We start from the raw sequence: 230,686 nt of genomic DNA, 5'->3' as shown, positions 1-230,686 counted from the left end.
ACAAACGACATTTCTAAGGCTTGCACCTTATGGCAGCAAGTTAAGGATCAAGAAAAGGAACACCCCAATGACTAATATTAAAACTAGCCGTTTTGACGTAGCGGAATACCTGACAGATGAAACCCTTATCAATGCTTACTTGAACGAAATATTGACCGATGGCGCACCTAGCGAATTTATCGAAGCATTAAATGACGTAGCAAAAGCAAAGGGCATGAACGAGCTGGCAGCAAAGACAGGCATAAGACGCGAAAGCCTTTACAAGACATTGCGATCAGAGAAGCCACGTTTTGACACCATGTTAAAGATTATTGACGGCATGGGCTTACAAGTTACCCTAACCCCTAAAGCCGAACCTTTTTTAGAGGCTTAACTGCTTATTAGGTATTAAATTATGAGTTAATCAAAAGGTGTACCGTTTGGTACGCCCTTTTTTATGGGCTGCAAAAACCTAGGGGAAACCTAAGGTTAAGCGCTCAATACTCACGGGCAGCATGTTGTCATTTGTTGACATTCAAACCAGTTTGATGACTGGCAGCATGTTAAGTTATGTTAAGGTTTAAAAGCATAATTCTTTTTACCACGTTTTACCGATTGCATAACCCCCAATGGGGCAAGTGCTACCGCAAAGCATGACCATCATTAGCCTACAGCGTGGCAGCCTCACTAAAACAGCATAGAGCCGTCAAACAAAATAGATAAGTCCATTTTTGGACGCATTAAGCATGATTTAGGTTTACCAGTGTTTACGGATTGCCAAAACTCCAATGGAGAGCAACCGCTGGCTAGTCATGGGCTATAAGGCAGTTTTAACGGCAAATCAGCATGGGGCTGTAAACCTAAATTGATATGAGCAGTTTTGCGCGTATTAAACGTGATTTTGTTATACCACATGATACGAAATGACCCAATGGCAGCCCATGCAAGGCTTATAGCTGATATGCACCGCAATAGCCGTATTAAAAGATAGATAGGCTCAAAATTGAGCGTATTAACCGTGGTTTAAATTAACTATTTAGATACGGATTGCCAAAAAGCGAATGAGGCGCAAACGATTGCTAGGCATGGATTACAAGGCAGTTTTAGGGTTGAATTATAGGAGGGCTGTAACGGATTATAGATAAATCCTATTTTGGTTATCTCGCATATCAAAGGATAAGAATAACGGCAAGATTACGGTTGGTTTTCGGACACGTTAGAACCCAATAAAACCCAACGTTCCGCACCCCAAATGCGGAATTAAGAACCTAACAAAACCTAACATCGAAAAGTGAACAGCACCGCTTTGCCTGTTAACATTTGTTAACGTTGGCAGCCTATGCCGACTTAATAAAACTTAACATTGAGAACCTGAGAAAACCTGAACCCTGACATAGTAGAACCTGTCAAAACCTGTCATTGAAAACCAAATCACACACCGCGCAATGTTGGCTTGAACCTTGCCGTTGCCTAGTTTTTGGAGTCCATAAAAAGGGATAGTTTTTCGGACTGTTTTAAAAAGGACTTGGGTAGGTTTTTGGACATCGTGAGGGGACTTTCTTGAGTCCATAAAAGGGGTAGTTTTCGCACAGGTATCGAGGGGGGCTATCAATCGAGATTAAACAGGCAAAACACATAAGAGCGCCCCTATTCACACGCACAAGAAAAAAACCGTTTCAGAAAGAGGTTAAAGCAGGTTAAAGCTAATTTTGCGACAAGTGAACGCCTTTTTTATAATGTGTAAAAACCTATTGAGCAGATAACCGCCAATGGCGTGAATTAGCAGAGGCAAAGAAAACGCACGAAATACGCACGCATTTAAGTGCCATTATTGAGCGTGTGCAGACATTAGCAAAACAACCCCATGCAAACGAATTGCAAGTGCACACCGCCCTATCATGTTGTACGCGGATTAAATGTCATAAATATTTCTATCGTCCAGAATGCTTTAATTGAAATTTACTTTACCGCTTATCTGAAATTAGTATTACGCCTAATATTTTTTTTGCTAAATTTAAACACATAACCTTATGACTTACCGTTAGGAGGCGTTATGGATAAAGAGTTGAGAGGTAGTGAGTTAACTCGCGCAATGTTAAAACATGGCTATAAAAGAATATGGTGTGCAGTTTGCGATGACAGCGACGAGCAAGCAATGATGGATCATGAAGGTAACGACTTTACAGCTTATATCGTAGCGTTTGAGAATGGCTGTTTTCGTTGTGATGGTGGTATGCAATGGTTATATGCTGTGCCAATCAAGATAGAAGAAATAAGAGATATTAAAAACGATTGTTGGTATTATTGTTGGTATCGTTAAAATATAAAAATATACAACCTATATATTTCAAGGCATACAGCCTTTACTTTACTTCCTGCCGTTCCGACCAAACATAGTAGTTAAAGAGAAAAGCCAATCATTGTTTTCAATGGTTGGCTTTTTTTGTGCTAAATTTGGCTGGTGATTGTATGATGGGTGATATAGTAAAAAATAATGAAGATCTTGCAAGGCACGATGAGTAACTAAAGCCAGTCGTTCACAAACCTTTAGGCTGGTACTGCCTTGCACCTACTTTGATTTAAAGGTGTAGAGGTGTAAGCGTGAGAAGTCTTAGTGATTATTTAGGTATTGAAGATACCGTCAAACTAATTAAAGAGTTTACGAAAGTACCTTTTTTTAATAAGGGCAACTTGTTTGATCTTGTGGTGAAAAAAGAACTACAGCCAATAATCTATTTTGATGGTTATGGCGCAACATGGACAAACAAACTGTATTCACCATACCCCGAAGACTTTAAAGACATGAATGAATGGTCAGGAGATATAGATTATTCAGCACAATCAAATCATGTTAAAGGATATTTTTATATTTTACATGGTGAAGCTATCGTAAATTCTAAAAATCCAATTGAACACAGACGTTTCATTATCCAAAACCTAGTAGATTATCAAATAATACCTAACCACTCTTTACCAAATCGAGAATCAAACCCAAAGGGAGATATATTTAGGAGAACTCCTTTACATGTGACCGACCACATTTTATTATCAACTGAAAATCCAAAAGATGAAATTATAGACCCGTATTTTAGCGAAAATGATATTAAGTTCTATATTTTAGATATTATAAATATGCTTGAAAAAAATGGCTATTATTCAGCTGATGATAAGAAGGACAGCCCATCCGATGATAAAGAGTTAAACCTCAAAGATAGCGCCTATCACTTGATATCAGTCTTAAAAGATTTACTGCTTAATCCTGATACTAATGCTTATCACTTTAAAACAGACATTAGTAAAAGTACAAACCAACCAACACAAGCAGGGCTTGCAGAATATATTGATGCAATGAATATTAAAGGTCTAAAATCGAGAAATATAAACGGTATATTTTCAGATGCTAATCGCTTGTTAAATGATGCTCGAAAGAACTAATGCTCTCATATTATCCAGATTGCAAATGCAAGCTACAAATTGCAAATGCAATGACCTAAACAACTCTACCTCATAAACTAGCAACCATAAGCCGTAGCAATCAAGCTACAGCAAATATGGAGCTATCACATGAAACACTTAGAAAAAGCTAGAGTCTTAACCAGTACAAAATCATCATTCCAAAAGCTATTCAACAAACCAACCAAATGGTCGTTTGCCATATTGAAACTTTTGATCGTTATCATAGTACCGCTATTATCAAATGCACCAGATATTCAGCTTAATTTTTATACCGTTAACATCCTATTTTAAGTTGAAAACACACAGAAAAAAACCAGCCATTGCATCCAATGACTGGTTTTTTTCTGTTTATTACTCTTGATCAAGTATTACAGAGACGCTTTAGTAATCGCACTCAGCGCTTCATTGAGGATAAATACTTTAGACTTAATATCAGTAAAGCCAAATGAGGTCAGTCTTTGAGTATGCTTCTCTAAGTATCTGTTGGCATCCTCTAAGTTATCAAACACATAAATACCGCCCGCTTCTTGCGTTGCTTCGTTTTCTGTCCATAGCTTGTAGACCAGACCGTTCTCGTTTGCGATGTCTTCAGCCAACTCTTTCATAGACTCAAAGAATTGATCGCCAAAAGGTCCGCTATAAGGAAAGTCGATTTGCAAAAGATATTTCATTATTGAATCCTCATTATTATTAAATAATCGGCAAAATATATGCTGCCAGATACTTTCAATCTTAACATAGTACGATTGACTATAGACTTTTGGCAAGCGAGCAGCTAGGGTAAATGTACCACTTTATGAAGGTTCAACCCATGTCTGAGGCTATCGCTCAGCCCCTCTCGACTTACCTTATAGATGACGCACCTTGGGACGTATACCAGCGACCTTATGTGCGCGATTTGGCGTATGTGCTTGCATGCCCTAACGTCCTAACGGAATGGCTCGATGTTGCACCGCATCAGAATACACATACCGTGTCGGTACATAGCGCACACTTTTGGCAACAGCAGTTTGCAGCGTATCAGCAGCGTTTAGAAGAGCTAGATAGCACCAATGCTTATCAGGTGCTGACCCGTTATTTACTCAAGCGTCCAAGTCCCAATCGATTGGGGTTTCATTTTGAAGGGTTAATTTCTTTTTGGTTAGAAGATGGGTTTGCGCGTAAGTTGCATCTATACGAGACAATCGCTAATAACATACAGTTATTTAACGGCAAGCAGACGACTGGTGAGCTGGATTTAATCTTATATAATCATGGAGAAAATCTGGTCGAGCATTGGGAGCTGGCGATTAAGTTTTTTATGGGATCAGCGCCTTTTGCTCCTGAGAACTGGGTTGGCATCAACTCCAATGACAATTTACAGCGTAAAATGACCCATATGCAAACCAAGCAGTTTCGTACCGTATGGGTAGATACTCAAAATCATGAAAAAGTCAAAATTGATAAGCGTTATGGCGTTATAAAGGGACGATTCTTTTTGCCAATTAATACCTGTAATTTTACTTATCCGCCTTGGTTAGCACCAAGCTTTCCTATACATAAATGGTGCGATAGCACTGATATGACGAATCTTGCGACGCTTGATATAAGGGCATTACGAGCCGCCCATTATATCGAATGGTTTACTAGGCGCGACTGCTATGATGGAAGACAGCCGCAGGTAGCTTGGTCAAACGACGCACTGCCTACGACAGGACTATACTTCGAAGGTTATAGTCCGATCGTCATTTATCCTGAACAGCGCGACAAAACGCATGACAAATTTTAGTAACATCCACCGCATTATATGCACATCGACGTTTTAGCCATCTGCTTTATTAATGCAATGCAATGAATGAAGCTACCAAGCATAGCGTCCATACAAGCTAATCTCACTGCGTTTGGCTTTTTCTGAATCGAGACTGTCAGTCAGCAATTTGATGCCAGCATAACGACTGTCTACAGCGAGACCCAATGCTTGCGTCTGCGGCTCTATCAAGCCCGTCACCGTAATGGGGAAAGCATCATTGGACGTTTGGTAGCCTGCGGATAATTGATATAAGTCTTGAATGTCATTCACTTGACCATGTAGACCGAGCTGCCACTGACTGTCTAGCTGATGCTGAAGGCTACCTTCAACTCGCCATGGCAATGTCTGTGTGACATCGTCAGTACTAAGCTGCCCTTCAATCGTATAGAGAGGTCTGCCGTTGACGTCATAATCCAACGCATAGCGAGTGCTCGGCATGTCTTTCCAGCGCATACGTCCAAGGATATCGTAGCCACTCAGAGACAACTGCGTGCTATCAGACAACTGACCTGTGAGCTGCAAATCGAGCGAATAACCATATCCCGAAGGTTTCGCGGGGTTCCAGTTTAGGTTTTCCTCCCCTAAGGCTGGTTCATCATAGTAATAATCGATGTAAGCGTTGGTTTTATCCAAACTGTCTCGTATGTCTGTCACCTCATTATTTGGTAACACTCTGGTGCTTAAATCGCCAACTATCTTACCTTCTAATGCATGCAGTCCTTGCCAGAGATTGGCCCGAGTCGTCAATTGCCAGTTAGGCAGGAGCTGCTGCGTCAGACCAATATTAGCACCGAATCTTTCATTGTGCTTGGCTTCCAAAAATAACGGATAATCTTGACTGGTACTTGAGGGCTGTTTATTTTCATACTGCCAATAAACTTCGGCAGTCTCTTTGCTAAACGTCATTAAATAATCATAACGCCAACCTAGACCGTAGCTAATCGCACTGCCCGCAGGACGAATCTCAAGCGACGTCCGACCTTGGGCATAAGCATGATCACCCGAGTCCAAAGGGGCACTCCAATCGTCTAAAAATTCTGAGATAGGCTGTGTTGGACTATGAGCCGTTGCCATCAGACTCCACTCTATCTGCGCGTTTGACTGAGCAGTATGACTGTCTAGCAACCCTGTCGCTTGGGGGTAGAAGTAAAAATTCGTGTCAGCAGCTGATATATCTGCACTATCAGCAACCGCAGCGCTGGATATCATCATAGCGGCAATCGCTGGCGTAGTGATTAACTTGGTACGGCTGTATAAATGCGATGCTAAGCTTTTAGGTAAAAAACCATAGAGACTTGAAACGTTATATGGCATAAATTTCTCACGTTTATTAGAGAGCATAAAAAAGAGACAGGAATCTGTCTCTTTTTTTTGTTGCTATACCTCAATCGCTACTAACAACGGTTGAGAGTCGATGTGACACATGATTTGATTATAAAATAATTAAACTATCATCAGTAAACTTGGCAGTAACTTTGCCATCATTATCCATTAAATCACCGTAGTCTTTACCGTTAACCATGATATCGCCAAGCTTACCCATTTTATCTTTGATAAAATCACCATTGGCATCAACATTTAACTTGATCGACGCTTTATTTTGCTCAACAGTAAACTGAGTGCTAACCACATCATAGTTATTATCTAAGCTTGACTTACCGGTTACAAATAGCTTCTTACCCTCTACGCTAGCAGTTAAACCTTGTAGCTCAATAACATTACGAGCAGTACGCTTAAGATTGGCTTGGAAATCAAGTGGAATCGTCGTTGTGCTCTCTTTCGTGACCTTGCCCTTAATCGCCAATACTATTTCCATACCTACGTATTTATTGGCGGCCTCTTCGATATCACCAACTTCATCGATTATGATAAATTTCTTTATATCAGCGTCATTGGCAGTCGCGTTCAGTGTAATCTCTACATCAGTCATCGGTTTTTGCTTGGTCATCTTGCCCGTTATAGCAAACTTATAAGGGATTGTTCTAACCACCAGACTGTTATCTGCTAGCTTTCTGCTGACATCCAGTGCGGCAAATTCAAAATCTTTTGCTTCAATCACGCTATCATTAGCCGTCAACTTCAGGCTGCTTAATTTGATGACTGCCTTTTCTAGCGTGATGCCTTCTCTATTTGCATCATTGATATCAAACTCATCATTGACCACGACTTTATCACTGAATTGACCACTGACTGTTGCGCCTTTAGTACTTGAGTTGAGGGTAACGGTATCATTGCCAGTGCCAATGTTAATACTCTTGAAACCCAAGCTGCCGTTAAAGTTATCTGTACTGGTGTTTGAGCTTAGCGCATCTTCGAAACCATCAAATGCTACCTTAAAACTGTCTTGATTAACGACAACAGGTCCGTACAAACCTGTTTGTGGGTTATACACATAATCGTATTCTTCAACATCTACTTTGGTTGTACCATTCAAGGTAAACTTACCGTCAGTACTTAGCGTTGCGACAAAACCATTTTCGGGCGTTAAAGTGATATTGCCTAATGCGACCTCAAATTTTGTATCATTGGCTAATGCTAAGATATCAGCTGCCGTGAGCTGTGATACATCATTCTCTTCCATATAGTATTTTAGATCACTTGGGATATCGAAGGTATAACCAAGTCGCGTATCTTGCTTTTCTGTAAGGATATCACTTACATCTTCGTAAGCATCTGTAACCGCTTTATTGTCACTGACAAATAACTTGGCGGTACGAATCATCTCTTTCGCTTGCTCGATTTCAGACAAACTATTATCGACAGGTGGTTTGACTGGCACATCTGGCGTATTAGTACCATTACCAGAAGAGTTATTATTGTTGTCATCACCACAGCCTGCTAACGCTAACGTGCTGGCTAACGCTAATGCGCTCAATTTAAAAAATTTCATAACACAGTCCTTTATAGAGTTATTTTAAAAACTAGAAGCACCAAAACCTTTATCTAATTAAGCAAATAATGCCTTAATCCAGAAAAGCGCTTCTTAATTTAGAAAACTTAAGTTTGCTTTAAAATAAAATAATAATACTCTTATTTAAACAACTTATCTATAAAGTAAACGGATATAACAGCAATGTTACACAAAAAAATAAATGCCGTTGTTGCGACTAATCTTGACTGCCCGCCAAAGATACTTTATCAATAATTTTCAATCACTTGCATCAGCTCGTACCTGAGCATATCTGCGCTTGGCATGCGCTCAGCGTGAAAGCGCACAATAGCAATACCGGCACTAGCAAGGGCTTTGTCTTTTTTGTCATCCGCCTTTTGACGCGCTTTACTCGTGTGTGTCCAATCATCAAGCTCGATAGCAACCAGCGTGGTCTGCGCATCAATATCCACAATCACATAATCGACGCTTTGACGACAGATACGATTGAACCAAAAACTACGCTCGGACGCCTCACTGCTATTGCCTTCGATAATACGTGACAGTTGAACTTGAACGAAAATATGATATTCCGGCAACGCACTTTTTAGCTTATTAAAGAAAATGACTTCCGTATCCGTCATAATCGGCATCGGCGCAAACGGCCAAATAGCCAACTCATCACCGCGTACTGGCTTTGGATCAGGCTCAACAACTGGGGGTTTTTTCAACAGCTTTGGTACAGTAATCAGCCCTAAAAACCCAACGGCCAATATTAAAAATATAACACCAAATGACATGGTTTTACCTTATACATGATTAAGGCAGCCAAATATGTATGACGACTTCCATAAAGTGACATATATACTCAACTGCGACAGGGCAGCCCTTATAGGCTGACCCGTTATACAGAAAAAATCAGGGGCAATCGGCGCACATCGTAGCTAAGCTTACGCCAATCAGCAAACACCAAAACAAAAAACACGACAATAAATGTCGTGTTTGAATAAAACTCAGATAAAACAATAAAATCTAACCAAGACTCTGCTGTTTATTTAGCAATAACAGTCATCCGATTATCGTGATTTTAATGCTATTTTAGCGCCAGTATAAAACCCAAGCACTGGTCGTATTGACCTTGGGATCGCTATTAATTTTATCTTTTAACGCTAACGCTGCCACTTTACCGCGCTCAGGACCGACGATGACGCGAACCCCACGGCTGGTAGGGCTGGTCTTAACTTGGTAGCCTGCGGATTTAAATTTCTTTGCCAGCTCATCCGCTTTGGCTTGATCGTTTGCCAATGCTACTTGCACCCCAAAGCTGCCTTTGGCGTCGGTTTCTTTGACTTCTTTACGGGCTTCACTGAGTTTCTGCTGTGCTTCACGCTTAGCATCCGCTGATTTTTTGGCTAAAGCCTCTTCTTTCTGACGCTTGTCTTCGCGTGCCTGCTCAGCCGCTGCCGCTTCACGTGCTAATCGCTCCACTTGCTTACGTGATGGAATGGTGATGTTTTGACCTAATTGTAGCGATGTCGACGGTGACAGATTATTCGCTTGTGCCAATACCTCTACTGGCATATTGTACTGCCGCGCCAGTTTAATCAGCCCATCTCCTCTTTTGACTTGATAATCAGAAGGCGATTTTGGCGGCTCATTTTTAGCCGCTTCTGCTGCCGCTTGTTTTTTCTCAGCCGCAGCATCCGCTTGTTTCTTAGCATCCGCTTGTCTTTTTTCTTCCGCTTCTTTTTTACTGTCTGCTAGTTTCTTTGCGGCAGCCTGCTCTTTAATCGCCGCTTGCCTTTGAGCTTCTTGTTGCGCTTGGGCAGCTTTTTGCTGGTCTTCAGTGTTTGTCTCACTTTCAGCTGACTCAGCAGCGCTAGTCTTTTTTATTGGTGCTGTAGCATCATTTTTTTCCGCGTCTGATTTATCACTATCTTCAGCAGCTGCCGCACTACTGGCCATATACTGCTGACTTTCTGCACGGGCTTTTGCCAATGCTTCCGCCTCAGCGGCTTCCTGTTCAGTTAAGAACTGCTGGGCACGTTTTTCTTGTTCAGCAACACGAGCAGCGCGCTCTTTTTGTTTTTCTGCCAAGATACGTTTTTCAGTCTCGATATCCGTCGTCAGCGGCTGAGGAGACTCTTGCTCAGGGCTTGGCTTATCTACCATTGCTGACGCTGGTTGTGGTTCATTACTATCACCAATCTGTTGCACCATGGCGTATAGCATCACGCTACCGCCGATAATCATCCCAATGCCCAATAAGGCTTGTCTCGAAAAGTTCATCCGTTTACGTCTCTTAGTTGGTAATAAGGTTGATTGAGCGGCGCAACTGCCGTCTCAAAACTGTGTTTAGATAGTTTTAATAGCCTTGATAGGTGTCATTGCCACCAGTTGCGTCCATCCGTTTTTAAATGTTATGCCAAGCGTTTAATGCCATTATAGAGCAACTTGCCAAATCACTTTGATTATAAAGCATATTTTTCATACTGTCTGCCATCATGCTACTGCTAAGATTAACATTAAATAAGTACCATTTTAATGTTAATTATCAACCGCCAGTGCTGCCAGTGCCTCGCCGATCGTGTGAAAGGAGCCACATACCACGATAAGGTCTTGCGGTTGACTGGCATTGATAATCGCATCGGTCGCTTCTGATAAACGTTTAAATTCGTGTATTCGAGCATTGTCGACATAGCTCGATAGGATACCTTGCAAGTGCTCAGTGCTCGCGGCACGTGGATAATCAATCTCAGCGACAAACCAATCGCTAATCGGTAAGCCCGCTATCGTCAAATGCTGCACGACTTTATTGATATCTTTATCGCCCAACATAGAAAACAGCATTTTAATGCTGGCAGGTTTTCCTGTAGCTTGACTGATATGATTACTATGTGGATTACTGCTGTGATTGAGAGTATCAGAGCTGTCTTGATTGGCTAGATGCTGTTGCCAAAGCGGTAATAATTGCGCCAATAAAAACTCGACGCCTTGCTCGTTATGCGCGACATCAAACAGCCAATGGCGATTGTGGGTCTCACGATAATCAAAGCGACCAGCGAGCCTGACCGTTTGTAATGCTTGCTCGATAGCGGTGCTATCGACATTTAACGAACTTGCGAGCACTGCTGATAACGCAGTGGCAGTATTGGTCAATGATAGTGCTGGGCGCGGTAATTGCATGGTGACCGCAGCATTGCTATATTGCCAAGCGCTTGCATCCACTTCACGATAATCAAAATCTCGCCCAACTTGATAACAAGTTGCTTGATGCTTATCAATCGCTTGCTGCACACTGACTGGCATTGCAGTAGCACCATAAACCACGCTGATACCATCACGTAAGATACCTGCTTTCTCACGGCCAATATCTTCAACATTGTCACCTAACCAATCGACATGATCGATGGCGATATTGGTAATCACTGCCATATCAGGATCGATGATATTGACCACATCTAAGCGCCCACCCAGACCGACTTCCAACACCCAGACATCACAATCCGCTTCGGCAAATATTAATAATGCGGCAAGTGTGGTCATCTCAAAAAATGACAAGGTCAGCTCACACGCTAATCGCGCTGCTTCTACCTTGCTAAAGGCTTCAATTAACGTCTCGTCACTGACCATCTCGCCATTGATACGCACGCGCTCATTAAATACACTTAGATGCGGTGATTGATACAGAGCCGTTTTATAACCTGCTGCTTGGCACATCTGCGCAATGACAGCCGTCGTTGAGCCTTTACCATTGGTGCCCGCCACCGTGAATACATAAGCATCGTCTTTGGCTGACTGTACCACGCCTAACGCCTCGGCAACTGGCAAAACTCGCGACAACCCCATATCTATTGCCGATACATGAATCTGCTGCATATAATCGAGCCATTCGGTCAAGCTAGAATGCTTGTTGGGAGTGTTAGGGTTAAAAAGTAGAGAGTCGGACATGGACACAGCCTATATTGAAATATTTGAATAAAAAATGGTCAATGAGAAAGCATTCATTAAGAAAGTACAGACAGTATATAACTACCTGCCCAAAAAGCAAAAATAGCATTTACCGCTGTTGACGATAAATGCTATTAATTGATCTTACTTAGTCAGCAAAATTGAGCATGCTACTAAGCATAAGTCATGCGGAATATTAAACTCAGTTATCCGTTAGTCAAGCCGATGAGCAAGTTAGGCATCAACATTAGGCATGCGGCTTAACTTTGCTAGCAGACGGTAAATGGTATCAATCATTTGATGACGATGCACCACTTCATCGACCACACCGTGCTCTAACAAGAATTCGGCACGCTGGAACGGCTCTTCTAGCGTCTCACGAACCGTTTGCTCAATCACGCGCTTACCTGCAAAGCCAATCATGGCTTTTGGTTCTGCTAAATGAATATCACCTAACATAGCGAGCGACGCAGTCACACCGCCATAAACAGGATTGGTCAATATCACGATATACGGCACGCCAGCAATTCTCAAACGCTCAATCGCTGCGGCAGTACGAGCCATCTGCATCAAAGACAGCAAACCTTCTTGCATACGTGCGCCGCCAGAGGCAGCAAAGCAAACTAAAGGCACTTTGTCTGCCAGCGCTTTCTCAGCTGCTTGGACAAAACGATCGCCAACCACTGACCCCATAGAACCGCCCATAAAGCGGAAGTCAAAGGCACAAGTCACCACATCAAGATTGCGCAGCTTGCCATACAGCACAATCAGCGCCTCAGACTCGCCTGTCTTATCTTGTGCTTCTGTCATGCGCTGCGGATACGGCTTACTATCCACAAAACTTAGCGGATCTTTGGCAGTAAATTGTTGTCCAAGCTCACCGTCTACTTGATCGAGCAACCAGTTTAAGCGCTCACGAGCACTCATCGGTAAATGATGATCACAATGCGGGCAAACATAGCAGTTAAAAATAAGCGCCGTATTGGTAATCATCGAATGACAATTACTGCACTTGGTTGACGGTTCAGTCTCTACTGCTGTCAAAGGCGCTGTCAATTGCTGCTTAATACCCGGTATCGGGCGATTAAACCACGATTGCCCAGCAGTGTTACCATTCGGCTCAACGTTGCTATTTTCAGTATGGTTCAGAGTTGTCATATCAGGTTTTGTTATCGTATCAGTCATATTATTCGCCATTATCAAAGGCTTATCGACAAGCTGGCTCATGCGCTTGTCCCTAAGAATCGATTTATAAGGATCAGTTTAATCGTCACATATTCTCATAACTTTCGTAGTTATAAAGCGCAGTTATAAGGCACGCTTTCGTGAAACTGTAACAATTTATATGTGATGTTAGTTTACACACGTAAACTAACTTTAGCAAAGTCATTTAACCCTGTCTTTATAAACATTGTTATTCATATTGCCATGACGATTTAAGTGACGATAATTTAACTTTATTTAACTTTATTTAACTGAGGCACTCAAACTATCAAGTGCACCGCGTAGCTCATCCATTTTTGCCATGATTTTTTGCTGAGCAGCGGCAACCGCAGTGCTATCATTTGCATCTATATCAGCAAAATTTTGAACCAAGGCACTACCGACAATAATACCATCCGCATGCGCTCCAATCGCTTTAGCAGAAGCCGCATCACGAATACCAAAACCCACACATACTGGCAAATCAGTCGCTGCTTTAATCGCTTGCACTTGAGTCGCAACATCATCAGTATCAAGCGTTGCCGAACCCGTCACGCCTTTTAATGACACATAATAAATATAACCACCACAATGGGTCAATACCTGCTCACGGCGCTCAGGTAAAGTGGTTGGTGACAATAAGAAAATCTCGTTCATCGCATGGTCAGTCAAATGCTGGGTAAAACTGCCCGCCTCGCTTGGCGGCAAATCAACCATCAAAATACCATCGACACCTGACTGCTCACATAGCGCGACAAAGTTGTCATAGCCGATGATTTCCACGGGATTGAGGTATCCCATCAAAATAATGGGGGTCTGCGTGTCTTGCTGACGGAACTCTGCCACCATTTTTAGCGCATCACGTGTACTCGTACCTGCGGCTAATGCACGCTCTCCAGCCAATGCAACCACAGGACCATCTGCCATTGGATCAGAGAACGGCAAGCCGACTTCGATCATATCTGCGCCATGCTTGACCAAGTCGTGCAGCAAACCAACAAAGTTATCAGGCGTTGGATCGCCTGCCATGACATAAGGAATCAGTGCTTTTTTATTTTGTGCTTTTAGGGTTTCAAAAGTGCTTTCAATACGGGTCATAGTGGTCTCTTATAATTTTAAAGTTAATTTATTGTCATTGAATCGTATAAGGCACAGATTCCCTCTACTAATGACCTTGCCAGTCGATATCTAGCTGTTCGGTACGGTTATAGAGTATATGAGTTAATAATAAAGCTACTTGCATTCTATGAATCTGATAATGATTGTCTGAATTATCGTTTAAAACATAACTTTCAAGCGTTGACTTTAATAGTACAAATTCTGATAACCCATTTCCATCAAGTGAGTCAGGAATAATATTTTCCTCGAATCTTTCACTGGCATTAGGCTTGTAGAGTATTGAAATACCACTATCATCTTTTTCAATGTTATAAACAATTTCATCTATATTATCAAAACATATCACTCTCTCTTTACAACGACTATTTGAGAGGATTCTTAGTTCATCAGAGGTAATAGACAGGATAGGTTCTAAATGCCAATCAATATTTTTTGCCATATGTTTACTAGGTAGGTTTTGGCCTTTTTCTTTACGAAATGCTAAGTAATGAGAAAATATGTGCCATAACATGAACATACTACATATAACAAAAATGGATTTAACCTTTAATAGATCATTACTACCTAAAAACCTCTCTGCTAGATATAAAAGAAAGCCGATCACTACCGAGAGCAAAGCTAGTTGCATACTATCAACAAACTTTTCACTTTGAAAAAACTTTAGTTGTTTTTTAGGCAGTAGCGAATTAATGTTCAAGGGCAGGCTAAGTGTTAGCTTATCCGGAAAACTATTTAGCTCAAATAAATTATGACTCACCGTACCCCCAATATTAGATAACTCTCAAGTTAATAATAGATCTAAAGTAGATTCGAATGATAGGAACTCTAAAATTGTAGTAATTTAAAGCTCAATCCCTTCCGCCTTCATCACTGAATGCAAATCTTTGTCGCCACGACCCGACATGTTTACAATAATCGTTTGATCAGGCGTCATCGTTTTAGCTAGCTTCAATGCATAAGCGACGGCATGAGCAGATTCAAGCGCAGGGATAATACCTTCTTTACGCGTCACTTCATGAAAGCCTTCTAACGACTCTTTATCAGTACAGCCGACATATTCAACACGCTTCATGTCTTTTAAGAAGCTGTGCTCAGGACCAACGCCAGGATAATCAAGACCCGCTGAAATAGAATGCGTCTCTTGAATTTGACCTTCATCATCCGCCATCAGATAGGTACGGTTACCATGCAGTACACCGATACGACCAGCAGCCAATGGTGCTGAATGACGACCCGTTTCGATACCGTCACCCGTTGCTTCAACGCCATACATTTTGACCTCAGTATCATTTAAGAAATCAAAGAACAAGCCAATGGCGTTTGAGCCACCACCCACACAAGCGACTAATGCATCTGGTAATTTACCCGTCATTTGCAGATGCTGAATACGTGCTTCTTTGCCGATAATCGCTTGGAAATCGCGTACCAATAACGGATAAGGATGCGGACCGGCAACCGTACCGATGATGTAATAGGTGCTATCGACATTAGTAACCCAATCACGCATCGCTTCGTTCATGGCATCTTTTAGGGTCCGTGAACCTGAAGTCACTGGCACAACCGTTGCACCGAGCAAACGCATACGATAAACGTTCATCTTTTGGCGCTCGACATCATCCGCACCCATATAGACGATACACTCTAGCCCTAAGCGCGCGGCGATTGTCGCCGTCGCTACGCCATGCTGACCTGCACCCGTTTCAGCAATGATACGTTTTTTACCACTCATTTTGGCAAGTAGCGCTTGTCCAATGGTGTTATTAACTTTGTGCGCGCCAGTATGGTTTAAGTCTTCACGTTTAAAATAAATCTGCGCACCGCCTATCTCATCGCTCAATCGCTTAGCATGATATAAAGGCGTTGGGCGGCCGACATAATTGACCAAATCATTGTGATATTCTTCCCAAAACGCAGGGTCTTTTTTGACTGTGTTATATAACGTTTCTAGCTCTTCTAGTGCTGCCATCAATGTTTCAGAGACAAAGCGACCGCCATGCACGCCGAAATGTCCACGGGCATCAGGATATTGATTGAAATCTTGCACGCTTTCTGGATTGGTGAAGGTGTTGATAGCTTTAGCAGTGATAAATACATCTTTGCTCGCGACATGACTCATGATAATTCCTACTATAATAAGTGGTATTTTTTAAGATAAATAAGGGGGAAGTTTTTCCAAGTAATTAGCTATGTAACGGATAAAAATTCACGGCTAAAAAACTAGTTACTGATATTCGAAGGTTCGCCAAGCGTCTCATTTTGCCATCGGTCGCGTTTTACCGCTTTCATAAAGGCACACATTTTGGCAGCGTCTTTTTTGCCTTTGTCAGACTCAATCCCACCGCTGACATCAACCGCATAAATAGGCAAATCTAAAGTGGCAGCGACATTATCGGCATCCAGTCCGCCCGCTAAAATAATAGGTAGCGAGCTGTCTTGCGGTAGCAGACTCCAATCAAAACGTGCCCCTGTGCCGCCATATTTATGGGGATGGTAAGCATCCAATAAGATACTGTTCGCGCCAGCGGCGGCAAACTCATTAATCTCGGCGCTTACGCTAGCGGCGGTGTGTTGGTCAGCATTAATACGCAGCGCTTTTATCCAGCGTTTATTGACCGCACTGGCCAGCTGCGCACATTGCTCCGGTGTTTCATCACCATGGAATTGAATGATATCAAAAGCGACCTGATTCGCTAATTCTATCAGTTCTGCGCGCGGCATATTCACCACTAGAGCCACTATACTTATAAAAGCTGGCAAAGAAGCACTTAACGATTGCGCCTGCTCGATAGTGACAGCGCGCGGACTGGGCGGATAAAATACCAAGCCAACCGCATCAACACCCAACTGGGCGGCAAGTTTAATATCATTAGGCTGGGTAAATCCGCAAAACTTAACGTGCATGATGTGACCTTAGATATAACACTTAGTGCGACATTATTAGACTGTCTTCGCTACATTGACGGCAAGTAAACGTCAATTGCCAACGCTAAAGCGTAAATATGAGGATTTGTTAATTGAATGGTAAATCCATTGCATCCAAAAACTTATCCTAGCATACTTTTATTACCAGTTTTGTTTATGATTGCGATTGATTAATAGAGGGATAGTTGAATGTCTAAAACGGCGGCGGAAACGTCTCATAACACAGATAGCACCGAAACAAGCAACGTCAACAATAGCGACGATGCCAATAGCGTAAACCCAGAGCATTATTTAATGTGGTTTCGTCGTGACCTGCGAGTTCATGATAATACCGCGCTAGCTGCGCTTTGCGAGCAGGCAAATGCGGATAACGCCTCAGTAAGCGCTATTTACTTCGTGACGCCTGAACAATGGCAAGCCCATGACATGTCGCTGACACAGCTCGACCATATCGCACGCACCTTGCCTATCCTCGCAAAAGACCTACAAACGCAATTAAATATCCACTTAACAGTACAGCTCTGTCCAAGCTTTACTGACTGTGTTGAGGCGATGCTAGATATCTGTAGCGCGAACCAGATCAGCACTGTGATGGCAAATCACGAGTACGAAGGCAATGAGATTAAGCGTGATGAGCAATTAACCAAACAGCTTGCAAACAACGATATAGAATTTGTCCGCTGGCATGATCAATGTATCTTGCCACCACAAACCATCACCACGAACGATGACAGCATGTATCAGGTGTTTACCCCATTTTATAAAAAATGGCGGCATACCTTGGATATCAGCACCATACAAATGCATGAGGCATCCGCCATAAATGGCAACACTAAAGTCAAACTAGAAGTCTCAAACGCCAGTGCTACTATCGAAGATATAGAAAGAGTAACTAAAGAAGTAGTCGAAGATTATCAAAAGGCACTGCAAAATGCTGGTTTATTAGAGCCCATGGATATAGACGTACAGCTTGAGCACGCTCGGGCAGCCTACCCTGCTGGCGAAACGGCGGCGTGCCAGCGTTTAGAGGACTTCATCGCTGATGATATTGATAACTACGATGTGAGCCGTGATGTACCAAGCTTACATGCGACCAGTCAGCTATCTGCCTACCTGACTATTGGCGCAATCAGCCCCAGACTTTGCTACTTACAAGCTACCCTACAATTAAGCAAAGCACTGGGAGAATTACATGGGAATGACGGAGACACCTTAGATAGCGGGGATAGCTTTGACAACACTGATAATAATGACATTAACCGCTGGATAAGCGAGCTGGCTTGGCGTGACTTTTATCGTCATGTTTTAGACTATAAGCCCGAGCTGATTCGCCATCAAGCGTATAAACATGAGACTGATGTCAAAATTAACTGGTCATACAATCAAGACGATTTTGCAGCATGGTGCATAGGTAAAACTGGCGTGCCGTTAGTCGATGCGGCAATGCGCTGCCTGAATACGACGGGCTTTATGCACAATCGCTTGCGGATGGTCACGGCGATGTTTTTGACCAAGGATTTATTGATTGATTGGCGCTTAGGTGAGCGCTACTTTATGCAGCAGCTGATAGATGGTGACTTTTCGTCCAATAATGGGGGTTGGCAATGGAGCGCCTCAACAGGTACCGATGCTGCACCTTACTTTCGTATTATGAACCCTTTTAGCCAAGCCAAAACCCACGATACCGATGGCGAATTTATCAAGACGTGGCTGCCTGAGCTAAAAGCCATTCCTGCCAGCATCTTGCATAGCGAGGATAAAATGCGTCAAGCACTGACAAAGGGCGGTAAGTTTGCTGATATTGATTACCCATTACCGATGGTCGAACATAAAGCGGCTCGCCAATTAGTGATTGCTGAATTTAAAAAACAGTAACGCATTACATCAACACTAAAACCTCAATTTACTAAGAATTTCAGCTATGGCATCTTACTTACATTATCTACCCTTACTAGTATCAGCTAGAGTTTACAAGATACGAGTTTGGATAATGTATAAGGCATAGGCTAGTAGAGTGAAGCTTATAATTAACAGCACCCATGTCGCAAAAGAAAGCGACTCCTTTGCTTTAGGGCGCTTATTAAGCTGACGTTCAGGCTTAGAAGACGGTTTATTATTAAGAGTTGTCATATACGCCACCTTTTTATGTAGTGTTATATTATCAACGAAATTCATAAGTTCACTATGAATAATAGATAAGCTCTACTATACAATATAAATGGCGTTACTTTAAGTGTTTCCAATTAATAAGCTAATGTATGATTATCTAGTCTATGGCTCTAATAAAATTATGTATGCATTATTTTACTGGCATCTTGCACGCGCCTGCACCTTGAGTCGTTACCGTCACTACTGCACCAGTTAACGAAAATAGCTGTTGCAGTTGGGTTTGCGCATTTTCTAGTGCCATATTCATGACATCACCACGACAAGCGCGTTCGAGTACTTCTTTTTTTGCCATACTTTGCGCTTGTTGCAATATTTTTGGATCGACTTGCATCATGCCAAAAGCACCAGTCTGCCAATCATAAATCTCGATATCGTCTAGATAAACCGAAAATATCTCTGATGGTGGGATGGTAATATTGATTTGCGGCATCACTGAGACTGGCGTATTAGCACCCGCTTCTTGTACCTCATCGACGTTAATTTCAGGCTGCACCACTTGTACCATCTCAGGGGTAAGTGCACTTAAATCAATCCCCGCCTCCACTCGTCCACGCGCGATAAACAAACCCTTTTGCTCGTCTTGCCACAGCTTCATCCAACTGCCAGGACGTTGACTGGTAATGACGGTATCGACACTAAACGCCACCGTTTCCAAACGATTCAATTTTTGGATTTGTGTGACCACGCCTTCACGAGTGATGGTTTCTATCGGCTCTTCCTTGGTTATATTCTGCACACTATAAATAGCAAAGACGATAGCTGCTAAACTAATGAGCAGTATCATCCACGACATCATCGCAATGGGTTTTTTCGCTTGTGAGTTAGTCGCATCATTATTAACAGGAGATCGATTGTCAGGATTATTCATATAAACACCCTCAGAGTTTTATCATTTATTTTTATTAAACGTATAACAAATAACTGTCTAAATGATAAATGCTACTTTTGAGCAGCAACTTCAAGTAATAACTACCAATACGCTACATAATGACTAGCGCTACCATTTACTATAAATACCCTAAAAACTGGTGAATAATCGAGTTGTAGTGACCTCATTTGCTCGTTTAAGTCACGTTTAAGTCACGTTCTGTCTGAAAAAACAAAAAGTCATTGCGTCTTAGGCTAACTTTACCTAACATAGTCGGATTGTATAAGCAAAATGTTGGCGTACATCTATTTTTCTGGTCTTTATGCGTAAAGTATGACGCTGCCAACATCAACGTTTTAATGCAAAATGAAAAGTTCCAGCCTTTTTGTAAGGCGTTTTATGAACGCACTTTCTATTCATGTACTGTTTGTCGCAGTACTTTTTAGCTAGGCATGTCCTAGACTATTACCAAGTGATACAAAGGTAAGCTTGCGTCGGCCATCAAAGCACACGCTCAATATCCTACTATTTCTTATTTATTTTATCGTTGATAAGGTTACGCTTTATTTATGAAAGCCAGTCAATTTTTATTTGCCACTCTAAAAGAAACCCCAAGTGATGCCGATATCGCCTCAAGCCAATTGATGGTGCGTGCCGGTCTTATTCGAAAGATTGCTTCTGGGTTATATATTTGGTTGCCCATGGGGCTACGTATCTTGCAAAAAGTCGAACGTATTGTTCGTGAAGAGATGCAAGAAGTTGGTGCACAAGAAGTGCTCATGCCGATGACCCAGCCTGCCGAGCTTTGGCAAACGACCGGACGCTTTAACGATTATGGTCCTGAGCTATTGCGCTTCAAAGACCGTCATGATCGCGATTTTGTGTTAGGTCCGACACATGAAGAAGTCATCACCAATCTGGCGCAAGGCGAGCTACGTAGTTATAAACAACTACCAATCACATTTTTCCAAATTCAGAACAAATTCCGTGATGAGATTCGTCCACGTTTTGGTGTGATGCGCGCACGCGAATTTACCATGAAAGATGCTTATTCGTTCCACGTTGACCAAGCCTCACTCGCCAAGACTTACCATGATATGTATGACGCTTATACGCGTATCTTTACCCGTTTGGGTTTAGATTTCCGTGCGGTACAAGCGGATACTGGTTCTATTGGTGGTTTTGCTTCACACGAATTTCATGTCTTAGCAGACAGCGGCGAAGATGATATTGCCTTCTCTGATTCTTCTGATTATGCAGCCAACGTTGAGCTTGCCGAATCAGTGAGCACCGCTGAGCGTCAGCCACCGAAGATGGAGCGCGAAGACGTCCTGACGGAAAATATGACCAGCTGTAAAATGGTTGCTGAACATTTAGGCTTACCATTAGAAACGACGGTCAAAACGTTAATCGTCCATGGTCATACCGAAAATGATGAGCCACAGCTTATCGCTATCGTATTACGCGGTGATCATCAGCTAAATACGATCAAAGCTGAGAAAATCGAAGAGGCCAATGTACCGCTGACAATGGCTTCTGATGAAGAACTGAAAGCTGCTGGTCTGCACAAAGGCTATATTGGCGTTAATTTGGATATGCCTGTCTTTGTTGATCGTTCGGCAGCAACTTTGTCAGACTTTGTGTGCGGTGCCAATGAAGTCAATAAACACACCACTGGTATGAACTGGGCGCGTGATGCGAGCATTACTCGTGTCGTTGATGTACGAAATGTGCAGGAAGGCGACCCTTCTCCTGATGGTAAAGGCAGCCTAAAAATCAAACGTGGTATCGAGGTCGGTCATATCTTCCAGTTGGGTGATAAGTACTCGCAAGCGTTAAATGCTACCGTATCTGGTGAAGATGGTAAGCCTGTGACCCTAATGATGGGCTGCTACGGTATTGGTGTGAGCCGTATCATTGCCGCTGCTATCGAACAGAACAACGACGAAAATGGTATCATGTGGCCACAGACGCCAACGGTTAATGATTCAATCGCTCCTTTTGAAGTCGCTATCATACCGATGAAGTCAAAAGAAGAGACCGTCATGCAGACAGCGACGGCACTCTATGAAGAGTTAAAAGCACAAGGCATCAATGTGCTTCTTGATGATCGTAACGAGCGTCCAGGTGTCAAGTTTGCTGATCTTGAATTGATTGGTATTCCTCATCGTATCGTGGTTTCAGACCGTAACTTGGCTGAAGGCAAGTACGAATACGTCAATCGCCGTGAGACAGAAAAGCAAATGCTCAGCCGTGAAGAAGTCATGGCAAAAGTAAGCGGCAAATAGTTTTATTCATAAAACTTATACCATAAAAAGCGCCTATCTTAGTGAATAAGATAGGCGCTTTTTTTACTTCTAAAAAAATGAAAATTGTTATTTGATATTATATTTTTTGGCAATCGCCTTACTACGTTTCTGTGTTTCATTAGCGGTGCAAACATTAGCGCTAATCTGAGCGTATACCACAGAATTATTCATTGGACCTTCGTAGTCAAAATCACACTTATCGCTGCGAATCTTTAACCATATACGCTGTTCTTTATCCAACTGCTGTTGTTGTGTCTTATTCAAAGTACGATAAACGCTCATATAGATTTTATTAAGGCGATTTTTTTCGACTACAATCGCATCGTTACCACAATCATAAGCCACTTCCATATAAGCATTTTCACAGTTATATTGATTTTCCACAAATGCAGCCTGTGCCAACTGCAAGGTAGCTAGAGACAAAGTAGCAGTCCCTAGAGCAGTTAAAAAGCTGGTTTTTAACTTCATAACTGCATCTCAATATTCATAAAATAAGGTTTATTGAGTATAGAAAAGAACGCGCATCAATGAAAGCTAAAAATTAATATTTATTTACTGCCTAATCAAGCGGCTTGGCTGTGGCATTAAGCGGATATCACTGACGCGACAAGGGTTGATATCGATACCGCCTCGGCGTGTATACCAAGCGCGAACCATCAGCTCACTTGGCTCATAGTATTGACTCAAATCAGCAAATATCTGCTCCACACATTGCTCATGAAAACCGTTATGCTGACGAAAACTTAAGATGTAACGCAGCATTCCGGCCTCATCGACTGTTTTATTACTGGTAATCGAAACCGCCAACGTGCCCCAATCTGGCTGATTGGTCACCGGACAATTACTACGTAGCAAATTAGAATAAAAAGTATAGGGCTGCACGCTGTGGATTTCTGAATGAGCATCCGTTTTATCACCACTCAATAGCGACGCATCAGGGTGCATCGTCAATGCCACTTTATCCGTACTATTTCCTAAGGCATCATCAATACAAACACCCTCAGGTTGAGCCACCAATAATCCTGATGTCTTATTATGCAAGTCGTCATTTAAGCCAAACAACTCAACTTGCACGTCTGCTTTTACACAGGCTGATAAGTCTTTAGCAATCAGCGCTTGCACATCATTCCAACTAGCGAATTCAGTAAAGTTGATACTGTTTAGATAGAGCTTAAGTGACTTTGACTCAACGATAAATGGCGAGCTGGCTGGAATACCAAAGCGTGCTATCGCAACCTGCGAGATACCCTGTTGATTTAACCAAGACATCTCAAATGCCTGCCACCAATCGATGCCAACCATTAACTTATCGTCTTGCCAGCCAATGACATCGCGACCCATACTGCGAGCGATAGGATACAAGGTCTCTGGACTATACTCGGTTGGATAGTCAGTGGTTTGCTCACCCAAGATACCGTGAATACTCATAAGTTACTTACCTTTCATGCTTAAATATAATGAAATAAAAACCAGTCATTTTACAGCAATGGGCTATTTTATGGGAATCATTTGCCACTCTGATGAACTAGCATTTTTGACCAAGCTAAAACGTACTCGATAGCCTGTATCATCGGTTTCATTGATAAGATAATAAAAATCGATTAAAACACTATTCTTACTTCGCCATTCAATATCTACATTTTCAAAACTATGTCTCTGGTCTCGATTTTGATAAGAATCCAAATGCGCTTTTAATTCGCTGGGGTCACTCTCGTAAACAATCTGATAGTCGCCCTCCTTCTGCTTTTGCCAAATCGTAATATTTTCTTCATCTATATAACCCTCTACTGTAGTAATGCGTTCTTTGTTGGGTGATACACTTAAATCGATACCATCAAATTCTTGACTAAATCCAGTTTTGAGATTAACAAGTACAGTACTTTCTACTTCGGGAAAACTTCTCAACAAGTACAGCAGTTGTTTCTTTTCATCATAATCATATAGTGAAAAATAAGAGTGAGATTGGCCGTCAGGAGCAAACAGCTCATCACGAAAAACCAACGGTAAGCTTCGATTGGGTACTTTGATATATATCGTATCTTTTTCTCTCGAAACACGGTTGCCCAATCCCCACTTTTCGCTAAGCTTGTTATCATGTTTCTCTAAGCTTATCTCAAGGCATTTCCTATAAGAGACCAAACTGTCGTATTCACACTCATTATCAAAGTAATCTGATTTTCTGGCTGGGTCTAGTACTTTCCAAACATAGTCATCCGTCGTCGCTTGGGGCAGGTCTGCTTGTGCTGGCATTGACAGCATTAGCAGTATTGCACTCGTCATACAGATGCGAATTTCAGTGGCTACTGGTAGAGTTACTTGCATATGAGAGCTAGACCTTTTTATTGTTTTTTAATCGTTGGTATTAGCATCAGGTAAAACTCTCTGCCATTTACCCTCTTTATTATCAGCCGCATAAATATAGCGCACGCGAAATGCTACCGTGTCAGTGGGATTGACTCTGTAATAAAAATCAACGTTAACTTTATTATCGCTTGTCCAACTGATATCTCGCGCTTCGTACACCTCATGTTTTTTGTCACTATCATAATCTTGTTCATATAATTCATCACTACTAAACACCGTTGCATAGCCTCCGTCATTATTAGCTTTTTGACGCTCCCATATCACAATATCTCTAGTCACACCTTGCCTACCATTAAACCCTACCACTTGATTCATGTCGCTAGAAAACTTAAGATTGGACGCATACAGCTCTTGCCAGCGCCCTGTGTTTAAATCGACAATGACAGTCGCTTGAGTCTCATACATAGTATGTAGTAACTGTAATAAATGATGCACTTTATCGTAGTACTGCAATTCATAGTGAGCGCTATGTTCCTCTTCAAACGGTTCAAGATAATCCTTAAATACTAATGGCTGCTTATGGTTGGGTGTATTAATATAAATGGTATCTTTTTCTCGAATAACGCGGTCACTCAAGCCCCATTTTCGGCTTTGTGCATTATCAGCTTGGGCTAACGATTTAAAAATACAGTTTTCATAATCTTTAAACGTTCGATATTCAGTATGATCGTATCGACAGCTGTCTTCATACCAGTCTATGGCTACAGGCGCAGGGACTTTTATCCATACCTCTTCATTTGTCGATGGCTCTAAAGCTAAAGGTGCTGCCTGTGCATCTAAGGCTGTTATTGTGGTCAATATAAATAGGCCCGCGACAGTCAACGCCGTCTTTATACAATGAGAGATAGCGATCATTTACCTACTACCTTCATACAGTTGCCACTTATCCGTTGAGGCATTTTTAATAAAGGTATATCGTACTCTAAAAGCCGCTGAATCCGCTTCATTCAACTTATAAAAAGAATCTGCATAAAACTTATCACCATTTACCCAAGTAAAGATTTCGCTATCATAAACCTGCTGTGCTTTATCTGCTTGATAAAACTTTTTATGATTGTCGTAGTTTTTTGAATCGTCACTACTGCTATAGACTTGTTTATAGTAGCCTTCATAGTAACCGCTATCTTGTCGCTCCAAAATATTGACGTGTTCCGTCGCTCCCATTTCACTTTCAAAACCGACTATATATCTCATATCAGGAGAGATACTTAGCTTTCTGAGACTAAAATCTTGCCAAAACCCAGTAGCTAAATTGACTAGCGTCAAGCTCTCTCCTTCATAAAATCTTTGATGTATTGTCAGTAATTTCCGTGATTTATCGTAGTCTTGTAGCGAATAATAAGGATTGAAATCCTCCTCATAAGGGCTCGAGTAGTCAACAAATACTAGTGGATTTTTCCGATTAGCGACTTTGATATAAATGGCATTTCTCTCTCTAAAGACTTTATCGCTGATATTCCATTGCTTACTAAGCGCATTATCTGCATCTTCCCTCAAGTTATAAAGACAGTTTTGTAGCGCATCATAAGTTTCATGTTTGTAGTCGTTATGGCAATCATACTTATACGTTGCAGGATCTACAGGCGTCTCCATGACGACCCAATCATAATCATCCATTGCCGCAAGTGGCGCTGCGATGGCAATGCTCGTGATTGTACTCAATAAAGTGGCTGTAAAAGCCTTACTCATACTTCTGACAAAAAAAATTTTCATAAAAAAAGCCCAACAATGTTGGACTCTTATAATAAGGTGACAAGCTACATTTTACAAACTAATCTACAAGCGCACACGTGAGCCATTACTGAGTAAACGATAGGCGATGGTATAGAATACCGTACAGAAGACAAAAATAGCGGCCATTGAATACCAGACATTCACATCAGAATAACCGAGAATACCGTAACGGAACGAGTTCACCATATAAACGATAGGATTTAATAGCGAGATATTTTGCCAAAATGGTGACAAGTTTTCCATCGAGTAAAACACACCACCAAGATATGTCAATGGCGTAAGCACAAAACTTGGAATGATAGAGATATCATCAAATGAGCGAGCAAACACGGCGTTTATAAAGCCACCAAGTGAAAATAAGATAGACGTACCCAGTACCGTAAATACCGTCACAAATAAATGCTCAATGCCAAGATCAGTAAAGAATAGTGCGACTATTGAGACGATGATACCAATGGCCAGTCCACGAAAGATACCACCACTGATATAACCCATCAAAATCGCATGTTTGGATACAGGAGAAACCAACAGCTCCTCGATACTGGAGGTGAATTTGGCACTAAAGAAGCTCGAAACCACATTGGAGTAACTGTTGGTAATAATCGACATCATAATGAGACCAGGCACGATAAACTGCATATATGGTACGCCGCCCATTTCACCCACACGCGATCCAATCATCTTACCGAAGATGACAAAATAGAGACTCATCGTAATAACTGGTGGCAGCAAGGTCTGTGGCCAAATACGCAGAATTCGGCGAACCTCTTTTAACAAAATGGTGCGAAAAGCAATCCACTTTTTATTCCATGACATGGTTTTATTAGGATCTATCATTTCTTGACTCACAATCCTGCCTCCTTCATGCTGTCTGCACTTTGGATATTTTTGTCTACTAGACGCATAAATAGCTCTTCTAGTCGATTGGCTTTATTACGCATACTGGCTACCGTGATACCTTGCTCAGATAACTGGTCAAAAACACCATTTAACGATTCGCCTTCAGTCAGTGTGACTTCAAGCGTCTGATCATCAGGCTGCGATGTGTCTGTCACTCCTGCCAAAACCAATTGACGCGTAAGCGGTGTCTCCAAATCAAAAACAAAAGTCTCAACCGATAGCTGCGCTAGCAAATCCTTCATCTCGGTATTAATACGAATCTGACCATGATCCAAAATCGCAATGCGTTTGCACAGCTGCTCCGCTTCTTCAAGATAATGAGTCGTCAGAATAATCGTGGTGTTTTCTTCGATATTAATCTGCTGCATAAACTCCCACATAGAGCGGCGTAACTCGATATCTACCCCAGCGGTTGGCTCATCCAAAATCAATAATTTTGGCTTATGAATCAGCGCCCTTGCAATCATCAACCGGCGCTTCATACCACCTGATAGCTCACGTGACTTGCTATTGCGCTTGTCCCACAGACCTAGCGCCATTAATAATCGTTTTGCCCGTGGGCGTGCTTCTTTGGCAGGAATGCCAAAGTAACCGGCCTGTGTAATCAAAATATCTTCGACTTTTTCGAACATATTAAAATTAAACTCTTGTGGGACGATACCAAGATACTGTTTAGCAACAGACGGATTCTCTAGTAAGTCGGTGCCAAATATCTTTACGCTGCCAGTGGTTGGTTTAAAAAGCGAGCTAATAATACCAATCATTGTTGATTTACCAGCACCATTTGGCCCCAGCAACGCAAAAAAACCTCCTTGCGGGACGGTTAAACTGACATCTTTGAGTGCCGAAAACCCATTGCTATAGGTTTTGGATAAATTCTGGATAGCAAGTGCTGGTACCTCAGACATGAAAACCTCTTTATTGGTTATAAATTTATGTAAAATCGTTTTTAGAATATGAATAGACAGAAGAGACTGTGTAGTGTCATAAAGTGAGGCTAGTGTTGGTGAATTTCAACTGTAATGCCTTAGAAGTACCGTATTGATAATACTCATCATTAAAAAAGCGCCTATCTCATTTAATGAAATAGGCGCTCCACTGATATATAGGGTAAAAGGCTTAGCCAGATATTCAATACAATTAGCTTGCTTCACCAACCATATAATCGACAGCGTTTTGAACTTCCTCATCAGGGATATCAGCACCACCTTTAGCAGGCATGGCGTTAAAACCATTGATAGCATGAGTATATAATGTTTCTTTACCCTTGGAGATACGTGGTCCCCATGCACCAGCGTCACCTAAGATTGGTGAGCCAAGTAGACCTGCAGCATGACAAGTCTGACATACGGCATTGTATACTGCTTTGCCATCACGAGGACCATCACCCGCTGCTGGGCCAGCGGCACGTGCCGTCACATCACAAACTTCATCATCTTCAAAGCACACTTTAGCAACTGGCTGAATGCGAGCAATTAAGTTAGGATACAAAGCAATCAGCTTTTGCACTTGCGGCGTATCTTGCGGAATAGGCTCTTCATCAACCGCAGGTGCGGCAGCAGCAGTTTCTGCGGCAGGTGCCTCGCCATCAGTCGTATCTGCAGCAGCTTGGGTATCATCACCCAACTGCTCAGGCGCATTTGCTACCACTTCCTGCGCTGCTGCTACATCAGAAACAGTTACAGGAGTGTCTACAACACTTTCAGCTTGGCTCACCGCGATACTAGCGATTCCTAGAATGGCAGCTGCCGATAACATAACTACTTTTCTCATTCGTCACGTTCTCTTATTACATATACAAAGGCTCATACGGCTCAGACATTCTGCTTGTCCTCCTTTGACAACCAAATAGTTATCAATAGCAAACAGCCAGCCCGCGTACTAGCACACTTGTAATCGGTGATTATAAATATGAATTCTCCCTGTCATTATAAGGGAAAAGGCAGGTAGATTGCCATGCCTGTTTAATGACTATCCTGTTTTTTCTTAAAAAACATCAATCACTGTGTTCATTCATTGGCTTTATGGATTTTATTTGTTAGACTAAGCGGTCTTTATTTTTCGACATCTTTACTGCTCATAACGCTCGTTTAGGCATGATGTTGATAATACCGTATGCCATTGTTATGCGCTCGTAGCTCAGTTGGATAGAGTATCGGTCTCCGAAGCCGAGGGTCGTGGGTTCGATTCCCGCCGAGCGCACCAATCATTGTATCTACAATATTTATGTCATCCTTCCTTAGTATTACCCTAAATCTTGAATATCTATCAACTCCGCGCTCAAAATATTTGCGGATTTCGCCGTGCGTGCTCGTCTATTGATAGATAGTTTTCTTATATGATAGGCATTTCGCTTATAACACTCGCCTATTCTGCTTGCTGTAAATTAGCTGCTAGCTGGGCACGGTTGGGCACACGATGATAATTAATCACGGGCACGTTACCCAACAGGCGCTGACCTGAAGCAATTTTCTTATCCATCGTAATCATTGCAATTTTCCTATCTTGTTTACTGAGCAATAAGTGATTGGTCTTGCGTGTGACTCGATAATCAGGAAAATACTGTTTGATCAGCACGGAGGTTTTTTGCAGGTCGTCATTAATAGGTTTTTTCACGCTTTTAGACGATTTATTATGAATTGTCTCACCCACTTTTACGCCGCGTGACTTTGCCAACAACCATAAAGCGGCAATAACGGCAAACAATATGACAAGCCACCAAATTCCATCTATCATTAGAAGAGATATCCATTATTAGCAAGGGTTGGCTCATGTTAGCAGAATTATCACCAGCGTTAATAGCAGAAGTAGAACTTGCTGCTAAATTATTGACATCCAAACAGCATATTTGCATCTTAACGGGTGCAGGGATTTCAGCCGAAAGTGGCATTCCAACTTTCCGAGATAAGCAAACAGGCTTGTGGGAAAACTATGGTGTGGAAGACTTGGCGACACCTGAGGCTTTCACTCGTGATCCAAAACTGGTGTGGTCATGGTATCAATGGCGCAGACAACTGGTAGCGGATAAAAAACCGAACCCTGCACATGTTGCCTTAGCGCAGTGGCAATACCATACTCAGTCGTCCAATCAATCATTAACGCTTATCACTCAAAATGTTGATGATTTACATGAGCAAGCTGGCAGTAAGGCAACTCATTTGCATGGCAATCTGTGGCATAACCGCTGTAGTCAATGTGAGACAGCCTGCCAAAGTCAATCGAGGGGTTCGTATCATAGCGAGGATACAATCAATTTTGATGACACACTGATGACCTGTCGCCATTGCGATGGCTATATCAGACCAGATATCGTTTGGTTTGGCGAAGCATTACCAGTACAAGCATGGCAAACAGCAGAAGATGCGGCGGCGAATTGCGAGGTATTTATCAGCATTGGCACCTCCAGTTTCGTCTATCCTGCCGCTGGACTCGCACAGTTAGCGAAACAAAATGGTGCCAAAATTATTGAGATAAATCCCAATCCAACGCCGAATACTATTGTGGATATCACCTTAGCAGAAAAAGCTGGTGTGATTATGCCGTTATTAATCCAGAAAATCACTGCGCTCTAGTCGCTTGAACTTAAGTCGCCTGAACATAAGTTACTTCAACCTAAAAAGCATACCGTGTAAAAAAGAAAAGGCTTAACGATTGATATCAACCGTTAAGCCTTGGATACTAAAACATAATCATAGTTGATTTACTTTAGTGCCAGATCAACTTTCGCCAAATATGCTGCTTTTAATTCATCACTAATAAATGAGGCATTAAAGGAGTTCTTTACCAAAGTAACAACATCATCTTCTGTTAGCGGTAAATTTTCGCATATATTTATAAAGTTTTGATTCATATAACCTTTGAAATAGGCTGGGTCATCTGAGTTTATGGTGATATTTAGACCATAATCTAGCAGCTCTTTGATATTGTGTTCTTTGTAATTATTAAAGACTTTCAGCTCAATATTTGAGTTCGGGCAAACGGTCAGCGGCATTTGCTCATCCTTCAGTCTTTGCATCAACTCTGGGCTTTTTATCGATTGCACACCATGATCAATTCTATTGATATTTAATAAGTCCAGTGCTTCGTAAATGTACGAAAAATCTGCCTCTTCACCAGCATGGGCGACCAGCTTAAAACCTGCTTCTTTAGCTTTTTTGAAGACATCTTTGAATTTTGATGGTGGATTGCCCAGCTCTGACGAATCAAGACCGACAGCGATGATGTCATCTTTGAATACCAGTGCTTGCTCTAAGGTCTCAAACGCTTCTTCTTGTGATAAATGCCTTAGGAAACACATGATAATACAAGAGGTGATACCATATTTTTCTTTGGCATCTGCAAGCGCTTCTTTGATGCCTGTTATCACCACTTCAAAAGGTATACCTCGTTCAGTATGCGTCTGCGGGTCAAAAAATATCTCTGTGTGAATGACGTTATCTTCAACACACTTAAGTATATATTCCCACGTTAAATCATAAAAATCGTCTTTAGTGATCAGGACATTTGCGCCTGCATAGTAGATATCTAAAAAGGTTTGCAAGTTGGTGAAGTTGTAGGCGTTGCGCACATCTTCTATATTTTTATAAGGAATCTCTATCTGGTTCTTTTTTGCCAATCTAAACATCAGCTCAGGTTCTAGTGAGCCTTCAATATGTAAATGCAGCTCAGCTTTTGGTAATTTCTTTATTAAATCAATCATAGGATTCCAGTGACGGCTTTTTGTAGTAGAGTACTTTTGAGAAGTGCTTTTGAGAAGTGCCTTTATAAATGCAAAGCCTGTATAGACGCTTGAGCAATATATCAGTCACCCTCGATTTCTAGAGGCACTATTATATTGTAATTAATGCCGAAACCCTATAAAAGAACACGATGCTAGCAAAATAACAAGCCATCAGATTCCCTCATCTACGTTACTTCAAAAACACCACAGTATCAGACAACTCGTTACCCGCTGGATCCTGCTCCAAATGATAATACTGACGCAGCACTTGCCCAACTTCATCTAACAATTCAGCCAAGCTTTCTTCGGTTTTTTGATTGGCAATACCTGACACGGCCTTGTCACACATCGCCCGCCAAACGGTGGGGCTGACATGAGCACTGATACCACGATCAGCTACGATCTCTAACTGGTGCTCGCAAATATTGACATACACCAAGACGCCCGTATTCTCTTCAGTATCCCAAACTCGATACTCACTAAACAGCTCAATCGCACGTTCGCGACAGCCAATATAGTACGCCTCTTGAATCGGCAGATGGTTTTCTACAATCAAAAACACCTCACCCCGATGCCCTCGCTCTGCACGGGTCACCTCGTCTGTCAAACGTGCTTTGGCTGCTGCTGTTAACCATTTACTATGCAATATAGGAATAAATAAGACTTGACGCCACCAGCGGACAAAACTGGGATTTGACGCGTTGTTTTCTGACATTTTACTATTTCCTCAAATACGTCATTGCTGACGGTCGTTTAATATCCGTTTTTACTTAAGCATCTACCAAGCGTCTACCACGAGCCACCAGCACCGCCGCCGCCAAAACCACCGCCGCCACCACCGAAGCCACCGCCGCCAAAACCACCACCGCCAAAACCACCACCGCCAGAGCCGCCGCCACCGCCCATACCAGGTAGGAATATCATACCGCCGCCTCTACGACCGCCGCCAGACCCACCTTTACCACCACCGCCGCCACCTCGTGAAATCAAAAATAGCCATAAGAAGATAGCCATGATAACGGTCATAAAAAACCCACCGCCTAAGGCTAACGATCCCGCAAAAAACCCACCAGCAGTAATAATAGAACCAAATACACGACCAAAAATACTGGTAATAAAGCTTCCAAATATCATTGCCATAATGAATAAAAATATGGGCGATGGTAGCTCGTCTGAACCTTGTTGTGCACTACGCTCGGCTGCTTGCGCATCAGCACGAGCCAATACCTCAGGATCAGCAGTCAGCCGCGTTTTGAGTGCGTCAACGCCAGCTATTATTCCAGCGCCATAGTTATTTTGCTTAAATAACGGCGTGATATCTTCACGAATAATACGATTGACGGCAGCATCTGGTAAGACACCCTCTAGTCCATAACCCGTCAAAATATACATATCACGGTCATTGACGGCGACTACCATGAGTAAGCCATCATCGATGTCTTTATTGCCCAGCTGCCACTTCTCAGCTACTTGTAGAGCATAGTCAAAGATAGGGACGCCATTGGTCGTAGGCACGATAACCACCGCTGCTTGGGCAAGACCTTGCTGATAAATATTTCTAAGCTGCGCCTCTAGACGCTGTTTTTCTTGCGGATTTAGAATATTAGCCTGATCAACCACAGGATTATTTAATATGAGCTTATCGGCATCGACACTGGGTACATTTGACTGTATAGGAGAAGGATTTGCGGCTGTTGACCCAACTGTTGCCTCATTATTAGCGGCATTAGGGTTGATCGCCTCATTGCCTAAAATGGCATCATTGATTGCATCATTACCCAATACAGCGTCATTGATCGCTTCATTAGACTCGCCCGCTTTGGCAATCACTACCAAATCCTCAACACTACGACTTTGCATGTCTGAAGTGCTATCAATGGCTTCATTAGGCGCAGCATACAACACAGGCGCACTACTGACGCTGAGTGTGAACAGTAATACTGATAGGATTGCTTTTGAATTGTTCATCTAATCTATACCACCTCAAGTGACATCTGTACTGAGTGAATCTACGTGATACCATTCACAAAAATTAGCATAGCAAAGAAACCAAATTTGACATAGCTAATCGTACTTTTTGGATTTGATATTCATTTAATAGGCATTTATATCCATCAATACCTTTAAAAATGTGGCTAAGCAAACTAGTGGCTAACTAAGCTAAACGATAAAAATGTAAACAAACAGAGCGACAAATCCCGCTCTGTTTTCATCTCTATTTAATCACCACTACTCAGCTGTCGCTGACTTATCATCACCGAAGTCAACACTTGGTGCGGTTGAAATAGCGTCTTCATTCGCCACGCTAAAGTTTGGCTTGGCATTCATACCAAATACTTTTGCTGTAATGTTGGTTGGGAACTGGCGCACCGTTGTATTATAGCTTTGCACTTCTTGAATATAACGGTTACGAGCAACGGCAATACGGTTTTCAGTGCCTTCGAGCTGGACTTGTAAGTCTTGGAACAAAGCATCTGACTTTAGCTCAGGATAACGTTCAGAGACAGCCATCAAACGTGATAATGCACCTGTCATCTGTTCCTGTGCAGCTGCATAACGCTCCATCGCTTCTGGATCATTCAGTACTTCTGGCGTCACAGTAATGCTACCAGCACGAGAGCGTGCCTCAGCTACTTGAGTAAACACTTCTTGTTCTTGCTCAGCGTACTGCTGCACGACTTTGACTAAGTTTGGTACCAAATCAGCGCGGCGTTGATATTGGTTCACCACTTCTGACCACGACGCGGTAACTTGCTCATCTTGAGCTTGCAGGTTGTTGTAGCCACAACCGCTTAGACCAACGGTAGACGTCGCTAACACGGCTGCGAGCAATATGGGTTTTACAATTGATTGACGCGTCATCATTGTTTCTCCTAATAATGGTAAATAATAAATAACCAGTAACACTTTTTTAATAATTTTTTAAAGCTTGTATTTTGAAGCTGATACATGAGGTCATGCAAATGTATGTCTATTTAAGTATTAGAGCCGTATATTTTTTATAATTAAAGGCACATCACTTATATTAAAGCCACACTAAACATAAAAACAGCAGTTAATGAGTACGATAGCAATCGTATGCCGCTCTGCTAGAGTCTCTTCTTATCAACGAAACAAAACTATAGGATAAGATATCTTACACAATGATGGCGCTATCTCATTATTTTTACAATTAGCCGTTACCAAAACACAACCGCAAAACCACACTGCTACCCCATGACTATTGCTCGTTTTTATTACCTATCATTGGTGATATCTACCTCACAAATATCATCGAACCACTGGCATTATCTTTAGTGCATAGCTTGTCCAGTATAGAGGAGTGACAGATAAGCGATGAATGACCGCTCTGTTTTTGCGTAGTCGATGTGGCTTTATCTATTGTTTCGATATCTAACAACAGTCAAAACATGCGATATTTTATCGTTATTTATAGTCATATCTGCCTGACCCAATATGAATATATATGCTTCTGTACAAAGAAAATTCTAGTAATTACTACAAAAATATGGCAAATTGCAGTTACGTAGCCGTACGGTTTGAATACATTTGGTAGTGGACTTATGGCTTGATTAGTATTAGCGAGTTGTTGATTTCTATGTAAAATATTACTCAGTTATTAGAAACTTGCTTAATCGTTTCAATCAGCCACACCGACCCTGTAGTCAATCGATACCGCTCACAAAAAGTTGAATGCTATCGGCATGATAAGTATTTAATATTATAACCGCCTGTTTTATCCACCGGTCTACTGAACATTCATCTCAGATATTAAGTGATAAGATAAATGTCGCAGTAATTGAGACAGCTTACGCCTTGCAACTATGCTAATACGCATATCGTCGGTAATAAGCTTAAGCAAACTGTCAATATTACTGATAAACCAAGCGGATAACGACAGACAACTACAGTCCATTCTTAGTGGCTAAGCGCGTATGAGACTTAACGGATATACATGAGTCGATGTAGATAATTTAACTGCTTAACTTAAATAAGTAAGTTAACCAGTTAGCTTACTCCTAGCATACAGAGCCACTTTGAGACAGTACTAGGAATATACATATGGAAGGTTTAGTTAACTTAGTAAACGGAATTATCTGGAGCCCCGCACTGATCTATCTGTGCTTGGGCGCGGGCCTATTTTATTCCATTATGACGCGCTTCGTACAAGTGCGTCTGTTCGGTGAAATGATCAAGTTACTCTTTACTGGTAAATCTAGTGATCAAGGTATTTCATCATTTCAGGCACTTGCCGTATCACTCGCAGGACGCGTGGGTATGGGTAACATCGCTGGGGTAGCTGCGGCTATCGGTTTCGGTGGCCCAGGTGCCGTATTTTGGATGTGGGTCGTGGCCTTCTTAGGCGCATCTACTGCTTATGTTGAGTCTACGCTCGCACAGATTTATAAAGAAAAAGACGTCATCACTGGCGAATATCGCGGTGGCCCAGCTTACTATTTTGAGCGCGCACTTGGCCAAAAATGGTATGGCATCCTCTTTGCAATCTCATCTATCCTCGCTTGTGGTATATTTTTACCAGGTGTACAGGCAAACGGCGTTATCAATGCTTTCGCACAGGTAATGGGCGAAGGGTCTGTTATGAGCATTGGCGCCTTAGAAGTTGGCTCAATGCGTCTAGTAGCCTTAGCCATTATCCTTGTGGTATTAGGTATTATCATTTTTGGTGGTATCAAGCGTATCGCAACGTTTACCGAGTATGCCGTTCCTTTTATGGCATTGGGCTATATCGTCCTTGCACTGATCATCATGTTTACTAACTTTGATATGATTCCACAAGTATTCGGTCTAATCGTTAGCGATGCCTTTACTGCTCAAGCAGGTTTTGGTGCAGCGATTGGTTGGGGCGTAAAACGTGGTATTTACTCAAATGAAGCAGGTCAAGGTACAGGTCCTCATGCTGCTGCTGCTGCTGAAGTTGAGCATCCATCACAGCAGGGTTTGGTTCAGGCATTCTCAGTATATGTCGATACCCTATTAGTATGTTCTGCTACTGCCTTCATGATCCTAACCATGGGTACTTACAACATTCAAGGAACATTACCAGACGGTCAATTCATCGTACAGAACGTCGCTGCTACTACTGAAATCAACGCCCCTGCATTCACGCAAATGGCGATGGAATCTGTTTATGGTGGTTTTGGTAACACCTTTATCGCTATTGCTGTCTTCTTCTTTGCCTTTACCACTATCTTGGCTTACTACTACATCGCTGAAGTGAACGTTGCTTATCTAACTCGCTTTGTCGGTCGCAGTGCCAACAAGACTGGTCTATTCTTAGTCAAAATCTTAATCATGGTGATGGTTGCTTACGGCGGCCTAAACTCAGCTGGCTACATTTGGGCTATTGGTGATATTGGTGTTGGGCTTATGGCTTGGTTGAACATCGTTGGTATTTTGGTCATCTTCATTGTGGCTCGTCCAACACTTACCATGCTGAAAGACTATGAAGCACAGCGTAAAGCAGGTGTTGAGCGCTACAGTTTTGATCCTGCAAAATTCGGCATCAAAAACGCCCCTTATTGGGAAGAGCGTCATCTAAAAGAGCAACAAAGAATGGCAGCGGATCCACTACGTAAAGAGCATAAGTAATATTCTATAACGTAGCTATTATTCTTTAACATAATTGTTATTCAAACTTCTAAAACAAAAGCCCGAAACAATCGTTTCGGGCTTTTTTGTTTCAAACCTTTGCATTCATAAGCCTTCAATAGATATCTTACATAAGTCATCATTACTCTTTAAACTTGCATTAGTGTGAACCAATGAGAGGCTCATTTATCTTACTCTCCATTACATTGAACCGTTTTCATGCGACTGACTTATATCAATGCTATGGTAAACATTAGGTATCCCCCAAACGCAAAAAAGCCCAGCTCAATAGCTAGGCTTCTTCGACGTCATTATTTAAATAATTAATCATCAATAAAGAGGCTATAGAAACAACTTACTCAGGCATCAATACTGCATCGATAGTGTGAACCACGCCGTTCGTTGCCATGATATCTGTACCAGTAATATTAGCCGTGTTACCAGTCGCATCAGTGATGACATTAGCATCACTAATATTGATAGTAGCACCATTTACAGTAGCAACATCAGTACCATAAGGAATGTCAGCTGCCATAACAATCATAGGTACTACGTGATACGGAAGTACTTTTTTCAGTAGATCTGTATCGGCTAATAGCTCTTCTTTAGTAACGCCTAGCTTCTCTAACACAGGAGCAAATGCATCATCAGTTGGTGCAAATACCGTATAAGTCCCAGCATCCATCATCATTGTATCTAAGCCAGCAGCTTGTAATGCAGCCGTTAGAATCGTTAGATTTTCGTTGCCAGCTGCTATTTCAGCAATGCTTTGCGTCGCAGCAGTATCGGCCATTGGATCGGCTTCAGTCATTGGCTCAACTTCGGCAACGGGCTCTACAACCACTTCTTCAGTAGTCACTTCAGGCTCAACAGGATCAGTAACTGCTTCTTTATCATTACAAGCGGCTAATGACATGGCAGCTGTAACGACAGCGATAGAAAGTAAGTTTTTCTTCAACATAAGTATTTCCTTATAAAGGGATGGTCTGTTAAGTGACTTGTTTGACAAATAACTTAACCCAGTTAATGTATATAACAGCGAACCACTTATCTGTTGCAAATGATAGCAACTAAACAATAGTAATAATGTCGCCTCTGCTATACCAATAACTATAATTTTAACTGATTAATTTCGGATTAATGCTTACTTAGGTAGCAACACTGTATCGATCACGTGTACAACTCCATTGTTCGCTTGTATATTCGCGGTCACGATATTAGAGGTACGATCTCTCTCATCAGTAATTTGTTTTTTATCGTCAAATGTGATGCTGCTGCCTTCCAGCATCTCTTGACTGCCTACCATAATTTCAGAGGCAAAGACGCGGTCGTCTTCAATCACATGATAGGTGAGCACTTTCGTCAACAACGGCTTATCTTGTAATAACTGTTCTTTACTTATCTCAAGTTCAGCTAATAATTTAGCAAAAGCGGCATTGTTTGGTGCAAAGACGGTAAAGTCAGCGTCTTCATCAGCGAGGGCATCAGCCAATCCTGCTGCTACTACCGCTTCTTTGAGGATACTGAGATCCTCTGTGGCAACGGCTAGATCGACTATAGACTTGTCAGTAGGTAGCAATACGTCGTCAATGAGGTGAATGACGCCATTAGTGGCCAATACATCTGTTTTGATAATTTTAGAGGTATCCCCACTTGCATCCATAATGATATTGGCATCACTAATAGATATCGCTTGACCATTGACTGTTTCGATACTGTCGCCATAAGGAATGTCAGCAGCTTTGACTGTTATATTGGGGATAACATGATAAGTTAAGACCATGGTTAATAGCTCTTTGTCAGCCAATAACTCTTCTGATGTCACATCAAGCTCTTCCAATAATTCAGCAAATGCAGCATCAGTAGGTGCAAATACAGTAAATTCGTCCTCTGATGACATCAAAACTTTATCAAGTCCAGACGCCTTTAACGCAGCATTAAGAATGGTTAAATTTTTATTTTCAGCAGCAATTTCTGCAATATTTTGTGTTGGTGCTTCTACAACAACTGAAAAATCATTATCGTCGTCATTACAAGCGGCTAGCGGCAAAACGGTCATGGCAAGCGCCAGAGATAATAGGGTTCTTTTTAGCATGAGTATATCCTTATGTATGAGTTCAGATGAACCACCTACTTTGTCAGTAGCATCCGTCGAATGATTGAAATTGTTAAATGATCAAAGCTTTCAACAAGAAACAAAGATGACTGTCGTTTATTGTCGTAGTGTTAAACAATAATGATGACACGCTTAAAAAATATCTCAAACATTCTAAATGCCAGCAGTGTCATCTAAAGGAGATTCATCTAAGACAGTTGGCAATTAAAATAGCGTGTATTTAACAATCATGTCATCAAAGACGGTAGCTGGTACTCATACCAACTGCATCATACAAAGTAATAGGGATATAGTTCTTTAGCTGTAATTTTGAGATCAATCTTATTTGGGCAGTAATACTCTATCGATAACATGTACTACGCCGTTATTAGCAGCAATATCGGTTTTTATGATATTGGTAGCACGACCATTTTCGTCCATCAATTTGCCCTGATTGGTGACCATCAGAGTATCTTTACTGAACATAGTAATATTGCCCGGTTTAACGTCTTTCGCATATACTGGCGCAGCACCGTTAATCACGTGATAGCCTAAAATCTTAGTCAATAGTGGCTTGTTGGCAAATAGTTGTGCTTTGCTCATGCCTGTTTCTTGCAGAACTTGTACAAATGCGGCATTGGTCGGCGCAAATATTGTATAGTTTGCATTCGGGTTAGACAAAGCACCCGCCAAATCTGCCGCTACGACGGCTTCGACCAGTAGCGAGAAGTCAGGATTACTTTGGGCAACTTGTACCACATTCATTTTTGCCATAGATTGACTGTGCATAGGTGCTTTCATCGCTGCGCTTTTGCTTGGCATCATATTATTACAAGCGCTCAAACCAGCGATTGAGAGTGCTAATGTACCGATGGTAGCAATTTTAGTAAGCTTCATAACATTATCCTTAATGATTAAGTATTTATTGACTTTTCTATAACTGTCTTGCAGATTAGATCGTCTTCCCTTATAGCAAATACTAGCGCTAATAATAGTGATAAATGTTAGATGTCACTAATACAACTATTAACATTTACTAGTAAGTATTGCTTACGAAACATCAATCCTTCTGAAATTAAATTAACATATAACCAAGCTTTATCAATTCCTCTTTACGCAACTTTTTGTAGTACAGGTGTAAACTCTGTCTGACTTTTAAGCACAATCGTTGTGCTTTCATTTGTAGAAACAAAGCTTTATGTAATCTTTAAGCGAAATGATATTCATTTGTTCATAATCGCTTAATGGCATAAACTTTGAACATCATGCTCACTCAATCAACAGGCAGATTTTTTGTCTAGCATATTGCCAAAGAGGAATAAGTACTGTCCCCGTGAGCTATGATTTTCATGCTAGAATAATGCGGATTTGCCCACGCCTTTTATGAATTTTGCACGCTATTTATTATTCTTATTCTTATTACTTCCCCTTTTATAACATTGACGATATAAGCAGCGCTCCTATGACTCAAACGATGACTTCTCAATCTGCTCCTACTTCTAGTCCATCATCCGCTGATGACTTTATTTTAACGCCACCTGCCGTGTTTCCTTATAAAGAACAGCAATTGACGGCACGTGCCCGTATCACCGAGCAAATGGCGTCACGCATCTTGATGTTAGATGGGGCGATGGGTACACAGATTCAGACCTATAAATTAGAAGAAGCGGATTATCGTGGTGAGCGTTTTGCCGATATCAATCAAGACGTACGCGGTAACAATGATTTATTGGTACTGACACAACCGCACATGATTAAAGACATTCATCACGATCATCTGCTAGCTGGTGCCGATATCATCGAGACCAATACCTTTAACGGTACGCGTCTGTCGATGGCTGACTACGATATGCAGTATCTAGTGCCTGAGCTGAATAAGACAGCAGCCAAGATTGCCCGTGAAGCGGCGGATGAATTTACGGCAAAAACGCCTGAGAAGCCGCGTTTTGTCGCTGGTGTCGTAGGGCCAACCTCACGCACGTGCTCGCTATCACCGGACGTCAATGACCCAGCTTTTCGTAACATTACCTTTGACGAATTGGTACTAAATTACCGTGAAGCGACTTTATGCCTGATAGAAGGTGGTGTTGATCTAATATTGATTGAGACGATCTTTGATACGCTCAATGCCAAAGCTGCAATCTTTGCCATCACAGGCGTGTTTGATGATATTGGCTTTGAGTTACCGATTATGATTTCGGGGACGATTACCGATGCCTCAGGTCGAACGCTATCAGGTCAAACCGCCGAAGCCTTTTATAATTCAATCCGCCATGCCAAGCCATTATCGGTTGGCTTTAACTGTGCGCTTGGTGCTGATGCGCTGCGTCCGCATATCCAAACACTGTCGAACATTGCTAATACCTATGTGTCCGCGCATCCGAACGCAGGTCTGCCCAACGAGTTTGGTGAATATGATGAAACAGCCGAACAAACCGCCGCCCTGCTCGAAGGCTTTGCCAAAGCAGGTATCTTAAACATCGTGGGTGGCTGTTGTGGTACGACGCCTGAGCATATCCGTCAAATCGCTAAAATGGTGGCAAACTATCCACCGCGCGTCATTCCAGATATCCCACCTGCCTGCCGTTTATCGGGTCTTGAGCCATTTACGATTACACCTGAAAGCCTGTTCGTCAACGTCGGTGAACGTACCAACGTGACAGGGTCTAAAAAGTTTTTACGCTTGATTAAAACCGAAGCTTACACCGAAGCACTCGATGTGGCGCGAGATCAGGTCGAAGGCGGCGCGCAAATCGTCGATATCAATATGGACGAAGGCATGCTCGACTCCAAGCAAGCGATGATTCATTTCGTCAACTTGGTGTCTGGTGAACCTGATATCAGCCGCGTACCGCTGATGATTGACTCGTCTAAATGGGACATCATCGAAGAAGGCCTTAAGCGTATCCAAGGCAAGTCCGTTGTCAACTCTATCTCATTAAAAGAAGGTCATACTGAATTCGTTGAGCGTGCCAAGCTTTGCATGCGCTACGGTGCCGCCGTTATCGTCATGGCATTTGATGAAGACGGTCAAGCCGATACTTACGAGCGTAAGATTCAGATTTGTCAGCGCAGCTATGATGTGTTGGTCAACGAAGTTGGTTTCCCATCAGAAGACATTATTTTTGACCCGAACATTTTTGCCGTTGCCACTGGTATCACTGAGCATAATAATTATGGTGCGGACTTTATCAACGCCACCAAATGGATTAGTGAGAACTTGCCCAATGCAATGGTATCCGGCGGTGTCTCTAACGTTTCGTTCAGTTTCCGTGGTAACCCAATTCGTGAAGCCATCAACTCTGTATTCCTTTATCATGCGATTCAAAATGGCTTAACCATGGGTATCGTCAACCCTGCCATGCTTGAGTTATATGACGATATTCCAAAAGAAGCACGCGACGCCATCGAAGATGTGATGCTCAACCGCAACCAAGGTGAGAGCGGTCAAGACGCCACCGAACGTCTGATGACTGTGGCTGAGAACTACCAAAACGGTGGCAAGAAAAAAGACAGCACCGTTGATATGAGCTGGCGCGAAGGCACAGTAGAAGAGCGCATCGCTCATGCACTGGTCAAAGGCATCACCACCTTTATCGAAGCGGATACCAAAGAAGCATGGGAGAAATACCCCAAGCCGCTAGAAGTCATCGAAGGGCCATTGATGGATGGGATGAATATCGTCGGTGACTTATTTGGTGCCGGTAAAATGTTCTTACCGCAAGTGGTCAAATCTGCGCGCGTAATGAAACAATCCGTTGCGTGGCTAAATCCGTATATCGAAGCAGAAAAAGTCGAGGGTGAAAAGAAAGGCAAAATCCTCATGGCCACAGTCAAAGGCGACGTCCACGATATCGGTAAAAACATTGTTGGCGTGGTACTTGGTTGTAACGGCTATGATATCGTTGATCTGGGCGTCATGGTACCGTGTGAAAAAATCCTCGATACCGCTATCGCAGAAGAAGTCGATATCATTGGCTTATCAGGTCTGATTACCCCAAGTCTCGATGAGATGGTCTATGTCGCCAAGCAAATGCAAGAGCGCGGCATGACGCTACCCTTGATGATTGGCGGTGCAACGACCTCCAAAGCGCATACCGCGGTCAAAGTCGAGCCACAATACCAAAATGATGCCGTCATCTATGTATCTGATGCCTCACGCTCAGTCGGTGTAGTCACTAAACTGCTCTCCAAAGAATACCGTCAAGCGCTTATCGATGAAACTCGCGAAGAGTATGTCAAAGTACGTGAACGCCTTGCCAAGCGTCAACCAAAAGCGGCGAAGGTCACGTATGCCGAATCGGTCAAGATTGGCTTTCAGTATGATTGGGAAAACTATGTGCCACCAGTCCCCAATAAGCTTGGGCAAGTGATATTTGATGACTATCCAATCGCTAAGCTACTGCCTTATATCGACTGGACACCATTCTTTATCTCTTGGGGACTGGTCGGTAAATATCCGAAGATATTGCAAGATGATGTGGTCGGCGAAGCAGCACGTGACCTGTTTGAGAATGCCAATGAGCTGATGCAAAAAATGATTGATGAAAAATTAATCGTCGCCAAAGGGGTATTTAAACTCATGCCTGCGCGCCGTACGGGTGCCGATACCGTCACTGTCTATGACAATGCTAGTGAAGGCGGTGCAGCAGAATATCAATTCGAGCACTTACGTCAGCAAAGCGACAAAGCCAGTGGTAAGCCGAACTTTAGCTTGGCAGACTTCATCTCGCCATCAGAGACGCATACCGATTACTTGGGCGGCTTTACCGTTTCTATCGTGGGTACAGAAGCCCTGGCTGAAAAGTATAAAGCAGCAGGTGATGACTATAATGCCATCATGGTACAGGCACTATCTGACCGTTTAGCAGAAGCCTTTGCCGAGCATTTGCACGAGCTAATCCGTAAAGAGTACTGGGGTTACCAACCAACTGAATCACTCACCAATGATGAGATGATTAAAGAGAAATACGTGGGTATCCGCCCTGCACCTGGCTACCCTGCTTGCCCTGAACATACCGAAAAAGGCAAATTGTTTGATTGGCTCGGTACGGTAGATGCCATCGGTACAACGCTAACCGAAAGCTATGCGATGTGGCCTGCGTCATCGGTCAGCGGATTCTATTACTCGCATCCTGATAGTGAATACTTCAATGTCGGCAAAATCAGCCACGATCAGTTAGAAAGTTATGCTGAGCGTAAAGGCTGGGATATGAAGACTGCTGAGAAGTGGTTAAATCCGAATTTGTAAGAACTTAAAACTCAGTTAACGCTTAAATAATTTCTGATAATTTTTTGGCTTATTCATTTAATATGAGTAAGCCATTTTTTATAGCAGTCTATTCTGCCCACAATCAGCAAACTTATGGCTACGTTCATAGCAAAATACTTTCATCATTTGCTAACAAGAACCATGCTAGATTATTGTCTACTCTATTATTTTTATCTTTGTGAGATAGGCTATGAATCAGATTGCATTACTCTCTAGTTGGATTGGCAAGACCTTTGCAGTCTGGGCATTGGTCAGTGCTGTTTTGGGATTTGTTTTTCCTGAATTCTTTGCCTCGTTGGCTTTTTTGATTGTTCCCATACTTGGCATCATTATGTTTGGGATGGGCATGACGCTCAAGACTGAAGATTTCCTAGAGATTGTCAAACGACCTAAACCTGTACTGGTAGGGCTATTGGCGCAGTTCACGTTAATGCCTATCATTGCCTACTTATTGACGGTAATTTTCAACCTCGATCCTTTAATAGCAGTCGGTGTTATCTTGGTTGGCTGTTGCCCGGGCGGTACTTCTAGTAATGTGATTACGTTCTTAGCGAAAGGTGATGTGGCATTAAGTGTGGCGATTACCTCTATCTCTACCCTACTTGCACCTTTTCTGACCCCTATTCTGCTCAGTGTTTTTGCGGGGCAGCTTATTGATATCGATTTGGCCAGTATGATGATAACCATTACGAAAATCGTAATCTTGCCCATATTACTGGGTGTTATCTTTCATAAATTTTTGGGTAAAAAGATAGAGTTCGTCACCGAGGTATTACCGATGGTGTCGGTGTTGGGTATTTCTATCATTATAGCGGCAGTGGTTGCCGTGTCTAAAGCGACCATCTTAGATAGTGGTGCTATCGTATTTATCGTGGTTGCCTTACACAATATGACGGGTTATACCTTGGGATATGTAATCGCTCGCTTGTCCGGCTTTACGGAGAAACAACGCCGCGCGATTATGATAGAAGTGGGCATGCAAAACTCTGGTCTAGGCGCTGCACTTGCGGCGACGTATTTCAACCCTGTCGCTGCCTTACCTAGTGCAATATTTAGTGTGTGGCATAACTTTAGTGGTGCGCTAGTTGCGAATATTTTTGCTAAGAGGGATGCTAGGTAGGTAGGGCTTTTAATGATTAAATCCGAATTTTTAGATTGGATTTTGACTAAAATTTTCTAGAAATTACTTGAGGCGGGATTGGCTTTTATAGCTGACTTCGCTTTTTTTTCTATCTGCAAACCTAGATGAGGTGATAGCTAATTTTTGAGGCGTTTTAGTTACTCCAATAGCACCTATTTCTTCTAATAATTAGAGCTTAGCATGACGACATCAGTTGTCGTATAAAGTTCTTAACAACTTGCCATATTCCTCTTCGTTTATATACAATCACTTTTAAGCTTACATCGGCTTTTAACTCTTTACATATTAAAAATTTTACATAAGTTCACATTTAAGCTATTTCTGATATTATTAGCTAAATATCTGAAATAGCTTAAAAAATGGATTTTTAATATGTCGAAGAAACCTCATACTGAATCTACAAGTGCTGACAAGACAGCTCTAGGCTTTGACTTCCAGTATTATTTTTTCATACTTAAGCTTTTGCATCTAAAACCTGGAGAATCTATCGGTTTAGAAGTAATTGATGATGTACATACCACTGAATTAGATAATGATTGTCAAATATACTACCAAGTCAAACATACCATCCACGATAATACCAATCTTACGACAAGAGACCCTGACTTATGGAAAACTCTATCTAACTGGTCTAAAGTAATCAGTGACAAAAATGATGGACGTGCTAATGAGAAGCAACAGTTAGAGTTTTTAAAGAAGTCTGAATTTGTGATTTTTAGTAATAAGCTAGACAACAAGAGCAATGAAATAGTAAATCTTATCAATAGTTTTAAACAGTCCTCGATAAATATAAATAGCTTTATTAAAAAATTGGAGCCCATCAGATCAAAAACAACATCTAAAACCATTATTGCCTATATAGATGACCTTTTATCATTGAAGCAATCAGTACTAGAAAAATTTCTTCTTAATATCAATTTTGAATTAGGTAATAATGACATTTTTCCTATGATATATGAATCACTCAGAGGAAAAATGGTTGATGAGAAAAATATCGAAGATGTGTTTAGAAACTTAGATTCAGACATGCGAAAGGATAATTTTATAACTATCAAGTCAGGTAATAAGTTTGAAGTCAGTTTTAATGAGTTCTATAAAAAATATAAGGTATATTTTCAAATTTCAGCCAGTAAGTTACCAATTAGACCTCTTAACTCAGCATTACCTAGCATTTCAGAGATAAAAGAACAAGTGTTTATAAAGCAGTTATTAGATATTGAAGATTTTGAGACGGATGATTTTGACCAGCTGACTCGATTAACTACACATATGCTAAAACTAGAAGATAATATTTTTAAATGGTTTGAGAATGGCGAGATAACTCGTAACAAATATGAAGACTTCCATAGCAATACTAAAACTATTTGGGAAAATATATTAAGAAGTAAAAAGAGAAAAGGCTTAACTCAAGAAAAAAGCCTCGAAGTTATTGATGAGTTAAGAAAGGAAAAACTATCCATAGATGGTCAAGAGCTAGATATTGAGATGAGTAATGGAGAATTTTATTATCTATCGAATATTCCAGAAATTGGCTGGACTCTTGATTGGGAGCGATATAAAAAATGAACTTAGGTAGTTATAATAACTTCGGTATAGTAGCAATTGCCTTACATTCTACTATTTATGAATTAGGTGAATTATCATTATCTAAAGCTATGCTTATAATGCCTTTCTATGCACATAAGCCTCTTACAGATTACCTTGCTCGTCAGAATATACAAATTCTTAGTATCGAACACTTAATTGCTTTGAAAATAGAGTATTTTTCAAACTTTAACGATAGATATGAAGATGCAAGTGTAGAAACTATTCATGCCATACAGTATCTTATAGAAACTAAAATAATAAGCTTCAGACATGGCACCTTGATATGCAACGTTCCTTTTAAATACGATTCGAAGATGGGTAAAAGAGCAAAAAAAATAAGCAAAGCGTCAGAAAACATGGCTAAAATAATGAATGAAGATAGCTCAAAGCTATATTTGAACTTAAGAGTTAATTTATGAAGAAATTTAATATTCTAAAGCTATTGTTATGGTCGAGAAATGGAAAGCAAAGAGTCCTCAATTTTCAAGTCGATAAGATTAATGTAATTACAGGGAATAGTAATACTGGCAAAACAGCAATTTTAGATATTATTGATTACTGCTTTTTTGCAAGCTCAAAAGGTATTTCTGATAGTATCATTAATGAAAATATTGCATGGTATGGATTGGTATTTGAAATCAATGATAAGACCTATACTTTAGCAAGAAAGCACTATACTAAAAAAGTTTCCAATGAATATTATTTTTCAAGTATAGGAGAAGTTCCAGAAAAATTTCCTACAGCAAATAACACTGAGGAAGCATTGAAATCTATTATCGAAACTGAATTCTCTATTGATTCTAATATTACAGTTGCATATGGTGGTAAAAGTTTAAAGAAAGGCTCCAAAATATCACTTAGATATTTTTTAATGTTCAACACTATCTCGCAAGATATTATTAATGATTCTCGTAATATTTATTTCGATAAACAAAACAACTCAAGATATAGAGAAGCTTTACCTCGGATATTCGATATAGCTACTGGAATTGACAGTATAGAAAATATATTACTTAAGGAGAAAAAAGAAGACTTAGAAAAAGAAATTACTACTCTTGAAAGAAGAAATTCTAAATATAAACAGCGTCAAGACCAATCTTTTGACGAGGTTAAGGATATTCTACTAGAAGCTCGAGAAATGGCAATAATTTCTTCTGATGAAGATGTGGAAGCGATTAGTGAATTAAAAGGTGTTATTGAAAATAGGAGAGCTACAGAAGATATTGGTATAATTAAACGCGAACTACTCGAAAAAGATAGAAGCTTAATCTTGAGAAAAATTAGGAATTTGAAAATCCTTAAAAACCAATACAATACTCATAAGGAAAACCTATCTACCATTCATGATAGTTTAAAACCAATAGACTACTTAAAAAATAAGGTTGAGGTGAGAACATCTTATTTTTCTGAAATAATACTAAACCTTGAAAATGAACTTAATCAACTTAAACAAGCAAACAAAAAAGTTACCCCTATTGATAAACAAGTTACTGACCAAATAGTCAAACTTAAAATAGAATTGGAATCTATTCAGCAAGAGCTAGATGTTTTACCGAAAGAAATAAGAATCACAGATACAGATGCAAAAAAACTAATTTTTATAGGAAGAGCAACAGAGATACTGAAGTTATATTCTGGTGAAGATAAATTTCCAGAAAATACTCAAGTAAAAATTGATAAGCTTCAAGAATTAATCAATAAGATAGATGTTGAGAATACTGAAGAAATGAAATTATCAACAATTGGTTTGATTGAAGAAGTGATACGTGGATATTTACAGCAGTATGGAGCAGTATTGGGAAATTACTCTAAGTTTCAACCAAAGTTTGACTATAAAAATAAACTACTACAGCTACGTAAGCCTAACTCTATAGATATAGAGCCTAGTGTTGGTAGTAGTTCAAACCATTTATTTCTACATTTGTTCTTTTCTTTAGCTATTCACGAAGTTATTTTCTTGAATAAAGCTCCTTATGTTCCTCCATTTTTAGTTATTGACCAGCCTAGCCGACCATATTTTGAGAGTGACGACTCAGATATAAGAAGAGAAGAAAGTCTTGAAAGCGATAACGACAAAATTAAACAGGCATTTAACTTACTAAATGATTATATCGATAATCGATTAAAAGAAAATGGTCATTTTCAAATGATAATTTTTGAACATGTTTCTCCTAGTTTTTTCGAGGATTTAGAACATTTTCATTTAGTTGAAGAGTTCAAGAATGGCAATGCTCTCATTTCGAACGAAATGTTGAACATTTAATTAGATGCAGATAGTGCTTAGAATTCAACCTACTCACTACTTAAGCTTTAATTTTTCAAGTTAACATTATGTCAAAAGTGCGCCTTAGCACTTAATTGTAGCGGTTATCCTGCTTGGCTTGGCTAGTTGCAATAGCTAATAGATATGAGAGAAAAGCAGGAAACAGCTATAATTAGTTCTTACTCAATCTTAACCTTACCCCGCCGACACCGCTCAGAACAATAAATCACCTGCTCCCAATCCTTCTCCCATTTTTTACGCCACGTAAATGGGCGTTGGCAGACGGGGCAGGTTTTTTGCGGTAAATTTACTTTTTTGTGTGCCATCGTCTGCTCCCTTATGTCTACATAGCTCTATTTCATTACTAACGACTACTTGTCTTCTTTTTGATGATCTAGCCCTTCATACTTTTTAACGCGGCGGCATTGGTCTGAGCAATAGACCATGCTCTCCCAGTTTTTATCTAGCTTCTTAGTCCAACTAAACTCGCGCTCGCAGACAGGGCAAAGCTTTTTGCGGACGTTCTTTTTTTTGTGCGCCATAATTTTCTCATTGGTTTGATATAGTCGATTCACTATCATCGGATACGGTGTCAGGCTTTCTTCACCTACTGTTTGTAGCAGATTTACTCGCCGTCATTGTATCCAAAGTAGCTGTTGCCGACTATATTACCACTGTCTCTTAATCATAAGCCCTATTTATAGTGCTATTCATAAGTGCTAATCATCAGCATTGCTCATAAGCGTTAATAATCAATCATTAGTTGTTAATCGTCAGCTATTAATCAGTAGTGATTAATCATAATCGTCAAAGATTTTATTGAGTCTATTTAGACTATTTACGATTAGCTTGCCAGATTGATCGGTACTGGTATCAATCGCTAGCTTCTCATCCATACGCATCGTTAATGGCTCTAGCGCTTGCTTGAGGGCAGTTGCCATCAATGCGGTCTGCTGATGAATATCAGAGATATCACTATCTGCTGCTTGATTATCATTATTGCTAACCACGCTATCCGCCATTTTTTGCGCCAGTTGTTCAACAGCGTTGACTAGCTGCACCATGAGCTGCTTTTGTGCATATTGGTTTTGCTTGAGATATTCTCCTTCTGCCTTCTCAGCGTTGTGATCATGCTTGTATATTTGCATCAGCTGATTCAGACTTTTTTCAAAGCCGTTATCGATGCTATCGCTGACGACTTTGGCATTATTAACGACGCTATCGGCAAGGATTTTCTGTGCTTCTAATTGGCTGTTTAGCTGGGCATCGAGTTGCGCTTGTTGTCCTGCTTCTCGTAATCGAGCGATTTGTTCAGGATCATTTTTCGTTAAGTATGTCTCAAACTGGCTACTGATGGCATTGAAGCCACTGGCCAAATCAACTAACTGAGCAACGATACGCGCGCCCGTATCACCGTCTTCTCCGCCCATGGCTTTGTTACGTAAGAAATCAGCTTTGATTTGCACCCAACGCTGCATTTCTGCTTCGGTCAACACACCTCGTATCTCGCCAAGCTTGAGCAGATTACTCTCTGCGCCTTGGGTCAATAGCTGCGACTCGCCCAGATAGTGGTCATCTATCAGCTGATTCAGCTCACTCTTATTCATGACCGCCGACAGCTTTTCGGTCATTTTATTCATATTACGATAACTGCCTTGCAGCTTAAATATCGGCTCAATGCGGTACTTATCATCTTGCGAGGCGGAGGCAATATAGGCTTGGTTGACGTCCAAAATGACTTCTTGCACCGTAAACATATGACGCAAGATGGCGACAATCTCATTAATCTCTGAGGTGCTATACGGATACGTCAGCTCGCTGCTTTGGGCTTGGGCAAGGTTTGCATTATCCGCTTTCGCCATTTTGATGAGACGATGAACATCCGCTAGGTCGCGGTTGGCCAGTGGCGCAAGAACGGTGTTAGAAGTCAGCGAGTTCTCGATATAACTGAGCGCAAACACTTCTTCCATGCCGCTCATGATATCGCCTAAGTTGTAGATATCGGCACGGTTGGCGAGCATGTCTGGCACTTTAAAGGCTTCGCCGCTCTCGGTATATGGGTTACCTGCCATGACCACGCAGAACTTTTTGCCACGCATGTCATAGGTTTTCGTTTTACCTTGCCAAACACCATCGATACGGCGCGTACCATCACCGAGTGAGATAAATTTCTGTAAAAATTCCGCATGCGTATGCTGAATATCATCGAGATAAAGCATGACATTATTGCCCATCTCAAAAGCTAAGTTGATTTTATTCAGCTCTTCTCGGGCGGTAGCATTGGGTGCTTTTTCGGGATCTAATGAGGTGACGTCATGACCGAGTGACGGACAGTTAATCTTCATAAAGATAAGGCCGAGACGATTTGCGACGTACTCCATCAAAGTCGTTTTACCATACCCTGGTGGCGATATCATCATGAGAATACCCATCAAATCGGTACGCTTATCTTCACCGACCGTACCCATCTGTTTAGCGAGGTTATCACCGATAAGCGGCAGGTAGCTCTCGTTAATCAGACGGTTACGTACAAATGAAGACAATGGACGCGGCATAAACTCGTCCAGTCGCAACGTCTCTTTTGAGTCATGCAATATCTCTGAGCGCATGGCCAGATAACGTCTATAGGCAGGGATAACTTGGGTATCATGATGATGCAGACGATTTAAGAAATCATCAACGGCAAAGGTTAAGATCTGCTGATGAATACGTGCATGCTCACCTAGCAAGTTATTAATCTGTATTTCAAGCGATACCTTACCCGTGCTACGCTCAAAGCTTTGTACTTGGTTGAGCGGGTTGTTAATACTGGTCAATGAAGGCGTTGACGAGGTAATTGAGGAAAATGACAAAGCCGATGGTGTGGCATTTGCGCCTTGATTGTCCATTTTTTTACTACCCAATCCTTTATCAAAGCTAGCACCTGAATCAATCAATCGTTGCACCAAGGCTTCACGCTGAGCATCATTTAACTGGGTAAGCAAGACAGCAATGGCTTCAGGCACATAATGACGGCCACTTTCTAGCTGTTGTTTGCGTAGCGCGTTTTGTGTTTCAATCTCGGCAAGCTGCTCTTCACTGAGTGCCTCGCCTGCCTCATCCGTGCCATCAGCCGACTCAGTACCACCATAAGTCTTATCAAGTAGTGCATGGAACCATGTGGCTAGTAACTCATAGGCTGATTTGGGTTGAAAGCCAAGTTTGCCTATTGAAGACTGTAGTTGGTTAAAACTGGCCGTATTTTGCGTGCTGCCTGAAGCACTATTCAACGTTTGGCTTAGCTGCTCACACAACTGCTGTGCTTGTTGGCTGGTTTGCCAGTTTATTGTGTTATATGCGCCAGTGTTCGATTCAGCTGACTGTCCTATGACGCTCACCAAATATTCACTAGCAAGCTGAACGTAGCTTGATTTAAAAATATTGGCATTATGAACATCACTGGTATTTGAATCTGATTCTAAACCTGACTTAGATGTGGACTGCTTGCCAGCGCCACTATTAATGCCAATACTGTCATCATTATGAGCCATAACAAAGTGAAGCATTACTTGGCTCATGTCTTCAACCAGCAAAGATTTGGCCGTATCGCTGCCCAATGCACGGCGCAGTTGCTCGGCGGTAGCGGCTCTATCTATCCAGTTATTTGCGCGCGTCAGCACGGATTCATTTAACCAAGCGTCATAACCAAATTGGCGCAAGCTGTTTAAGCCCAGTGCTTGTACGATATTTAGCTGCCAATAGAATAATTGCGCCAACGCTCGTACTTGCGGGGTATAAATCAGTAGCCCTGCCTCACGCAACGTCGGCAATATTTGCATCAATAACAGCGTGGCATCATGGTCATGAATACCCTTGTCATACCCAAGCTGATAACGAGGGGTGGCGTAAGCTTTGACCAGTTTGGACAACGGGCTGTCATTATCAATATCGCCATTAACATCTAGGGTAATGATAGTCGCATCGTATGCTTGATATAGTCGCGTTTCGGTCAGTCCATCTTGGCTGTTCTTAGCACTTTCAATAATGCTATAGGCCAAGTACTCGGCGCGGTACACCTTGTCAGACTCGGAGGCAATATTCATGTCCCAGTACGGGCGCAAGGCGTTTAGCTCAGTATTATTAAGCACTTCATAATAATCTGTACCCGTTAAATGTAGATTCAGCACGCGCTTGCCATCTGACTGTTGACGGCTCAATAAGGTCAAATCCAATGGCTGAGTATTGACTGAAAAGCGGTGCTTACCCAGTTTGATGATTTGACCACCATCTTCAAACAAGTCCGACTTATCTTTTAGACTCTTATAGCTTTCGATTTGAATGGCTTTTAGGCGGGCATCGATGTCATCGGCTTTGACGCTAAAGCCCATCGCTTGCAGCTCTTTTGCGATGTTACGGACTTTTTGCACCAGACCATCAGCCGCAAAATACGTATTTAGCGCTTCCTCTTCTGTAAAGCCTGTGACGCCAGTGCTTTGCGTGCGTTTTTTAATACTCTCAAGCATCCGCAGCGCGCCATCACCTAAGTTTTGCGCTTTACGGTTGCGAGCATCGAGCAATTGCTGCTTATGGTTTTCAAAGGTCTCGTAAATCTCTTCACGCTTGCTGATGATGTCGGCTAAAAACTGATCGCCGCTGTTGGTCTCTGGATCAGCGAACTGACTCTCCAACTCTTCTAGCTGCACCAACAGCTTAGCCATTTGCTCATCTGATTTCTCAGGGGTATTGGCAATAGATAACGCATTGGCAATCGATTGCCCAAATAGCTTAAACTGCGCACCAAATTGTGCAACGGCCTCCGCTGAGCCTAGATTTTTGCGCTTATGATTGAGTTTGGCTTTGCTCTGATTTAGGCTCGCATAGATAGTCGATATATCATCGATAATTTGCGTACGCACTGTGGCATCGGCCACATCTAATGTGCCTAGTAACTCGGTTAATAAATCTAACCCTTGCGCTGTTTCATCGATTTTTTCCAGTACTGGTTTTAGCTCGGCATTGGTTTCAGCGGTATTTAAACGCTCACTGACATCGACCAATATGCCTTCGTAACTTGATAGTGCCTCTTCACCACTCAAAAACAGCACGGTCTTTTCAGCCAGCTCGCTTTCGGCTTCTTCTAACTGTGTCTGCAATGCTTGTAGCTTATCAGCATTTAAATAACGCAACTCTTCCAAACTGACCAAGCGACCTTTTTGGCGTCTTAACGCTGACAACTGATCGACATAATCACTGGCAGACTCAAAGCTAGTGACGCGTATCTGCCGTAAAATCTCACTTTGCTGCGTATCAGCATCGGCTAGCGCAGTTTGGGTTTGCTTTTGGATACTTTGTACTTTGGCGAACTCATCAATCACCAGCTCAGCCGTGGCCGTCACTTCTTTAATACTACTGGCGACTTCACTCAGCTCAGGCTCAGATAACCAATAATAGCTGTCGAAGAGTCGGCTGGTATTATTGGTAAGCTCTTCATAGAGCTTCTGCGACACGCTTTGATTGTCAATGAGGCGGGTAATGCTATAAAGATCTGAGATACCACGCACTAGCTCTTTATTACCGATTTTGCCATAAAAACTCGTGCTCTCTGGCAGCTCGCTCACATACTCGTGTGAGGCATAAGGCGTATGCCATATCTGCATCGGATGAATACGAGACGGCTCGCTTTGGTCACTAAACAGCACCAAGCGGCCATTCTCAGCCAAGGCCGTACCGTTGCAATAAATAGGGTTCGCCAATTGCTTTTTAATCAAGTTATAAGGAAACAGCCCCGTAACGCCCAAGTCTCTGTCGTAAAATAAGAATAGAACATCTTCACCATTCGGCGATACAATTTTACGCTTAAACCGTAAGTCAGTAGCGCCAACGTTATTGGCCTCAAACAGCTTATACTCACCCGTCTGTAGATAATAACCACCCGGAAACATGATACCGTGGTCTTCTGGTAGCTGGACACATGATTGACCAATCGCATCCAATCGCAGCACCGCTTCGGTTAAAGTGTTATATACGAAATAACGGTAGTCCTCTTCACGATAGGGCAATATCTTAAGCAATATTAGACTACCGACTTTGGCATACGCAATCTCAGCATCCGTTAGCGACTGGGTGCGGTCATTGACCGGTTCACTATAAATACCCTGACCTGACTGCGTATTATCCTCAATCTTGATGGTCAAATCGCCACCGACCGTTTCCACAAATATCGTATCTAAGATATTCATATGCGGATACTTACCATTCACCATTTGATCGCGGGTGGTATCAATCCAGTCAAAATCATAAGCAGGCGGCAGTTCAATGTCACGCTCGCCTCGATTGTCCACATAAGCGACTTGCGCCGACTCTGGTGTGCCTTGGCTAAAATCTAACGCAAAACGGAACACTCGAATATCGGTGATGCGCTCGCCAATCTGAAACGCCAATAGCAATTTGCTGTCTTTAACCGTTATTTGAATCAGGCGCGTTTGCTTGTAATATCGATACAGCTCATTGAAGTCTTGGACAAAGGCGTCTTGAGCCAAAAAAGTGCCTTTTAGGTCAACCTCTTCGAGCTGATACTCTTCTTCATTACCAACTGGCTCGTTCAGACGGTATAGCGACAATACATCCTTAATATTGCTCGCGCGTTTAAGCCCCATAAAAACGTTATAGCCAAACAGCAGATAATCACCGACCTGCACCATGTCTTGTGCCACACAGTTGTACTCAGTACGAATACGGGTACGGGCGATGACTTGCATTTGGGTGCTGCCGAACTCTTCGAGACGCGCATTATTTAGCATCTGCGTTTGCGTCTCTAAACGACCGCCTTGTTCCGTCAGACGTTTTTTGATGAGCTCATAAGCATTGCCTGAAGCAACTGCCTGATCGGTTTGGTTGGCTTGATTAGCGTTATCGTTGCTTTCTGAATTTGTTGAGTTTTGCGTGTCCGCCATCGTTACTCGTCCGTTTCTGTTTTTACTTAATAAGAGAATTTTGGGCAATAGAGAAAATAAGGAAATATTAAGGCATTTGATAAAGAGGCACTTGGCTAATCTAAAAAAACGAGTGGTCACTGCTATTTTTTTAGATTAGCCAACTCATCATGATTCGTCGTTCTGAATCACCCTGAGTTAGCCAAAAAAATCTGCCGCCTACACGACAGATTATTTATTTTAGAAAATATTACTCATTCATACTGTTAGATAAAAACTTACTCACTAATATTTGCTCATTAAGGCTAGGGCGTGTCCTCATTTTAAAAATGGTGATAAAAATGAGATAAATTGCAGTCAAACAAGGAAAATAGCGCAGATAATATCGAGATATTAGTCAGCTATTTGACGCTGTTTGGCAAGATTTAGCCATTTTTAACCTATTTAGATAACTATCGATTGAATTGAGGACTCGCCCTAGACATTTAGACCTTACTAATAAGTCGTTTTATCATCATTTTTCTGGTTTGATTTCATGGCTTGACTGGCCATAACACCATTGATGATACCGCTCAATGTGTCCGACTTACCCGCTAGGCCATCAATGGCTTTACCGATAGACAGTGATTTGGCAAAGTTGTCAAAGAAATGCGCTTCGCCGCCAACAATATCGATTTTGGCTTTCTGTAACGCAACAGCCAATACTTCAGCATTTTCTTTCGCAATTTCTTTACCAGCGTCAATCGAGGCAAGCGCTTCTTGCAAGGCCGTCTCAAGACTCATACGGAACTCTTCGTGCTCACGTGCCTCTTTGCTCATGCTACCCATGGCATTGAATTTCTCGACCAGACCATCTGCTTCGGCTTGGAAATGTGCACGAGTAACTTCGGCTTTTGCCAATCCAACTTCACGTTCTGCTTTGGCATTTGACTCACCGCGAGCCGCGATGACTTGAGCATCTGCCATGCCTTTTTCACGCTCAGCTCTGGCGGTAGATTCACCGCGAGCGGCGATGATTTCTGCATCAACCATACCGATATCACGTTCAGCTTTTGCCTTAGACTCGCCACGAGCCGCGATAACCTCAGCATCTGCCATGCCTTTTTCACGATCTGATTGTGCTTCAGCTTGTCCGGTCGCTTTAATAACATTGGCTTTTGCAATGCCTTCTTTTTCCAAAGAAGCGGCTTTGACTTCTTGGATAGCTGCTTCAGCGAAGCCATGTGCCGACTCTTCTGCCTTGATACCTTCGGCCATTTTAATTTTGGCTTCTGCATCTTTGGCAGATGCTTCAAGATTAGCAGCGGCAAGCGTGGTGATTTCGACAGCTTTGTGCTTGGCTGACAGCTCTTCTGCTTCGGCTTTTTTCACCTGACGTACTTTGATTTCTTCCGCATCGGCTTCTGCTGCTAGGACGCGCGTTTGCTTAGAACGCTGAGCTTCGCTAATTTCGCGGACTTCTTTGATACGCTCTTCTTCTTGCGCAACGGTTTTGTCCACTGCGATACGCTCACGAATGACGTTGGCGATTTCTTTTTTCTCAAGCTCAATCGCACGTTCAGCTTCGATACGTTGCAGATCAACTTCACGCTCACGAGAGACAATCTCTAAATCACGGGCACGTGTTACTTTTTCTTCTTCGATGACGACCGCACGCAGACGATTTTGCCCTGCCACTTCGATTTCACGCTGCTGATTCTCACGTTGAATGGCCAAATCCTGCTCAACCGAGATAACAGCCGTTTCAGACTTTTTACGCTCTTCTTCTTCAATCTTACGAGTTTCAGCAGTCTCGCGTGCAATCACTGACGAGATTTCACGTTGCTGTTTGGCTTCGGCATCAGCTTGCTGACGCTCTAGCTCTAGCATTGCCTCTCTGGTTTCGACATTCTTTTTCTTAACAGCCAGTTCTTCATCACGCTCAAGCTCGTTGGTGATAACGTTCTGAAAAGCCGTTAACTGAGTAATCTTTTTGATACCTTCAGCATCTAAGATATTACTTGAGTCTAATGAAGATTTTGGCGTTTGTTCTAAGTAATCAATCGCCACATCTTCTAAGACATAGCCGTTCAGATCGTTACCGATTTCTTGAACGATGCTGTCACGAAACTCGCTGCGATTTTCAAACAATTTGACGAAATCAATCTGCTTACCAACTGTTTTTAAGGCTTCTGAGAACTTGGCATTAAATAGCTCGTTGACAGCGACTTTATCTGATGCACGCTCAACCCCAACCGATTTGGCGACTTTTAGCACATCTTCTTCGGTTTCATTGACGCGTAAATAAAATGCCACGGTGATATCAGCACGCATGTTGTCTGCGCAAATCAAACCTTCTTTACCGCGTCTGTCCACTTCTAACGTGATGAGCGATATGCGCATCAATTCTTTTTTGTTGATGACTGGCCAAACAAAACCACCATCAAAACGTACGGCAATTTTACTCACACCGTTAATAATGAGTGCTTTGCCCTGCTCGACCTTAAAGTAAAAGGCCTTGAGCATCAATAGTGCGACCATCATAAAAACAAACGCCAGCACTACAACCACGCCGACGATAATGAGTGTGTCCATATCCATTCCTTTAATTAAAACATTCCATAATCCATTCAATATAAATCAGATACGCTATCAAGCCTGCTAATTCTACGATTTACAGCACCTTTTATAACATGTGCGCTTTATAGCACTGTCACGCACCATTCTGATATCTGAACTACATTGAACCGACTATAACCAAATTTAAAACGATTCGTACTATTTCTAAAAATGCATAATTTTATTCATACTTTTACAATATTTTTTTATCTTCGACGACAGCAACTCGGTAGGTATTGGCTTCGTCTAAATACTCTATCAACATCACTCTATCGCCTTGTTTTAGCAAACCATCATTGGTGTCTGAACGAATTTTGAGTATCAATCCTGCACCGCCATCATTTAGCTCTGCTTCGCCATGTTTATCTGTGACACTAAGGGTACGCACAACAGCGATCTTACCCACATTATTAGACGAATTACGTTTGGGAATTTTAGCGATATTTTTGCGAATCGGCGAAATAATAATACCTGTCAACCACATAGAGACGACCAATACGAAAATGAGCGCCCCTGTACCGAATAAATAATACAGAACGCCAGAATCGAAATATTGGTGTAAAAAGCTGGTATATAAATAGCTAAGCAACCAACCGATCAAGCTAATTAAGCTTAGTATGATGATTAAAGGGACACCGTAAAGACCAAATTTGAGCATGAGACCGGTAAAAAAACCAGTCGATGATAAGGTAGAGACATCAGCATCACCGCCTGACTCACCAAGGTCTACGCTATCCATATCTGCCATGCCGAGTAAAGACACAATCCAATATAAAGTGACGAACATCACAAGCCCTGTAAAAATAATCGTGGGATATAAACTGATTTTAGTGATAAAGACTAAAAAAGCTTCTTGCATTGCGCGTATTCTCCTTTTGCTCACCCAATCTATTAGCTCAATGACTTGGTTATGCAAATTGGTATTATGTGGATGATGCTCACTCGAATTAATGCTGCCAAGTTTACATTTTTTAAATCAACTTATGTTGCTTTATCAAGGATTATATATACATTCCATTACATAATACATAGATTTTGCCTTTAACGTCCCCATATTGGAGAGCGCACGACTCCGCCCACCTTACTGCCAATGGCATAACTTGTATTACCAGATAATGAGTGAATGACCAAGCTGCCGCCATTTTGACCGCCCACTTGTGAAAGCTTTGTCGGATAGACAGCATACTGTGCAGATGGTGACAGACGTGCTGGTTCATCAAGTCCCGTCTCTGCTAGATTGGTGATTTGCCCAGTACTCAGCGTCATCACCGCAGCCTTACGACCATTGAGATATGCCATACGCTGACCGTCCAAGCTCAGTTGCGGACTGGCGACATAGCCACTTGTTGGCACAGGCGTGGCACTAGCAGTCTCGAAGTTATAGCGATAGATACGTGGGCGTCCAGCGCGGACTTTATCACTGGTATAGACAAAGCTTTTGCCATCAGAGGCATAACTTGGCTGTACTTCCGTGCTCGGTAACGTAGTCAACTGTTTGGTATTACCGTCACTCAGACGTATCTCATAGATATCAGAATTGCCGCCGACAGTTGAGCTATATAGGAGTTTTTGCCCATCAGGTGAGAACGACGCTGACATATTGCTGCCTTCAGCATTTACCACAAGGTTGCGGATGTTGCTTTTGCGATCATAGATATAAATCTTAGGATGCTGGCGCGGCGCTTGTTTACTATATGCCAGCAGTTGCCCATCAGCTGACCAGGCTGGCGCATAAATATAACCATTAAGCTGATCGATTAACTGACGATCACTACCATCAGGACGAATGCTATAAAGCGTCGATATCTTTGCAGCTCCGATTCCTTGCTCCTCGACATAGGCAATGCGCCCTTGCCGATCTATCGCTGACATTCGTGCCGTTAGTGGATTGCTCGCACTCATATTATTAGCAGGTGCTTGCATCGTTTTAGACATCGTACTAGGCAAGGTCTGACACCCCGTCAACAGAATAAAAGTCGTTAGTGCGGTGATATTACTTATCGTTCTTATATTGACGGATGATTTTGATACAAGCATTTTTGACATAAAATAACGTCCAATAAAGTATTGATTATTGCGTACTGAGAATCTTGACAATCAAGGCTAAAAGATTGAGTGCATTAAAATATCCTAGCCTAAAGACTTTACTTAATAGCAAATGACAGTGTAGCGTAAACCATGCCAAATTTTGGACAAAAAAATACCCCACTAGATAGTGAGGCATTTTTAAAACTACATCTGACTTTTATAAAAAAAAGCTTTTAGCAAATACTATTTAAAAACCATCTATAATGATTGAATTATTTAGAAACGGCTTTGAAATGGGCAACTTGATTACTATTGGTAATGGTCAAGATAGGCGTGTTATTGGCATTTTTACTGATGCTATATTTACCTTGCACGGTCGCTAAAGTCGCAGTATCAAAACTTGCTTGTGGCTCAGGGCATGCCATCATAGTAGATAAAACGTTGCCTAATACGACATTGCCATTCACAACCTTGTAGTCAGCGCCCATGTTATTACAGGTGTTCATAAAGGTCACACGGTCACTGCCACTATCTTTGAAGAACTTTAGCGTCAATGGCTTCGCTGGATCAAAGAACAACTGGCTAACTTTGTCGCCATTGCTGCGTTTGGCGTCAACGAGCTGCCAATCATATGCTTGTAGCGTATTAGAAGTAATTGGTTGAGTCACTGGCGCTGTTACGCTAGGGGTGGTTTGGCAACCAGCAGCCAATGTACCTACCGCAAGTGTCGCTGCCATCATCATTTTAGTCATGTTTTTCATATAAACTCCTCTAGTGGTTTTTTTAGAATAAAAAATAGCTCTTATCCTAAACATTCGTTTTTATTATGATTAATTTACTGCTTTATTCATTACTCTCAATAATGCGGTCATTATGCACAACTGCAGCTTAACTGTCATTATAGATTGAGTGTATGATTACCCTGTTATTTGTTGCGCTCTATAGTCTTTTTGCTAACCTCTATTGTTAGACAGTACATTAACTGCTAACACTTTTTATATAACTTCTCGAATACACCCTAAAAACCGACAATTTCTCGTTAAAATTATCGTTTTACTTATTTATGTTAGGCATTACTCTAGATTGGCGCTGTTCTGTTGTTGCAAAGCAGCATAGCCTACCAAACGTTTGCGTTCAGCCTCACTAAATAGCTGCTGTTCGATTTGATTGATTTGGGTTTGTGCTTGCGTTTTATCTGCACTTTGACTTAATAAGCGCTGTTTTTGAGCTTGATATTGGTCGAAACGTTGAGCAAAGTTAGCATCTTCTGCATCGACTTGCGCGAGGCGTGCGGCGGCTGGAGCACCTACCAGATCACGACGCATGTTATACAATTCCTGAGCCGTTGCCCCTTTTGCTTGCATCTGTTTTGTGCGATTCATCAGCTCGTTCAGGTTGGCTTGCTGGGTGATACCGGCTTTGAGCGCATTATCTGGCATACGGCTAATGTAGTTCTGCCGCGCTGCCTCTTTTTGTACATCGTTTAGCTGCTGGTTTTGGTTAATTCTGACCATCTCCATACTATAATCATCATACTCCTCTTCTGCACCAAAGAAGGCGGTAATGGTTTCTTTAGTAAAATACTGCTGACGCAACTTGGCTACATCTTGCTTTTGCTGAGCGACGACATTTAGATCCAGCTCACCGCTTTTTGCCGCTTGTAATTGCAGATTACCGTAACGTTGTTCTATTTCAGGAATGGCTTTAAGATAGGTAATATATTGGTCAAATATAGCGACCGCTTGACTAGCGGCAGGCTCTGGCGTGTGGTGACGAATATAGCTTTCGACACGGGCATAAATAACCGCTTCATCTTCTTCACCCAGCGCCGACAAAAAATAATCGAATAAACGCCGTAGACCTTCAGTGACGACTAACTGCTTATTTTCATCAATGATGATTTCGCCGTCAATTTGCGTGCCTTGTAATGAGCGCGGCAAACGCTCCAATCCAGTAACAAATGATGACTGGTTTTGGTTTGCAGTAGTTGTTTGCAGTAGTTGGCCATTATCTAGCGCATTTGATAGAGTAGCATCAGCCTCACTAGCGAGAGCATTGGATACTGGTTGCGCTGTAGCCATACATGTATTATCAGGTTTGAACCACATAATCACCGCCGCCGTTATGGCTATGCTAACCACGGCGATTATAACTATTGGTAGATAGGCTGGGCGGCGATTATTCGACATAGATGAGGGTTCTTTTTATAAGTCAGCTTAAAGGCTTATGTTTTTGAAAGCGTATGTTATTAAAAGCTTACATTATTAAAAGTTAGCGTTTTTAAGACGATTGACCTGAGTACGGTAGATGGATTTTGGTTCAGAATCGCCCCATGCCGTTAGACCCAATACTTGATCGGCTGAATCCAAATGGTTCATTCTATAATTATCCCGAATCACATAACCAAGACGACTTGAGCAAGCAGACACCAACCCATCATTAGACTCGCCTGCAAACGGCACGCTCGTTGCTGCTAATAAATAATCACTAGGATCCAGTGCGCTCGTTATTTGCCCAACCCCGCTGAACGAATAGTATTTGATACCATTGACGGCAGTACTGGTCGGCTGACCACAATAATTTTTTGGCATTGCCGCGGGAAATTTGGCATTGAACTTAGCAGCACCATCGGTTGATAGAGCCACGAGCGCTTGCCAGCCATCTTGCTCTTGTATCTCTTTAAAACTGATACCTGAGCCAACGTCTGTAAAGCCACCAATCAAATTGAACACGCCTGATACTAGCTGTGTTGTGACATTGGATGGATTACCTGTGGTGTTGTTTGGCTCAAGGGTGTTTTTGACAAAATCTGCCGTTTTTGACCCTTGTTCTGGGCTTGAGACTGCCGTGACTGATGCGACATATTTTGGCGCGACGCCAGCGACATAGCGGATATCTATACCGCCTTGACTGTGTCCAAATAAATTGACTTTAGGCTCACCTGAAATGGCAGTGATGGTTTTGACTTGTTGCAGCAGTTGCTCTCCGCGAATCTCACTGTTATTGACGGCTGACGTTTTGGTGGTATATACCTCTGAGCCGCCTTTCATCAACTCTTGAGGAATGCCATTGAAGTAGTCGATAATCCCAAACAAATTAGTGAAGCCGCCAAGACCATGTGCCATAACAATTGGATATTTTGTATCAGTATGATTTGACGTCCAGTATTTGTTGCTGACCAGCTTGCATCCGGTTGAATTGGCACAATTATAGTATTGACCAGCAGCTTGGGCCGAGGTGGTTTGTAAAGCCATTAAAAGTACACCGGCACCGATAACACCAAGTGAGGGGAGAAATGCGCTGGGCGTGAAAGCCGAAGCTAGAGAAGATTTTAGCGTCATAATAACGTCCTTGTTATCATTAATTTTGATTATCTTTACCTCATAATATCGGCAAAGATTGCTGCTAATTCCTTTAGCATGCAAAATTACATTACTTATATCTTCTGTAACATTCAACTAAATTGTCAAAATATGAATATATTATCGTGACTAGAGGGTCACAACTGCCCCTACTTCGCTGTAAAGCAATTATTATCAATAATAATGATAGGTTCACTATCACTTAACGTAAAACAGCGGCGTCTTCATTTATGTTATAATTCAAGCCATTAATTCCATAACTATAAGTAATATAATGATGACTAAAAAATCCCTTATCCAGTCCCCAGAAGCCATAGAAAAAATGCGCGTGGCCGGTAAACTTGCCAGTGATGTCCTTGTCATGCTCGATGAGCACGTTCGAGTTGGCATCAGTACCGAGGCACTTAACCAAATCGCCCATGACTATATCGTTAATGTGCAACAGGCTATTCCTGCACCGCTTAACTACAATGGCTTCCCAAAATCAATTTGCACCTCGATTAACCATGTGGTTTGTCATGGTATTCCAGCCGAAAACAAGCTACTCAAAGATGGCGATATCATCAATATCGATGTGACCGTGATAAAAGATGGCTACTATGGCGATACCTCAAAAATGTGGATCGTTGGTAACGGCTCTATCATGGCACAGCGTATCTGCAAAGTGGCACAAGACGCCCTATATGCTGGTATGAGTGTCGTCAAAAACGGTGCGCGTCTAGGTGATGTCGGTGCTGCTATCCAAGCAGTGGTCGAGCCTGAACGTTTCAGTATCGTTCGCGAGTTCTGTGGTCACGGCATTAGTAATGAGTTTCACCATGAGCCACAAGTCATGCACTATGGCAAAAAAGGCACAGGCTTTGAGCTAAAAACAGGCATGACCTTTACCATCGAGCCGATGATTAACCAAGGTACATGGCAAACCAAGATTTTGCCTGATGAATGGACGGCAATTACTAAAGACCGTAAGCTGTCAGCACAGTGGGAGCATACGATGGTCGTGACCGATAACGGCTGTGAGGTGTTTACCACTCGCCCTGAAGAAGATTTGAGTTTTTTGACCCAGTAATATCAAAAAGATCGCCTAGGCGGTCTTTTTTTTGGCCAATAATTAGGTCATATTGATTATTGCGCTCACCCACTTTTTATCTTTATACTCTGATGACTTAATAACTTATATTGGTAACTTATATTTGTGGCTTTTGTCAGCTACCAGCACACTGTTGATTCTACGCTTTTCAGCTGAAACGTTTTATTTTAAAACTCTTAACGGGATAACACTCATGTTTACTTGTGATGTCGCTTCTATCGATCTGACACCTTTACCTCTATTATCAAAGGATATAGCGACAAACGCGTCACTGCTAGCGGACACTCCTGTCACTGAAAAGTCGCTACTGGGTATTCCTCACTGGTTGACTCAAATTAATCAGGATATGAACCGTGCACTTGAGCGCGGTGTCAATATTCGTCAATTGGTCGCGGCACGCTCTGGTGCGATTGACGAATTGCTGATTGCCTTGTTCAACTGGTTTGAGCTGGATAAGACAGATTTGGCTTTATTTGCCACAGGCGGTTATGGTCGTGGCGAGCTGTCGCTTTATTCAGACATCGACATTTTATTGCTCTCCCCTGATGAGATTGGCGCTGATGCCAGTGGGAAAATAGATCGGTTGGTGGCGCTATTGTGGGACATAGGATTAGAGCCTGCTCTCTCGGTACGTAGTGTCAATGATGCTTTAGAGGCGTCGCTCGATCATACCATTGCCAGTGCCCAGCTAGAAGCTCGGCTATTAATTGGTAATGAGGCTTTACAGGATGTACCCGTTCAAATTGTCAATAAACAGTGGTCGCCGCGTGAGTTTTTTGAAGTAAAAATCGCAGAAGCTAAAGCGCGATACTTACAGCACAATGCCACCGAGTACAACCTTGAACCCAATATAAAAACCGCCCCTGGTGGTCTACGCGACATTCATATCATCGGCTGGGTAACCAAACGCTATTTTCGAGTGGGTAAGCTGTATGATTTAGTACAACAAAACTTTTTGACTGAAAAAGAGTTCGATGAGCTGAACTTTGCAGAAGGTTATTTATGGCAAATACGTCATTATCTGCATGTGTTGACTGGTCGCAATGAAAACAAGCTGCTGTTTGATTATCAGCGTGAAATTGCCCAGTTGATGGGTTATGAGACGCAGCCAGACGATCAGCCAAATGCCGCCGTAGAGCGTTTTATGCGCGACTATTACCGCTGTGCCATGCAGATATCGACGCTGTCTGAGATGCTGACCAATCACTACTACGAGACGATTATAGAGCCGCAGTTACCTGATGATGAGCGTCCAAAAAAGCAGCCAATCAATGCCCGCTTTAACCAAGTTGGTGACCAAATCGCCATGGCGCATCATCGGGTTTTTGCCCAGCATCCTGACTCTATCCTAGAGATGTTTTTACTGATGGGTCAATACGGTATCAAAAACGTGCGTACTCATACGTTGCGTGCGCTAAAAATCGCCGCGCGTGGCATCGATCAAATCTACCGTGATAATCCCGCTCACCAAGCGCTCTTCTTAGCCAATTTAAAAGAGCAGAATTATCTGTTTCATCGCCTGCGTGCCATGAATCGCTATGGCGTCTTAGGCAGCTACATCCCTGCGTTCGCCCAAGTGACCGGTCTGATGCAATATGATTTATTTCACCGTTACACGGTTGATGCGCATACCTTATTTTTGATTCGGATTTTACATCGCTTTACCGACCCACGGTTTTATGAAGATTTTCCACTGGTCAGCTCTATCTTTCAACGTATCGAGCGTAAGGAAATCTTGGTACTGGCCGCCATGTTCCATGATATTGCCAAAGGTCGCGGTGGCAACCATAGTGAGCTGGGTCAAACCGAGTCGACTGAATTTTGTTTGGCGCATGGTATGAGTCTGGCAGATGCCAACTTGGTCGGTTGGCTCACTCGCTATCATTTATTGATGTCAATGACTGCTCAGAAAAAAGACATCTCAGATCCAGAAGTGGTCACTATTTTTGCCAATTTAGTCGGTAATGTCACCCACCTCAATCATTTATATGTGCTCACTGTTGCGGATATGAATGCGACCAATCCACAGTTGTGGAACAGCTGGCGTGCCACATTAATGAAACAGTTATACTCACAAACTCGGCGCATTTTGCGCGCTGATATCGATGCACCTACTAACCGCCAAGATATGATCAGTGCGACACGAACCCAAGCCTTAACGATGCTCGATAGTGTCAACAATCAACACATGAATCGTGATGAAGTCTTGAGGCTATGGGATGATTTGGGTGATGAATATTTCTTGAGAGAAATTCCTGAAGACATCTTATGGCATACCGAAGCCATTTTGAACCATCCGCCGATTGGTCTTGCTTCTAATGCAGATAGCCCGCCATTGGTGGTATTACGTGAGCATCGTGAGTTGGCCCTTGATGCGGTACAGGTCTTTGTTTATACCCAAGATCAGACGAACCTGTTTGCAGTCACCATGGCTGTATTTGATCAAATGAACTTGGATGTTTTAGACGCCCGTATCATTACTGCTACCCGCGATTTTGCTTTGGACTCCTATGTACTGCTTGATCCCAGTGGCACATTATTGGTCGATGAGGACAGTCAACAAGAGCTCAAACAACGCCTAATCAATGCCTTTAAAGACCCGACACTACTGAAACTTACCAATAAGCGCATACCGCGTCAGCTTAGACATTTTGAAGTGACCACGGTGATTAATTTTGAGTTTAATGAGGCTTCTGATCAGCATATTATGAGCTTAGAAACCCTTGATCAGCCGGGACTATTGGCAAGAGTAGGACAGGTATTTTTGCAGGAGAAAATTGAGGTGCATGCGGCGCGTATCACCACTTTGGGCGAACGTGCAGAAGATATGTTTTATATCAGCGATCAAAATGATGAACCGCTATCTGCTGCTAGACTTGACGCACTACGATCCGCCTTGATGGCCAGTCTCAGTATGCAAAGAGAGCAGCCTGCTGCTTACAGCAAATGTGATTGAACAAATGGGCTTACAAGATAAGTCTAAGATAAATACTCAGCGTGTATCATCCATTCATTGATGGCATGCTTTGTATTTTTTAACCCGTTAATACCAAAAGCACCTTTTATAAGGTGCTTTTATATATCATTTCGCTAGCGTGCTCATTGAGCTCATCATCCGCAAGATCTGGTGGCAGAATCTCTGCTTCAATCTGTTTTTGCGTCAGTATTAAGCGCCCAGCGTTGACCTCTTTTTGCAGCAAACAATGTAAACTTGCTAAATGAAAATCTCTGCCAAAACACACATAGATTTGTCTTAGAGAAATAGGCGATTTGGCATGCACATCGGGATAAAGGCTGTCCTCTGCTAAGATAATCATCTCATTCAGTGCCTCTTCACGCATCAACTCATCTTTATCGATTTTACGTTGTAAGCTGTCTGCCATTCGACTTTTGGACGCGAGCATGGCCACAAAAATCACTGTCTGTAAAACAAATAAGGCAATATATTGCCATAAGGGCAGTAAAATACCGAGCTGATTGCTAAGCAACATCAGCACCATCGCAATGATCACATAACTGACCAGTTGCCACAGTAACCACATCATCAAGCTGTTTTCACCGTACCAAAACATTTTCCGTTCTTTATGGCTAATTAATTGCTGGCGAGCTTGCCACCAGCTTTGCTCCCGCTGTTTTAATAATTCGTACAATTTGGTTCGCTGTTGCGCATCATCAAAATTTTCATCTTGAATGTCTGTCGCGTTAAGATCATTAGTTTTTGAGATACTAGGCATATCAAATTATCCTCACCATAATCTATCATTAGGGCTGACAGCAGTTTTTTGTATTGTTATAAGTTATCAATTGATAAGCTTTTTTTAGGATTTTTAAATCTGTGACGGCTTCATTAGTTATTATAATTTATGGTTAAATAGCTAAGCAGCTTGAGCATGAGAAGTAAAAGACAAAAAATAAGAGAAGTGCTACACTGCTTAAATGTAATTTTTCTTTATCACTTTATTATTAATTGTCTATTATAGTTACCCTACTTATGAATCACAACTTAACGTACCTGCATCCTTACCCTTTTGCAAAGATGGCAACATTGCTTGCTAACAGTGTGCCAGCCCATGACTACAGTGAAATCAAGCTCGGTATTGGTGAACCAAAACATGAGCCACCAGCGTTCGTGCTGGACGTACTACGTGAAAATTTGGACAAAATAAGTCGTTATCCAACGACTAATGGCATGTTTGAGCTGCGCCAAACCATCGCGCATTGGCTAGAAAAACGCTTCTTTTTGAACCATGTCGATGCCAATACGCAAGTATTACCAGTAGTGGGCACACGCGAGGCTATTTTTAGTCTGGTACAAGCAGTCGTGGATCATAACGTAAGCGATACAGAGAGTAGTCCGCTGTCTGTCTCTGACCCATTATCTGCCGTTTCTCCTATGACTGCTCCTACAATAGTCATGCCCAACCCTTTTTACCAAATATATGAGGGTGCAGCGATACTGGCGCAAGCCGAGCCTTATTTTGTGCCTTGCACACTGGACGATGACTTTAAAGGTAACTATCGCGCCGTACCAAAAGATGTTTGGGCGCGCACGCAGTTGCTGTTTGTTTGTAGTCCTAACAATCCGACGGGCTCGGTCATGACGATGGAGGATTGGGAATATCTCATTCGTCTGTCAGATCAGTACGATTTTATTATTGCCAGTGACGAGTGCTATAGCGAGCTGTATTTTGATACGGCACCGATTGGACTATTGCAAGCCTGCGCTGCCCTCGGTCGTCATGATTTCAAAAACTGTATTGTCTTTCACTCTTTATCTAAGCGTTCAAATCTGCCTGGTTTGCGCTCAGGGTTTGTGGCAGGTGATGCCAATATTTTGCAAGCTTATCTGCAATATCGTACCTATCAAGGCTGTGCGATGCCGATACCACATCAGCTCGCCTCGATCGCTGCATGGCAAGATGAAAAGCATGTGGCACACAATCGCGCTCTGTATCAAGAAAAGTTTGCCTTGTGGATGTCTGAGCTTGGTGAACTACTAGAGTTAAGAATGCCTGAGGCTGGATTTTACTTTTGGATAAAAGTCCCTGAGCCGTTCGATGGGGATGATGAGCGGTTTGTCAAAGCACTGTACGAGCAGGCCAATATTCACGCACTAGCAGGGCGCTATCTGTCACGTGATATTGATGGCAAAAACCCTGGGCAAGGCTATGTGCGCATTGCGCTCGTTGCTAGTGTTGATGAGAGCCGCGAAGCGATAAACCGTATTCGAAAATTACTAGGCGCATAAGCAGTCGCTTTATACGTAAAATTTTCAAAAAAAACAGCAACCTCTAATAGCCACAATATTACTGTGGTTATTAGAGGTTTTTTGCTTTAATAATGCTATAGTAAAGTGTCTTTTATCATCGATTATCTTTTACCAAATATGCCATCAAGGATGATGCCATGCCCCATCTTGATTTTACCCAGCCGCCCTTTGACGTATTGAGTCTGGCTGAACGTCAAAGCATCAGAAAAAATACCCAAATCCGCTACCTTGCCAAAAATGAGAATCTAACTGCCGAAGAGTTGCAATATCTGTATGTGGTCATTAAAGGGCAGATTGAGCAATTGCTTGATGGTGAGTTTGTTGCCTCTTACTTGGGTAGTAATCACTCCGACCATCTCAATAATAACGACTGGTTCGACAGCCGTCGTCTGCCTGAATCATTGACTGAAAATAGCCTTAATACTAAAGCCCTGCAGACCTATCAGTTTCGAGCCGCTGAGGATACCTTGTTGCTCCAAGTCGCTGGTAGCGCAGTCGATAAAATCAGCGCCCAAAATCATCTAGTGCGCCAAATGCTGTCAGACAAATTGCCCGAACGGCTAAAGGCATTACAGCAGCGCCGCAATAATAAATCCATAGTCTCTGCTAGCTACAATGACCAACAAGAAGTGCAGCAAATCATGTTGCAGCCCGTCATTGACGTCAATCTATTGCCAGTCCATATCGTCAACGCCAATAACAGCTTGTACGAAGCCGCGTCTATCATGACGAAAGCGGGGCTAAAACATGTACTGGTGCAACCCTTAAACCACCTAAAAAACGAGGGCGAGGTGCAATATGGTACTGGTCATCTATTGGGTATTTTGACCGATACCGATATTTGCCGCGCCGTGAGTGACCAGCAAGATCCAGCCACTACCCCCTGCCAGCGCTATGCTAATTTCAACTTGCGTACCATCAAAGCCGGTGATGAGATTGGCGATGCATTATTGACCATGACCCGCTATCGTATCCATCGGCTACCAGTGATTGATCAAAATGGAGATGTCGTCGGTATATTGGGACAAAGCGATATGCTTGCGCATATTGGTCATCATTCACAGCTCATTAGTATCCAAATCGAGCAAGCAAAAGACTTATCGAGCTTAGATACTGCCGTCGAGCTTATCGGTCGTTACATTCGCGCCCAACATCAAAACGGTGTCAAAATCGGTAATATCAGCCGCATGGTACAGACCTTGAATGCACAGGTATTTACTAAGCTCTGGCAACTTATCGTGCCTGATGAGGTCATGACAAATACCTGCCTGATCGTGATGGGCTCCGAGGGGCGCGGTGAGCAAATCATGCGTACTGACCAAGACAATGCGCTCATCTTACGTGACGGCTATACTCACCCTGATCTGCCAGAATTTGCGGATACTTTTAATCAGCATTTAGCAGACCTCGGTTATCCACTGTGCGATGGTAATATCATGATGACCAACCCTATGTGGCGACAGCCGCTAAAACAGTTTAATGCCCAGATTGGTTTATGGTTTAGAAATACGGATCCCATGCATGGTATTTATTTGTCCGCCATACTCGATGGCGAATATGTCTGCGGAGATGAGTCATTATTGACTCAGGTGCGTCAACATTTAAAGGTTGCCCACAGGCAGTCAGACCCTATGTTTGTACGCCAGTTCGCGCGTGCCGCGTTACAGTTCGGTGATGTCAATCAGTGGTGGCAAAAGTTCGTGCCTCTGCTTGGTGGTAAATCCGGGTCAGAAGACATTGATCTAAAGAAAGCCGGTATCTTTCCACTGGTTCATGGCATTCGTACCTTGGCATTAGAAAACGATATCTTAGAGCTGCCCAGTAGTAAAAATCGTCTTAAAGCTTTGGTACAAGCGCGCGCCTTGACCCAAGAGCGCGCAGATACTTTACTAGAAGCCTTGGAGTTTTTTATGGCACAGCGCCTATCAGTCGCTCTATCAACCGATGATAAACATGCGCGGCAAGTAAACCCAATGACCTTGACCGCGCTTGAGCGCGACTTATTAAAAGAGTGTTTGGCCGTTGTTAAAAGCTTTAAAAATCAGCTACGTCAGCATTATCAATTAGAACTCGCATAAGTACAACAATCGCATAAATGGATGAGCGACAACTATGAGTTGGCTAACACAGTTATCCTGCGCTTGGCAAAAAACGCAGCTACAGCGCCCAGAATTGGCATCGATGTTTACCAAACCTGTGGCTAAGCAGTGGGTAGCGATTGACTGTGAAATGACGGGACTCAATCCAAAAAATCACCATTTATTGTCTGTCGCCGCGATTCATATCAATGACAATACAATCGACACTGGCAATGGTATGCATATCGTATGCAGACCACCTGTGATGCCAGACCGTGACACCATTGTGATTCACGGTCTACGTACTGCCGACGTTGAGCATGGTATGAGCTACGATGAGATGCTGGCGCTGTTGTTGCCATTTATAGGTAATCGCCCAATTGTGGGGTTTTGTACGAGTTTAGACACAGCGTTTTTAAACCCTCTGGTCAAACGCTATATGGGCACAGCACTGCCCAACGAAGTCATCGATTTGCGCCATTTATATAGTCGGCGCATGAGTGGTCAAACCCAAGGGCTATCTAGCCAAGCGCAGCATCTGACCAATATTTTAGCGCATTATAATATACCCGATCTAGGCGCTCACGATGCTTACAACGATGCCATCATGACCGCCATGGCATTTTTACATGTGCGCTAGCGTGTGTGCGTATTTTAAAAATTCAGATAAAAACAGGTTTTCATCTACACCTGCCATCTACGCGAAAACGGCAACTCATGTTACCATAGGCTGTTTTTGCCACCTGATGAAAGATGCTCATGCGACCCACCTCTAAACTCCGTCATTCCTCTGCTTTTACTGCCAAATTATTTCCTTTCTGTCGTTATCTGCGACCGTCGAAGCCGCCTGCTAAATACGTACCTATCATGGCGTTATTAGCAACGGCGACACTATTGCCAATCCATGCACAAGCAGCACTACCAAAAGCCATCGAAGCAGCATTATCACGAGCCGATTTAACAGAGGCTGATATTAGTATTATCGTCACACCAGTCGGTGATAAAAATGCCAGTCACCTGCCCGCTCCCATTCAGGTTATTGATAGCAGCACACACCGCTCATCTAAACCCACTGCTCTTCAGCCAAAACCGACTGCCAATATAAATGCTGATATAAAAAGTAATTCTCAAAAAGCCACGCAAAATAATAATGACAAAACCAGTAATAACCATTTGCGCCAACAAAGTACGCTGATTACTATTGAGCAGCGTACCATTGAAAAGCATGAGAAAAAACTGCATGCTTACACCGATGATCCTTACACTTATCAAAGCTTAGAGAGCATCCCCACGATATTGGGTGACAAGGCAAAAACAGCTGTCATTAACAACAATGCTAATAACGATAAAACTGATGACATCAGTACTGATAACGCCTCCATAAAAATTTCATTTTCGCCGTTGCTGAACCATCAATCTGATGTCGCTCGCACGCCTGCCAGCACCATGAAACTCGTTCCCAGCTTTATTGCTTTAGACACCCTAGGCGCTGATTTTGTTTGGCATACCCGTGTCTATCATACAGGCCTTGTCATCGGTGACCGTCTGCATGGCGATTTGATTATTCAAGGCAGCGGCGATCCAAAAATGACCCACGAGCGTTTAAAACAGCTCCTTTATAAAGTACAGTCGTCCGGTATCCGTCATATCGACGGTGATATTATTGTTGACAGCGGCGTCTTTAAAAATGTTAGTAAAGACCCTGCCGCCTTTGACAATTCGCCACTGCGTCCTTATAACGCCAGTCCCGATGGTTTTTTGGTGAATTTTAGTACCATCGGTATCAAAAGCTATCCGTTAAACGATGACCAAGCAAATCTGACTTATACACCAAAATTAGCAAATTATGCTTTGCCCAGCATCATAAATACGCGTTCAGCAGCCTGTGGACAAGCGCGTTATAGTCTCGCACCCGAGTGGCAAACAAAACAATTGGTGTTAAATACTCAGTTGCCAAACAGCTGCCAAGAGCATGCTTTTTATGTGGCTTATCCTGATGCCAAAGATTTTGCAGCACGCGTTATTGCCGAAAAATGGCAAGAGCTAGGCAATACGCTGAGTGGTCATGTCATCACTCAAGAAGCGCCCTACACTAAAATGAAAAGCACCAAATCAACGCATGGTCTGGCAGCACTTCCTATATCACCGCTGCCTATTGTCAGCTACCCATCATTGAATTTGACGCAGCAGATTTACGATATCAATCACTTTTCAAACAATGTGATGACTGAGCAAGTGGCGTTATCGATTGGTGTTTATGACAAAGTTGATAATAAAACACTCGATAAAGCTATTAATGGTTCACATAGCTTGTATCAATTTGGCACGCCGACTGCGACGAGCTATCCTGTCGCATTACAAACTATTAATCAATGGTGGCAGACCAATCTAAGCACACCGCCGCCCCATTTGACCAATGGTTCAGGACTCTGCCGCGACTGTACCATCACAGCTGCCAACCTAAGCGAGCTATTAACTTATGCTTATAGCCATCCAAGTTTTAACGCTTACGTCAACTCGTTAGGTATCGCTGGCGTTAGTGGCACCATTACCGCTCATAGTGAACGCCTACCAGAATCAGCAGCCATTGGTCGGGCGTGGATAAAAACAGGTACCTTAAACAACGTCACCTCGATGGCAGGCTATGTCAAAGGATTATCAGGACAGGATTATGTCGTGGTTGGACTCATCAATAGTGAGCAAGCACATAACGCTTATACAGCAAGACCCGTGCTAGATGCGATGCTTGATTGGACGGCGCAGCATTAAGTGTTTTCCACATCCTATTTTCCACCTTTATAAAGGTTCACTTATGTCACGCAAGACAACCAATCTCAATAAATCCAAGACTCATTCAGGTGGCGAGCCGCTACCGAAGAATCATGAGTCAGCGCAGCCTAAATTGGCTCAATATGTAGGCTATTTCGCGATTGGCTATACGCTTGCCAGCGCAATATTTATGATGATTCAAACCAAGCTTGCTGTGAATTCGCAACTGGTAACGGTATTGTCTATCATTATCGGGGCTTATATCGCGGTTCGTAAATTTGTCAAACATCAGCAGCGCGCATTGAATAGCGGTGAAATCAATCGCTTAATGTTTGGCGGCGTCGCGGTGGTCTGGCTACTGACTGTCATCTACTTCTTAGCCATATGGTTTTGGTTGTTTGATGCGGTAAATCGCGAAGTCCTACTAGAGATGGCCGTCCAGCAACCATTGCCATTGGTCTCATCGCTGGTGATGATATTGGTGCTGACACTGGTCAGTGCTCGCATCAGTCTTTGGGCGATCAATCGCCTGCTTGACCCTAAACGCAAAACTATGTGAGCGAGGAAGTCTCAGCCAAACCTCTACAAGGTGCTACAAATTTTTCTCCCTATTAATACATAAAATCCGTTAGGCTAACTTTAATGAGTAACCTTTTGAATGATTTTAGGTGATTAACGGTTTTATATTTTAATAGGAGCATTTATCATGGACATGGTTTTTTTTGACAATATAGACAAGCTTGGACGCATCGTTTTGACGACTGTCATGGTTTATGTGTTGATCGTACTGGTGACCAAAATCTCAGGTAAACGCTCCACCTCGCAGCTCAATAATTTTGATTGGATCGTCACCGTGATGATCGGTTCACTTGGTGCCAGTACTATTCTGCTCAAAGACATTCCCTTTGTCGAAGGGGTTTCATCGATTTTAGTACTTTATCTATTGCAGTTTTTAGTTACGAAATACGCCTCTATCTCACCGCAATTTAGTAGTTTTATTTTGTCAGAGCCGCGTATTGTTTTTTATCAGGGGCAGTTTTTGCCAGATGCCATGCGCACTGAGCGGCTGACTCGTCAAGAGATTGAATGTGCGATGCGCTCTGAAGGAGTGCATAGTTTCGATGATGTTGAAGCCATCGTTTTTGAGTCTGATGCCAAGCTTACTATTATTCCAAAACCCAGCCCAACTGATGCGAGTGGTAATGACCAAAATACAGAAGATAGTGTCTCGCAAACCATACAGCCTTTGATGTAATACCTATTGCTTATCGAAGATTAGTAAATCATCAAAAACGACAGGGTAAAAAGGTTGTTTGTTACGTTCACTTAAGCGTAGAATTCTTTTGTTATATTTTACTAATGACTAAAATTAAAGTGGTACTGGCTATGAAAGTAAGAATTTTAACCGTCGGTAATAAAATGCCTAAATGGGTACAAACGGGGTTCGATGAGTATTTTAAGCGTATCCAACCTATGCTCAGTACAGAAATCGTGGAAATTGCTGCCGCAAAGCGTGCAAAAAACCCGTCTGATGCCAATTTGGCACAATACCGTGAGCAAGAAGGACAGGCAATATTAGCCGCTCATAATACCTCAGGGCGTGAGCAACTATGGGTATTGGATGTCAAAGGTAAAATGATTTCCACAGAAGGGCTGGCTGATAAATTAGCTGATGGCATGCAGCAAGGCGATGATATTGCACTGGTGATCGGCGGTGCAGACGGCGTATCGCCAGAAGTATTAGCCAAAGCCGATGTAAAATTGTCACTATCAGCGCTGACATTACCGCATCCGTTGGTACGTGTTGTACTAATGGAACAATTGTATCGTGCGATGAGTATCAATAACAATCACCCTTATCATCGTGGCAATTAAGCAATCATTAAACACTGCTATACTCTGTGCTAATATTTTGTGCTGATAGTTTATGGGCAACAATATCAATAATAGAAGCAATTGAAAAATCGCGGTGCGCCCTAATAAACGCTACATGAAATATCCAAAACATGCGACACCTACCGTCCCTCATTCAATTCATCAGCCTGATGACTCGTACTCTCATTTGCCAACACCTATTACGGCAACTGGCGTTTGGACAGATGCACCTGCTTTAGGGTCAAATGTGGCTAAGCTACCAGCATTGTTTATCTCGCATGGTGCACCCACGCTTGCCATTGAACAATCTGCCACGACCAGTGCACTGGCACGTATTGGGCAAAACTTACCAAAGCCACGTGCCATCCTGATTATGTCAGCGCATTGGCAATCCGCCAAACTCGAAATAAGCAGTAATCCTCAACCCAAGACTTGGCACGACTTTTCAGGTTTTCCGCCTGAGCTATATGAGCTTCAATACCCTGCAGCTGGTCAGCCAGCGCTTGCTGAATCCCTTGCCCAGCAGCTCACTACACGCGGTATTACGTGTAGTGTCAATCCAGTGCGGGCTTGTGATCATGGGGTGTGGGCGCCGCTCAGGCACTTATATCCAGAGGCTGAGATACCTATCGTACAGGTTTCTCTACCGCAGCATTATGACAGTATCGCCTGTTATCAATTGGGTGCGCAGCTAGCGCGCCTACGTGAGGAGCAAATACTTATCATTGGCTCAGGTAACATTACCCATAATCTGCAAGCATTACGCTGGCAAGCAGATAGTGTTGACCAAACGGCTAAAGCATTTAAGCAATGGCTGCTACAACAGCTCAAAACAGACATTCCTAGTGCTTTAGATTGGCAGCAATATCCTGACTATAAAGATATTCATCCGAGTGACGAGCATCTGTTGCCATTATTTTTTGCCCTAGGTATAGGTCAGCGTGTCTCAGTTGTTCATCAAAGTATGGCGCATCATAGCTTAGGCATGGATATTTATCGATTTGATTAAGTAATCATTACTTAATCGATAAAATGCAAACTTACTTCTCAAAGGCTGCCTTGGTAAACAACCCTGCTCGCTCCAGCTCCCCTGCCACACTGAATAATGTCGCTTCATCATTCATACGCCCAATCAGCTGCATCCCAATTGGCAAACCTTTTTTACTCATTCCTACCGGTAATGACATCGCTGGCAATCCCGTGATATTACCCAGTAGTGTAAAGGCCATTTTGCCCAGTACAGGCTGACTAAGCTTTTCGATCATACCTGAGCTAAAGGCATACTTACCCATATCGACGCCCTTATTGAGCACTCCTGCGCTACGCATGAGCATTTCATCCATACGACTTGGTGGCAATACACCATGCTTAACTGCAGGTGTCGGCACGGTCGGACATAAAATCATGTCATAGGTTTCAAGTAACAAGCCAGTTTGATACTGACTGTGATGCCAACCATGCTTAGCATGCGCCAAATCAACGGCTGATAATGAGCGACCCAGCAATGCCATATTATAGGTTTGCGGCTCTAGGTTTTTGATATGCTCTGCCCCAAAGTCACGCTCGATATTATCAATGGTAAAAGCGGTATGGGTGCAGACCACCACCATAAAGTCATGCCAAAACTGCTCGATATTGATATTCGGCTCAGCGGGTATGACGCGATGACCCATGGCTTCTAGCTGCTTAGCCGTTTGCTCTAATACGGCTAACACTTCTTTATCCACCACAGTATTGGCAATCAATGGCTGTTGATGCAAGGCAATGGTTAATTGCCTTGGTGCGCGCATCGCAGCTTGCAAAAATGTGCCATCAGGTGGCGCGATGACATAAGGCGCACCAATCTCTGCGCCATTTGTAGCGTCGAGCATCGCGGCACTGTCACGTACGCTGCGGGTAATCACGTGATCTGCGACTGCACCTTCCCAGCCTTCCCCGAACTTAGGACCTATCGGGTTACGACCACGACTGGGTTTGAGTCCAAACACGCCGCACCAAGCAGCGGGGAAGCGTATCGAGCCACCACCATCACCCGCGCCCGCCATCGGTACGATACCGCTCGCCACTGACGCTGCACTACCACCCGATGAACCGCCAGAGCTGTAACCTTTTTTGAAAGGGTTATGAGTCGCACCATGGGCTTTTGGTTCAGTGGTAATGATTAAACCAAATTCTGGCGTATTGGTTTTGCCAAAGGTATTCACACCTGTGGCTTTCATACGCTTGACGATTTCACTGTCGCACTCAGAGATGATATTAACACTACGACTGCCCATCGTGATTGGCTCATCGGCAAAGCTAAATGACAAATCTTTGAGCAAATAAGGCACACCATTAAATATACCTGAGGGTAATCCCGCCTGTGCAGCATGATAAGCACGGTCATCGAAACGATGGATAATAGCGTTTAATTTGGGATTGAGTGTATTGGCTTGATAGACGGCAGCATCTAACACCTCTTGAGCGCTGACTTCACCTGCATTGACCAATGCCGCCAATGCTATGGCATCATATTGGGTATATTCTTTAAACATAACCTGCCTCCTTGCTGAGTAATGAACCTAAAATTTCTGAAAATTGAGTGATATTTATGCTATCAACAAAGGTCAGTTTAGTATAAAAAACGAGTGCTGATAATTGATAAAAAAACTGATTGGTCACTCAGACATGAGCGCTATCATATTTTTTCAATAAAAAAGACGAACCACTTTTGTGACTCATCTTTTTTATTGTCTAATAAAGTCTAAACGCTACATTAATAGCTCACGCTTACCGCTTTTACCCATTGAGCTGACCAACCCCGCGTCCTCCATGGAATCTACGATACGTGCGGCACGGTTATAGCCGATGCTAAATTTACGCTGAATACTTGAAGCAGAAACTTTTCGCGTCTCCATAATAAAGGCCACAGCATCGTTATAAAGGTCATCGTCCTCACCAGAGGCGTTAGCCGTACTACCACCGCCACTAGGACTAGACAGTTCAAAGTTGCCTGCCATATTGTCAATATAATCAGGCGCACCGCGTTCGCGCCACGCATCACAAACACGGTTGACCTCTTCATCGCTGACATAGGCACCATGCACACGATCTGGCTCAATTTGCCCAGGTCCTAAAAATAGCATGTCACCATTACCCAGCATGTCTTCGGCACCGCCACTGTCCAGAATCGTCCGCGAATCTACTTTTGAGTTCACACGTAGTGCCGCCCGCACGGGAATATTGGCTTTAATCAAACCCGTGATGACATCGACCGATGGACGCTGGGTAGCCAGCATTAAATGAATCCCTGCTGCCCGCGATTTTTGTGCAAGACGGGTGATAAGCTCTTCGGCTTGTTTACCGACTTGCATAATCATATCGGCAAACTCATCCGCGACAATGACAATCATCGGCAAGGTTTTTAGCTTCGGTGCTTGGCTGATACTCACGCTGTCATTAGGTCGCCACAAAGGATCAAGCATCGGATTGCCCGATTTTTCAGCAGCAATGACCTTTTTATTAAACTCATTAAGCTTACGCACTTTGAGTAAACTCATCAGTTGATAGCGACGTTCCATCTCTGCCACGCACCATGATAAAGCACTGGCCGCTTCAGTCATATCGGTGACGACTGGTGTTAACAGATGCGGGATATCATTATAGTTGGCAAGCTCGAGCTGCTTTGGATCAATCAAGATGAGACGCAGCTCATTTGGCGTATATTTGAGTAGCATCGATAGTAGCATCGAGTTGACCAATACCGATTTACCCGAACCTGTAGTCCCAGCAACCAACATATGCGGCGCGCGCGCAAGGTCAGTAATGATGGCATTACCACCAATATCCTTACCCATCGCCATGCTGATTTGAGCTTTGGGATCTTGGAATTTTTCGGTATTCAATAGCTCAATCAAACGTACCATTTCGCGCTGCTTATTGGGTACTTCGATACCGATATATGGCTTACCCGGAATGACTTCAACCACACGTAAAGACGCCATCGATAACGAGCGCGCCAAATCACGTGAAATACCGGTAACCTTACTGGCTTTTACTCCAGCAGCAAGCTCCACTTCAAAGCGGGTAACAACAGGACCCGGAATGGCGTTGACCACATTCGCCTTTACATTAAATTCTTGTAACTTAATCTCTAGTAACTCTGATAATTGCTCAAGCTCGGCGACGGTATAACTGGGCTTACGATCAGGGTCTGGCTTATCCAAAATAGAAATCTCTGGAATAGGCGTTAGGCTACTACGATAGGCAGCTGTTTGCATCGAGCGTGATTTTTGACTGAAGGCGGCATCATCACTAATATCTGGCATAACGGGCGCATTCACATCCTCAGCGCTATCATCCTCTGGCATCATGTCAGTGATATGATTGCTACTATCGCCCTCAGGTACCGCAAAACTTACCGTTGGTTTAGGCACAACTATTGGTTCAATAGCTGATGCTGTGACGCGGGTTTCTACCGTAGGCGGCAGTTTAGGATTAGACGGTGGCGTATTGGTCGGCGTCATATCAGCGACTGAAGCAACTGGTTCAACCACGTCTACTGCTTTGGCGACACTCGCTTCGTTAGATACAGAAGAAGTCTCGGAGTCCTCTAACATTTCCGGCTCTTCATCAAACCATTCATCAGCAAAGTCGTGCATTTTGCTATTTGATGAGTCTGTCGCAGGCGCTGTGACTGCTGCTTGTACTGTTTCTGTAGGCTGCATAGCTGTAGATGTTAAGACATCCGCATGCTCTGCCAACCATGCATCGGCCAGTATATCAACGGCCTCCACTTTATCCTCTAACTCAAACGATTCAAGCTCATTATCCGTTTTGTCAGCCGTCTCACCGTATACTAGCTCATTTATTGATGGCTGAGCTGTTGACGGCAAGTTCTCTGTTGGTTGAGCTTCGGACATCTCTACGGCTGATATCGCTGTAGAGTCTAGCGCCGCTGTCTCTAACGACTCAGTATTGCTATCAGCATATACAGAAGTAGTAGTGGCTGAATCAGAAGTGTTCATATCATTAGCGTGATAAGCCATTTGTTCGCTGGCTAATAAGTCATCGACAGTATTGGCGTCATTCCAAGCAAAGCTTGGCTCGACTTTACGGATAGCAGTCATGGCAGGACTTAACGGCGTCGATGTATTCGTATGACTTGCAAGATTTTGAACAGTATTGCTAGGTGTCTCTACTGAGACAGGAACAGGTTCACTATTCTCACGACTAGATTTAGCAGCTGAATTAGGCATCGCCGCTTGTGTTGCGGCAACTACAGAAGCTTTAACGCTCTCAGCCAACCCTGACGTTGCCAAGAACTCTGACAACACATTGCTGAACCGACCACTGTTGTCTACGGCTTGAGCATTGCCAGCAACTTGCAACTCAAGTGGTAACTGCTCGTGATCGGCTACGTCTTTTTTCGCATTACTGTTGGCTATGTTTTCATCATTTTGCTTGGCATTGATATTTTCTGGCGTGGTTGACACGCTATCGTGCATCCTACCCTGATGCTTCACCCCTGAGCCCAGCCACGATAGCGCCTTAACCTTCTCATAAATCGCTAGCCAATGAATATTAAAGGCAAAAGTTGCGGTAATAATGACGAATGCCGTCAAGAAAATCACACTCCCCCACTGCGATAAAAGCTGTGCCAAACGCGCCTGTAATTCAAACCCAATAATGCCACCAGCCACGCTTTCCAGTCCTAGCGTTCCTGGATTGGTCAATTGCTGTACTAACGCCACCAATTGTGCAAACAACGCACTGGCACTTAATAATAAAAACACATAAGCAACCACTCGCATCAGCCAAAACGTTGGCTTGTTGTCCCACCAAATAAGGATAGACTCATAAACCACAAACGCCAGCAGCCACCATGCACCAAAACCAAAGAAGCTATAAAGCAAGTCAGATAACCAAGCACCCGATTCGCCGCCTACATTATTAATCGTGGTCATATCGCTACTGATATGCGACCAACTAGGATCGTTACTGGTATATGTCATCAAAATGACAAATAGATAAACGGCCAGTATTAACCCAAGGAGGGTAAATATTCCCTTTTTTAAATACTCAATAAGCGGTGCTGATATCACGTAAGATCTGCCTTGTTATTAATACTAAATGGTCGCCAATGCATGACTAAGCCTAATCATGCTGACATAAAGCGCTGATAAAGGGTTGAATATAAAGTGCTGATACAAACGCACTTAGCGAAGTGTACAGAAAACATTGTCTATTATAAAAGCGATATACAACAGCCTTCTTTTTGCCTTTGGTACACTTAGCATAACTTCTTATAATAACAAATACATAGGGATAGTGGCGACCGTCTTACAAAGAAAGCGTGCAATAAAATCAGTCTGTATACGGTTTAAGCAAAAACCTATGTCACTCGCAAAATATAACGAACAGAACAAGGACAGTAATATTAGGTAAGCCCTATAAAATACCAGCGGTTTCTAACCATAATATTTCAAGAAAAATATACTTTGATTGTAATCATACCTGTGTTTGTTTTAGCAAACTTGTACTTTTCGTCCAATGCCCTTATGTTATTATCACGCAGCGATTAGAAAATCCCATTAGCATCAATTTTGAAGACTGTTTTTTATTATATTGCTCACTCGTATTTTTAACATTTATATTTAGCAAGGAACAACTCATGGCAACTGACAATACCGCTCCACGTCACGAAAAACTCATTATCCTAGGCTCAGGCCCTGCTGGTTATGCAGCGGCTGTGTATGCAGCACGTGCCAACCTGAAACCTGTCATGGTAACTGGCATGGAGGTCGGTGGACAATTAACGACCACCACTGAAGTCGATAACTGGCCGGGCGATGCGCATGACTTAACAGGTCCTGCATTGATGGATCGCATGAAAGCCCATGCCGAGCGCTTTGGTACTGAATTGGTTTATGACCATGTCAATGAAGTCAATTTAAACGTGCGCCCTTTTGAGCTGACGGGTAATAACGGTAGCTACACTTGTGATGCACTTATTATCTCGACTGGCGCATCAGCACAGTATTTGGGGTTGGAGTCAGAAACCAAATTCCGTGGCCTAGGCGTATCAGCGTGTGCAACTTGTGATGGTTTCTTTTATAAAGACCAAAAAGTTGCCGTCATCGGTGGTGGTAATACTGCTGTTGAAGAAGCCCTATATTTATCTAACATTGCTGCTGAAGTGACCTTGGTACATCGCCGTGATAGCTTACGCTCCGAAAAAATTCTCCAAGATAAATTGTTTGAAAAGGTCAAAAACGGTAATATTAAAATCGAGTGGAATCATAAAGTCAAAGAAGTCGTCGGCGATGACATGGGCGTCAATGGCGTAATCATCGAATCTATGATTGATGGCAGTACCAAACAGTTAGACGTGTTTGGTATGTTTGTCGCGATTGGTCATAAGCCGAATACAGACTTATTTAAAGGTCAGCTGGATATGAAAGACGGCTATCTTATTGTCAAAAGCGGCTTAGACGGCAATGCCACACAAACCAGCATCGAAGGTGTATTTGCCGCAGGCGATGTCGCAGACCATGTCTATCGTCAAGCAATCACTTCTGCTGGTACGGGCTGTATGGCCGCACTAGATGCTGAAAAATACTTGGATGCGATTGGCGAAGCCACAGCCACTGATCATACTTATGCATCAACATTGACTGCTGATAAAGAAGCCTAAATGGGTAATTTCTCTCAATATAACAATGAGCAGATCACGCCTGAGACCTTAAAAAGTCTTGGGCGTTATGACTTTCCTGACCCTTTGATGGTTGATCCTGACGGCATTGGCATCGTTGCTATAGGAGGAGATTTGGCAGCCGAAACATTGATTTCTGCTTACGCGCAGGGTCTGTTTCCTTGGTTTAATGAAGATGAACCAATTGCATGGTGGTGCCCAGACCCGCGCTGCGTGATGGTGCCAACCAATTATAAGCCAAGCAAGTCGCTGCGTAAGCAAGCCATCCGCGAGCGTTGGCAATTAACCCTGAATCAAGCTTTTGATGACGTTATTCATGCCTGTAGTTTACCGCGCAGTGATCGCCTCAATAATGAACAGCCCGAGGGCGAACATACTTGGATTCATGATGAAATGATTGAGGCTTATACCGAACTGCATGCACAAGGATTTGCACATAGCATTGAAGTTTGGAATGATAAAGGGCAACTCATTGGCGGGCTTTATGGTCTAAAAATAGGTAGCATTTACTTCGGCGAATCGATGTTTCATATCGCCTCTAACGCCTCAAAGTTCGCATTTTGGGGTCTAATGCGCTTATGTGAACAAAGCCATGTGGCGCTGGTTGACTGTCAGCTACCAAATGAGCATTTAATGAGCTTGGGTGCAACCACGCTACCGCGTGCTGACTTTTTGACTCAATTGGATCTCTTAACGGCTAATAATATTGTCAAATGGCAAAATAACTCTCATAAACCACTCGCCGTATCGTTACTTGATACCATAGAACCTTGGCAACTTATCTTAAAATAAATACGATGACGAAGTGATTGATAGCTTATGTCTGTTTGTTAATCGCTACTTTATTAACTCGTACCTTATCAACTGCTACCTACCGACGAGGTTATCATGGCACCCGACACATCGTTCTTACTGATTGGAACACTGGCAACAAAAGCTCAAACAACCAAAGATACCGTTCGTCATTATGATCAACTGGGCTTGCTAAAATCTCGTAAGCGTCAGGCAGGCTCGCGTTTATATACCGAGTTTCATCCAGAATGTATCGAACGTATTGAGCTAATCAAAAGTGCGCAAGCGATTGGCTTTACACTCACTGAAATCAGAGACAGCTTGAATGATTATTACGATGGTCAATTGGATGTTGATTTACAACTGATGCTTACTCAGCAAAAATTGGCGCAAATACAAAAACAGCAAGCAAATATCAGCCTCATGGTAGAGCTATTAAGCGAACGTATCGATGTTCTTGAGCGTATGAAAGTAGATAATGACTATAAACTCAATATTGAAATCTGCAAAAAGAAAATACCCACTCAATAATAATAAAAGTGCCGACCCATCTACTATTCTGCGGGTTTATTTGGTTCCATTCGATACCCTTCATTATTCTCGGACGTACAGGCGCTGCATAATCAGGGCATCAATAGCTGGTTGATGTGGAGTTTGGTAATACCCTTTACGCTTATGAATTAGAGCAAATTCTTGCTGCTCATATAAGGCTATCGCAGGCGCATTATCTGCGCGCACTTCTAATAAAAGGCTCTCCACCTGATGCGTTCTCAATTCTGTATTCAATCTGGCAAAAATTTGTGAGGCAATACCTTGACGTTGATAATCAGGATGGGTGCCAATACGTAAAATCTCCGCTTGTTCAAAAATCACTTGATATAGACAATAGCCTGTCACAGTATTATTAATACTATTGTTTTTTTGCTCATAAACGATCAGCAGATGCATGCTATCTTGTTTGAGTGATTCCACCAATGTCTGAAAACCCCAAGCATCTTGCGGTTGAACGATGGCTTCAATATCCGCTACTGCTTCCAGCACTTGCTCAAAATCTGCACTTTGGGTTGATAAAATCTTTATCATCAACATTATATATCCTCTTATTATTATTTATACAAACCCAAATACCATAGCACTTACTGTATTTCAAATATTTATCATTACAATATTGATTATGCCGTTATCTGTTTTGTAGCCAAAAAAAAGCCACCCTTAAACAAGGATGGCTTTTTATGACTAACTTACAAGCTCATTACTGAGACGGATAGATTAGTTTAGTACGTTAGCAACAACACCAGCGCCTACAGTACGGCCGCCTTCACGAATAGCGAAGCGAAGACCTTTGTCCATAGCGATTGGGTGGATAAGCTCTACGCCCATCTCAACGTTATCACCAGGCATGACCATTTCAGTACCGTCTTGTAATTGGATTGCGCCAGTTACGTCAGTAGTACGGAAGTAGAACTGTGGACGATAGCCGTTTAGGAATGGTGTGTGACGACCACCCTCTTCTTTGCTCAATACATATACTTCAGCGTCAAACTTGGTGTGAGGCGTGATTGAACCTGGCTTAGCTAGTACTTGGCCACGTTGTACGTCTTCACGCTTAGTACCACGTAGTAGTACGCCACAGTTTTCGCCTGCACGACCTTCGTCAAGCAGTTTACGGAACATCTCTACACCAGTACAGGTGGTTTTTTGAGTGTCACGGATACCGACGATTTCGATTTCGTCGCCTACGCGTACGATACCAGATTCAACACGACCTGTTACAACAGTACCACGGCCTGAGATTGAGAATACGTCTTCGATTGGCATTAGGAATGCTTTGTCAACGTCACGCTCTGGCTCTGGGATGTAGGTGTCAAGAACGTTAAGAAGTTCTACAACCGCTGGTTGGCCGTATTTTTCTTGTGAGCCTTTTAGGGCTTCAGTCGCTGAACCATGGATGATTGGGGTATCATCACCTGGGAAGTCGTAGTCATTAAGAAGTTCACGAACTTCCATTTCTACGAGTTCTAGCAATTCTTCGTCATCAACAACATCACATTTGTTCATGAATACGATGATGTACGGTACGCCAACCTGACGTGAAAGCAAGATGTGCTCACGGGTTTGTGGCATTGGGCCGTCAGTTGCTGATACGACTAGGATTGCGCCGTCCATTTGAGCGGCACCAGTGATCATGTTTTTAACATAATCGGCGTGACCTGGGCAATCGACGTGAGCGTAGTGACGTGCTGGGGTGTCATATTCTACGTGTGAGGTGTTGATGGTGATGCCACGTGCTTTTTCTTCTGGTGCTGAGTCAATAGACGCGTAGTCTTTGGCTTCGCCACCAGAGGTGATTGCTGCTACAGTTGCGATGGCAGCTGTTAGGGTTGTTTTACCGTGGTCAACGTGTCCGATTGTACCGACGTTGACGTGTGGCTTTACGCGTTCAAACTTGGCCTTTGCCATGGGTATTTCCTCTTTTTTTGGTGAATCTTTATCAATCAAAGATCGGTGAATAGCTGTTTGACGGCTCATGATGCATACAAAACCATCAAACCGTTGACGCTATGGCTTATCTACTAAAACTGTTTGATCACTTTACGACTGTATATATGTGCTCAGATCATGCATTTCAATGCTGCACACATAAGTTTAAGCATTATACGTATTTTTTAATCTAGTGAACATTGCAAGATATTATACACTATCGCTGTTGCACTACTTTATCTTAGTGTAAATCATTAATAATATTGGAGCCTGACGAACCTAGATACTTTTATCTTAAACAATTTTATCTTAAACAATTTTATCTTAGATACTTTTATATAATTACTCATGTATTGATAACTTAATAAATTGACAGCACTAAAAGGCAACACCTTAGTGTCACCCTTAAATATTATTTGCTACACTGTAATTTATAATTTTCAATATTCTGTAATTTCGATATCGACACGAACTGTTTAAAGATGGCAAAGCAAACACAAGAGGTTTAAACAATAAATGGAGCTCATATTGAGAATTGAACTCAAGACCTCTCCCTTACCAAGGGAGTGCTCTACCGCTGAGCTATATGAGCATGTTTTTAATAACCACAAAAAACAACTTATGGATTTACTAAAAAAAATATCACGATACAGCAATACTAAAACTGACTGTCGTGATGATTTATTGATAATCTTTGCGATGTTGTATATATGGAGCGGGTGGCGGGAATCGAACCCGCGTCATTAGCTTGGAAGGCTAAGGTGTTACCATTATACCACACCCGCAATTACTCTTATTCAGGAAGACTCTAATCGAGAGTCATGAAGTATAAAGAGTATGCTTGGCGCTATGACAAACTTAAAAAATATGGTGGTGGGAGAAGGATTCGAACCTTCGAAGCTTTCGCGACAGATTTACAGTCTGTTGGGTTTGACCGCTCCCCAATCCCACCTTAGGTTGCTTTAAACAAAAATGGCTTTAGTTTAAGACAGATTCATAAAAAGCTACTTTAAGAGAGATGGTGCCGACTGCCGGGATCGAACTGGCGACCTACTGATTACAAGTCAGTTGCTCTACCAACTGAGCTAAGTCGGCTTGTTCTCTTAAAGTGGTGGCTATTCTATCAAATTTTTTGAAAGACGCAAGCCCTTTTTTGCCTTTTTTATGATTATTTTAATAAAAAAATATAACTGATTGATTATAATGATGTTTTTTAAATAAAAAAATAGGCGGTTTTTCCACAATAACCGCGTACTGTGTTTTTATGACTGGAGTCCCTAGCGAATCCGTAAACCATTACACGCCATTTTTACCGCTTTGACCAACGCCAATGCCTTTTTGTTGGTCTCTTCCCACTCTGCTTCTGGAATAGAATCAGCAACAACCCCAGCGCCCGCTTGGATATGAATTTTACCACGGCGCATGACTGCAGTACGAATGGCAATGGCGGTATCCATGTTGCCATGCCAGCCCAGATAACCGACTGAGCCGCCAAATACCGTTCGGCGGACTGGCTCTATCTCGTCAATGATTTGCATGGCGCGTATTTTGGGCGCACCTGATAGCGTACCAGCGGGGAACGTCGCACAAAAAACATCCAACGCATCCTTATTGGGCAATATCGTCCCTTCAACATTAGAAGCAATGTGCATCACTTGCGAATAACGCTCGACAAACATCTTTTCGGTGACTTTGACACTGCCATATTCACAAACGCGGCCAATATCATTACGACCCAAATCGATAAGCATCAAGTGCTCGGCGATCTCTTTTTTATCACTCAGCAGCTCTTCTTCAAGCGCTAAATCTTCCGCTTCATTTTGTCCGCGTCTACGAGTACCCGCCAATGGTCGTACCGTCACTTTGCCATTTTCGATACGTGATAATATCTCAGGGGATGCTCCAATAATGTCGAAACGCTTGTGATCATCGAGGGTATAACCATGCACCAGAAACAGATAAGGCGATGGATTTAAGAATCGTAGGGCACGATAAACTGCTAATGAGTCGCCAGTATAATCGGCTGTCAAACGCTGCGCAGGAACGACTTGCATGACATCGCCTGCTAAAATGTAATCCTTTATTTTATTGACATCATGACAATATTTCTGCGCGCCTGTTTGTGAGGTAAATGTCGGCGTCGGCATTACGGGTGCGCTCAGATTTGGCATTTCTGCCAGTTTTTCTTCAATTTTTTCTAGCTCGCGGATGGCATTGCTATAGCCATCTTCAGTGTGACAATCAGCATAGACGATGATAGATAACGTATTTTCTAAACTGTCAAAAACAATCACGCTCATTGACAGCATCAGCCACATATCCGGCATTGTCATCGGATTGGGGGCGTCTGACAAACCCACGCTTGGCTCGATAACCCTCACCATGTCATAGCCAAAGTAACCTACTAAGCCGCCGCTAAAGTTCGGTAGCGTTGCAATATCCTCGACTGTTGGCATCTTATATTGCGCCATTAGCTGACGGATATAGTCAAACGGCTCAGCGACTGCATCGACATCGGTGTGGTCATTTTTTTTGACGGTCATATTACCATCGGCATACTGCAAAATGAGATCACTACCTAAACCAATCATCGAATATCGAGCCCAACGCTCCCCGCCTACGACAGACTCAAATAAATATGCAGAGCCGTTTAAATCACGTACTTTAGAAAATACAGATACTGGTGTCTGTGCATCCATTAGACGTTTTTTTATCAGTGGAGCATGACTAAAGCCACGGTCTTTAAAAGCTTGATATTCTTCAAAGTTCATCATAATAATGCTCTCTTAACAAAATATTGGCAAAAGATAAAACAGCAGACTGTTAAATAAAATATAGCGTCAACACTCTATTGAATGTTGACGCTATCAAAGTGGCATATTCGTAAGGGTTGCTAGACTATTAGCCGATAGTAGCTAACAATGGGCTAATAATTATACCAAAGCCGCTTGGATTAGAGCATCTCAAACGCACTGGTCAGTACTTAGTTACGCACCGCCCATGTTAAATAACCACAATGCTAACGCAATAATAATGATGGCAATAAACACCCAAATAAACCAACCACCGCTTGGTTTTTTCTCTGCCTGTCCTGCATTGGCTGGATTGCTGATAGTCTGATCCATCGCATTATTACCTTCTGTCCCAACATCACGAGATTGACCTAGATTGGCAGTGCCAGAAAATTGTGCGGTTGCCGCCTGCTTAGCTCGTAGAATGTCGGGATCTGCTTCTTCTTGTAGAGCAGTTTTAGTCGTTTTGTCATGCTCTGATTCAACTGCTGGCTTTTCATGTACAGCTGACTGCTCTACTAATGACGTATCATGAGCAGGTGCTGTCGGTGCCGCCTCTGTCGCTGTGACGGCTTCTGGCTGACTTACAGCAGGTTGTGCATCTATTACAGTTGCAGCGGGGACTGGTGCCGCTTCAGTTGTGTTAGACACGGTATTATCTATAGCCGTTAGGACTTCATCGATGCCCGTTTGTTTCACAATCGGCTCCTGAATCGGCTCCTGTAAGACTGGTTCAACTGTTTCATTAACACTGGTCTCAGCTACCGCTACTGAGTCTGCTACTCTATCCGAGGCTGTATCAACAGGTACTGTCTTCACATCAGCTGTCACAGGCAGAATATCTTCGACGCCCGTTTGCTTAACAATCGGCTCTTTTACTACTGATTCATGAATAACAGGTTCACTCACCGTCGAGTCTTCGACAGCCTGTGTTTCGGCAGTCGTTTCAGCAACCACTGTCTCAGTCTTAGCCACTGAATCCTGTACTGCTACGGGCGCTAATACATCAGTATCTGTGGCAGCAAGTGGCGCGTTTACCTGAAAGCTGAAACTGGCAAATCCAATGGTATCATTTACCTGTAAAAGGCTCGATGTATTACCTTCGATACGCTGCTCGTTGATAAATGTACCGTTCGATGAGTCTAAATCTTTGACATACAATCGACCATCTAAGATGCTTAACACCGCATGATTACGCGATACTTGCTTGCTACCAAGTACCACGTCATTGTCGCTGCCACGACCAACAGACAGGCTGTCATTGACCGTTAACGTTAGGTCACCAAGCGCTTCTGTTAAGGCATTAAGTTGCCAAGTCTCTGTGTCGACTGTCGCCTTCATACTATCTGTATTGTTCGTCATGCGGTAACTCCTTATTCTTTTATTAAATTTCAAATGGTTTTAGATAAATCATTGCCAATTTTTTAAGAGATTTTACGATTTTTTTAATATAAACCGTAATAAGTTATGCAATGACTATCTGAACTATTTAGGTATAAAGTGCGGCTTTATGACACCGTCGAGCTCACTGTACGGGATACTAAGTACTGGCATACCATAAGCATATGGGCCGATAGCATAATGCTGATAACGGATATCGATGCCTTTGTCCGTCAGTGTCACATTGTCACTTAAGGTAAATGGCCAGTTTTTCTCATAACTGCTGACATCGTCGTCAACCGTTTTGACCCACGTTTTATACGCATCATAAGCAAGCGCTTTAAAACGTGATTCCTTGCCTGATTGAAGCATATCCTCAAGCGTGATTTGTTTTTTGGTATTAAGGTCAAATATCAAGTATTCGCTATAAGGCATGCCATGAGCGCCACCAGTAAAGACATAAGTATTGATTTCAAACAGTTCAAAATCACTGACATGACCTAAATACTCAGGCGTTACCATTAGGCTATAAGCCCATGAACTGCCTTCTGGCATATCTACAAACTGTGAGCTGGCAAAGTCATCAATGGCGGCTTTCACCATTGTCTGATTGACTTTCGTTTTGATAGGCGCAGATTCAGTCGGTTTACTATTAACGACTAAATTATTAATACGCGCATTGGCAATATCATTGATCCAATCGTGGTTGGTCTTCAGATATTTGATGTCAATCTCTGGACAGTTATCGCGCTCAACACACTGTGCTTGCACTTTTTTAGGCAGCTCATATTCTAGATAATCCGTGCTACTAATGAGGCTACCTGCATTGGCAGGCATAGCGATGCTACCTAGCAGTAAACTGCCGGCAAGCAGTCTCAGCAGACGACTACGACTTGCTGTCATCAATAAATGCGGATTCATTATTGGCTGATTGATATCAATTTGATTCGCAGCGTTCATATATCCTCTTTTATAAACATAAGATGTTACTTGATATTCTACCGTAACAATGACGATGTATTGTAGGAACACTGTTTGTGTTTTTAGGGTTTTGCTGTCTCCTGCTAACGAATAGCTACCTACCCTCTCTCGTTTAATCCCTAAATCTAAGCTAATAAAAAAGACACGGCTGGCGTGTCTTAAAAGATAAACTAACTCGTGAAATGATGGATTTTAATGCTCACGAGTATTACTAAAAGTGACTTCTGGATAGCGATCTTGCATCAGCTGCAAGTTGACCCGTGATGGGGCAAGATACGTTAAATAACCACCGCCATCTAGCGACAGCTGGTCATGGGCTTTGCGTTTGAATTTCGCCAATGCCACTTCATCATCACAATGAATCCAGCGTACGGTGGCGATCGATACTGGCTCAAAGATACACTGTACTTTATACTCTTCTTTGAGACGATGCGCGACCACTTCAAACTGTAGTACACCAACCGCACCCAAGATTAAATCGTTGTTAATCTGCGGCATAAAGACCTGTGTCGCGCCCTCTTCGCTTAGCTGCTGCAGCCCTTTTTGCAAGGCTTTCGATTTGAGCGGATCTTTTAGAATGACACGGCGGAACAATTCAGGTGCGAAATGTGGAATACCCGTAAAGTTCAGCTCCTCGCCTTCGGTAAAACTGTCACCGATAGAGATAGTGCCATGATTATGCAAACCGATGATATCACCCGGATACGCTTCTTCTAACGCTTCGCGATCACCTGCCAAAAAGGTCAGTGCATCGGCAATGCGTACGTCTTTACCCAAACGTACATGCTTCAGCTTCATGCCTTTTTCATACTTGCCTGAACACACGCGTAAAAATGCAATGCGATCACGGTGGCGTGGGTCCATATTGGCCTGAATCTTAAAGACAAAACCGCTAAAATCTGTTTCTGTTGCTGCCACTTCACGCTCATTGGTCGGATGCGACTTGGGTGGCGGTGCATATTTGATCAAGGTATCAAGTACCATGTTTACGCCAAAGTTGCCCAATGCCGTACCGAATAATACTGGCGTCATCTCGCCCGCTAAGAACGCCTCAACGCTAAATTCTTCTAACGCCATTTGTACCAGCTCAAGTGACTCTTCGAAGGCATCAAACATCAATTGACCCAAACGCTCACGAATGTCCGGATAATCATAGCCCGCGCGAGTCTCAGAGACTGTCATCTTGCCGCCATTACCTTTTTCATAAAGGTAGGTTTTGTTTTCGGTCAGATGATAGACACCAACGAAATCTTGTCCCATACCGATAGGCCAAGTCACTGGAATACATTTAATTTTTAACACTGCCTCAATCTCACTAAGCAGCTCAAGCGGCTCACGAATTTGACGATCCAGCTTGTTAACAAATGAGATGATTGGCGTGTCGCGCATGCGGCAGACTTCCATCAGCTTGATGGTTCGCTCTTCAACCCCTTTAGCCCCATCGACCATCATCAGTGCGCTATCGACAGCGGTCAAGGTACGATAGGTATCTTCACTAAAATCGGCGTGACCTGGTGTATCCAATAGATTGACCACATGGTCTTGATAAGGAAACTGCATGACAGAAGTGGTGATCGAGATACCACGCTCTTGCTCCATACTCATCCAATCTGATGTCGCATGGCGATCTGTTTTGCGGCCTTTGACCTCACCTACTACCTGAATTGCCTGACCCCATAACAGTAACTTTTCAGTCATGGTGGTCTTACCTGCATCGGGATGCGAGATAATGGCGAAAGTACGGCGTTTAGCCACTTCTTTGTTTAATTTCTTTGGATCTACGCTCATAATTTTTGGCTTCAACCTTAACTTCAAAAAGGCTGTCTTTTAGACAGTAATCTAACTAAATAGAATAAATAATGAGCGTATTGTAGCGGATTTAGCGTCAAGGTGCAGAATTAGCGCATAAAAAAACACTCCCTAGATAGTCAAATAGAGAGTGTTAGTCATTTTTTTAACATGATGCGTTTTTAAGATTAATAGTAGCGTTTGATTTGTGCGGCCAAGAAATCTCCTGCGACTTCATTGACTATCGTACAATCCACCACACCGCGAATACTGTTGGTATTCGGATTCATCACACCTTTGGCAACATAATTTGCTTCATAAATAGCATTTTTATCATCCGTGCCATCGTTATATTCGACACCATTGTACTGATAAGCAGGCTGATTCCGGTATTCAAAGAACGTCACTTGTGCCGCTTTTTGCTTATTGCCTATGCCTACACCAAACTCAGAAGTTCTGTAGCCTCTATCATCGCTAAAGCGGTCTTCAGCTGCATCAATCCACTTATCAAGCGATGTATATCCCGTCTTGTTTTTGTCGTTAAAGGCTAAAAACGAGCGTTCGCTCTCGACTACTGGAATATAGCAAACAGAGCCTATCGGAAACTCTGCATTAGCTGGAATCTTAGGATAATTATTCAAGTCCGTGAGAATACCGCGACTGTTATTTATGTTTGTACCAGCGCTATAACTGTTTGCCTGCAAGCCTGATAAGTTAAGCGTCTTATAATTGGTTTCGTAGTCTAGCTTGTTATTACTGTCTTTTTCATAGATAGGGCGTTTGACAGTGCGGTTATCAACTTCAATGTTTTTGTTTTCCAGTCGCCCTTCAAAATTGTCTGATAATACCGTTCTGTCCAAAGTATTCAAACCTTGATTACTATAATTATTAACGATATTTTTTATCTTGATTTCACGCTCACCAGTACGGTAGGTCTCATCGATGCGTGCAATAGCGCTATCTTTCGCTTGCTTATCATAGCTATTGTCAAAGCTGGTCAGCGTAATCTTATTACTACCCGAACCATAAATACCATCATCCTCCCCGCCGCAGCCAGCAAGGGTAAATGTTAGCAAAGAAAGTGCAATAGGTAACACCATTGATTTATTCATCGAATAAGACCTTTATTGGTTAGATTTTTTATCATCTATTTTGATAACTTTATTTATTACAGCTATATTCCTATATTACATTAATACTTCTGTTACTTATAGCGATTAAGCTTTTCTTGCGATAGTTAAATGTAGCTAAAGATTCTACTAACAGTTCACTTACAAATCCACAGTATATACTTACGACTGACCTATATTGCTCATGCACTGGTTTGTTATGCTGAATCCCTATAAAAGTTTAATGCTTAAACATAAAAACTCACAACAAAGGATATGTTATGAAAACACTATATTCCACCAAAGCAACAGTTACTGGCGGTCGTACAGGCAATGCCAGTCTGCAAGACAGTGATTTGACGATTAATATGGTCGCACCCGGCTCTGATAAAGACGGTAATAATCCAGAGCAGTTATTTGCGATGGGCTATGCAGCTTGCTTTGATGGTGCACTTGCTGCGGTCAAAGGGGCAGAAAAAGCAAAGTTTGACTCTACCACTGAAGTATCCGTAGATTTAATGAAAGGTGAAGGCTTAGATTTTCAATTAGCCGTGAAAATTCATGTCACTGCTGAAAACACAGAGCTATCAGCGGATGAGTTCCAAAAGTTGGTCGAAAAAGCCAATAAAGTCTGCCCATATTCTAAAGCGACTCACGGTAATATCGATAGTGAAGTGACTTCAGAAGTGAGATAGATTTTTAACAATAACAATATCGGCTTTATCTATAAGAGAGCTCAGTGAATACTGGGTTCTTTTTTTATGAGCGTCTGTCAGCAGTAGAAATATCATAACTATCGAGAAGTTCGGCAAGGTCTGATTTTATCGTTATAATGGAAGCATCGTTTTATCTGATATTTACTCTATCTGATACCTAATAATAAGTGACCTTTATGACTGATCATATGACCGACTCCTCCGTAGACAATAACCACAACTCGCATCAAGCGCTTGACCCTAAAGCCTTACCAAATTTTGATACCATGCCCAACGTAGCGACTATGGACACCAGTCACGTGGACAAAAATCAGCCACCTTTTATTTTGGTTGATGGCTCTTATTATCTGTTTCGCACGTATCACGCCTTGCCAAAGACCATGCAAAACTCGCAAGGGCTGATAACGAATGCCATCCGTGGCACGCTCAATGCACTGTTAAAATTGATGCGTCGATATCATCCTACTCACATGGCGGTCTGTTTTGATACCAAGTCACCCACTTTTCGCCATCATATGTCTGCTGATTATAAGGCGGCGCGTCCGCCCATCGACATAGAGCTGGTGGAGCAAATTCCTTATATCCATCGCTTGGTAACCGCTTTGGGCATTCCACTGTTACGCATCGAAGGTGCAGAAGCGGATGACATTATCGGCACACTGGCGCACCGTGCGGTCGAGCAAGGTCATCATGTGGTTATCTCAACCGGCGATAAAGACATGATGCAACTGGTCAATGACTGTGTGATATTGGAAGACAGCTTTACCGGTAAGGTCACGGACACCGCAGCGGTTATTGATAAATTTGGCATCAACCCCAACCAAATGATTGATTTTTTAACCTTGATGGGTGATGCCTCTGACGGTATTAAAGGCGTGCCCGGCATCGGTAAAAAAACCGCTAAAGACTTACTCGTTGAGTACGGTGATATCGACAATATGTTAAAGCATATTGGCTTTATTAAAGGTCGCGGCGCTAAAGGCTTGATTGAGCATGCAGAGGAAATTCCATTCAATGCCAAACTGGCCACTATCGTCACAGATTTAGATATCGGTCAAGACTGGAATGATTTGAAAATCGATACCAATCCTTGTGCCCATATAGATGAATTGCGCGAGCTGTATAGCGAGCTTGAGTTTAGAAATGAGCTTGCTTCTCTTGACCACCCAAACCATCCAGCCAATGCTAATGGGAACGGCGTAAAAAGTGTTGCAAGTAGCCAAGCAGATGCTGAATCACAAGCACAAATCGCTAAGTCGCTACAATCAAGCAGTATTGAGAATGTCCAAAACGGCAAACAGCATGATAGAGCGTGGCACACCGTTTTAGATGAGCATGCGTTTGACAGTTTGATTGAATTATTAGAGTCTGCGCCGCACTTTGTCATTGATACCGAAACCACTAGCGTCCATTGGCGTCAAGCACAAATCGTCGGTTTGTCTTTTGCGGTACAAGCGCATGAAGCCTATTACATACCACTGACACATGCGCTAGAGGGTGACGAGCTGACGGCTAAACAGCTCGACCGCGATAGCGTTTTAACACGTCTAAAACCTATCTTAGAAAACCGAAATATTGGTAAAATCGGTCAGCATTTAAAATACGATGCGCATATCCTCAGCCATTATGATATCGATTTACTGGGTAGCATTCATGCTCGTCCCAATAATTGGGCGATGGATACCATGCTTGCCAGCTATGTAATTAATGCCGCCATCACTCGTCATGGCATGGATGATTTGGCACGTCACTATCTACAAACCCAAACCATCAGTTATGAAGATGTCGCTGGTAAAGGCGCTAAGCAAGTCACCTTTGACCAAGTCGCCATCGATATCGCTAGCGACTATGCTTGTGAAGATGCTGACATTACTTATCAGCTATTTGAGGTATTCAGCGTTGAGCTGGCGAACGATGCCAATAATGCCAAATTGCTACACGAGCTAGAAATCCCAACGGCGGAGATACTCTGCCAGATGGAAGCAAACGGCATTCTCATCAAACGTCCATTTTTAAATGAGCTATCAAAGCGCTTCGATGAAGAAATCGTCGCGCTAGAAAAACGTGCTTATGAAGTGGCAGGAGAAGAGTTTAACCTCGGCTCACCTAAGCAGCTCGGTGAGATACTATTTGAAAAGCTCGGCATTGCTGGCGGCAAAAAAACCAAATCAGGGCAATATTCTACTGGTGAGGCCGTACTGTCAAAAATCGATCATCCATTGGTCGATATCACCTTAGAGTATCGCGGTCTATCTAAGCTCAAAAGCACTTATACCGATGCGCTTGATAATGTCGCAGATAGCGAAACTGATCGCGTACACACCAGCTATCATCAGGCATTGACCAGTACTGGGCGTTTGTCTTCGACTGATCCTAACTTACAAAATATTCCGATTCGTACCGCGACTGGTCGCTTGATTCGTCAAGCCTTTATCGCACCAGAAGGTCGCGTTATTTTGGCGGCGGATTATTCACAAATTGAATTGCGTCTCATGGCGCATTTCTCAGGCGATAAAAACTTAACTGACGCCTTTAATGAAGGTTTAGATATTCACGCTGCGACTGCCGCTGAAGTACTTGGCAAAGAAGTTGCCGACGTAACCTCGACCGAGCGCCGTAATGCCAAAGCCATTAATTTTGGTCTGCTTTATGGTATGAGCGCCTTTGGACTTGCCAAGCAGCTACAAATGAGCCGCAATGAGGCACAAGATTATATCGATATGTATTTTGATCGCTATCCTGGTGTCAAAAACTATATGATCAATACTCGCGCCAGTGCTCATGAGCAAGGCTATGTCGAGACGATATTGGGTCGTAAGCTCTACACGCCTGATATCACTCACAGCAACCGCATGGTCAAACAAGGCGCTGAACGCGCGGCTATTAACGCACCGCTACAAGGCTCAGCGGCAGATCTAATTAAGCTGGCGATGATTGCCGTCGATAAAGTACTGCCAAAAGCGCAAGCCAAAATGCTGCTACAAGTCCATGATGAATTGGTGTTCGAAGTGGATAGTGACAAGGTAGATGAGATTAGCCAACTCATTACTCATGCTATGCAAGACGTCTTAACGACAACTGCTGTCGAAAAGGGCTGGAACGTCGACTTTGCTGTGCCGTTATTGGTTGAGACGGGTGCTGGCGAGAATTGGGATGAGGCGCATTAAGTGCTGATTTAGATTAGGTTTTGACATAAGATGGGTTAGCGATAAAATAACCCATCTTTTTTAATATCTAAACTTATACATTTAATGATTTTTTCGCTAGCACTTTTTATTATTCTCTATTGAATAAGTCATCAATTGGGTCAATTTCTGACTCTATAGAGCAGATAGTAGAGTTTATAGAGTTATTCAGATCTTCATTTCTTTCAGAAAAACTATGCCCACTTGCAAAATTACAACCTCTTTCAGAGTATTCCGTAGAGCGACGGCTATCTTTATAGTTATTGGAACTAATAATACTATCTATGTCTAAATAATCACTGATAAGCTCCAGCTCTTCTTCATCAAAACAAAACTGGAGTTCCAAGACATCTAAAAGCCCTTCAAGATATTCCTCAATATCGTATGTATTAATTTCATCTCTATGCTGAATAAGTCTAAATACTCCATCAGATTCTGCCCAATCAGTTATTTCTTCACATATGAAGCTTATAAATAACTCTCTATACAACGTTAATAAGTCATCATTCTTATTTAAAAAATAAATTAGCACTTCAATTTCTTTAAAGCTCTCAAAAGGAAAGTACGTGAAATCAATACTTTCAAGAGACTTAAGTAATGCAATGCTAATGTATTTGTCGCTAGGCTGAAATAGCTGCCTCTCTAATCCTAGCCGACATACTGTTATGAGAGGTAATCCAAAATTTTCAAATGTATTGTTAGATAAGGTGATAAATATTTTCTTAAGTAAGGTTTTTGAATTATGCCCAATCAACTCTAATAGTTCTACTAACTTAATTGAATACAAATCAGGCGTTAGCTCTGAATCTAGCTCAGTCTGAAACAACCTAATTAGTAGTGTGTCAAATTCTAGTAATGTGCTATTAGATTTAATTAATCTATCAACATTATTTAGTGCATTTGTTGTTCTCAAACAGCTTACCAACTTCGCTACATAATCAGCTCTATTAAGATATTCCGAGATTACAAAGTCAGCAATCGAAGGATTAAATAAGCTGTACGTCACCTGACCATCTCTATTTATATTCCTGTTTAAAACAGACCCTACTAACCCCCGCATGATATTACCAATGGTAGGATATTCAGAAGTTGGATCTAATCCTGATTCCTTCAGATTGATTAATAATGCAACTATCTGCTCTTCGCTAACGGGACTGCCATTTAAGACGATGGCGATTACTATATGCCTATCCAAATCACTTATCTGCGTCTGTATCATGCCACGCCAAATATCCTTTGGGTTATCAAGAGACTTTTGAATATAATCCCAATAAACCTCAGGACTTGCTTCCTTCTCAACTTTGACAGCATCAGTAATAAACTCAATCAACCGCGGATTGAAATTTTTGTGTGAAATAATGCTCCTATAGCGCTTATCAATATATATTTGCTGAATAAAGTCTTCTGATAAATCACTAAAATAGATGTGGTTATAAAGAATTTGTGCTCTATCAAACTCTGTCAGAGACTGAATTTTTATCTCATATTCATTCCTATCAAGGTTACCTTGTTCAAATTTTTCTGACAATCTTTTCCCTTGATTCAATATGTTCGAGCGAGTCGTTAGAATAAATCGTTTTGAGCTGTCCTTACTAACTCTTTTCATAAAGCTCACAATATGTGAGTCCTGCTTTGCATCTATTGCGAATAGGAAGTTACTTCCTAAAAAATCATCAAAATAAAAAATTTGTTGCCATTCAGGGTTATATATTTTTTCCGCTTCTATAATGGACTCATGCACTACAACTAACTGATAACCTTGAGCAGCATACTCAAAGCACATCTGTTCCGCTAAAGTGGTTTTGCCAATACCAGGTTCGCCGTTGATAATGATACTGCCAAGTTCTTCTAACTTTTCGAACGCTTTTTTATGATTCTCGGTTCGCACATACTTAGGTAGAAACTCTTGAATTTCTTCCAACTGAAAACTACTTCTTCCCAGTACATCGTTAGATAAAATTGACTGTAAAACGTTAGTACCTGCTAGCCATAGCTTGTAATGTTGGCGCTCTACATCAGGATGTTTGGCTAATAAACTGTTTATATCTTCATTACCAATGATGTCAGATTCATTTTTAATATAAGGGCTAAAAGCATCTGAAATGTCTTTTTTGTTTTGAGCGGATAGTGCTAATGAAGTGACAAAAATATATCTACTAGGATTCAATTTTATAACTTTTTTGGCTTCATGCTTTTGACATTCTGCTACTAATGCTTTGATACCTGATTTTAGCCAATGTTTGCATTGAATGATGACAACACCGTTTTCAACACTTCCTTCAAAAAAACGTCCATCGATTCCACCATCCCTACCTGATTTAAACCGTTCTATATGAGTGTTAAATTCTTTAGATAGCAAATCAACCGTTAGAACTTCAAACTCTTTATCGTTAAGAGTTTCAAAAGTGTAGTCAGTCATAGACCTAGCATCCATTACGGTTGTATAGAATATTAAATTTTGATGTTAATATATTAAATCTTTTAAAAAACTCTAAAAATCTTTAGGCGCGATAAAAGTGTGTGTGTTTTGGTCAAAGCTGACGGTATAACGCTCTTCGCTCTTTTTTACGCTGTTAGGTATTAACTCATAGTCTTCATCATACTCTCCGCTTTCACTATCATGCGTCATGGTCAATGGATAAAATCCTGCGGTCATCGGCTGATAACTCTCGATATGGACACTACCTTCGATTTTAGTATATCCCGGAGCACTCATAAATTCATATGAGTAATCTGAAGGCAGCTGTGCGACTTGTTCAATCTCTCCGCTAGCTAAAGGCGCGTACATTTCCCAAAAACAATTAGTTTGCCCTCCTGCCCCTGATCCACAATGACTCCCTACCCACCCGTATTTATTATCACCCACTTCTCTTAAATCAAAATCTTTGAGCTGACTTCTACCCGCTCCGCCATTTTTTATATAAGGACTGCTTGCAGAGACGACCCAAGAATTGCCTAATTTATAAAGTATGAATAATCCGCCAAGTCCTGGTGTCACTCGTGCACCATCTTCCACCGTATCACCAGAAACCAATACATATAAAGTATCTACTCCCTCGATGTTTTTAAATTCATAATGCTTAGGAGCAAGGCAATAGATTTCTGAGCCGTCGTCATATAAGGTACAACCACGCAACTTATCATAGCTTGAACTGTAATAAACACTCATAATTTTTTCGACAGCTTGTCTGACATCAAGAGATATTTCAGCATGTGCTGAAGGCAAGACCATCAGAAACAAGCTTACAATGATTAAAACTTTCATATAATAGCGCCTCTATATGTATGTGCTTAACGACCTATGGCATAATACTTTTGTTTGTCTTTTTTAGCTACCCAAAGTAATTGAAGCTCTCCATGATTAAACCAGCAAATCTCAACACCATTACCCTTTACACACTTGCCAGCTTAAGTTTATGCACGCAAGCATGGGCGGATACTACGCCCAGCACAGAGCAGAAAGTCGAACCGCTAAAATCTGACACGGCTTCGTTATCTCATGATGCTAACTCTAATCGAGATAAAAACCTTAATCAATTTGGCTATCTACCTCAATCTACCGAAACATCTGCCGAGCAGTCTGCTCCATCAGTACAAGGAGCACAAAACTGGACGGACGAACGCCGTGAAGATGTCCAAGAGCAGCTGCATGAATGGGCACACAAAATGGACGGTTGGTTCGGCGAACCAGATCCCAAAAAACCCGCCAAAGCCAGTTTACGAGTTGTACTAGATACCCGCTGGGTCAACGATCCACAATCAGGCAGTGACGTGAGCGTTGAACCTAGAATTCGCGGCCGCTTACGCTTGCCAGTATTAGAAAAAAGATTGAGTCTGATTATCGGTGATGAGGATTTGGATGAAGATACTTTCTTAAAACAGAATGTGACGGGCGATACCTACCAAGCAAATACCAGTAACCAAGATGGACTCGTCAACAGGAGGAAAACGCGAGAAGACAATGGTTCTATCGCCCTTCGTTGGTCACGTTTTAGTCATGAGGTTGAGCAGCAGTTAGGGGTCAAAACAGATATCGATGTCGGGGTTCGCTCGCTCGATGACTTATACGTAAAAATGAGCGTCGATAAAGACTGGTATGACAACAAAAAATGGACTGTCACTAGTGATAGTTACTATCGTTATGGACTCGATAGTGAGCACTATGCAAAAGGCGGGCTAAATCTGCAATATGGTACAAATGCTGAGCGGTTCATCAATAATCGCACCGCCATCCGTTATCGCAATCAAGACAATGAAGAAAGCACGGACTGGAGCAACGATCTCAGACAAGTACACTACTTGGGCAATGAAAAACAGTTGGCTTATGGTGTCTCTACTGGCGGTTACTTTGACCGTGATAAATCAACATTAAACAGCTATGGCCCTGCTATCAGCTATCGCCAACCTGTCTGGCGAGAGTGGCTTTATGTACAAACAGAGCTAAATTATTATAATGATAAAACAGCGGATAAGAACCATTACCCTTCGGCATTATTACGGATGGAAGCCTTATTTTAACCCTGCTATCTATTGAATTAGTTGTATCATCATAGGTATAAATAGCCGATAGCAATGTGCACAACAAAGAGCATTTGTTTGCTTGTATTAACAATGACATATGACTCATTAGTTATATTAAATAACGTTATAGCGCTGACATTGGCGTTATAATAGCGGCTTATTGCGTTATATGTCATTGGATAATGTTCGGTCTAAAGTGAGCCTTTGTGCTCACTTTTTTTATTTTAAAAAATCAGGAGGTTTTTATTTTGAGTTCAGATGGCATCATCGAAATCCCTGGCATTATTATTTTATTCGCCTGTCTGCTACGTTGCGTGCAGTATTTACGACAGAGCTCTGCCACAAATACGTTTAAACAGATTCGAGCTTTTTGGTTGGCAGCGGTGCTGGTATTCTTTGCTGTGATACGCCGTGAGTTAAATTATCTACCAGACTTATTGGTTCCCACTGACTTTGTGTTGTTCAGCCATTCTTATGACTGGTGGGAAGACCTCGTCCTGACCATCGTTTATGTGCTGATCGTTGGTTTATTGGCTTATTCATGGCGTTATCTTTGGGCAATATTAAAAAAAGTACCTGTTTCTTTGTATTTTAGCGTCGCCGCCTTGGCATTATTAGAATATATGGGCGAAAACGCCATTATGATTCCCGAAGCTTTGGGCGTCATTACAGAAGAGCTGTCAGAGACTGCTATTTATGGCATTGCCTTGATTTATTTGTGGCGCTTAAACTTAAACGAGTACGACTGTCAAGTAGAAGAGACGCGCGAGCTGCATTGTCAAACGGCTTCACACTAACGCAGAGTGTCTCTGCTAACAGTGATAAATACTCGTTATATTAATTACCATGCGCTCTAAATCAATAGTTATACTCTCTAGCAAAATACATTCAGACGAATTTGTTATACTACAGTCGGTTCAATTTAAAAATAGTACAAGGCAACCGAGTGTAGATGTATATTTAATACTTCAAGCGAGGCTAACGCAGTAATATTATTATAGTGGAATGACTATAATAATAAGCCCGAGGGATAAGCACTCTAATATACGACCTCGATTTACTCATGATTAATAACGATTAAGTCACTTATTATGAATATATTGATTACAGGCGCATCACGTGGTATCGGTTTAGCCACCGCCAAAAAGCTGGCGGAAAAAGGCCATCATATTGGGTTATTTGCGACCAATACTGCCACACTTGAAAGCGTCATTAAAGACAAATCTTTTAAGAAAGCCGTCAAACAACAGCGTGTTATCACAGGTCAGCTGGATGTCACCCAGCCTAACTCGTGGGACCATGCGATCAATCAAATGATTGAACATTTCGGTGGTATTGATGCACTCATTAATAATGCTGGGGTGCTGGTCAGTGGCGCATTGCCAACGACCAATCTAGATGAGCAATTGGCTTTAATTGACGTCAACTGTAAAGGTGTTTTGATTGGCTGTCATAAACTGGCACCTTATCTAGCTGATAGCAAAGACGGCAAAATTATCAATGTGTCCTCTGCTTCTGCTATCTATGGTCAACCCGAAGTTGCGACTTATGCGGCCAGTAAGTTTTTTGTGCGAGGTCTCACAGAAGGCCTTAATATTGAGTACGAAAAATTGGGTATCAAGGTTATCGATGTGATGCCGCTGTGGGTCAAATCTGACATGACTGCTGACATCGAAGTGACCAGTATGGATCGCTTGGGCATCCATCTAACGGTCAACGATGTCGCCAAAACATTGTGTAAATTGACGACCAGTCCCAATCGTAAACTCAAAAGTACGCATTACTCTGTGGGCATGCCAGCAAAGCTCTTTCAAGCAGTCTCGCAAGTCACGCCAGATTCTGTAATCCGCTGGGTCAATACCAAGGTTGGTGCTTAATAGCAACATCACCTATTCGTTATACTGTTATTAACCGATAACGCTTATTTAATATAAAACCACACTTACGGCTGCTCAATATGAGTAGCCGTTTTGCTTGCCGCTCGAACCTTTATTGCTTGCTCAGTGGTCTTATCGATAAAAACATTGTTGCTGATAACCGTCCCTTTTATCGCCCCTGCTGCGCTGTCTTCCCGAATTTCAGAACCGACATAAATGGGCAAACGCACGTTCGCTGCAAACTTATTGCCAGCTATTAGCGTGCCGTCATCCTCTACGATAATGCCCTGCTCGACTTGCTCAAATCGATTATCGATAATTTGATTGTCCTTAGCACTGTCTAAATGATAGCTGGCAAATGGCGTTTGCTTCAGCAAATAAGCACCGCATTCAAAACCTTTGAGATTGCGCGACTGCCTTGACGCAACCCAAACCCCGACTGGCTCGTCGTTAAAAATATTGCCACGAATGATATTGTCACGGCTCGACTCGGTACGCTGAAAATGATTGCCCCGCGTACTGTCATCAGCATGCTCAAAGCAATTGCGATACAGCAATATACTGCCTGCCCCATTATGGATAAATTGATTGTTTTCGATACGGTTATTGCTCGACGAATCCACGGCAATAGCCTCACGATTGGGCTTAAAGGTACGGAAACCATTACCGACAAACACCGAATTTTTAATCACATTATCACGACTGCCAAATTCTAGATACAACCCAACGGTGCCTGCGTTTTGAATACGTAATTTATCAAAGCTCACGCCATGCACATGATCACCAACGAACATGCCACTATTGATACTGTTTTGACTACTCACATTAATCACACGAATATCGCTTGGTGCAAGCGCACGATTGGCAGCAGGGTCTATCAAGCCGCGCGCATAACGCTGATTGGGCTGGCTATATTGGCGAATATGTAGCGCATGACCATAGCCATCCACATGACAATTGGCAACGGTAATATCTTCGATAGCGCTATCTGTTTTGGGCTTAATTATAATGGCGCTAACCTTTGACGCATCATCAGCGCGAGTACTGAGTAGTGCGCCCTGACAGTCGAGAGAGCTGTGCGAATCATTCAACTCAAAGCGTATCGACTTGGCTGTTAAATCACAGCTTGCACTGAGTACGCTGTGACCTTTTACCTTAACTATTTGCTTCGGCGTTAATTGTGCGCAGTCTATGGTTGTCGTGGCTTTTGGCAGTTTGGCATCAATAATTAATGGCTGTTTTAAATCAGCCTTATCCAAGCTGCTATGGGCGCTGCTACCAGAAAAAGGTACACCTTCACAAGCCGTCAAACCTATTGTGGCACTGATTAAGGATATTGTGACGAACAACCTACTACTTGATACCATCGTATATTTCCTATTTTTATGTCTATCTTGTACTTGTCTTACATTTTTTGAACATCCTGTGACACCTTACTCCTATTAGCAAGCGTCATAACACGTCACAATGCTTTTAGTAAATAAATCTTAATAAATAAAATCAGCCACATCCATTAATAATAACTATCAATAATAAGGAAACCATGATGGACCATTCAAAAAGCCCATTACCAGAAGCAATGGATCACATTGAAGGTGATACGGACATCAATAACAACAGCCAAGAAATTGATTTGGCTGACCCTATGTTGCATACCATTGATAATGATGATGTCATTGACAATAGCGCAGGATTCGACAACTCGCAAGCCGGAAGTGATGCGATTCAAGGGCTAACCCCCATGCATCGCCAAAATATAGACGAATCGCGAATCGACGAAGTATTAGTGGACGACAATTTGGATGACAGCGACTATCCTGACATTGTCGATATCGCTGATAGAGACGCGGCGGAACGTAGTAATGATGACGATTTTTAACTAAGCTCTCTCATGATAAAAAAGCTCTCAAACAATAAAAAAATACGCCCGTTATATCGAGCGTGCTTTTTTATTGTGCTTATCGTACTTCTGATACTAGAGTCTGTTAAACAACCAACTATAACGCTGACAATGGCTGATCTGTCCAAACGTCTCGGTAACTGGTGTAGTAGGTAATCATACCTATTGGAAGCAGTGCTAACACACCTAGTCCTAGTGTAAAAACTACCATCAATATCATTATTATAGGAGCGATTAACCAAAAAACGAAAAATGGTAAGATATTTTTTAAACATCCTTTAAAACTCATTTTCATTGCCTGAACAGGCTCGATGTTGTGAAGCACAATTAAAGCAGGTGCAAACCAGATAGCCATAAGTACAGGAAATAGTAGTACAAAAACCAATAAAACACCCAATACCATACCTGCAATCGCAACGTCACTTGACTCTTGAGCTAAAGACAAAGCCATACCACCGAATATAATCAGCATAGGTATCATTGCAACAATAACAGCCACTAAATACAAGACGAATAAAATAATTAATGGCTTGAGATGCGTATAAAAAGCTGAAAAAAGATGGTCAAACCTCAACTCGTTACCTACAGCTTGATCGGCACAACCTTTTATTATTCCACCAACAAACACAAAGGAAAGAAAAGGGAAAATGAAATTTATCACGGGTACGCTACTACCAATCATAGCAATGATTAAATAAACAACACCAATAGCTAACCATAATAAAAATTGATCTTTAAATATTGCAAATGCTTTGGTAATCCAACTTATACCCCATCCTGCTTGGCACATTCGAGGTTCTACCAATAACTGCGGTAATAGGCCGCCATACTCGTCAGTGGGCGGTAAGTTCGGTGGTTGACCGTTAGGTTTTTGTAGAGACACAGAGGGTTGTGAATAATTGGAGCTGGACATATTTATCCTCAAAAATAAAGTTAAGCAAACGTAAAATTAACAATGACAATAAAAGTTTATTTGGCATAGTTTTACATATCAGTCACCAAAAATCCCAACTTTATTCTATTTTAATAAAATTCATTAAAATCATTTAGTCAAAAAAATACCGAACATAATGTCCGGTATTTTTTTATAACTTACAAATTCAATTAATCAAGCCCAACCATCTAGCGTTCCCGCCCAGCCTTTGACCAATGGCGCACTAAGCGCTTCGAGCAAATCAATGTGCGCCTCATCCAAGTTCAATGCGGGAATATAGTGATATTCTTGTCCACCCGCGTGGAGAAAGTTTTCACGATTTTCGATGGCCAGCTCTTCTAGCGTTTCCAGACAATCAGCAGAAAAAGCCGGACTAATGACTTGTACCGAGCGCACACCCGACTTGCCCCAATCTTCTAATACCACGTCGGTATAGGGCTTGACCCATTCTTGCTTGCCAAAGCGTGATTGAAAACTGATAATCCATTCGTCATCCTTTAGACCAAGCGCGTGAGCCACTTGTGCGGCAGTACATTTACAACGCTTAGGATACGGATCACCTTTATCAGCATAAGGCTGCGGGATACCGTGGAAGCTAAACATCAGCTTGTCAGGCTTGCCATGCTCTGCTTGAAAGCGGCGAATCGAATCAGCCAATGCTTGAATGTACAGCGGATGCGCAAAGTAATCTTTGACAATAGTATAGTTCGGCAAATTGCGCTGCTTGAGCGTCCACTTTGTCAACGCATCATAAACAGCACCACCAGAGGAAGCGGAATACTGTGGAAATAATGGCAAGATAACAAAGTGATCAACGCCTTCACCGCGCAAGGTATCCATCACATCAGGCAAACCAGGATTGCCATAGCTCATCGCTGGATGGACAGAAACCCGAAATGGTGCGGCACTATTTGCAAGCCGTGGTTCCAATAGCTCCACTTGGCTCTTTAGTATCTTACGAATCGGTGAGTCGCCTTCCCAAATGCTGGCATAGGCTTTTGCCACACGTTTAGGGCGGCTTGGCAATACAAACAAATTGAGAATAATCGCCCACAAGAATTTCGGAATCTCGATGACACGGGGGTCAGACAAAAACTGTTTTAAGTAACGACGTACGGCAGGCGCTGTTGGCTCATCTGGCGTACCTAGGTTCACTAATAGGACGGCAATACGGGGAGGCAGTTCAGGTTTCATAGCAGCACTATTTTATTATTAGGTTAATTAAAGAAGAATATGCGATAAAAGATTATTAAGTCATGATTGATTAAATGCTTTATTAGTGTAGCATTTTATCCATTAATAACGCATGGTAAAAGCACCCTTATACAATTTGATACTTAGTTGCTATTTATTGCCATTTATGGATAGTCATCAATCATTGATTCACCTTAACCCTTCTCTGCCTACCACCCATCGTCCCTAAAAACCATGCTTAAAAGACTATGCTCAAAAGACTCGCTCGACGGTTGTACTCCTACGCGCATCACCATACAATAGGCAAGCACATTGTAAGAAAAACATTTAGAGAACAGTGTCGGCAAAGCAGTATTGGCAACACTGCCTATCGACAGTTTGCCCTTTTTATTTTATTGATAATTGTTGTCTTGCGAGGTAGCTTTGAACGCACGCCCTAATAATACCAGTGACCAGTCCCCGACAGATACGCTTCATTCGGCGAGCTTAGTGAATACCGTGGACTCAGTCGGTTCAGTCGGAATTATCACGCCTCAGATTTTTCATTTCGCTGAGCCGTTGACGTTAGAATGTAATCGTACTTTGCCATCGTTTGATTTAATCATCGAAACGTATGGCACACTAAATAGCGACAAATCAAACGCGGTACTCATTTGCCACGCCCTATCCGGCAGTCATCACGCGGCAGGTTTCCATAGCGATGATGATAAAAAGGCTGGCTGGTGGGACAATATGATTGGCCCTAATAAAGCGATCGACACCAATCGGTTTTATGTCGTATGTGTCAACAACATCGGCAGCTGTTTCGGCTCTACTGGTCCGACAACGATTAATCCAGATAGCAATGAACCGCAAGTTTATGGTCCCGACTTTCCGCTCGTCACTATTAAGGATTGGGTAAAAACCCAAGCGATGCTCTCAGATCGTCTCGGTATTGACGTTTGGCACGCCATTGTTGGTGGCTCAATGGGTGGTATGCAGGCGCTGCAATGGTCAGTTGACTATCCAAATCGGTTAAAACGCTGCGTGGTCATTGCCAGCACGCCAAAGCTCTCAGCACAGAATATCGCCTTTAACGAAGTGGCGCGGCAGTCCATTTTATCCGACCCTGATTTTAAAGAGGGACGTTACTTACAAGCAGGCACCTACCCTCGTCGCGGGCTAATATTGGCTCGGATGGTTGGCCATATCACCTATTTGACCGATGATGCGATGAAGGCAAAGTTTGGTCGTGATTTAAAATCTGGCAAATTTATGTATGGCTACGATGTTGAATTCCAAGTGGAAAGCTATTTACGCTATCAAGGCGAGCGCTTTAGCGAAAATTTCGATGCCAATACTTATTTGCTCATGACCAAAGCTTTAGATTATTTTGATCCAACACGTGATTATCCATCAGCCGTGGCAACAAACGCTATAGAATCAGCAGCACAGCTTAAGGACTCGATTGCCACATCAGTGGAATCTAGTAAACAAAGCACGCAGCATGCGTTAGAAGATACGGTGGCAACGATAGATGAGAGTGAGCAGAATCGCCAACAAGAGCTGTCTGCGCTCAAAGCGGCCTTTGCCCATACACAATGCCAATACCTAGTGGTCTCATTTACCACGGATTGGCGCTTTGCACCGGAGCGCTCACAAGAGATTGTCGATGCGCTGATGGCGACTGGCAAACCAGTTAGCTACATCAATGTCGATGCGCCGCATGGTCATGATTCTTTCTTATTTGATATTCCTCGTTATATGGGTGCCGTCCGAGGATTTTTGACTGCGCCATTTATCACCGACAGCAAATCAAAACAGCCAGCAAAAAGTACAAATCAAAACAGCCAGCAAAAAGCAGGAGCGCGCTCATGAGAATGGATCATCAATTGGCTGAGCGCTGGATTGCGCCGCACTCACATGTACTGGACTTGGGCTGCGGCAATGGTGAGTTACTCGCGCATTTACAACAAAATCGCGGCGTGACGGGATATGGGCTAGAGATTGACGAAGAAAAAATCAATGATGGCATCGCCAAAGGCTTATCCATCATCGAGCAAGATCTGAACGATGGTCTGGCACGTTTCGCTGATAACAGTTTCGACACCGTCGTCATGGCACGGGCGCTGCAAGCGGTCAAATCGCCTGATGTGCTCTTACTTGACATGCTACGTGTTGCCCGCGAAGCCGTCATTACCTTCCCCAATTTTGCCCATTGGCAAAACCGCATTCATTTAGGGCTTAAAGGGATGATGCCCGTTTCAGAGGCATTGCCTTATGAGTGGTATAACACCCCAAACATTCATCTGTGTACGTTTAAAGATTTTGAGCAGCTTTGTGCACAGCATGATATTCATATCGTCAACCGCTTTGCCGTCAGCGATTCTGAAAAAGGTCATACGCCACTTATGAAAGCATTGATACGCCAAGCACCCAACCTATTGGCAGACGTCGCTATCTATCGTGTCACCAAACAAAAACCTGAATAATAGAGTTATCTACTTGGGGCGTGCCTTCATTTTAAAAATGTTGATAAAAATGAGATAAATTGCCGTCAAATAAGGAAAGTAGCGCAAATAATATCGAGATATTGCTAAACTATTTGACGATGTCTGGCAAAATTTAGCCATTTTTAGCCCATTTAGAGGATAATCGATTGAATTGAGGACACGCCCTAGCAGTGGTTGAAAGCGGTAGCACGGCTCATAAATACAAATTTCAACCTTAATAGCTGGTTAATTTATTCTTACGCTTAAGTAACTCTATGATTTTATTGAGGACAATGAGGTATGAATACGCATTAAATCATGTAATTAGTATTTGAGTTTCGTAAGTTTGGGTGTTAAGCTAGCAAAATAGTGTCAATCGCACCCTGATTCTGACCGTTTATCGGTTCGATTAAAGGAATTTGCCACACTACATCGATTAATTATATTGCTAATGATTAGGTAAGTTGGTATCGCAAGATTTCACCTAATTGTTATCGCCGTCTAAATTCTTTTAGCGGTGCAACTTTTTTTGCTTATTAACTGCCTAATTTTGGAGCTGCTATGAAATTATTAAAAGCTGCGTTGTTTACTGCCTTATTTTCTTGTGCAGGTCTAGCAAACGCTGAGTTAATATCAAACGTGCCACTTGATACGTCACGTTTTGAGCTAATGCCAGTTAGTGAGCTGTCTAACCGCGCTGCCCAAGGTAACGATCACGCTCAGTTTTATTTAGCCAAGCGCTTACAGAAAGGCGAAGGCATTGCAAAAAATACCCAACAGGCTATTCAGTGGTATACCAAAGCGGCTCAGCAAGGCGTTGCCCCTGCTCAGTTGAATCTTGCCATCATGTACTTGCGCGGTGAAGGTGTGCAGCCTAATTTGCAACAAGCGAAAGTTTGGTTAGAAAAAGCGGCAATGCGCGGCGATAACCGTGCCAGCTATACGCTTGCATTGCTCGATGAAAAGCAAAAAAATCTCGTCGATGCTTATAAATGGTACGATTTGGCTGCCCGTGATGGTATGCTTGATGAAAAAGTACGTAATAAAGCACGCGGTAAAATCGGTCAGTTGGCATTGAACTTATCAAGCTCAGATATCGCTAGCGCCCGCAGCAAAGCGGATACTTGGTTCCAGAGTAAGTAAACCAGTTAATAAAATTTGAGACAATAAAGACCCAGCGTAACTGCTGGGTTTTTTATTATCTATAATATCAGCTTAGGTTGACTTATCATGAGACAACGTTTACTAGTTACAGCTTAATTTTAAATCAATGACTAAAGGAGAATTTGGTGGCAGAACACTTAAAAGGGATAGGCGAAGAACCGTTAGAAGGGATAGGCGGTTGGCTGTGGTTGGTCGCTCTTGGGATAGTAGCTTCACCTTTACGAATCATCTTTCTTATTTTTCCACTTTATTCTGAAATATTCAAAGATGGTTCTTGGGAGATATTGACCTCATCAGGAACCGAAGCGTATCATCCTATGTGGGCGCCAATCATATTAGCAGAAATGACTATTAATGGTGCATTAGTGCTCACATGGATATTTGTTGGATTCTTATTCTTCTTGAAGAAGGCTGTCTTTCCAAAGTTCTATATCGGCATTCTACTGTTTACTCTCGTATTCATCATTATCGATGCGATGGCGGTTAAAATTATTTTCCCTAATGATCCTATTTTCGATCCTGATACGACTAAAGAGCTGGTTCGAACGCTTGTCGCTTGTCTTATATGGATACCCTACATTCTTATTTCGAAGCGAGTACAAGCTACTTTTGTGAAAGAACTGTGATGACTACAATTACCTATTTTTTGTTTTAACTGTAGAGATTTCAATCCATGAGAGGTTTTTCGTACACTATATCTTCATATTGCGAACATTATGGGTATGAGTTATGTTCAAAAACTCTGCAAAATTTGCTACACTACCTCCGCATTAGCTAATCCCACAATCATGCTAGTGTTATATTTAATCTACATACCTAACCCAACGCACTAGGTTTGCGACCTAGCCAGCAGGAGAAAAAAATGAGTACCATTCAAGACCACAATACAGATAGCAATATCCAAAACAGCACTGTCACCGACAACAAATCAGCCCCAGCCTACGATAGCGTCACCAATAACATCGTCGTTGCCGCTCTATATAAGTTCACGCGTTTTGCTGATTTTGAGCAATACCGCGAGCCAATTTTAAATAATATGCTCGATAATGATGTCAAAGGCACGTTATTGATTGCTAATGAAGGCATTAATGGTACGATTTCTGGCACACGCCAAGGTATCGATAACGTCCTTGAGTATCTGCGCAGTATCGAAGCGATTGGCAGTTTTACCTTTAAAGAATCTTATACCGATGCTCAGCCTTTTTATCGTACCAAAGTGAAGCTCAAAAAAGAAATCGTTACCATGGGCGTTGAAAATATCGACCCATTGCAATCAGTTGGACGCTATGTAAAACCAAGCGAATGGAATGCGCTTATCTCTGATCCTGACGTCATCTTGATTGATACGCGTAATGATTATGAAGTTAAAATCGGTACGTTCCAAAATGCCGTCAATCCAAATACCGAAACGTTCCGCGAGTTCCCAGAATACGTCGCGAAAGAGATGGATCCAGCCAAACATAAAAAAGTCGCGATGTTCTGTACCGGTGGTATACGCTGTGAGAAGTCTACTGCTTATATGCGCGAGCAAGGATTTGAAGAGGTGTATCATTTAGAAGGCGGCATCTTAAAATATCTAGAAGAAATTCCAGCCAGCGACTCTATGTGGCAAGGCGATTGCTTCGTTTTTGATAACCGCGTGTCGGTCAATCATAACTTAGAAAAAGGCAACTATGAGCAATGCTTCGCCTGCCGTATGCCCATTACTGTCGATGACATGCAAAGCCTTGCTTACATCAAAGGCGAGTCATGCCCACACTGCATTAATAAAGCGACCGACGAGCAAAAATCCCGTTTTCGTGAGCGCGAGCATCAAATGCAGCTGGCAAAGAAACGTGGCGAAGCGCATATTGGTAGTGATGTGATTGATGTGATTGAGAAACGCAAAGCCGCTAAAATCGAAGCACGTCGCCAAGCAGAGGAAGCCAATAAAGCTAACGCTGAATAAAGTTAAGATGGATAAAGTTAAGATGGATAAAAGCAAAAAGGACGCCCCAATCAAATATTTGATTGGGGCGTCCTTTTTGCTTTATTAGTACTAACCTATGACTTATTGAGTACGTAATATGGCTTAGCTACCGCGGTAAGTGCTATAGCCGTATGGAGACAAAGTGATTGGCACATGGTAATGGTTATCGCCTTCGATATTGAAATTGACTTCAACATACGGATAGAAAGACTCTAGACCTTGATTTCGGAAATAAGGAGTCGTCTCAAAAATCAACTTATAAGTACCGTCATGCTCAACACCGTCTTGATTCGGTAAGAAGTTGCCGATACGACCATTATTATCAGTCTTTTGCGCATTAAGCAATTTCCAGCTACCAGTTTTCTCTTGCATCATCAGTTTTACATTGACGTTTGGTGCTGGTTTACCCGTGCTAATATCTAAAATATGACTAGATAATTGATATTTATCTTGATCACCAGCAGCATGGCTAGCCGTTGCAGTCATAGCTAATACGCTACCAAATGCAGCTGCCTTGAGTAAGTTGTTTTTCATGAATCATCCTATTCAGTCAATTGTATGTGTTAAATGAATTATCTTCTTCAGCAAGCTATTTACTATTTTTAAGTATGCCTGTCCGCAGAACATAACCGTGATTTACCTCAAAAACATAATCAATCATGTTGTTCATTAAAAATATATTCATCATTATAGGCTTAATGTACTGGTGTAGTTTATATTGTTAATAAGACCGTATAATTAAGATAATGTTAACTTATATAAAAATGAGTATAGTGAATGTAAAACTTACATTCGCTATAATTCGTGTTACTCATAAATAAAAAGCATCAATGCCATGATTGAACATTGCAATTGCTTGATTTAAGACAAAAAAATAGCAGACTATCTGAATGATGGTCTGCTACTGTTACGCTAAAAATTATGCTTACATGCAAATATTATTTAAAACAAAATACGCACGCGAATCGTCTCTTCTACGTCTTTTAACTGATCTAGCGCGGCAGTTGAATCATTGTAATCAACATCCATGACCAAATAACCGACATCGCCTTCTGTCATCAGGCTCTGTGCTAGGATGTTAATTCCTGCTTCTGCAAACAGACGGTTGATCTGAGACAGCACGCCTGGCACGTTTCTATGGATATGTAACAGACGATGCGAGTTTTCTTTGAACGGAATAGAAACTTCTGGGAAGTTCACGGCTGTCGCTGTGTCACCTTGGTCAGAGTATCTAACAAACTTATCAGCGACTTCAAGTCCGATATTGGCCTGTGCTTCTTGAGTTGAGCCACCAATGTGCGGCGTCAAGATGACGTTATCAAATTTACGCAGTGGTGATTCAAACTCTTCATCAGCTGATTTTGGCTCTTTTGGGAATACGTCGATCGCTGCGCCCAAAATTTTACCAGATTCAAGCACAGCGGCTAAATCATCAATCTCTACGCAAGTACCACGAGCGGCATTGATAAAGTAGCTGCCGTCTTTCATATGCGCGAACTGCTCAGCTTTCATCATGTAGCGGGTGCTTGGTACATCAGGCACATGCAATGTCACGATGTCAGCCGTTGATAGTAGCTCTTCTAAGCTACCTACTTGTACCGCATTACCTAGTGGCAATTTGGTCACAGCATCATGATAAATGACTTTCATACCAAAGCTTTCTGCTAAGACAGACAGTTGCGAACCGATAGAGCCATAACCGACGATACCGATTGTCTTACCACGTACTTCATGTGAATTGGTCGCAGACTTGCCCCAACCGCCACGATGTACGGTCGCGTTTTTTTCAGGAATTCCGCGATATAGCATGATGGCTTCGGCCAATACCAATTCAGCCACCGAGCGGGTGTTTGAGTATGGCGCGTTAAAGACGGGAATACCCAAATCACGTGCAGCGTCTAAGTCTACTTGGTTAGTACCGATACAAAAGCAGCCAATACCGATGAGCTTGTGCGCGTGCTCAAGTACTTCACGTGTCAATTGCGTACGCGAACGGATACCGATAAAGTGAGCATCTTTAATCTTTTCGATCAGCTCATCTTGATCTAATGCGTGACTGATATTTTCGATATTATGATAACCAGCTCCTTCCAATACTTTTAAAGCATTGTCATGTAGACCTTCAAGCAATAAAAACCGGATTTTGTCTTTTTGTAGTGATAACGCCATATGAGAACTGTCCTATAATTGTCTTGTAAAATTATCTGAGGGATAATCTGTAGTCGAAGCCGTTTAAAGTAGGTACAAAGTAACCAAGCGCAAACCATACACTGAGTACATTAAATGAGGTTAACGTCGTAACCACTTACCAATGCTTTAACTATAGGGTGGGTGAAACGAAAACAGTCTGGATATCTTACACAAAATTGGGCGGCGATGTTAGCAGATTAGATGAATTATTGGTTATCAAGCCTGAAAAATTTTTATGCTATAGTAAATCACGCTGTTCGACGTTTATTAAACTATTTTTTGCCATTTACAGCCATATAAGCACGCAGCATGACATCTTTCTATCATTACTTTATTGGCTCACTTATAATCATATAAATACGTACTATATAAACATACCTATGTGGCTATGTTTATATCCATTTAGCGATATAATAATCCCCTTTAGGCATAGCGCTTACGTTTATACCGAGATTTGACCATGACTTCTTTATCTAGCCAAAGTACCTCTGCAACCCTTACAGCTGCTGTTCAAACTATTTTGAGCACTTTGATGGATGTTCATCAGTTTGACGCCAGCCAAATCAAAACCGACCCTGAGAGCTTAGAGCATTGGGGCAAGGACTGGACCAAGCATTTTGCGCCTGCCGCTGCTGCCATCGTCTTTCCGAAGACTACTGAGCAAGTACAAGCCATCGTACTGCTTGCCAATGAGCATAATGTCGTCCTAACGCCAAGTGGCGGTCGTACCGGTTTGTCAGCTGGCGCCGTCGCCGCCAATGGCGAGATTGTCGTCAGTATGGATAAGATGAACCATATCGGACAGTTCTATCCAGCCGATCGAATAGTTGAAGTCGAAGCAGGCGTCATTACTCAGCAGTTGCAACAATTTGCTGAATCGAAAGACCTTTATTACCCTGTTGACTTTGCCTCAGCTGGCTCAAGCCAAATCGGTGGTAATATCGGCACTAATGCAGGCGGTATCAAAGTCATACGCTACGGCATGACTCGTCAATGGATCATGGGGCTGACAGTGGTCACTGGTAAAGGCGATATCTTACAGCTCAACCGCGGTATGGTCAAAAACGCCACTGGTTATGACTTGCGTCAATTGTTTATCGGTAGCGAAGGCACGCTTGGGCTTGTCACTCATGCGCAAATCAAGCTTGAGCGTCAGCCACAAGACTTAAATGTCATGGTACTTGGTATGGACAGCTTTAATGATGTGATGAATGTGCTATCAGCCTTTCAAGCGAAGATTGATTTGACCGCTTTTGAATTCTTTGATGATGTGGCTATTGATAAGTTGATGGCACACGGTCAAGTACAAGAACCATTTGAGTCGCGTACCAAGTTCTATACGCTATTAGAGTTTGAAGCGCCATACGAGCCGATCATGGATAAAGCCATGGCGATATTTGAGCATTGTATGGAGCAAGGCTGGGTCGTCGATGGTGTCATGAGCCAGAGCTTGGCACAGGCTGAAGAGCTGTGGAAATTGCGCGAATACATCTCTGAAACCATTTCAGTATTTACCCCTTATAAGAACGATGTATCCGTACTGATAAGCTATGTCCCTGAGTTTATCACCGAGATTGATCACATCGTTAGCAGCAACTACCCTGACTTTGAGGTTTGCTGGTTCGGGCATATCGGTGATGGTAACTTGCACCTTAATATTCTAAAGCCTGAAAACATGAGCAAAGATGATTTCTTTGCTGAATGTCAAATCGTCAACAAACACGTGTTTGAGACGGTGCAAAAATATGGCGGTTCAGTCTCTGCCGAACATGGCGTCGGTATGACTAAAAAGCCCTATTTACAATATAGCCGCAGCGAGATTGAGATTGAGTACTTACGAGAGGTAAAAAAAGTCTTTGATCCGAATAACATTATGAACCGTGGCAAGATTTTTGATATGTAAGTGCTTATTTAATAATTAAAGTAATAAATAAGAGTATGAAAAAGATGCTAAACGTGATGGTTTAGCGTCTTTTTTTGGCTTATCAAAGCGATTATTTATAAAAATAACAACACTAGCGCTACCACTAATAACACACTTAAAAAACCTTGAACGATTAAAAATGCTTGGTGCGGGGCGGCGATATGACGAAACATATTGCCCAGTGCATTATAGGTAATACCAGCCGCTTTGATATGTGGCGGCGTATCAAAGGTTTTGATGATTTGTAAAAAATTCTCGGTACGATCAGGCGACCAATTATGCGGCGCAAATGGCAAATATGGCGATAACTGTGCGGCTTGCTTTTTGCTCGCTGGTGACCATAACCAACGCTCTAAAAATAATAAGCGCATACGCCAATCCGCAAAACGGCGATGTTCTATCGTCTGTAACAGCAATATTTCAGTATTCTTATGGCGCTTATCCGCAAATATGCGTTGCTTTAAGGCAAATACGTGCGCTTTCTCACCCTCGATGCATTGCAAAAAATGACCACTACCATAACATAGAGTACCTGTAATGCCATGCTGTTGATTATAGTTACGCGCATGACATTCTACTTCATCAAATATAGAGGCACTTAAACGTGAGACAAGTGTCAAACTACTAACATACACCAATTGAACCAGCGCTGAGTCTTCTATCTCATCCCAGCTACTGACTCTATTGTTGTGACTTGAGGGCATAATAAAACAATCCTAAAAAACCGATTAAATACGGCTAAACAAAACGATGCCCCAATGAAAAAAGACAGCGACTCACAAAAACGTAGCAAATAGTTACCACGTTAAACTGTCATTACTTGAGTAGCTTGTTATGATAACCAGCAAAGCAAATAGACCAAAACGAAGCGTCCTAAGATATGCTATTTAAAAATAATGTTAAGCTAATAGAAGATCTATACTGACATCCTCAGGTTAAAATCTGTACCAAACACTTGGCTTGTATTAATCCCAACGACTGTTTGTGAACATTATGAAAAATTTTAAAGTCACTTCAATTTAAATTTATAGTCACTTTAATTCATAGCTAATTTAATTTACAGACACTCTAATTTGTAGCTACTTTAAAATGATATGAGGTTCAAAAAACACGTCAGTAACGCCAAAGCTGACAGAAGTCATAAGATAAATTATCTTCATAACTTATTGTAAATACAATGATAATTGATTGTAACGGTAATATTTTATGATTGGAATATTTTTATCACTTTTTTTACACAAAAAATTGCCAACTGAATTGTGGCAACGCATGCTATTTGATATCACTAAAATTGATATCACTAAAATTGATATCACTAAAATTGATATCACTAAAATTAATAAAGATCCAAAACAGGAACATTATGAGCAAAATAGAAAAACTAGACGACTTTCATCTAACCATCGCTGAAATCAAGAAAAAAGACTATCCACAATTAAAAGCACTGATGGATCGTGTCTATGTCAACTTGGGCGGTGCATGGTCAAAGAACACTATCAATACCTTAATCGATGCCTTCCCTGAAGGTCAGATCGCTTTATTTGATCATGATCAATTGATTGGCATCGTGTTATCTATGCGTGTTGATTATGCCACGTTTTCTAACCCGCACACCTACGACGACTTGATTGGTCATAAAGAGATTATCAGAGACAACCCTGAAGGCGATGCTATTTACGGTTTAGATGCGCTGATCGACCCTGAATACCGTGGTTATCGCCTAGGACGTCGATTATACGATGCCCGTAAAGAGCTGTGTCGCCAGTTAAACTTCCGAGCTATTTTGGCTGGTGGTCGTATCCCGAACTATCATAACCATCAAGATCTCACACCTGGCGAATATATTGAAGCCGTCGCGGCTCGTGAAATTCATGATTCTGCATTGTCTTTCCAACTCTCAAATGGCTTTATCGTCAAGCGTATCTTAACGGCTTATTTGCCTGACGATAAACAATCTAAAGGTTTTGCTACTCTACTTGAGTGGGCAAATATTTATTATGAGCCACAAGATTATAAGCCAAACACTCGTAAGTCTGAGGTGCGTATTGGTGGCATCCAATGGCAAATGCGTGAAGTCGAGTCACCTGAAGAGCTGCTGCAGCAAGTCGAATTCTTTGTCGATATTATGGCTGATTACAACTCTGACTTTGCTTGTTTACCAGAGTTCTTTAACGCACCGCTGATGGGTCTGTGTGAATCGACGGATCAAAACGTCGCTATTCGATTTTTAGCCGGTTATACCGAATGGTTTAAAAATGAGATATCGCATTTAGCGGTCAGCTACAACGTCAACGTCATTACAGGCTCGATGCCGTACTTGGACGAGGACGATACGTTATATAATGTCAGCTACTTGTGCCGCCGCGATGGTACGGTCGAAGAGCAGCGCAAAATCCATATTACCCCGCATGAGCGTAGCGCTTGGGTCATCGAAGGCGGTGACGAGGTTAAGGTGTTTGATACCGATGCCGGTCGTATTGGTATTTTGGTCTGTTATGACGTTGAATTCCCTGAGCTTGCCCGCCTCATGGCACTTGATGACATGGACATCTTGTTCGTGCCTTTTTGGACAGACACGCAAAACGGCTATCTACGCGTGCGCCACTGCGCCCAAGCACGTGCAATTGAAAACGAATGCTATGTGATGATTTGTGGTTCGGTTGGTAACTTACCACAGGTTGAAAGTCTCGATATTCAATATGCGCAGTCCTCTATCTTCTCGCCATCAGATTTTGCTTTCCCGCATGATGCGATTATGGCAGAAACCACTGCCAACACTGAGATGGTATTCTTCTCAGATGTGAACTTAGACAAGCTTATTCATGTCCGTAACGAAGGCTCGGTACATAATCTGCTTGATCGCCGTGATGACTTGTATAGTTTGAAATGGAAAAGAAAATCTAAAGTATCAGCCAGTAAGCTAAGCGATGATGAGCGCCTCGAAAACTCTGGTAGTGTCCTGCTCGGTGATCCATTACAAAACCGTGCGCAAAAACCTTAATCAGTCATTTTAAAATACCAACACTGAACACGGTTTAATAAAGTTTATGAATAATACGGCTGACATTTCAGCCGTTTATTTTTATCTATCAACAACCACTTATCAAAGCCATTTATACAAAACCTATAGCAAAAAAGCAGCCATTATGACGACTGATACTGATACTGATACTGAAAAATCCATTAAAAAGCCAAAGAAAACACCCAAGCAAAAGGGGTTGTCTATCGCTAAAAATATCCTCATATATGGCTTGGTATTTGCTGTTATTTATACCGCTATTAATTGGTGGCGACAGCCTATCATGCCAGCCAACCCGCAATTGCAACTGACCGATTATCAAGGGCAAGTCGTTGACTTAGCGGCGCTGAGCAATGAACAACCAACGCTGGTGTATTTTTGGGGCACGTGGTGTCCCATTTGTAGTATCACCTCGCCGACCATAGACAGACTTGCCGCCGCAAATGATTATCCGGTCGTTACGATTGCTATTAAATCAGGTACTGACCAAGAGCTGCATCGCTACCTTAATGAAAACAGCTATCGCTTTACGACGATAAATGATCAAGAAGGCAGCATCTTCGCTGATTGGCAAGGACAAGTGACACCTTCGTATGTCATATTAAAGAATGGCGAGATGACTCAAGGTTTGACGGGCATTCAACCCTTATGGTCGCTGAAATTGCGCTTATGGTTATCATCAGTTTTTTAACGCTTAGCCTGCTGTTTAGAGTCCAGTCGGTAGACAATGGCACTTGCCATCCGTATGATTCAATAGGTGATGCATCACTCGTATAAATGATTGGTTTTGGCTAAAATAAGGACAATACTGACCAGCTCTTTTTACCCTAGACTTTTTGTCATATAATAGCTGCCAATCTCATTGCCTCTTTTTAGTTTATTGCTATCACGGTATTTTATTATCCATAAGCATATTTTATGTTGCATTCGTCTCGATAGCATTTATTATTGACGTGAGCATATTTATGACGTTGATGCACAGCGACATATTATAAGTGAGAAAGCGATCATCAACGGTTAAGCAGCCAGCTAAGCATTACCCTAAATGTCACATCTGACTTTACATCGATTTTTAATCCATTTTCTAAAAAGACACCTTCTATGACTGATAAAAGTACTGATACGCCAAGCCAGGATTATAAAGACACGCTAAACCTTGCCGACACGCCATTTGCGATGCGTGCAAACCTTGCCAAGCGCGAGCCAGATTGGCTTGCTGCTTGGGAAGCGGATGATGTGTACGGCAAAATTCGTCAGGCACGTGCTGGGGCGACCAAATACATTTTGCACGATGGCCCTCCTTACGCCAACGGTCAGATTCACTTGGGTCACGCGGTTAATAAAGTACTCAAAGACATTATCGTGAAGTCAAAAACGCTATCCGGTTTTGATGCGCCTTATGTCCCCGGTTGGGACTGTCATGGTTTGCCTATCGAGCAAAAGGTCGAAGCCAAAGTTGGCAAGGTCGGTCAAAAAGTATCGGCTACCGAATTTCGTGGTCTATGCCGCGAGTATGCGAGCACCCAGATTGAATTGCAAAAGGCAGATTTTAAACGTCTAGGCGTATTTGGCGATTGGGACAACCCATATCTAACGATGAACTTCCATCAAGAAGCCAACATCGTACGCGCCCTTGCCAAAATTTATGACAATGGTCATGTTACTCGCGGTATGAAGCCAGTCAACTGGTGCTTGGACTGTAGCTCTGCGCTGGCTGAGGCCGAAGTTGAATACCAAGATAAAGTGTCTGATGCTATCTATGTGAGCTTTGATGTTTTGGATACCGATAAGGTTGCGGCGTTGGCTGACGTAGCGGGTAATATCGCCGCTGTTATTTGGACGACGACCCCTTGGACGCTACCTGCTAACCAAGCCATCTCTGTACATCCTGAACACAACTATAGTGTGGTGGCGACTGAAAAAGGTAATTTGCTACTAGCCGCGGATTTGGTTGAAACAGCATTAACGGAACTCAAACTTAGCAATCAAGGCGTGCTAGCGACCGTATCTGGGCGCGAGCTTGAAGGCTTGCGTGCCCAGCATCCACTGATTGCAGACCGTCAAGTGCCATTAATCCTAGGCGATCACGTGACCACTGATAGTGGTACTGGCCTCGTCCATACAGCACCTGGTCACGGTCTTGACGATTATATCGTGGGTCTGAAATATAACTTACCCGTTGAAAACCCAGTCAGTGGTACGGGCGTCTACCTAGACAGCGCAGCGGTATTTGCGGGCGAGCACATTTATAAGGCCAATCCAAAAATCATCGCCGCACTGCATGACAATGGACATCTAATCAGTCATACCAAGATTGAGCACAGCTATCCGCATTGCTGGCGTCATAAGTCACCGATTATTTTCCGCGCAACGCCGCAGTGGTTTATCAATATGGAAACCAAAGGTCTGCGTGAGCGTGCACTTGCTGATATCCCAGCAGTAAGCTGGACACCAGCATGGGGACAAAACCGTATCGAAGCCATGATGACGGGTCGTCCTGATTGGTGTATCTCACGTCAGCGTACATGGGGCGTGCCGATTACTTTCTTTACCCATAAAGAAACAGGCGAGCTGCATCCAAACACGCTTGAGCTGATGGAAGTCGCTGCACAAAAAATCGATGCAGGCGGTGTGGAAGCTTGGTTTGATGCCAGCTGTGAAGACTTCTTAGGCAACGAGGCTGCTGACTATGATAAAGCAACCGACACCTTAGACGTTTGGTTTGACTCTGGCACGACGCATTTTGCGGTCCTTGAGCAGCGCGATGAATTGACCAACCCAGCAGATATCTACTTGGAAGGCTCTGACCAACATCGCGGTTGGTTCCAGACGTCATTATTGACCTCAGAAGCCATGTACGGTCGCCCACCATTTAAGCAAGTACTGACGCATGGTTTTGTGGTTGATGAAAACGGTCGCAAGATGAGTAAGTCACTTGGCAATATCATCACGCCGCAGGAAGAGATCAATAAAACAGGCGCGGACATGCTGCGTTTGTGGATTGCATCAAGCGACTATCGTTATGAGATGAGCGCGGGTAAAACGGTCTTTAAAGGCGCAATCGATATGTATCGCCGTATCCGTAATACCCTGCGTTTCTTACTTGCCAATACCGATGACTTTGATCCAGCGACCAACAGCGTCGATATCAATGAGCTGGTCAGCCTTGATAAATTCATCATTGAGCGCGCGCAAACCGTGCAAGCACAAATCATCAGTGCTTATGATGCGATGGATTTTCACCAAGTCACCCAGCATATTACTGCGTTCTGTTCGCAAGATTTGGGCAGTTTCTATTTAGATATTATCAAAGATCGTCAGTATACGACTCAGACTGATGGACAGCCGCGTCGCTCTGCGCAAACGGCGATTTACCATATCGTTCAGGCACTCATTCGCTGGATTACGCCGATTTTGTCATTCACGGCACAAGAAGCGTGGGAAGTATTGCATGGCGCTGACAGTTATGTATTTACTGAAGAATGGTATAAATTTCCAGAATTTGAGCTAAGCGCGATCAGCAACGATGACTGGCAACGTATCATGCTTGCAAAGGATATGGTCAATAAACATATCGAAACGGCACGTGGCGAAAAAATCATCAACGCTAACTTGTCTGCCGATGTTAATCTATATGCTGACGGTGCAATGCATGAAAGCTTGGCCAAGCTGGGTGAAGAGCTGCGCTTTGTACTAATCACTAGTAGCGCAACTTTGAAACCAATGAACGACGCTCCTGCCGATAAAACAAGCACAGATAAGCAAACTGACGGCAGCACGGATGAATCAGTAGGCTTAGTGGTCAAGGTGAGCGCCGCAGCTGGCACCAAGTGCGTACGCTGCTGGCATATCCGTGATGATATCGGTACGGATAGTGCACATCCAGAACTATGCGCACGCTGCGTGACTAACGTCAGCGGTGATGGTGAGGTGCGCCACTATGCCTAACCATACGCCTAACTCAACAGAATCATCAGACAACAAGCCGCCATATGGCGAAGTCGATAGATCACCTGAACCAGCTCATGCAACTACAGGCAGCTCAACGACACCGAAAAGTCGTCTGAATAAGACGCCAAAAATGATTGCGAATGGCCGTCGTGCGTTTACATGGTATCTCCTATCGTTGGTCGTGCTAATCATCGATCAATGGACGAAGTGGCTGGCTGAAACTAAGCTGACTTTTCATGAGCCAGTGCCTGTGATTGAGCCTTTTCTGAATTGGACATTGGCATACAACTATGGCGCGGCATTTAGCTTTTTGGCAGATGCTGGTGGTTGGCAGAAGTGGTTTTTTTCGGGATTGGCATTGATAATGTCGCTATTTTTAATTGGCTACCTGATAAAAGCCCCACGCCAAGCCAAGCTACTATCGACAGGCCTAGCGCTAGTGCTCGGCGGTGCGGTTGGCAATCTCATTGACCGCTTGCTACATGGTCACGTCATCGACTTTATCCATGTACACAACGCTGATGTCTGGCATTACCCTATCTTTAATATTGCGGATATGGGCATTAGTATCGGTGTGGCGTTGATTGTCATTGATATGCTGTTTTTAGAAAAAAAGCGTGAAATGCCACGGTCGTAACCGTCTACAGCTAGAAATGTTAATTCAATTTATAAATAAAAAAGGTGGGTTACGCAGTCGTAACCCACCTTTTTTATTCATCATTTTTTCTGATAAAGGCTATTAGTTAGCATAGAGTATTGCGCCTATACGCCACTCTCAACAGCTTACATTCATGATTGATTATCTCTTAGGAAACTTCTCACGCTTCGATAGTTTTCCAAGATAATCTTGAACCTGCTCAGGCAACTCAACACCCAGCATCTTCAACCATGAAAACAAATGCTGATAATAAATGTCTGCCAGCGTAAAGCTGTCCCCCGCTATATACTCCTGCTCATCTACCCAAGCATAAGCAATCGGCAGGGCTTTTTGGATACACTTCAGGCAGTTGTTAGCGGTGCCCTCAGGCCAGTTTTCATAATTGTCTAATACCTTGATTTTGGTGAGTATCCATAGATAACTCTCAATCTCGATCATGCCAAATGAAATTACTTGGCGAAGTTTATAGTTTTTCTCAGCGAAGTTCTCATCTGCTGTGTTTGGTGTCAAAGGTTTGTCAGGGTGTAACTCATTGAGATATTCAATAATAGCCAACGACTCAGTAAAGTGTTTGCCTTCATGTGTGATGGTAGGGATTTTACCAAAGGGGTTAACGGCTAAAAACTCAGGACTTCGCTGCTCCCCTTTTTTGCCATCTATTTCTTTGGTCTCATACTCTAAGCCCAGCTCCTGCAATGCCCAAATGACTGTTTCAGCGCGACTTGGATGGGTGTATTTGTATAAAGTAATCACTTGCGTTCGCCTTTTATTATTAATGAAATCCATTTAAGGTTTATTCTGAAAAATCGTGCTCATTACGTACAATTCGTCATACTCGCACAAAATACCAATGCACGGCAACCAGCCATTCAAGATCTAAAACGTTGATGTTTCATCAGCCGTTTATTTTAGACTTAAGCATTAAACATCAAAACTACACCGCTCACTATGATAAATAAACAAATACTTTTATACCAAAGAATCAAGTAATCCTTGCAAAAATGCTAAGCCTCCCCCTGTCAATATAAACAATAACCCCGCCATATTGATGAGAACAGTTAAATAATACGCCACTCGAAATTCAGGCTTTTGCGACTTGTGGCGTAGATACGTCTGCGCAACCATCGCGCCCACCCAACCGCCCAGCGCACTTAGCAGATGCAAGGTTGATTCAGGTGTGCGCCAATCATTATTCTGAGCAGCGGCTTTGTCCTTGGCATACATCATATAAGTAATGAGACCCAATGCCACATACCAACCCACAACCAGCCAGCTGAGCTTGTTCATGGCAGCCAACAAGATTAATACGCCATAAAAGCCCACACCAAGAAACAAACGTTTCTTTTGTCCCGCTTCAAAGTCTGCTTGCATGCTACGTTTGTGATTACGCTGACGGATTTTCTGATTCTTTTGCGCCATTTTTTGCTGCACAAAGCTAAGTTCTTGTACATCTTTTGCTTGCATACGCCCTTGATTGTCCTGCCCAAACGTAAAAACGACGGGCTCACCGACCTCAGGGCGACGACGCGCTTTAAACTCATTGATATGAAAGAATATTGAATCACCATTCTGTGTTTCGATAAAACCAAAGCCTTTGTCGTCTTGCCACTTTTTAATGTGACCTTGTTGTTTATTTACCATAAAAACCCCTGCCTGCTCTTAGAATTGCCAAATATATTACACTATTTGCGTTACACTATTTACGCTTACATACTCTCCAAGATGGCTTATCATTTCTTATATTATTTGCCCAACCAATTCCTAATCCCGTAATAAATGGCTGTTGACTATGACCGACTCACAATTTATCAATCCCAATGAAGACACCCGTATCACTTTTGGCAGCCTTGTAAAGCTGCACTTTGAAGTATCACTAGAGAACGGGACGATGATTGATTCTACCTTTAGCCGTGATGCGCCTGTAACGCTCACCATTGGTGATGAAAGTTTGTTACCTGGCTTTGAGCAGGTATTAATGAACCTGCGTGCTGGTGATACGCGCTCTGCCCACCTTGAGCCGGAGCAGGCATTTGGCGATTGGAATCCTGACAACATCCAACATTTCAGCCGTACTCAGTTTGCGTTAATCGCTGATAATCCAGAAATCGGCATGATGGTAGAGTTCGAAGACAAAGGAAAAAACACGCTGCCGGGTACGATTAGTGCACTCGATGACGATCAAGTCGAAGTGGATTTTAACCATCCCCTTGCCGGACAATCCCTGTTATTTAAAGTAAAAATCTTTAAAGTTACCCCACCTGGTGTCACTGGCATAAAGCTCATGTAATCGCTTAAAAACTGTCAGCTATAAAAATACATTTACAAAGGACATTCATATGCAATATCAAATGTTGCCACAACTCAATGAAAAAGTTTCTAAGATTTGTTTAGGCACGATGACATGGGGACAGCAAAATACCGAGACCCAAGCACATGAACAAATGGACATGGCGCTAAGCGAAGGGGTGAATTTTTGGGATACGGCGGAAATGTATCCATCGCCGCCGGATAAGGACAAGCAAGGCGATACTGAACGCTTCATGGGCACATGGTTTAATAAAACCAAACAGCGCGATAAAGTTATCCTTGCTAGCAAAATATCGCCGATGGATTTTTTGCGTGATGGGCAAACGCGTTTTAATGCCGAACATATTAGCAGCGCCATCGATGGCAATCTTCAGCGTTTGCAGACCGATTATATTGATATTTACCAGCTCCATTGGCCTGAACGCCAAGCGAATTTTTTTAGTCAGCTTGGCTATACCGAAGAGATGGCATCGCAACCATTAGATGATTTGACACCATTTCTAGAGACCATTCAAGCGTTAAATGATGAGATTAAAAAAGGGCGTATTCGCGCTTATGGACTATCGAACGATACCGCTTGGGGACTGATGCGCTATCTATGGGAGGCGGATAAAAATGGTTTGATCGCCCCTATCACGGTGCAAAATCCTTACAGTTTGCTAAACCGCTTATACGAAGTCGCTATGGCCGAGATTACCCACCGTGAGAATGTGGGTCTACTGGCTTATTCACCGCTTGGCTTTGGCGTCTTATCTGGTAAATATCTCGATGGCAAACGTCCAGCGGGTGCGCGTCTGACGATGTATGATCGCTTTGCGCGCTATACCAATGAACAAGCGCTATCAGCCACTGCTCAATACGCCAAAATTGCAGCGGATGCAGGTTTAGATATGCCACAGATGGCATTGGCTTTCGTTAACTCACGCTCATTTGTCACCAGTAACATTATTGGCGCTACTACGATCGAGCAGCTAAAATCCAACATCGATAGTATCCATTTAACCTTAAGCTCAGAAGTATTGGAAGCGATTGAAGCGGTGCATACCCAGCATCCTAATCCATCACCCTAATTTTAGCTTGAGGTGACACCATGGTCTGATGAGAACCAGACTTTGGCGCATTGAGGCTGCTGTATTTTTAATCGACAAAAAAAGGCGCAAATCGCAGTTATAAACTGAGCGATTTGCGCCTTTTTTATTAGAGCGTGTTAAATATTCACAACTATTATGCTGTCACCGCTTTATATTTTAGCGACTTTCGTTAAGACTCGCGAATGTAATTCGGCCAAACCTTCTTGCATACGGGCTTGTAACAAGTCCGTCAATTCACTTTTGCTCAACCCTTTAGGATCTATTGGCTCAAGTGGCAATACATAGGCGGTCACATCTTTAGTATCGAGTACCTTTTTTATGCTCTCTTTCATCGTAAGCTTGCCATAGTAAGGCAACTCTTCACTTAACGTACCGTCTTTATTGACGTAAGCAATTACCAGCGGGCGTACGGGCACGTCAGCATCTATGGCAGCTTGTAGCAAAGTACCATGGATACGTTTGATTTTTTTACCGTCTGTGGTGGTCGCCTCAGGGAAGAATATGACCGAGAAACCTTTGGTCAAAAAACTGGCAATTTGGGCGGCGACCGACCCTGCATCACCGGAACCACGCTCGATAAATACCGTGCCTGCTGCATGAGCCAGCTTACCAAATACAGGCCATTCACCGATTTCAGCTTTGGATAAGAAAAAAGCAGGACTCAATGTCCCCACCACAGGGATATCCATCCATGACACATGATTGGATACCCATAATCCGTGGTGCTGCTCTACCCGCTCGACTGCCACAACCTTGACGCCAAAAGAGCCTGCCATTTTGCGGCAAAAGGCTTGAATATAGCGTGGCAATTTTTCGCGTGGTGGCTGTTTAAATGCGCCAATACGTTGGGCGGCGCGCAATCCACCAGCGATAGTGGTGGTCATGCCAGCAATTTGTTTGCCGCGCCCCAACTGTTGTCTGAGTGAGAAGCCTGACTTAGATTGGCTCATCTGTGTCCCTCGTGGTTAAAAACTTATGATTATATATCGTAAACAAGCGCCATGAGTATAACAAAATTTATTCAGTCAGTGACGATTTGTTCACTGAGTTGCTTTTTATTCACTGAGCTCCTTTTTGTTCAATGAGTTGCTTTTTATTCAACCAGTTCTGCTGCGTTCACTGATTTGCCTATGGCTTTCATTTACGCTGTAACATAAAACCATCGTTAATTGTGCTATAACGCTTTAATATTAAGTGATGAGACCACATATATATGGTCATATGAACGCTATATCGACGTTTACTGAATGGATAATAGCGATATATTTACTTTATTAAATAGGTGATACTCTTTGGATTATTTTGAAAGACACGAAGGTGGCGAGCGCGCCATTATAGTACATTTAGACATCCGTCAAATTCAAGATCCTGATGATCTAGGTGAATTTGAGCTGTTAGCAGACTCAGCAGGGGCTGATCGTTTGGCTTTAGTCACAGGCTCACGCCAAAGACCCGACGCCAGATACTTCGTTGGTAGCGGTAAAGCAGAAGAAATAGCAGAATTGGTACGCGAACATGATGCGGACATCGTCTTATTTAACCATAGCTTATCGCCATCACAAGAGCGTAATATTGAAGCCTTGGTAAAATGTCGCGTACTGGATCGTACGGGTTTGATATTGGATATTTTCGCGCAGCGTGCCCGTACTTATGAAGGTAAGCTACAAGTAGAGCTGGCGCAGCTCAACCATTTATCGACGCGTTTGGTACGAGGTTGGACGCATTTGGAGCGTCAAAAAGGCGGTATTGGTCTACGTGGACCCGGTGAAACCCAGTTAGAGACTGATCGTCGCTTGCTACAAGTGCGCGTGAATCAGCTTAAAAGCAGAATCGAGAAAGTCAGACAGACACGTGCGCAAGGTCGAGCCCGTCGCCAAAAATCAGATGTGCCGACGATTTCGCTTGTCGGTTATACCAATGCGGGAAAATCTACGCTATTTAACCGCTTGGTCGACGAGAATATCTATGCAGCGGATAAACTATTTGCCACGCTTGATCCTACTCTACGCCGTTTAGACTGGCAGGGTGTTGGTCGTGTTGTTTTAGTCGATACGGTAGGTTTTGTCCGTCATCTGCCGCATGAGTTGGTCGAATCCTTTCATGCGACATTAGAAGAAACCTTGGAAGCAGATTTATTGCTACACGTTATCGATTCTTCTAGTGAAGATATGCATGAGCAAATTCAGGCGGTTAAAGACGTATTAGCAGAGATTGACAATGATGTACCAGTGCTCAATGTCTACAACAAAATTGATTTGACAGATGAGCCTGCACATATTGGTTATGCTAGCGAAGGACAACCCAATCGCGTCTATGTTTCTTCTAGAGAAAATCTAGGTATGGAAGCGTTGTCGTTAGCCGTCCAGCAGCTATTGACTGGTACACTTACCACCTTTGAGTTGACCTTGCCTTATCATGCAGGTCAGTTAAAAAACGCCTTATATGAGCTGGGTGTTATTCAGGAAGAGAGCTACGATGACAGTGGTCATGAGTGTTTAACGATTCGCTTGCCAAGCGATACGCTAAGACAGCTACTGGGTCAGGCCAATTTAGAGCCTTTAGATGTACTGCCATTAGCACAAGCCACGTTATTGATGCCAGTACTTGAAGACTTCGAAAAGCCTGATGAGGTTGAAGAGCCGACGATGACCGAAGCAGAAGAAAAAGCGTTTGATGAGTTTGATGCGCTCAATTCTGAAGCCGCCAAATCAGAGGAATTAGCAGTAGAAGTGGAAATTCCTGACTCAAAAATATAAATGACTGAATCTGTAAAATAGCTTTATAAAAGACAAAAGGATGATATCCATTGATATCATCCTTTTTTTTGGCACATAGCATTAAATTTTATAGGTTACCCGATCACGAAAACGCGCTACCATAGTTGACGTCGTTTAAAGTGAGCACAAGGTAGCCTGGCGCAAATGATACATTCATTATATTAAGCGAGCTTAACGCTGTTGCTATTTATAATCGCACTGACGATATGCTATAAGCTTTATTAGTTTGCTTACTCTCTATATAATCATCGGCTATAGGTTCAACCAATATTCATATCATTGATAGATAGAACACACTTATTAGAGTGCGGTTACCTATTTTGTTGCTCCTATCCTATCTATTTCTAAATCGGCCAGTATTTCTTATGAAATCTACTCATTCCGCCCATTTGCCGCTATGGCTTGCATTAATCCTGACACTCACGATGGTCATCGTGGTTCGTGAATCAGCCGTTATCATCTGTCAATTAGCAGGAATAGAAAAGGCTGCCAACATCGTTGGATTGGTCGCCATGTTCTTTATTTTGATGACATGGCGATTACTTAAAGGGTTGCCCAGTTGGCTCACCCAAGCCAGTAACACTTTATTGGTGGATAGCGGTTTTGCTTTTTTGCCCGTGTCTGCAGGTGCAGGCTTACTGCTATTTGCTTTAGGTGATGAGCTTTGGGGCGTTATGCTGACGATGATTATTAGCACACTCATACCGCTTTGGGGACTTGCCATACTTGCCAACCGTTCGCTCAATCACGATGTTAGCATCGATAGCACCACCGTTGAAGAGCACAAAGGACAGCTATGAGCTGCATGAACAAGGAAATGCAATGACTTTTGATAACGTGTTTGTGGCAACCTTTGCAGCGATATTATTAACGCTAATCGCTCATATGACTGCTCGTGTACTGGCACGTAAGCTCTCATGGCTGCCGATGGTGATTACGGCGTTGGCGCTTGTTCTCTTATTTTTGTTTATCCTACAATGGGATTACAACGATTATTACGATGTTGCCAAGCCTGTATTTGATCACCTATTGGGATATGTCACCGTATTATTGGCAGTACCATTAGCAGCAATGAACTTTAAAGGTCTACCAGTCAAAAAGCTTACTCTCATAGTCATCCTTGCAAGTGTGGTTGGTGCATTGCTACCGATGTCATTGGCTTATTTATTTGCATTAAGTCACGACACCATACTCGCTTTCGCAACGCGTTCAGTGACCACCCCAATCGGTCTGAGTGTCGCAGATTTAATTAAAGCACCACTTGCCATGGCGAACTTAATTATTATTGTCTCAGGGCTTATCGGTGGTACTTTGGCGCGCTTTTTATTTCGCGGTATCGATGATGACCGTGCCAAGGGCTTAGCACTTGGGTTGGCAGCACATGCTTTTGGTACCGTCGAAGCATGGCAAATTAGCCACACTGCTGGGCGTTATGCGGCATTTGGATTGGCAGTAAATGGGCTGGTCACCGCCGTTTGGGTGCCTATTTTTATCAGTGCACTTTCTATATAACCCTGTTCACAGCACTTTTCAGTGCTCTAAACAGCTTTTATTTCTCATGATTCATTCATTGCCACAGCCAGAATATTCACGTACCACATACGCCTAAAAACAATAAAGCCAATACTCAATCAACGTACTCAAAAACGGTAGTGTGTTGATTTTTTTACAAATTAAAAATGACTTTTATACTTTGTACTGATAATCGTATGCGTCGAAAAGTTATTATATGTTATAGTAAGCAACTATTATTTTTTGTATCCAATGCGAGTGGTTTCTAGTTAGACGTGGTTTTTGCTAGGGTGCTATATCGTTTACAGCGATAAAATCCTACCAGCACGATAACCGCTTAAATGCGCAGAACGACGCGCCTATAGGCAAAGCAATTTGCTATTACTCGATGAAAAGTGATAACCCTATGATAAATGTTACAACCTTAGTGACTCGCTGCTTGTCTCCTCTTCTATTAACTGTCATTACTAGCTCACTTGCCTTTTCTGTTACTGCTCACGCGGAGAGTATGTATATTAAAAAAAGTAACGACGGTCAGATACTACTTACCAATCGCAGTGAACCTAGTGGTAACTTTAATAAGTTTACTAAAACAGTCAAAGTTACCCATTATAAAAAATCCAAAATGTATGATGGCAGTGGCGATAGCTATGGTAGTAGCTCTGCCAGCAGTAGTGGAAGCCGCAACTCATACGACAGTTATATTCGCGCCTCAGCTCAGCGTCATGGCGTAGATCCTGGGCTTATAAAAGCAATGATGCACAGCGAATCTGCATTTAACCCGAATGCACGCTCACCTGTCGGTGCGCAAGGTCTCATGCAGCTAATGCCAGCGACTGCGCGACGCTTCAAAGTCAGCAACCCTTGGAACCCTGCAGATAATATCGAAGGCTCTGCTAAATATATTGCATGGCTGATGAAGCGTTTTAATAACAACGTAGAATTTGCGGTTGCGGGCTACAATGCGGGTGAAGGTAACGTTGATAAATATAACGGCATCCCGCCTTTTAAAGAAACCCGTAACTATGTCAAAAATGTCATGAGCCGTTACCATAGCTTGTATAAAAACGATTCAGGGCTATCAGGCAGTACCATGAATGCTAGTAATCAAATCGCCAATCCAAGTCTCAGTAGCGGCTTACAAAACGTCAGCTATGGCACCAGCAGTAATAGCAATAGTGCCAGCTATGCCAACTCAGCATATGACGCATTACGCTAGAATGAAGACTGTATGAACCGTTGAATCCAAACGTAAAAAAGCCCGTTAATATAATTAACGGGCTTTTTTTGTGCTAAGAGGCTTTATCTATTCATTCATAATCTATCTTGTCATATTTTTTGAGTTCGATACAAGATTAATAATAAAGCTGATCGGCGAGTACCAAACCAAAAAGTTTAGCACTCACCTTTCTTCTTAGCAAAATTTAAAAATTACTTGTTAGCCAGTGCTTGTGTTGCAGCAACTTCAGCAGCGAAATCTTCTTGCTTTTTCTCGATGCCTTCACCAACTTCTAGACGTTTGAAAGCAAGTACTTTTACGCCTTCAGCTTTTAGTACATCACCAACTTTCTTCTCGTTGTCCATAACATATGGCTGACGTAATAAAGTCACTTCTTCTAAATACTTACGTAGGCCACCTTCGATCATTTTTTCAACGATGTTATCAGGCTTGCCAGACTCACGAGCTTTTGCTTCGATGATGTCTTTTTCGCGTGCTAATAAATCAGCATCTACACTTTCGTCATCAACCGCAACTGGGTTAAACGCAGCGATATGCATGGCAAGGTTTTTGCCAGTATCTGCGTTGCCGCCTTCAAAAGATACCACAACACCGATACGTAGACCATGACGGTATGAAGCAAGGTTGCTACCTTCTAATACTTCAACGCGGCGTACTTGGATATTTTCGCCGATTTTTTGTACCAAAGATACACGAGCTTCTTCAACAGTCTGACCATTGCCATATGGCAATTCAGCGATAGCAGCTACGTCAGTCACATTGTTTTCTAATGCAATGTTCGCTACTGCTTCTGCAAATGCCGTAAAGTTTTCGTCTTTTGCAACGAAGTCAGTTTGGCAGTTTACTTCTAACAAGAATGCTTTGTTGTCGCCTTGAGCGATGATGATAGCGCCATCAGCGGCAATGTTACCCGCTTTTTTAGCTGCTTTGGCTTGGCCAGATTTACGTAGGTTATCAATGGCAGTTTCTACATCGCCGTTTGATTCTTCTAACGCTTTTTTACATTCCATCATGCCAAGACCAGTACGGTCACGCAATTCTTTTACCATTTTGGCAGATACTTTTACTTCTGACATAAGAGTTACCTTTTATTATGTATGGGAGTGCTTAATTTCTATGAGATATATCTTTACTATCTATTGGTACTATATCGCTCTTATAGTAACGGAAGCACTCATGGTTGATCGTGATAACAGACATCATTGTAATGACAGATATTGTGCATCACGAGGGCAACTATAAGCGATAATACTCGCTTATTAACGAGTGTTCCATCAACAATAAGGCATGACGAGTAAAACTACATCATGCCTATTGTGAGCTTATACGCTGTTAATAACGTTATATGGATGCAGATAGTGTGACTATCAAGCTATCCTTACAAAGTTAAACCTTTGTGGTCAGCCAATTATTCTGCTGGAGTCGCTGCTTCTTCTGCTTTGGCTTCAACTGGTGCTTCTTCAGTAGCAGGTGCTTCTTGCTCAGCTTTGCCGCCCGCTTGAGTCTGTGCGTATTCTTTACCAGCGATAATCGCATCAGCCATAGAAGTCACATACAAGGTCACAGCACGGATAGCATCATCGTTTGCTGGGATGATGTAATCAACGTTATCTGGGCTAGAGTTAGTATCAACGATACCGATAACTGGGATACCTAGATTTTTAGCTTCTTTGATAGCAATCGCTTCATGATCTACGTCTACAACGAAGATTGCGTCAGGTAGGCCGCCCATATCTTTAATACCGCCTAGTGAACGCTCAAGTTTTTCCATATCGCGAGTACGCTCTAACGCTTCACGCTTAGTAAGCTTGGCGAAAGTACCGTCTTCTGCTTGCTTTTCTAGCTCTTTTAGACGGTTGATTGACTGGCGAAGTGTTTTCCAGTTGGTAAGCATTCCACCTAACCAGCGATGGTCAACGTATGGCATGCCAGCGCGTGCTGCTTGCTCAGCGATGATACCGCTTGCTGCGCGTTTAGTACCTACGAACAATACTTTGTTTTTCTTAGCAGCTAAGCCGTTAACGTAAGTCAATGCTTCGTTAAACGCTTTTACTGTGTGCTCTAAGTTAATGATGTGAATCTTGTTACGGGCACCAAAGATGTATGGTCCCATTTTTGGATTCCAAAAACGTGTTTGGTGACCAAAGTGAGCGCCAGCTTGTAGTAAGTCGCGCATTTCGATTTTGGTTGGATTCTTTGTAGACATGTGAAATTCCTATTGGTTGGGTTATGCCTCCACATCACAAAAACTGCCTATCTAGCGACACGCATCTGCTAACGGTTAATGCTCATTGTGGCAGCACTAACTTTTTTGCAAATTAATCAAGTCGCCAAACACCCAGCAATTTTTTGCCATGATGTGTGTGTCATTGGTTGATGGGTTGGTTTAAAAAATTGAGCTATCGTTTGAACGTAAAAATACGATGTGATAAGAATAGCTGGGCTGTATTTTATCATATAATGCTTAGCGACTGCTAGCGCTATTATGCTGTTTAAGTAGATGATAACGCATAAAAAAACGACGCATTAACGTCGTTCTTTATACTGAATAAATGAGCAGCTGTAGATTAAGCGATACAGATACCAATAACCGCTTTATACCCACGCCACGTAAATGGCGTGACGTAACTTTGGCGATCTTTTGGCAAATAAGACACGCTTGGTGCGCTCTCAACAATATGCGGCGGCGAGATAATAAACTCTGAGCCAAACTCAGTACGAGCATTACCAGAGATAGTGTTGGCCATCTCACCGAGCAGATCTTTCATCATCGTGATCGATGAGTCAGGCTCGCCCATCACTTTTATGACCTCTCGCAACATCACGCTTGGCGCACTCACATACACACAGCCTTCAATAGGCCCTGATATCTCGATAACGCCGCTATAATCATAACCAACAGCACTCTTGTTATGATTTAAATAAGGGGTATCAATGGACACTTCCGAGCCATCAATTTGTGCAAAAAATGCATTGATTGAGCTCAGAAACACACCCAATTTTTCTACTTTAACCATAATATATTAATATCCATCTTTATGACGCGGTGGCAGCAACGTTAATCCTGCAAACAGACCACAATCTCGCCTATCTGCGAGTTCCAAGTGATGGGAATGATAAAAGAACGCTCATCATTCGGCAACACAATACTTTGTGGAGAGCCTTTAAATACAAACGGCACAGAAATATGGAACTCTGAGCCAAACTCTTTACGTGCGTTACCAGCGATGGTATTGGCCACTTCACCAGCCAAATCGATATAATTCTCATCGCTTTTATCCGTTTCACCCATGCTATCCAGTATAGCGGACAATAACTGACGAGTTGCCGAAAAATACACCACGCCTTTTTGTCCACCCGATATACCGATCACACCCGTATAGTCATGGACTTTTGGCTGTTTATTCTCTAACAGATATGGGGTGTCAGCGACAAGCTCCTCGCCCCCAAACTGATTAAAATAGTTACTAATAATACTTAAAAAAATCTGTAGCTTTTGTTCTTTCATAATGACATCTACTTAAGTCGTTGAATGGTTTAGTCTTGCATTAGCTCATACAAAGACTCTACAAGCTCATCTTCTGAGAAAGGCTTGCACAAAAATCCGCTGGCACCCAACGACAATGCTTCAATGCCAGTGGCTTTATCAGACAGTGCTGACACCACTAAAATGCGTACTTCAGGGTCAATCGCAATGATTTTCTCAATGCATTCAAGCCCGTCCATTTGTGGCATGGTCAAGTCCATAGTGATTACATCAGGACGATGGACATTGAACTTTTCAATGGCTTGAACACCACTGGTTGCCGTCGCAACCAGCATAAACTGCCCTGAATCGTACGCGCGTTGAATACGATTTCTAATAATATTTGAATCATCAACAATCATTAACTTATGCATAACTGATCTATTACCTTTAATGAAGTGTTTGTCGTCCTTGACAATATACCTACTGTTGTTAATTAAGCTTTGGGTAAAGTAACCACAAACCGTGTCATCTGACCAAATTCGCTGTTTACATTCAGCTTGCCACCATACTCTTTTACTTTTGCTTTGATAATATCGAGACCGACACCGCGTCCGCCATCTTCATCCGCGTCGTCTCGGGTAGAGAAACCCGATACAAATAGTTGCTTGAGCAAGTCGCCCTGACTGAGCTGGCTAGCTTCTTCCGTACTAAAACGACCATCACTGCTTAACTTGGCACGAATGCTGTCATAATCAATACCTTGACCATCATCTTGCACAATCAGCGTCACATCTGCGCCACTGTCTTGCACCTCTAAATCAATCGTACCGACGACTGCTTTACCCGTCGTCTGACGAACACTTGGCGCTTCAATACCATGTACCACAGCATTACGTAGTAGCTGAATGCTAATCTCTTTAATCGGCTTTACCAGATGCTCTGGTATATTGGCTTGGGTTAATGTCAGGCTTTTGAGCGTGACCTGTTTGCCTTGCCTAGTTGCGATATCATCTGCAAAGTCTTTATAAAAAACCAAGTGATCATTATTTGCATCGTCTGCATCACTACCCAAATTGATGTCCAAACCACCATCAGTGGCCATGCCATTACTTGAGCTGGTAGCCGATCTGGCAATTGACTGACTTTCAGAAATTGCTGCTGATACGCTAGATTTTGCGGCTGCTGGTGCTGAGCGGTTGATACGCTCACCTAACGTTGCAATGGTATTTGATAAGCTTAACAAGTCATCCAAATGTACGGCCAATGGCAAGAAATCGTTACCAGATAATTGACCTTGGTTTTGCAATGCGTGCAGTTTGTCTTCCGCATCTGAGGCAATTTTAGTAAAGCTGTGCAGTTTTAGCGCAGATGCCTCACCTTTTAAGCTATGCATTTCGCGATAGATGGCTTTTAGCTTTCCTTCAAGCTCGTATTGAGAGCTACCAGGATTTTTCAAGATATTGTTCATCTTCTCAATGTGCATCTGCGTATTATCAATAAACTCATTAATAATCTTAGGATTTACATTCAAGATAGTGGTGAGCATCTCGATCTGCATATCATTTTGCGAGCGCTCTTTTTCTAGACGCTGCTCTAAATATACGGCATCTGATACATCGTTGACGTTGACCAAAATACGAGCAATATCTTTGTTATCATAAACGCGCGAGAACTTGAAGTCTAAGAAGCGACTGTTCTGGGCTTTGTCTCCAGACGTATTATGCAGCATCACTTTATGTAGCGGATTCAGAGAATCTACCAATTTTTCTTTAACGCGTGGATTGTAAAGCTGCTCAATAAATTGCTGTGTGGTTTTCAGATCTTTATCAGAAATACGACCGCGCAAGACATTGGTAAAGTTTTCCCCTGCCAATCTGTCTGAGCCGACAATGTCATTTAATGCACGAGAATGCTGTTGACCAATATTTAAGTCTTTATCAAGCAAAAATAGACCGGTACTGACCGTTTCCATAATTTCTTGCGTCTCGCGACGAGCGGCAAATGCTTCAGCATCCGTCTCACGCAAACGACGTACAAAGAAGAATACGAATATCAAGAAGTAAGCAAAAATAGCTGCAACACCCAATATCTGAATCAGACGAATAGTGTTTGCTTGACGTTCAGCGTTTATAAACACCTCATCAGTAAGCTGGTCTAGCGAGTCGTTAATAAATAAACTTGAAGTCTTCGCCTGTTCAACCGCTTGAGTCAGGTTATCTGAAGAGTCGACCATCACGTTATCAGCATCTTTTAGATATGCCTGAATTTTAGGCTCTAAAAGCCTCCATTCTTGATTAGCTTCCGCAACTTTAACTTGAGACTCACTATTCACCTTTGGAAGATCGTAGCTTTTGCCTTCAACGCTGGTAATAGTACCGCCTTGTTCAAGAGCTGAAATTGAGCTGGTAATCTGTGCCGTATCTTGTTCCAAACGCTCTAAAACACGCTGAATATGCGGAGAGTTTGTATCTTCGCCATAGCTATTATCTAAATCGAATAAATCTTTGATTACAGCTTGTGCACTATTCGCGACTTGGTTGGTTCGATCAATTAATACCGTGTTTCTTTCTAATAAGCTTGAGGTATAAAAGGTAAACGCTAGCAAAGCACCAATTAGCGATAAAAACAATGCAATAGAAATAATTAAATTTTGATAGCGCTTATTGTCAACATTAGGGGTAGTTGCCATCTTCAGAATTCCTTAGTTCAGTTGCTGAGTAGTAGCAGAAGTGCTATCGATAGCTGGAATGCTCTCACCTAACCACTGCTCTTCAATTGTCTTGAACGTTCCTTTTGTCTTAAGCTTAGTAATACCTTCGTTAACATTTTTAATAAGCTCATTATTGCCCTTTGCCATCATTATCACTTGCTGTGCTTCAGGCACATCTTCGCCTTCATAAGGCACGATAGTGACCTTATATTCAGGATGGATTTTTGCCGTATACTGCCAAATAGGGGCATCATGGAGAATGGCATCAACCTTCCCCTGCATCAAATCTTCATATAATAAGAAAGCAGTCTCTCTGGTAGACAGCTCCCCGTAGGTGCCAACTGCTTTTATTTGATCGACTGATTTCCCATTTTCCATACCACCAACATGCATGCCTTTTAGGTCTTCTAAACTACTTATTTTTAACTTATCGTTAGAATACATAATTGCTGATGGATTAAAGAAATAAGGTTTCGATAGGCCATATTTCGCCGCGCGTTCATCTTTATAAGAAATACCTGCTAATGCCAAATCGCGATTACCTGATTCCACACTATCAAACATATTTTGAAACGTTTCTTTGTAAAACTCGACTTTAAAGCCTTGTTCTTCACCAATAGCTCGAATGACGTCAATGTCAATCCCTTGCATATTGCCATAGTCATCTTGGAACGAAAACGGCGGCGTCGTACCTGTAGTCGCAACCTTTAATGTGGGCGCAGTATCAGGCAATTTACTAACAAAAGTATCTTTATTATCTTTAGCATTACTCTTATTTACATTCTCTTGAGTGGTAGAGTTACTACACCCAAACAGTCCTATACTAAATACAATTGGCAATAGTTTATATAATTGCTTCATAATTCATCCTTTAAACTTTACGTTATATATATCAATAAATGACAATTTAGAAAGGTTAGGTAATATCTTCACAATATTTACTTACAGAAAGTTACGTGGATAATACTTGCCTACCTTTGTGATTGCAATAATTATGTTTGGTTATTAACCACAATTTGTTATATATGGCAAACAAAGGATATTAAAGACCTACATAAGTCTATTTATATAACTGAAAACTTATAATAAGGCCTTGTTTTAGGCAAAAAATAAAATAAAAAGTACAAAAAAAGCATCCTTACATAATCAATGTAAGAATGCCTTTTAAGATGCTAGTGCAAGAATTATAAAGTCTCTGGCTTACTCCGCATCGTCCAAATTTAAATTACGATCTATCTGCCAAATTAAAAAACAGCCAAGACTCATCAAAGCGAACATCGCAATACCAATTTTGAGTACAGGATTAACTGGAAATAGGTTTAATAATAATCCACCAAAGATACCGACTGAAAACATGAGCGAGCCTTGTAGCGCACTTGCCATGCCCGCTCGGCGTTTTTGAAAGGCCAGCGCAATAGCAGAAGCATTTGGCTGAGTCAGACCTAAGCCTGCGATACAGAAGAAAATACAAGCCAGCACCAGTGGAAGCCAAGCATCAGTACCCAAAAATAGACCTATTACAAATAGCACGCCTGCAGAAATAACCTGCATCATCGCACCAAAGCGCAAAATACTCAAAATACGAAAGCGATTGGTGAGCCACTGATTCAGCTGAGTCAAACCCACAAAACCAGCAGCATTCATCCCAAATAACCAAGCAAAGTGGGTGGCGGATACCCCATAGGTATCCATAATCAGCTCAGAGGCTGAACTGATATAAACAAACATCGCCCCCATTAGCAGGCCGCCACCAATCGCTGGATAATTGAACGTCGGGTCTTTTAATAAGTCCCAGTATTGACTCAGTACTTCTCTTGCAGGACGTACATTACGATTTTCTTCCGTCAACGTTTCAAAGAAGAAAAACTTTGTGAGTAATAAATTCAACGTGCCAAAAGCAGCCAAAAACCAAAAAATAGAGTGCCAGCTAAAAAACTGTAGAAATAGCGCACCAAGCGATGGGGCTAATATCGGCGCTAAACCCATCACCAAAATCATAATAGAAAAGGCTTTTGCGGTTTGCTTAGCAGTCAATCGATCGCGAATCGCAGCACGAGTGACCACCGCGCCGACACACGCACCAAGCGCTTGCATCGTCCGTCCAACAAACAATACATACTCGTTATTAGTAGTCGCACAAACAATGGATGCGATGACATATAGCGTCATACCGATATATAAAGGCTTAACACGACCAACACGATCACTAAATGGTCCATAAAATAACTGGCCAAATACCAAGCCTAAAAAATAGGCAGGAACAGAGTTGGCCATAAAGGCTGTGGAGACACCAAAGTCATCTGCCATCGATGGTAATGCAGGCAGATACATATCAATAGACAATGGCCCCACTGCCACGATAAGTCCAAGCATCATAATCCATGCAACAGGCAAATCAGCAGAGCGTACGCGCTCAGAAGCAATGGGTCGATTGGGTAGAGAGGATTTTGGAGCAGACATATTCAGACCATTTTATATAGAGTGTATTAAATCGTTATAAAGGTTCAATACACTCTAGTGATTGTTATTGTAGTATTCAGGCTTCCATTGTCTTTAATATTTAGTCTTTACTCAATACTGAAAACAAGGGTCATTGCCACCATTAGTGCACATTTGCATACAGCGGCGCAAGTGGACAGTGTTATATCGTACTATCCGCTCACATTTCAATAGAGGTATGACGTGAATAAAACAAACAATAACAACTAAAAACAATCACAATAATTTGTCAAAACAGGTCTGAGCGTCAGCATAGCGGCATAATTAGTAAAAGATATTTAGCGGAACTGGCGCTTACCAAATGCCGTACTGGCTTGCTTGGCTTTTCTTAACGCAAGCTTGCGATTACGACCGAGCATCATTTTAAGCTGCCATACTTTTTCTTTATATAAAGTAGTGGCTGGCTGCTGGAACATAGCGTTGACCACTCGCTTACTCGCCAACACCGCATCAGGAGAGCGCTCTGCAAATTCAGCAGCGAGCTTTTGCGCCTGCTCAAGTGGCGCTTCACTGCAATGGCTGACAAGACCCAATGCTTTGCCCTCACTGGCAATCACGATACGCGCACTCATGGCAAGCTCTTTTAGCACATCTTCACGTACCACGCCAAACGCCGATTGCGTCAAACCCATGTCTGGTACCAGACCCCACTTAGCTTCCATAATAGACAGTTTGCAATCTGGATGACTGATACGCACATCGCAAGCCAGCGCTAGCTGAAGCCCTGCACCAATACAATAGCCTTCTAGTACGGCAATGACCGGTACAGGCACATCGCGCCATACCAGACAAACACGCTGGAATGAACTCTGCCATGGCTTTATCAGCTCCCAAACGGCGAACGCTTGATTTTTTGGATGATTTAAATCACCCAAGTCGATGCCCGCACAAAACGTGCCTTCAGCACCATTTAGAATCACCGCACGTATCGTTTTATCTTTACCAATGCGTTCTGCGACGGCAATCAATTCTTTCACCACTTTAAAGCTCATGGCATTTTTTTTGTGTGGGCGATTTAAGGTTACCGTGAGTATATTGTCGGTCATACTAACTTGTAAGGTTTCATATTGGTAAGTGGCAATCGCGTTCATAACAATCCTTATTCATGAATAAAATAGAAATGGCATCTAAATATAATGCCGATACGTCTAAAGCTGATGGCAACAATATTAACAGCCTTGTTACGACGCTACCTCATCAATAACTGACTGCAACGATTCGATTCACCGTTAATATCATAAGACCATCATTTCTAAATCATTTTCCACGTCATATCATTTTCACTCAAACGATGATAATTGAGCTGAGGATAAGCTGACAAATCCAGCGCCTGCAAGTTATTTAACGCTATTATTAATGCGGCATAATATGGCTCAAGCATGGCAAACTGCGCAGGGGTCGTGTGTTGGACATTCAGCAAGCATTTATCTTCTAGGTCTTGACTGGCCTGACGTAATTGCGGCACACCAGTATAACGACTGCCGCCTAAGATGCGATGGGCAATTTGCGCTAGCATACTGCGATCACGGGCGTCCCACGCTTGCGTCAGTGCCTGCTTTTCATCATTAATAGTATCAAGCATCATAATGATAAGCTTGGCTGCCAAGTCGGGCTTATTCGCTGAGCGGGTCAACGCGTCTTGCCAATCTAAAATAGCAAAGCCATCACCTTCATTAGCCCCCAAAGAATGATGGCTTAAATGGTGGTGATTGCTGTCCCAACTCTTTGTTTCTTGCGCATATGTATGGGAATCTGTAGGCGTTGCCACTCCATCGTGAGCACTATTCATCGGTATTTCCGATGGCTTTAATAGTGGCGACTGTCCTTGTTTATGTAAGCGCAAGTTCTCATAGCGTAGCTGGGTGTCGCGCGGTGTTTCGCGTCTATAATCCTCGCGTGGTTGGCTGTCTCGCAAGTAATTATCACGAATTTTCTTCAATGATAAAGGACGCGTTATTTTTTGATTGATTGTATTAGAACCGCTATGACGGTTATTTTCATCACCTTTCACCATAGGATAGGCAATGGTTGTAGAGTCTGATGGCCACGTTGAATACGTTTCAGCCTCCCTATTTTGTGAGTCGGTAGAGTGTGAGATATCTTTTGATAAATCGATAACCTGCACATCAGTATTGTGCACATCAGTATTGTGCACATCAGTATTGTGCACATCCGTACTGTGCAGATTGGTATCAGGCAACGCTGTTAACTGCGGCATTGTCGTCGTGCGTCCAAGCCATTTTTGCAGCACTTGTAATAACTGAGGCTGGCTAATGGGTTTACCTACATAGTCATTAATGCCACTGGCGATCAGTTTGTCTCGCTCATCAGCCAAACCATGTGCAGTCAACGCAATAATCGGGATACGGTTATCATCATTTTCAATATTACGAATTTGTCTTGCGGCTTCATGCCCTGACATACGCGGCATTTGGATGTCCATAAATATTAGATCAATATGACCTTTATCCTGAGTAGCAACTTTATCGTCGGTATTCACCTCTTCATAAAGCGTACTATTTGATTTTTTATTCACCTCATCGCGCGTTTCAGCTTTAGAGATTTGCGTTTTATTCGACAGACTTTGCTTATCATTCTTTGTGGTTTTAAGATTTTTGGTTTGTTGTTTACTGATAATTTCTATGGCGTCAAAACCACTACTCGCTGTGATGACTTGGATGCCAAGCTCACTAAGTAATGCATCGAGCACCAACAAATTGGGCAGATGATCGTCGACTGCCAGTACCGTCACCCCTGTCCAGCGCGGTTCTTGCACGCTTTTTTTGGTACTGCGATTTTGGGTGTCGAGCATGGCATAAAGCTGTCTTTTGTCTAAAGGCTCATACAAAATATTGGCATGATAACGATTTAATAATGCTTGATCGGCGGCAACTTGATAACCAAATACTGCAAGCTTGCCTTGATAATGCAGACGAATTTGTTTGAGTAATGCCATCATATCGTCTTGGGTATCATCATCGACGATGACCCAATCCCAATAATTACCATGCTCTTTTAATGACTCAAGTACGCCCGGTAAGGAGTTGGCTTGGGTCAATTTAATCGGCAAATATTGCAAGCTGGCTTTGAGCACTTGGATAGAGGCGGTATGATTAATCCATACCAATACATTAAACTCATCGGTCTCACTCGCCAATGGAGCCAAGACTGGTAGCTCAATCGTCTGTCCTGTAGCAGCTTCTAACACATCGACATGTGCTGGCATCCGAAACCAAAACGTTGCGCCCTGATTGGCAATATTCTCTTGAGCATTATCATGAAAGCCAATATCACCACCCATCAGCCGCGTCAATTGCTTGGAGATAACGAGCCCCAATCCTGTGCCGCCATACTGACGAGTGATTGAAGGGTCGCCTTGGCTAAAGCTTTGGAACAGCATCTTTTGATCGGCTAACGAGATGCCCTTACCGCTGTCTTGCACACTGATCATGAGATAATTATCACGATGGTCATCCAAGCTGACACGCACTACCACATCACCACTGTCGGTAAATTTAATCGCATTGCCGACGATATTGGTCAATACTTGCTTGAGGCGTAGGGCATCGCCATTGATGCGCATCGGCACATCATTATAAAACAGCACCGCCATGCGCAGACCTTTTTCTGCGGATACAGGCGAAAGCATATCGACCACGTCATAAATGGTGTCATAAAGGTCAAACTCATGACGATCAAGCACCAACTTGCCCGCTTCAATTTTAGAGAAATCCAAAACATCGTTAACCAAGGCAAGCAAGTGTGCTGATGACTTACGTATGGTTTGCACGTATAAATCTTGTTCAGGATTTAGTTCGCCATGCCTTGCCAGCAAATTGATAAAGCCATCGATACTGTTTAATGGCGTGCGCAGCTCGTGGCTGATATTGGCCAAAAACGCCGATTTGGCTTGGCTGGTTGAAATTGCCGCATCACGTGCATTACGAATAGAGATGTTTTGCATTTCCATCTCATCAAACGCAAGACGCAAATCATCCTCAGTTTGCTCGGCATGGTCTTTTAATTCCTGAAAGCTCCTATGCAAGCGGCGCAAAGTTTTGACCAAATCTTGCTGCAATAAGTTCAGCTCACCATCTGACTCAACGGGAATAGGCTGATACAGATTGTCGACATGGGTGCGCTGCAACTGCAAACGTAGCTCATAAATTGGTGCTATCCAGCGCTTTGAATAAATATTTAAACTCAGCAATAAAATCAAAATAGTGAACAAGCCAGTAATCACTAACGCCATGGCGATACGGTAGCGGGCGATATAGAGTGGTTCATTGTCCATATCGACGAGCAGCCACAGTTTTTGTCCTTCAAACTCCCCTAATACACTGCCATAAGCGGTTCCAATAGGTGTTGGTTGCTGCGATAAAAAATTCTTTGTTGTGTCTATTGCAGGCCATGCTTCGTTCAGTCCATAGCCGACTGCGGCGAGCACTTGATTGCTTTCATTGATGATCGCAATACGCTGTACATGTTGCTCGGACTGCATACGACCCAGCTTATCTTGGATTTCCTCAAGCTTTGTGATGGTCGTTTGAGTGGCATCATTTGCTCTGACTTCGCCATCCGAATTGGGTTCGCCGTCTGCTTGCTGGCGCTCTTGCGCTAACAGCTCAGGGATTAGCTCTGCAATCGCTGGGGTATAACGAATCAGCACCGCCTCCGCCAATACTTCTTGTTCTGAATTGCTGGCGCGCATGGTCTCATAAAAGACCAAAATACCGCCCACCGCTGCCAAGATACAAATGGGTAGAAACACCAATATAATCAACTGACCATACGCACTGCTAGTATCAAAACGTTTTTTGTATGCCATGCTAGCTTTACTCTCTACAGAAAATTGCACTATGAATCAATAGCGGCAGTAAGCGGTGTTAGCCAATCATAAACTTTTTAGGGGCTGTGCTCATTTCAAAGCTATTCTCATTTCAAAGCTATCGTCATTTCAAAAATGATAACTGCCTACCCATGATAAGTTTAGTGATTCTTGTTCTTGCCGTACCTATATATTGCCATAACTATAACGCATTTCATCGATCATGGTGAGTGGCTATGACGCAAAGGCATTTTAACTGTCCAGCCCTTTTTAAACACCACTCATTTACCAAAATCTCTTGATGCCTTCAGCGTAGCCAAAAACAAAATGATATAATGACGCAACTTTTCATTTATTGCTATTTGGTTAAAGCGGTAGAAATGTCATTAATGATCAAATCACTCACTTCACTCAATAGCGGCCATATCAAGATATTTATTCAAAAATCAAAATGATAATTAAAAAATAAACGGTAATTAAAAATCAATTTTAAAAATTCACAAGGATACTTTATGTCCGCAACGGCTATCTCCAACTCTAATTTCATTACTCAGGTCACCAAACTTGCTGATTGCGTCGGTCAGACGCCATTGGTTAAATTGCAGCGCTTACCTGAGCAAGAGCAGCTGACCAATGGTGCTGCGTTACTGGCCAAGCTTGAAGGTAACAATCCAGCGGGTTCTGTTAAAGATCGTCCTGCTTTTAATATGATTTATCAGGCAGAACAGCGCGGTGACATCAAAGCGGGCGACATGCTGATTGAAGCTACGAGTGGCAATACGGGTATCGCTTTAGCCATGGTCGCCGCGATGCGTGGCTATCCGATAACGCTACTGATGCCAACCAATTCAACTCAAGAGCGCAAAGACGCCATGATTGCGTATGGTGCGACGTTAATCGAGGTGGATGAAGGCATGGAAGCCGCACGCGATTTGGCGCTGCAAATGCAAGCAGATGGCAAAGGCATCGTATTAGATCAGTTTAATAACCCTGATAACAGTCAAGCCCATTACCTGACCACAGGGCCTGAACTATGGGCGCAAACGGCAGGAAAAATCACTCATTTTATTAGCTCAATGGGCACCACTGGTACCATTACTGGTGTATCGCAATACCTCAAAGAACAAAATCCAGATATCAAAATCATCGGACTACAGCCTGATGAAGAAGCTTCGATTGCTGGTATTCGCCGCTGGCCTGCAGCTTACATGCCGGGTATCTTTAACGCAGATTTGGTTGATGAAATCATGGATGTGGATCAGCGTATCGCAGAAGTTTATATGCGCAAACTGGCCAAAACCGAAGGTATTTTCGCGGGCGTTTCATCAGGTGCTGCAGCATGGGCTGCCGTACAAGTCGCTAAAGAAAACCCTGATGCCGTCATCGCCTTTATTGTCTGTGATCGCGGCGATCGTTATTTGTCGACGGGTTTATACAATATTGATGACAACAATATTGACGCCAGCAATGTCGATAACAATATAGAAGTTAATTAACGCACAGACAACGCTGCTCAGTTTAGTTGATTCAATCAGGATTTCTTATGTCACAAGCTCTACCATCCGACCCTATATTGGTCTTTGATATCGAAACTGTCGCTGATACCGATGCGGCGCGCCGTATCTATCCGCAATTGGCAGAGTTGAATGATGCAGATGCATTGAGCGCACTCACAGCGCTTCGAATACAAGAAGCTGGGCATGATTTTATGCGCTTGCCACTGCAGCGTATCGTCTGTATCTCAGCGTTATATATCAAAGATGGCAAGTTGTCGTTATTCTCATTGACCGCTGATAAATTCAGTGAAAAAGACATCCTTGCCAAATTTTTTCGGGCATTTAGTGACCTCGAAAAACTGCCTCAGCTTATTAGTTGGAATGGCTCAGGTTTTGATATTCCTGTACTGATATATCGGGCTATGCAATACGATTTATCAGCGCCATGGTTATTTGAAGAAGGCGAGCGCATCAAAAACATGCGCTTTGATAATTATGTCAATCGCTTCCACACGCGTCACCTTGATTTGATGGACAGATTTAGCCAGTACGGTGCCAGCCGCCGCGAAGCCATGGATATTGTCGCAAGTTTATATGGTCTACCAGGTAAAACAGCTGTCGACGGTAGTATGGTTGGTGAGCTTGTCAGCACTAATGACTGGCAAACGCTGTCTATTTATTGCGAGTCTGACGTCATGAATACATGGCTAATCTATTTGCGCTGGTTGCGTTTAACTGGACAATTATCCTCACAAGCTTTTGACGCTTGGCAGCAGCAGAGCTATGACTATTTAGTAAAATATACCCAAGCGGATGGTCAAGCCCGCCATCAAGACTTCATCGCTGATTGGTCATCTGCGCCCACATCATAACAAATGAAGTTATATGAAGGCGCGTTATAAGACATCGCGTTTATCCTCATTTTTTTAGTTATTTATCATTTATTATTAAGGCAGGTTTATGCAACCCACCGATTCAAAAATGTCTACAACCTCTGATGTTACGCCACCAACGAGCGAGACCCAAACGATTACTATTCCGCCTAATAAGAAAAAATCTAAACCCTCATCAAAGACACGCCGCCGTCTAAAGGATGCAGAACCTCTGCCCTTCACCATTGATGGTTTGTCGCATGATGGTCGCGGCGTTGCCGTTTATGGTAATGGTTTTGGTATAGACGATGGCCATGTCGAAGACAAACATGGCAAAAAAATCTTTGTAAGCTTTGCATTGCCGGGTGAAAGTGCCTTGGTTAAAATAACCAATAGCCGTGCCAGCTTTGAAGAAGGCGAGGCTGTCAGTATTACTGCCAACCCAAATTCTGAACGTGCCGTACCGCCCTGCCCACATTTTGGCGTCTGCGGCGGCTGTAATTTGCAACACTGGCAGCCAGACGGTCAAATCAACTTTAAGCAATCTGTATTGGCTGAAATGCTGATACACCAAGCCAATGTCACGCCTGATAACTGGCTTGCTCCAGTGGTTGGTGATCGTCTTGGTTATCGTACCAAAGCACGATTGGGTGTGCGTTATGTCACCAAAAAAGAAACCGCGCTTGTCGGCTTTCGTGAGCGCTCAAGTAACTTTTTGGCAGAATTAAATGAGTGTCATATTTTAGATCCAAGAATTGGTTTTGAGATTGAAAACTTAAAAACACTGATTAGTACGCTAGAGAGCCGTAACAAGATTGCTCAGCTTGAGTTGGCCATGGGTGAGGAAATGCCTGAGCTGCCAGATGGCAATCAGCCCGTTGCCCTTATCGTACGCAACTTGGAGCCGTTATCAGACGCTGATATAGAAAAGCTAAAAGTGTTTTTTGCCGCACGCAACTGGCAGCTATATTTGCAGTCTAAAGGTGCGGACAGTATCCAGCGTATTGCATTGACTGCAGATGATGACATGAGCCAGCAATTTGGTCGTTTATATTACCAATTGCCAGAATACGATTTGACTTTCGAGTTTATCCCGACAGATTTTACCCAAGTGAACCTGTCCGTCAATCGTCAAATGACCAAGCTTGCTTGCGATTTGTTAGACTTAAAAGCAGGTGAACGCGTACTTGATTTATTCAGTGGTCTAGGCAACTTTAGCTTGCCACTTGCGCGCCTCGTTGGTGAGACAGGCTCGGTGGTTGGTGTTGAAGGTAGCGAAGCGATGACCGCACGTGCAGCCGATAACGCACGTCGTAATGGCATCAATAATACAGAATTTTATAGCCAAGATTTGACGCAAGACTGTACTGATAAACCTTGGGCGAATCAGGGCTTTGATGCGCTATTGATCGATCCACCGCGTTCTGGTGCTTGGGAAATCATGCAGTACTTGCCGAAATTTAACGCTGAGAGAATCGTTTATGTCTCTTGCAACCCTGCAACCCTCGCCCGTGATACAAAAGCATTGTTAGAGCAAGGCTATCGTCTGACTCATGCTGGCGTGATGGACATGTTCTGTCATACCGGTCATGTTGAGTCCATCGCTCGTTTTGAAAAAATAGCGGTGTAATTCAATTTACTGTTAAGTAATCGATTCAGAGCATTCAATAGCCATACTGCATGTCACTGAGCTTGATTCAAAATTTGAGTCAAGCGGTGGCAAAAAATGATGGTTATTTATCCTGATTAACCGCAGACATTACATAGCCTCGCTTGATTTGTCTCTTTAAAGTGAGATAATAGTAAACAATATTCCTAGGCTGGTTTTTTCAATCCTTGTGAACGTTTGCACTCATAGCTTTATATATTTTACGCGCATTTTATGACTGCTAAAAAACAGATTTTTTAGCAGTTATATTGGTTTATAGCTGATACTTTATGAATCGTAAGTTCAACGTGTGTGCATAGTAGATGAGGTTATAATCAATTCAAAATAGCTAAGAGGAGTCGGCTATGGTAAAAATTCGTGAAGGATTACCGCTGGTGGATGGACAGACCACCCAAGCCGATAGTGCAGCACTTGCCGCTCAACTGGTCGCGAGCCAACGCTCGCACCAGTCTGCCAATAGCTATGCCCAAATCCCCCTCGATATCAAATACCAGCTGTCCACTCATAAACTACACACCACTTTTGATCGCTCAGCACTACATGCTTTTCATAGTCATGATCCAAAGCTTGAAAACGAATATTCTGATAACCCGCTTTTAGATAAAGAGCTCGAAGCGATTGATTTAGATCAAGTCAATATTGATGTTCCCACTTGGTTAGACAATGTCGCCAAACGTATCGGACAAGATTCTGTACCTCACTTGAATGCTGCTTGTGAATTTATTCGCAGTCATATGAATACTAGCGAGTCTGAGCGTTCAGGCGCTTATGTCACTGGTATTGGCATGACAGACATATTGACCTATCTCTACCAAGACGAAGACGCTCTTGTGGCTGCAATGCTCTATCGTAGTGCGCGAAAATCAATCATAAGCCTCGCTGATATCGAGAAAAAATTCGGTGCAGACATATCGACCCTAGTCAAAGATACCTTGGCAATGGGTAAGCTGTCTGAGATTATTGAAAGCAATAAGCGTCTAGAAGATCACTTCGTAAACAATCAGCGCGACCAGCTATCTAATATTTATAGCATGCTAATTTCCGTCACCAATGATGTACGCGTCGTGCTTATCAAATTGTCTGAGCGTACTTTCGCCATGCGCGAATTGACCTTTTCTAATGAAGAGCGTCAGAATCGTGTGGCGCGTGAAGTCATGACTATTTATGCCCCACTGGCGCATCGCTTGGGCATTGCGCAACTTAAATGGGAGCTGGAAGACTTAGCCTTTCGCTACCTTGCGCCTGAACGCTATAAAGAGATTGCCAAACTGCTCTCCGAAAAACGCAGCGAACGCGAGTCCTATATTCAGCGTGTACAAGATAAGCTTAATGAAGCACTAGCAGAGGCTAATATCGAAGGTGAGGTCTCTGGACGAGTCAAGCATATCTACTCTATCTACCGAAAAATGAAGCTCAAAGGCTTATCGTTTGATCAGCTTTATGACATTCGCGCGCTGCGAGTATTGGTCACCAACCCATCAGACTGTTACCACGTGCTTGGATTGGTACATGGCTTGTGGCGATATATTCCTGAACAATTCGATGACTATATTACCAACCCCAAGTCCAATGGTTATCGCTCACTACATACGGCAGTCATTGCTGAAAACAAGTCACTGGAAGTGCAAATTCGTACTCATGAAATGCACTTCGAAGCTGAGCTTGGTATGTGTGCTCATGTTAACTATAAAGAAGGTCTAAAGAATAAAAAAGACAATTATCTTAATCAAAGAATCAGCTCGCTGCGCCAACTGTTATCTATCAATAATGAAACCCGTAACCAACCGCGCTCATCTTTACTAACTGGTGAAGAAATAGAGGGCATGGAGTTTGACGAAGAAGAGCAACTCGTTGACTTTGACGAGCTCGAACGCATCTATATCTTTAGCCGTGATGGTGACATTACTGAACTACCAAAAGGGGCGACCGTTCTTGATTTTGCTTATTATGTACATACACAAGTCGGTAATCGTGCCCAAGCTGCGCGAGTCAATCAGCGCTATGTACCATTAACCTATCAACTCAAAACGGGTGAACAAGTTGAAATTATCACCAAAGCATCACGTGAGCCCAACCGTGATTGGCTAGTTGCTTCACTTGGATACATTCATACCAACCGTGCACGTTCAAAACTGCGTCAATGGTTCAATAAGCAAGACCGTGATAAGAATATTGAAATTGGTCGTCAAATGCTCAGTAAAGAGCTTGAACGACTATCGGTACACCCCAATAGCATCGATTTAAACGACTATATTCAGCATTTCCATGTCAATACGACTGATGATATTATCGTGGGATTGGTCACAGGCGACATTGGTCTCAACCAACTCACCAGCCATATCTCTCGTCAGCTACACCTAGAACCTGAAAGACCGCCAGAAAATTTTGCGCCAAGTATAGATGCTAGAGAGGCAGGCAAAATCGATGCTTATAAAATTCGTATCGATGGGCTGGATAATATAGAAATCAATCTAGCAGGCTGTTGCCACCCTGTGCATGGCGAGCCAATTGCTGGTTACATTACCTTATCACGAGGTGTCAGTGTCCATAATCGTGGTTGCCCTGAATATTCACGCTTGATTGAACGCGATCCTGAGCGCGAAATAGAGGCTTCGTGGCGGGTACAAGCTGGTCGTTATCAACCCGTTGATATTCACGTAGAAGCCTATGATAGACGCGGACTGTTGCGTGACTTGACGCAAATTATTGATAAAGAAAATGTCAATATTCGTCAAGTTGAAACGCTTAGTAATGATGATAACATTGCCTTTTTAAAATTTCATATTGAAGTCTCAGGATTGGCACACCTATCTAAGCTTTTAGCGAAACTAGAGCAACAGCATGGTATCTTGCATGCTCGCCGCGCCGTCGCTTAGATATAAACTCACAAAATACGTCCACTGAATCATAAGGTTATTATAAAAACATCATGCCTGAACTGCCTGAAGTAGAAACAACCAAAACCAGCCTTGCACCGTTATTAGGGCAACGCATTATCGATATAAAAGTTTTTCAGCCAAAGCTGCGTTGGGCGATGCCAGATGATTTAGATAGCTTGATTGATTACACGCTAGATAGCGTTGAGCGCCGCGCAAAATATTTAATTCTTAACTTTTTACCTTTATTACCCAATGATGATAGCGCTGCGGCTCAAACTGCTACGTTAGTACCGCGTCAACTTTTGGTTCATTTAGGCATGTCGGGCAGCCTGCAACAGCAGAGCTACGGTACTGAAAAGCGCAAGCATGATCATCTCATCATTGTTTTTAAGGGCGTTAATAATACAAAAGTCCAGCTACATTACTATGACCCAAGACGTTTTGGGTCAGTGTTATGGCACAAGGATTATAGTGCTAAGCTATTAGATCATTTAGGTCCTGAACCATTATCAGATGAATTTAATGCAGACTACCTGTATCAATTGATTCAACGGTCAAACTTGCTTGATCACAGTGCTGATACCGTAGCAATTGGCAACGCCAAATCAAAAAAGCAGCCCATTGCTCGCGCTATAAAATCAGTCATCATGGAACAACAGGTCGTCGTGGGTGTCGGTAATATCTATGCGACTGAAAGCCTATATTTATCAGCTATTCATCCAGCCACCCCCGCTCACCAACTGTCCTATGCTCAGATGATTATTTTGGTCGATCATATTAGAGTTATTCTACAAAAGGCGATAGCGCTTGGTGGTTCGACACTGCGAGACTTCACCGTAGCAGATGGCCAAACCGGTTACTTCCAGCAAACATTAAATGTCTATGGTAGACAAGGGGAAACTTGTCCGCATTGTGACGCTGTGCTTGAGAATATCAAAATTAATGGTCGCGCCAGTGTATTCTGTCCCAACTGTCAGCCAATCCTTTAAATATTATCTGAAACTATCACTATCTGTTTCGCCTTAAATACCAGAATAACTTAGGTATCAAGTCGTAGAATGTGGCAGCACAATACTCTTGACTAAGTGTCTTATTATTTTGCACTAAGATTATTATATCGCGCGCCATTTTTGTTGCTTATTGACACACATCTTGCTTTAATAGTATGAGCACTTACATAAATAGTGCATAATGTTTATACATCTGTAATATATTTAGCTTACTTATCGTTGCGCATTATTTATATAGGGAAATTGTCTCTGTGTGGAAATAGCAGCAGCTAATAATCATACCAATTATGAATTTTAGGACATCGTTATGACTGTTAAAGCCAAAAACCAACGCACAGTTAAGCAAAAAGCCTTTACTATAGCCGCAAGCTTAAGTTTAATGGCTGCTACTATGCAGCCTGCCTTGGCAGCCATAGAAATTGATGAGACAGACTTTGGGCCTTCTTATGAGACAATGGTGGTTGATACTGTAGTAGGTAAACCTTTACAACTGGTCAGTGCCGTTGCTGGTACTGCCGCCTACCTAGTTAGTCTACCCTTCTCGCTTATCGGTGGTAATGCGGATCAGGCGCAGCAGAAACTCTTTGTTGAACCTTGGGATGCGATGGGACGTTGCTTAGGTTGTACTGTGGCTGAAGACAACTATTACAAATCACAAGTGATTAATGATAATGTTGTCCGTATTGTCGTTGACCAACCATCTGAGATTTTGATTAATACCAACGATTATGTCGTAGTTACGCCATAGTCTTTATATTAACAGCTGGTTAAATGATATAACTGCGCTAAAGACAATGCATTTATAAATTATCCATCAAAAAGGCTAACGTCGTGTTAGCCTTTTTTGTATTTTTAATCAAATCATCATATTTTATTTTGAAACATTGGTATTACTTAACTTAGCACTAATTTCACGAAGCAATTGCACCTCTTCTGAAGGTTGTTTTACCAGCTCTTGCACTTCTTCTTTACGACGCATTTTGTTAACCATTCTAACCATCATAAAAATAATAAATGCTAAAATTAAGAAATTAATCAGTACGGTAATGAAACTGCCGTAGGCTAATACAGGAACGCCAGCTGCTTTGAGAGCATCATAGGTCATGGCAACACCTTCAGGCGCATCACCCAACACTAAGAACATGTTTTTGAAATTGATTTCGCCACCTGCTATGAAGGCCACTATTGGCATAATAATGTCTTCAACTAAGGACGTTGTGATAGTAGCAAATGCTCCACCGATAATGACACCGACCGCTAAGTCCATCACATTACCTTTTAGAGCGAATTCTTTAAACTCAGAAACCATACTCATTATTTTCTCCTCAAAATACCAATCTATAATCGAATAAGTATCTCAACAGTCGACCCAATCTTGAGCCTTAAGAGTAATAGTGAGAAACACTACTACTGTCAGTTATTCTGTCTATATTATATGGAAATTACAACAAAAAAAGCAGCATAAAATGAACCATATTTAGTTCACTCTATACTGCTAATTTTTTAGTTATCTTGATGCCCATTATTAAATGACAACAGCATCAAATGCTTCTACAAAATATCAATCCAATAAATTACTCAGTAATTCATGGCTCAATATTAAGCACCTTTTTTACCACGGCCGTGACGCTTACGCTCACTTTCAGTCAAATAGCGTTTACGTAGACGAATCGCCTTAGGTGTTACTTCAACCAATTCATCATCTTGAATGAATTCAAGCGCTTGCTCAAGTGTGAACTTGACTGCTGGAGTCAACGTCAATGCTTCATCAGTACCACTCGCACGAACGTTGGTTAACTGCTTAGCAGTCGTTGGGTTAACAGCCATATCATCGTTACGTGAGTTAAGACCAACGATCATACCTTCGTAAACTTCAAGCTGTGGCTCAGCAAACAATTTACCACGTTTTTGCAGGTTAAATAGCGCGAAACCTAAGCAAACACCTTTTGCCATAGAAACCAAGACACCATTCGAGCGACCACCAACATCACCGATCTTTTGTGGACCGTAATGTGAGAAGCTTGACGTCATGATACCAGTTCCTGAGGTCAACGTTAAGAACTCAGAACGGAAACCGATCAAACCACGGGCAGGCATCGTCGCTTCGATACGCATACGACCTTTACCATCAAGCTCCATATTGGTCATCTCGCCTTTACGCAAGCCAACCTGCTCCATGATAGAACCTTGATGCTCATCTTCGATATCAAAGACAACGTTTTCATACGGCTCTTGTAATTTACCATCAACTTCTTTAACGATAACTTCTGGGCCTGAAACACCCATTTCAAAACCTTCACGGCGCATGTTTTCGATCAATACAGATAGATGAAGTTCACCGCGACCTGATACTTTGAATTTATCAGGAGATTCTGTATCTTCTACACGTAATGCTACGTTATGAATCAATTCACGCTCAAGACGCTCACGGATATTACGCGAGGTCACAAACTTACCATCACGACCAGCAAAAGGTGAGTTATTTACTTGGAAGTTCATAGAAACGGTAGGTTCATCAACCGTTAATGCTGGTAACGCTTCGACAGCACTAGGATCACAAATCGTATCTGAGATATTAAGCGAATCAATACCAGTAATACAAACGATATCACCAGCTTGTGCATCTTCAACATCAATACGATCAAGACCATGATAACCCATAATTTTCAAAATACGGCCATTACGGGTATTGCCGTTTTTGTCGATTACAGTCACTTGAGTATTGGTTTTAACTTTACCACGCTGAATACGACCAATGCCGATGACGCCAACAAAACTGTTGTAATCAAGGCTTGAGATTTGCATACGGAACGGTGCGTCAGCATCAACTTGAGGAGGCTGAACCACATCAACAATTGTTTTGAAAAGCGGTGTCATGTCATCAGCCAAATCGTCAGCTTCCAAACCTGCAATACCATTCAACGCTGAGGCATAAACAACTGGGAAATCAAGCTGTTCATCAGTTGCACCCAAGTTATCAAAAAGATCAAAGATTTGATCCATTACCCAGTCAGGGCGTGAGCCAGGACGGTCAATTTTATTGATGACAACGATAGGTTTTAGACCTTGCTCGAACGCTTTTTGCGTCACAAAACGGGTCTGTGGCATTGGGCCATCCACCGCATCAACGACTAGAAGCACGCAGTCAACCATAGACATTACACGCTCAACTTCACCACCAAAGTCGGCGTGACCTGGGGTGTCAACAATGTTGATACGATATTCAGTATCATCAGTCTTATCTGTCCAGCGGATGGCTGTATTTTTAGCCAAAATGGTAATACCACGTTCTTGCTCAATATCGCCTGAATCCATTGCACGTTCAGCAATGTTTGCACGGTCGCCAAAAGTACCAGACTGATGTAATAACTTATCAACCAAAGTTGTTTTACCGTGGTCAACGTGGGCAATAATTGCAATGTTACGCAGGTGTTTGATATCGTTCGCCATATAAAATGCTCGTTTCGTCTTAAAAAAATGCAGTAGCAATAAGCGCCGCTGGATAAACTTTTATCATCAACCAGATAGATATTGAGTACTTACTTTTGGAAGACTGCATAATAGATGCGGTTAATCAAATAATTTCAATATAATCAAGTATCTACACTGATAAATTCATCATACAGATAGCTATGCTAATGTACATTCTGTCAATTTACAGAATGTTTGGGCAGCTAGTATAACATTATTGCTTCACAAATTTATGTAATAACTTGCTTTTCTCAATCCATAAATAAAAAAAAGCCACCCATTAGGTGACTTTTTTTGTAACTATATATTTAGTAAAACAATTGATCCAATACTATTTACTGAACAACCATATCTTTAGTTTGTTCAACAGTCATTGTTTTGTCACCAGTGATGATGGCATAAACACGACGGTTCATAGCACGACCTTCTTCAGTATCGTTTGGAGCGATTGGTTGGTCATAACCATAGCCAACTGTTGATATACGGTTTGGAGCAATACCGAATTCGTTAGTCAACATAGATTTAACAGCAACGGCACGGGCTTCAGATAAACGTTGGTTATAACGTGCTGAAGGACCAGTTTTAGAAGCATGACCTTCGATACGTGCTGTAGAGTTAGGATACTCGCGCATCTTCTCTGCTACTTTAGCGATTTCAGGTTGATACTGAGATTTGATCGTTGATTTATCGTTATCAAAGAATACACGTAGTTCCATTTTCAGCTCATCAGTAATATCTACTGGTACTGGGCAACCGCGCTCATCTACTACGACATTCATAGGAGTACCTGGGCATGCATCGATGCTATCAGGTACGCCATCGCCATCAGAATCAAGATCAGATTCAACTACGACTACTGGAGTAGTATCGATAACTGGCTCTTGCATTGGTGGTACTGCTACTGTAGGTGCTAAATGGCCACCAAGTACAACTTCTAGACCGGCCAAAGCCATGCCTTCCCACCAGTTGTTATCAAAGTTATGAATCGCACGAGCTTCACCACGTAGGCTTAAAGCGTCGTTGATACGATACATAGCACCTAGACCTAGGTTACCAATAGTATCTTTAGACTCTGCAACTTCAGTACCAGCATTAACTGTACCTACAGAAGAACCTTCAGCAGCTGTATAAGTTTCTTGGTTTTCTACTTTGATCTTAGATTGACCAGCACCAACCAATACATATGGCTTGAATGCGCTATCAGTATAACCAGTAAATTCTTCAGTACCGATTAAGAAGTTACCAGAAAGCATGGTTTGTTCTACGTCAAAACGGTTAACGCCAGCATCAGCAGAATCTTCAGAAGCTTCGCCGTTTGCACTTGACACGCCGTACTCTACTTGGAACTGAGTAGAAGGAGTTAGTTCAATACCTAGTGCAGCACCAGTGTATAAGCTGCTTTCTTTAGCTACGCCGCCATTATTAGGATGACCATTCCCTACTGCAGAATTAAACTTGCCGCCTGGCTCACCGATGTTATTACCATCAGCATTTACGTACAAGTTTTTACCAGTTGTAAGGATTTCGCGTTGCTCGTCATGAGCTTCGCCAGTGTAATGATAACCTAGTAACAATGGGCTAATAGTTACGCCAGCATTAGCTGCTAAAGGTGCAGCTGCTACAGCAACCAGAGCTAGAGCAATTTTATTCAATTTCATGGACTTCCTCCAAAGGATAATTTGAGTGATGCATTAAGCAAAACCGCTTCTCAAGATGCTCTAAAATAGACATCTTTTACGAATTTTAAGTGACAAAGCAAAACCAATTAAGGAGTAGCTTAGCGATTATCAATTCAGTTTACAACTTTTTTCGTTAACGAGCTACACATTATTACACGATAATGTCGTAACTAAAACACAATAACCAGCTTAAGTTACCTAGAACTAACACACCTTACGCTTTTTATCTTTTGTATGTCAGTTCACAATAGATAGTAAACCTAACAGTATCTATTGTCTGGGCGTATTTTAGTACAGTTAGTATTTTTTCTCTATTATTAAAACCAGTCATTCACTAATTGAAACATTTTTTGACAGTAGACATATATTCTGTTTATATTATAGCACTCAACATTATTTCATACATCATAAATTTGATCATTACTCCAAAATTTCGTGCGCATATTGGCTCGATTTTACGCAATGATTGAATTAAATAACATCTAAAGAAGCGAGATTGTTTTATTGAACTAAACTACTTATTATAGGTAACAAGCCTCATGGCATTGCTGCATAAAACATTATCAAGTTATAAAAAGCTCTCAGCATTTATGTTATGGGTTTTTACTTCAAATAAGCACAGGCTAGCTCAAAGCCGATTAATTCTTTATGTGTATCACAGATATATAGTATATCTCTATAAAAGAGCACCTAATACAAACACTAGAACAGACGCAAGTACTGTTAATAGACATAACAAGGGTTTTACGCTGGTTGAACTTATCGTCACTGTATGTGTATTAGTAATTATAGTGATGATCGTAGCCCCAGTTATACGAACGCAATTAGCACGTATGGAAGCCAAACGGATTCAAAGTCAGTTAGAGAATTCTCTTGCCTTAGCCAAGGCTGAGAGTTACATCAGAAGACAGAATGTGATTGTTTGCTTGTCTGATACTGGAGGGCGCTGCCATAGAGACAGCGATAAGACACTTTTGTTATTCATAGATAAAAATGACAATAATCACTTTGATGCTCAGGTAGATTCATTAGTCGTTCAGCAGTCTTTAAATCCTAAATACAGTAAGCTAAGTTTACGAGTTGGAAGTCGACGCCACTACACCAAATTTTGGGGTGATAGTGGCAAACCACGAGGACATTTTGGCCATATAAAATACTGTCCCATCGTTGCTTATAATGAAGCAATGTATCTAATATCATTTAACCAAGGAGGTATTATTAAACAAAAACTTAATGAGGATCATCCCACTGAATGTGACGAATAAGAAATTACTAATGGCATAAGTTACCACTCACATAAAGTACCAATGATATTTTTTGATAGCTCTATAGCTCTATATACATTGCTTCTTTCATCATAATAAATGCCTGCTCGAGTCCTACAAGTACAGCGTCTGCAATTAATGCATGACCAATATTCAACTTATAAATACCCTCAATTTGTGAGATAGCACTCACATTCTCACGTGTCAGACCATGACCTGCGTTAATTAAGAGGTTATTATCACTGCGTCAAACAGTAGCAACAGCTTGCTTAATTCGTTTCAGCTCAGCATTTTGCATGTCCATATCGGCTACCAAGCTTGCCTCAGCATAAGCGCCTGTATATAACTCAATACCATCTGCTCCCGCCTTCTCGCATCAAAGAGCTTCGGCTAAAGGGCTTGGATAACTAACCCCACGCGCTTGACGTAAAGTTGCTATGTGATCAATGTTTACACTTAATAAAAGTTTTTGGAAGGGGTTGTTAGATGAAGTTAATGAAGCAGTGGTCATAAGAATTTTTTTTGATAACGAAAACCAATTGACTGAACAACGGTACAAGAATATGAAACTTTAGACAGTCTCAGTAGCAATCCGAGTGGTTACAGCACTTTGAGAGTAGCACTATTATTTATTGGTAACGCTGTTGCTGCTGCCATAATAGACGGCTTTGCAATGGTTGATAATCCAGTAAATGGTCAATAAGCTGTCGATGGATTTTTGACCAATTATTTAAGGTTTTGTCAGTAATACCTAACTGCGTCATCGCAATGATATCAGTACCTTTGAAAAAATATTGCTCAATAGTATTGTCTAAATGCTCAGTCTGTATATCATTCTGCAAGACAGGCACTAAACCAACATCAGGTAGAAAACGATAAGAATCGTCAGGCTGAATGATGTTTTCAATACTATCCTGCGTCAATATTAAGCTAAAACCCAACTCATTGAATAAATGCTGCTCAAATTGGCGCAAGCATAACCGTAATTCGTTGGCGCTCAAAGGTCGCCTAAGCTGAGACAGACTGTCCTGGTAATGTAGCCATAATACTGGCATTGGATCTTCAGTCGACAACAACCGCCATAGTATTTCGTTTAAATACAACGCCGCATATTGATGTTGACCTGTGATATTTTCGTAGGGCAGTGCTTCTAAAACAGTGGCAATGCCATCATCTTTTGCTATGCCTGTTTGAGTTGTGTGTTGCGATGCAATATTGATCTGACTAAACGTTTTTAAATCGCGTTTACCAGTGGCAAAGAGCTGCAATGGCATGAACAATGGCGCGCCTTTTTTCCCAATACCATGGATCACACCATGTTGCTGAGAAAACAGATAATATAAGGCACGCTTTTCTTGATAAGGACGCTGATGCAATAAATAACCGATTAACGCTTCATTGCGCATTTTTTATCACCTCAGCATCGAGCATATAGAAAAGTGATTAAAGCGCTATTCTTTAATCAATATCCTAAGCTAGTCAATGCACGTTCGTCATCAGACCAGCCACGTTTCACTTTCACCCACAGTGTCAGCATAATCTTTTTATCAAACAGCTGCTCCATATCTTTACGAGCATCCATACCAACTTGCTTAATACGCTGACCTTTATCACCAATCACAATGGCCTTTTGACCACTACGTTCAACATAAATAGTCGCATCGATGAAAGTACAAGCCTTACGTGGACGCCCTGTCTTTGGATCAGTGTGCGCAGGCTCATCTTTGAACCCATCAATCTGTACAGTTAAGTCATATGGCACTTCGTCACCAGCGCTACGCATGATTTTTTCGCGGATAATTTCACTGGCCAAAAATCGTTCTGAGCGGTCAGTAATTTGCTCGGTATCATAGATAGGAGCAGCAATAGGAAGATGCGAAGCAATCACTTCTTGTAGACGATCTAGGTTTTGGTTTTTTAAGGCAGATACTGGTACGATATCGGCAAAATCAAAACTGTCATTAAACGTCTCAATCAGCGGCAACACGCTGCCTTTATCTTTTAAGGTATCAGATTTATTAATAACCAATACCACATTTAAATTGGTGTCGCCAAGCTTTTGTAGAACTAACAAATCATCATCACGCCATTGATCTGAATCAACAACGAATAATACCAAATCAACATCTACTAATGCAGATACCGCAGCTTTATTCATACGCTCATTAATAGCACGTACTTCATTGCGATGAATACCCGGCGTGTCAACGAATACTGCCTGCATCTCGTGATTTGACAAAATACCGTGGATACGGTGACGAGTCGTTTGCGGCTTACGTGATGTAATAGACAGCTTTTGACCCAATAAGTGATTCATCAGAGTCGATTTACCAACGTTTGGACGTCCAACGATCGCGACATAACCCGCTTTAAAATCATCAGCAATACCTGCATGACTACTAGGGGCAAAGAATTCTTCAATTGCCATATCGTTGTCTACAGTAGTATCTTCTGCTTGATTGATGCCATCGTTAGTAGTATCAATATTATCTTGGTTTTGATTCAACTCTGTGTTTTCGGTCATATTTTTAGCATTATCTTCATCATTGGATGGCAAGTCAGTGCGATTGCTCATAGGTTAATCCTATAGAATTTATACCCAGTCAAATGGTGCTTAATGATGTATTGGCTGTATCAGCACTAAAAAAGCAAAACCATCATCGGCTGGGAAATATTTAAGGTTTTGAAATGTGTGACGTTTACGCTAATTCAAATAAACGATTTTTAAAACGTCACTTAACATATACTGTCAAAAAAGTGGTATGTGCGATCCATAGGTTAATCCTAGTTAGGATCGCTTTTTAGCTGAACTCGGCAGTTTATGCAATTGGTTAATCATTAGTTCTGCTGCTTTTTGTTCAGCGATACGGCGGCTCTCACCAGATTCAGTAATATCAACACAGTTATTGATATTAACATGGCAACGTACAACAAAAATTTGATGCGGCGCGTTACCACGTGTTTCCATTAGCTCATAATGTGGCAGATCAAACTGCTTAGATTGTAGCCACTCTTGCAATCGACTCTTGGCATCTTTTAAGGCTTTTTGGTCATTAACGTTGTCAATCAAATCACCATACCATGAGAGTACACAATCGCGAGTAATATCCAAATCTTGGCTGTCTAAATAAATAGCACCAATCAAAGACTCCACGGCATCAGCCAATATAGAAGCACGATTGCGCCCACCACCTTTACGCTCACCTATCCCTAATATCAGATGATTAGAGAGCTCTAAGTTTTGCGCAATAATAACCAATGATTCTTGACGTACCAAGGTGGCACGCATACGAGTCAAGCGACCCTCATTTTGGCTAGGATAGCGATGATATAAAGCCTCACCCACAATCATTCCTAACAGAGCGTCTCCTAAAAACTCTAAACGCTCATAATTTTTTTTGCTATCAAATGAGCGGTGTGTCAACGCAAGTTTGGGGAGACTCAAGTCCTTAAACACATAGCCTAACTTGCGTGTTAATACGGCTAATTGCTGAATAAATTCTGAGCTAACAATCAGCGTGTCGACAGACGTGCTATTTTGTTGAGGAGTAGGAATCGCTTGGGAATGCTGCAAAGTTGGTTTCATGCGTGGCTTGTGGTTATCCCTTCTGTTTTACTGATTTGGTTAGTAATAGTATGGATTAATGAATATTATAAAGACATTCAGGTATTAAAAAGTTTAAGAGTGATCTAACACTCTTTTTAGTTACTCTGCTGTTGTCATATCGATATCACCTTCGAAGCGATTGACGATATCAACATTACCAAAGAAATTGTTAGTGACTGCATATTCTTTACGGATAGCCAATTGTCCCGTCTTTTTATCAATAAAAGTAAATACATCTTCCGCCTGAGTATCATAATCAGCATTAATAGATAGCTGTCTATTAACACGCTCGACAAACTGCTTGGCCGTCTCATTATTATTATTTGCTTCCTTAAGCTGTGCGCTTAAGGTCTTGGTCAATTGATAATCACCAATCTGAGCAGGTATGATAGCAACCATCAATTTGGCAGCAACTCCTAACACAAGAATAATTAAAACGATACTCGTTACGCTAGCACCACGCTGTGTGGCGATTCCAGATAATTGCTGCACTATGATATCCCTCTACTGGTAAACAACTATTTTTAGGAGCTACCGAAATACTAGGTAGCCATTTATTAGATAGCAACAATATTAGCATAAAACTATTATCGATAAATCAACCAATAGAGCGTCTCATAATCTTAATGACATAATCTTAATCAATAGTACCATTGCGTTCAAAGGTTGGTAAATTAAGTCCTGGTGGCTTATGCATCCAGATATAAACCGCTTTACCCGCTAAATTCTCATCAGGAACAAATCCCCAAAACCGACCATCAGCACTACGATCGCGGTTATCGCCCATCACAAAATACTGACCTTCTGGAACGCTAATACGCCATTTGGTGCCTGCTGAGCTAACCACCTCTGGCGATTGCTGCTGTAAAAATGGTGCATATTGGGAACTATTCATACCATTCAAGTAACGAACAAGGTGCTTGTTTTCGCCTTGTGTTTCCTGAAAGTATTGCGCCTCACCCTCTTCTTGCTCACCCATCGCTGCCGCACTGTCTTCGGTCAGTACTTGCCCTGGACCAATTTGTCCTGGTAAATAAAGCTGTGAGGTCAACTCAGGGTTCGCCGCAAAATCGACAGGCTTAGTGTCAACTGGGACATCATTGATAGAAAGTGTCCCTTGATCATAACTAACAGTATCACCAGGCAAACCAATGACACGCTTGATATAATAAATACTTGGGTTTTCAGGATAGCGGAATACCGCCACATCACCATGCTCAGGCGCGCCAGTATCCAGAACTTTGTTATACGTCAGCGGTAGGCGCACCCCGTAGGCATACTTATTAACCGCAATAAAATCGCCCGTATATAATGTCGGCACCATAGAAGATGAGGGAATATTAAAAGGCTCAATCAAAAACGAGCGTACTATTAACACCACTGCCAATACGGGGAAAAAATCGTAAGCCCAGCGTACCAAGAGACTTTCTTGACCACGCCCGCGAGTTTTACGCTGTTTCAGGGTCAGCTTATCTAATAGCCAAATAATACCCAAACCAATGGTTAACGGTACTAAAATTAAATTAAAATCAAAATCCATACTCAATTGCCTATTAACGAGCGACTTATCTGGCTATCTATACTATCAACTGCGCCACTAATTACACCAACAAAACTATCGTTGACCAGTCAATTAGTAATGACTTACTCAACCTGCAATACCGCTAAGAAGGCTTCTTGTGGAATCTCCACATTACCGACTTGCTTCATACGTTTCTTACCCGCTTTTTGCTTAGACAATAGCTTTTTCTTACGCGACACATCACCGCCATAACACTTAGCTAAGACGTCTTTACGCATGGCTTTCACTGTACTACGCCCAATAATTTGGCTACCAATCGCCGCCTGAATTGCCACATCAAACATCTGACGCGGAATCAGCTCTTTCATCTTAGTTACCAACGCATTTCCACGATAGCGTGATTGGGTTTCATGAACAATCATGGCCAGCGCATCGACTTTTTCGCCATTGATTAATACATCTACTTTAACCAATTTATCGACTTGATAACGCTCAAAATTATAGTCAAGTGAGGCAAAACCGCGCGAAACTGATTTTAGACGGTCAAAGAAGTCCATGACGACCTCACCCATTGGAATATCAAAGATCAGCTGTACTTGACGACCCATAAAACGCATATCTACCTGTACGCCGCGGCGCTCGATACAAAGCGTCATGACATTACCTAAGTAATCTTGCGGTACTAAAATCTGACAGCGGGCAATGGGCTCACGGAACTCTTCAATATTATTCGGCTCAGGGAGTCTTGATGGATTATCAACATACATGATATCGCCATTTTTCTTGACGATCTCGTAGATAACGGATGGCGCAGTAGTAATCAAATCCAAGTCATATTCACGCTCTAAACGCTCTTGGATAATCTCCATGTGCAGCATGCCAAGGAAACCACAACGGAAACCAAAACCTAGCGCATCGGAGGTATCAGGCTCGAAGAACAATGAGGCATCGTTGATTTGCAGCTTTTGCAGCGCTTCACGGAATTTTTCAAAATCTGTAGATTCAACAGGGAACATACCGGCATAGACTTGCGGAGTAATCTGTTTAAACCCTGGAATACGCTCAACGTCTGGCGTTTTAGAATGAGTAATCGTATCACCCACTGGCGCGCCAGCGATATCTTTGATACCAGCAATAATAAAACCGACTTCACCCGCCTCCAAGATACCCGTATCGACAGGCTTAGGCGTAAAGACACCAATCGAGCCGACTAAATGCGATTCTTTGGTTGATTTGATATAAAGCTTATCACCTTTTCGGATAGTACCTTCACGTACCCGAACCAATGACACCACACCCAAATAGTTATCAAACCAAGAGTCAATAATCAATGCTTGTAGTGGCGCCTCACGATCACCAGTCGGTGCAGGGATAAATTCAACCAAGGCTTCTAGCAGTTTATCGACACCCAAGCCCGACTTAGCAGAAACTCGTGGCGCATCAACTGCGTCAATCCCAATGATGTCTTCAATCTCTTGAATAACGCGTTCTGGCTCGACTTGTGGCAAATCAATTTTATTTAATACCGCCATGACTTCTAGACCCTGATCAACGGCAGTATAGCAGTTGGCCACGGACTGAGCTTCCACCCCTTGCGCGGCATCAACGACCAATAGCGCCCCTTCACAAGCGGCTAGTGAACGCGACACCTCATATGAGAAGTCAACGTGTCCTGGAGTATCGATAAAGTTGAGCTGATAGCGCTCACCATTAGGATGATCGTAGAATAAGGTTACCGACTGCGCTTTAATGGTGATACCGCGCTCACGCTCAATATCCATGGAGTCAAGTACTTGCGCCTGCATCTCGCGATCTTGCAAGGCACCGCACATTTGAATAAAACGATCAGCAAGCGTCGACTTGCCATGATCAATGTGGGCAATGATTGAAAAGTTACGAATATTTGCTAATGCAGTCACAAAGCGCCTACTAAATTAAGGGTGATAGAATAATAAAATTAAGAAATAAATGCTGTCAGGCGCAACCGCTAAAATAGCTGTCCATCGTTGAAGAGAAAATAATTAGAATCAGCTTATTTGCCAATATTATCATCTCCAATCAACCGCTCAGGACGTCAACTCTTACGCGCAGGCATGAAAGAGTATTCTAGCAGTTTTCTACCATAAAGTAAGGCGATTTTATTAGCAGAGGGATGATTTACAAGTGAAGTTACGAGCGGATAACTGTACAGATAGAAAGCGAGCGGCTTGATAGCACCTTATTCACTTCGACAAGACTCATGCTAACTGGATATGAACAATCAATAATCTACTGAGGGGTATTGGTTTTGGACAGATCCCTCTCTATGGGTTCACATCCTGCGCTATGCAGATATTTATGCATCCATGGTGACTTACCGTAAAAAGCCCCGTTGATTTGAGTTTGCTCTATCAAGTATTCACGGAATCTAAGATAAAACTCATTATCTGGGCGGTTAGGTCGTTGCCAAAACTCATTAAGTGGTTTTTGATCTATCAGTTTCGGCGTATCATAAATCGCGCGACCCATGATCTTGGTAGGTTTTTTGTGATATACCGATTGCAACCCTGTCGTGCTATTGATGGTCACCATCCCAATACTGTGTTTCATCAAGGTTGGCAGGTGCATGTCGCAACCATAGAATACACGATCCGCCACTTGATATCGTCTAGCCAAGCTAGATACCAGTTCGCGATAATCTCGATGACCACGATCTAACGGATGATGCTTGAATACTAGTAATTGCTGCTTATCAGCATACTCTGCAAAGCTGGCAATAGACTCATCAATAAACTGCACCACATCACGATAGTCACTATGATGGGTAATCTGCGAGTCATTATGCACTTGTAAACTAATCAAAAAATAATTATTACTTTGTTCTTTGGTCAGCTTATTTTGCAATCGCTTATCAGGTAAATACCCTCGCAATTTACGCCATGGTGCTTTGAGCCAAGCGATTGCTTCTTGCCACGCCGTCATACCGCGATAGTGCGAATAGTGCGGATAGCGACTTTTGTATATCCAAACGATAATATAGTAGACAATCGCAGCGATACTCAAACGATAAAAACGATTGTGAGTATACAGTGGTTTATCATTGGCTTTTTTGAGCGCTTTAATATCTGCCGTATTTAAGCGCGAATAGCCATTAATGCCATATTCTTGCAATGTAATGTAATCGGGACGCAAGTAGCCTTCTTCAAATACAAAAAAAGAGGTGCCCAACTGCTCACTGATATAAGCAGCTTGGGTGTGATGCGGGCGACAATCACCAAAACAGACAATCGCATCAATGCTATTTTCTTCAATGAAAGCCTGCAACCAAGAAGAGAACTGCGCTAACGTATCGGTATATTCATAGGTATTATCATGATGATAAAAAAATGTATCACCTGCATTAAAGTTAATCTTACTAACCTTAATATTTTGAGTTTGCAGAAATGTCGAAAAACGGTTGAAGAATCCGCCCATCTTTCCTTGTAACAGCAAGACGTGTCGATGAGTAAGCAAGTGAGACATCGAAGCTGCCATAGTATTGAATTACCATTAATGAGAAGATGAAGGATAAAAGCGAGAGTATTTATTACACAACTTGAATATTAAGCTGTGTAAATACACACTAATCATCACTGATTATACCGAAAAAGCCCCTACTTGTCGCAATGGATTTGCGTCACAAGTTTAGCATAAACTAACGAGATAGTTTACGCAGGCGCTGCTGCCATTGATGACGCTGCTGCATAAAACGCGTCGTCGATTGGCGTTTAAAATTTTCAGATAGCATGGATAAAACTGAAGTCGCATGGTTAATCGAGCTATTTATAGGGCTAGATATTTGCGCTTGAGATTCTGTATTATGAATATCTTTAAGCAAAGGAGCGCTTTTAGGAGGGTATAAATAGTCAATCACTTGCTCTACTTGTGCAAGCCCATAGCCATTAGGCAAACGATATAAAGGATAGCGAACAAGCGCACAATATAATAATTGCTCAAGCGTTAATGCAGTGTCGCGTTTTCGTCTCTCTAAATAGCCAGCTTTCGGTGATAACTGGGCATCAATATCTGCCGTTAACCCCCAACCAGCATAAAATGGTAAGCCGTAGCAAGTAACGTCTAAACCACGCAGCAACGCCTCAAAGCCAGTCAATGAGCTAATCGTATGTACTTCATCAACACATTCTAAGCAATCAGGCATCGCGGTATCATAGGCGACGGCACTAACCTGTTGTAAAAACTCTGCGCTAACCTTACCAGCCCTTAGTCCTGCTTCAACATCAGGATGCGGCTTATAAATAAGATAAGCCTCAGGATTGTCTTGGCATACACGCTCAATCAAGCCGCTGTTGGTTTTGATGATCGAGCCGCAGTACTGCACCGATAAATCATCTTCGACTTGACCGATGATGAGAATACGCGATTTACCGGACGCCTTGGCATGCTGCATCCAAGAGCTATGTTGGCTATCAGCGTTGTTAGCATCATCAGCACGGTTGCCAACATTATATTTACTCACCCGCTGATTTAGCAGTTTATCTTGTAATGTCTTTATTCGCGAGCTTTGAGATAGCGTCAATGACTCACACTCACGCAGTAGCGTTTCTAAATCTGAATGCTGGGTCGCATCATAATAAATGCCTTGCTTATCTATGACGACCGACAACGGTGCTAACAACGTCGCGCCCAAACCATTTGAGCGGATAAATCCATCTTCCATACAGTATATAGACGGTATGGACAAATGCGGCTGTTTCTCAAGCTTACGCTGTAATTTATTTTTTACTTGTTGCCGCTTAGCCAAACCCCATACTAATAGAGGCTGCTGATAGTCAACACGAAAATGATCAGGATGCAGTAGATTCTTGAGACGTGGCTTGGGTTTGATAAATAATGTCGTACGCGGTAGATTCGTAAAGGCTTTTACAAATGGTAATTTCCAGCGACTAAATTCATATATCGTGAGATCCCCTTCAAGGCGCGCTTGCCAATATCGATTAGTCACTAGCCACTCTATCGCTGTATCAATATCACAGGCTTGCTTGGTGGCCGGATCTACATAACGACTATAATCTATATAGGCGCTATAAAATAACGTTTCTAACGTCGCAGATGTTTTTTTAGCAAATGATGTAGGAAACAACGCAGGATTTGAATGTCCCTGAGCCTCTAGCTGTTTGCTGACAAGTTTTCGACGACGTTTTTCGACCGCTTTAAGCAGCTTTTTGGGTGCGCCGCTGTCATCAGTTAGACCCCAGCCACTATACCAGTTGACCCCGAAGCAATGTACTGTTTTACCTAACATCAACGCTTCAAAGCCCATATGGGAGCTGACCGTATAAACATGGTCAACTTGCTCTAATAGCTGGATAGGATTGAGTGCTTGCGTTAATAGCCGAACCTGCTTAGGTAGTTTTAAACGGGTCAGGTATCCTGATTTTGACGCAGGATGTGCCTTTATCCAAATATGGGTATGAGGATGATTACGACACGCAGATTTTAACATCTTCTTAAATTGACGTTTATCCGCGCCCGCACCGGTGATAGAAGCATCACCAACCACTTGGTCAATCAATAAAACATGCGATTTCAAGGGATCTGCTGTTGTATTAGCGCCGTCTTCACTTATCAATTCATCCAAAGATGGACAATCGATCACTGTGTTATATTTACTGAGCTGTTCATTACAAATACGTGCCATCAATTGCCGCGCGTGCGCGTCATCTATTTCATAATTATTGGGCGTAGTAGCATTTTTAGTACGCTCAATAATCAACCGCTCAAGGCGTGAGTCATGCGTCGTATCAAAATAAATACCAAGGTCATCGACGACGACACTCAGGCCATGACGGCTACCAATACCAGAATCTAATGAGCGCAAAAAGCCATCTTCGACACTCAATGTCTCAAGCTTTTGCCGCTTAGCCACGTTATTAGCTCGTTGATAACTTTTTTTACGACCCCAACCGATAAAGGCATCGGGTTGCTGAAAAGAGAGAGAGAAACTGGACAAATGAGTTATCTGATTTTTTACAACATTAGGTAATGGCAATGCAGACAGTAAAAGCGTTTTACCTGCATTAATACGTTGCGGTAGACCTGACCACGGATACCAGCGCTGAATATCTGCTTGCAATACCTGAGACAAAAGTAAATTGTTTTGACGCATACCCTTACCAATGACCGCCAAATGCTGTGGCAATTGGTATTGGTATGATGGCAAAAGCAGGGCATTATCAGAGCGAGAGGTCACTGCCACATTGACATCATCTGCCGCACTTTTTGCCATTTTTAACACCCTTATTCATTACTTTTGCATCTATCTATGCAGATGACTTGTTCTCTTGTTATACAACTTTTCAATAATGGTTATAAATCGAGAACCACTTTAGCAGCAATGGCCAACTGATAAACAATTTGCGATAAGCCGCGAGCAATTTCTACGCGCTTGGTTTTGACTTTTGGTAATACCATAATCTCATCGCCTTGCTGGATACGGTAAGCGGTATTGACCACCTCACTGGCGCCATTTTGATGAATAACCAAAATTTCTTTAACGTCAGCGTTGTCAGAGAAACCACCCGAATTGGCAACATAATCACCAACGGTATAATCCGGGTTAAAGGTCAGCGCGCCTTGTGCTCGTACTTGACCATTAACGGTAATGACTGAAGTTTGCGCAGGTATCTCAATGATATCACCTTGCTGTAAGATAATATCCTGCCACGAATTCGGGACGACAACAATTTGACCCGTCGTTTTAACATTACGCGCTTTGGCAACAAACTGCTTAACCAAAGCTGCATCGTCTTGACGCAGTGCAGCTTCTTCACGAGTAGTTGACTGCGTGGCAAGCGTCAGCTCTTCTAGACGATCGAGCGACTCATTAATCATGCGTTTTTGTTGTTCAGCAACAGACTCACGATAAATGGTCAAATGAGTCAATTTAGCGAGTGGGCTTGGCTGTAGCTGTGGCACGATGTCCTTTAAGCGAGCACCATATGGTACAACCATGGCACCATTACCTGTATGCGCACCTTTTACTTGCACCGCGATTGTGCCCGCATAACGATCGGAGGTAACTACCATCTGATCACCATTATAAACAGGCACGTTTTGAGCTTCTGCCAACGAGTAATATTCCGCCGTCTGTGCACGTCCTGCACTGCGAGTGATACTAACGTTGGTGGCATTCGCTGCTGGATTGGCCACTTGCAATACATCACCAATGGTCAGATCGTTCACATCAAATTCAAAGGTATATTCGTTTTGGACTTGACCGCCTACTTCAAAGGTTTTTTTCTGTGGCGCGACCGTAATCACATCGCCATCACGAAAAGAGAATGCTTGTAATTTACCCGCTAGTAAAAAATCATACAGGTTGACTTGCTGTAGCATTTGCCCATTACGTTTGATTTGAATATCAATATAACTACCACGAGTCGGATCAACACCGCCCGCTCTATCCAAATAAGACAATACGGAATCTGCTGCTAAACCGCCGTAATAACCAGGTTGTTTAACGAAACCTGTTACAAATACTTTTACTGGCTGTGCTTGCTCTAATGAGGCATAAACGCCAACGTTCGAGCGATAAATACGACTGACAGCACTTTTTACCACATTTTGCAGACTGCCATTTTGCACACCTGAGACACGTACTGGACCAATATTTGGCAAGAAAATATTGCCTTGTGGGTCGACGGTCATGGTAGCCGCATATTGATAAGCGCCCCACATCCGTACTTGGACGTTATCACCCGGGTTGATCACGTAACTGTCATTAAAGGTAGAGCCAGAGGTGGTCGAAAATGCTCCACGGAACAGCTGCTCACCGAACATCATGTCTTGCGTATTGATGTCTTGATAGGGGCGCGTGGTATTAATGACTGACTGACTTGGCAAGCTTGAGGCATTAACCGCTTCTTGCGCGGTCGCCTGTCCTGATACACCACCTGCAAATGCCTGTGTTGAGACATTGATGTTATTGCTGTTTTGGTCTTGACTCATGCTGTTATTGCTGGTGCCAAAGCTAGATCCTGAGATTTGATCAGCATAACTGCCTGCTGCTAGTGCTGATACACTGCTGGCTGCCATGGCCAAACTTAACACTTTTATCACGGTCACAATAGGACGTGGTTTCATATTCATGAGTGGTATTCCTTTGCTGATCTATCGATCATTACTGATATCTGGTGTGTTAAAACTAGCTACGATGATCACGAACAACTGCCATTACTAGGCGCACAAATCCATAAAGCATCAAAAGTAATGCTAGCGACGTCCAAATAATATAGGCGCGGCGTGGATAAGTTGCTTCTTCAGCCTGATATGGTGTTGAGATAACAATCAAATTCTTCATCTTTTTAAAAGCTTCTAAACGTGACTTTTCAAGCGAAGATAAAGAAAGCTTATATAGCTCAGTGGCGAAATCGACATCAGCTTTGATGGTTTCAAACTGTACTGCTTGTCGATTTAGTTTAGTAGTATTTGGCGAGGTCAGTTTGGTTTGCTCTTGAAGAATTTGCTCTTCGACTGCTTTGATCTGGCTTCTTAGTGACACTACTTGCGGTGCGTCTGGGTTCAGATAGCTGAGTAATTGACGCTCTTCAGTACGTAATGAACTTAATTGCGCTTGCAAACTACCAATCACCTGATTCACAATTTGAGCATTGGATTGTGGATCGTAAATCTCATTTTCGTTCTGATAGTTTAACAATTTCTCTTTGGCATCATTCAAGCGATCTTGTGATTCATCTAACTGTGTCTCAGCAAATAACAACTGATCACGAGCCACCTCTTGTGAAATACGGTTGACGAACTGCTCAGACTCATTGAGGATCGTTTTATTCAGCTCAAAAGCATACTTTGGATCAAAGGCTTCTGTCGATACTGACAGCACATAGCTTTGCTCGTCCAGATTGATGTGCACGCGTTTTTTAAAGTACTCAAGTAACTCTTCTTGTGTGGCATCAGGCTCAATCTCATTAAGCGGATCTGAGCCATCGACATGATACGCTTCGCGGAACTTGAACTTATTATCAAGGCGCTTCACCATATCATTGGATAGAATATACTCGGTCAGATAAGTCGCATCTTCTTTACTGGTACTGTTCACACCCAACAAGGCCGACAGTCCACCGCCAGAAGGCACACTGGTATCACTGACTTGTTTGACCACCACATCAGCCGTCGAAATAAACCGCGGATGAGCAATGGTCATGACATAAAATATCACCAATACCCAAGGGAGGACCACCAAGCCAATAAACAGCGAGAAGTCAATTATCTTATTTTTTCGCTTTGTGGACATGCTCTTCATATACCTCAATCGCTTCTGTTGTGTCTTCAAAGACGTGTGCTGTTTGATCCATTAGCACAATACCAATATCACAATTACGCTTAATATCACCGATGTTATGCGATACGATTAAAAACCCTGCTTGTTCACGGCGCGCGGCCAATATCTCTTCACTACGCTTACGAAAAGCCGCATCACCCACAGCGCCTGCTTCATCAAGCATATAATAATCAAAATCGAAGGCCAAGCTTAAGCCAAATGTTAAGCGCGCTTTCATCCCTGATGAATAACTTTTTACCGGCATATCGAAATAGTTTCCGATATCTGCAAATTCTTCCACAAAACGAATTTTTTCGTCAATATAGGGACCGCTTGAATAAAGACGGCAAACAAAGCGGACGTTTTGACGACCCGTCAAACTACCTTGGAAACCGCCGGCTACCCCTACTGGCCAAGAAATCGTCGAGTCGGTAATAATCTCTCCGTGATCAGGCTTATCTAGTCCGCAAATAATACGCAGCAAAGTCGATTTACCCGCCCCGTTACGACCGAGTAAACCCACACTTTTTTTATCACCAATGGTCAGATTCAAATCTTTAAATAGGTAATGCCGACCCTGCTTGGTCATAAAGGACTTAGAAACATTTCTAATTTCAATCATTCACTTACCTGTCGTTATTTAGAACGTATTAAGTCTCTTTCTACCGCTTTATACATTAGCAGACCCAAGAAATTTACTGCAACCGTCCACTTTAAAAAGTACGTTATATCAATATGATAAGTGGGATAATTGGGCGCTAAAGCGTGTCTTATCAATTCAATATTATGGATAAAAGGATTATAAAGTAAATAACTAAAATATGGCTCTGGAATAATATGAATCGGATAAATGATGCCTGAAGCAAAATACAATATGGTAAAGAGAATCGCAATTACCTTGGTGATTTCACCCCCATAATAACCAACAATCATCATGATTAGAGCGACACCGAAACTGAACATAAACATCGTTATCCAGCAAAAAAGTACAATATGCAAATTTCCCAAACTGGCGTAATCATTAAAGAAAGCCAAGCCAACCAACAGTATAATAAATGTTATAAAATAAATAATAAGCTCTAAAGCTGATCTGGCAATAATGACGTCAATATGCCGTATTGAACGGTACATCAAAAGTCCCTGATTTGCCTCAACAGCCCCTAGTGCTCTAGTCGCAATAGTCTGAAACATACGAAAAGGAACCATTCCACCAACCAAAAACAATGGAAAGCTCATTCCTGGTAGTGCACGCTCAATAATTACGCCAAAAATCACTAGAAATATGAGCATTTGAAAAATGATTTCTAATGGCGCCCACAGATAGCCCAAGCGATAACCACCAAAGCGCGTTTGCAGCTCACGCATCAGCAAAGCATGAAATGCGGCACCCATGACTTTTAGACCACTGCGGTGCTTAATAGGACGATAAGGAGGTAGTTGTACAGACATGGCGTTACAGGACTTTACCGAAAACAGCCCCTATGATAAGTAAGCGGGACATAAGTTACAACAATTAATCTGTACCTAAACAGATAAAGCTATGATTTAGCAAGAAATCAGTAGGTAATTATAATGTTTTATGGTGCGGCTTGAGCCATTCACCATATTCTTAAATAATTTATTTCAGGCAAAAAAAAACCAATCAAATAATGATTGGCATTTTTAATATTACAGGTCTTGCTAAAAATGGTGGCGATGAAGAGACTTGAACTCTTGACCTCACGATTATGAGTCATGCGCTCTAACCAGCTGAGCTACATCGCCATTTTAGGATGCACATTTTACCCAAGCTGTTGACTGTCGTCAACCCCTAGAAGGGCATTTTTTGCAGAAAATATGAAATTTATTCAAATTAGCTGCATTTTTATCACGAACAATAAAAAAGGTTTGGTAAACCGATAAGCCGGGTTCTGTCGTGGACAATCATTCCTCTAGGCGCACAATCACTCGTACGCTCAAGCAACCTACCCGCATCGAACGCGGGCCGCGCCATGCCGATGCCTATTTGGTCTTGCTACGCGTGGAGTTTACCATGCCGTGAACTGTTGCCAGCCACGCGGTGCGCTCTTACCGCACCCTTTCACCCTTACCGATGACATGAACATCTTGCGATACTCATATAAGCCAAAGGCGGTCTACTCTCTGCTGCACTGGTCGTCAAGTTACCCTGCCCAGCCGTTAGCTGGCACGCTGCCCTATGTAGCCCGGACTTTCCTCCCCTGCATGTCTGTTGCCAGTGTGCAGCGGCGATTGCCTAGTCTACCAAGCGCGCTAGTATAGCAAAATTAATGAGGCTTTCGGAAAGTTTTTTTGTCTTATTTTTAGCACTGATTTATACAAAGTTTTTAGGGAGTATAAAATCCATATTGCCACTGCCATCATGCTCTTGTACAGATAAGGCTAACCAATGCACAATTGGATAATGCTGTGCTAGATAGTTTTGTAGAAAATCAATTGTGCTATTTGCAATCTCAACATCCGTCTGAGCAGCATCGTCATGGATATGATTATAAATGATACTATGTACCGATAACCCACGTGCTTTTATTGCTTCTAGACTTAGTAATGTATGATTGATGCTACCCAAACGACCAGAAGTAACCAAAATAATCGGATAGCCTTGAGCAGCAATATAATCTAAAATTAATAACTGCTCCGTTATTGGCACGAGCAATCCACCAGCACCTTCTAAGAGCACCACATCGTAGCTTTGTTGCAATTGCTGCGTCGCTTTAGTAATCAATTCAGGATTAAGAGTTTGCCCTGCAAGCTTGGCAGATAAATGCGGTGACGCAGGCTTCTCATAACGATATGGACAAGTGGTGAAATTGAGGTCGCAAGGTTGCAACGGAAGGTTCATCAGCTGACGATGGATAATAATATCATCAGCAATTCCTATCTCGCCACTATCTAGATTTATTGCGACACCAGTTTGCACAAGCTTTTGGGTAATAACATTAATACCTTGCTGCATCAGCGCTTTGGCAATCATACCCGTCGCATAAGTTTTGCCGATGTCAGTATCGATACCGGAGATAAAGAGAACGCTCATTATTGACCTTCTTGCGTTAAATAAATACTGACTACTTTTAACAATGCTTGGCAAAGGGTAGCAAGTTCGTCATCTGTAATCACATAAGGCGGCATGATATACACCAATTTACCAAACGGTCTGACCCAAATACTGTTTTCAATCAGCAAGGTTTGAAAGGTCGGCATATCAACCGCTTCATTTAGCTCAATGACGACAACTGCGCCCAGACAGCGTACTTCCTTAACACCGTCTAGCTTTGCTGCTACAGCAAGTTGTTGTTCCATTATTGTTCGGATATTTGCTGTACGCGCTTCAATATCATAGGACAGTATTAAATCAATTGAGGCACAAGCGACGGCACAAGCCAGCGGATTGCCCATAAAGGTCGGACCGTGCATCAGTGCCGGATAATCACTTTGGCTAATGGTATCGGCAATTTCTCGAGTACACAATGTTGCGGCAAATGTCATATAACCGCCAGTTAATGCCTTGCCAATCGTCATGATATCAGGGCTGATACTCGCATGCTCACAAGCGAATAATTTGCCACTACGCCCAAAACCAGTCGCGATTTCATCGGCAATTAGTACTACTTTGTATTTATCACACAATTTGCGAAGCAGCTGCAAATACTGAGGACTATAAAAGCGCATCCCGCCTGCGCCTTGAATAATCGGCTCGATAATAAAACCGGCGAGCTGATGGCTATTTTTATCAAAGAAATCCGTTAATTCATCATATTCAGACTGGCTAATATCACGCTCAAAGCCCATTGGCGGAGCTGGCACAAAATGCTGCATCGGTAACTGTTTACCATACAAGCTGTGCATGCCATTGATAGGGTCGCAGACACTCATCGCATGCCACGTATCACCATAATAGCCAGAATGGGTCGAGGCAAATTGGCACTTTTGCGGACGCTTAGCAGCAATTTGATATTGCAATGCCATTTTTAATGCTACTTCTACCGCAATGCTGCCGCTATCGGCATAAAATATGGCATCCAGTCCAGCAGGCACAATTGACAGCAGTTTTTTGCCCAAATCTATTGCGGGTTGATGGGTCAAACCACCAAACATGACATGCGCCATTTTACCCAACTGCTCAATAATTGCCGCGTTTAGTTTGGGATGATTATAGCCATGGACGCTCGCCCACCACGATGACATCCCATCAATCAAGCGCGTGCCGTCTTCAGTAACGATATAAATACCATCAGCGTGATCAATCACAATATTAGGATAAGTCGGCGGCAAGCTGGCGTACGGATGCCAGAGATGTTGCTGGTCAAAGTCGTTCGTTGATTTCGTAGATGAGAGTGATGTTGTCATATTTTATTGACCAGTAATGCGTTTATATTTTGACATCAAATCACTTTCGGTTTCGACATGATTGGGATCATGAGGGATGCAATCCACAGGGCAAATGACCACGCATTGTGGCTCATCGAAATGACCAACGCATTCGGTACATAAATCTGGGTCGATAACATAAATGTCATCGCCCTCTGAGATGGCTTCGTTTGGGCAAGCAGGTTCGCAGACATCACAATTGATGCATTCATCGGTAATCAATAACGCCATAAACTGCTCCTTATTTGCTAGCAGTTGATAATAAATGAGTATAACCGTGGTTTACGATTACGCTTAATATTAAACCACCAGCCCATCATTAAAGCTTAGCTTAGTAAGTGTTTAACTAAATATTAGCTGCTGAGTTTTTCTATAAAAGCTTCTGAGACGCAAGGAGGCACAAATTTCGTCACATCACCGCCAAGTTTGGCAATTTCGCGAATCATGGTTGAGGATATAAATGAGTAATTTTGCGACGGGGTTAAAAACACCGCTTCAAAATTCTCATCAAGCTCGCGGTTCATATTGGCCAGCTGAAACTCATATTCGAAATCTGACATCGCACGCAGACCTCGTAAGACAGCAGTGGCATTTTTTTCACGCATAAAGTCAACGAGTAGACCTTCAAAACCCACCACCGATACTTGTGGTAAGTCAGCAAATACTGTCTCAACTAAGGCGACACGCTCCTCAAAGTTAAATAAAGGCTTTTTGTGATGTCCTGAAGCAACCGCAATAACGACCTCATCAAACAGTTTGGTGGCGCGTGTGACCAAGTCTACATGACCATTGGTAATAGGATCAAAGGTACCAGGATATAAAATTCTGGTGTGCAGCTTTGAGGAGTTAGCAGAAGTAGAGTGGCTCATAGCGTGGCTAATAGGGTCAGTAATAGTAGGCTATATGCTAGCAAATTTTGCTCAAACTTAATACTTATCGTCGATGCATTTGTAAATAGTTACCGCCTTAACCTCACTTAATGTACTCAGTCTTCTGTTTGCACTCGATTGCTGTGTGACCACCTTAAATGACTTCGACTATATTGGCTACATTTGTCCTAATAGCCGACTTACATTTTTGTTAGAGGCTTTGCTACAATAGGCGGTTCGACTCATCCATTTTATAAACCAAATAAAAGACAATGCCATTTATTGAGTTAGGATGAGGAATCAGTAGGACTAGTCAGATAAGGACTTTGTATTTGTAGGCAGTCCTTATGGAGAAATTATGTCAAAAAAATCAAAAAAACCAGAGAATCAAATTTGTGCCAATAAAAAAGCTCGACACGAGTATTTTATTGAAGAAACGTTTGAGGCAGGATTGTCGTTACAAGGTTGGGAAGTCAAAGCCATTCGCGCGGGTAAAATGACCATCACCGAAGCTTATATTATCTTCCGTAATAATGAGGCCTTCCTATTTGGCGCCCATATTCAGCCGCTGCTATCCAGCTCGACGCATGTCAGTCCTGATAGTATCCGTACCCGTAAACTGCTGCTCAATCGCCGCGAAATCGAAAAGTTAATGGGTGCAGTCAACCAAAAAGGCTATGCCTGCGTGCCATTATCCTGCTATTGGAAAAACTCGTTGGTGAAATGTCAAATTGGCTTGGCACTGGGTAAAAAACAGCACGACAAACGCAAAACGCTTAAGGACCGTGATTGGGAACGTGATAAGCAGCGTGGCTTTAAGAAGGATTTAGATTAAAGCCATCTTTCAACAGATTGGTGTTAATCTTAAAAAAACGGACGATTCAACTTTATGCTGAATCGTCCGTTTTTATTTGTTCAATCTATTTTACTTATTAACTTTCAAACAACTGGCGCAATCTTTGTCGTTTGCGATTGTTTATGAGCACTGCGTAATTGACGTATACCGTGCATAATCAGACAGACAATACCGAGCCAAATCAAACCATAGCTATAAATCATCGCTGATTCAAACGGATTGCCCAGTACAGTTACAGCTAAGATAAATAATAATGCAGGCTCTAAATAGCTCATCATGCCATAGACATTTACTGGCAGCATTTGGCTGGCATCCACATTGGTTTTCATGGCCAACACGCTCATGACACCAAGTCCCGCCAGCATCAGGATAAAAAAGCCAGAACCGCTCACTAAGCTTAAACTGCTCGGTGCGAATAAAAACAAATAAGCCACAGCAAATGGTGCGAATATCGTTAAATCAACCAATAATCCAGTCACCGCGCCAATCCCTTGCAGACGACGCAAAATATAATACAGCGGATACGTGCCGCAGACCCAAAGCGTTGCCCAAGAGACACTTTGCGTACGGATAATTTCACTGCCGACTCCTAATGCAGCAAATGCAACCGCCAACCATTGCAAACGGCTTAATTTTTCACCAAATAGCACGCAACCAAATATAACCATCATCAGCGGAAATAAAAAATACCCCATCGCGGTTTGTACGCCCTGCCCATTGACCGGTGCCCACATAAATAACCAAAATTGGCTTAAGAATATCGGTGTCGGCAATAGTAACCACGCCCACTGTTTAATTGATACTAGATTTTTTATTTTATTGACATGCAAGCCTAAACGTCCACTAACCAGTAGATAGCATATCAATGCCGCCCACATTGCCAGCATCCGCCAGATAAAAACTTGCGTACCTGATAACGGCGCCAAAAAGCTGCTGTAAGCATACAGCACGCCAAATAAAAGGTTCGACAAGATTGCTAGTATGATGCCCAAAATTAATGTGCGTTGCTGTGCGCTACCCGCCGTCCAAATCGCTGGCAATGGCAAGCGTGAGACAGTCGTTGCGAGCGTAGTTGCAAATACAGTAGAAAGCATTGAGATAGACATAAAGACACCGTAAGTTTAAATAGATTTTAGAAAACCAGCTGTGAGCTTTTATTTGTTATGGCTAGGTTTTAATTGTTAGACCTTGATTAATAGCACCTATTTTACTGAGTGTCGCTGAGATATTATTGCTATAAAAATTTATTTATGAATAAATTTATCTTTTATAGCCTTTGAAAATAAATATTTTCTTATATTTTGATTTATAGTGATAATAATTGTAAAAAATCCAGTGAATGAAACGCTTTCTAAAAGAGAGAACACCATGAGCCAAGTTTTAGATGATATCGATAAAGCGATTTTAAATTTATTACAGGACGATGCGACCATGCCATTAAAAACCGTGGCAGAACAAGTGCATGTGTCTATCGCTACTGCCCAGCGCCGTATTCAAGCATTAATTAGCAATGGCATCATTACCAAGCAAGTCGCTATCGTGGACCCAAATAAGGTGGGTTACGAACTCACTGCTGTGGTAATGATAGAGATGGCGCGCTCAAATACCTCAATGCAACATCGGTTTGAGCGCTTGATGAATACACAGCCACAAGTGATGAGCTGTTATGAGGTGTCAGGTGATGCGGATTTTATGTTGATGGTCAATGCCAAAAATATGAGTGATTACCATCGATTCACGACTGGTTTGCTCACCTATGAGAATAATGTGCGCAACTTTAAAAGCCAATTTGTGATGAACTTTACTAAAAGTGGGACAAAGATTTTGCTCGATTAATTTAGTTATAAAAACTGCTTGGCTGTTTAATTAAAAGTAGATAAGTCGCGGTCAAACAAGGTACGATATCAACGAAAGTTTGGCAGTAAATAATAGATGCCGCACCAGTAGTCCATTGCCTAGTAGACAAGGAAGCCTTACCATGACTAAAAACACCCGTACCATTAGAAAAGAAGAAAGTAATAATCCAGTACTAAAAGGATTAAGCTTTAAAACAGTGATGGCCAGTGCGTCCCTTGCGGCATTGCTCGCCAGCTCAGGCTGTGCCACTAGCTCATTATTAGACAGTGACAATCGAGTCAGCACAACGACAACTAAAAGTGTGTTGTCAGAAGATCAAATCGTGGCCTTTGGTCGCCCTGCACAAGCATTACCCAAAATGCCAAATGCGACCATGGTGATCGTCGGTGAAAAAAACAGCTACGTGCTGACCCAAGGTGGGACAGAGATGGTGAATTTACTGACCAATTTGACGCCAAAAAATATCCAAGTCGATAATGAGATGAATTTTTATGTGCCCAATAACGATGGCTACTTTCAGGGTGAAATGAAGCTGTCTTATGCCAAACTAAAAGATGAATTTAAACGTTCTGACTATCAGTTCTTTTTGCAAAACAACGGCAAAGAATGTACCTCAGCCAGTGACCAGCGTATCAATGCTCAGCGCTTTTGCTTTAGCGTTCCTGTCAAAGGCGCTATTTATCCGCAAGTGAGTAATCTCAGCTTAATCCAATCCAATTATCGCCCTTTAACTAAGCCTTATACGGTGAGCTTTTATACCCAAAGTCAGCAAAATCAAGTGTCTCGTAGTGGCGCCAATACAGCTCAGAAGCTGGTTTTATTGCCCTTTGCGTTAGCTTTTGACGTAGTTACTTTCCCATTTCAATTATTAGAGCAGTAAATCCTTACTATAAACGATGATTTGGAATAAAGATGCGCTTAGTTTCTACAAGCCTTTTTATTCATAGATTACTTAAACTATCAATAACTTATCGCTAATCGTTTATGACATCATGAAGACAATTCATGTTAAAATGAGCACTTTTAAATGAGCCGTTAATATTTTTAATGAATAACGGCTTTTTTTAGTGCCATTTTTCTAATTAACAGGTCCGCTCATGTCTGCCGATACCATCGCCCACACCGCCTTTAAACAAGGCACCAAACCACTTTACGACTACGACAAACATTGGGCAAGCTGTTACGAACCTGCGCCTTATTTGCCTATGAGCCGCAAAGAAATGGACGATTTGGGCTGGGATGCCTGTGATGTCATCATCATTTCAGGCGATGCGTATGTCGATCATCCAAGCTTTGGTATGGCGATTATCGGTCGTCTACTAGAGTCACAAGGCTTTCGTGTGGGTATCATTGCTCAGCCAGATTGGAAGAGCAAAGATGCCTTTATGGAATTGGGCAAACCTGTCTATGCTTACGGCGTGACCGCAGGCAACATGGACAGCATGATCAACCGTTATACCGCCGATCGCAAGATTCGTAGCGATGATGCGTACTCGCCGGGCAACGTGGCAAATAAACGCCCTGACCGCGCCGCTATCGTCTATAGCCAGCGCTGCCGCGAAGCTTATCCTGATGTGCCAATTATCTTAGGCGGTATCGAAGGCAGTCTACGCCGTATCGCGCATTATGATTACTGGTCGGATAAAGTCCGCCGCAGTATTTTGATGGATGCCCGTGCCGATGTTTTATTGTATGGCAATGCTGAGCGCGCCATCGTCGATGTGGTACATGGTCTGTCTAAAGGCTATAGCTTTGAGCAAATGAGCAAATTGCGCGGTACCTCATATCTGTTGACACCAACGCGCCGCCATTGGCAAGACGATATGACTGAAGTTGCTAGTAATGACGTCGATACCGTTGGCCGTGTTGACCCGATTATCAATCCGTATGTGATGACCGAAGACGTGGATCAATGCTCAATCGAGCAAGACAAACCCAGCGATTCACCGGTTGGGCAAGCGCTCTCAGGAATGGCTTCACAGTATCCGGGCTTTGTTTCTGAACCAGTTGCGAATAAAATTCTAAATGCTGAGCAAGTTGACGAAGAAACGCAAGTGGTGCAAATGCGTGGTTTTGACAAGCCAATGACGGCGCGTAAGCATAAAATAAAAATGCCGCCACGTGAAAAGACGGTCATTCGTCTGCCTGATTATGAGCACGTCAAATCTGACCCTGTGTTATATGCTCATGCCAGCCGTATCTTACATCTTGAGACCAATCCAGGTAATGCCCGCGCGCTTGTGCAACGTCATAGTAGTGGCGCTGGTAATTCGCACACCTCCATCGATGTCTGGCTAAATCCGCCACCGATTCCGCTCTCGACTGAAGAGATGGATTACGTGTTTGACTTGCCGTACGCACGTTTGCCGCATCCAAGCTATGGCGATGCACGCATCCCTGCTTATGACATGATTAAATTCTCTGTCAATATCATGCGCGGCTGTTTTGGTGGTTGTACTTTTTGCTCGATCACTGAGCACGAAGGACGCATTATCCAAAACCGCTCGGAAGAATCTATCCTACGAGAAGTCGAAGCCATTCGTGATACCGCACCTAACTACACTGGCGTTATCTCTGACCTTGGCGGGCCAACGGCCAATATGTATCGTCTGAGCTGTAAAGACGAGACCATTGAAAAGAACTGCCGTAAGCCATCTTGTGTCTATCCTGACGTCTGCGAAAACCTAATTACCGATCACAGTAATTTGACCAAGCTGTATCGCAAAGCACGTGATATCAAAGGCGTGAAAAAGATTCTTATCGCCTCTGGCTTACGTTATGACTTGGCGGTAAAAGATCCAGAATACGTCAAAGAATTGGTCAGCCATCATGTCGGCGGTTATCTAAAAATTGCGCCTGAGCATTCAGAAGAAAACGTCTTATCTAAAATGATGAAGCCGGGCATGGGCAGCTATGATAAATTCAAAGCCATGTTTGAGCAGTACAGCCAAGAAGCGGGCAAAGAGCAATATCTGATTCCTTACTTTATCGCCGCGCATCCGGGCACGAAAGATGAGGATATGATGAACCTTGCGCTATGGCTAAAAAGCCATGGCTACCGCGCTGACCAAGTACAAGCATTTTATCCAAGCCCAATGGCGACAGCGACCACCATGTACCATACGCACAAAGATCCACTGCATAAGATCAGCCGTGATGAAGGTGACATGGATATCGTCAAATCTGGTAAGCAGCGCAAATTGCATAAAGCGTTCTTACGTTATCACGATCCAAAAAACTGGGTATTATTGCGTAAAGCTCTGCAAGACATGGGTCGTGGTGATTTGATTGGTAAAAACCGTGGCTGCTTAATCCCGCCGTTCAACGCCAGTTTAGAAGGGCGCGATGCGGCACAAGACAGCTACCAATCAGCGCGTAAAAAGAACAGCCGCCTCGGTAATGATTCGGTGAAGCGTAATAATAATTCGTCAATCAATGGCGCATCGGCTAAAGGCGCTGCGGGTCAAAACACGGTCAGCAAAAACACCAAAAAGCGCGTGAGCAAAGGCAATTTCCAAACCCAGCATACTGGTTTGCCACCGCGTAAAACCAAGTAGTTAAAGCCCTGTATCTTATTGCTAAATACAGATGCTTAAATGAGTGACGAACACTTATTTAAGCTCATCAAAAAAGCGTCTATCGGTCAAAAGATCGATAGGCGCTTTTTTCCTTTGAAGCGGCTTATTTTTAATAAATTCATAATCAAAGCTCAAATACCGACCAAAACGCACCAAATGATGCGTTACATTAGTCAGTGATTAAGTAACTTAATGAACACGTAACAAACAATTTCTAACATTCTTCAAGCGCTGTTTTCGTTACCATATGCGCTATATGCTTAACGCATTATTAAAAATAAATACATTATGATTTTTATATCTTTGGAGAATGCCATGAACACCCTAACTAAAGTTGCTGTTGCCCTACCTACCCTTGCCCTATTAAGTGCTTGTGCAACCACGGCTCCTACTACGCCAAATGCATCAAACACGCCTGCATCAGAAAGCGTCACCGATGCCGCTTATGATCGTATGGCACCAGCACCTTATACCTGTACTGACGACAGCACCATCATGGCTAAACAATCTATCAACAAAAAACAAGTGATGCTCAATGCGACCTTGCCTAAAGTAAAATGGGCTGAGCAACCAATCATCTTAAATGGTGATGTGCAAGGTGATACCGCAAGCTACGTTAATGAGTCAAACCCAGAAGCTGTCTATGCATGGCACATGAAAGGCGACAAAGGTATTTTTGCCATCAAATGGGCAAACGGTAAAGAATATCAAGTAAACTGCCAAATCTAATTAGCTAGCTATAAACAGTCTGCCAGTTGTAAAAAACTAGCTACTTATAAAAAACAGTCATTATAAGATGGCTGTTTTTTTGCGTTTTGATTGAACAATAATGGCGCTGAATACCTGTATAAAAACTGACATCAAAACCATAGATTCAGGTTAAGCATTGGTTAGAATGAACGGTTTGCTGCTTTTGTCTAGAGAAGCAGCAAGAAACCTGTCAAAATAGCGCTGATAGGATATTGTTTATGATTAATAATACTAAGGATACGTCGATGGCTAAGCGCCTAATGAATATGATAATCATCGCTACTGCCAGCATGTGGGCACTAGCAGGCTGCGACAACAATGCTGAAACTGCCGCTCAAGCTTCTGAGCCAGCAGTGGCGACCGCAGACTCCTCAACGACAGCCACTAAGACTATCGACTGGTCAGTCATGGCGAGCGGTGAAAAGCCCGCTGACCCTGCCAATTATCAATATCCGTTTGCGCTCGATAGCCAAAATGTGCGCGACTACGCAGAGTATTTCAAGGTAGATAATGCGACGGCTCAGCATAATCTAACGGTAAGCATGGCAAGTAATGAGGCACTATCGAAAGCCTTGGATCAGCTGAGTGAAAGCTATGTCTCGCATGAGCTAACCGATGGCAATGAGATGAAACTCATTATTCATACTACGCCTGATATCGCTGCCAGTAGCTATGATTACGTGCTGTCTGATGACTTTGCGAAAGGATTGGTATTACCGATTGAGATTAAACCAGATGGTAAAAAAAGTGATGTGAAGGGGCATGGGGAAATGGTGGAGTAGAGAAATTGGTAGCGTGTGTTTTGATTTACATAACACACGCTACTAAGAAAATTAAGTCTGACGATATGGGTTGTTTGAAAGCTCTATTTTAGCATCACTATCACAAAGTAGTTTTGCTAAATAAGGCTGATACTGGGTAGCTGCTGGGCCAATATAAACTTTATCAAGATGAGCTTTGACGTCTGCTTCATATTCAACATATAGAAATTTGCCAAAATCCATTTTAACGTTAGGGTCCTTAAGCGAAGTGATATACACCATGCGGCATTCTTGTTCCTCTTGAAAAGCGGAATGCTTTATAAGATACTTTAAAGGTAAAACGATTTCGTCTAGCAGCGTCTCATAGTTTTTCAAAGCTTCTAAATTTTTGACTTCCAACTTGGACTTTTCATTCATCAAGTCTTTATAATCACATTTCAAACTTGCAAATAAATTAGTAAAAACTTGAGTTTTTCGTTTAATTTTGAGTGTATATTTCTCCCAACTCTCATCTGCGAGACTTTTTTCTAATTTACAACCGCTTCTATTTATTATGGTTTTTTCATTACCAAACTCTCGATAAAAGGTAAGTCTATTACGTTGCGCCAATTGAATGTAGCCACTTTCGGGGTCTATATAAACACAACGCATCACTGGTTTTTTGTTAAGTATTCTATTATTAAATTGTTCTTTACTAACAAAATACTCATCAATCAATTCAGGATTAGTATTTTCTGCTATCCACTTTTTAGAATCTGAATCAACAGATAGGAATGACAGACCTCCTAATGAGATGCTCTGAAAGAAATTTTGATCAAATACCAAACTAACTCCTGATGCTTCCTTATAATCTTTTTTTCCATAAAGTCGAAATTGATTTAGACTATCGTGATTGAAAGTAAAACAACTGAAGAAAGCATGGAGTCTCTCATCAAAATCTAGAGCACTATAAATCATATCCTTCTGATCATTTAAAAATACTTCAAGTAACCGACCTTCACTAGGATCATTCATATTACTAATAGTATTAAGACGTAAACTTCCAGCTATATTTTTTTTATTGTTTTTATTTAACAATATATCAGCTACGTCAGTACTCGTATAATGAGCTAACTTTCTTTCAAAACTTCGCCCTTTTTCATTTGATTGCGTAAACTTTATCTTTAAGACATTTACTGTTTTTAGAGTTTTTTCAAATATATTTAGATATTTCTCTCCAATATTTCTAGTAATATCTTGACTTAAGAGATCGCATATTTTCGCATAACAATATGACTCATAAGTAAAGGATTCGCTTGCAAGAGTAAAATATTTTTTAGCTTCAAGAATGCTTTTTTTACAGTTTACACTGATTAAAATTTTTCCTATATTAAACTGTGCTTCATAATAGACACTCAAATAATCAGAGCGCTCTATATTACGCCATGCATTTACGGCTCCATCAGCATTTTCTGTGTCTTTCAATATAAGTCCGATATTAAGCTGTGCACTAGCATAAAATTTTGAATCATCAGAACGTTTAATGTTATGCCATATAGATAAAGCTTCTTCTATTTTATTAATTTTTTTTAACACTAGTCCAATATTGAATTGCGTAATTGTAAATATTCTTTGATTATCAGAAATCCTAATATTACGCCATGCCTCAAGTGCTCCTATAGCATCACCTATCCTTTCTAACAAGATTCCAATATTGAGTCTTGCTGTAGAATACGATTCTGGATCATCAGAACGTTCAATACGATGCCATGCCTCTAGTGCTCCTTTAATATTATCTTGTTTTTCTAAAACAAATCCCATACTAAGTTGTGCTTTAGCATATGCAGGTGGATATTCATTACGCTGAATACTTTCCCAAACTTTTAATGCTTCTTCACTACTATTTATTTTGTTTAAAACAAAACCTATATTACCTTTTGCTTTAGCATATGTTTCTATATTGTCTGAATGTTTGATATTGCGCCATGCAGATATTGCAGCTTTATTATCACCATTTTCATGTAACAGTTTGCCTAGGGTCAGTTGCGCCTTTGCAAAATCTTCACTGTTGTGATTTTCACGCACAACCTTAAGGAGTTCCTCAATTTCCATATCCCTCGATTGTTTCTCTAAAATTTCGTTAAAACGTGCTTCGTCCATCTCTAGTGCATAATTAACATTATGTGCATTCATACCCTACTCTCTAACCATCGTCAAGAACTCTTCCTCAGCCACAATTTTGACGCCTAGTTTCTCCGCTTTTGCCATTTTCGAGCCAGCCTTTTCCCCTGCCAGTAGCGCAGTCGTTTTTGCTGAGATGCTCCCCGAGACTTTTGCCCCTAGTGCTTGCAGCTTGGCTTTGGCTTCATCACGCGCCATGCTATCGAGCGCACCGGTGATGACCCACGTTTGCCCATCGAGCGGCAATCCTTCTGATGCGACTTGTTCAACCTTATCCCAGTGGACGCCAGCTTCACGTAGTGCAGTAATGACTTCGATATTGTGTGGTGCGCGGAAGAATTTATAAGCAAGCTCAGCAGTGATCGCGCCGACATCAGGCGTTTGCAGTAGCTTATCGATATCAGCAGCCATCAGGCTATCAAGGTCGCCAAATTGCTGCGCCAAATTCTGCGCCGTCGTCTCACCGACACCGCGAATACCCAGCGCATAGATAAAGCGCGCGAGTGTCGTATGCTTACTGGCTTCGATAGCGCTGAGGATGTTTTGTACTGATTTTTCGCCCAGCTTCTCAAGCGTAATCAGCTCGTCTTGATGATTGTGCAATTGATAGATATCAGCGACTGTCTTCACCAAGCCATGCTCAAAAAAGCTAATCAGCCAACTTGCGCCTAAGCCATCGATATCCATCGCTCGACGCGAGACAAAGTGAATGAGCGCCTCGACCTGCTGCGCGGGACAAAACAGCCCACCAGTGCAACGCGCCAACGCTTCATCTTTGGGTAACACCACAGGTGAGTCGCATACTGGGCAGGTCGATGGCAATGTAACGGGTTCAGAATTTTCTGGACGTTGATCTGTCCAAACACGGGTCACTTTAGGAATCACATCGCCTGCACGGTGGACGCTGACCATATCGCCTGCACGCACATCCAAGCGCTGAATTTCACCAAAGTTATGCAAGGTGACATTGCTGACCGTGACGCCGCCGACTTTTACAGGTTCTAATTTACCAACAGGCGTAATCGCGCCCGTGCGTCCGACTTGCCACTCGATAGCATGCAAGCGTGTCATGACGGTTTCGGCAGGGAATTTATAAGCGGTTGCCCAGCGCGGCTCACGTGATAAAAAACCAAGCTGCTGCTGCAACGCCAAGCTATTAACCTTAATCACCATGCCATCAATCTCAAACGGCAGCTCGCCACGTGTCTCCTTCACTGATTCATAATAGGCTTGAGCCTCGCGTGGATTTTGCACCACCTCGACTGCACTGACGGTAAAGCCAATGGTTTTTAGCCAAGCAAGCGCTGCTGATTGGGTTTTGAGATGCTCAGGCAACCCTTGATTGACTGAATAACAGTAAAATGCGAGCGGACGGCTAGCAGCAATGGCGGGATCTAGCTGACGTAAACTCCCAGCGGCAGCATTGCGTGGATTGGCAAAGGTTTTGTCGCCCTTTTCTTCAGCAAGGCGATTCAAACGCTCAAAGCCCGCTTTCGGCATCAGCACTTCACCGCGCACTTCTAATAATGGAATCTCGCTTGCAGCCGCGAGCCAAAGTGGCAAATTGCGAATGGTTTTGGCATTTTGGGTGATATCTTCGCCCGTTTGTCCATCGCCACGTGTGACCGCTTTTATAAATTGTCCATGAGCATACTTGAGTGATACCGCCAAGCCATCTAGCTTTAGCTCCATCTCATATTCAGGGTTTTTCTGCGCATCATTGAGACGATCATTCACGCGGCGCATAAAGCCATGTAATTCATCATAATCAAAGACGTTGCCAAGCGAGAGCATCGGAATATCATGAGTGACTTGAGTAAAAGCCGATAGCGGCATGTCGCCAACTTGATTGATTGGGCTGTCTGGCTGTACCAAATCTGGATATTGTTCTTCAAGCGCCAATAAAGAGCGGCGCAACTGATCGTATTCGCTGTCTTCTAAAATAGGATTATCAAGCACATAGTAGGCATAATTGTGCTGCTTAAGCGCATCGATAAACGTGCGCATCTGGGTGACGATAGCATCATTATTTTTTATAGGGTTGGTAGTATTGATGTCTTTATTAATGTCTTTATTAATGTCTTTATTAATGTTTTTAGAGGTAAGCGGTGAGATAGGGTCAGTCATAGTCGGCGTCTTTTTCTTTGCAATTCAAGATGCCGATATGATAACAAGTTTGTAGGATGCTCGGATATAGTCGGTTCAAGATAATTTAGATACTGTGTCAGGCTCGCTCAGTCTACTATGTGTAGTACTTTCACTCACCTTCCTTGTATCTAAATTATCTTGAACCAACTCTAGCATTTTTCAGAAACTAAAGCCCATTAAAAAAGGCAAATAACGTCAAGCGCTATTTGCCTTTTAGAATACTGCTAATATGAATCAGCTTTTATTAATAAACCTGTATTCATACATTAAAACTAACCTTCATAATCGCGAACTTGGTTACGCAATTGCTGTTTATATTCAGGGGTGATTGGTTCGTTCTCTTCATCGAGCATAATGGCATCCAAATCACTTGCCATCATGTAAGCAATACTCATCATACTATCGAAGCTACGCAGCGCTTGTGGATGCGGCAGCGATAAGAATACTACCACGCCATTATAAGTATTGGTCGCCACGCTATGCGGATCAAAAGGCGCGATACCACTATCGGTGATACCCATCATGCTAAACCATAGCATACCTGTGCCGTCTTTTTGCTCATAACGATGGAACATGTTCATCGCGCCATAGCGCAGACCATACTTATCAATTAATGCCAATAAATCACGACCACGGATAATCGCGGCTGGACGGTCGCGATATTGATGCGGCAAAATAGTGATATTGATGTTGTCTTTGGCATTGATGAGTGGACCGTTTTGCGCTTCATCCACTGGCTCTGAGAGATGCTGATCGAGTATCGGACTGTTATTATCGAAGCTTGGCTCATCTGCGGTATCAATAGAGGGCATCAAGCTGTCAGTTGCGGACATCAAGCTTGAAAACGCATCCTGCTCTTGCTCGATATGCATTTGCTCAGCGGCTTCTGCAAACTCGCTGTTGTCAGCACGCTGCTGCTCTGCTTGCCAGCGCACATAGTCAGCATCATCTATTGTGTCAGTATCGCTGTCATTAACATCCGCATGCTCAGCTGTCAGCTGCGTATCAACATGGGTATGAGATTGAGTCAAAGGCTCGTCTTCGACTACCGCATTTAGATAACTGCGATCAGGGGCGATACTGGTTTCGCCAGCGACTGTATCATCCAAGCCTGGCTGATCGACGATATTGCGTTCATGGCGCGGTATAATAGGAATACCGTTTTTATCATAATTGACCGCTACCGCTTCAGCATTGCTGCGGCGCTTAAAGCTACGAATGACCATAAATAGCCCTGCAAGCATGATAAATGCGGCAATGGCAATCAATATAAACTGAATAGCGGTCATAAGATATACATCCTAATATATGACAAAAGGGAATACATAAGAGGGAATAAATGGCAATAGTCTAGCATGGCTAATGAATATCGTCACCATATAGTCATCGTTTACCGTGAGGCTGACACACTTGCGTGACGTTGTAATATTGTAATATTGGCACATCATTTCTAACTATACCACTGACAACTGCTACCAGTTATCAATTATTTTTGCTATTTAGCGCTGCTCTTAATCAGAAAGGTAACGCGCTGCCTCATCGAGTGACACACTGACCAAGGTAGAAATCCCTGCGCTTGGCATGGTCACGCCTTTTAACTCATCGGCAATCTGCATCGTTAATTTATTATGGCTGATAAAGATAAACTGTAAATCGTCTGCTAATTCATGAATAAGACTGGTAAAGCGAGCGACGTTGGCGTCATCAAGTGGTGCATCGACTTCATCTAGCACACAAAATGGCGCGGGATGCTGCTTAAATATCGCAAAAATCAAGCTCAATGCAGTAAGCGTCTTTTCGCCGCCTGAAAGCACAGCGAGACGGCTGTTACGTTTGCCTTTTGGCTGTGCCATCAAGGTTAGCCCTGCCCGCCACTGTTCTGATTTTGGTGCATTAATGGGCATATCATCCGTATTGAGCGTTAAACTGGCTTGCCCGCCACCAAACACTTTGGCAAATAAATTGGCAAGCTCAATATTGACGGCATAGAGCGTCTGCATAAATAGCGTCTTGGTGGTCTCATCAATCGAAGCAATCGCCTCCGTTAACGTCTGCATACTCGCAGCAATATCGGCGGTCTGCTGCGAGAGTGGCTCTAAGCGTTCATTAACCTCTGCCAACTCTGCCACGGCTGCCAAGTTGACTGCGCCAATTTTACTTAGCTGCTGCTCAAGTTTGGTACGCTCTGACTCAAGTTCAGCAATTTTATCTGGACGCACACGGCGATCATGAGCGATAAAATCTGCCAATAAGTTTGAGACGCTCATCACTTGTTGCTGATGCTGTGGGTGCTGCGCTATGTCTGATTGTGCTTTATATTTTTGACTCACCTTATAATAAGCATCTAGCGCTTCTTGCGTATGGCTACTAGCATCCTCTAATTTTGCAGCGCTTAGTGCCAGCTCGGTCGAGTGATTGGCAAGCGCATTTTGCTGGGTTTGCAGTGTATTTTGCAAGCTATCTAGCTCAACCTGCTGCTGATTGTATTCTTGCTTGAGCACCGTTAATGCAGTTTCTCGCTCTGTTAATACAGCCTGCTGCTCATCGCGCGCGGTCTGTGCTGTTTGTAATGCATCTTGCAGTGCTGGCAATATATTTTGCTGCTGCTCATGACGCGTCTTTAGATTTTGCTCACTTTGTAGCGACTTTTCAAATTGCGCACTTGCCCGAGCAAGACTGCTTACACTGTGTTCTAAACGCATCTCACTTTGTTGAATACGAAGTTGCAAGGCTTGCCAAGCGTCATCATCTACTTGACGGGTACGACTTAGCTCACTGCGCTCCGCTTGTAATTGCTGAGTTGCCGCACGAGCATCGGCGATTTGTGGCGTTAGCGCTGCTATTTTGCTTTGGATATCTTGCTGCTCATGATTGAGCGATTGTTGTTCTTGCACCAGCTCCTGTTGCTCTTGCTCAAGGGCTGCTTTATCAGCATTGAGGCGTTGGCTGTCCGCTTGCAAACGTTCAGCGTTGGCGCGCTGAGTAGTGAGCTGTTGCTGATATTGATGCTCATCACGGGTCAATTGCTCAGCTTGCGCGCGTGTTTCTTCTAAGCTGACTATCAATGCATCATAGTCACGCTGGTCTTTTGTAATCGCTTTTTTCTGCGCTTCTATTTTGTTCTCAAACTCATCGAGCAAATTCTCTAACACTTGTAAACGGCTGCGCTGCCGCAAACGCTGGGTTAAAAATTGACTGTTGCTGTTATTGCTACCATTTTTTCCATCTTGCGCACCAGCAAATTTACTTAGATTCATCGTACCCTGACGACTGATAAGCCAGCCGTCAGTCGTGAGTAAAATAGCTGACGATGGCAATGCTTTTAAAATCTCAGCAAGCGCTTCTAACGTTTGCTTATTATCTGTCTCAGGCTGTGCAATATATAAATAGCACTGCCGCCAAAGCGCTAAGTTCGGTGCGCTAATCAGCTGTGATAAAGGCAGTACTTTATCAATTAAGTTCTCTGGCAAGACACTGGTAAATGGCGTTGAATCTGTATCATTTGTCTGAGCAGGTAGCCACAAACTATGACCCGTTTCTATTTTGATTGATGGCTTGTCCACTGTATTGGTTTGCGCATTTTGATAAACAAATAAATCTTTTAACTCATGCTCAAGCACCTGCCATAAGCTATTCACTTTCTCAGAGTCATCGCTCACGTTATCAATATTTGGTTGATAAGTTTGGTTAGAAACTAGTACATGGCTGTCTAACCATAATGCCAACACACTATCAAGTAGCTCTGCATGCTGCTGACCTTTCGCGCTTAACTCAATCTGGTCACGCAAGGTGGTAATGGTCAATTGGCTATAGTCGCTAGCTATTTCATTTTCTAAATCACTTTTAACATCAGCAGTTTTTGCATGAACAAGCGGTTGCGATTTTGGTGTCGGCTTAGGATTCAATATTTGATGCAGGGTATCGTACTCACCCGCCAATACGGCGTGGCGCTTCTCATTCTCGCTTAACTCGCGCTGCTGCGTGTGTAATTGCTGTTGTAAATCCTGCGCTTGCGGTTGTAGCTCAGACAGTCGCTCATCGACGCTGTCTTGTTGGCGTTCAATCTGATGCAATTGTTTGTTTAGCTCGGCAACTTGCGCCACTAATGTCTGCTGCAAATTATTCGTATCAGAATTATCTTGCAAACCAGCACTTGCAACTGGTGATAGTGACTGTTGGAGTTGCTGCCATAAATGCTGCCAATTTTGCTGACGGCGCTGCCATTTCTCATGATTTTGCTGCTGGCGTTTTTGCGCTTGGTTATTGATGGCTTGCTGCTGCTCTAGCGAGCGAGCAGTATCTTGCAGCCTTGATAGCTGATTTTGCGCATCATGGTAAGCGCGCTGCAAGGGCTGCTCATTACGTTTATGCGCTTCACGTTTAGTCGTTAATTTATTAAACTGTGGACACAATGCTTCTATCACAGTCTGCTGCTCGGTTTGCTCAGCCTTTAAGCGATTTATCTCATCGACTGCTTGCTGACGCTGTTGATCCAAGCTGGCTAGTTGCTGCTCAATAGCGGTCAGCTGTGACTTGGCATCGCCTAACTGATGCTCTGCTTGTTGATAGCTTAGCTGCTGTTGATAATGGTTGCTTTGAGCATCGTCTTTTAGCCACTGCTCTTGATTGATATGCGCGGCAAGTTTATCTTGCTTGGCTTTTAGGGTGTCATAGTTGGCTTGTAAAGTTGATACTTCAGTGGCGCTGCGCTCATGCGCTATTTTTTGCTGCTGCTGAGTATGCTTGGCTTGATAGAGCTGCTGAATGGCAAGCTGCTGCTTGATATCAGCAAGCGCTAATGCCAGCTCCTCGTAGCGCTCAGCACTGGCGGCTTGCTTAGACAGACGCTTTTGTTGGCTGACCAGCTCGCTTTGCATATCATGCAGGCGTGCCAAATTATCTTTAGTTTTCTCGAGCTTCTTTTGCGTTTCTTCACGGCGTGCTTGATAGCGCGAGACCCCTGCCGCCTCTTCGATAAACTCACGCAGCTGCATCGGGCTAGACTCAACGATACGCCCAATCATGCCTTGCTCAATCACAGCATAGCTACGTGCGCCAAGTCCCGTACCCAAGAATACATCGACCACATCACGACGACGGCAACGCGTACCATTGATAAAGTAATCTGAGCGACCTTCCTTATTTACCTGACGACGAACGGACAGTTCTTGATACAGATTAAATTCATGGCGAATACCAGTCTGCTCATCTTGCGTATGCTCAAAGGTCAGCTCAACACTGGCGACACTTTTGGCGGATTTATCTTGCGTGCCAGCAAAGATGACATCACTCATCGCGCCGCCACGCAGCTGCTTGGCAGAGGTTTCACCCAGCACCCAACGAATGGCATCAATGACATTAGATTTGCCACAGCCGTTCGGCCCGACAATGGCGGTAATACCATGACGAAAGGTAAAAGTCGTAGGATTGGCAAAGGATTTAAAGCCTGCCAGCTTTAGAGATTTTAGGCGCATGAGGGATCAGTAAATATGGCGAAAACAGGCGGCTATTCTACCTGAAATTGTGACGGATTTTTAGGGTTTGTGAAGGATGCTATAATAGGGCTGAAAATAATAATCATTCGTCTAAGTATCAAAAAATAAGAGTATAAAAATGCCTAACTATAATCCGCAAGAACTACAGCAAAAATATGAGCAATGGTGCAAACTACATCGCCAGCAACTCGAAGCGCAGCAGCAGTTTTTGCAAGCTGAAGCCTTGCAAAATGAGTTGAAAAATTACTACCTAGACCCTCAATGGATGACAGATCGTGAAGCGGATCTGCCAATTGAACATTCAGGTGATGAATACTCTATCTTTAGTGAAGATGCGCTGTGGAATATGCTCAGCGACCATGATGAGCTAGCGAGAAAATGGATGCGTTTGGGGCTAGATGCGATTGATAAGAAATAGGATTTCTTTAAATTGATAAAGGCATTTTAGCTTCCCAATTCTAAATAACCTAAACTCATAAATTCTTAATAAAGCTAACGAAAATAGGTAGTTATTTCATCTGAAATTGGATGGGGTTTAGGATCTGTGGATTGTTAAGTATAGTCTGACTTATATTTTTGAATCTCACTATATAATTCAATATACCTTTCATCAAACTTTACTTTTAGCGACTCCAGATTATCTGAATTATTATTTGTAGAGTTATGATGGCGATTATACTGTGATAAGAATAACGGATTTGCTACTTCTAAGAACCTCTTGCATTCATCAACTAATTTAGGAAAGTAGAGCACAGTAATTACCTCTATCTGTCCACCTTTCTCAATAAACTCATTGATATTAATTTGCCTTGTTCCTTGCTGCTGTACATTTAACTCTAATGATCTTAAGATCATAGAAAAATCAATAAGCCTAAACACCAAATCTTCATACTTTTGTCTTAGGAAAATTTGTCGCTCATATTTATGTTCGGAGTCTTGTTTTACAAGATCATGATCGTGGTCAGAGTTCTCTTTTTTAGTATCCTGCTTATACCTTTGAACATTCAAAAAATAATTTGCTACGAATGAAACTCCTCCTCCAGTTATCACACCGATAACACCAGCTATTAATGCGTCCACTCATATTCCCTAAAGTAATATCATCCGAAATAGTCGAACGATTAGTATTCTAAATCATCCCAATCCCACTTAACAACAGCTGCCCGCCTGCAAACAATAACAACACCCCAAAGGCACGCTTAAGCGTTAGCGCTGGCAATTGGTGGGCAAGCTTGGCACCGACTTTTGCCATCGCAAAGCTAGCGACAGAAATACATAGAAAACCCGTGATATGCACAAAGCCTATCGTGCCCTCAGGCAGATTGACCACATCTTGCCCGAACCATGCAAACCCTGCCGCACCAGCCAATGCAATCGGCAATCCACAAGCGGCAGACGTGCCGACCGACTGCTTCATCGGTAGTCCAGCCCAATTCAAAAACGGCACGGTTAAGCTGCCACCGCCAATACCAAAAATAGACGACGCCATGCCAATCCCTGTACCCGCGCCAAACTGTACGCCAGCTGACGGTAGCGGTTTGCCCAGCTGCTCTTTATTGGACAAAAACAGCATTTTTAAAGCGACCAATAACGCGCCGATACCGATGATGGCTTGCAGTACTTTACCGTCAATCATATCGGCAATACCTGCTCCCACCAAACTACCGATGACCAAGCCGAGTGCCATTTTGCGCCACACTTCCCAACGTACGCCGCCACGCTTATTGTGCGCAGTCATTGAGCTGATCGAGGTCACAACGATGGTCGCCAGTGACGTACCAATCGCCAAATGGGTCACCACTTCTGGCGAAAAATTATAAGCAGTAAAAATCCATACCAATGCTGGTACGATAATCATGCCGCCGCCAACGCCAAATAGACCTGCACTGACACCCGCAAATGCCCCTGCAATCACAAACCACACATATAACATCATCGAATCAGCCTTTTATCACACTTATTTTTATAAAAATTCTTTAGTTTTATAATCACTTGCCTATCGCATTTGCTAAATCATAATCCGACCTTTATGCTGTTTATTTGATACTGTCTAATCGTGACAATCTCATGGCAATCGCCCAGTATAACAAAGATTATCCACGCCATATTAACCACATCGACGAAACTTATGCCGCCATTTTCCAATTTTTCTGACGACTCATTAGAGCTTCATCATTTACCGCAGCTGAACCATCGACACCTTGTCAGCAGCGCCTCTACCAACAGCGAACTAATAGCAGATGTACAACATGGCACGTTAAATGCTGCGCAGATGCATTTACTGACCGCTGAAACCCAAAGCGCAGGTCGTGGGCAGCACGGGCGCTCGTGGCAATCACCGCGCGGCAATGTCTATCTGTCGTTATATCATCCTGTTCATCTGCCGATTAGCGGTTTATTGTCGTTAATTATTGGCGTTGAACTGGCAAAAATGCCCGTTATTCAAATATTAAATGAGCAATTACGCGCGCAAGGATTGACGCCAATTGGGGTAAAATGGGCAAATGATTTGGGCTTTTATCAACTGCCATCTGACTCAGTGTCAAATGAGCCTAAACTGGCAGCACAAACCCTACCTTTTAATAAACTTGCGGGTATTTTAATAGAACCTGTTACCCAAACGGGCAAATTGGTCGGCGTGGTGATGGGCGTAGGACTTAATGTACAGGCAACGCCCAACCTCACTGCAAAAACCTGCGAAGGCATGAGTTATCAGGCGATTAGCCTACAGGATATTTATGAGAGGCTAAAACCAGAGACAGATATTGTGAGTCTGCCAAGCCTAAAAATACTTTACCAACAAATGAGTAAAGCCCTGCTAGCCGCGATGACACGCTTTGAGCACCTAGGATTAGAGAAGCCCACTGGTCAAAGCTATAATTTGGACAGCTTTTTAAAACAGTTTGATTCGATGGACGCACTGGTAGGATTACGCTTGCATGTTACTCAAGAGTATAACGGTAAAACAGATAGCATCACAGGTTATGCTTGTGGTCTTGATACACATGGATGTTTGCAATTGCGTCAAGATAGCGGTAAGATTTCTGCGCTTTTTACCGGACGCATCGACGTTATTGACAAGGCTTAAATCAAAGACCCAATGGGCACGATATAAAGGGATTTTTATGCTCTGGTTAGATCTTGGCAACACCCGCCTAAAATACTGGCTCACCGATGATATCGGACAAATAGTCGCGCATGATGCCAAGCAACATTTGCAAGCGCCTGCCGAACTATTGATGGGTTTGACCGATCGCTTCGAGCGTTATGCGCCTGATTTTATTGGTATATCATCGGTGCTGGGCGACGATTTGAATGTTAAAGTGTCAGAGACGTTAGGTCGTCTGAATATTCCGTTTGAGTTTGTCCATGTCGATGCTGCGCATGCTTTGATGAAGAGTGCTTATAATGACGAACAGCTCGGCTGTGATCGTTGGCTACAGATGCTGGGCGCCGTGGATAAGAAAAAACGTCAATGCGTGATTGGCTGCGGTACTGCGGTGACCATTGACTTGATTGATCATGCTGAGCATTTGGGCGGTTATATTTTCCCCAGTATTTATCTGCAACGTGAATCACTATTTTCAGGCACTAAGCAAATTACCATATCCAATGGCACCTTTGATAGTGTTGGTCAAGGCATGACCACACAAGATGCGGTACATCGCGGTATCTTGCTCTCTATTGTCGGTGCCATCAATGAGATTAGCCATCGCCATCCCAACTTTGAAGTCATCATGACGGGTGGTGATGCAGCCATTATTTCTCAGCATGTTAATCGACCAGTACGCTTGCGTGATGATTTATTGTTGAATGGTCTGGCACGATATTTTGATCATACCAAACAGTCGTAATACTCAATAGATACTTTTACATTGAAAACAAAAAAAGCAGTACGTGTAAGGCGTACTGCTTTTTAGTATTGTTTAAGCTTTAGTAATACTCAAATATTATTGGAACGGTTACTTTGCCTACTACTGTCTTACTATCTTTTCTAAATGGTTTCAAAAGACTGCGGCGTAACTCTCTCATAAACTCACTATCAATTTTATCGGAGCCACTACTCTTCAATACGGTAATATTTGCAACTTTACCTTCCTGATTTACAATTAATAAAAATTTCATTTCCGCACGTTTGAGTTTGCAAGGTTCTTCCGGATCACAATTACCCTCTAAGTTGCGAATGTGACGACTATCGAACCTTGGTTGATGTACCCACTTCGCATCAGAAGTTGAAAACTGAATGACGGGTTGCGATGGTGACATTTCTGCTAACTCAGCATTTGCTGAGTGTACCGCAAATACACTCAGTAGAAATAGCGCTTTTGTCAGCACAGAAATAATAGTTAATCGCAGATTTATCTTGAAGCGTGTTTTAGGTGTGGTAATAGTCAGCAGCATAGACGGTATCTTATAAATATGGCGAATAAAAAAGGCTAAGAAGTAACTCTATTAATCGATTATTGTCAATCAAAAAATAAAATATACCTTAGCACAATTGTTCGTTATTAACCAGCCGTTGTCCTAAGCTAGTCTGGTTATGCCAAATTTAGAAAGTCGCTGATGATAGTATTATATTTTTATACTATTTAGTCTCATTAAATAGCTCACGACCAACCAGCATACGGCGGATTTCACTGGTACCTGCGCCAATCTCATACAACTTGGCATCGCGCCAGTAGCGACCAAGTGGATACTCATTGGTGTAGCCATTACCACCAAATATTTGAATGCCCTCGCCTGCCATCCAGGTGGCTTTTTCGGCACACCATAAAATCACACTAGCGCAGTCTTTACGTACTTCTCGGCTATGACCGGCACCGCGCTGATCTAGCATGTCCAAATTCTTGCCGACGGTATATAAGAAACTACGACCTGCTTGCAGTATCGTATACATATCCGCCACTTTACCTTGGATAAGCTGAAACTCGCCAATCGCTTGACCAAACTGCTTACGGTCATGGATATAAGGCACGACATTGTCCATCACGGCTTGCATGATACCGATAGGACCTGCGGCCAATACGGCACGCTCATAATCTAGCCCGCTCATCAGTACCTTGACGCCTTCATTGAGACCGCCTAAGATATTTTCGCTTGGTACGGTCACATTGTTAAAGGTCATCTCACCCGTATGGCTACCACGCATGCCAAGCTTATCAAGCTTTTGCGCTGTGCCGAAACCTTCCATACCTTTTTCAACGATAAAGGCCGTCATGCCTTTCGCGCCTAGCTCAGGATTGGTCTTAGCATAAACCACCATCACGTCAGCATCGGGACCATTGGTAATCCACATTTTACTACCGTTTAACACATAGCTACCGTCTTTTTCTTCAGCTCTGAGCTTCATGCTGACGACGTCTGAGCCAGCGCCCGTCTCACTCATAGCCAATGCACCGATGAACTCACCGCTGACCAGTTTTGGCAAATACTTTTGTTTTTGTGCTTCAGAACCGTTACGTTTGATTTGGTTGATACATAGGTTTGAGTGCGCACCATAGCTCAACGCTACCGATGCCGAAGCGCGGCTAATCTCTTCCATCGCGACCATATGTGCGACGTAACCCATGTTAGAGCCGCCGTACTCTTCAGGAACGGTAATACCATGTAGACCGATGTCACCCATTTTTTGCCATAGATCCATGGGAAACTCATCACTACTGTCGATTTCGCTTGCACGCGGGGCGATTTCATTGGTTGCAAACTGCTGCACCATATCGCGTAATGCATCAATATCTTCGCCAAGTTGAAAATTCAATCCAGGTAAACTCATAACTATTCCTTGTGTTTTAATATTTTTAAATTTCGAATTTTAATCTGTTTTTTAAAGCCACTGTAACTATATCTTTAATGCCATTTCTGATGCCATAGTCAATCCACTATACTAATTAAGACTGGCGTTTGTTAATGGCGCTTGTTGATGAGGGCACGTGCTACATTTGAGCCATTTGGACGCTTTAAGAACTCACTGATACGCTCGCCTGCCACGACCAATTTATCCAAATCAATACCCGTGCTAATACCCATACCATGTAGCATATACACCACATCTTCGGTCGCAACATTGCCCGTTGCGCCTTTGGCATAAGGACAGCCGCCCAGTCCAGCCACTGAGGTATCAAATTCACTAACACCCATTTGTAGTGCCGCTAAGGTATTGCTCAATGCTTGACCGTAAGTATCGTGAAAATGACCCGATAGCATAGAGATATCAGCATATTCTAAAGCGGCTTGTAAGGCGCGCTGTACCTTGAGCGGTGTACCAACACCAATGGTATCGGCAATGCCAATCTGCTCAGCACCAATCTCAACCAATCGTTTGGTGACGTACGCTACTTGGCTTGGGTCAATGTCGCCTTCATAAGGACAGCCAACCGTACAAGAGATAACGCCTCGTACTTTGATGCCTTGCGCTTTTGCAGCCGCAGCTACTGGCGCAAAACGCTCGATACTCTCATCAATACTACAATTGATATTTTTTTGACTAAAGGTTTCACTTGCTGAACCAAAAATAACGATTTCATCAGGACGATGAATGATGGCGTTTTCAAAGCCGCGCATATTAGGTACCAGTACCGAGTAGCAAATATCTGTCTGCCGTGTCGGCGCTAGCGCATCAAGTAGCGCGCTATTATCGCCCATTTGTGGCACCCACTTTGGCGAGACAAAACTGGTTGCTTCTAGCTTTTTGACACCGGCTGCAATCAAATCATTGATAAGCGCTTGCTTAACCTCAGTCGGCACCGTCGTTGACTCGTTTTGTAGTCCATCACGCGGACTGACATCAACGATTCTGACGTGACTTGGATATGAATGATTTAGATACGAATGGCTCATGCTTGTCGTCCTTTTTATTACTTACCTATTATTAAGCTATGTCAGCTATTCGCTCTCAGTATTTTCGCCAGCATCAATGCGTAATAACTCGTCACCATCAGCGACCAAATCACCGGCTGCAAATAGCAATTCTGCCACCACGCCATCCGTCGGCGCAGTAATAGTGTGCTCAATTTTCATCGCTTCGATGACTGCTAATGGCTCACCTTTTTTCACGGTATCGCCAACCGCTACTTTAAAGGCAACAACCTGTCCTGGCATCGGTGATTTTAAGCTACCGACCGCTGCAGACTCCTCGCCTACATGCGCCATGATATCAACAAGCGTAATCTCGTCACGGCCACTGTCTGTGAACACATAAACCGTCTCATTAAGCACCCAGCTTTGCGCGCTAGTACGTGCACCATCTAACCATAACGTATGATTGTGCTCGTCGCTACTGGCATAGCTCACTTGACCTTCATAAACCGTTTCGGTCTGAGCAGCGACATTGATATTGCTAACATCCTGCGTATTAGCGACTTCTTTTTCAATAACGAGCGTAAAGCTACTGAGGTTATCGCTGCCTTTTTTACTATCAGAACAATTTGAATTGTGCCAGTTATTCATGCGGGCAGTATAAGCATTCTCATCATAAACCAAGCTAAATGAGCGAGTATAATCGTTATAAGCACGGAAGCCAGTAGGTTTGCTAAATGGATCAATATCTGACTCTTGCGTCGCCATCTCGCTCGCAAGCTGACGAGTAATGGCGGTCACAACCAGCGTCGATAATGCCAAAGGCTGCTGATTAAAAATTGCATCACGCTCGTGCTCAATCAATGCCGTATCAAGATTGGCTTTGCTAAAAGATTCTGTATTTAAGATATAACGTAAAAATGCCGCGTTATTCGGCAAACCCACGATACGGGTTTGTGCCAGAGCCCGATCAAGCTTGGCTAATGCCTGCTCTCGCGTTGGTGCATGGACGATGAGCTTGGCAATCATAGAGTCATAGAACGGACTAATCACATCGCCTTCGCGCACGCCATCATCGATACGCACACCAGTACCGTCTTTATCAATTACAAAGGTGCTGTGTTCAGGTTTCTGATACGTAAATAACGTACCTGTCGCTGGTAAGAAGCTATTATCAGGGTTTTCGGCACAGATGCGCGCCTCAATTGCATGACCGTTGATAGTCAGATCGGCTTGGGTTTTTGGTAATGGCTGACCTGCCGCGACTAAGAGCTGCCATTCGACCAAATCGACACCGGTAATCGCTTCACTGACTGGATGCTCAACCTGCAAGCGCGTATTCATTTCCATGAAATAAAAATTCATAGAATCTTCGCGCTGCTCAACGATGAACTCAACTGTGCCTGCACCAACATAATCGACCGCACGAGCCGCTTCGATGGCAGCGGTGCCCATCGCCTCACGCATCGCAATATCAACACCCGGTGCAGGCGCTTCTTCTAATACTTTTTGGTGACGGCGCTGTACGGAGCAATCACGCTCAAACAGATGCACATAGTTGCCATGCGTATCACCAAATACTTGGATTTCAATATGGCGCGGTTTTAAGGCATATTTTTCAACCAACACTTTATCATCACCAAAACTGGTAATGGCTTCACGGCGACATGAGTCTAATAAATCCACAAAGTCGCTACTTTGCTCCACGATACGCATGCCTTTACCGCCGCCACCAGCACTGGCTTTGATCAATACTGGATAGCCAATAGCGTCTGCTTGCTGCTGCAAAAATTCTGCATCTTGATTATCACCATGATAACCCGGTATCAGTGGCACGCCCGCTATTTCCATCAATCGCTTGGATTCAGATTTGCCGCCCATGGCGCGGATAGCATCAGCTGAAGGGCCAATAAATACCAGTCCTGCATCCTGACAGGCTTGCGCAAAATCTGCATTTTCGCTTAAAAATCCATAACCCGGATGAATTGCTTGGGCACCAGTCTCAAGCGCTATCGCGATAATCGCATTACCTTTTAGATAGCTGTCTTTCGGCGCTGAGCCACCCAAGTAGATGGCTTCATCACAGACAGCCACATGCTTGGCCTCACGATCCGCATCAGAATAGACAGCAACGGTACTGACGCCAAGATGCTTGGCAGTCGCAGCCACTCGGCAAGCAATTTCACCACGGTTGGCAATTAGAATTTTAGAAAACATAACTATCCCTGTGTGTTATCGTTTTTATTTGAGGTCTTGTCTATTGACTCATTTATCTCTCGTGCACTATTAATCTGCCGTTAACCAATTGGGCTTACGTTTTTGCAAAAAGGCTTGCACGCCCTCTTTGCCTTGCTCTGATGAGCGAATATCAGCAATACCCTTTACTGTATCGGCAATCAGCTCATCAGTGATCGGCGCACCCGCGACATTGTGTAATAGCTGCTTGCAGGTTTTGACTGCATCAGGGCTGTTTTTGACAACTTTGCTACAAAATATAGCAACCTCATCAGCCAGCCATTCTTCGCTAACCCGCTCATGAATAAAGCCAAGCTGACGTGCTTTTTTGGCATCAAATACTTCAGCACTTAAGAAGTAACGCTGTGAGGCTCTAGCGCCTAGCGCTCGTATGACATAAGGGCTAATCGTTGCAGGAGCTAAGCCCAAACGTACTTCGCTTAAGCAGAAGTTTGCAATTTTGACAGCGATGGCCACATCACAGACGGCTACTAAACCCATGCCGCCTGCATAAACATCACCTTGAATAGCCGCAACGGTTGGTTTCGGACACTCGTAAATAGTTTTAAGCATTTGCGCTAATTTGTCCGCGTCTGCTAAGTTTTCTTCATAGCTATAATCTGCCATGGCACGCATCCAATTCAAATCGGCACCTGCACAGAATGCCTTGCCAGCAGCGGCTAGTACAATGACACGTACCTCATTATCAGCGCCAAGCGTATTGAATGCATCGGTTAGCTCAGCAATCATTTCATCGTTAAAGGCATTACGTATCTCAGGGCGGTTTAAGGTCACCGTAGCCACGGGCTGTTCCACTTTAACTAATAAGCTTTTATAATTTTTATCACTGTCTTTTTGCATAACTTTCTCTATATTTTTATGTAAATATTTAAACAAACGCTTGGTCAATCCATAATAATGTTAGTACAAGGAAACCGAATGTAGATGTACAAATCGTACTTCAAATGAGATTGACGCAGTAGTCGCTTATTATGGGAAGACCTTAGAATGATTACATTCTAAAGACACCAAATGTTGTCTCTTCAATCGGTGCGTTATAGGCGGCGCTCAACCCTAGTGCCAATACATGACGCGTATCGGCAGGGTCAATCACGCCGTCATCCCATAGACGTGCGGTGGCATAATATGGGTGACCTTGCTTTTCATACATATCGAGAATCGGCGCTTTAAATGCGGCTTCATCATCATCACTCCATGCCTCGCCTTTACGGTCAAAGTTGTCACGCTTGACTGTTGCCAATACTGATGCTGCTTGCTCTCCACCCATCACCGAGATACGCGCATTTGGCCACATCCATAAAAAGCGCGGGCTATAAGCACGACCACACATGCCGTAGTTGCCAGCGCCGAACGAGCCACCGACAATGACCGTGAACTTTGGCACTTTTGCATTGGCGACTGCCATGACCATTTTGGCACCATGACGGGCAATGCCTTCGTTTTCATATTTGCGACCAACCATAAAGCCAGTGATGTTCTGCAAAAATACCAATGGAATTTTGCGCTTGCAACATAGCTCAATAAAGTGCGTGCCTTTTTGCGCTGACTCACTAAATAAGATACCGTTGTTGGCAATGATACCGACTGGCATCCCTTCGATATGAGCGAATCCGCAAACCAGCGTCGTGCCAAATCGCGCTTTAAATTCATCAAAAGCACTGTCATCTACGATACGAGCAATGATTTCTTTGATGTCAAATGGCTTACGTTTATCGGTTGGAATGACGCCATACAACTCTTTGGCATCATAGCGTGGTGGACGCGGTTTGATTTGATTGGGCACTTGCTTCGCAGGACGATTTAGATGGCTAACGATATTGCGCGCAATTGACAACGCATGCGTATCGCTTTGTGCTAAGTGATCGACGACCCCTGACAGACGGGTATGCACATCGCCGCCGCCCAAGTCTTCGGCAGTAACTTCTTCACCTGTCGCCGCTTTGACCAGTGGTGGACCACCCAAAAAGATGGTGCCTTGGTCTTTGACGATGATCGACTCATCACTCATCGCTGGCACATAAGCCCCGCCAGCCGTACAGCTGCCCATGACCACAGCAATCTGAGGAATACCAGCGGCACTCATATTGGCCTGATTAAAGAAGATGCGACCAAAGTGTTCTTTATCGGGGAACACATCATCTTGATTGGGTAAGTTAGCACCGCCTGAATCCACCAAATAAACACAAGGCAAATTGTTTTCTTGCGCGATTTCTTGCGCACGCAGATGTTTTTTGACAGTCATTGGATAATAAGTGCCGCCCTTTACCGTGGCATCATTACAGACGATCATACACTCAATACCATTGATACGACCGATACCCGCAATCACGCCAGCAGCAGGAATCTCTTCGCCATACATATCGTGTGCAGCCATCGGTGCCACTTCTAAAAATGGCGTACCCACATCTAATAAACGCTCGACACGCTCACGAGGCAGCAGCTTGCCACGCGCTAAATGCTTGGCACGGGCACGCTCTGAACCGCCTTGCACGACTTTACGTAAGTGACCATATAAGTCATCGACCACCGCTTGCATCGCAGCACTGTTTTGCTGAAATTCAGCGGCGTTTGGACTCAGTTTACTGGTTATGATAGCGCTCATGACATCCCTTTTTCTTTAATTCGTAGATACGTAAATGCGAGTGGCTTTTTTCTTTTAGTCTTGACTCATAATAATAATTTTCAATATAACAGATCTGAAATAGTCTTTAGTATTAGAGATTAAGTCATCATCTGACTACAAACCCAGCTCTTCTATCATCTGCTCGATGATTTTATATTTCTGAATTTTTCCAGTAATAGTCATTGGATATTCGGTCACGAAACGATAATAAGTCGGCACTTTATAATGAGCGATATGCTCGCTACAGAACTGGCGAACTTCCTCTTCCGTCAAGCTATCTGCTTCTTTAGGAATAATCCATGCCGCCAATACTTCGCCATACTTTTTATCAGGAATACCGACGATTTGCACATCTCGAATCTTCGGATGACGATAGAGATAGTTTTCGATTTCGACAGGATAGATATTCTCTCCACCACGAATCACCATGTCTTTACTACGACCAACGATTTTGACATAACCATCTTCATCCATCGTAGCCAAATCACCCGTATGCATCCAACCATCTTGGATGGCTGCGCGGGTTTTGAAGCGACTGCCCCAATAGCCTTTCATCACTGAATAACCGCGTGTCAGCAACTCACCGGTCTCGCCCAATGCGACAGTCTCACCCGTCGCCGTATTGATGACTTTGACCTCAAGCGCAGGCTGCACTAGGCCAACGGTAGATACTTGCTTATCAAGTGGCGTATGTTCATTGGTTTGACAAGATACTGGACTGGTCTCTGTCATGCCATACGCAATGGTGACTTCGCTCATGTGCATCTCATCGATGACGCGGCGCATGACTTCAATCGGGCAACTAGAGCCTGCCATGATGCCCGTACGCAAAGTCGATAAATCAAAGTTTTTAAACTCCGGATGGTCAAGCTCAGCGATAAACATCGTTGGCACACCGTGCAGACCCGTACACTTTTCTTCTTCCACCGCTTGTAATACCGTCAATGGCTCAAAACCATCGTTCGGATAAACGATACAGCCACCATGCGTGAGAATCGCTAAATTACCAAGCACCATACCAAAGCAATGGTAGAGTGGCACCGGAATACACAGTTTATCCTCTTCTGTGAGATTCATAGCCTCACCGATGAAGTAACCGTTGTTAAGAATATTACGATGGCTTAATGTTGCACCTTTTGGCGTACCAGTCGTGCCACTGGTGAACTGTACATTAATGGCATCCGTATTTTTGAGCTGGGCTTGACGCTCGGCAACACGAGGATCGTTGGCATCGCCTTCCGCCATCCATGCAGAGAACTTCTGCATAAAGCCAAAGGTTTCCTCAGATGCTGGCTCATCAATCCAAATGATACGTTCAATCGTCGGAATTTCGACCAAATCAAGCTGGGTATAGTCTTTGTGATAAATCTCAGGACACAGTTCACTGATGAGACTGGCGTAATCGCTGGTTTTAAAATGACGCATGAGCACAAGCGCCGAGCAGCCCAATTTATTCAAGGCATATTGCAGCTCAAAGGTACGATAGGCAGGATTGATATTGACAAGGATAATACCGACTTTTGCCGTTGCTAACTGCATGAGCAGCCATTCAGCATTGTTGTGTGACCAGATACCGATGCGATCGCCGATTTCCAGCCCCATCTCAATCATACTACTGGCCAGCTGATTGACTTGCTGTTGCAGCTCGCGGTAGGTCCAGCGAATATTTTGATGGCGAGAAACCAAAGCTTCGCGCTCTGGATATTTGGATACAATAGCATCAAAAAAGTCACCGATAGTCGCTTCAATGAGCGGCACATCAGGACCTTTATCATAGCTTTGGGTAAGCGGTGCATTTGCTGAGCGTGCGCCCATATTAATACTAGGAATGCTATTTAGAATAGTATCAAAATCAATTTTAGTCGCATCAAAATCAGAAGTTTGCGTCATAACGAGTCCTTTCATTTTACTTTTTATGGTGCTTATTAGTCGCCTATCACCGATTCATTCTTCCTTGAACAGGTATTAACTAGCGTTAGCTACTATACCGTCTTAAATCGAAGACTGTCAATAATAGTAATACAATATGTATCATTTAAAATGATAATATAAGATAAATTCATCAGTCATGATTAAGTGACGAATTTCTTGAATGACTTAAATCAAAAAAGCCAGCCTTATCACACATAGAAAAAAGCTGGCTTTTCCAGTGATCAATAGTCTCAAATCACTCCAGACCCAACTCTTCTATCATTTGCTCAACGATTTTGAATTTCTGAATTTTACCAGTGATGGTCATTGGATATTCATCGACGAAACGAAAGTAGGTCGGCACTTTATAATGAGCGATATGGTCACAACAAAACTGCCTTACCTCTTCTTCGCTTAAGCTATTTGGCTCTTTTGCAATAATCCACGCCGCGAGTACCTCACCATACTTTTTATCAGGAACACCAACAATTTGTACATCGCGAATCTTCGGATGACGATAGAGATAGTTCTCAACTTCTACTGGATAGATATTTTCGCCGCCGCGGATGACCATGTCCTTGCTACGTCCAACCACAGTGATGTAGCCATCTTCATCCATTACCGCCAAATCACCCGTATGCATCCAGCCATCAGTAATCGCCGCGCGTGTTTTAAAGCGGCTGCCCCAATAGCCTTTCATCACCGCGTAGCCATAAGTGAGTAATTCGCCCGTCTCTCCAGTCGGGACGACATCACCCGTTTCAGTGTCGACAATTTTGACCTCAAGCGCGGGCAGCACCATCCCTACGGTAGAGACTCTTTTTTCGAGTGGCGTTTGCGAGCTGGTTTGACAAGAAGCTGGACTGGTCTCGGTCATGCCATAAGCAATCGTCACCTCGCTCATGTGCATTTTATCCATGACGCGGCGCATGACCTCAATTGGACAGCTAGAGCCGCCCATGATACCAGTACGCAAGCTGGACAAATCAAAGCTGTCGAATTCTGGATGATCGAGCTCCGCAATAAACATCGTCGGTACCCCAAGCAGAGCGGTACATTTTTCCTCTTCCACCGTTTGCAATACCGTTAGCGGATCAAAACCATCGTTGGGATACACCGCGCAGCCACCATGGGTCAAAATGGCTAAGTTACCACCCACCATCCCAAAGCAGTGATAAAGTGGTAATGGAATGCATAGCCTATCTTCCTCTGTCAGCCTCATACCTTCGCCAAGGAAGTAGCCATTATTCAAGATATTTCGATGCGTTAAAGTAGCGCCTTTGGGTGTACCCGTTGTCCCACTAGTAAACTGCACACTAATAGCATCGGTATTCTTTAGCTGGGCTTGGCGCGCAGCTAAACGAGGGTCGTTTGCATTACCCTCTGCCATCCAAGCAGAGAATTTCTGCATAAAATTGAAATTTTCATCAGATGCTGGCTCGTCAATCCAAATGATACGCTCAATCGTTGGAATCTCCACCAAGTCTAATTGCTGATAGTTCTTATGATAAATCTCAGGACAAAGCTCACGAATCATTTGTGTATAGTCGCTGCTTTTGAAATGACGCATCAATACCAATGCCGAACAGCCCAGCTTATTCAGTGCATATTGCAGCTCAAAGGTACGATAAGCAGGATTAATATTGACGAGGATAACGCCGACTTTCGCGGTTGCCAATTGCATCAGCAGCCATTCAGCATTATTGTGTGACCAGATACCGATGCGATCGCCGATTTCTAGCCCCATTTCAATCATGGCACTCGCTAACTGATTAACTTTCTCTTGTAGTTCGCGATACGTCCAGCGAATATTTTGATGACGAGAAACCAATGCTTCACGCTCTGGATATTTATTGACAATGGCGTCAAAAAAATCACCGATTGTCGCTTCAATCAGCGGCACATCAATGCCTTTATCATGGCTTTGGATGAGTGGCGCATTTGCTGAACGCGCGCCTACATTAACTTTGGGGATATTGTTGAGAATATTGTTATTAGGCGTACTTTCATTAATAATGCTGTCAAAATCGGTAATCTGAGTCATCATGAGTCCTTTCGTTTTGCTGTTTGGTGTTTAATGTTTGTACTGATATAAAACTGATTATTAGACAACTTTCTATAATCATAGAAAGTAAAAATGTGCTACTACCGTAAACACGATATTCTTCCTTGAATATGTTTGTGCAATAGACATGATAGTCAAATCACGCTCCAACCAATATAGCGCCTTAAACAAAAGACTGTCAATCATATAGATACAGTGCGTATCGATTATGATTAATCTAAAAAGTAATAGCCGTAAAAAAGCCAGTGCTGCATAAAGATGGCAACACTGGCTATGATTTAGAGCTTTTTTAATCTTTAAGCTTTAGGGTTGGCATGCGATTTAATCGTTACTGTTGCGCTGACTTCATCACTATCATTTAGCAAGTCCATGACCAGCTCTTCATCACTTTCTATCTTGACCTGCCAATTACCAGTCGCTTTTGGCACACCTGTCACCATGACGGAGATTGCTTTATTTTTCAGGCGAATCATGGGTGGCTTATGATCGTAGCCATTATGATCTAGACCCAATACATCATCAGCAATGGTAGCAGCCTGCGCGCGTAACGGTGCGACATAGCGACACGGCACGCCATCGATAGACATACAGTCACCAATCGCATAAATATTGGCCGTACTGGTACGCAAGGTCGGCGCATCCACCACGATACCAGTGCGACGGTCAAAATCGACACCAGCTGCGGCAGGTAGTTTGTCATCGACCGTCAGACCGGTACTAGCAATCACATGATCGACCATAAGTGGTTCGATTGCCTCAGCAGTACTGCTTTCTGTCGCTGATGCTAACGCCTCATAACTGACCTGCAGTTTTCCATCACTGATACGAGTAATAGCAGATACCTGATACCCTCCTAAAAAGTTAATCCCTTGCGATTTGACCGCTTGCGCAATACGAGCCGTTGCTTTTGGCGGTAGCATTTGTGATAGCGGCGCATCGTTTAAATCAATGAGTGTCACCTGATGACCTGCTTTTAACAAGTCCTCGGCAATCTCTGTCCCAACCATACCAGCACCGACGATAGCAACGTGCTGACTGCCAGTTGCTAGCTTTTCTTGCAACTGTCCAAAACGCTCAATATGATTGACATGCCATACTAGATCCTCTGGCAAGCTTTTTGGGAAGATAGGATGCGCACCCATCGCTAGTACCAGCTTATCATAGCCAATCGTAGCATAATCCGTGTTGGCTGGATCTGAGCGCATCGCAGAGATAAGCTGCAACTGTTGAGTGGTCGTATCAACATCAGTCACTTGCGTGTTGGCAAGTAGCTTAACATTTGCAGCTTCTGCGGCATCAACGCCAGTCGCTCTGACCAAATCTGCCGCACTTTTCTTTTGGCTAATCGCCATGGTCAGCATTGGCTTGTGATAACGATCGCCACTGTCGGCAGTAATTAAGGTAATCGGGATGTCTTTGTCTTTTGCACGAATGGCATCAATCACATGCCAGCCTGCCAAACCTGCACCAATAATGACGATACCTTTAGATGATTCTACTAATGAATTTTCTACACTCATATGAACTCCAATACGGTTTATGAATTATTTTAATTATCAAAAATATTGACCGCTATTGTATCAGTAAACAGGTATTCACTCACCTTTTCACTTATGTAGTGAATCGTATCAATGTCGCGATTGAATGTATCAATCTACTAATATTCTATTGGCACAGAAAAAGCACCTATTAATAGGTGCTATAAAAAAACATTTTGATCCAGATCAAACTCCATACGTTTTGCCGTTGCTTGCATGGTTTTAGTATCTATTAACTTCTCCAAGCAATATAGACTGGCATGAATACCTGCGCTTATTCCTGCCGAAGTTATCAACTTAGCACTTTCATCACTAGCGTCGACAAAACGAGTATGAGAGATCACATCAATATCAGCATAGGATGCTAGATTATCTAAGTCCATCCAATGAGTGGTTGCAGACTTGCCAGCCAATAACCCAGCCTTAGCTAGCAACAAAGCACCCGTGCAAACTGAAAGTGTCAAATCAACGAGCTTAGCTTGAGTGACAATCCAATCGATAACCACTGGATTGTTTATCTCTATTTTTTCGGCACCATAACCACCAGGAACTACTAAAACATCAATGTCTGGATGGTTGGAAAAACTGTAATCAGGAATAACTCGTAGACCGTTTCTAGCAGATATCGGCGCTTGACTCTCAGCAATGGTAATAACTTTGAAGTACTTATCACTAGTAGCATTGGCAGCCAATGAAAACACCTCAAAAGGTCCTGCGAAGTCCAACACTTCGACTTCGTTAAATAGTAATATTCCAACGGTTCGCATTGATGTCATTCTTTGTCCTCGAATGAATGTTAGATAAAATGCAACTTATTACAAGCGTATAGATACTAGAATAGAGTCACAAAAGCGTGCCTTAAAAAACGATAAAGACAGCTAACCTGTCACTATCGTTGATCCTATCTAAATGAAATACGTTGTCAGGCTTATTCAGTCTACTATTTATAATACTGTCAGTTGCCCTTTTTGTACCCACATTATATTAAACCAACTATATCATTTACTTATACCAATAATATCCTTGAATATATAAATCTACTAATATTCTGCGGGCACAAAAAAAGCGCCTATTAGTAGGTGCTTTTTAGAGATGCTATTTATAAACAATTCAAATAATGAAATAGAGATTTTAATGATTCAAAATCTTCGATAAGAAAAGTTGCGCGCGATCACTTTTTGCCCCTTCAAAAAACTCATCTTTACTACAGTTCTCGACAATATGACCTTCGTCCATAAAGATAATACGATTGGCTACCTGACTGGCAAAGCCCATTTCATGGGTCACACACATCATGGTCATGCCATCGCGAGTCAACTCGACCATAACATCAAGTACTTCTTGAATCATCTCAGGGTCAAGAGCAGAGGTCGGCTCATCAAAGAGCATCGCTACAGGATCCATTGCTAGCGCTCGTGCAATCGCAACACGCTGCTGCTGACCACCCGATAGCTCCGCGGGATATTTCGCGGCCTGCACCGTTAGTCCGACGCGATCTAAATATGCCATGGCTTTTTGTTTGGCCTCGCTCTCTTTACGACCCAATACTTTAATTTGAGCGACCGTCAAATTATCAATGATAGTCAAATGCGGAAATAGCTCAAAATGCTGAAAGACCATGCCGACACGGCTGCGTAATTTCGGCAGATTGGTTTTTGCCGCACCAACTGAGATACCATTTACCATGATCCCACCTTCTTGAAAAGGCTCCAGTCCATTGACCGTTTTAATCAAGGTTGATTTACCACTACCTGATGGCCCGCACACGACGACGACATCACCTTTATGTACATGCGCCGTACAATCACTCAATACTTGAAAATCCCCATACCATTTGCTGACATCGGACATTTGAATGACCATCTCATCACTAGCATGACCATTATTGGTGACCAGTCCGCCAAAGGCATTTAAGTATGTATCAGCTTTGCTCATCACTGGCTCCTAACCACATTGTTTTTAATAATCGTCATTTAAGAAAAGTTAGATCAACTACTCAACCAAAGCCTCAACACTCAAAAAGTGCAAGCCAAGATAAATATCTATCAAAATCGCAAACGCTTTTGCAATTGTTGTACACCCACGGAGGCACTGACACTGATGATAAAATACACCGCACCAGCACCCAAAATGTAAGGCGTCAGCAAACCCATCAGCTCACCGCGTACATAGGCGGCACGGAAAAAGTCTGTCAAACCAATAGCGAAAACCAACGTCGTATCTTGGAATAAAATAATACACTGCTGCAAGATTAGCGGCAGCATTTTGCGAAAGGCTTGTGGCAAAATAACCAGACGCATGGTCTGCCCATAAGTCATACCCAGCGCTTTGGCGGCATTGACCTGCCCACTACCAATTGACTGAATACCAGCACGCACCACCTCTGAAAAGTAAGCGGCTTCAAACATCATAAATGCAACCACACAAGAGGCAAAAGCAGCATCAAGTTGTAAGTACTTACCCGCTATCCAAAAATAAATCATCGGTACGGCAAAGTAAAACCACAGTAGCACCAGTAGTAGCGGTACAGAACGAAAATAATTGACGTATAGCTTTGCTGGAATCTCAAGCGCTTTGATACCAGACAAGCGCATCAACGCCAATACCGTTCCTAAGCTAATACCACCAATAATCGCCAAAAACAGCACTTTTAAGGTGGTAATCATGCCGCCCATCAAACCAGGATAGGCTGTTGCCAATTCGGTCATCATGTTCATTTCTGACCTCCTGCAATGAGCCCAGGTACACGCAGTTTGCGCTCAATTAACCCCATAATAGCAATCAACGATAAGTTAAATACTAAATAAATAATCGTCGCATAGGTATAAATCTCGATGCTGTTTTGGGTGTATTCGCTGATGGTTTTGGTTTGACTAATCAGCTCCATTACCCCCACTAATGAGGCGACGGAGGCGTTTTTGAAGCAGTTGGTCAGCTCAGAGCTGAGCGGTGGTAAAATAATACGAAAAGCCTGCGGTAGCAGTACTTCTTTATAAACTTGTGGAATACTAAAGCCTAGTGCATAAGCAGCATTGATTTGACCTTCGGGCAACGACTCAATACCTGTACGCACCTGTTCAACGATACGAGCGGCGGTAAATAAGCCAAGACCGATACTCGCTGAGAGCATGGCTGAAGTGTTGGGCGATAAATCCTTATACCACCACTCTTGTATCGTGGGCGTGAGCCAGCCAGGTGCAATATAAAACCAAAAGAACAATTGGACAAGCAGTGGAATATTACGAAAAAATGTCACATAAGCGGTGCCAATGGCACGAGCGGTCTTATTAGGCAAAGTACGCATGATGCCAAAGATAGTACCTACGACCATAGCAATGGCCCATGCGATACTACCAATCAATAGTAGCCAGCCAAGACCAGTAATCATCCAATGGATATAAAGCTCATTACCGATACCAGTCTGCTCAAAGAGCACACCCCAGTTCCAGCTATAATTCATGGTTGTCTCTCCGAGCAGCGACTGAAAATCCTACGTGTTCAGATTGATATCAACATCAGTCTGAACACGTAAGCAAGCTATGTTGCAGGACAATAATTACTGTGCCGTCGCAACTTTCGGCTGAGCGCTGTCATGCGGACTGGCAATCAAGGCTTTTAAGTTGTCAGACATCTCAAAGTTTAGATTGACGTTCTTTGGTGGGATTGGGTTTAAGAACCACTTGTCATAAATGCTGTTGATTTCCCCTGATTTAAAGACATTCGCTAACGCTTCATCGACCACTACTTTGAACTCAGGATCATCCTTACGCATCATACAGCCATAAATCTCAAACGATTGCGGCGTGCCGACGATGACCCATTCATCAGGATTTTTTGCTTTGGCTTTTTCGCCAGCAAGTAGTACATCATCCATCATAAAGGCATCAGCGCGACCATTTTCTAGCATAAGGAAGCCTTCGCCGTGGTCTTTTGCTGAGATGATATTCATGTCCATTTTGTTGTCATCATTATACTGACGAATATAACGCTCTGAAGTTGTGCCTGCGGTGGTGACTAAGGTCTTACCTTTTAGGTCTTCGAAATCTTGAATACCTGAGTCTTTTTTGGTCAATAGACGCGTACCGATTTCAAAGAAACCGTTGGAGAATGCCACTTGTTTTTGACGCTCTTCGTTGTTGGTGGTCGAACCACATTCAAAGTCGACCGTGCCGTTTTGTACCAAGGGAATACGGGTTTGTGAGGTGATAAGGTTATAACGGACGTTGAGGTCTGGCATGTTTAGCTTTTGCTTAACTGCTTCGACGACTTTCATCTCTAAATCGTGCGCATAACCAATCGGCTGATTTGGGTCGTCAGCGATATAAGAAAATGGAATAGAAGAGTCACGGTGACCGACCACGATAGTACCCGAGTCTTTGATTTTTTGTAGAGTACCGTTGGTAGTGGTTTCTGTCGCTGTTGCATCATCTGCTGGCGCATCATTGCTGGTTTGGCTACTGTTATTACACCCTGCAAGACCTAGCGCCATAAAAGCAGCGAGAGTTAAAGGTTTAGAGAAAGATCTAGAAGATAGATAGCTCATGAGATACATCCTTTTATCACATTATCACAAGATTAAATGAGTGCTTGGACGACACAGGTCTTATTCATTTACCTTACTGCCACGCATCCATGCGGTTGTTGTTGCTGTTATTTATCACAATGCAACTTAATGTTACTGTACAACAAATTAGCGGGTGTGGGTAAAATTTTTTTAATGAGGCTTATTTTTCAAGGATATCGGGTTTAGTATCACCATAACTATCCAATAAACGCCTTTAATCTGTTAAACAATATCTAACGGGCAATTGATAAATCACGATGAATCCCCATAAAGCTAACAACTTCTTAACACTATAAATGACCTATGACACAAGATACTCAAGTCCCTAATACGGACAGCCAGAACGCTGGCAACCATAGTGACAATGACGTACGTCAACGTTTCTTTATTGAAGATTCGCCAGTGCGCGGTGATGTGGTGCGCCTATCACGCAGCTATGCCAGTACGATAGCCCAAAAGCCTTATCCTGAAGCGATCAAGCGCTTATTGGGTGAGATGCTGACAGCAGCGAGTTTGCTTATCGGCACAGTCAAAATCAATGGTCATCTGTCCATTCAATTGCAATCATCAGACAGCGATAGCTTGCTAAACTGGGCAATGGCAGAATGCAATCAAGACGGTATCATCCGTGCCCTTGCTAGCTGGAAGGGTGAGACTGATGAGCAAGTACAGGCTTGGAAAAATATGACTCATGCCAAAGAGGCATTTGCTGAATTGGGTGCGATGGGTCAAGGCGTGTTGTTTATTAACATTCAGCCTGAAGGCGGCGAAGCCTATCAAGGCATCGTCGAGCGCAGCCATGACAATTTGGCAGACTGCTTAGCGCACTACCAAAAGCAATCGGCGCAGATTCCAACCTTGATTAATTTGGCGTCTGATGGTCTGCAAGCGGGTGGAATGTTGGTACAGATGCTTCCTCGTACTGCTGAAGAAACCTATGAAGTCGAGCAAAACCAAGATGCGGGTATCGACGATGACTTATGGACACGTCTGAGCGTTTTGACACGGACAGTGAAAGCTGAAGAGTTGACCACGCTTGATGCCAACGAAATCCTTTATCGCTTGTATCATGAAGAAAATGTCGTCGCGCCCGACCCTGTTGCCTTATCATTTGGTTGCACCTGCTCACGTGAGAAATGTGAGATGGCCATTGAGCAAATCGGTGAAGCAGAAGTCTTAGACATCATTGATGAGCAAGGCGGTAACTTTGAGATGGATTGCGGATTTTGTGGCGAGATGTATAAATTTAATAAAGACGATGTGACCACGATATTTTCTGAGTAATTAGGATTTAGTGCAGCTCGCTTAGTAATAAAAAAACCCTCAAGTATCATGCTTGGGGGTTTTTAATGTCATGGCTTGAAATTTATGACTGACGATATAACTGGTTTCGAGCACGCTTAATTGGCTACTTCATCCACTTCTGGATAAGAATAGATACGACTATCAAGCCCATACTTTGCATCATGGGCATCGCCTAGCCTATTATCCAACAACCAAGCAATAACTTGCTCATGTACTCTATCGCTGTAGATTAAATTCATGTGATTGACTCCATAAAAAATCGCCTTATGTCCCTCTGGTACTGCTAGCGTATGCTCTTCGGTATATTCGCCGAGCGCTGATTCTACTGAGACCAACCCGTCCCCAAGCAAACTTGTGGTCTTAGATTCATAATGAGTTTCAATCAAAGCTGCCGCCACTAAATAGGTATTCACATGCAGGGGCAAACGCGTGGGATGACGAAACTCTGCTGGCAGCACGCTGCGCCCTTCGGTAGACTTCCAATCAGCATCGCGAATACTGCCGTAACGTAAATCTATAATACCGGCGCTACGCAAGTCGCCCAATTTAGCCAATGATCCTGCAAAAGGTAGCTTAGCGATTTTATCTTGAACAAAATGTCCAATCTGCTCCAAGCTTGCGCCATGATGCGGTGAGCCTAAGGTGACAAGATTGCCCACGCGTTTGACCCAGCTAAAGCCTTGCTCTTTACCATAAAATAGCGCACTACGGCTCAATAATCCACCCATACTATGACCGATTAAATCTATTTGAGTGACGTCGGGATTACTCTCAACCAAATCTTGCAAGACTTTTGCAAAGCTACGTCCGTTGCTAGAAATACGCCGACCCGTATTATAGTTTAAATACAGAACCGTCGCTTTTGGCAAGTGATTGACCAACGCTTCACCCAAATTTCCTTCTCCAGATACCTGCCAGCTCAAATGACTCATACAAAGCCCATGGCATAAAATAATAATACGCCCGGACAGCGCGCCACTTTGTACACGATTGTATTCATCGTATAACACCATCGATACTGCCAATGGATTGTGATGAGTAATAAGGTGATCGCCCATGACGCCATTTAGAATATTGACCAAGCGACGTAAGTTTTTGGGTAAAGGTTGTATTTTTTTGGGTTTGGAAACAGTGTTATAAAGACGCAGCCCTGAGGCAAGATTATTGCCCACCAATTGCATCGTATAACGCACCGTGCCATAAATCCGCCCCGTGATACCGCGCTGCCAGTGCTCAATATTGCCTTTATTAAACCGCCCTAAAGGACGCAGCAGAATCTCACGATGGATAGCCTCTACAATATCAGTGACTTCTACCACGCCCATCGTTGCCAACTGAGCCAAGCCTTCAAAAAAATCAACCAACGTAATAGGCTGATGCGGTTTGCTATAACTGTTGTCCACCGTCTCGGCGCTCAGCTCATCGACATAGATATATTCGAGTTTCGCCAACTCTTCATAGACATCGCCCTGAAAACCTTCACCAGTATCCGACTCAACAGCAGTTGGACGCCGAGTGGTGGCAAATAAATCATGAATGGTTTCTAAAGGTTTTGGACTGGGCATAGTGTTAACATATCAAGCAGTTGAAAGGATTTTCCATACTATCCTGTAATTGTCATAAACAGAAGAGAATGATTTAACTATCAAGTATTTTTATTGTCAAAGAAAGGCGCTATCCCTTAATACCTATCCCTTAATACCTATCCCTTAATACCTATCCCTTAATACCTATCCTCCAAAATACAAAATCCCAAGCCATGACTTAGGATTTATGTGTTGAGAAAGACACATCATTACTCATGCAAATGTCTAACTAGACAAACGACTCTGCCAGTATGACGTCGCCATCTTCACGCGTAATCATTACGGTCGCTGAGCGCGGCGTACTGCCTCCAGCAATAGCACCCCAAGTATTACCCGGATGCTGAATATTGATAAATAAGGTTTTAAAGTCAGGAGCCATGGTAATACCTGTGACTTCACAGCCTTCAGGACCGACAAAAAATCGTTTGATATTGTCATTACTAGCAGGCATCCCAACTCGTGTTTGTTGTCCCGCTGAGGTCGTTATGGCTGTCCCATCACTGACTTTACCCGGCAGCGCCGCCAGTAACATACAGCTGCTGGTATCGGTATAAGCGCCGTCATCGGTCTGAATCCATAATACGCCACGCGGATCGAAGTACAAACCATCGGGAGAAGACAAATCATTGCTATCATTTAACTGTGACAAATTTTCTGCGGCCAGATCATAAGGCGTGGCAAACAAATAAATGTCCCACTCAAAACTCATGGCCGCATGATCGCCACCTGCTTCTGCCCAGCGAATGATATGACCGTTGTCATTACCTGCCGCTTTTTCACCTGCTTGATAGCTACGCGGATTAGAGGCTGACACAGGTTGGTCTTCGCGTACGCCGCGATATTTATTATTGGTCAATGTGACGTACACCTCACCAGTCATAGGGCTAACCGACACCCACTCTGGTCGATCCATTTTGGTGGCGCCGACCACATCTGCTGCGGCACGAGCAAAAACCAACACCTCATCTTGCCCATTAAAAGGCAATACCGTATTGGAGGCATCCAGTCCGTTTCGACTATGGACGAGTGCTTTCCACTCACCGCTGCCATCTTCATTAAAGATAGCAACATAGAGCGTACCGTCATTCAAATACTTATCGCCTGCTTTTAAGCCACCACCGATATCACTATTTGACCATGTGGCTTTGGAGACAAACTTATAAATATATTCGCCGCGAGCATCATCGCCCATATAAAAAACCACCGGTTTGCCTTGTTCAACGGGCGCATAAGCACAGTTTTCATGGGCAAAACGTCCCAGTGCCGTACGTTTTTGCGGCATAGAGTTTTGGTCAAAAGGGTCAATTTCGGCGATATAGCCAAAGGTATTAAAGCCATTACGATAATCGTCAGCAGCACTGGTACCGACGGCGGTCATATCCCAACGCGAAAACTCATCGGCTATCTTGGCATCTTTGGCTTCAGGTGTGTGCCACAGATACTCCCAGCCTGGGAAATCCTCTGTTGCACCGTAGCGCTCGCGACCATAGTTTTGCTCATCACTTAATTGGCTAGCATCTTGCCCACGGGCGAATACCCCTAAAAAGTTCTCTTCGGTGGTCAGATAGGTACCCCAAGGTGACAAACCTGCACCGCAATTATTATTGATGCCGCGCGTCTGAAAACCTGTCGGATCAAACTTAGTCTTGACCAAATCAGAGCCAGCAACGGGCCCTGTCAACTGCGCCGTACTACTACTCGTGAGACGGCGATTATATTTCGAATCAGCCACCATCTCATAGCCCATGCCATCAGCGCGGCGTTTCATCTCGACCACTGCTACCCCATGGCAATTGACTTCTCGGCGCACATCGCTCGCGAGGCGACGATTTTGAAAGATGGGCGCGGCGTTGTTATCTTGGATCACATGATAGCCAAACGGACTCAGCTCACTACTGTTTACATATTCATGATTCATCACCAGTAGCCCATTCTCTGCCGCTTTGGCATCATATGCACCTCCCTTTTTACCAAAAAACCACATACCATCATGGTTGTCACCCATACGCCATTCAAAGGACTCGGCCGACTGCTCTCGATTGTCTTTCCAATCATCGATACCAGATATCAGCGGCGTACCCAGTGGTAATATCATCTCGGCTTTATAGCCTGCTGCTACGCTCATCGTCTCGGCAGTTGAATGCGCTACGGCCTTAAATTTTAGGGTTTCAGGACGTTTGAGATCGCCTTGAGCCGGAATAGCTGCATCATTACCATTCTCTACGATAGGGCTGCTACTGTCATCATCGTCACTACAACCAACCAAAGGGAGCGCCCCAAAAAACGCGGCTGCTGTCAATCCTGTGCCACCTTTGAGGATACTACGACGGTTTAAACGACGACTAATAATGGTTTGAAAATCGATATTGTCGGTCGGATTAGAATCTTCAACGATTTCATGGGCAAGTGGTTGTTTATTATTCAATAATGTCATTATCAGTCACCTTGCTGTTAGGCTGGATTAGCAGAAAAGAGTTGATCGCGGCTTTACAATTATCACCACAAAAATACGAATTACGCCTAAGTCTACCGAGAGTTTATGACAGAACGTTGAAACATAGATGACAGTCTCATGACAGCACTTTGTGAGCACCTCATAAAACGAAAAAATCCCAAGCGTTAACTTGGGATTTTATGATGGCGTCGCTGCATTTGACGACTGATAAAATAGTACTGCTACAGAAATCTATTGAACCTTAGCCTGCCATTCATGGGCACCGAGCTTCAATTTTAACGCATCGCCTGCTTGTAATATGCCAACGCCGCTCGGCGTTCCAGTCATAATCACATCACCTGCTTGTAAGCTAAAGGCATGGCTAATCTCTGCCAGTAATTCATAAACTGGAAATAGCATCAAGGCACTATCACCATCTTGCTTCAGCTCATTATTGATATAAAGCTGATATTCGACATGGCTAAAATCACCAAACGCTTGCGGATCAATCCAATCAGCAAGCACACAGGCACCATCGAAA

The 230,686-nt window shown here is 42.7% G+C and carries 178 protein-coding genes, 6 tRNA genes, 1 other RNA gene and 1 pseudogene (2 of these 186 running past the window's edge); 67 read left to right on the top strand and 119 right to left on the bottom strand.

All coding sequences use genetic code 11. The features are described 5' to 3' along the window. From Q6344_02885 to Q6344_02870, 4 genes are all read left to right on the top strand, one after another. A protein-coding gene (locus Q6344_02885; protein ID WLG14310.1) for a type II toxin-antitoxin system RelE/ParE family toxin crosses the window boundary here: on the top strand, positions 1–75 show its 3' portion. Its footprint begins 252 nt before the window's first position; only the last 75 of its 327 coding nucleotides appear in the window; the start codon falls outside the window, past its left edge; the stop codon is at positions 73–75. After that, complete coding sequence (locus Q6344_02880) at positions 68–373, top strand: putative addiction module antidote protein (protein ID WLG14309.1); 306 nt, start codon at positions 68–70, stop codon at positions 371–373. The genes Q6344_02885 and Q6344_02880 overlap by 8 nt, the downstream gene beginning before the upstream one ends. Positions 374–2,032: 1,659 nt before the next feature. Beyond that, entirely contained in the window at positions 2,033–2,299 is a 267-nt protein-coding gene (locus tag Q6344_02875; GenBank protein WLG14308.1) for a hypothetical protein, read from the top strand. A 281-nt stretch (positions 2,300–2,580) separates the two neighbouring features. Then, a complete protein-coding gene (locus Q6344_02870; protein WLG14307.1) occupies positions 2,581–3,414 on the top strand; it encodes a hypothetical protein in 834 nt (277 codons plus the stop codon). 389 nt (positions 3,415–3,803) lie between these two features. On the opposite strand, the gene Q6344_02865 is transcribed toward Q6344_02870, so the two are convergent. After that, the gene (locus Q6344_02865) at positions 3,804–4,106 is read right to left on the bottom strand and encodes a monooxygenase (protein WLG14306.1); all 303 of its coding nucleotides are present in this window, start codon (positions 4,104–4,106) and stop codon (positions 3,804–3,806) included. A gap of 140 nt (positions 4,107–4,246) precedes the next feature. Here Q6344_02865 and Q6344_02860 point away from each other — a divergent pair, with 140 nt between their 5' ends. After that, entirely contained in the window at positions 4,247–5,203 is a 957-nt protein-coding gene (locus Q6344_02860; protein ID WLG14305.1) for a DUF1853 family protein, read from the top strand. 72 nt (positions 5,204–5,275) lie between these two features. Here Q6344_02860 and Q6344_02855 read toward each other — a convergent pair whose 3' ends face one another. From Q6344_02855 to Q6344_02810, 10 genes are all read right to left on the bottom strand, one after another. Continuing rightward, positions 5,276–6,538 carry a hypothetical protein gene (locus Q6344_02855; protein ID WLG14304.1) on the bottom strand — a complete coding sequence of 421 codons (1,263 nt, stop codon included), beginning with the start codon at positions 6,536–6,538 and terminating at the stop codon, positions 5,276–5,278. Between the two features lie 118 nt (positions 6,539–6,656). Next, positions 6,657–8,114 carry a hypothetical protein gene (locus Q6344_02850; GenBank protein ID WLG14303.1) on the bottom strand — a complete coding sequence of 486 codons (1,458 nt, stop codon included), beginning with the start codon at positions 8,112–8,114 and terminating at the stop codon, positions 6,657–6,659. Between the two features lie 248 nt (positions 8,115–8,362). After that, the gene (locus Q6344_02845; protein ID WLG14302.1) at positions 8,363–8,893 is read right to left on the bottom strand and encodes a DUF2726 domain-containing protein; all 531 of its coding nucleotides are present in this window, start codon (positions 8,891–8,893) and stop codon (positions 8,363–8,365) included. 298 nt (positions 8,894–9,191) lie between these two features. Next, complete coding sequence (locus Q6344_02840; GenBank protein WLG14301.1) at positions 9,192–10,382, bottom strand: LysM peptidoglycan-binding domain-containing protein; 1,191 nt, start codon at positions 10,380–10,382, stop codon at positions 9,192–9,194. 258 nt (positions 10,383–10,640) lie between these two features. Further along, positions 10,641–12,044: a folylpolyglutamate synthase/dihydrofolate synthase family protein gene (locus tag Q6344_02835; GenBank protein WLG14300.1), complete on the bottom strand. Its 1,404-nt coding sequence runs from the start codon at positions 12,042–12,044 to the stop codon at positions 10,641–10,643. Between the two features lie 234 nt (positions 12,045–12,278). Next, complete coding sequence (gene accD, locus Q6344_02830; protein ID WLG15125.1) at positions 12,279–13,241, bottom strand: acetyl-CoA carboxylase, carboxyltransferase subunit beta; 963 nt, start codon at positions 13,239–13,241, stop codon at positions 12,279–12,281. 270 nt (positions 13,242–13,511) lie between these two features. Further along, positions 13,512–14,345: a tryptophan synthase subunit alpha gene (gene trpA, locus Q6344_02825; GenBank protein ID WLG14299.1), complete on the bottom strand. Its 834-nt coding sequence runs from the start codon at positions 14,343–14,345 to the stop codon at positions 13,512–13,514. 67 nt (positions 14,346–14,412) lie between these two features. Further along, the gene (locus Q6344_02820) at positions 14,413–15,123 is read right to left on the bottom strand and encodes a hypothetical protein (protein ID WLG14298.1); all 711 of its coding nucleotides are present in this window, start codon (positions 15,121–15,123) and stop codon (positions 14,413–14,415) included. An 84-nt stretch (positions 15,124–15,207) separates the two neighbouring features. Then, on the bottom strand, positions 15,208–16,410 hold the full coding sequence (gene trpB / locus Q6344_02815) for a tryptophan synthase subunit beta (GenBank protein ID WLG15124.1): 1,203 nt from the start codon (positions 16,408–16,410) through the stop codon (positions 15,208–15,210). A 173-nt stretch (positions 16,411–16,583) separates the two neighbouring features. Beyond that, a complete protein-coding gene (locus Q6344_02810; protein WLG14297.1) occupies positions 16,584–17,267 on the bottom strand; it encodes a phosphoribosylanthranilate isomerase in 684 nt (227 codons plus the stop codon). A gap of 210 nt (positions 17,268–17,477) precedes the next feature. Here Q6344_02810 and Q6344_02805 point away from each other — a divergent pair, with 210 nt between their 5' ends. Next, positions 17,478–19,163 carry an FAD-binding domain-containing protein gene (locus Q6344_02805; protein ID WLG14296.1) on the top strand — a complete coding sequence of 562 codons (1,686 nt, stop codon included), beginning with the start codon at positions 17,478–17,480 and terminating at the stop codon, positions 19,161–19,163. A gap of 93 nt (positions 19,164–19,256) precedes the next feature. Here Q6344_02805 and Q6344_02800 read toward each other — a convergent pair whose 3' ends face one another. Further along, on the bottom strand, positions 19,257–19,418 hold the full coding sequence (locus tag Q6344_02800) for a hypothetical protein (protein ID WLG14295.1): 162 nt from the start codon (positions 19,416–19,418) through the stop codon (positions 19,257–19,259). Positions 19,419–19,587: 169 nt separating this feature from the next. Next, complete coding sequence (locus Q6344_02795) at positions 19,588–20,325, bottom strand: DUF4230 domain-containing protein (GenBank protein WLG14294.1); 738 nt, start codon at positions 20,323–20,325, stop codon at positions 19,588–19,590. Positions 20,326–20,894: 569 nt separating this feature from the next. Here Q6344_02795 and Q6344_02790 point away from each other — a divergent pair. Beyond that, on the top strand, positions 20,895–22,613 hold the full coding sequence (locus tag Q6344_02790; protein WLG14293.1) for a proline--tRNA ligase: 1,719 nt from the start codon (positions 20,895–20,897) through the stop codon (positions 22,611–22,613). An 87-nt stretch (positions 22,614–22,700) separates the two neighbouring features. Here the strand turns inward: Q6344_02790 and Q6344_02785 are convergent, their stop codons facing one another. The 8 genes from Q6344_02785 to Q6344_02750 form a co-directional block, all read right to left on the bottom strand. Beyond that, positions 22,701–23,102: a lysozyme inhibitor LprI family protein gene (locus Q6344_02785; protein WLG14292.1), complete on the bottom strand. Its 402-nt coding sequence runs from the start codon at positions 23,100–23,102 to the stop codon at positions 22,701–22,703. Positions 23,103–23,186: 84 nt separating this feature from the next. Further along, on the bottom strand, positions 23,187–24,062 hold the full coding sequence (gene queF / locus Q6344_02780) for an NADPH-dependent 7-cyano-7-deazaguanine reductase QueF (GenBank protein ID WLG14291.1): 876 nt from the start codon (positions 24,060–24,062) through the stop codon (positions 23,187–23,189). A gap of 63 nt (positions 24,063–24,125) precedes the next feature. Then, a complete protein-coding gene (locus Q6344_02775; protein WLG14290.1) occupies positions 24,126–24,956 on the bottom strand; it encodes a hypothetical protein in 831 nt (276 codons plus the stop codon). Positions 24,957–24,983: 27 nt separating this feature from the next. After that, positions 24,984–25,853, bottom strand: coding sequence for a hypothetical protein (locus Q6344_02770; GenBank protein ID WLG14289.1), 870 nt, complete (start codon positions 25,851–25,853; stop codon positions 24,984–24,986). Continuing rightward, the gene (locus Q6344_02765; GenBank protein WLG14288.1) at positions 25,854–26,711 is read right to left on the bottom strand and encodes a hypothetical protein; all 858 of its coding nucleotides are present in this window, start codon (positions 26,709–26,711) and stop codon (positions 25,854–25,856) included. It abuts the gene before it with no gap. Between the two features lie 63 nt (positions 26,712–26,774). Then, the gene (locus Q6344_02760) at positions 26,775–27,548 is read right to left on the bottom strand and encodes an ABC transporter permease (GenBank protein WLG15123.1); all 774 of its coding nucleotides are present in this window, start codon (positions 27,546–27,548) and stop codon (positions 26,775–26,777) included. 29 nt (positions 27,549–27,577) lie between these two features. Beyond that, on the bottom strand, positions 27,578–28,540 hold the full coding sequence (locus Q6344_02755; GenBank protein WLG14287.1) for an ABC transporter ATP-binding protein: 963 nt from the start codon (positions 28,538–28,540) through the stop codon (positions 27,578–27,580). Between the two features lie 232 nt (positions 28,541–28,772). Beyond that, positions 28,773–29,405 carry a c-type cytochrome gene (locus Q6344_02750; GenBank protein ID WLG14286.1) on the bottom strand — a complete coding sequence of 211 codons (633 nt, stop codon included), beginning with the start codon at positions 29,403–29,405 and terminating at the stop codon, positions 28,773–28,775. Positions 29,406–29,760: 355 nt separating this feature from the next. On the opposite strand from Q6344_02750, the gene Q6344_02745 reads away from it, so the two are divergent. Next, a tRNA-Arg gene (locus Q6344_02745) sits at positions 29,761–29,837 on the top strand. Positions 29,838–29,999: 162 nt separating this feature from the next. On the opposite strand, the gene Q6344_02740 is transcribed toward Q6344_02745, so the two are convergent. Further along, positions 30,000–30,368 (bottom strand): hypothetical protein, encoded by a 369-nt coding sequence (locus Q6344_02740; protein ID WLG14285.1) that lies wholly within the window; start codon positions 30,366–30,368, stop codon positions 30,000–30,002. 35 nt (positions 30,369–30,403) lie between these two features. Here Q6344_02740 and Q6344_02735 point away from each other — a divergent pair, with 35 nt between their 5' ends. Then, the gene (locus tag Q6344_02735) at positions 30,404–31,204 is read left to right on the top strand and encodes an NAD-dependent deacylase (protein WLG14284.1); all 801 of its coding nucleotides are present in this window, start codon (positions 30,404–30,406) and stop codon (positions 31,202–31,204) included. Between the two features lie 128 nt (positions 31,205–31,332). Here the strand turns inward: Q6344_02735 and Q6344_02730 are convergent, their stop codons facing one another. From Q6344_02730 to Q6344_02715, 4 genes are all read right to left on the bottom strand, one after another. Continuing rightward, positions 31,333–32,331 (bottom strand): adenosine deaminase, encoded by a 999-nt coding sequence (locus Q6344_02730; protein WLG14283.1) that lies wholly within the window; start codon positions 32,329–32,331, stop codon positions 31,333–31,335. Between the two features lie 211 nt (positions 32,332–32,542). Next, on the bottom strand, positions 32,543–33,067 hold the full coding sequence (locus Q6344_02725) for a TPM domain-containing protein (protein WLG14282.1): 525 nt from the start codon (positions 33,065–33,067) through the stop codon (positions 32,543–32,545). Between the two features lie 74 nt (positions 33,068–33,141). Next, positions 33,142–34,320, bottom strand: coding sequence for a TPM domain-containing protein (locus Q6344_02720; protein WLG14281.1), 1,179 nt, complete (start codon positions 34,318–34,320; stop codon positions 33,142–33,144). 261 nt (positions 34,321–34,581) lie between these two features. Next, complete coding sequence (locus Q6344_02715) at positions 34,582–35,214, bottom strand: LemA family protein (GenBank protein WLG15122.1); 633 nt, start codon at positions 35,212–35,214, stop codon at positions 34,582–34,584. A gap of 1,200 nt (positions 35,215–36,414) precedes the next feature. On the opposite strand from Q6344_02715, the gene Q6344_02710 reads away from it, so the two are divergent. After that, the gene (locus Q6344_02710; protein ID WLG14280.1) at positions 36,415–37,962 is read left to right on the top strand and encodes an alanine/glycine:cation symporter family protein; all 1,548 of its coding nucleotides are present in this window, start codon (positions 36,415–36,417) and stop codon (positions 37,960–37,962) included. A 355-nt stretch (positions 37,963–38,317) separates the two neighbouring features. On the opposite strand, the gene Q6344_02705 is transcribed toward Q6344_02710, so the two are convergent. The 3 genes from Q6344_02705 to Q6344_02695 form a co-directional block, all read right to left on the bottom strand. Continuing rightward, positions 38,318–38,923: a fasciclin domain-containing protein gene (locus Q6344_02705; protein WLG14279.1), complete on the bottom strand. Its 606-nt coding sequence runs from the start codon at positions 38,921–38,923 to the stop codon at positions 38,318–38,320. A gap of 183 nt (positions 38,924–39,106) precedes the next feature. Beyond that, positions 39,107–40,057, bottom strand: coding sequence for a fasciclin domain-containing protein (locus Q6344_02700; protein ID WLG14278.1), 951 nt, complete (start codon positions 40,055–40,057; stop codon positions 39,107–39,109). Positions 40,058–40,399: 342 nt separating this feature from the next. Continuing rightward, entirely contained in the window at positions 40,400–40,954 is a 555-nt protein-coding gene (locus Q6344_02695; GenBank protein ID WLG14277.1) for a fasciclin domain-containing protein, read from the bottom strand. Between the two features lie 565 nt (positions 40,955–41,519). On the opposite strand from Q6344_02695, the gene metH reads away from it, so the two are divergent. From metH to Q6344_02670, 5 genes are all read left to right on the top strand, one after another. Beyond that, positions 41,520–45,308, top strand: a complete 3,789-nt coding sequence (gene metH, locus Q6344_02690; protein ID WLG14276.1) for a methionine synthase — start codon at positions 41,520–41,522, stop codon at positions 45,306–45,308. Between the two features lie 211 nt (positions 45,309–45,519). Then, positions 45,520–46,449, top strand: a complete 930-nt coding sequence (locus Q6344_02685; protein WLG14275.1) for a bile acid:sodium symporter family protein — start codon at positions 45,520–45,522, stop codon at positions 46,447–46,449. 393 nt (positions 46,450–46,842) lie between these two features. After that, on the top strand, positions 46,843–48,036 hold the full coding sequence (locus Q6344_02680) for a hypothetical protein (GenBank protein WLG14274.1): 1,194 nt from the start codon (positions 46,843–46,845) through the stop codon (positions 48,034–48,036). Further along, positions 48,033–48,476 (top strand): DUF6521 family protein, encoded by a 444-nt coding sequence (locus tag Q6344_02675; GenBank protein WLG14273.1) that lies wholly within the window; start codon positions 48,033–48,035, stop codon positions 48,474–48,476. The genes Q6344_02680 and Q6344_02675 overlap by 4 nt, the downstream gene beginning before the upstream one ends. Further along, positions 48,473–50,320 (top strand): DUF3732 domain-containing protein, encoded by a 1,848-nt coding sequence (locus Q6344_02670; protein WLG14272.1) that lies wholly within the window; start codon positions 48,473–48,475, stop codon positions 50,318–50,320. The genes Q6344_02675 and Q6344_02670 overlap by 4 nt, the downstream gene beginning before the upstream one ends. Positions 50,321–50,499: 179 nt before the next feature. On the opposite strand, the gene Q6344_02665 is transcribed toward Q6344_02670, so the two are convergent. The 9 genes from Q6344_02665 to Q6344_02625 form a co-directional block, all read right to left on the bottom strand. Further along, positions 50,500–50,646 carry a DUF2256 domain-containing protein gene (locus tag Q6344_02665; protein WLG14271.1) on the bottom strand — a complete coding sequence of 49 codons (147 nt, stop codon included), beginning with the start codon at positions 50,644–50,646 and terminating at the stop codon, positions 50,500–50,502. 45 nt (positions 50,647–50,691) lie between these two features. Then, a complete protein-coding gene (locus Q6344_02660; GenBank protein ID WLG14270.1) occupies positions 50,692–50,862 on the bottom strand; it encodes a DUF2256 domain-containing protein in 171 nt (56 codons plus the stop codon). Positions 50,863–51,114: 252 nt separating this feature from the next. Next, complete coding sequence (locus tag Q6344_02655; protein ID WLG14269.1) at positions 51,115–57,252, bottom strand: DNA repair ATPase; 6,138 nt, start codon at positions 57,250–57,252, stop codon at positions 51,115–51,117. A gap of 474 nt (positions 57,253–57,726) precedes the next feature. Next, positions 57,727–59,805, bottom strand: a complete 2,079-nt coding sequence (locus tag Q6344_02650; protein WLG14268.1) for a hypothetical protein — start codon at positions 59,803–59,805, stop codon at positions 57,727–57,729. A 217-nt stretch (positions 59,806–60,022) separates the two neighbouring features. Continuing rightward, positions 60,023–60,688, bottom strand: coding sequence for a hypothetical protein (locus Q6344_02645; protein ID WLG14267.1), 666 nt, complete (start codon positions 60,686–60,688; stop codon positions 60,023–60,025). Between the two features lie 182 nt (positions 60,689–60,870). Then, on the bottom strand, positions 60,871–61,875 hold the full coding sequence (locus Q6344_02640) for a Xaa-Pro aminopeptidase (GenBank protein WLG14266.1): 1,005 nt from the start codon (positions 61,873–61,875) through the stop codon (positions 60,871–60,873). A gap of 254 nt (positions 61,876–62,129) precedes the next feature. Then, complete coding sequence (locus tag Q6344_02635) at positions 62,130–62,618, bottom strand: META domain-containing protein (GenBank protein ID WLG14265.1); 489 nt, start codon at positions 62,616–62,618, stop codon at positions 62,130–62,132. Positions 62,619–62,930: 312 nt separating this feature from the next. Next, positions 62,931–64,046: a lipase secretion chaperone gene (locus tag Q6344_02630; protein ID WLG14264.1), complete on the bottom strand. Its 1,116-nt coding sequence runs from the start codon at positions 64,044–64,046 to the stop codon at positions 62,931–62,933. Between the two features lie 75 nt (positions 64,047–64,121). Then, the gene (locus Q6344_02625) at positions 64,122–65,198 is read right to left on the bottom strand and encodes a triacylglycerol lipase (GenBank protein ID WLG14263.1); all 1,077 of its coding nucleotides are present in this window, start codon (positions 65,196–65,198) and stop codon (positions 64,122–64,124) included. Between the two features lie 295 nt (positions 65,199–65,493). Between Q6344_02625 and map the strand changes: the two genes are divergently transcribed. Next, the gene (map, locus tag Q6344_02620) at positions 65,494–66,288 is read left to right on the top strand and encodes a type I methionyl aminopeptidase (protein WLG14262.1); all 795 of its coding nucleotides are present in this window, start codon (positions 65,494–65,496) and stop codon (positions 66,286–66,288) included. Between the two features lie 214 nt (positions 66,289–66,502). Next, a complete protein-coding gene (gene glnD / locus Q6344_02615; GenBank protein ID WLG14261.1) occupies positions 66,503–69,265 on the top strand; it encodes a [protein-PII] uridylyltransferase in 2,763 nt (920 codons plus the stop codon). Between the two features lie 106 nt (positions 69,266–69,371). On the opposite strand, the gene Q6344_02610 is transcribed toward glnD, so the two are convergent. Next, entirely contained in the window at positions 69,372–70,043 is a 672-nt protein-coding gene (locus tag Q6344_02610) for a hypothetical protein (protein ID WLG14260.1), read from the bottom strand. Between the two features lie 257 nt (positions 70,044–70,300). On the opposite strand from Q6344_02610, the gene dapC reads away from it, so the two are divergent. The 8 genes from dapC to Q6344_02570 all read left to right on the top strand — a co-directional run bounded on the left by dapC (position 70,301) and on the right by Q6344_02570 (position 79,309). Continuing rightward, entirely contained in the window at positions 70,301–71,557 is a 1,257-nt protein-coding gene (dapC, locus tag Q6344_02605) for a succinyldiaminopimelate transaminase (GenBank protein WLG14259.1), read from the top strand. A gap of 158 nt (positions 71,558–71,715) precedes the next feature. Next, a complete protein-coding gene (locus Q6344_02600; protein WLG14258.1) occupies positions 71,716–73,656 on the top strand; it encodes a DUF294 nucleotidyltransferase-like domain-containing protein in 1,941 nt (646 codons plus the stop codon). Between the two features lie 34 nt (positions 73,657–73,690). Next, the gene (locus tag Q6344_02595) at positions 73,691–74,296 is read left to right on the top strand and encodes a 3'-5' exonuclease (protein ID WLG14257.1); all 606 of its coding nucleotides are present in this window, start codon (positions 73,691–73,693) and stop codon (positions 74,294–74,296) included. Between the two features lie 119 nt (positions 74,297–74,415). Next, positions 74,416–76,425 carry a D-alanyl-D-alanine carboxypeptidase/D-alanyl-D-alanine-endopeptidase gene (gene dacB, locus Q6344_02590; protein WLG14256.1) on the top strand — a complete coding sequence of 670 codons (2,010 nt, stop codon included), beginning with the start codon at positions 74,416–74,418 and terminating at the stop codon, positions 76,423–76,425. A 43-nt stretch (positions 76,426–76,468) separates the two neighbouring features. Continuing rightward, positions 76,469–76,984, top strand: a complete 516-nt coding sequence (locus Q6344_02585) for an ABZJ_00895 family protein (GenBank protein ID WLG14255.1) — start codon at positions 76,469–76,471, stop codon at positions 76,982–76,984. A gap of 147 nt (positions 76,985–77,131) precedes the next feature. Then, positions 77,132–77,680 carry a DUF421 domain-containing protein gene (locus Q6344_02580; protein ID WLG14254.1) on the top strand — a complete coding sequence of 183 codons (549 nt, stop codon included), beginning with the start codon at positions 77,132–77,134 and terminating at the stop codon, positions 77,678–77,680. Positions 77,681–77,811: 131 nt separating this feature from the next. Next, entirely contained in the window at positions 77,812–78,300 is a 489-nt protein-coding gene (gene rlmH, locus Q6344_02575) for a 23S rRNA (pseudouridine(1915)-N(3))-methyltransferase RlmH (GenBank protein WLG14253.1), read from the top strand. A gap of 115 nt (positions 78,301–78,415) precedes the next feature. Beyond that, positions 78,416–79,309, top strand: coding sequence for a class III extradiol ring-cleavage dioxygenase (locus Q6344_02570; protein WLG14252.1), 894 nt, complete (start codon positions 78,416–78,418; stop codon positions 79,307–79,309). A 31-nt stretch (positions 79,310–79,340) separates the two neighbouring features. Here Q6344_02570 and Q6344_02565 read toward each other — a convergent pair whose 3' ends face one another. Together Q6344_02565 and Q6344_02560 are read right to left on the bottom strand one after the other, a co-directional pair. Next, positions 79,341–80,834 (bottom strand): amidase, encoded by a 1,494-nt coding sequence (locus Q6344_02565; protein WLG14251.1) that lies wholly within the window; start codon positions 80,832–80,834, stop codon positions 79,341–79,343. 216 nt (positions 80,835–81,050) lie between these two features. Beyond that, on the bottom strand, positions 81,051–84,383 hold the full coding sequence (locus Q6344_02560) for a DNA translocase FtsK 4TM domain-containing protein (GenBank protein ID WLG14250.1): 3,333 nt from the start codon (positions 84,381–84,383) through the stop codon (positions 81,051–81,053). A gap of 569 nt (positions 84,384–84,952) precedes the next feature. Between Q6344_02560 and trxB the strand changes: the two genes are divergently transcribed. The 3 genes from trxB to Q6344_02545 all read left to right on the top strand — a co-directional run bounded on the left by trxB (position 84,953) and on the right by Q6344_02545 (position 87,316). Beyond that, on the top strand, positions 84,953–85,975 hold the full coding sequence (gene trxB / locus Q6344_02555; GenBank protein WLG14249.1) for a thioredoxin-disulfide reductase: 1,023 nt from the start codon (positions 84,953–84,955) through the stop codon (positions 85,973–85,975). Continuing rightward, complete coding sequence (aat, locus tag Q6344_02550) at positions 85,976–86,785, top strand: leucyl/phenylalanyl-tRNA--protein transferase (GenBank protein ID WLG14248.1); 810 nt, start codon at positions 85,976–85,978, stop codon at positions 86,783–86,785. It begins immediately after the preceding gene. Positions 86,786–86,881: 96 nt separating this feature from the next. Further along, a complete protein-coding gene (locus tag Q6344_02545) occupies positions 86,882–87,316 on the top strand; it encodes a MerR family transcriptional regulator (protein WLG14247.1) in 435 nt (144 codons plus the stop codon). A 63-nt stretch (positions 87,317–87,379) separates the two neighbouring features. Here the strand turns inward: Q6344_02545 and rimI are convergent, their stop codons facing one another. The 11 genes from rimI to Q6344_02490 all read right to left on the bottom strand — a co-directional run bounded on the left by rimI (position 87,380) and on the right by Q6344_02490 (position 97,319). Beyond that, positions 87,380–87,874, bottom strand: a complete 495-nt coding sequence (gene rimI, locus Q6344_02540) for a ribosomal protein S18-alanine N-acetyltransferase (protein ID WLG14246.1) — start codon at positions 87,872–87,874, stop codon at positions 87,380–87,382. A gap of 180 nt (positions 87,875–88,054) precedes the next feature. After that, a complete protein-coding gene (tuf, locus tag Q6344_02535) occupies positions 88,055–89,245 on the bottom strand; it encodes an elongation factor Tu (GenBank protein WLG14245.1) in 1,191 nt (396 codons plus the stop codon). A gap of 538 nt (positions 89,246–89,783) precedes the next feature. Next, positions 89,784–89,858 (bottom strand) — tRNA-Thr (locus tag Q6344_02530). 119 nt (positions 89,859–89,977) lie between these two features. Beyond that, a tRNA-Gly gene (locus Q6344_02525) sits at positions 89,978–90,051 on the bottom strand. A gap of 83 nt (positions 90,052–90,134) precedes the next feature. Then, a tRNA-Tyr gene (locus Q6344_02520) sits at positions 90,135–90,218 on the bottom strand. A 67-nt stretch (positions 90,219–90,285) separates the two neighbouring features. Then, a tRNA-Thr gene (locus Q6344_02515) sits at positions 90,286–90,361 on the bottom strand. A gap of 182 nt (positions 90,362–90,543) precedes the next feature. Next, positions 90,544–92,040 carry a chorismate-binding protein gene (locus tag Q6344_02510; GenBank protein WLG14244.1) on the bottom strand — a complete coding sequence of 499 codons (1,497 nt, stop codon included), beginning with the start codon at positions 92,038–92,040 and terminating at the stop codon, positions 90,544–90,546. Positions 92,041–92,253: 213 nt separating this feature from the next. Further along, on the bottom strand, positions 92,254–93,420 hold the full coding sequence (locus Q6344_02505) for an FHA domain-containing protein (GenBank protein WLG14243.1): 1,167 nt from the start codon (positions 93,418–93,420) through the stop codon (positions 92,254–92,256). A gap of 123 nt (positions 93,421–93,543) precedes the next feature. Beyond that, positions 93,544–94,398, bottom strand: a complete 855-nt coding sequence (locus Q6344_02500; protein WLG14242.1) for an RsiV family protein — start codon at positions 94,396–94,398, stop codon at positions 93,544–93,546. A 213-nt stretch (positions 94,399–94,611) separates the two neighbouring features. Then, positions 94,612–96,207: a peptide chain release factor 3 gene (locus Q6344_02495; protein ID WLG14241.1), complete on the bottom strand. Its 1,596-nt coding sequence runs from the start codon at positions 96,205–96,207 to the stop codon at positions 94,612–94,614. 188 nt (positions 96,208–96,395) lie between these two features. Continuing rightward, positions 96,396–97,319, bottom strand: coding sequence for a hypothetical protein (locus Q6344_02490; GenBank protein WLG14240.1), 924 nt, complete (start codon positions 97,317–97,319; stop codon positions 96,396–96,398). Between the two features lie 278 nt (positions 97,320–97,597). Here Q6344_02490 and Q6344_02485 point away from each other — a divergent pair, with 278 nt between their 5' ends. Next, entirely contained in the window at positions 97,598–98,011 is a 414-nt protein-coding gene (locus Q6344_02485) for an organic hydroperoxide resistance protein (GenBank protein ID WLG14239.1), read from the top strand. 209 nt (positions 98,012–98,220) lie between these two features. After that, a complete protein-coding gene (gene polA, locus Q6344_02480; protein ID WLG15121.1) occupies positions 98,221–101,199 on the top strand; it encodes a DNA polymerase I in 2,979 nt (992 codons plus the stop codon). 109 nt (positions 101,200–101,308) lie between these two features. Here polA and Q6344_02475 read toward each other — a convergent pair whose 3' ends face one another. Both Q6344_02475 and Q6344_02470 read right to left on the bottom strand, forming a co-directional pair. Further along, positions 101,309–103,636, bottom strand: a complete 2,328-nt coding sequence (locus Q6344_02475) for a restriction endonuclease (protein ID WLG14238.1) — start codon at positions 103,634–103,636, stop codon at positions 101,309–101,311. Between the two features lie 72 nt (positions 103,637–103,708). After that, positions 103,709–104,482, bottom strand: a complete 774-nt coding sequence (locus tag Q6344_02470) for a hypothetical protein (GenBank protein ID WLG14237.1) — start codon at positions 104,480–104,482, stop codon at positions 103,709–103,711. Between the two features lie 92 nt (positions 104,483–104,574). On the opposite strand from Q6344_02470, the gene Q6344_02465 reads away from it, so the two are divergent. The 3 genes from Q6344_02465 (at position 104,575) to Q6344_02455 (ending at position 107,615) form a co-directional block, all read left to right on the top strand. Next, complete coding sequence (locus tag Q6344_02465; protein ID WLG14236.1) at positions 104,575–105,735, top strand: hypothetical protein; 1,161 nt, start codon at positions 104,575–104,577, stop codon at positions 105,733–105,735. Positions 105,736–105,986: 251 nt separating this feature from the next. Next, complete coding sequence (locus Q6344_02460) at positions 105,987–106,535, top strand: hypothetical protein (protein ID WLG14235.1); 549 nt, start codon at positions 105,987–105,989, stop codon at positions 106,533–106,535. Positions 106,536–106,829: 294 nt separating this feature from the next. After that, complete coding sequence (locus Q6344_02455) at positions 106,830–107,615, top strand: SDR family NAD(P)-dependent oxidoreductase (GenBank protein ID WLG14234.1); 786 nt, start codon at positions 106,830–106,832, stop codon at positions 107,613–107,615. A gap of 65 nt (positions 107,616–107,680) precedes the next feature. Here Q6344_02455 and Q6344_02450 read toward each other — a convergent pair whose 3' ends face one another. After that, complete coding sequence (locus Q6344_02450; protein WLG14233.1) at positions 107,681–108,982, bottom strand: right-handed parallel beta-helix repeat-containing protein; 1,302 nt, start codon at positions 108,980–108,982, stop codon at positions 107,681–107,683. Positions 108,983–109,161: 179 nt separating this feature from the next. Here Q6344_02450 and Q6344_02445 point away from each other — a divergent pair, with 179 nt between their 5' ends. Beyond that, on the top strand, positions 109,162–109,494 hold the full coding sequence (locus Q6344_02445; GenBank protein ID WLG14232.1) for a hypothetical protein: 333 nt from the start codon (positions 109,162–109,164) through the stop codon (positions 109,492–109,494). A gap of 118 nt (positions 109,495–109,612) precedes the next feature. Here the strand turns inward: Q6344_02445 and Q6344_02440 are convergent, their stop codons facing one another. Together Q6344_02440 and hemH are read right to left on the bottom strand one after the other, a co-directional pair. Next, on the bottom strand, positions 109,613–110,428 hold the full coding sequence (locus Q6344_02440) for a BPSS1780 family membrane protein (protein ID WLG14231.1): 816 nt from the start codon (positions 110,426–110,428) through the stop codon (positions 109,613–109,615). Positions 110,429–110,623: 195 nt separating this feature from the next. Continuing rightward, positions 110,624–111,643, bottom strand: a complete 1,020-nt coding sequence (gene hemH, locus Q6344_02435; GenBank protein ID WLG14230.1) for a ferrochelatase — start codon at positions 111,641–111,643, stop codon at positions 110,624–110,626. Positions 111,644–112,141: 498 nt separating this feature from the next. Here hemH and Q6344_02430 point away from each other — a divergent pair, with 498 nt between their 5' ends. The 5 genes from Q6344_02430 (at position 112,142) to Q6344_02410 (ending at position 117,226) form a co-directional block, all read left to right on the top strand. Beyond that, the gene (locus Q6344_02430) at positions 112,142–113,500 is read left to right on the top strand and encodes a homoserine O-acetyltransferase (protein WLG15120.1); all 1,359 of its coding nucleotides are present in this window, start codon (positions 112,142–112,144) and stop codon (positions 113,498–113,500) included. Further along, the gene (gene metW / locus Q6344_02425; GenBank protein ID WLG14229.1) at positions 113,497–114,114 is read left to right on the top strand and encodes a methionine biosynthesis protein MetW; all 618 of its coding nucleotides are present in this window, start codon (positions 113,497–113,499) and stop codon (positions 114,112–114,114) included. The genes Q6344_02430 and metW overlap by 4 nt, the downstream gene beginning before the upstream one ends. A gap of 561 nt (positions 114,115–114,675) precedes the next feature. Next, positions 114,676–115,257: a tetratricopeptide repeat protein gene (locus tag Q6344_02420; protein ID WLG14228.1), complete on the top strand. Its 582-nt coding sequence runs from the start codon at positions 114,676–114,678 to the stop codon at positions 115,255–115,257. Positions 115,258–115,403: 146 nt separating this feature from the next. Next, a complete protein-coding gene (locus Q6344_02415) occupies positions 115,404–115,904 on the top strand; it encodes a DUF2569 domain-containing protein (protein ID WLG14227.1) in 501 nt (166 codons plus the stop codon). 236 nt (positions 115,905–116,140) lie between these two features. Further along, positions 116,141–117,226 (top strand): rhodanese-related sulfurtransferase, encoded by a 1,086-nt coding sequence (locus Q6344_02410; GenBank protein ID WLG14226.1) that lies wholly within the window; start codon positions 116,141–116,143, stop codon positions 117,224–117,226. Between the two features lie 123 nt (positions 117,227–117,349). Here Q6344_02410 and uraH read toward each other — a convergent pair whose 3' ends face one another. Continuing rightward, a complete protein-coding gene (uraH, locus tag Q6344_02405) occupies positions 117,350–117,781 on the bottom strand; it encodes a hydroxyisourate hydrolase (GenBank protein ID WLG14225.1) in 432 nt (143 codons plus the stop codon). A 408-nt stretch (positions 117,782–118,189) separates the two neighbouring features. Beyond that, the gene (gene serA / locus Q6344_02400; GenBank protein ID WLG14224.1) at positions 118,190–119,416 is read right to left on the bottom strand and encodes a phosphoglycerate dehydrogenase; all 1,227 of its coding nucleotides are present in this window, start codon (positions 119,414–119,416) and stop codon (positions 118,190–118,192) included. Between the two features lie 553 nt (positions 119,417–119,969). On the opposite strand from serA, the gene Q6344_02395 reads away from it, so the two are divergent. Then, on the top strand, positions 119,970–121,340 hold the full coding sequence (locus Q6344_02395) for an FAD-binding oxidoreductase (GenBank protein ID WLG15119.1): 1,371 nt from the start codon (positions 119,970–119,972) through the stop codon (positions 121,338–121,340). Positions 121,341–121,435: 95 nt separating this feature from the next. Here Q6344_02395 and Q6344_02390 read toward each other — a convergent pair whose 3' ends face one another. Then, positions 121,436–122,065 carry a BLUF domain-containing protein gene (locus Q6344_02390; GenBank protein WLG14223.1) on the bottom strand — a complete coding sequence of 210 codons (630 nt, stop codon included), beginning with the start codon at positions 122,063–122,065 and terminating at the stop codon, positions 121,436–121,438. A gap of 659 nt (positions 122,066–122,724) precedes the next feature. On the opposite strand from Q6344_02390, the gene Q6344_02385 reads away from it, so the two are divergent. The 4 genes from Q6344_02385 (at position 122,725) to lspA (ending at position 128,968) form a co-directional block, all read left to right on the top strand. Further along, positions 122,725–124,362: a bifunctional GNAT family N-acetyltransferase/carbon-nitrogen hydrolase family protein gene (locus Q6344_02385; protein ID WLG14222.1), complete on the top strand. Its 1,638-nt coding sequence runs from the start codon at positions 122,725–122,727 to the stop codon at positions 124,360–124,362. Positions 124,363–124,507: 145 nt separating this feature from the next. Further along, complete coding sequence (locus Q6344_02380; GenBank protein WLG15118.1) at positions 124,508–125,071, top strand: protein disulfide oxidoreductase; 564 nt, start codon at positions 124,508–124,510, stop codon at positions 125,069–125,071. A gap of 410 nt (positions 125,072–125,481) precedes the next feature. Next, on the top strand, positions 125,482–128,328 hold the full coding sequence (ileS, locus tag Q6344_02375) for an isoleucine--tRNA ligase (protein ID WLG14221.1): 2,847 nt from the start codon (positions 125,482–125,484) through the stop codon (positions 128,326–128,328). Then, positions 128,321–128,968 carry a signal peptidase II gene (lspA, locus tag Q6344_02370; GenBank protein ID WLG14220.1) on the top strand — a complete coding sequence of 216 codons (648 nt, stop codon included), beginning with the start codon at positions 128,321–128,323 and terminating at the stop codon, positions 128,966–128,968. The genes ileS and lspA overlap by 8 nt, the downstream gene beginning before the upstream one ends. Positions 128,969–129,130: 162 nt before the next feature. On the opposite strand, the gene Q6344_02365 is transcribed toward lspA, so the two are convergent. Together Q6344_02365 and Q6344_02360 are read right to left on the bottom strand one after the other, a co-directional pair. Beyond that, entirely contained in the window at positions 129,131–129,742 is a 612-nt protein-coding gene (locus Q6344_02365; GenBank protein ID WLG14219.1) for a glutathione S-transferase family protein, read from the bottom strand. 216 nt (positions 129,743–129,958) lie between these two features. Then, positions 129,959–130,630: a cold shock and DUF1294 domain-containing protein gene (locus Q6344_02360; GenBank protein ID WLG14218.1), complete on the bottom strand. Its 672-nt coding sequence runs from the start codon at positions 130,628–130,630 to the stop codon at positions 129,959–129,961. A 148-nt stretch (positions 130,631–130,778) separates the two neighbouring features. Between Q6344_02360 and Q6344_02355 the strand changes: the two genes are divergently transcribed. Next, positions 130,779–131,276: a peptidylprolyl isomerase gene (locus Q6344_02355; GenBank protein ID WLG14217.1), complete on the top strand. Its 498-nt coding sequence runs from the start codon at positions 130,779–130,781 to the stop codon at positions 131,274–131,276. Positions 131,277–131,325: 49 nt separating this feature from the next. Continuing rightward, a complete protein-coding gene (locus tag Q6344_02350; GenBank protein WLG14216.1) occupies positions 131,326–132,366 on the top strand; it encodes an aldo/keto reductase in 1,041 nt (346 codons plus the stop codon). 170 nt (positions 132,367–132,536) lie between these two features. Here Q6344_02350 and Q6344_02345 read toward each other — a convergent pair whose 3' ends face one another. Beyond that, positions 132,537–133,337, bottom strand: a complete 801-nt coding sequence (locus tag Q6344_02345; protein WLG14215.1) for a lysophospholipid acyltransferase family protein — start codon at positions 133,335–133,337, stop codon at positions 132,537–132,539. Between the two features lie 342 nt (positions 133,338–133,679). Between Q6344_02345 and hflX the strand changes: the two genes are divergently transcribed. The 4 genes from hflX (at position 133,680) to Q6344_02325 (ending at position 137,895) form a co-directional block, all read left to right on the top strand. Then, positions 133,680–135,143, top strand: a complete 1,464-nt coding sequence (gene hflX / locus Q6344_02340) for a ribosome rescue GTPase HflX (GenBank protein ID WLG14214.1) — start codon at positions 133,680–133,682, stop codon at positions 135,141–135,143. A 386-nt stretch (positions 135,144–135,529) separates the two neighbouring features. Further along, positions 135,530–135,964 (top strand): CidA/LrgA family protein, encoded by a 435-nt coding sequence (locus Q6344_02335; GenBank protein WLG14213.1) that lies wholly within the window; start codon positions 135,530–135,532, stop codon positions 135,962–135,964. Positions 135,965–135,986: 22 nt separating this feature from the next. Continuing rightward, positions 135,987–136,676, top strand: a complete 690-nt coding sequence (locus Q6344_02330) for an LrgB family protein (protein WLG14212.1) — start codon at positions 135,987–135,989, stop codon at positions 136,674–136,676. A gap of 406 nt (positions 136,677–137,082) precedes the next feature. Then, a complete protein-coding gene (locus tag Q6344_02325) occupies positions 137,083–137,895 on the top strand; it encodes a lytic transglycosylase domain-containing protein (GenBank protein ID WLG14211.1) in 813 nt (270 codons plus the stop codon). Positions 137,896–138,107: 212 nt separating this feature from the next. Here the strand turns inward: Q6344_02325 and tsf are convergent, their stop codons facing one another. The 10 genes from tsf to Q6344_02275 form a co-directional block, all read right to left on the bottom strand. Continuing rightward, the gene (gene tsf, locus Q6344_02320) at positions 138,108–138,992 is read right to left on the bottom strand and encodes a translation elongation factor Ts (protein ID WLG14210.1); all 885 of its coding nucleotides are present in this window, start codon (positions 138,990–138,992) and stop codon (positions 138,108–138,110) included. 332 nt (positions 138,993–139,324) lie between these two features. Then, positions 139,325–140,122 carry a 30S ribosomal protein S2 gene (gene rpsB / locus Q6344_02315; protein WLG14209.1) on the bottom strand — a complete coding sequence of 266 codons (798 nt, stop codon included), beginning with the start codon at positions 140,120–140,122 and terminating at the stop codon, positions 139,325–139,327. Between the two features lie 361 nt (positions 140,123–140,483). Then, complete coding sequence (locus tag Q6344_02310) at positions 140,484–140,933, bottom strand: chemotaxis protein CheX (GenBank protein WLG14208.1); 450 nt, start codon at positions 140,931–140,933, stop codon at positions 140,484–140,486. A gap of 41 nt (positions 140,934–140,974) precedes the next feature. Next, positions 140,975–141,424, bottom strand: coding sequence for a chemotaxis protein CheX (locus Q6344_02305; protein ID WLG14207.1), 450 nt, complete (start codon positions 141,422–141,424; stop codon positions 140,975–140,977). 29 nt (positions 141,425–141,453) lie between these two features. Next, the gene (locus Q6344_02300; GenBank protein WLG14206.1) at positions 141,454–141,816 is read right to left on the bottom strand and encodes a response regulator; all 363 of its coding nucleotides are present in this window, start codon (positions 141,814–141,816) and stop codon (positions 141,454–141,456) included. Between the two features lie 62 nt (positions 141,817–141,878). Continuing rightward, complete coding sequence (locus tag Q6344_02295) at positions 141,879–144,074, bottom strand: ATP-binding protein (GenBank protein WLG14205.1); 2,196 nt, start codon at positions 144,072–144,074, stop codon at positions 141,879–141,881. A gap of 12 nt (positions 144,075–144,086) precedes the next feature. Then, positions 144,087–144,956 carry a transporter substrate-binding domain-containing protein gene (locus Q6344_02290; protein ID WLG14204.1) on the bottom strand — a complete coding sequence of 290 codons (870 nt, stop codon included), beginning with the start codon at positions 144,954–144,956 and terminating at the stop codon, positions 144,087–144,089. 339 nt (positions 144,957–145,295) lie between these two features. Then, positions 145,296–146,555 carry a multidrug effflux MFS transporter gene (locus Q6344_02285; protein WLG14203.1) on the bottom strand — a complete coding sequence of 420 codons (1,260 nt, stop codon included), beginning with the start codon at positions 146,553–146,555 and terminating at the stop codon, positions 145,296–145,298. A 317-nt stretch (positions 146,556–146,872) separates the two neighbouring features. After that, positions 146,873–147,685, bottom strand: coding sequence for a crotonase/enoyl-CoA hydratase family protein (locus tag Q6344_02280; protein WLG14202.1), 813 nt, complete (start codon positions 147,683–147,685; stop codon positions 146,873–146,875). A 161-nt stretch (positions 147,686–147,846) separates the two neighbouring features. Further along, the gene (locus Q6344_02275) at positions 147,847–151,422 is read right to left on the bottom strand and encodes an ATP-binding protein (GenBank protein WLG14201.1); all 3,576 of its coding nucleotides are present in this window, start codon (positions 151,420–151,422) and stop codon (positions 147,847–147,849) included. Between the two features lie 512 nt (positions 151,423–151,934). Here Q6344_02275 and cysM point away from each other — a divergent pair. From cysM to Q6344_02245, 6 genes are all read left to right on the top strand, one after another. Then, entirely contained in the window at positions 151,935–152,918 is a 984-nt protein-coding gene (gene cysM / locus Q6344_02270) for a cysteine synthase CysM (protein WLG14200.1), read from the top strand. A 47-nt stretch (positions 152,919–152,965) separates the two neighbouring features. Continuing rightward, complete coding sequence (locus Q6344_02265) at positions 152,966–153,790, top strand: 3'-5' exonuclease (protein WLG14199.1); 825 nt, start codon at positions 152,966–152,968, stop codon at positions 153,788–153,790. Between the two features lie 88 nt (positions 153,791–153,878). Then, positions 153,879–155,420, top strand: coding sequence for a 23S rRNA (uracil(1939)-C(5))-methyltransferase RlmD (rlmD, locus tag Q6344_02260; GenBank protein WLG14198.1), 1,542 nt, complete (start codon positions 153,879–153,881; stop codon positions 155,418–155,420). A gap of 383 nt (positions 155,421–155,803) precedes the next feature. After that, positions 155,804–158,335: a bifunctional (p)ppGpp synthetase/guanosine-3',5'-bis(diphosphate) 3'-pyrophosphohydrolase gene (locus Q6344_02255; GenBank protein WLG14197.1), complete on the top strand. Its 2,532-nt coding sequence runs from the start codon at positions 155,804–155,806 to the stop codon at positions 158,333–158,335. Between the two features lie 53 nt (positions 158,336–158,388). Next, positions 158,389–159,327, top strand: coding sequence for a bifunctional DNA-formamidopyrimidine glycosylase/DNA-(apurinic or apyrimidinic site) lyase (mutM, locus tag Q6344_02250; protein WLG14196.1), 939 nt, complete (start codon positions 158,389–158,391; stop codon positions 159,325–159,327). A 328-nt stretch (positions 159,328–159,655) separates the two neighbouring features. Continuing rightward, on the top strand, positions 159,656–160,096 hold the full coding sequence (locus Q6344_02245) for a hypothetical protein (protein ID WLG14195.1): 441 nt from the start codon (positions 159,656–159,658) through the stop codon (positions 160,094–160,096). A 123-nt stretch (positions 160,097–160,219) separates the two neighbouring features. Here Q6344_02245 and mscL read toward each other — a convergent pair whose 3' ends face one another. From mscL to Q6344_02230, 3 genes are all read right to left on the bottom strand, one after another. Further along, a complete protein-coding gene (gene mscL, locus Q6344_02240) occupies positions 160,220–160,663 on the bottom strand; it encodes a large conductance mechanosensitive channel protein MscL (GenBank protein WLG14194.1) in 444 nt (147 codons plus the stop codon). Positions 160,664–160,947: 284 nt separating this feature from the next. Next, complete coding sequence (gene typA, locus Q6344_02235) at positions 160,948–162,798, bottom strand: translational GTPase TypA (protein ID WLG14193.1); 1,851 nt, start codon at positions 162,796–162,798, stop codon at positions 160,948–160,950. Between the two features lie 356 nt (positions 162,799–163,154). After that, positions 163,155–164,477, bottom strand: a complete 1,323-nt coding sequence (locus tag Q6344_02230) for an OmpA family protein (GenBank protein WLG14192.1) — start codon at positions 164,475–164,477, stop codon at positions 163,155–163,157. Positions 164,478–165,037: 560 nt separating this feature from the next. Between Q6344_02230 and Q6344_02225 the strand changes: the two genes are divergently transcribed. Next, complete coding sequence (locus Q6344_02225; GenBank protein WLG14191.1) at positions 165,038–165,763, top strand: GspH/FimT family pseudopilin; 726 nt, start codon at positions 165,038–165,040, stop codon at positions 165,761–165,763. Between the two features lie 61 nt (positions 165,764–165,824). On the opposite strand, the pseudogene Q6344_02220 reads toward Q6344_02225, so the two are convergent. The 19 genes and pseudogenes from Q6344_02220 to coaD form a co-directional block, all read right to left on the bottom strand. Continuing rightward, positions 165,825–166,274 (bottom strand): annotated as a pseudogene (locus Q6344_02220) (pyridoxine 5'-phosphate synthase). 118 nt (positions 166,275–166,392) lie between these two features. Next, positions 166,393–167,169: a DNA repair protein RecO C-terminal domain-containing protein gene (locus tag Q6344_02215; GenBank protein WLG14190.1), complete on the bottom strand. Its 777-nt coding sequence runs from the start codon at positions 167,167–167,169 to the stop codon at positions 166,393–166,395. 56 nt (positions 167,170–167,225) lie between these two features. Next, a complete protein-coding gene (gene era, locus Q6344_02210) occupies positions 167,226–168,191 on the bottom strand; it encodes a GTPase Era (GenBank protein WLG15117.1) in 966 nt (321 codons plus the stop codon). A 360-nt stretch (positions 168,192–168,551) separates the two neighbouring features. Then, positions 168,552–169,349, bottom strand: a complete 798-nt coding sequence (gene rnc, locus Q6344_02205) for a ribonuclease III (GenBank protein ID WLG14189.1) — start codon at positions 169,347–169,349, stop codon at positions 168,552–168,554. Between the two features lie 120 nt (positions 169,350–169,469). Next, positions 169,470–169,862: a DUF4845 domain-containing protein gene (locus Q6344_02200; protein WLG14188.1), complete on the bottom strand. Its 393-nt coding sequence runs from the start codon at positions 169,860–169,862 to the stop codon at positions 169,470–169,472. 145 nt (positions 169,863–170,007) lie between these two features. Continuing rightward, complete coding sequence (gene lepB, locus Q6344_02195) at positions 170,008–170,910, bottom strand: signal peptidase I (protein ID WLG14187.1); 903 nt, start codon at positions 170,908–170,910, stop codon at positions 170,008–170,010. A gap of 104 nt (positions 170,911–171,014) precedes the next feature. Further along, entirely contained in the window at positions 171,015–172,811 is a 1,797-nt protein-coding gene (gene lepA / locus Q6344_02190; GenBank protein WLG14186.1) for a translation elongation factor 4, read from the bottom strand. A gap of 349 nt (positions 172,812–173,160) precedes the next feature. After that, entirely contained in the window at positions 173,161–174,393 is a 1,233-nt protein-coding gene (locus Q6344_02185; protein ID WLG14185.1) for a capsular biosynthesis protein, read from the bottom strand. Positions 174,394–174,565: 172 nt separating this feature from the next. Next, complete coding sequence (locus tag Q6344_02180; protein WLG14184.1) at positions 174,566–177,157, bottom strand: capsular polysaccharide biosynthesis protein; 2,592 nt, start codon at positions 177,155–177,157, stop codon at positions 174,566–174,568. An 80-nt stretch (positions 177,158–177,237) separates the two neighbouring features. Beyond that, positions 177,238–179,019, bottom strand: a complete 1,782-nt coding sequence (locus tag Q6344_02175) for a polysaccharide biosynthesis/export family protein (GenBank protein WLG14183.1) — start codon at positions 179,017–179,019, stop codon at positions 177,238–177,240. Positions 179,020–179,074: 55 nt separating this feature from the next. Further along, a complete protein-coding gene (locus Q6344_02170) occupies positions 179,075–180,181 on the bottom strand; it encodes a capsule biosynthesis protein (protein WLG14182.1) in 1,107 nt (368 codons plus the stop codon). Further along, the gene (locus Q6344_02165; GenBank protein WLG14181.1) at positions 180,159–180,830 is read right to left on the bottom strand and encodes an ABC transporter ATP-binding protein; all 672 of its coding nucleotides are present in this window, start codon (positions 180,828–180,830) and stop codon (positions 180,159–180,161) included. Before Q6344_02165 ends, Q6344_02170 begins: the two co-directional genes overlap by 23 nt. A 14-nt stretch (positions 180,831–180,844) precedes the next feature. After that, on the bottom strand, positions 180,845–181,657 hold the full coding sequence (locus Q6344_02160; protein ID WLG14180.1) for an ABC transporter permease: 813 nt from the start codon (positions 181,655–181,657) through the stop codon (positions 180,845–180,847). A 238-nt stretch (positions 181,658–181,895) separates the two neighbouring features. Further along, positions 181,896–181,972: transfer RNA gene (locus Q6344_02155), tRNA-Met, on the bottom strand. 119 nt (positions 181,973–182,091) lie between these two features. Continuing rightward, positions 182,092–182,474: RNase P RNA component class A (gene rnpB / locus Q6344_02150), an RNA gene on the bottom strand. Positions 182,475–182,540: 66 nt separating this feature from the next. Next, positions 182,541–183,260, bottom strand: coding sequence for a dethiobiotin synthase (gene bioD, locus Q6344_02145; protein ID WLG14179.1), 720 nt, complete (start codon positions 183,258–183,260; stop codon positions 182,541–182,543). Further along, complete coding sequence (bioA, locus tag Q6344_02140; protein ID WLG14178.1) at positions 183,260–184,573, bottom strand: adenosylmethionine--8-amino-7-oxononanoate transaminase; 1,314 nt, start codon at positions 184,571–184,573, stop codon at positions 183,260–183,262. Before bioA ends, bioD begins: the two co-directional genes overlap by 1 nt. A 3-nt stretch (positions 184,574–184,576) precedes the next feature. Beyond that, positions 184,577–184,825: a YfhL family 4Fe-4S dicluster ferredoxin gene (locus Q6344_02135; protein ID WLG14177.1), complete on the bottom strand. Its 249-nt coding sequence runs from the start codon at positions 184,823–184,825 to the stop codon at positions 184,577–184,579. A 122-nt stretch (positions 184,826–184,947) separates the two neighbouring features. After that, positions 184,948–185,463 carry a pantetheine-phosphate adenylyltransferase gene (gene coaD, locus Q6344_02130; protein ID WLG14176.1) on the bottom strand — a complete coding sequence of 172 codons (516 nt, stop codon included), beginning with the start codon at positions 185,461–185,463 and terminating at the stop codon, positions 184,948–184,950. 358 nt (positions 185,464–185,821) lie between these two features. Between coaD and smpB the strand changes: the two genes are divergently transcribed. Then, positions 185,822–186,298: an SsrA-binding protein SmpB gene (smpB, locus tag Q6344_02125; protein WLG14175.1), complete on the top strand. Its 477-nt coding sequence runs from the start codon at positions 185,822–185,824 to the stop codon at positions 186,296–186,298. 104 nt (positions 186,299–186,402) lie between these two features. Here the strand turns inward: smpB and rarD are convergent, their stop codons facing one another. Further along, on the bottom strand, positions 186,403–187,425 hold the full coding sequence (rarD, locus tag Q6344_02120; GenBank protein WLG14174.1) for an EamA family transporter RarD: 1,023 nt from the start codon (positions 187,423–187,425) through the stop codon (positions 186,403–186,405). A gap of 262 nt (positions 187,426–187,687) precedes the next feature. On the opposite strand from rarD, the gene Q6344_02115 reads away from it, so the two are divergent. The 5 genes from Q6344_02115 to Q6344_02095 all read left to right on the top strand — a co-directional run bounded on the left by Q6344_02115 (position 187,688) and on the right by Q6344_02095 (position 193,286). Further along, the gene (locus Q6344_02115; GenBank protein WLG14173.1) at positions 187,688–188,155 is read left to right on the top strand and encodes an Lrp/AsnC family transcriptional regulator; all 468 of its coding nucleotides are present in this window, start codon (positions 187,688–187,690) and stop codon (positions 188,153–188,155) included. Between the two features lie 220 nt (positions 188,156–188,375). Further along, positions 188,376–189,056 carry a hypothetical protein gene (locus Q6344_02110; protein ID WLG15116.1) on the top strand — a complete coding sequence of 227 codons (681 nt, stop codon included), beginning with the start codon at positions 188,376–188,378 and terminating at the stop codon, positions 189,054–189,056. A gap of 217 nt (positions 189,057–189,273) precedes the next feature. Beyond that, positions 189,274–191,733 (top strand): YgiQ family radical SAM protein, encoded by a 2,460-nt coding sequence (locus Q6344_02105; protein ID WLG14172.1) that lies wholly within the window; start codon positions 189,274–189,276, stop codon positions 191,731–191,733. A gap of 336 nt (positions 191,734–192,069) precedes the next feature. Continuing rightward, positions 192,070–192,483: a hypothetical protein gene (locus Q6344_02100; protein WLG14171.1), complete on the top strand. Its 414-nt coding sequence runs from the start codon at positions 192,070–192,072 to the stop codon at positions 192,481–192,483. A gap of 239 nt (positions 192,484–192,722) precedes the next feature. Next, on the top strand, positions 192,723–193,286 hold the full coding sequence (locus tag Q6344_02095; protein WLG14170.1) for a hypothetical protein: 564 nt from the start codon (positions 192,723–192,725) through the stop codon (positions 193,284–193,286). A gap of 51 nt (positions 193,287–193,337) precedes the next feature. On the opposite strand, the gene Q6344_02090 is transcribed toward Q6344_02095, so the two are convergent. From Q6344_02090 to Q6344_02075, 4 genes are all read right to left on the bottom strand, one after another. Then, positions 193,338–195,437: a hypothetical protein gene (locus tag Q6344_02090; protein ID WLG14169.1), complete on the bottom strand. Its 2,100-nt coding sequence runs from the start codon at positions 195,435–195,437 to the stop codon at positions 193,338–193,340. 3 nt (positions 195,438–195,440) lie between these two features. Next, positions 195,441–197,552 carry an NAD-dependent DNA ligase LigA gene (gene ligA / locus Q6344_02085; GenBank protein WLG14168.1) on the bottom strand — a complete coding sequence of 704 codons (2,112 nt, stop codon included), beginning with the start codon at positions 197,550–197,552 and terminating at the stop codon, positions 195,441–195,443. 293 nt (positions 197,553–197,845) lie between these two features. Next, a complete protein-coding gene (locus Q6344_02080) occupies positions 197,846–198,862 on the bottom strand; it encodes a cell division protein ZipA C-terminal FtsZ-binding domain-containing protein (GenBank protein WLG14167.1) in 1,017 nt (338 codons plus the stop codon). 222 nt (positions 198,863–199,084) lie between these two features. Beyond that, on the bottom strand, positions 199,085–203,047 hold the full coding sequence (locus Q6344_02075) for an AAA family ATPase (protein WLG14166.1): 3,963 nt from the start codon (positions 203,045–203,047) through the stop codon (positions 199,085–199,087). Positions 203,048–203,186: 139 nt separating this feature from the next. Between Q6344_02075 and Q6344_02070 the strand changes: the two genes are divergently transcribed. Further along, positions 203,187–203,486, top strand: a complete 300-nt coding sequence (locus Q6344_02070) for a DUF4298 domain-containing protein (protein WLG14165.1) — start codon at positions 203,187–203,189, stop codon at positions 203,484–203,486. Positions 203,487–203,620: 134 nt separating this feature from the next. On the opposite strand, the gene Q6344_02065 is transcribed toward Q6344_02070, so the two are convergent. Further along, the gene (locus Q6344_02065; protein WLG14164.1) at positions 203,621–204,148 is read right to left on the bottom strand and encodes a hypothetical protein; all 528 of its coding nucleotides are present in this window, start codon (positions 204,146–204,148) and stop codon (positions 203,621–203,623) included. A gap of 49 nt (positions 204,149–204,197) precedes the next feature. After that, positions 204,198–205,001, bottom strand: coding sequence for a sulfite exporter TauE/SafE family protein (locus Q6344_02060; GenBank protein WLG15115.1), 804 nt, complete (start codon positions 204,999–205,001; stop codon positions 204,198–204,200). Between the two features lie 195 nt (positions 205,002–205,196). On the opposite strand from Q6344_02060, the gene Q6344_02055 reads away from it, so the two are divergent. After that, positions 205,197–206,156, top strand: a complete 960-nt coding sequence (locus tag Q6344_02055; GenBank protein WLG14163.1) for a biotin--[acetyl-CoA-carboxylase] ligase — start codon at positions 205,197–205,199, stop codon at positions 206,154–206,156. 37 nt (positions 206,157–206,193) lie between these two features. Continuing rightward, positions 206,194–206,922 carry a pantothenate kinase gene (locus Q6344_02050; protein WLG14162.1) on the top strand — a complete coding sequence of 243 codons (729 nt, stop codon included), beginning with the start codon at positions 206,194–206,196 and terminating at the stop codon, positions 206,920–206,922. 79 nt (positions 206,923–207,001) lie between these two features. On the opposite strand, the gene Q6344_02045 is transcribed toward Q6344_02050, so the two are convergent. The 14 genes from Q6344_02045 to Q6344_01980 all read right to left on the bottom strand — a co-directional run bounded on the left by Q6344_02045 (position 207,002) and on the right by Q6344_01980 (position 224,799). Continuing rightward, positions 207,002–207,469 carry an energy transducer TonB gene (locus tag Q6344_02045; protein ID WLG14161.1) on the bottom strand — a complete coding sequence of 156 codons (468 nt, stop codon included), beginning with the start codon at positions 207,467–207,469 and terminating at the stop codon, positions 207,002–207,004. A 184-nt stretch (positions 207,470–207,653) separates the two neighbouring features. After that, on the bottom strand, positions 207,654–208,841 hold the full coding sequence (locus tag Q6344_02040; protein ID WLG14160.1) for an isovaleryl-CoA dehydrogenase: 1,188 nt from the start codon (positions 208,839–208,841) through the stop codon (positions 207,654–207,656). Positions 208,842–208,972: 131 nt separating this feature from the next. After that, positions 208,973–209,905 (bottom strand): hydroxymethylglutaryl-CoA lyase, encoded by a 933-nt coding sequence (locus Q6344_02035; GenBank protein ID WLG14159.1) that lies wholly within the window; start codon positions 209,903–209,905, stop codon positions 208,973–208,975. Between the two features lie 45 nt (positions 209,906–209,950). Further along, positions 209,951–212,080, bottom strand: a complete 2,130-nt coding sequence (locus Q6344_02030) for an acetyl/propionyl/methylcrotonyl-CoA carboxylase subunit alpha (GenBank protein ID WLG14158.1) — start codon at positions 212,078–212,080, stop codon at positions 209,951–209,953. A 69-nt stretch (positions 212,081–212,149) separates the two neighbouring features. Then, positions 212,150–212,959 carry an enoyl-CoA hydratase/isomerase family protein gene (locus Q6344_02025; protein WLG14157.1) on the bottom strand — a complete coding sequence of 270 codons (810 nt, stop codon included), beginning with the start codon at positions 212,957–212,959 and terminating at the stop codon, positions 212,150–212,152. Positions 212,960–213,110: 151 nt separating this feature from the next. Beyond that, the gene (locus Q6344_02020; protein ID WLG14156.1) at positions 213,111–214,721 is read right to left on the bottom strand and encodes a carboxyl transferase domain-containing protein; all 1,611 of its coding nucleotides are present in this window, start codon (positions 214,719–214,721) and stop codon (positions 213,111–213,113) included. 135 nt (positions 214,722–214,856) lie between these two features. Next, positions 214,857–216,632: an AMP-binding protein gene (locus tag Q6344_02015; protein ID WLG14155.1), complete on the bottom strand. Its 1,776-nt coding sequence runs from the start codon at positions 216,630–216,632 to the stop codon at positions 214,857–214,859. Positions 216,633–216,909: 277 nt separating this feature from the next. Beyond that, positions 216,910–218,697 carry an AMP-binding protein gene (locus Q6344_02010; GenBank protein ID WLG14154.1) on the bottom strand — a complete coding sequence of 596 codons (1,788 nt, stop codon included), beginning with the start codon at positions 218,695–218,697 and terminating at the stop codon, positions 216,910–216,912. A gap of 317 nt (positions 218,698–219,014) precedes the next feature. Then, on the bottom strand, positions 219,015–220,238 hold the full coding sequence (locus tag Q6344_02005; protein ID WLG14153.1) for an FAD-dependent oxidoreductase: 1,224 nt from the start codon (positions 220,236–220,238) through the stop codon (positions 219,015–219,017). A 179-nt stretch (positions 220,239–220,417) separates the two neighbouring features. Then, positions 220,418–221,032, bottom strand: a complete 615-nt coding sequence (locus Q6344_02000; GenBank protein ID WLG14152.1) for a DJ-1/PfpI family protein — start codon at positions 221,030–221,032, stop codon at positions 220,418–220,420. A 355-nt stretch (positions 221,033–221,387) separates the two neighbouring features. Continuing rightward, a complete protein-coding gene (locus Q6344_01995) occupies positions 221,388–222,119 on the bottom strand; it encodes an amino acid ABC transporter ATP-binding protein (GenBank protein WLG15114.1) in 732 nt (243 codons plus the stop codon). 182 nt (positions 222,120–222,301) lie between these two features. Further along, the gene (locus tag Q6344_01990) at positions 222,302–222,973 is read right to left on the bottom strand and encodes an ABC transporter permease subunit (protein ID WLG14151.1); all 672 of its coding nucleotides are present in this window, start codon (positions 222,971–222,973) and stop codon (positions 222,302–222,304) included. Further along, positions 222,970–223,716 carry an amino acid ABC transporter permease gene (locus tag Q6344_01985; protein WLG14150.1) on the bottom strand — a complete coding sequence of 249 codons (747 nt, stop codon included), beginning with the start codon at positions 223,714–223,716 and terminating at the stop codon, positions 222,970–222,972. The genes Q6344_01990 and Q6344_01985 overlap by 4 nt, the downstream gene beginning before the upstream one ends. Before the next feature lie 96 nt (positions 223,717–223,812). Continuing rightward, complete coding sequence (locus Q6344_01980) at positions 223,813–224,799, bottom strand: glutamate/aspartate ABC transporter substrate-binding protein (protein WLG14149.1); 987 nt, start codon at positions 224,797–224,799, stop codon at positions 223,813–223,815. A 324-nt stretch (positions 224,800–225,123) separates the two neighbouring features. Here Q6344_01980 and Q6344_01975 point away from each other — a divergent pair, with 324 nt between their 5' ends. Further along, a complete protein-coding gene (locus tag Q6344_01975; protein ID WLG14148.1) occupies positions 225,124–226,104 on the top strand; it encodes an Hsp33 family molecular chaperone HslO in 981 nt (326 codons plus the stop codon). A gap of 116 nt (positions 226,105–226,220) precedes the next feature. On the opposite strand, the gene Q6344_01970 is transcribed toward Q6344_01975, so the two are convergent. From Q6344_01970 to Q6344_01960, 3 genes are all read right to left on the bottom strand, one after another. Next, a complete protein-coding gene (locus Q6344_01970; GenBank protein ID WLG14147.1) occupies positions 226,221–227,690 on the bottom strand; it encodes a hypothetical protein in 1,470 nt (489 codons plus the stop codon). 250 nt (positions 227,691–227,940) lie between these two features. Beyond that, positions 227,941–230,145 carry a PhoX family phosphatase gene (locus Q6344_01965; protein ID WLG14146.1) on the bottom strand — a complete coding sequence of 735 codons (2,205 nt, stop codon included), beginning with the start codon at positions 230,143–230,145 and terminating at the stop codon, positions 227,941–227,943. A 252-nt stretch (positions 230,146–230,397) separates the two neighbouring features. After that, positions 230,398–230,686, bottom strand: partial view of a fumarylacetoacetate hydrolase family protein gene (locus tag Q6344_01960; GenBank protein ID WLG15113.1) — the 3' end only. The gene runs 356 nt beyond the window's last position; only the last 289 of its 645 coding nucleotides appear in the window; its start codon lies beyond the right edge, outside the window — the gene reads right to left on this strand; the stop codon is at positions 230,398–230,400.

This window comes from Psychrobacter cibarius, from assembly GCA_030686115.1.
Classification (GTDB): Bacteria; Pseudomonadota; Gammaproteobacteria; order Pseudomonadales; family Moraxellaceae; genus Psychrobacter; species Psychrobacter cibarius_C.
This window is presented reverse-complemented; position numbering and strand designations above follow the sequence as displayed.

Excerpts from the sequence above, each read along its gene's own strand:
- Q6344_02880 (WLG14309.1), top strand. The coding sequence starts at position 68 with ATGACTAATATTAAAACTAGCCGTTTTGACGTAGCGGAATACCTGACA.
- Q6344_02875 (WLG14308.1), top strand. The coding sequence starts at position 2,033 with ATGGATAAAGAGTTGAGAGGTAGTGAGTTAACTCGCGCAATGTTAAAA.
- Q6344_02865 (WLG14306.1), bottom strand. The coding sequence starts at position 4,106 with ATGAAATATCTTTTGCAAATCGACTTTCCTTATAGCGGACCTTTTGGC.
- Q6344_02860 (WLG14305.1), top strand. The coding sequence starts at position 4,247 with ATGTCTGAGGCTATCGCTCAGCCCCTCTCGACTTACCTTATAGATGAC.
- Q6344_02855 (WLG14304.1), bottom strand. The coding sequence starts at position 6,538 with ATGCCATATAACGTTTCAAGTCTCTATGGTTTTTTACCTAAAAGCTTA.
- Q6344_02850 (WLG14303.1), bottom strand. The coding sequence starts at position 8,114 with ATGAAATTTTTTAAATTGAGCGCATTAGCGTTAGCCAGCACGTTAGCG.
- Q6344_02845 (WLG14302.1), bottom strand. The coding sequence starts at position 8,893 with ATGTCATTTGGTGTTATATTTTTAATATTGGCCGTTGGGTTTTTAGGG.
- Q6344_02840 (WLG14301.1), bottom strand. The coding sequence starts at position 10,382 with ATGAACTTTTCGAGACAAGCCTTATTGGGCATTGGGATGATTATCGGC.
- Q6344_02835 (WLG14300.1), bottom strand. The coding sequence starts at position 12,044 with ATGTCCGACTCTCTACTTTTTAACCCTAACACTCCCAACAAGCATTCT.
- accD (WLG15125.1), bottom strand. The coding sequence starts at position 13,241 with ATGGCGAATAATATGACTGATACGATAACAAAACCTGATATGACAACT.
- trpA (WLG14299.1), bottom strand. The coding sequence starts at position 14,345 with ATGACCCGTATTGAAAGCACTTTTGAAACCCTAAAAGCACAAAATAAA.
- Q6344_02810 (WLG14297.1), bottom strand. The coding sequence starts at position 17,267 with ATGCACGTTAAGTTTTGCGGATTTACCCAGCCTAATGATATTAAACTT.
- Q6344_02805 (WLG14296.1), top strand. The coding sequence starts at position 17,478 with ATGTCTAAAACGGCGGCGGAAACGTCTCATAACACAGATAGCACCGAA.
- Q6344_02800 (WLG14295.1), bottom strand. The coding sequence starts at position 19,418 with ATGACAACTCTTAATAATAAACCGTCTTCTAAGCCTGAACGTCAGCTT.
- Q6344_02795 (WLG14294.1), bottom strand. The coding sequence starts at position 20,325 with ATGAATAATCCTGACAATCGATCTCCTGTTAATAATGATGCGACTAAC.
- Q6344_02790 (WLG14293.1), top strand. The coding sequence starts at position 20,895 with ATGAAAGCCAGTCAATTTTTATTTGCCACTCTAAAAGAAACCCCAAGT.
- Q6344_02785 (WLG14292.1), bottom strand. The coding sequence starts at position 23,102 with ATGAAGTTAAAAACCAGCTTTTTAACTGCTCTAGGGACTGCTACTTTG.
- queF (WLG14291.1), bottom strand. The coding sequence starts at position 24,062 with ATGAGTATTCACGGTATCTTGGGTGAGCAAACCACTGACTATCCAACC.
- Q6344_02775 (WLG14290.1), bottom strand. The coding sequence starts at position 24,956 with ATGCAAGTAACTCTACCAGTAGCCACTGAAATTCGCATCTGTATGACG.
- Q6344_02770 (WLG14289.1), bottom strand. The coding sequence starts at position 25,853 with ATGATCGCTATCTCTCATTGTATAAAGACGGCGTTGACTGTCGCGGGC.
- Q6344_02765 (WLG14288.1), bottom strand. The coding sequence starts at position 26,711 with ATGAAAATTTTTTTTGTCAGAAGTATGAGTAAGGCTTTTACAGCCACT.
- Q6344_02760 (WLG15123.1), bottom strand. The coding sequence starts at position 27,548 with ATGTCATGGAATAAAAAGTGGATTGCTTTTCGCACCATTTTGTTAAAA.
- Q6344_02755 (WLG14287.1), bottom strand. The coding sequence starts at position 28,540 with ATGTCTGAGGTACCAGCACTTGCTATCCAGAATTTATCCAAAACCTAT.
- Q6344_02750 (WLG14286.1), bottom strand. The coding sequence starts at position 29,405 with ATGAGAAAAGTAGTTATGTTATCGGCAGCTGCCATTCTAGGAATCGCT.
- Q6344_02740 (WLG14285.1), bottom strand. The coding sequence starts at position 30,368 with ATGATAGATGGAATTTGGTGGCTTGTCATATTGTTTGCCGTTATTGCC.
- Q6344_02735 (WLG14284.1), top strand. The coding sequence starts at position 30,404 with ATGTTAGCAGAATTATCACCAGCGTTAATAGCAGAAGTAGAACTTGCT.
- Q6344_02730 (WLG14283.1), bottom strand. The coding sequence starts at position 32,331 with ATGATTGATTTAATAAAGAAATTACCAAAAGCTGAGCTGCATTTACAT.
- Q6344_02725 (WLG14282.1), bottom strand. The coding sequence starts at position 33,067 with ATGTCAGAAAACAACGCGTCAAATCCCAGTTTTGTCCGCTGGTGGCGT.
- Q6344_02720 (WLG14281.1), bottom strand. The coding sequence starts at position 34,320 with ATGAACAATTCAAAAGCAATCCTATCAGTATTACTGTTCACACTCAGC.
- Q6344_02715 (WLG15122.1), bottom strand. The coding sequence starts at position 35,214 with ATGACGCGTCAATCAATTGTAAAACCCATATTGCTCGCAGCCGTGTTA.
- Q6344_02710 (WLG14280.1), top strand. The coding sequence starts at position 36,415 with ATGGAAGGTTTAGTTAACTTAGTAAACGGAATTATCTGGAGCCCCGCA.
- Q6344_02705 (WLG14279.1), bottom strand. The coding sequence starts at position 38,923 with ATGTTGAAGAAAAACTTACTTTCTATCGCTGTCGTTACAGCTGCCATG.
- Q6344_02700 (WLG14278.1), bottom strand. The coding sequence starts at position 40,057 with ATGCTAAAAAGAACCCTATTATCTCTGGCGCTTGCCATGACCGTTTTG.
- Q6344_02695 (WLG14277.1), bottom strand. The coding sequence starts at position 40,954 with ATGAAGCTTACTAAAATTGCTACCATCGGTACATTAGCACTCTCAATC.
- metH (WLG14276.1), top strand. The coding sequence starts at position 41,520 with ATGACTCAAACGATGACTTCTCAATCTGCTCCTACTTCTAGTCCATCA.
- Q6344_02685 (WLG14275.1), top strand. The coding sequence starts at position 45,520 with ATGAATCAGATTGCATTACTCTCTAGTTGGATTGGCAAGACCTTTGCA.
- Q6344_02680 (WLG14274.1), top strand. The coding sequence starts at position 46,843 with ATGTCGAAGAAACCTCATACTGAATCTACAAGTGCTGACAAGACAGCT.
- Q6344_02675 (WLG14273.1), top strand. The coding sequence starts at position 48,033 with ATGAACTTAGGTAGTTATAATAACTTCGGTATAGTAGCAATTGCCTTA.
- Q6344_02670 (WLG14272.1), top strand. The coding sequence starts at position 48,473 with ATGAAGAAATTTAATATTCTAAAGCTATTGTTATGGTCGAGAAATGGA.
- Q6344_02665 (WLG14271.1), bottom strand. The coding sequence starts at position 50,646 with ATGGCACACAAAAAAGTAAATTTACCGCAAAAAACCTGCCCCGTCTGC.
- Q6344_02660 (WLG14270.1), bottom strand. The coding sequence starts at position 50,862 with ATGGCGCACAAAAAAAAGAACGTCCGCAAAAAGCTTTGCCCTGTCTGC.
- Q6344_02655 (WLG14269.1), bottom strand. The coding sequence starts at position 57,252 with ATGGCGGACACGCAAAACTCAACAAATTCAGAAAGCAACGATAACGCT.
- Q6344_02650 (WLG14268.1), bottom strand. The coding sequence starts at position 59,805 with ATGGACACACTCATTATCGTCGGCGTGGTTGTAGTGCTGGCGTTTGTT.
- Q6344_02645 (WLG14267.1), bottom strand. The coding sequence starts at position 60,688 with ATGCAAGAAGCTTTTTTAGTCTTTATCACTAAAATCAGTTTATATCCC.
- Q6344_02640 (WLG14266.1), bottom strand. The coding sequence starts at position 61,875 with ATGTCAAAAATGCTTGTATCAAAATCATCCGTCAATATAAGAACGATA.
- Q6344_02635 (WLG14265.1), bottom strand. The coding sequence starts at position 62,618 with ATGAAAAACATGACTAAAATGATGATGGCAGCGACACTTGCGGTAGGT.
- Q6344_02630 (WLG14264.1), bottom strand. The coding sequence starts at position 64,046 with ATGTCGAATAATCGCCGCCCAGCCTATCTACCAATAGTTATAATCGCC.
- Q6344_02625 (WLG14263.1), bottom strand. The coding sequence starts at position 65,198 with ATGACGCTAAAATCTTCTCTAGCTTCGGCTTTCACGCCCAGCGCATTT.
- map (WLG14262.1), top strand. The coding sequence starts at position 65,494 with ATGATGACTAAAAAATCCCTTATCCAGTCCCCAGAAGCCATAGAAAAA.
- glnD (WLG14261.1), top strand. The coding sequence starts at position 66,503 with ATGTTTACTTGTGATGTCGCTTCTATCGATCTGACACCTTTACCTCTA.
- Q6344_02610 (WLG14260.1), bottom strand. The coding sequence starts at position 70,043 with ATGCCTAGTATCTCAAAAACTAATGATCTTAACGCGACAGACATTCAA.
- dapC (WLG14259.1), top strand. The coding sequence starts at position 70,301 with ATGAATCACAACTTAACGTACCTGCATCCTTACCCTTTTGCAAAGATG.
- Q6344_02600 (WLG14258.1), top strand. The coding sequence starts at position 71,716 with ATGCCCCATCTTGATTTTACCCAGCCGCCCTTTGACGTATTGAGTCTG.
- Q6344_02595 (WLG14257.1), top strand. The coding sequence starts at position 73,691 with ATGAGTTGGCTAACACAGTTATCCTGCGCTTGGCAAAAAACGCAGCTA.
- dacB (WLG14256.1), top strand. The coding sequence starts at position 74,416 with ATGCGACCCACCTCTAAACTCCGTCATTCCTCTGCTTTTACTGCCAAA.
- Q6344_02585 (WLG14255.1), top strand. The coding sequence starts at position 76,469 with ATGTCACGCAAGACAACCAATCTCAATAAATCCAAGACTCATTCAGGT.
- Q6344_02580 (WLG14254.1), top strand. The coding sequence starts at position 77,132 with ATGGACATGGTTTTTTTTGACAATATAGACAAGCTTGGACGCATCGTT.
- rlmH (WLG14253.1), top strand. The coding sequence starts at position 77,812 with ATGAAAGTAAGAATTTTAACCGTCGGTAATAAAATGCCTAAATGGGTA.
- Q6344_02570 (WLG14252.1), top strand. The coding sequence starts at position 78,416 with ATGAAATATCCAAAACATGCGACACCTACCGTCCCTCATTCAATTCAT.
- Q6344_02565 (WLG14251.1), bottom strand. The coding sequence starts at position 80,834 with ATGTTTAAAGAATATACCCAATATGATGCCATAGCATTGGCGGCATTG.
- trxB (WLG14249.1), top strand. The coding sequence starts at position 84,953 with ATGGCAACTGACAATACCGCTCCACGTCACGAAAAACTCATTATCCTA.
- aat (WLG14248.1), top strand. The coding sequence starts at position 85,976 with ATGGGTAATTTCTCTCAATATAACAATGAGCAGATCACGCCTGAGACC.
- Q6344_02545 (WLG14247.1), top strand. The coding sequence starts at position 86,882 with ATGGCACCCGACACATCGTTCTTACTGATTGGAACACTGGCAACAAAA.
- rimI (WLG14246.1), bottom strand. The coding sequence starts at position 87,874 with ATGTTGATGATAAAGATTTTATCAACCCAAAGTGCAGATTTTGAGCAA.
- tuf (WLG14245.1), bottom strand. The coding sequence starts at position 89,245 with ATGGCAAAGGCCAAGTTTGAACGCGTAAAGCCACACGTCAACGTCGGT.
- Q6344_02510 (WLG14244.1), bottom strand. The coding sequence starts at position 92,040 with ATGATGAACTTTGAAGAATATCAAGCTTTTAAAGACCGTGGCTTTAGT.
- Q6344_02505 (WLG14243.1), bottom strand. The coding sequence starts at position 93,420 with ATGACGAACAATACAGATAGTATGAAGGCGACAGTCGACACAGAGACT.
- Q6344_02500 (WLG14242.1), bottom strand. The coding sequence starts at position 94,398 with ATGAACGCTGCGAATCAAATTGATATCAATCAGCCAATAATGAATCCG.
- Q6344_02495 (WLG14241.1), bottom strand. The coding sequence starts at position 96,207 with ATGAGCGTAGATCCAAAGAAATTAAACAAAGAAGTGGCTAAACGCCGT.
- Q6344_02490 (WLG14240.1), bottom strand. The coding sequence starts at position 97,319 with ATGAATAAATCAATGGTGTTACCTATTGCACTTTCTTTGCTAACATTT.
- Q6344_02485 (WLG14239.1), top strand. The coding sequence starts at position 97,598 with ATGAAAACACTATATTCCACCAAAGCAACAGTTACTGGCGGTCGTACA.
- polA (WLG15121.1), top strand. The coding sequence starts at position 98,221 with ATGACCGACTCCTCCGTAGACAATAACCACAACTCGCATCAAGCGCTT.
- Q6344_02475 (WLG14238.1), bottom strand. The coding sequence starts at position 103,636 with ATGACTGACTACACTTTTGAAACTCTTAACGATAAAGAGTTTGAAGTT.
- Q6344_02470 (WLG14237.1), bottom strand. The coding sequence starts at position 104,482 with ATGAAAGTTTTAATCATTGTAAGCTTGTTTCTGATGGTCTTGCCTTCA.
- Q6344_02465 (WLG14236.1), top strand. The coding sequence starts at position 104,575 with ATGATTAAACCAGCAAATCTCAACACCATTACCCTTTACACACTTGCC.
- Q6344_02455 (WLG14234.1), top strand. The coding sequence starts at position 106,830 with ATGAATATATTGATTACAGGCGCATCACGTGGTATCGGTTTAGCCACC.
- Q6344_02450 (WLG14233.1), bottom strand. The coding sequence starts at position 108,982 with ATGGTATCAAGTAGTAGGTTGTTCGTCACAATATCCTTAATCAGTGCC.
- Q6344_02445 (WLG14232.1), top strand. The coding sequence starts at position 109,162 with ATGGACCATTCAAAAAGCCCATTACCAGAAGCAATGGATCACATTGAA.
- Q6344_02440 (WLG14231.1), bottom strand. The coding sequence starts at position 110,428 with ATGTCCAGCTCCAATTATTCACAACCCTCTGTGTCTCTACAAAAACCT.
- hemH (WLG14230.1), bottom strand. The coding sequence starts at position 111,643 with ATGAAACCTGAACTGCCTCCCCGTATTGCCGTCCTATTAGTGAACCTA.
- metW (WLG14229.1), top strand. The coding sequence starts at position 113,497 with ATGAGAATGGATCATCAATTGGCTGAGCGCTGGATTGCGCCGCACTCA.
- Q6344_02420 (WLG14228.1), top strand. The coding sequence starts at position 114,676 with ATGAAATTATTAAAAGCTGCGTTGTTTACTGCCTTATTTTCTTGTGCA.
- Q6344_02410 (WLG14226.1), top strand. The coding sequence starts at position 116,141 with ATGAGTACCATTCAAGACCACAATACAGATAGCAATATCCAAAACAGC.
- uraH (WLG14225.1), bottom strand. The coding sequence starts at position 117,781 with ATGAAAAACAACTTACTCAAGGCAGCTGCATTTGGTAGCGTATTAGCT.
- serA (WLG14224.1), bottom strand. The coding sequence starts at position 119,416 with ATGGCGTTATCACTACAAAAAGACAAAATCCGGTTTTTATTGCTTGAA.
- Q6344_02395 (WLG15119.1), top strand. The coding sequence starts at position 119,970 with ATGGATGTTCATCAGTTTGACGCCAGCCAAATCAAAACCGACCCTGAG.
- Q6344_02390 (WLG14223.1), bottom strand. The coding sequence starts at position 122,065 with ATGCCCTCAAGTCACAACAATAGAGTCAGTAGCTGGGATGAGATAGAA.
- Q6344_02385 (WLG14222.1), top strand. The coding sequence starts at position 122,725 with ATGAGCAAAATAGAAAAACTAGACGACTTTCATCTAACCATCGCTGAA.
- Q6344_02380 (WLG15118.1), top strand. The coding sequence starts at position 124,508 with ATGACGACTGATACTGATACTGATACTGAAAAATCCATTAAAAAGCCA.
- ileS (WLG14221.1), top strand. The coding sequence starts at position 125,482 with ATGACTGATAAAAGTACTGATACGCCAAGCCAGGATTATAAAGACACG.
- lspA (WLG14220.1), top strand. The coding sequence starts at position 128,321 with ATGCCTAACCATACGCCTAACTCAACAGAATCATCAGACAACAAGCCG.
- Q6344_02360 (WLG14218.1), bottom strand. The coding sequence starts at position 130,630 with ATGGTAAATAAACAACAAGGTCACATTAAAAAGTGGCAAGACGACAAA.
- Q6344_02355 (WLG14217.1), top strand. The coding sequence starts at position 130,779 with ATGACCGACTCACAATTTATCAATCCCAATGAAGACACCCGTATCACT.
- Q6344_02350 (WLG14216.1), top strand. The coding sequence starts at position 131,326 with ATGCAATATCAAATGTTGCCACAACTCAATGAAAAAGTTTCTAAGATT.
- Q6344_02345 (WLG14215.1), bottom strand. The coding sequence starts at position 133,337 with ATGAGCCAATCTAAGTCAGGCTTCTCACTCAGACAACAGTTGGGGCGC.
- Q6344_02335 (WLG14213.1), top strand. The coding sequence starts at position 135,530 with ATGAAATCTACTCATTCCGCCCATTTGCCGCTATGGCTTGCATTAATC.
- Q6344_02330 (WLG14212.1), top strand. The coding sequence starts at position 135,987 with ATGACTTTTGATAACGTGTTTGTGGCAACCTTTGCAGCGATATTATTA.
- Q6344_02325 (WLG14211.1), top strand. The coding sequence starts at position 137,083 with ATGATAAATGTTACAACCTTAGTGACTCGCTGCTTGTCTCCTCTTCTA.
- tsf (WLG14210.1), bottom strand. The coding sequence starts at position 138,992 with ATGTCAGAAGTAAAAGTATCTGCCAAAATGGTAAAAGAATTGCGTGAC.
- rpsB (WLG14209.1), bottom strand. The coding sequence starts at position 140,122 with ATGTCTACAAAGAATCCAACCAAAATCGAAATGCGCGACTTACTACAA.
- Q6344_02310 (WLG14208.1), bottom strand. The coding sequence starts at position 140,933 with ATGGTTAAAGTAGAAAAATTGGGTGTGTTTCTGAGCTCAATCAATGCA.
- Q6344_02305 (WLG14207.1), bottom strand. The coding sequence starts at position 141,424 with ATGAAAGAACAAAAGCTACAGATTTTTTTAAGTATTATTAGTAACTAT.
- Q6344_02300 (WLG14206.1), bottom strand. The coding sequence starts at position 141,816 with ATGCATAAGTTAATGATTGTTGATGATTCAAATATTATTAGAAATCGT.
- Q6344_02295 (WLG14205.1), bottom strand. The coding sequence starts at position 144,074 with ATGGCAACTACCCCTAATGTTGACAATAAGCGCTATCAAAATTTAATT.
- Q6344_02290 (WLG14204.1), bottom strand. The coding sequence starts at position 144,956 with ATGAAGCAATTATATAAACTATTGCCAATTGTATTTAGTATAGGACTG.
- Q6344_02285 (WLG14203.1), bottom strand. The coding sequence starts at position 146,555 with ATGTCTGCTCCAAAATCCTCTCTACCCAATCGACCCATTGCTTCTGAG.
- Q6344_02280 (WLG14202.1), bottom strand. The coding sequence starts at position 147,685 with ATGAACGCGATTGCCACTTACCAATATGAAACCTTACAAGTTAGTATG.
- Q6344_02275 (WLG14201.1), bottom strand. The coding sequence starts at position 151,422 with ATGGCATACAAAAAACGTTTTGATACTAGCAGTGCGTATGGTCAGTTG.
- cysM (WLG14200.1), top strand. The coding sequence starts at position 151,935 with ATGTCCGCAACGGCTATCTCCAACTCTAATTTCATTACTCAGGTCACC.
- Q6344_02265 (WLG14199.1), top strand. The coding sequence starts at position 152,966 with ATGTCACAAGCTCTACCATCCGACCCTATATTGGTCTTTGATATCGAA.
- rlmD (WLG14198.1), top strand. The coding sequence starts at position 153,879 with ATGCAACCCACCGATTCAAAAATGTCTACAACCTCTGATGTTACGCCA.
- Q6344_02255 (WLG14197.1), top strand. The coding sequence starts at position 155,804 with ATGGTAAAAATTCGTGAAGGATTACCGCTGGTGGATGGACAGACCACC.
- mutM (WLG14196.1), top strand. The coding sequence starts at position 158,389 with ATGCCTGAACTGCCTGAAGTAGAAACAACCAAAACCAGCCTTGCACCG.
- Q6344_02245 (WLG14195.1), top strand. The coding sequence starts at position 159,656 with ATGACTGTTAAAGCCAAAAACCAACGCACAGTTAAGCAAAAAGCCTTT.
- mscL (WLG14194.1), bottom strand. The coding sequence starts at position 160,663 with ATGAGTATGGTTTCTGAGTTTAAAGAATTCGCTCTAAAAGGTAATGTG.
- typA (WLG14193.1), bottom strand. The coding sequence starts at position 162,798 with ATGGCGAACGATATCAAACACCTGCGTAACATTGCAATTATTGCCCAC.
- Q6344_02230 (WLG14192.1), bottom strand. The coding sequence starts at position 164,477 with ATGAAATTGAATAAAATTGCTCTAGCTCTGGTTGCTGTAGCAGCTGCA.
- Q6344_02225 (WLG14191.1), top strand. The coding sequence starts at position 165,038 with ATGGCATTGCTGCATAAAACATTATCAAGTTATAAAAAGCTCTCAGCA.
- Q6344_02215 (WLG14190.1), bottom strand. The coding sequence starts at position 167,169 with ATGCGCAATGAAGCGTTAATCGGTTATTTATTGCATCAGCGTCCTTAT.
- era (WLG15117.1), bottom strand. The coding sequence starts at position 168,191 with ATGGCAATTGAAGAATTCTTTGCCCCTAGTAGTCATGCAGGTATTGCT.
- rnc (WLG14189.1), bottom strand. The coding sequence starts at position 169,349 with ATGAAACCAACTTTGCAGCATTCCCAAGCGATTCCTACTCCTCAACAA.
- lepB (WLG14187.1), bottom strand. The coding sequence starts at position 170,910 with ATGGATTTTGATTTTAATTTAATTTTAGTACCGTTAACCATTGGTTTG.
- Q6344_02185 (WLG14185.1), bottom strand. The coding sequence starts at position 174,393 with ATGTCTCACTTGCTTACTCATCGACACGTCTTGCTGTTACAAGGAAAG.
- Q6344_02180 (WLG14184.1), bottom strand. The coding sequence starts at position 177,157 with ATGGCAAAAAGTGCGGCAGATGATGTCAATGTGGCAGTGACCTCTCGC.
- Q6344_02175 (WLG14183.1), bottom strand. The coding sequence starts at position 179,019 with ATGAATATGAAACCACGTCCTATTGTGACCGTGATAAAAGTGTTAAGT.
- Q6344_02170 (WLG14182.1), bottom strand. The coding sequence starts at position 180,181 with ATGTCCACAAAGCGAAAAAATAAGATAATTGACTTCTCGCTGTTTATT.
- Q6344_02165 (WLG14181.1), bottom strand. The coding sequence starts at position 180,830 with ATGATTGAAATTAGAAATGTTTCTAAGTCCTTTATGACCAAGCAGGGT.
- Q6344_02160 (WLG14180.1), bottom strand. The coding sequence starts at position 181,657 with ATGTCTGTACAACTACCTCCTTATCGTCCTATTAAGCACCGCAGTGGT.
- bioD (WLG14179.1), bottom strand. The coding sequence starts at position 183,260 with ATGAGCGTTCTCTTTATCTCCGGTATCGATACTGACATCGGCAAAACT.
- bioA (WLG14178.1), bottom strand. The coding sequence starts at position 184,573 with ATGACAACATCACTCTCATCTACGAAATCAACGAACGACTTTGACCAG.
- Q6344_02135 (WLG14177.1), bottom strand. The coding sequence starts at position 184,825 with ATGGCGTTATTGATTACCGATGAATGCATCAATTGTGATGTCTGCGAA.
- coaD (WLG14176.1), bottom strand. The coding sequence starts at position 185,463 with ATGAGCCACTCTACTTCTGCTAACTCCTCAAAGCTGCACACCAGAATT.
- smpB (WLG14175.1), top strand. The coding sequence starts at position 185,822 with ATGTCAAAAAAATCAAAAAAACCAGAGAATCAAATTTGTGCCAATAAA.
- rarD (WLG14174.1), bottom strand. The coding sequence starts at position 187,425 with ATGTCTATCTCAATGCTTTCTACTGTATTTGCAACTACGCTCGCAACG.
- Q6344_02115 (WLG14173.1), top strand. The coding sequence starts at position 187,688 with ATGAGCCAAGTTTTAGATGATATCGATAAAGCGATTTTAAATTTATTA.
- Q6344_02110 (WLG15116.1), top strand. The coding sequence starts at position 188,376 with ATGGCCAGTGCGTCCCTTGCGGCATTGCTCGCCAGCTCAGGCTGTGCC.
- Q6344_02105 (WLG14172.1), top strand. The coding sequence starts at position 189,274 with ATGTCTGCCGATACCATCGCCCACACCGCCTTTAAACAAGGCACCAAA.
- Q6344_02100 (WLG14171.1), top strand. The coding sequence starts at position 192,070 with ATGAACACCCTAACTAAAGTTGCTGTTGCCCTACCTACCCTTGCCCTA.
- Q6344_02095 (WLG14170.1), top strand. The coding sequence starts at position 192,723 with ATGATTAATAATACTAAGGATACGTCGATGGCTAAGCGCCTAATGAAT.
- Q6344_02090 (WLG14169.1), bottom strand. The coding sequence starts at position 195,437 with ATGAATGCACATAATGTTAATTATGCACTAGAGATGGACGAAGCACGT.
- ligA (WLG14168.1), bottom strand. The coding sequence starts at position 197,552 with ATGACTGACCCTATCTCACCGCTTACCTCTAAAAACATTAATAAAGAC.
- Q6344_02080 (WLG14167.1), bottom strand. The coding sequence starts at position 198,862 with ATGACCGCTATTCAGTTTATATTGATTGCCATTGCCGCATTTATCATG.
- Q6344_02075 (WLG14166.1), bottom strand. The coding sequence starts at position 203,047 with ATGCGCCTAAAATCTCTAAAGCTGGCAGGCTTTAAATCCTTTGCCAAT.
- Q6344_02070 (WLG14165.1), top strand. The coding sequence starts at position 203,187 with ATGCCTAACTATAATCCGCAAGAACTACAGCAAAAATATGAGCAATGG.
- Q6344_02060 (WLG15115.1), bottom strand. The coding sequence starts at position 205,001 with ATGTTATATGTGTGGTTTGTGATTGCAGGGGCATTTGCGGGTGTCAGT.
- Q6344_02055 (WLG14163.1), top strand. The coding sequence starts at position 205,197 with ATGCCGCCATTTTCCAATTTTTCTGACGACTCATTAGAGCTTCATCAT.
- Q6344_02050 (WLG14162.1), top strand. The coding sequence starts at position 206,194 with ATGCTCTGGTTAGATCTTGGCAACACCCGCCTAAAATACTGGCTCACC.
- Q6344_02045 (WLG14161.1), bottom strand. The coding sequence starts at position 207,469 with ATGCTGCTGACTATTACCACACCTAAAACACGCTTCAAGATAAATCTG.
- Q6344_02040 (WLG14160.1), bottom strand. The coding sequence starts at position 208,841 with ATGAGTTTACCTGGATTGAATTTTCAACTTGGCGAAGATATTGATGCA.
- Q6344_02035 (WLG14159.1), bottom strand. The coding sequence starts at position 209,905 with ATGAGCCATTCGTATCTAAATCATTCATATCCAAGTCACGTCAGAATC.
- Q6344_02030 (WLG14158.1), bottom strand. The coding sequence starts at position 212,080 with ATGTTTTCTAAAATTCTAATTGCCAACCGTGGTGAAATTGCTTGCCGA.
- Q6344_02025 (WLG14157.1), bottom strand. The coding sequence starts at position 212,959 with ATGCAAAAAGACAGTGATAAAAATTATAAAAGCTTATTAGTTAAAGTG.
- Q6344_02020 (WLG14156.1), bottom strand. The coding sequence starts at position 214,721 with ATGAGCGCTATCATAACCAGTAAACTGAGTCCAAACGCCGCTGAATTT.
- Q6344_02015 (WLG14155.1), bottom strand. The coding sequence starts at position 216,632 with ATGACGCAAACTTCTGATTTTGATGCGACTAAAATTGATTTTGATACT.
- Q6344_02010 (WLG14154.1), bottom strand. The coding sequence starts at position 218,697 with ATGACTCAGATTACCGATTTTGACAGCATTATTAATGAAAGTACGCCT.
- Q6344_02005 (WLG14153.1), bottom strand. The coding sequence starts at position 220,238 with ATGAGTGTAGAAAATTCATTAGTAGAATCATCTAAAGGTATCGTCATT.
- Q6344_02000 (WLG14152.1), bottom strand. The coding sequence starts at position 221,032 with ATGACATCAATGCGAACCGTTGGAATATTACTATTTAACGAAGTCGAA.
- Q6344_01995 (WLG15114.1), bottom strand. The coding sequence starts at position 222,119 with ATGGTCATTCAAATGTCCGATGTCAGCAAATGGTATGGGGATTTTCAA.
- Q6344_01990 (WLG14151.1), bottom strand. The coding sequence starts at position 222,973 with ATGAACATGATGACCGAATTGGCAACAGCCTATCCTGGTTTGATGGGC.
- Q6344_01985 (WLG14150.1), bottom strand. The coding sequence starts at position 223,716 with ATGAATTATAGCTGGAACTGGGGTGTGCTCTTTGAGCAGACTGGTATC.
- Q6344_01980 (WLG14149.1), bottom strand. The coding sequence starts at position 224,799 with ATGAGCTATCTATCTTCTAGATCTTTCTCTAAACCTTTAACTCTCGCT.
- Q6344_01975 (WLG14148.1), top strand. The coding sequence starts at position 225,124 with ATGACACAAGATACTCAAGTCCCTAATACGGACAGCCAGAACGCTGGC.
- Q6344_01970 (WLG14147.1), bottom strand. The coding sequence starts at position 227,690 with ATGCCCAGTCCAAAACCTTTAGAAACCATTCATGATTTATTTGCCACC.
- Q6344_01965 (WLG14146.1), bottom strand. The coding sequence starts at position 230,145 with ATGACATTATTGAATAATAAACAACCACTTGCCCATGAAATCGTTGAA.